Genomic DNA, 228703 nt, shown 5'->3' with positions numbered 1-228703 from the left:
CGCCCCACGCGTACTTCATCGTGATGACGCACAACCACACGGTGGATCTCGCGCTGGCGGAGTGCATCCTGCGGCGCGGCGACTTTGCGTTCTTCGGCATGATCGGCTCGTTCACGAAGAAGAAGCAGTTCGAGCACCGGCTCGCGGCGCGCGGCATCGACCCGGCCCGCATCGCGCGGATGGTGTGTCCGATCGGCATCGACGGCATCGTCGACAAAGCGCCCGAAGTGATCGCCGTTGCAGCGGCAGCCCAACTGCTGCAGGCGGTCGAAGCCAACGTTTCGAGCCACGCGTCGTCGCAACAGACCGCCTGACCCACAGGCGAATCCGTAGCCCCAAAACTCAAAAGCCCACATGAATCCCACACTCGCCGACAAGATTGCGCACGCGCCAAAAGCCGAGCTGCATATCCACATCGAAGGGTCGCTAGAACCGGAGCTGATTTTCGAGCTGGCGAAGCGCAATAACGTGAAGCTCGCATACGACTCCATCGAGGCGCTGCGCGCGGCCTACGCCTTCACCGACCTGCAAACGTTCCTCGACATCTATTACGCGGGCGCGAGCGTGCTGCTCACCGAGCAGGATTTCTACGACATGACGATGGCCTACGTCGAGCGCGCGCTCGCCGATCACGTCGTGCATACGGAAATCTTCTTCGATCCGCAGACGCACACGGAACGCGGCGTGCCGATCGAAACCGTCGTCGCGGGCATCGATGCCGCGCTCGCCGAAGGTGAAAAGCGCGGTCTTTCCAGCAAGCTGATTCTCTGTTTCCTGCGCCATCTGTCCGAAGAAGACGCGCTCGCGACATATGAAAGCGCGTTGCCGCTGTTCGACAAATACGCGCATCGGCTGATCGGCGTCGGGCTGGATTCGTCGGAGCGCGGTCATCCGCCGTCGAAATTCGAGCGCGTGTTCGCGAAGGCGCGCGCGCGCGGCCTGAAGCTCGTCGCGCATGCGGGCGAGGAAGGACCGCCGTCGTATGTCTACGAAGCGCTCGATCTGCTGAAAGTGGATCGCGTCGATCACGGCGTGCGCAGCATCGAAGACGCGGCGCTCGTCGCGCGTCTCGCGGATGCGCGCATCGCGTTGACCGTGTGCCCGCTGTCGAACATCAAGCTCTGCGTGTTCGACGACATGACCAAGCACACGTTGAAAGACCTGCTCGATCAGGGCGTCGCGGTGATGATCAATTCCGACGATCCCGCGTACTTCGGCGGCTACGTCAACGCGAACTATTTCGCGATCGTCGATGCGCTGAAGCTCACGGATCACGAGGTCTACACGCTGCTCAAGAACAGCCTCGAAGCCTCGTTCGTCACCGAAGAAGAACGCGACGCCATGGTCGCGCGCCTGGATCAGCACTGGAAGCAGTAAGCACGATGGAAACCACCGCAACTCCACAACAGGACACGACCACGCTCGAACGCTTCTTCGGCATTCGCGCGGCCGGTTCGCGCACCAAGACCGAAATCGTCGCGGGCATCACGACGTTCCTCACGGCGATGTACATCATCGTCGTCAATCCGGGCATTTTGTCGGCGGCGGGCGTGCCGTTTCCGGCGGCATTGACGGCGACCGTCATCGTCAGCTTTCTCGGCAGCTGCGCGATGGGCCTGTACGCGCGCAATCCCGTGCTCGTCGCGCCCGGCATGGGCATGAACGCGCTCTTCGCCTTCGTGATGGTGCACGGCGGCAAGATGCCGTGGCAGACCGCGCTCGGCTGCGTGTTCTGGTCCGGCGTGATCTTCGCGATTCTCGCGGCGTTCAACGCGCGCAAGCTCGTCGTCGACGCAATTCCGGCGAATCTGCGGCACGCGGTATCGTGCGGCATCGGCCTGTTCATCAGCCTGATCGGGTTGGTGAACGCGAAGTTCGTCGTCGGCGATCCGGTCACGATCGTGCATTCGGCATCGCTCAATCCCGTGGTCATCACGTTTCTCGTCGGCCTCGCCGTCACGACGGTCCTCGTCGCACGCAAGGTCACGGGCGCGCTGATGCTCGGCATCGTGTTCACAACGATCATCGCGATTCCGATCGGCCGCTTCTACGGCGACGGCACCGCGTACTGGCCCGCCGCCATCGCCACGAAAACGCTCGTCAACTGGAACGGCCTCTTCTCCGCGCCGGACTTTTCGGCGGTCGGACAGCTCGATCTGATGGGTTCGCTCAAGGTCATCTACTGGCCGTTCATCTTCGTGATGCTGTTCACGTCGTTCTTCGACGCGCTCTCCACCTTCATGGCGATCTCGGAAGCCGGCAAGCTCTACGACAAGGACGGCAACCCGCGCAACATCCGCCAGTCGATGATGGTCGACTCCTTCTCCGCGCTCATTTCCGCGCCGCTCGGCACGAGCCCGGCGAACGCGTATATCGAATCGGCGGCGGGCATTTCGGCGGGCGGGCGCACGGGTCTCGTCGCGGTCGTCGCGGGATTGTGCTTCCTGCCGTTCCTGTTTCTCTCGCCGCTTCTGTCGCTCGTGCCGGCGATCGCGACCGCGCCCGCGCTCGTGCTCGTCGGCGTGTTCATGATGGAAGCGATCACGCAGATCGAATGGCATCGCTTCGATGAAGCCATTCCCGCGTTCCTCGCGATGATCCTGATCCCGCTGACCTACTCGATCACCGATGGCGTCGCGTACGGCTTTCTCGCGTTCGTCGTGCTGAAGTCGGCGACGGGTCGCGCGAAGGAAATCAAGCCGGCGATGTGGATCATCGCGGCCTTTTCGTTAGTGCTGCTTTCACAGCTTTAAAACCCAGATACGGAGACGTTGCATCATGACTCAGACCGCCTACCGCGCCCAGTTGCTGACCTTCCGGGAAGATCCCGCGCATGCCGCTGACGGCGCGGTGTACGAGGCCGATGGCCTCCTGATCGTCGAGGACGGCAAAGTGGTCGCGGCAGGCGCGTATGCGTCGCTGCGCGACACGCTCGACGTCGACGCCACCGTCCTCAGCATGCGCGACAAGCTGATCGTGCCGGGTTTCATCGACTCGCACATTCACTATCCGCAGACGGACATGATCGCGTCGCCGGCGCCGGGCCTGTTGCCGTGGCTCAACACGTACACGTTCCCGACCGAGCGCGGCTTCGAGAATCCTGCGGTCGCGCGCGGGACGGCGAGCTTTTTCATCGACGAGCTGCTGGCCTGCGGCACGACGACCGCGCTCGTCTATTGCACGGTGCACAAGCAATCCGCCGATGCGTTCTTCACCGAGAGCGAAGCGCGCGGCACGCGCATGATCGCGGGCAAGGTGCTGATGGACCGCAACTGCCCCGAGTTTCTGCGCGACACGGCGCAAACCGGCTACGACGACAGCGCGGAACTCATCGGGCGATGGCACGGACGCGGCCGTCAGCAATATGCGCTGACGCCGCGTTTCGCGCCGACATCGACGGAAGCGCAGCTCGAAGCCTGCGGCGTGCTCGCGCAGAAGCACAACGACGTGTTCATCCAGACGCACGTCGCGGAAAACACCGACGAAATCAAATGGGTCGAGAGCCTGTTTCCGGGGCACCGCAGCTATCTCGACATTTACGATCACTACGGCCTGCTGCGCCGCCGCGCGGTTTATGGCCACTGCATCCATCTCGACGACACGGATCGCGCGCGCATGGCGGAAACCGGCGCGGTGGCGTCGCACTGTCCGACTTCGAACCTTTTCCTCGGCAGCGGCCTGTTTGATTTTGAGAAAGCTGGCGAGTCAAATATGCCTGTCGCGCTCGCGACGGATGTGGGCGGCGGCACGTCGTTCTCCATGCTTCAGACGATGGGCGCCGCGCACAAGATCGCGCGTCTCACCGGCCATCATCTGACCGCGACGCGCATGTTCTGGCTCGCGACCACGGGCGCCGCGCAGGTGCTCGAACTCGACGACAAGATCGGCACGCTCGCGCCGGGCAGCGAGGCGGATTTCGTCGTGCTCGATCCGAACTCGACGCCGCTGCTCGCGCGCCGCACGTCCCGCACGGAATCGCTCGAAGAACTGCTGTTCGCGTTCGCGCTGCTCGGCGACGATCGCGCGGTGTTCGAAACCTACGCAGCCGGCAAGCGCGTGCATTCGCGCGACACGCGCAACACGGCGAAGCTGGAACTGGCGGCCTGACGCATTCCGGATTCCGCGCGACGAACGCCCTTCCTTCGAAGGGCGTTTTTGTAGGGAGAACCACGCAAACGCCGACGATTCGCTCGACCGATTGAGCACTTTTGTTGCAATCTCGCTAAAGTGCAGGCTGTCACGTTCGCTGCGTCGCCATGATCGCCTTCCGCCTCGTTCGCTTTGTTCTGCCGATGACGCTCGCGTCGCTGGGCGCGCTCGCCCACGCCGAAGCGCTCGACGCGCAACTCGACTGCAAATCGACGCCGCACGATTTCATCGCGCCGCTACAGGAGAAGCATCTGCTGGAGACGAAGCCGATGCGCGTCGAGCCGAACTCGATCAACGCGTTTCGCGCGACGAAAGGCGCGACGCTGACAGCGTATGGCTTCAGGGTGTACGCGCTGGTGGCGTATCAGAAGGACGATCCGATTTTCCGGCAGGGAAAAGGCGAGCCGATCGGCGATGCGGCTTATGGCGCCGTCGTCTGGGGCGGCGACGTCGAAGTGGAGCAGAAGGTGCGCGCCGCGGGCAGCGACGCGGTGGTGCACCACGTCGCGCCCTTTATTACGGCGATCTTTTGCAAGCCGTGATCAACGCAACAGCGCCACGAACGACGAAATCAACCGGTCCATGTCGTTTGCATCGAGCGCGCCCATCGTCGAAATACGGAACAGTTCCTTCGACAAACCGCCCTGCCCCGCGTAAATCACGAAGCCCTTCGCCTTGAGCGCGTCGTGCAGCGTTTCATACGTGACGCCCTTCGGCAGCCGATACGCCCGCAACACCACCGACGACTCTTCCGGCGACAACGCGCTGTCGATGCCGAGCGCAGCCAGCCCCGCGCGCACTTGCTCCGCGAGCTTCGCGTAACGCTGATGCCGCGCGCGCCAGCCGCCTTCTTCCTCAAACTCGCGCAGCGCTTCGACGAGCGCGTAATACGCATGCACCGACGGCGTGAACGGCGTGTTGCGCTCGTCCTGCAGCTTGGCGAGCCGCGCGATGCCGAGGTAATAGTTGCGATTCGCGGCCTGCGCGAGCGCATCGCGGCGCGCGATGACGAACGCCGCGCCGGGCACGCCATGCAGGCACTTGTTCGCGGTCGCGGCGATTGCGGCGATGCCGCCGCCGTCGAAATCGATCGCTTCGGCACCGAAGCTGCTCACCGCGTCGAGCAGCAAACCGATGCCGCGTTCCTTGCACGCCCGCGACAGTTGATCGATCGCGTTCAACCGGCCGGTCGTGGTTTCGTGATGGATGATCGCGACATTCGTGAACGCCTTCGCGTCGAGCAGCTTCTCGATCGCGTCGATGTCCGGCGCCTGCATCCACTCGTATTTCACGACTTCGTGGTCGATGCCGTACTGCTTCGCGATCTGCGCGATGCGGTCGCCGTACACGCCGTTTTCCACGACGAGCAGCCGCCCGCCTTCCGGCACCAGGCCCGCAATCATGCTTTCGACGGCGGCAGTGCCCGAGCCCGTCATCAGCACGGCGCTCCACACGGCGGGATCGAGCTCGTAAGCGGCGACGAGACGCTTGCGCGCCTCGCCCTGCAAATCGAAGAACTCCGGCTCGCGATGGCACAAGTCGGTTTGCAGCAGGCTCTTGCGCACGCGTTCGGTCAGCGTGACGGGACCCGGATTGAGCAGCAACATCAACGGTCTCCTAGGTGTTGTTGCAGGCGCGCGCGCACGTCCTCGGGCGTGATCTTCGGCCGGGGCAGGTCGCCGGGCGTGCCTGTTCTGATCGATAGACGCGCAAAACGCACGCCATCGACATCCTTTGCTTCGAAAAGACGATCGATCACGCCGATGTCGTCGCCGTCGAGCGCGAGCGCGTAGCCGCACGCCGACGCGATCGACGCGAAATCGACTTCGCGCGACACCGTCGCCTGACCGCCGGTCGATTCGTGCGCGCCGTTGTCGAGCAGCAAGTGAACGAGATTCGGCGGGCCATACGCGCCGAGCGTCGCGAACGCGCCCATGCGCATGAGCGCGGCGCCGTCGCCATCGAGCGCGATCACGGTGAGATCCGGGCGCGAGAGCGCGAGGCCCAGCGCCATCGGCGTCACGCAGCCCATCGAGCCGACGAGATAGAGCTGGTTCTCGCGGTCGTCGATCGCGTACAGCTCGCGGCCGCAGAAACCGGTCGATGCGAGCACGACCGTCGAGTCCTTCGGCGTGTTGGCGATGACCTTCTGCAACGCGTCGTGCCGCGTCACGCGCTCGCCGTCGAAGCGCTGCACGCTCGCCGGATGCGCATTCGCGCGCACGCCCGACAAGCCGGTCTTCTTCAGCTCGTAAGGCGCGACGCTGCCCTTCTGCATCACGAGCGCGTACGGGCGGCCGGTGCGATCCATGTACTCCGTCGCGCGATCGAGCGCCGGGCCGATCTGGTCCGCTTCCGTCGGAAACAATTCCCACGGAATGTCCATCGTTTCCAGCATCTGCGGCGTGATCGGGCCCATCAGCGCGTGCTGCGGCTCGTCGTGGACGCCCGGCTGGCCGCGCCACGTGACGATCAGCAATTGCGGCAGACGGAACGTCCACGTCAGCGACGTCAGCGGACTCACCGCATTGCCGAGACCGGAGTTCTGCATCATCGCGATGCCGCGACGCGTCTTCCCGCCGCCCAACGCGACGCCCGCGATCAGCGCGACCGCGTCGCCCTCGTTCGCCGCCGACACGTAATGCAGCGACTCATCTTGCAGCACGTAGTTGATGAATGGCGTGAGAAACGAGCACGGCACGCCCGCGTACCAGTCGAAACCCCGCTCGCGCGCGGCTTCGACGAACTGGGCGGCCTCAATCACGCGCGTTCTCCGTGCCTTCCGAACCGATCGGCGTCTGGCCGTGCGCGAAATCGCCCGCGCGACGGAAATCATCGAGATCGTTCACGCCGCGCCAGTGGCCGTGCACGTATTGCACTTCGACCTTCTGACCATCGGCGATGAGCGCGTTCAGGAGCGCGGCCGTGTCGAGCGTGTCGAAATCGGCGCGCTGCTGCAGCGTGGCGAGCGTCGCGAGCAGACGTTCACGCGCGCCCGCACGCACCTTGACGAGGCCCATCCAGCGGCCTTGCGGCGCACGCTCACCGTCAAGCGTCTGCCCCGCGCCGACGACGCTTTCGAGCCACACTTTCTGGCCGAAGAGCGCGCGGTCGTCGGCGGTCGAGCAATAGGCGAAATCGGTTGTGCCAGCGCCCGTTTGCGGCGCCTGCGACGAATCCACGACCACGCAGAAGTCGCTGTCCGATTCGACCAGATCGCGCAGGATATAGCTGCGGAACAGCAGGTCGCCGTAGGAAATCACGGTATCGCCATTCATGTGCTTCACGGCGCACGCGAGCGACGCGAGTTCGCCCGTGGTTTCGTGCTGCTCGTTGACGACGAGGCGGATGCCGCTCTTCTCGATCGCATCGGCGCGATATCCGCCGACGACGGTGATGTCGTTGATGCTTTCCTTCTTGAACGCCTCGACGAGATGACGCAAGAGCGGCTTGCCCGCGACCGGCAGCATCACCTTCGGACGCGCTTCGGTCAGCGCTTCGAGGCCCGCGCCGCGGCTCGCGGCGAGCACGATCGCGCTGCGCTTCTCATTCGCCGCGCTCAGATAGATGTTCTCGGCGGCGGAATATTCGTCCGCGTCCTGCAGACGGAAAATTTCGTTCACCGACGCGATGCGGTCTTCCACGTTGACGAGCGTCTCGCTGTCGTGGATTTCCTTCGCGATCGCCTGCATCGCCGAGACCGCGCCGCGAATCAGATGATTCGCCCAGATCACGCAGCTGATGCCCGCCTGACGAAACGCATCGGTGGGCGTGCTGTAGTACTTCGTCGGCACGATGACGAGCGGACCGCGACCGGCCCATTCGCGCGCGAACGTCAGGATTTCGTCCGGCTTCGAGAGCTTGCTGTGGATGAGAATCGCATCCGCGCCCGCCTGGCGATACGCCTCGGCGCGCTTCAGCGCTTCTTCCATGCCCCAGCCGGCGATCAGCGCTTCCACGCGTGCGACGATCGAGAAATTCGGATCGCTCTGCGAATCCTTGCCGGCCTTGATCTTGCCGCAGAATTCGTCGATATCCGCGAGCGGCTGCGCTTCGCCGTTGATGAAGCTGTTGGTCTTCGGGAACTGCTTGTCCTCGATGCACACGCCCGCGATGCCGCGCTGCTCCAGTTTTCTCACGAGACGGCGCACGTTGTTGAAGTTGCCGTAGCCGGTGTCGCCGTCGAGCAGAATGGGCAGATCGCTCGCGTCGGCCATGAATTCGAGATTGTCGACGACCTGCGTCCAGCTCGCTTCGTTGTTGTCGCGCACCCCGAATTGCGCGGAGATCGAGAGACCCGAGCCCCAGATTGCCTTGAAACCCGCTTCCTTCGCGATGCGCGCCGACATGCCGTTGTGCGCTTCCATCAGGAATTCGAGGCGATTGCTTTGCAGCATCTCGCGCAGGCGCAGCGTGCGCGAATAGCCGACCGGAATTTGTGTGGGTGCGTTCATTGTTGCGAGGCTCCTGCAAACTGACTCAGCGCATTGAGCGACGGCAACACTTCGTCCGCCGCGCGCTTCACGTCGTTCTGAAAATCGATTTCGATCCACGGCGCGCCGGTGACATCGGCGATATCGAAGACCGCGGATTGTTCCAGCAACAGGTCGCGCACCGCTTCTTCGTGCGGCATCTTCGCGCGGCCCGTCGCCACGTACTCGGCGCAGATGTCCGCGAGACGCGTGGCGGTCTTTTCATCGAAACGGAAGAAGCCGACCGATTCACCGATCGTGTCGTACTTCAGCCCCGCCGCGACCTGCTTGCGCAACTCGACCGGCACGCCGTTCTCGACGCACAGCTTCACCGGCTCGTCGCCGGCTTCGAAATCGCGGTCGATCAAGAGGCGATTCACCGAGCCGCCCGCGACGAGCGGCTCGACAATGCGCTCGTCGTAGAGCACGTCGGCGTCCATCAGGAGGACGTCGCCGCCGCGCGTCATCGCGTCGCGCGCGGTGTGCACGGACAGCACGCTGCCGAGCGTGAATTCGTCGTTGATGACGATTTCCGACTTCGGCTTCCAGTCGATGGCCGCAAGCTCCGCTTCGATCTGCTCGCTCTTGAAGCCGGTCACGAAGACGACTTCATCGACGCCGGCCGCTTTCAGGAAGTGCAGATGACGTTCGAGCAGCGAGGCATCGCCAAAGCGCAGCAGACATTTCGGCTTTTGCTGGCCTTCGGGCTGAACGAGGCGCAAGCCCATCCCGGCCGCAAGAATAATTGCGCGCATGCTTGTGTTCCCTTCGTGTGTGGGTCAGTCGATATCCGGCACGCGCGCGAGACGGCGGCGCTGCCAGCCTTTTTCAACGAAATGCAGATAGACGATGCCCGGCACGCCGAGCAGCAGTTCGCGCGCGCGCTTGGCGAGCGACAGCGCGAGCGCCGCCTCGGGCGGCAAGCCGACCAGACGCGCGAGCAGCAGATAACCGCCTTCCTGCACGCCGAGCGAGCCGGGAATGGCGAAGGCCGCGCCGCGAATGGCCTGGCCGAGACTTTCGAGCAGCAGCGCTTCCGTCCAGCCGACCGGATGGCCGAGCAGATGCAGCGCGAGCCACACTTCGCCCGTGCCGACGATCCAGCCGATGAAGCTCAAGCCGAAGCTCGACGCCACCTTGCCGCGCTCGCGATACATGTCGTGCACGGCGGCATCGACGGCTTCGGCGCGCGTGACGAGCGAGGACCAGTCGCGCTTCGCGGAGAACTTCGCGGCGATGCCCGAGGCGAAGCGCATCGCGCGGCCGAACAGACCGCGCCGCTGCGCCAGATAGAAACCGAAAATAAGAAGGCCGATGACGCCGATCACCGCGAGCACGGCGATCGTCACCGTCGACGACGAACCGCCCGCCGCGTAGCCCGTCAGGAGCACGACGCCGATCAGCGCGAAAATCAGTTGCGCGACGGTCTGCATCGTCGTGCTGACGGTGATGACGGCGGCCGCGTCGCGTGCGCGCATGCCGCGCTGCGCGAGATAGCGGACCATCAGCATCGGCCCGCCGATCTGGCCCGCGGGCATCAGGCTGTTCACCGACTCGCCGGACCAGCGCGCAAGCACGGCGTCGCGCAGGGAAACGTCGCGTTCCTTGTGCGAAAAGAGCACGCTGATCGCGCCGGCGTCGATGACAAGCGGCACGACGTGAAAGGCCGCGACCGCGAGCAGACCCCAGCCTGCGGCGGCGAGCGTCGATGCGACCGAGCCGAAGCCTTGCCAGCCGAGCAGCGCGATAAACAACACCACGCCGATCGACAGCAGGAATGTGCCCGCGCGGCTCATGCCGGTCCGTTCTTGCCGCCCTTGCGGCGAAAGACCTGCCTGAACCCGAAATAGGCGATCGAGTCCTTCATGTTCGAGATGAAGCGCTGGAACGGCCGCATGTTGGGATTCGTCACGTACTCGAACGTGAGGGACACGCGCATCTCGTTCTCGCCGAGCGGCGTGACGCGATGGCGCAGCTTGTCGCCGTCGAAAAACACGAACGCGCCGGGCGGATATTGCACCGAGCCGGGTTGATCGGGAACCGCCGGATTCTTCGTGTGCAGCTCGTAGTCGAGCTTGCAGGAGGAATCGTCGATCACGCCGAGCAGGAGCGTGTAGCGGCGGCCATCGTAATACGACGTGTCGTAATGCCAGCCGATGTGATCGCCCGGCTTCGTGTAGAAGTACAGCGCGTAGGCGTGCGGATCGTCTTGCGGCGAGAGTTGCAGCTTGTCGCCGGTGAGCGTCTCCAGCCACTTGATGAGCGCTTCCGATCGATACAGATCCGCGATGAACGGCGCGTGTTTATCGAGCGTGTGACGGCTCACGCTGCCGCCCGCCTTGTGGCCCGGCAAGTAGTTGCGGTTCACGGACGGCATCACGTCGTGCACGGCGGCGATCAGACGCTCGGTGTAATCGCGCGGCAGGAAGTCTTCGATATAGAGAAACGAACCTTGCTGGCCGTACTCGTCGCGCAGCTTCGGCGTGTGCAGCGCGGCGAGGCGCGTGTTCATCGTCGAATCGATGTCGCGCTTCGACGGGCGCGCGGCCGCTTGCGCCTGCGCAGGTTGAATCAGCATGTTGTCCGGAGTCGCCGTATCGCTCATCTCACCGCCTGGAAATCCTGGTCGTCTTTGGTATGCGTGCCCTGCGCGCGGCGCTTCAACTGCGTGGCGACGCGCTGATGGTCCACCGCCACGTAAATGGCGAAGAGCGGCGCGCCGATCGCCGCGGCGATCAGAAACGGCGTCATGCCGTTCAGCAGGGTGACCACCGGCAACAGATACAGCACGTCTTCGGTTTCGAAGCCGGCCATCGACGCTTGCTTGGTGCCCGACTTGCCGACCATCGATTCGATGCGCATGCGCAGGAAAAAGATCAGCGCGACCGTCACGCCCGCGATGCCGCCGAGCCATTGGGCGGGCACGATCATCGACGGGTGATGCACGGCCACGTAGAACCCGATGCCGAGGAACAGCAGCACGGTGACGAGCGCGTCGCACGCGAGGTCATAAAAATGGCCGATCTTGCTCGACTGTCCGCTGATGCGCGCAAGCTCGCCGTCCGTGTGATCGACGAGATTCGACAGCGCGATCAGGAGCGCGCCGAGCGTGCACATCCAGAACTGACCGAGCGATAGATAGTAGGCTCCGGCCAGGCCGATGGCGAGGCGCAGCGTGGTCAGGTGATTGGGCGTTACCGGAGTGCCGACGAGCGGCGTGACGAGACGGCGTGCAAGCCGCGCATCCCAGGTGGTGGGCTCGGGAACGGCTTCAGGATTGGGCGGACACGATTTTGTCATCCCGGGAATATATCGCTAATTCGCCGATGCTGCATATATTGCGGCCCGGCGTCGCGGCGATATTTCCCTGTTTAGTCAAGGCCGGCGGGCGCATTTGAAACTTTCCCCGAAGCCGTGAACAGAATCGGTTCCGACGCCCTCGGCAAAAATTGCCGGGGCGCCGTCGCCTTCGTTGTCCCGATCAATCGACGCTCTTGGCTGCGGCGGGCGCAGGCGTCACGCTGCGCTCGTTCGCTCCCGCCGACGCCGCCGTTTCATTCGCGATGCCGCCGTTCTGGTCCACCGGCAGCGTCACCGTGCGCACCGTGCCGTTGCCGAGCGGGAAGTCGGCGAGCGCGCTGCGCACGAGGTAAGGCATCGCCTGATAGAGCGAGGGATCACCCGTCGAATTGACGGCCGTCACCTTGTAGGTCTCGCGACCGGTCTTGCGGTCGCTCATGCGGATCTGCAGCGCGTGGGTGAAGACCGGATAGCTCTGGTCGACGTAACCCGTCGCGCCCCACGGTCCGTACGGTCCCCATCCGCCCCACGGTCCGCCCCAATACGGCCCGGCGCCCCACGGTCCGTACATCGGCCACGGATCGTAATAGATTGGCTGACGCACCGTCACGGTGTCGCCGCGAATCGAATAGGCAATCGCGATCTGATAGTTCGCGCTCGCCTCGGGCACCTGGCGGAAGTTGTACTTCGCGAGTTCATTGGCGACGAGCGTTTCGTACGTCGTCTGCTCGATGCTGTTCTGCTGCTCGTCGCGGCGCGTGAACGCATACGTGCGCGTCGCGTCGCTGCCGCTCCAGTTGGAAAACGCGGTCACCTGCGTCTGCACGTAGGTCGTGCAGCCGGCGAGCCACATCGCCGTCAGTACCAGCGCCCATCGGACGAACGCTTTGATCGGGACATTCATGGTCATCCTCACTTCGTTCAGCACCCTTCTCCGTTATAGACAGCACCGCCGTGCCGCGCACGGCGGCGTCCTTGTTTTGTGGGTTCCACGACGCGTAACGCCGCCCGATTCACGATCTCCGGGCGGCTTGTACAATGGTTCGACCAGGCGCGCACGCGTTGGTGCGCTCGATGGCGCGCACGTGAGACGCCGGCGCCGTTCAATCCAAACATGAAGATCTTGCCATGTCTACCACGACCGCATCCGCTGTGATTCGCCGCCAGGACTACACGCCGCCGGCCTTCCTGATCGATTCCGTCGCGCTCGAGTTCGACCTCGCAGCGTCGCGCACGGTCGTGAAGAACACGATGAAACTGCGCCGCAATCCCGACGCCCACGGCGACGCATCGCGCCTCGAGTTGATGGGCGAGCAGCTCGAATTCGTGAGCGCGGCGATCGACGGCACGGCGCACGCCGATGTCCGCGTGCACGAAAACGGACTGTCCATCGGCAGTATTCCCGCGGATGCCTTCGAGGTTAGCATCGAGAGCATCTGCAATCCGGCTGAGAACACGACGCTCTCCGGACTTTATGTCTCCAGCGGCAACTTCTTCACGCAGTGCGAGGCCGAAGGCTTCCGCCGCATCACCTATTTCCTCGATCGCCCGGATGTGATGGCGACCTACGTCGTCACGCTGCGCGCCGACAAGACCGCGTACCCGGTGCTGCTGTCGAACGGCAATCTGATCGAGGAAGGCGATCTGCCCGATGGCCGCCACTTCGCCAAATGGGAAGACCCGTTCAAGAAGCCGAGCTATCTGTTCGCGCTCGTCGCGGGCAAGCTCGTGTGCATCGAGGAGCGCATCGCGTCGGGTTCGGGCAAGGAGAAGCTGCTGCAGGTCTGGGTCGAGCCGCACGATCTCGACAAGACCCGTCACGCGATGGACTCGCTCGTCAACTCGATCCGCTGGGACGAAAAACGCTTCGGGCTGGAGCTGGATCTGGACCGCTTCATGATCGTCGCGGTGAGCGACTTCAACATGGGCGCGATGGAGAACAAGGGCCTCAACATCTTCAACACGAAGTACGTGCTCGCGAATCCCGAAACCGCGACGGACACGGACTTCTCCAACATCGAGGCCGTGGTCGGCCACGAGTACTTCCATAACTGGACGGGCAACCGTGTGACCTGCCGCGACTGGTTCCAGTTGAGCCTGAAGGAAGGCCTCACCGTATTCCGCGATCAGGAGTTTTCTGCCGACATGGCCGCAGGCGATGTCGAAGGCGCGGCGAGCGCCGCCGCGCGCGCGACCAAGCGCATCGAGGACGTGCGCGTGCTGCGTCAGATGCAGTTCGCGGAAGACGCCGGCCCGATGGCGCATCCGGTGCGCCCCGAGAGCTACGTCGAGATCAACAACTTCTACACGATGACCGTCTACGAGAAAGGCTCGGAAGTCGTGCGGATGTATCAGACGCTCTTCGGCCGCGACGGCTTCCGGCGCGGCATGGATCTCTACTTCAAACGTTTCGACGGCCAGGCCGTGACCTGCGACGACTTCCGCCAGGCGCTCGCCGATGCGAATCATCGCGATCTCGCGCAGTTCGAGCGCTGGTACAGCCAGGCGGGCACGCCGCGCGTATCGGTACGCGCGAAGTACGACGCCGCGAAAAAGCACTACACGCTGACGCTCACGCAGGGTTACGGCGACGCATCGGAAGCGGCGCGCGAAACGCAGAAAGGACCGCTGCTGATTCCGTTCTCGGTCGGCCTGATCGGCCAGAACGGCGCGGACTTGCCGCTGCGCCTCGAAGGCGAGAAGGAACCGAACGGCACGACGCGCGTGCTCGAATTCACCGAGCGCGAACAGTCGTTCACGTTCGTCGACGTGAACGAGGCGCCGCTGCCGTCGCTGCTGCGCAATTTCTCGGCGCCGGTGATCGTCGAATACGACTACACCAACGATGAACTCGCGTTCCTGCTCGCGCACGACAGCGATCCGTTCAACCGCTGGGAAGCCGGCCAGCGCCTCGCCACGCGCGAACTGCTGGCGCTCGCGGAGCGCGCGGGCAAGGGCGAAACGCTCGCCATCGACGATCAGGTGATCGCCGCGTTCGCCCGCGTGCTCGACGACACCACGCTCACGCCGGCCTTCCGCGAGCTCGCGCTGATGCTGCCGTCGGAAAGCTATCTCGCCGAACAGATGACCGTCTCCGATCCGGCCGCCGTGCACGCGGCACGCGTCTTCATGAGCCGCCGTCTCGCGTCGCAATTGCGCGACAAATGGCTCGCGACTTACGAAGCGAACCGCACGCCGGGCGAATATCGTCCGACGCCGGAAGATGCGGGCAAGCGCGGCCTGAAGAATCTGTCGCTCGCGTATCTGAGCCAGCTCGACGATCCGCGCGACGCCGTCAAACTCGCGCAGGCGCAATACGACGCCGCCAACAACATGACGGACCGCTCAGCGGCGCTCTCCGCCCTGCTGCTCGCGAGCGCGACGAAGGGCGCGGATGCAACCGTCGCGGATGCGGCGCTGGCGGATTTCTATCGCCGATTCGAGCATGAGGCGCTCGTCATCGACAAGTGGTTCGCACTGCAGGCGACGCAGCGCGGCTCGGCCGATCGCAAGGTCATCGAGATCGTGCGCACGCTGATGCAGCATCAGGCGTTCAACATCAAAAACCCGAATCGCGCGCGCTCGCTGATCTTCAGCTTCTGCAGCGGCAACCCGGCGCAATTCCACGCCGCCGATGGCTCCGGCTACGCGTTCTGGGCCGAACAGGTGATCGCGCTCGACGCGCTCAACCCGCAAGTCGCCGCCCGCCTCGCGCGCGGGCTGGAACTGTGGCGCCGCTTCACGCCGCAGCTGCGCGAGAAGATGCACGCGGCGCTGAGCGAGGTCGCATCGAAGGCGAAATCGCGCGATGTGCGCGAGGTCGTCGAAAAGGCGCTCGCGGCTTAAGCGCTGTTTCGTCGGAAGTTTTTGCTGTTTAGCGGCCGGCGCGCGCGTTCTCGTGCGCCGGCCGCTCTCGCTTATGGCGGATGCCGTCGGTCGCTGTCACATGGAGCGGCCGGGTCGAGCGGTTAGAATCGTGAATATTCGTCTAACGCTCACGGAGCCTAAGCATGTCCTCCATTTCCAGCCGCACCACGCTCTCGAAATATCTGATCGAGCAGCAGCGTGAACATCAGAACCTGCCTGCCGATCTGCGTCTCCTGATCGAAGTCGTCGCGCGCGCGTGCAAGCAAATCAGCTATCACGTGAGCAAGGGCGCGCTCGGCGAGGCGCTCGGCTCGGCGGGTAGCGAGAACGTGCAGGGCGAAGTGCAGAAGAAGCTCGACGTGCTCTCGAACGAAATCCTGCTCGAAGCCAACGAATGGGGCGGCAACCTGGCCGCGATGGCATCGGAAGAAATGGAAAAGATCTTCCCGATCCCCAATCGCTATCCGAAGGGCAATTACCTGCTGACGTTCGATCCGCTCGACGGCTCGTCGAATATCGACGTGAATGTGTCGATCGGCACGATCTTCTCGGTGCTGCGCTGCCCGGACGGCGCCGATCCGAGCGAGGCGGCGTTCATGCAGCCGGGATCGCAGCAGGTCGCCGCGGGTTACGCCGTGTACGGCCCGCAAACCGTCCTCGTGCTGACGACCGGCCACGGCGTGAACTGCTTCACGCTCGATCGCGAACTCGGCTCGTGGGTGCTCACGCAGCGCGACATGCAGATTCCGGTCGAGACACGCGAATACGCGATCAACGCGTCGAACAGCCGTCACTGGTATGAGCCGGTGCAGCGCTATATCGGCGAGCTGAACGACGGCAAGGACGGCGCGCGCAAGGAAGACTTCAACATGCGCTGGATCGCATCGATGGTCGCGGACGTGCACCGCATTCTGAATCGCGGCGGCATCTTCATGTATCCGGCCGACAAGCGCGATCCGTCGAAGCCCGGCAAGCTGCGCCTGATGTACGAAGCGAACCCGATGTCGTTCATCGTCGAGCAGGCCGGCGGCGCCGCGACCAACGGCGAGCAGCGCATCCTCGATATCGTGCCGACGAGCCTGCATGAGCGCGTGGCGGTGTTCCTCGGTTCGAAGAGCGAGGTCGACCGCGTGACCCGCTACCATCTCGAAAAGAAAAATTGATCTTAGGTATTGCCAAAGCCGGAAAGGCTCTGCATAATCTCACTTCTTCGTTGCTGACGAACTAAACGAACGCAACAATGGAGCCGGAATAGCTCAGACGGTAGAGCAGCGCATTCGTAATGCGAAGGTCGGGGGTTCGATTCCTCTTTCCGGCACCAACGCCTTTACTGGCGCGGTTTCCAGACCGCCATGCACTAGCAACTAATGCGTTGCTCTCATGGAGTCTGATATGTCCGCCCAACATCTCAAAATCGTGTCGCCGTTGTCCAGAACGGCCTACGAAATAGCCCCTGTCCGCGCAATCGCGCCGGACCGGCGGCGCATTCCCTTTTCCGAACTCGCCGAAGCGTATCTCGCCGCCTATCAGGGTCGCGATCCGTCGCGCGCGCAAATTATCCGCCGATGGTCGCAATATTTCGACGGTTGGATTGCGTGTGAGATCGACGCCGATGCCGTAGCCGATGCGCTCGACGACTGGGCCGCGACGCCCGTGCGCCGCTTCGTCGGCACTAACGAAACCGGCGCGGGCGTCTATCGCGAACTCGGCCTGCCGAAGCCCGGCTCGATTATCAAGGCGCGCGCGTGCCTGTCCGCCGTCCTGTCATTCGCCCGCGACCGGCGCATGATGCCAAAGGGATGGACGAACCCGTGCCGCGAAGTGCCCCTGCCCGCTGCCAACAATGCGCGCGTCCGATTTTTGAACGATGACGAACGCAAGCGCCTGCTCGCCGTTTCGCGCCTTTCTACATGGCCCCGGCTGTATCTGCTGATCCTGCTGGCGATCACGACCGGCGCGCGCAAGTCGGAGCTACTGCGCCTGCGTTACTCCGATATCGACGTTGAGCGGGCTACAGCCTACGTGCGAACGTCGAAAAACGACGAGCCGCGCGTATGTCCGCTCGTGCCCGCCGTGCTCGACGAATTGCGCCGCTTCGGCAAGCCTGCGCACCGCGACGCGCTGCTTTTCGCGCGAGTAGGCGATCCTGACCGGCCCTTCACGCTCGGCAAAGCGTGGACGAACGCGGTACGCGACGCGCACCTGTCCGACTTCAAATTTCACGATTTGCGACACACGTGCGCCAGTTATCTGGCGCAAGGCGGCGCGTCACTACTCGACGTGGCCGCAACCCTCGGACACAAGCAACTCGACGTGACCCGCCGTTACGCGCACCTCACGGTCGATAGCAAGCGGGCCGTGGTTAATCGCGTTATGGGAGACATCGCATGAAAAAGCCCGCGTCCCGGCTCCGAGGGCCGCTACCCGAACTGGTTATGGATGACCCGAACGGCGGCGAGCCGCTACGGACCGGCCTGACGTTAATCGACGTGCGCACCCGCGAAACCCTGCAACGGCTCGACGTGGCGCTAATGGAAGGCTTCACGGCAGCGTACCAAGCGGACGCCGACACTGCGTTCGTATTGGACATGCGCCGCCGTAACAGCGCGATCGTCAAAGCATTGTTCGACGGCATCGAAGGCGAGTTGCGCGAAGGCTTTGGCCGCGTGCTAACGCGCCACCGACAGTCACAGCAGGGATACAGCGGCGACATCATTGCCCGCGCGCGCGACCTCTGGATCGCCGAATACCATCGGCGCGCTGCGACCGGGCGCACGGTGACGAAGGCGCAGCTATTCCGCAAACTCAAGACGGAGCTGCGCATGGGCGAAACGAAGGCTCGGGAAGTCGTCGCAGATATCCCGTGGCCGCCGCCGAAATCTGAATCGCGAACATAAGCGCGTCAATCCATTAAGTAAACAAGCCCGGACCTAAGTTCCGGGCTTTTTATTTGCCCATCATCGCGATATTGGCCGGTCTGGAACGCCGCCAGTAAGGGCAATCACTGGAGAACGAGCGATGACGATGACGCACCCTATCCCCCTCTACGACGATGAAAGATCGTGGCGCGCGACTTACGGAGAACCGCTGTTCGACAGCGACCAATCCATGCGCACCTTTACCTATGGCGAGCGTCGCAACGCACTGATCGAAAAAGGTCTCGTGTTCATCGTCAAAAAACGCCTCGTGACGGACGCGCCCGAAGCACTTTTTGCGGCACTGGTTGAGATGAAGAAAGACGCCGCGCGCGAGCGCGTGCGCGCCACGCCTGCCCCGCCCCCCGTCAATCCAGTTAAGCCGAAGAATCGTGCCGCACGCGTCAAAGCGCTGCTCCGCGAACATAAGGGCAATCCCACCGCCGAAGTCAAAGCGTAAAAAGACGTTATGACCTCCTCCAGAGAAGAAAACGCCCACCGTGGCGCGGCGGGCGCTAAATCAATGGACATGCCGCAGACGGCACATGGTGATGATATCGCGCGGCGCGACGTGCGCGCACGCGTGGACGCCGTGATTGAGGCCGAAACCCGCCGCGCGAGTTTCACGTCCGACTGCCACTCGATCCGCTTCGCCGCTGCGCGGGGTGCGTGGTGAGCGAGCCGACGCCGCAAGAAATCGACGCCGTGCGCCGGGAGTTTTTGGCGATGAAACCGACGCCGCCCGCATTGGCCGAAGTGCCCCATGGGGCACAGACCGAGCGCCGCCATCCGGCCGTGCGGCCCACGAAGGCAGACCCCGCCGCGCACGACGACGCGCGTATCGACGAGCCGCCGCCGCTCAAGACGACGCACGCCAATGCTATCGGCCCGGACCTGAAGCAAAAGCCGCAAGTCGTCGAAGATCTATTGTGCGAGGCCGAAGTGTGTACGTGGTTCGGACCTTCCTATGCAGGCAAGACGACGCTTGCCATTCATCTCGCGATCTGCGTGGCGCTGGGTATCGATTTTCTAGACAAGCGCACCCGACAGGGAGCCGTGGTGTATCTGGCGGCCGAAGCGCCCGGCAATGTGGCGCGCAGGATTGCGGGCGCTAAAAAGCACTTCGGTATCGACCATATGCCGCTACTCGTGGCAGGCGAAGCAATCGACCTGTTCGACGGACTCGCTGACATGGCGCGCGTCGTCGACTGCGTCAAGTATTTCGAGGCGCAAAGCGGGGAACGCGTGAAGCTGATCGTGATAGACACGCTCGCGCGCTGTTGCGGTTCCGGCGACGAGAATTCGACAAAAGATATGACCGTCGTGATGCGCACGCTGACGTGCATTGCCGAAGCGACCGGCGCGGCCGTGCTCGTGATCCATCACACCGGCGTGGCCGACGCGAGCCGCTCGCGCGGATCGAGCGTTATCTATTCGAACGCCGACGACGAGATTGTGTGCGAGTACAACCCGACCATCGATACGCGCATGCTCACGGTCAAGAAACAGCGCGAGCTAGGCACCGAGCATGAAAAGCTGGCCGCCCGCTTCGTGCGCGTGGAAGTCGGCATTGACGAGTGGGGCAAGAGCGTGACCGTGCCAATCGTCGAACCCGCCGACATGCCGGCCGATACGACGATCTGCAAACGCATGGGCGAAGTCGAAGGCGCGGTCATCGAATTTCTGGCTGAGCGCAAAGTCGGCATCAAGAAATCCGCCGTGGTGGCGCACTTCAAAGGCCGGTACGAAAAAGGCCCGATCTATCGGGCCATGAAGCGGCTCGTGACCGCTCACGCCATCCATGAAGCGGCCGGAATGGTCTGTATCGCGGAGGCCGCCAAGTAGCACAGAAAGGATTTTGTAACCCGTGTTTCGGAAAAAAAGCACGGTCGTCGGGTACGCGAGAAAAGGTACGCGTGGTACGCCGAGGTACACGAAGTGACCGGCCGCAAACGCCCGCCAGATAGGAAGGTACTCGAAAAGGTACACGAGGTACACGGTACTTGGGTATGGAGGTACAGAAGGTACACGCCCCTTTAGGGGCGTACCTTCGCGTACCTACCACGTACCTGTACCGCGTACCTTTCCGCGTGTTGTTTCTTACAGCATTGAAACGGAGTGGATATGGCCATGGCGCAACCGAACGAACACTACCAACAGCACGTCCGCGTGGCGAATGCGCTGCTGATTCACGGCCGCGAGCTTCGCGCCATGTTCGATAGCTTGCGCTGGCGGCCGCTCGACGCCGAACGCATTGCGCTGATTGAACGGCTGATTGCGCACGCGCTCGACGACGAACGTCGTGCGGCCGTGGCGCGCGCCTTGTCGCAATGGTGCGAGGCCCGGCCGTCTGATGCGCTCGCGCAAGTGGCCGCTGGTTCTGTGGCGTGGCCGTTCGGTTCGACCGGCGAATGCCAAGCGCTCGAAGGGCTGTGCATGTACCTGCGTCAACTGGTTTTCGTCCTGCAAAGCGAGCCGCCGCCCGCGCCGGTAGCGAAGCCCCGACGCCGGGCGAACGGCGAACTACTGCCGGAGCCGCCGCCCCCGCCGCGTTTGTTCCGCGTGAAGTAGCAACATGCGCATCCGTTTGTGGATTCGCATATCGATTGTTATCGGTAATCCTTATTATTGGCGACGACACCATGACGACGAAGACCCCGACGAACGAAACCAACACCATGAGCGCGAAAGAGCGCGATTCACTGCGTGAAGTCGTGCGCCTGAATGGCCGCGTGGCGAAGACGGCAATCGACGAGTACGCGGCAACCCTGCGCGCTCGCATGGAAGAAAACCTGTCCAAGATTTTTGACGAAGACGACGAACGCTGGTCCGAACTCGTGGCGCACGCGAAGCAGGTAGGCCATGAAGCCGACGAAAAGCTAAAGGCCATTGCCAAGGCATCCGGCATCCCAATGGAAAACGCACCCGGCTTCATGTGCGGGTTTATAAACCGTGGCCGCTATGGACTGAGGGAGCGCCGCGACGAGGTACGCAAGGCCGGTAACGCGGAAATCGACGCCCGCGTGAAAAAGGCCCGCGCACAACTAGAGCGCGCGCTGGCCGCCAAGCATACGGAACTGCTTGCAGGTTCTCTCACGAGCGAAACCGCGAAGGCCGCGTTAGCCGCCATGCCGACGCCTGAACAACTGCTGCCGCCGCTCAAAAAACGCGATATTGCTGGCCTGCTGTCCGGGCATCCGACCGCGCTAATGCTCTCTGTCGAAAGCGTCAACGATTGGGAAGAGGGCTATTGACCATGAGCCGCAAACCGCCCGTGCATTACAAGCCGCCCGCCATGGCGAAGTTCGACGAGGCGGCCGAGCTTTGCGGCCGTCTGCTTTCCGGTCTGCACTATCTCGAAGACCGCGAGCACGACGGCCGCCCGGTTGACGAGAGCGTATGCAATGAACTCGTGCGCATCATCCGCCGCGTGAATCAATCCGAACTGCTGCCCGCCATGGTCGGATACATGCTGTTGCGCATGAGCGCCGAACCGGGAAAGGAGCCGCCGCCAAGCGAGGACGGCGACGCCGAACTGGCCGCCTATCGAACCGTCTACTATGCCGTCACGCGCCGACTCGACGAGGCCGATAACCGGGCGCGCGGCCCGGCTCGACATTGAAAGTCAAAGGAGCCTTGAACCATGAACAGATACATGAACAGACGCATGAACAAGACCATGCGCAAGAGCATGAACAAGCCCATGAACACGAACATGGACGACGACGACAATCTGCTGCGAGTCGAGATACGCGCGCAACGGCTTGCCGACGGCGCTTATGTCGTGCATGTAGGGGACGGTGAGGTAAGCGTGCCGCGCCGATTCGCGTCACTCGACGACGCCGGACGTGAGATTGCGCAGAGTGCCATCGAGACGTCACAGAAGGCGGGCCGCTGGTTCGACTTTCGTTTTGCTATCGGCATCGAGGACGACGACGACGAGCGCACGCTGGCCGCCGGTCTGGGGCATTCGATAGCGGCGCATCTGAGCGACTTGCGTCGTCAACTAATGGAAACGTCGAAGCCATGAAACCGGACGACGCCCCGCCGCTCGTCGTGCCGTATGACCGCGCCGTGCTCGCGCTCGTGGTGAGCCTGAGCTATCAAGTGCAGTTCGAGCTGCACGAGTTTGTGCGAGGCGATAGGCATGTCCGCGAGGCGACGGCGGAACGTCTGCTCAACCTTGCGCGCGGTACGTTGCGAAAGCGCGAGCAACTTGGCACGTTGCGCTATGCCGTGCGCCGCGACGGAGGCGGCCGCCGTTGGGTATCGCTGTTCGACGTGGCCGCCGAACAACTCGACTTGCGTATCAACGCGGGAAAAGACGTGAAGTAATCCGGCCGTCCATCGTCCACCATGAATTGAACCGGCCCGCGCTCGCGGCCGCTCAATCCAACCGGGAGACATGGACATGCTTATCGTGACCGACTTCGCGAGGGCGCTGGCCGCAATCGCGCGCTGCCGTGGCAATGTGCTGAACGCCAAGGCCATGGCCGCCGCGAGCTATGGCGAAACATCAAAGGTCGTTCTGCTATTGCAACGCGCGATTGACACCGGCGCGCTTTCGCTCGACGCCGGACAACTCGCGGACTACATCGGTACGGCGCCCGCCGTTTCCGTCGTCGGCGCCGTAGACCGCATCAGCCCGTGGCGCCGTGGTGCGCCCGGCGTTCCGGTACTCGTCGACAAAGTACCGCCGACGGCTTCATGGCGTCGTGAAGGTGCGCCGCTCGTCGTCACCAATGCGTCGTTCGATATCGTGCGCCTTTCGGGCGACAGGAGTGTCGGCGGCATCATCTGCTATACGGCCGAAGCCGGGCGCGCATTGGGCGACGTGTTCATGCGCCAGTTAGGCGACGACGCCGCGAGCGCCGTGGCCGCCGCCGAAGGTTCCGCCCTGTTCGACCCCGACAACGACGGCACCGGCGACGCCCCCGAATCGCTCGTGCATGCGGGCATCACGGTCGCATCGACCGGCACGAGCGCCGACGAACTGCGCGCCGATATCGGCCGGGTTCTCGACCAATTCGAAGGCGACGCGCAACGCGCGGTATGGGTGGCGAGCGCATCGAGCGCCGCGCGCTTTGCCCTGTTGGGCGACGGCCTAGGCAACGCCGACACGACCGTCAGAGGCGGCGCTTTAACCGGCTTTCCGCTGGTTGCGGCCGCTGGCGTTCCGCCTGACGTGCTCTCGCTTGTTGACCCGTCCGGCGTCGTCATTTTCGACGACGGTTTGCGCGTCGATACGTCCGAACAGACCTTGCTCAACACGACCGACGACGAAGGCGCGACCGAAGTCTTGAGCTTGTGGCAAGCGAACATCGGCGCGGCGAAGTTCTCGCGCGTGGCGGACTGGCAAGCCGCGCGCCCCGCGAGCGTCGTCACGCTGACCGGCATCGACTGGACGACGCCGACACCCTGAACCACTCGCCAATTCTGGGGAGCCGTTACGGGAGCCGCCCGCCATGTGCAACGAGATATCGACGAACGCCGCGAGCATCGCCGAACGTCACGCACTGCGCGACTACTGGCGACGCATGAGCGCGCTCGAACGCGCCGTGCTATCCGCCGTGCGCGCGGGCCGCAAGCTGACGCCCGCCGACACCGACGACGCCGCGGTGCGCGTGCTCGTGGCCGCCGTGCTCGACCTGCCCCAATACAATCGCGGGCTGAACGTCGCGAACCTGTTCATCGACACCGACGACGCGCATGCACATTGGCATCTGCTCGTGGAACTCGACGGCGGCAATCGCACGCTCGCGCTCGTCGTGCCCTATCCGTCGTGAGCTATCGAACCTTGGAGACAAACATCATGTGCATCTGCTACACCGGCGAACATTGCGATTGCTACGGCGACGCCCGCACCTATCGACACGAGCGCGCCCGGCAAGCTGTCGCAAGCCGCATCGAGCACGACCTGCTCGACCTGCTCGACGACCCCGCCGCGTGCGTGGTATCCCCGCTGGCCGTGCGCCTTGCTGACCTGATTCGCGCCCGGCTCGACGAACTCGCCGACGAACGCGGCGACGGACAACAGCGGCGAGTTATCGACGTGCTCGTGACCGGGCAAGGCGGCGCTTACTTCTGGCTCGACGGCGACGGCATGCAGTATCACGCCCGGCTCGACGAGGCCGCCGAAGCCGCGCCTATCCGGCTTGTGGCCTGAACCGGCGAGGACGAACATCATCATGTTTTCGTCGCGACGAACCTGGCTATTGACGTGGCGCACGAGGCGCGGCCGCCGTGCAATCAAGCTGCCGCTCGTGCTCGTGGCCCCGCTCGCGTTCGTGCTGTTCATCGTCTGCACGCCGCTCGACCTGCTCGTGCGTCTGCTCGTGTGGACGGTCGCACGGCCGAACAAGCCGAAGTAAACGCGGGGCACCCCCTAGGGCGGGGAGGGTTTTAGCAAGGCCGAAACAAAGCGGACACCCCATGAGCACCTTCGTTTCCATAAAAGTGGATTTTTCCCCTAACCAGACCGGAGCCGACCATGACCGCAAAGCCGCGTGAGCCTAGGCCATTCCCCATAGCGCCGCCGCCTATCCCGCCGCGCTCGTGGGGCCGTTCTGCGACTCGACTATGGAATCGCGTTCTGGCGAGCTTTCCCGAAGGGCATTTTCGCGCGAGCGATAGCGAAGACCTTGCCGTCTACGTGCGGGCCGCGCTCGAAGTCGAAGAACTCGAAGCGACGATTGCGAAAGAGGGCCGCGTGCTGACCGACGAGACGACGAAACGCCGATATGCGCATCCGGCGTGCGTGCTGCGTGACCGGGCCGCCGCTCGACTGGCGTCTGCTGGCTCGAAGCTGCGATTGCACCTATCGAGCCGCATGCGAAGCGAGGACGCGAACACGGCTTCGAAGCAACCGGCCGCGCAACGCATGCGGCCGTGGGAGAGCAACGCGTATTTCGAGGACGGCGTGACGCCGCCCAAAAAGAGCAACGGCAAGAGGGCCGCGCCGAACGTGCGCGACAAATACGGCTTCTGATACGACCGGGAGAGACGACACCATGAGCGACACGACCAAGGGCAAGACGCCGCACGACGGCTATTTGCGCGAGCATGCGCGCAACACGAACATGCGGCTCGAAATCCGGAGCGCCGACGAGAGCACGCGCGAGATTCGCGGCATTGCATCGACCGGCGATATCGACCGCATGAACGACATTCTCGACCCGGCCGGAGCCGTCTGGAAAACGCCGCTGCCGCTGCTCGAACAACACGACCATGCGCGCATTATCGGCACGGTATCGAGCCTGAAGCGCACGCCGAAGGGCATCGAATTCGCGGCCCGCGTGGCGAAGGTGACGACGCCCGCCAGTCTGGCCGAACGCATCGACACGGTATGGGCGCTGATTCGCACGAAGCTGCTCAACTCGGTTTCAATCGGCTTCCGTCCGACCGCATGGCGGCCGCGCGACGACGGCAAGGGCATGGTTTTCGAGGCGTTCGAAATTCTGGAATTGTCCGTCGTGACCGTGCCCGCGAACGGGCGCGCGACTATCGAGAGCGTGAGCGAAGCCGCGAGCTTCACGCCGTCCGCACTCGACATGGAGGTTGCCGCCGTGCTGGCGCGTGGCCGCTCGACGGCGACGAGAACTATCACGCGCGTGGTGCGGCTCGACGGCGGCGCACCGGCTCGACCATCCGCTGGCGTAGTGCGGCTGACGCCGAAGGACTGGCAACGGGTGAAGCAATAGGCCGCGAGCGGGGCCACAAATGCTCACTGCCGTGTCTCCGCCGCTACGCAGCGGCCGCCCATGAGTGTTAGTGCACCCGTGATTGCGACCTTCCGCGTGGTAAAGTCGCGCTCGAAAAAACAACCAAAATGGAGCGTGAACGATGAGCGCCGCCTGTTCGATCGATTGGAAGCTACTGCTTGAATACCTAAAGGTGTTTCTGTCGTGGCCGGTCATCGTTGGCTTGTGCATCTTTGCCGCGTCGCGCCGCTACTCGGAAGAAATCAAAGCGCTTATCAATCGCATCGCCAGTCTTGAATTTATGGGTGGGAAGCTCGTCACGCAACAGGAAAAGGTTGAGGCAGAACAGGGCGTAGACGGCAGCGACTCCATTGCCGCTCCTAGCGTTCCAGAACTCGAAGGACTCCACCTCAGTCCAGAGCAGGTAGTACAGATCCGGAATCTGTTTGCGGCCGAGGGCGCAGCCGCGCGGATCTGGGAATACCGATACATGAACTACTTTTTCGCACCCGCGACACAACACGCCCTTGATTGGATGATTAGCCTGAATGCCGGGACGACACGCAACGCATACGACGCGTTTTGGAGTCCACGAGTTCCGGCCGCCGCCGAACGAGATGCCATGATCGTCGCTCTGGAAAGGCATCAATGCATCGTCCTCGACGGTCCGGCCATCCTTGTAACAGACAAGGGACGAGAATACGCCGCGTGGCCCGAAAGGCGGATTCTCAGTGTTGTTGCCACACCATTCCCGACCACCTAGGGGCATCGCACGCGCCTTTCTTCATTGCTCACTAGCACCTGACGGGCGGCTCCATGGTGCTATACTCCTTGCTTGCTAGTGCTTTGTAAAGTATTCGTAATGCGAAGGTCGGGGGTTCGATTCCTCTTTCCGGCACCAACAAGATTCAGGCAGTATTAAAAAACCCGCGATCACGCAAGTGTCGCGGGTTTTTGCTTTTGCGCGCCGTATCTTCGATGGCCGCAAGTATCTTTCGCGCTTTCGCAACGATCGCCAGCGGCGTACAAGACATTGCGATTCGAATCGAAAAACGGCCTCAACCATTTCACGATCCGACCCGTCGCGCGCCTGATTCGTCTTATATGTGCGCTTTCGTACAACAACAAGCCATTTTCCGCTGCGCACCATGAAGCGTCAACGCTGGTTTCCCGGTATCGTTATATCCATAGAGGAAAAGCTACAGTTTAAGTACGCGACGAGCACTGACGGCACGAAGCCAGGCAGCACGCGGCTCGCCGGGCGGTCGTCGCAGAGCGGAAAACCGTATCTTTTGCAGCAATTGATTCAAGGACCGGAAACGAATTACCGATGACGTTCCGATCCTGACACGAACGATCATGCGTTAGTTAAAAGGACCGCCAATCCGGCTCAAGCCGAGGCGGTCATGATCCGATAACGCATTTATAGAGGAAACCGAATTTCGTATTTCGGTGGTATGCGGCACCGCAATAGCCGCATCAGCCGGGTTGGCGCAATTGTTGTTGTCATTGAGGAGAGAGATCATGGACGCGAAACCGACGAAAATCCCGACGCCTGACAAGGTGTACTGTCCGGATCCGGAACCGGTTGCCGTCGAATTTCTCGCGACCGAGCTGCCCGAGCATGTGCGCGCGTTCTTCGACGAACAGCGCGACTCGGCGCAGTCGAAATAGGCGGACACGCTGGGTCACGCCGTCGTCGTGAGAACGACGCCCGCCGCGCGCGGCGCACTCGGACCGTCCGGTCCGGATATGGCTCACGCCAGGCCGCGTCGCGCCCCTTGTCCATGACCGCTCCGGGCGGGTCGTGCGGTGTGGCTCGTCCATCCTGAACGTCTTCCGTCAGTGGCTGCCGTCGTTCCCGTTCGAGAGCGGTGCGCTATTCTGGCGCTTTTGCCCGGACACCGATGCGCCGCCGATCGCCCTCTTCCCTCCTCGCTTCCGCCGCTTTGGCCGCTACGCTTGCGCTCGCCGCGCCCGCATCCGTGCAAGCCGACGGCGACGATACGCCGTTCACCAACCTCATCGCCCTCGTCTCGCAACGGCTCGCGCTCGCCGAACCGGTTGCGCGCTGGAAGTGGGCGCATCACGAGCCGATCACCGACGCGCCGCGTGAAGAAGCGTTGCTCAAGCACGTCGAAACGAAAGCCCATGCCGAGCAAGTCGATCCCGAATTCGCGCGGCAGTTCTTTCGCGATCAGATCGACGCCAGCAAGGATGTGCAGAATGCGCTCTTCGCCAACTGGCGCGCGTTGAAGGCCGTGCCGGAAGAATCGCCGCCCGATCTCGCCAGGGACACGCGTCCGAAGCTCGATCGGCTAACGCAATCGCTCGTGACGGCGCTCGCGCACGTCGAGCCGATTCGCCATGCCGAGGACTGCCCGGTACGGCTCGCCGAAAGCGTCGCACGATGGAAACATCTGACGCGCTACAACTCGTCGATGAACGCGCCGCTCATGCGCGCGCTCTCGCACGTCTGCGCGTCGGGCGGCGTGGGCGCGGTCGGCTGATTGCGCGTCAGATGATGGCGGACGCGAGCGTTGCTGCAGCGAGCGGCGTCGCGGCGAGACCGCGCGCGAAACGCTCGCTCAATACGCGATAGGTCGACAATTCGAACGCGGGCGCATCCGCGTTCGCGCGCAGCGCAGCGGCTTGCGCGAGCGAACGCGCCATGCCGAGATAGCACCAGTTGTCGATGACATGCCACACGCGCTGTCCCGACGCCTCGTCGCGCTCTTCGATTGCGATCGCACCAGCGTAAGGCCACGGCGCGCCGCGGACATCGCCGGAACGCGACTTCGGCGCGCGGTTGTGCGCCGGACGCGCATTCGCGATCCATTGCGCTTCGGCAAGCAATGCACCGATCTCGCCGCCCGTCGCTTTCCATTCGAGACGGCGCACGAGCGCGGCCAGGCGCAGATCTTTCGCCGATCGGCGCGGCCCGACGAGATGCGAACGCACGCGCTGCCGCAAGCGTACGCTTCGGCCGACATAGAGCGGCACGTCGTCGTCGCCATAGAACATATAGACGCCGCAGCCCGCCGCGATCTGTTCGATCGTGTCTTCGTCGATATGCGCCGCGAGCTGGAACCGGCGCGTCACGCGGTCGAGATGCGCGCGCAGCACATCCGGCGCGTGCGCGCGATGCAGATGCTGCCAGAACTGCCAGAGCAGATCGGCGTCGGCCAGCGCGCGATGCCGCGCAGAAGGCACGAGCGCGTGACGCTCGACGAGCGCATCGAGGCCGTGGCGGCTCTCGGCCGGATAAACCGCGCGGGACAGTTGCACCGTACACAGCACATCGGGCGCGAAGCGAAGACACATGCGCCTGAATTCGCCCTTGAGAAAACCGTGATCGAAGTGCGCGTTATGCGCGACGAAGAGCCGGCCGTTCATGCGCTCGAGCAGGTCGGACGCGAGCTGTTCGAACGTTGGGGCGTCGCGCACCATCGCATCGGTGATGCCGGTCAACTGCTGCACGAACGAGGAAATCGGCCGTTGCGGATTGACGAGCGATGCCCACTGCGACACACCCGACGGCCCGACCTCCACGACGCCGATCTCGGTGATCCGGTCGACGCCGAACGTGCTGCCAGTGGTTTCGAGGTCGACGAAGACCACGGGCTCGGAGGGAAAGGCAAAGCTTGCGGACGGATCGGGATGCATCGTGGACGGCGGGAGCTACGTCTAATGGAGCGAACGCTGGATTGCCCATTCTAACGCAGCACGGGGTCGAGGGCTTTCGATCTGATACGCATTGCACGGTTGCGGCTTTCGGGACTTTCGCGCGCCTTCAGAACATTCCATTTTTTGCTCACGACAGTAAGCCGGTGCTGAGTCTTAAACACCGCAATGGCGGATAACCCCTAACTACATTTCCGGATTATCAAAAGCTCGACTCTCCGCTGCCACACGAACCGATACCCGCCGCGCCGTCGGGCGCGGATGCCTGTCAGACGGGCGTTGCCGGACCGGGCACGCGCCGCCGGCACCGGATACCGATTATCTGCCTGATGCCGCTCGGGATTTTCCACAGCGGTAAAGACAGCTTCGATTTTGAATCAAAACCAGTAAATCCGCCCTGGAATAAATCCACGATCCCGTTAAAGTTCGGAACGCTCTTTTTCAATGTAAAAGAACGACCGAATCGTAAGTGTTTACTCGTCTTGCCCGATTCTCCGCCATTAAGCATCATGGAAACTATATTGCAGCTTAAATGTAATCGGAGGCCAACGACGATGATCCAGCTCAATCGATTCACACAATGGTTGAAATCGCTCGCAGCGCCATCGCTCACTCCGGCGACAGAATCTGCTTCACACCTCGATTTCGATCCGGTATGGCATGGCGATCACTGGCAGAACCTGCTTTCATCGCCGATGGACGCAAGGCATTACGTGATGGAGGACTGGACAACGCCGCTGGACGGGGATCTGGTCGAAGATGAGGCCACGCCGGGCCGGTAAGACGATGAGGCAAAAAAAAGCGCGACCGGGAAGTCGCGCTGACAAAGTTTGGAGATCTTTTTCCGTCAACGAAAAAGTCTGCTTCGGAAAGCAGAAATGACAGTATAGCGATGCGGTCCGCATTAATTACCTGCAAAAGCCGCAAACTTCTGTTTCAAATATCTCAACAATCGATTTTCAGAGCCGATCCGTTGTTTTCTTGCGCAACTCATGTCGCGCGTGCGCAACGTCGTTTTGTTGACACTTCCACCCTTACGACTTTATTCCTCGATAAATCATTGTATTTAAAGAAAAATATGCGTGGCAGCGATCATTGCCGCATCAACAATGGATTATTGTGGAAATTGGAAGTCCTTCCGCTGTAACACCGTCTTTACACTTCGTCTGGTCCGGAAACAAATGTGTCGGCGCCGCCGATTCGTTGCTCATCCGCCCGCGCCTCTCGCAGCGCGCCGGAGCGAGGTTTCCTCAAAGCCTGGGTCCCCGGCCCAAACTGCTCTCGGAGTTACAAAGATGAAAAAGACTCTCATGGTCGCTGCCCTGACGGGCGTTTTTGCTACCGCCGCCCATGCGCAAAGCAGCGTCACGCTGTACGGCCTGATCGATGCGGGCATCACCTACACGAACAACCAGCAAGGCCACAGCAACTGGAAGGCGACGAGCGGTTCCGTGAACGGCAGCCGTTGGGGCCTGCGCGGTTCGGAAGACCTCGGCGGCGGCCTGAAGGCGATCTTCACGTTGGAGAACGGCTTCAACATCATGAACGGCACGAACGGCCAGGGTGGTCGTGAGTTCGGCCGTCAGGCATTCGTCGGTCTGTCGAGCAATCAGTTCGGCGCCGTGACCCTCGGCCGTCAATATGACTCCGTGGTCGACTTCCTCGGGCCTCTCGCTCTGACGGGCACGCAATACGGCGGCACGCAGTTCGCCCACCCGTTCGACAACGACAACCTCGACAACACGTTCCGCGTCAACAACTCGGTCAAGTACACGAGCGCGAACTACGCTGGCTTCAAGCTGGGCGCGATGTACGGCTTCTCGAACGAAGCCGGCGGCTTCGCGGATAACCGTGCTTACAGCGTCGGCGCGTCGTACAACTATGGCCCGTTGAACGTTGCGGCTGCTTATATGCAACTGAACAACGTCGGCTCGGCGACGAACAACGTCAGCGGCGCGGTCACGACCGACAACACGCCGTTCGTCGCTTCGCGTCAGCGCATCTTCGGCGGCGGCATCAACTACGCGTTCGGCCCGGCAACGGTCGGCTTCGTGTTCACGCAGACGATGCTGGACAACGCGACGCAGCTGACGAACGTCGGCTCGCAAGGCGCCGGCAACATCGCGCTGAACGGCGACAGCATGCGCTTCACGAACTACGAAGTGAACGGCCGCTACAACCTGACGCCGGCTCTGTCGATCGCGGGTGCGTACACGTACACCGACAGCCGCATCGAAGGCGAAAAGCCGAAGTTCCATCAGTTCAGCCTGCAAACGGCGTACGCGCTGTCGAAGCGTACCGATGTCTACCTGCAAGGCGAATACCAGCACATGACCGACCAGGAAGGCCTGCCGGTTGGTGCGGTGATCAACGGCGTGGGTATGTCGTCGAACGGCAACCAGGTTTCGGCAACGGTTGGCATGCGTCACCGCTTCTAAGCTTCGCTTCGAAGCCGGACAGACAGTCCCGCTGTAAAAAAGCCGCTCTTCGGAGCGGCTTTTTTTCGTTCGGGCGCTTGGTTTCAGCGTGGATATCGCACGTCGAGGATATCGATCTGCTGCACGCCCGCAGGCGTATGCAGCGGCACCGTGTCTCCGATCTTCGCCTTCAGCAGCGCCCGCGCGACGGGCGAGATCCAGCTCACGTAGCCGCGATCCAGATCCACTTCATCGACGCCGACGATCGTCACCGTCTTCATGTCGCCGTCGTCGCCGGCGTAGTCCACCGTCGCGCCGAAGAAAACCTGATCGACGTTCTCCTGCCTGCTGCTGTCCACCACTTCGGCGAGATCCAGACGCTTGCCCAGAAAGCGGATACGCCGGTCGATCTCGCGCAGCCGGCGCTTGCCATAGATATAGTCGCCGTTCTCCGAGCGATCGCCGTTGGACGCGGCCCAGGAGACCAGCCTGACCACTTCCGGGCGCTCGGTATCCAGCAGCTGCAACAGCTCGTCACGCAGCCGCTGGTGGCCTTGAGGCGTGATGTAGTTCTTCGTGCCCGCCGGAACGTCGGGCTGGCCGAGTTCGAGGTCGTCGTCGGTGTCGTCCGACTCTTTGACAAATGCCTTGTTCATGATGCGCGTCGATGCCGATTGATGTCGAACTTCGGAGGTAGTTGCTTTCGAAACATCAACTTACCACGCCGACGCCCTCTTTCGCCGGAGGGACATCGATAGAAAATTCGAAAATTTGGCCCGAAGCCCTTCCTTTTCGGAATGGCCTTGGCTATAATTCCGCTTCTGCGTGCGGCTGTAGCTCAGTTGGATAGAGTACTTGGCTACGAACCAAGGGGTCGTGGGTTCGAATCCTGCCAGCCGCGCCACCTATTCTGATGTTTTCGCTTTCGGCGGTCGCGCCGGTCAGATGAAAACATCAAGCGCTTAACCACAAGCGCAGTGCAGTATAAGCAGTACCGTTTTGCGTGCGGCTGTAGCTCAGTTGGATAGAGTACTTGGCTACGAACCAAGGGGTCGTGGGTTCGAATCCTGCCAGCCGCGCCATCTTTCGAAGGGCCTTCCATACGGAAGGCCCTTTTTGTTTTCTGCTTCGGAACGTCGCTACGGCCGGGGCACCGGACTGATATCGCCGATATGCCTGTCAGGCGAAGGCACGTCCTCCACCGATGCCACCGCGCTCGGCTCCCCGATCGGCTCGGCGCGCACGCCCATCAGCGATTGCGGACGACGCAAATATTCCCCTTCGACCGTATCGCCGAACGTGTGTCGCACGAAGGCGCGCAGCAACGCGATACGCAGCGATTCCGCCCGTCCTTCCACCGGCTTGCCGTCCTTGCCGAAGACCACCGTGCAGACCACCTCGCCGCGCCCGTGGTCGTGCATTTCCAGCTTGCAGGCGCGCTCCAGAACGACGGCCGCCGCATCCCACGACGTCGACGGCAGGAAGCGACCGTCCCAAGGCTTGCCACGGTCGTTGCCGCGAATGGAGAGCGTCTCTCCGCTGTCGGTGAAGTGAATCTCTCGGATGAATTCGTGCAGCCCGCGCGCGACCCAATAGTCGAGCGTGGCGCCTTCGAGATCGGAAGTGTTCATTGCGGCGCTTTCTCCTGTTCGTCGACGACGACAGGCATGCACACCGCATACCCGCGCCGCGTCAGTAGTCGGCGCGTTCGCGGTCGATGCGCATGCCGCCGTCCTGATTGCGGTGATGCGGTTCGTCGCTCGGACGCTCGCGCGCGATGCGCATCACGTCCGGATTGGTGCGCACGCGGCGCATGACGTTCGCCAGATGCACGCGGTCGCTCACCTGGATCACGAAGCGCAGCAGCTTCGCTTCCTGCGACACGTCTTCGTCCATCGCGATGTGCACGATATTGGCATCCGCGGATGTAATGTCCGCGGCAACGCGCGCAAATACGCCCTTCGTGTTCTTGACGAGCACCTTCACGGCGACATCGAAGAGACGGCCCGGCTGCGGCGCCCACGCGACGTCGATCCAGCGGCCCGGATCGCGCCGATGGATACGCTGCGCGACGCGGCATTCAGTCGTGTGGATCGCCATGCCGAGCCCGATGCCGATGTAGCCCATGATGTCGTCGCCGGGAATCGGGCGGCAGCACGGCGACAGTTGCACCGACATGCCTTCCGTGCCCGTGATGACGACCGGCGGCGCGGTGTTCGTGTTGTGATGCTCGCGATGCGGATGATCTTCGTCGTCGGCGATGCCGTTCATCAGCACCTCGATGCGCTTGGCCATGACCGCCGCCACGCGCCGGCCGAGACCGATATCCGCGAAAATTTCCTGCCGCGTCTTGTTGCCGGTCCACTGCACGAGCTTTTCCCACACTTCCGGCGTGACGTCGGAGAGCGCGAGGCCGTAACCTTTCAGACTCTGATCGACGAGCCGCTCGCCGAGCTGCACGGACTCGTTCAGGCGCATCGTCTTCAGATAGTGACGGATGGCCGAGCGCGCCTTGCCGGTGCGCACGAAGCCGAGCCACGCGGGATTCGGCTTCGAATACGGCGCGGTGATCACTTCGACGATGTCGCCGCTCTTCAGCTCCGTGCGCAGCGGCAGAAGCTCGTTGTTGATCTTCACCGCGACGCACTGGTTGCCCAGGTCGCTATGGATCGAATACGCGAAGTCGAGCGCGGTCGCGCCGCGCGGCAGCGGCATGATCTTCGACTTCGGCGTGAAGACGTAGACGGCGTCCGGGAACAGGTCGATCTTGACGTGTTCGAGGAATTCGCTCGAATCGCCCGCTTCGCTCTGGATATCCAGCAGCGACTTGAGCCATTGATGCGCACGCTTCTGGACGTCGTTCAGATCCGCGCCGCCGTTCTTGTAGAGCCAGTGCGCCGCCACGCCCGCTTCCGCGATCTCGTGCATCTTGCGCGTGCGGATCTGGAACTCGATCGGCGCGCCGAATGGGCCGACGAGCGTAGTGTGCAGAGACTGATAGCCGTTCACTTTCGGAATGGCGATGTAGTCCTTGAACTTGCCCGGCACGGGCTTGTAGAGCGCATGCAGCGCGCCGATGCACGTATAGCATTCGAGCGCACTCTCGACGACGACGCGAAAGCCGTACACGTCGAGCACCTGCGAAAACGACAACTGCTTGTCGCGCATCTTTTTGTAGATGCTGTAGATCGTCTTTTCGCGGCCGGTGACTTCCGCGTTGATCTTCGCATCCGCGATGGTGCGCTGCACCGCTTCGAGAATCTTGCCGACCACTTCGCGCCGGTTGCCGCGCGCCGCTTTCACCGCTTTTTCGAGCGTGGCGTAACGGTTCGGGTTGAAGTTCGCAAAGGACAGATCCTGCAGCTCGCGATACGTATTGTTCAGACCAAGCCGATGCGCGATCGGCGCATAGATATCCAGCGTCTCGCGCGCGACGCGCCGGCGTTTCTCCGGCGGCACCGCGCCGAGCGTGCGCATGTTGTGCAGCCGGTCGGCGAGCTTGACGAGGATGACGCGCACGTCGCGCGCCATCGCGAGGAGCATCTTGCGGAAGTTTTCCGCCTGCGCTTCCTCGCGATTGCGGAATTCCATCTTGTCCAGCTTGGACAGGCCGTCGACCAGTTCCGCGACTTTCGCGCCGAAGCGCTCCGCGATTTCAGTCTTGGTCACGCCCTGATCTTCGATCACGTCGTGCAGCAAGGCCGCCATGATCGATTGCGCGTCGAGCTTCCAGCCCGCGCAGATTTCCGCGACCGCGACCGGATGCGTGATGTACGGCTCGCCGCTCTGGCGATATTGCCCGAGGTGCGCTTCGTCGCTGAAGTGGAAAGCCGCCTTGACTTCCTTGATCTCTTCCGGACTGATGAAGCTCGCGAGCGCGTTCGTCAGTTTCGCGATGGAAACGACGTCGTGCTTGCGCGGCTGCTCCGGCGTCGCGGTCGGGCCGAACAGATGGCGGAAGGACTGTTCGAGGACCGCGTCGATGTACTTGCGCGCCGCGTGCGGCTTCTCGGCATCGAGCAGCGAATCGGCGTCGATTTCGATGTCGGGATCCACGGCGGTGGAGATGGGCAACGGTGTCTGACTCATCTTCCCCTCCGCGGTGACGTGGCGCGTTGTGTGGTCGGTTGCAAAAAATGAAACCGTGTAGAACTGCAGCCCTTAGACGGGCACCTTCTTCAACATTTCGATGCCAACCTGACCGGCCGCGATCTCGCGCAGCGCGACGACGGTCGGCTTGTCGCGGCTTTCGATCTTCGGCGTGTGGCCCTGCGCGAGCTGGCGCGCGCGATACGTTGCCGCAAGCGCGAGCTCGAAGCGATTCGGGATTTGTTTCAGGCAGTCTTCGACGGTGATGCGGGCCATGTTTGTTTCCTTCGGAATATGGGTTTTATTCTACCTTATGTGACCGGGTCGACCCGGTCACTGCAGTGCGTCACGATTGCGGCGTGGAGTGGATGCCGAGGTCCACGAAAAGCTGCGTGTTGCGGGCGTATTGCGACGTGAAGCGCAGGCGCGTCGCGGCGACGAGACAGCGCAGTTCGTTGAGCGCGCGATCGAAGTTCTCGTTGATGACGACATACTCCGCTTCCGATGCATGCGCCATTTCGCTACCGGCCGCGAGCAGGCGCCGCACGATCACTTTTTCGGAATCCTGGCCGCGTTTCTTGAGGCGATCTTCGAGCGCGTCGAGCGACGGCGGCAGGATGAAAATCTCCACCGCATTGCGGAACTGCTTCTTCACCTGCTGCGCGCCCTGCCAGTCGATTTCGAGCAGCACGTCGTGGCCCTGCTGCATCTGCTCGGCGATCCACAGCTTCGACGTGGCGTAGTAGTTGCCGTGCACTTCGGCGCTTTCGAGAAACTCGCCCTTGTCGCGCCGCTCCATGAATTCATCGACGGACACGAAGTGATACTGCACGCCGTTGGTCTCCTTCGAGCGCGCCTCGCGCGTCGTGTACGAAACCGACAGCAGGATCTCCTTGTCCTCGGCGAGCAGCGCGTTCACGAGCGTCGACTTGCCCGCGCCCGAGGGCGCGACGACCATGAACAGATTGCCGGGATAGATGCCCGTGTAGTGGCTATGCGAGCGGTGCGTGGTATTCGGCATGATGTTGCATTACTCCAGATTCTGTACTTGCTCGCGCATCTGCTCGATGAGCAATTTCAGCGTCATCGATGCATCGGCGAGTTCCTTCGCCGCGGCCTTCGAGCCGAGCGTGTTCGCTTCACGGTTGAGTTCCTGCATCATGAAGTCGAGACGCTTGCCGACCTTGCCGCCCTTTTGCAGCACGTGGCGCGTTTCGTTCAGATGCGCGGTGAGACGCTGCAATTCTTCCGCGATGTCGATGCGGATGCCGTACATCGTCACTTCCTGACGGATGCGCTCGGCGATTTCCTCGCGCGGCACGCTCGTCGTGACCGTCGCGCCGCTTTCATTGGTCGCGATGCCGAGCGCGTCCTGCAGACGTTCGACGATCTTCTGCTGATGCTTCGCGATGAGTTCCGGCACGAGCGGCGTAATGCGCGCGACGATCGCTTCCATCTCCGTCACGTTGTCGATCAGCACTTTGCCGAGCGCCGCGCCTTCGCGCGCACGCACTTCGATGAGATCGGCGATGGCCTGCTTGCCGCACGCGAGCACGGCTTCACGCAAGCTTTCCTGCGACACAGAACTCTCCGCGAGCACGCCGGGCCAGCGCAGGATTTCGCCGGTGCGCATGCGCTCGGCGTCGGGAAAGATGTCGAGCACGGCGCGCTCGAGCGTGGCGAGTTGCGTGAGTGCGTCGCGATTGAGCGCGCCCGCGTTCGCCGTCTGCTCGACGCGATTCAGGTTGATGCGGATATCGACCTTGCCGCGCGAGAGCCTGGACATCAGCATTTCGCGCAACTGCGGCTCGGTTGCGCGCACGTCTTCGGGCATGCGGAAATTCAGATCGAGAAAGCGCGAATTCACCGTGCGCAATTCCACCGATACACCGACGCCCGAACCGCCGGCGCCATTGGGTCCCGCGCCATCCGCGACGACTTCGCGCGTCGCGCTGGCATAGCCTGTCATGCTGTAGATCATGGTACGTCTCGCGATTGAGAGCCTTCGTTGCGAAGACCCATTCGATACGAAACGCCCGGCGCTGTCGAAAGTGCCTGTGAAGTGGCTTGCGTTGGGCCGCCGGGCGAGGAAAGCGCATTATCCCATTTTTGCCGCCAGGCCCGCCCGGACGGCGGTGCGCGAACGACGCCGCCCGGTGAATGACGATAAAATCGGCGGGTCTCGCCGGGATTTCCCGTCCAATTCTCTCGAACATTATCCATGACCGACTCTCCCCTGCTCAAGACTTCTCCTCCGCGCCCGAGCGGCCGCCGCGCGAATCAGTTGCGCGACGTGCGCATCTCGCGGCATTACACGAAGCACGCGGAAGGCTCGGTGCTCGTCGAATTCGGCGATACCAAGGTGATCTGCACGGCGAGCATCGCCGAGCGCGTGCCCGAATTCCTGCGCGGACGCGAGCAAGGCTGGCTCACCGCCGAATACGGCATGCTGCCGCGCGCGACGCACACGCGCAGCGACCGCGAAGCCGCGCGCGGCAAGCAGACGGGCCGCACGCAGGAAATCCAGCGCCTGATCGGCCGCGCGCTGCGCTCGGTGTTCGATCTGAACGCGCTCGGCGCGCGCACGCTGCATATCGATTGCGACGTCATTCAGGCCGACGGCGGCACGCGCACGGCGAGCATCACGGGCGCGTTCGTCGCCGCGCACGATGCGGTCGGCAAGCTGCTGGCGTCGGGCAAGATCGCGAAGTCGCCGGTGAAGGAGTTCGTCGCGGCGATTTCGGTCGGCATCTTCGAAGGGTCGCCCGTGCTCGATCTCGACTACGACGAAGACTCGCAATGCGATACCGACATGAACGTCGTGATGACGGGCGCGGGCGGTTTCGTCGAAGTACAGGGCACGGCGGAAGGCGCGCCCTTCACGCGCGACGAGATGAACGAACTGATCGCGCTCGCCGACAGCGGCATCAAGGCGCTGATCCTGAAGCAGAAGGAAGCACTGGGGATTCACGGTGTCTGATGTCAATGGTCTTGGCCGTGTCGTGCTCGCATCGAACAATGCGGGCAAGCTGCGCGAGTTCGCATCGCTGCTGGATGCGGCGGGCATCGAACTGATCGCGCAGGGCGAGCTCGGCGTGCCGGAAGCGCCCGAGCCGCACGCGACCTTCGTCGAGAACGCTTTGGCGAAAGCGCGGCATGCGGCAACGCTCACCGGCCTGCCCGCGCTCGCCGACGACTCCGGCCTCTGCGTGCGCGCGCTGAACGGCGCACCGGGCGTGTATTCGGCGCGTTTTGCGTCGATGAACGGCGGCGCAAAAAGCGATGCCGCGAACAACGCGCGCCTCGTCGCCGAGTTGGCGAATCAGCCGGATCGACGCGCGTACTACTTCTGCGTGCTCGTGCTCGTGCGTCACGCCGACGATCCCGAGCCGCTCATCGCGGAAGGCCGCTGGCACGGCGAAGTGATCGATGCGCCGCGCGGCGCGAACGGCTTCGGCTACGATCCGCACTTCTTCCTGCCGACGCTCAACGCAACCGCCGCCGAACTCGATCCCGCGCGCAAGAACGCGCTGAGTCATCGCGCGCTCGCGCTGCGTGACCTGCTGCAACGACTGAAGGAACTTGCGTGAGCGCCGGACCGAAAACGATCAACATTGTGAAGGCGTTCACGTCGCCGGGCAGCATCCGGCTGACGTCGCTGCCGCCGCTTTCGCTGTATGTGCATTTCCCGTGGTGCGTGCGCAAGTGCCCGTACTGCGACTTCAACTCGCACGAGTGGAAAGACGACGCGTTCCCCGAGGACCGCTATCTCGATGCCTTGCGCGCCGATCTCGAAAGCGCGCTGCCGCTCGTGTGGGGACGGCAGGTGCATACGATCTTCATCGGCGGGGGCACGCCATCGCTGTTGTCGGCGAAAGGGCTGGATCGTCTACTTTCCGATGCCCGCGCGCTGCTTCCCATCGATGCCGACGCCGAGATCACGCTCGAAGCCAACCCCGGCACGTTCGAAGCGGCGAAGTTCGCGTCGTTCCGGGCGAGCGGCGTAAACCGGTTGTCGATCGGCATTCAGAGTTTCAACGAGGCGCATCTGAACGCGCTCGGCCGCATCCACGATGCAACGCAGGCGAGGAAAGCCGTCGAAATCGCCGCGAAGCACTTCGACAACTTCAATCTCGATCTGATGTTCGCGCTGCCGCAGCAATCGCTCGACGAGTGCCGCCACGACATCGACACGGCCATTTCCTTCGCGCCGCCGCATCTGTCGCTGTATCACCTGACGATGGAACCGAACACGGTTTTCGCCAAATATCCGCCCGCGCTTCCCGACGACGACGCCTCCGCCGACATGCAGGACTGGATTCACGAGCGCACGCGCGAAGCCGGTTACGCGCGCTACGAAGTCTCGGCGTATGCGAAGCCGCATCGGCAAAGCAGACACAACCTGAACTACTGGCGCTTCGGCGATTATCTCGGCGTCGGCGCGGGCGCGCATACGAAGCTGTCGTTTCCGTCGAAGATCCTGCGTCAGGCGCGCTTCAAGCATCCTGCGAGCTACATGGACCACGCGCTCTCGCCCACCGAAACCGCGATTCAGGAAGAACGCGAGGTCGGACCGCGCGATCTGCCCTTCGAGTTCATGTTGAACGCGCTGCGGCTCGTGGAAGGCTTTCCGGTGCATTCGTTCATCGAGCGCACGGGTTTGGCGCTATCGGCGGTCGAGCCTGCCCTCGTCGATGCGGAAAAGCGCGGGCTCATCACGCGCGACATCGACCGTATTGCGCCGACTGAGCTCGGCCAGCGCTTTCTCAACGATCTCCAGGAGCTGTTTTTGAAGGATCCGCACAATTGAGCGCGCCGACGATGGCGCCGGACTCGGTGATGCGGCATCGCCCGTTCGCGCTCTTCTGGACCGCGCGGGTGATGTCGTCGGTGGCGTTTCAGATGATGTCGGTCGCGATCGGATGGCAGGTCTATTCGATCACGCACAGCGCATACGCGCTCGGTCTGGTCGGACTCGCGCAATTCCTGCCGATGTTCGTGCTGACGCTCGTCGTCGGACACGTCGCGGACCGGTACGACAGGCGCGTGATCGCGTACGTGTGCCAGTCGATCGAGGGCATCGCCGCACTCGTGCTGTGTCTGGGCGCGTGGCACGGATGGCACGACGTCGCGCCGATCTACGCGATCGCCGCGATCACCGGCGCGGCGCGGGCGTTCGAATCGCCGTCGATGGCCGCGCTCCTGCCCAATCTCGTCGCGCGCAACCAGTTGCAGCATGCGAGCGCGTGGTCGACTTCCGCGAATCAGACCGCGCAGATCCTCGGCCCCGCGATGGGCGGCGTGCTGTACGGGCTTGGCGCGCTGACGGTGTACGGCGCGGTGACGGTCGCGTTTCTGGTCGCGGCGTGCGCGGTGGCGGCGATCACGATCGATGAAGCCGTGCGCATGCGCGCGCCGCTGTCGTTCGAGGCGCTGTTTTCGGGCATCGGCTTCATTCGCAGCAAGCCGGTGATTCTGGGCGCGCTGTCGCTCGATCTCTTCGCCGTGCTGCTCGGCGGCGCGACCGCGCTCTTGCCGGTGTATGCGCGCGACATCCTGCATACCGGGCCGTGGGGACTCGGGATTTTGCGCGCGGCGCCGGCGGTCGGCGCGCTCGCCGGGTCTATCTGGCTCGCGCATTTTCCGTTGCGGCAGCGCGCGGGCAATGCGCTTTTTGGCGGCGTGATCGCATTCGGGATCGCGACGATCGTGTTCGGGTTGTCGCGCAATATGTATGTGTCGCTGGTTGCGCTGGCGGCGCTGGGCGCCTCCGATGTGATCAGCGTGGTCGTGCGCCTGTCGCTCGTGCAGTTGCAGACGCCGGATGAAATGCGCGGGCGCGTCGGCGCGATCAATTCGCTGTTCATCGGCACGTCGAATCAGCTTGGCGAATTTGAATCGGGGATGACGGCGGGTCTGTTCGGCGCGGTGCCGGCGGTGCTGATCGGCGGGATTGGGACGATCTTCGTCGCGCTTCTGTGGATGCGGCTTTTTCCCGCGCTCAAGGCGACGAAATCGCTCGAAGGTTGAGCGTTCCTGCAGGGGCATGACTTGCGCTACAATACGCGCCTTGCTGGAGGTGTGGCCGAGCGGTTTAAGGCACCGGTCTTGAAAACCGGCGAAGGAGCGATCCTTCCGTGAGTTCGAATCTCACCGCCTCCGCCAGAACAAATCGAAGCCCCGTGAGTTGAAATGCTTACGGGGCTTTTGTCATTCCCTGCCGTTGGCAGCGATCTTTCAACGCTTTGGCAAGGATGTCGCCGTAATCCTTCAACTGCGACGTCCTTGCTTCGAAATCCTGACCAAAACCCGACTGCGCCACAATTTCAGACAAAACGCCTATTCGATACCCGACGAGACACGTATCTTCGGCATGCCTCCTTCCGGGATTCCCCCATGCTCGTTTGAAGGAGGGCTTCAATGGGAAAGGCTGGACTTGGGCCTCGCGATTCGCGAGGCCTTTTTTTTGCCCGCAGCACAGATAAGCGCGTTCCGCCAAAAATCGATGTGAACATGAAGGCCGTAACGCCATCTAACGGCCTCATCGATCACAACGCGGAGCATCGCCCCATGAAGCCAAGCCGCATCACGCAGATCCTTGCCGTTTGCACCGCCGCCCTGAGCCTGTCTGCGCACGCTCAACCTCAACCCAACGCGCAATGGCGCGCGACCGAGTCCACGCTCTTCGACCTGATTCAAAACGGATATGGGATCGTTGCGGTGACGAGCGTCGCCGCGCGCAGTTCGGGCCTTCCCGAAGACACCTACGTGCTTCAGAAAAACAATAGTCTCTTCCGCTGCGTAGAAACGCGCGCGGCAGAGACCGGCGCGGCGCGTTCAACCGCGCCGATCCATTGCGCCGAGCTCGTCAAGCCCTACACCGAGTGACGTCGCAACGAAACGCTCAGTTGTCGTCGGACCGGACGGGCGGACGCACGTGTGGAACCGGCTCGGCTTTGGTCGCGTCCGTCTTGGGCGCAGCACGTTTCGAATCGCTCTTCGAATGCGCCGCGGACGCCGGTTGCTGTTGCCGCGCGGGCGCGCCCGCCGGTGCAGATTGGTTCTTGCGTGACATGGCATTCCTCCCGCCAATCGGGGACATCCCCTTTCTACCTTAGCACCGCCTCAGCCATGCCGCTTACCGCGCGCACGGTTCAGCCGACCGGTGCTTCGCCCTCGCCCGACTGCTTGCCGGGCCTGTCGTTCGGGCCTTGCTTGCGATTCTCGTCGTCGCGTTCGGGCAGCTTGCTTTTTTCGTTGTCGCTGTGCTCGGTCGTCTTTCCGTCGTCCGGGCGATTCGTCTCGCTGTTCATGCCGTCCTCCTGAAGTGCGTTCGAGTGAAGGCCTTCTCAGCAAGTGCCGCGCCCGAACGCGCGCGAGCGCACGTAATTATTCCGCTCACGTTCTTCCCAACGACTACCATTTAAGTAACGCCACTTCGGCAGCGCCTGCGATGTTTGCGTCACGTTCATGTTTTGCCGCGGTTGCGCTCATCGGCGCGTTGCTGATCAGCGCCTGCACGATCACGCCGCCGCCGGGCGTCGTGGCCGCGCGTGCCACCGCGCCCGCCGCGCCGGCCGTCTCCGGACAGACGCTCAACGATTACAAAGCCCGCATCGCGCAGCGCATCTTCGAGCGCAATCCATCGCTCGTGCTGAAGGGCACGCCGCAAGCGATGCTGCGCTCGTTCGTGCTCGTGTCGTTCACGGTGGATGGCAGCGGGCGGCTCGTCGAATCGTCGGTGTACCGCACTAATGGCGACGACGATGCCGAAGCCACCGCCCTCGCCTCGCTGCGCCGAGCATCGCCGTTGCCCGCGCCGCCCGCGCGTCTTCTGAACGGCAACGGTCAACTGGAGCTTTTCGAAGGCTGGATGTTCAACGACAACGGCCAGTTCCAGTTGCAAACGTCGCACTCGCCGCAAGCCACGACCATCGATTGATTGGCGCTCTCACCGCACGCTCGTTATAATTTTTTGCACCCCGGCCGGACCCGCCTCCGGCATGGCCTTCGCGGCGCACTCACCCCGCGCGCTGGACGAAGCGCCTGAGCGCCGTCCATCCGCGCCGCGACATCGCACGCCACTCGCACGCGCCGTCGAACCCTGGCTTCCCGCCACTGCATCGCAATCCCTACAAAAAGCTGACGCGCGCGCCGGGCGACGATATCGCTCGTCATTTCGATCGCTCTTGCCCCGCGATGCGCGCGACAATGCTTCGCAATAACGCAATAACGCAACACGACAACGGAGACAACATGGCCTCACCCTCGCTTTCCGCCGCAAAGCCCGGCGACGGAGCCCAAAGCGCTTCACGCGTGATTTTCGCGAGCTTCATCGGCACCGCGATCGAGTTTTATGACTTCTATGTCTACGCGACCGCCGCCGCGCTCGTCATCGGACCGGTGTTCTTTCCGCACGACTCGCCCGCCGCGCAAGCGCTCTCGGCCTTCGTCACCTTCGGCATCGCGTTCTTCGCGCGGCCCATCGGCTCGTTCATCTTCGGGCACTTCGGCGATCGCATCGGCCGCAAATCGACGCTCGTCGCCTCGCTGCTCGTGATGGGAATTTCGACGACGCTCATCGGCTTCGTGCCCGGCTACGATTCGATCGGCAGCCTCGCGCCGATTCTGCTCTGCGTCCTGCGCTTCGGCCAAGGCATCGGCCTCGGCGGAGAATGGGGCGGCGCCGCGCTGCTCGCGACCGAATACGCGCCGCAAGGCAAGCGCGGGCTCTTCGGCATGTTTCCGCAGCTCGGGCCGTCGATCGGCTTTCTCGCGTCGAATGGCCTCTTCTTCGGTCTCGCGCTCTCGCTCTCCGACGAGCAATTCCGCAGCTGGGGCTGGCGCGTGCCGTTCATCGTGAGCGCGGTGCTGGTGGCGCTCGGCCTGTACGTGCGCCTGAAAATCGCGGAGACGCCCGCGTTTCGCGCCGCCGTCGAGCGTGAAGAGCGCGTGAAGGTGCCCGTTGCGACGCTGCTCGGCAGCCATCTCGTGCCGACGCTCCTCGGCGCGTTCGCGATGGTCGTCTGCTACACGCTCTTCTATATCTCGACGGTGTTTTCGCTGTCGTACGGCGTCGCCAAGCTGCATTTCGCGCGCGAAACGTTCCTCGGCCTGCTGTGCTTCGCCGTGCTGTTCATGGCGATCGCCACGCCGGTTTCCGCGATCGCGAGCGACCGCTTCGGGCGCAGGCCCGTGTTGATCGTCGGCTGTCTGCTGGCGATCCTCTCCGGCTTCGCGATGGCGCCGCTCCTCGGCAGCGGCGACACCATCCAGGTCGCGCTGTTTCTCACGATCGAGCTCTTCCTGATGGGCGTCACCTTCGCACCGATGGGCGCGCTCCTGCCCGAGTTGTTCCCGACCAACGTGCGCTACACGGGCGCGGGCGTCGCGTACAACCTGGGCGGCATTCTGGGCGCATCGGTGGCGCCGTACATCGCACAATTGCTTGCCAACCGCGGCGGGCTGACGTGGGTGGGCGGCTATGTGTCGGCGGCGGCGGCGGTGAGTCTCATCGCCGTGCTGTGCATGCGCGAGACGCGCAACATCACGCTCGATTGAAGAGACCGGAAGCCGGCGCGCTCAGCGATCGCGCCGGTTGGCGGCATGTGCCGGAACCGGCCTGCCCTCGATGACGGGAATCGGCGGCCTCGGCCGCTCGACGCCCTCCGCGCGCGCCGCCTTCGCCGCCTTGCGATCGGCCCAGAAGCGCGCGAGTGCGAGCAGGCTGACGATGGCGACGCCATCGGCGATCAGCCCGAGAATCCAGTGCGACGGATAGCGCCCGAGCCCGAGCACGCCCATCGCGCGCAACGCCGAATCCAGCACCAGCGACACGCCCGTGCCCGCAATGAAGCACACGAGCCCCTGCTGCCCGATCGTGACGACGCCCGGCAGCTTGCGTGCGAGCTTGCCGACCCATCCCGCATAGACGCCGCGCGCGACGATCCACGCGATGGCCGCGAAACTCACGATGCGCAGCGTCGCGAGATTCTGCTTCATGTATCCCGGCGGCGCCTGGGTCTCGAGAAAGAGCTTGAAGAACGCGAACGTCAACGCGATGGCGATGGCGCCGGCCGTCAGCCAGCGCGCGAACTTGCCGGCGTGAAACTCGTCGCTGATCGGCTGGACGCGCGCGAGCACGCCGGTCATGAACATCAGTTGCCAGGCGAAGGGATTGAACGACCAGGCTTCGCCATAGGTGCCCGGCAAAAAGCGCAGGAGCGGCATGGCCGCGAGCCACACGAGCAGGCTGCCGAAGATCGCGATGACCGGCTTTTTCTGCGCGAGCGGCACGATCACCGGCACGGCGAGCGCGAACACCGAGTACATGGGCAACACGGCGGAAAGATACGGCTGCTGGCGCAGCAACGCGATATCGAGCGTGAGCCCGAACGGCCGCATGAGGAAATTCGGCCATTCGGTGTACTGGACCATCGGCGTGTCGACTTTGAGCGCCATCAGGACCGCGCCGCCGATCAGCATCAGGAACGCCGTGAACAAATAGGCGCGATAGATTTCCCAGCTGCGTTTGAAAAAGCGTCGGCGGGCGGCTGAATCGCTACGGCGAGTCGCAAGCGCCGTATAAGCCGCCGCCGACGCATAACCTCCGAGAAACACGAATACTTCCGCGGAATCGCAGAATGCATACTGATGCAGCGTAAAGCGCGACAGCACGCTTCCCGTTATATGGTCCACCGCGATAATGAGCAGCACGATTCCCCGAAAGAAATCGACTTCGAGAGAACGTGTCGTCGGGGAAGTCATCTGGCAAATGCTCCACGAACCTGCGGTTTCCGCGCGCCGCCGGGCTGGCTGGCGCACATACGGGGTTTGTACCTAGCCCAGAGAGAAAATTCCCTTAATCAACGAGTATTTAAATTAACACTCGATGCCAGTCGGCAAGCTGGCGGCAAAGTGACTTTTTTGTCCGCTTTCCAGTCAATATGCCGCTGCCTATACTCGAAAGAAGTTCGACAAAAACGATTCGCGGAAAGTAGTACCGCGAGCCAAATGGGAGGCCGATATGCGCATTCATCTGCAGAGTTCTCATCTCGTCGCAATCATCGCTATCGCACTCCTGACCGCTTTGTTGCTCGCCGTGAAATTCCGGCCCGCGACATGGCGAGGCGTGCTCTTCGAAGCGGTCGTCGCGAATGTCGGCGCGTTCCTGGCGGTGCTCGCCTTCGAAATGCTGACGGCCTGACGCGGACCGCACCGCGTTCGCCCATCGGACCTGCAAAAAAATCTCAAACCGGTTGAACTTTCCCTCGCGCGCGCACTCTGAGCAAGTAATGCTGTTCGTGCGGGCTGCTTGTCGGTTCGAACGTATGGCTCTCTTCTCCTCTCCGCTCCTGCTTATGGCGGGAGCGTTTCTTGGGCGCCCGGCGAAAGCCTCGCGCCTGTTCTTTTTTCTGGCTCCGGTAAGACACTCCACGTTCGTCGTTTTTGAAACGGCCATCGTATGATCCGGGCGCTCCGTTCCCTCTCCGTCATCACCGCGCGGCGCACGCGCAGCCTCTGGCGCCGCTACGGCATCTTCTGGCTCGGCGCGATTCTCGTCGGCCTCGTCGCCGTCTACTACGCGCGTCTGATCGACTGGGGCTTCAGCCTCTTTTCCGACGTGCGCAGCGCGCATGCGTGGCTGCCGCTCGTCATCACGCCCGCCGCCGCCGCGCTCTGCGTCTTCATCACGCGAAGTTTTTTCCGCGGATCCGAAGGCAGCGGCATTCCTCAGGTGATCGCCGTGCTCCACGGGCCGACGTCCGCGGCGGGCGGGCGGCTCCTCACGTGGCGGATTCTCGTCGCGAAGATCGCCGTGTCGTTCATCGCGATACTCGGCGGGCTCACCATCGGCCGCGAAGGTCCGACCGTGCAGGTCGGCGCCGCGCTGATGTTCAACATGCGGCGCTTCTTTCCGCGCTCCAATTCGCTCATCGAACGGCAACTCGTGCTCGCCGGCGCGGCGGCCGGTTTGTCGGCGGCGTTCAACACGCCGCTCGCGGGAATCGTGTTCGCGATCGAGGAGCTCACGCGCAGCTTCGAGGCGCGCACGAGCGGCGTGCTCATCACGGGCATCATCATCGCGGGCGTCGTGGCGCTCGGGTTGAGCGGCAATTACACGTACTTCGGCACCATCCAGGCGGGCGCGCTCTTTCCGCGATTCTTCGTGGCGGCGATCGTGCTGACGGGCATCGTCACCGGCATCGCGGGCGGCGTCTTCTGCTGGCTGCTGCTCAACACGAGCAAATGGATTCCCGCGTCGCTGCGGCATCTGCACGCAACGCGGCCGGTCGCGTTCGCCGCGCTCTGCGGCTTCGTCATCGCGGTCGTCGGATTACTCGCGGGCGGCACGACTTTCGGCAGCGGTTACGCCGAGGCGCGCGGCCTGCTCGAAGGGCGCGAACAGCTCTCGATGCTCTATCCGCTCCTGAAGATGATTTCGATGATCGGCTCCTATCTTCCCGGCATTCCGGGCGGCATCTTCGCGCCTTCGCTGTCGATCGGCGCGGGTTTCGGCAACGCGCTGCACACGCTCTTCCCGCGGATGTCGCTGCCGATGCTCATCGCGCTCGCGATGGTCGGCTATCTCGCCGCCGTCACGCAATCGCCGATCACGGCTTTCGTCATCGTGATGGAGATGATCGACGGCCACGCGCTCGTCATCTCGCTGATGGCGACGGCCTTGATATCGAGCCGCGTGTCGCGTCTCTTCGCGCCGCCGCTGTACGAGGCGCTGTCGGAGCGGTATATGACGCCGCTGCCGAAACCCGCGCCGTCACCGGAAGTGCCAGACGAAGGCAAGGAAAGCCGATAACGCGCAAACGTTTGTCACGAACAAAAACAAAAGCCAGGATCGCCCGATCCTGGCTTTTGCATTTTCCGGCGGCAAGCGCATCCTGAACCGGACGCGCGGCGCTCGCGGGCGTGTGTCTTACGCCTGCGGAATCTCGATCTTCACTTCCAGCACTTCCAGATCGTCCTGACGTTCGAGACTCACTCGAATATCGTCATCGGAGATCTTCACGTACTTCGAAATCACGGCAACCAGTTCCCGTTGCAACGCCGGCAGATAATCGGCGGCGGCTTTGCCACCCGCGCGCTCGTGCGCAATGATCAACTGCAAGCGTTCCTTCGCGACCGTAGCGGACTTCTTCTTCTCGCCCAGCAAAAACGAAAGAATCGACATTGCGTCCCCTTACTTGGTGCCGAAGATGCGTTGCAGCAAACCGGGCTTTTGATAATCGGTGAAGCGCAGCGCCTTTTCCTCGCCGAGGAAACGCGACACCACGTCCTTGTACGATTCCGCGACGTCCGTGCCATCCAGATGCACGGCCGGCAGGCCCTGGTTCGATGCATGCAGCACCGCTTCCGATTCCGGAATCACGCCGATCAGGTCGATGCGCAGGATTTCCTGGATGTCGGAGAGCGACAGCATTTCGCCCTCGCTCACGCGCTTCGGGTTGTAGCGCGTGATGAGCAGATGTTCCTTGACCGGTTCCTTGCCTTCGACCGCACGCTTGGTCTTCGACGACAGGATGCCGAGAATGCGGTCCGAATCGCGCACGGACGACACTTCCGGATTCGTCACGATGAGCGCCTCGTCGGCGAAGTGCATCGCCATCAGCGCGCCGGATTCGATACCCGCCGGCGAATCGCAGACGATGTACTCGAAGTCCATCTTGATCAGTTCGTTGATGACCTTCTCGACGCCTTCGAGCGTGAGCGCGTCCTTATCGCGCGTCTGCGAGGCCGGCAGGATGTAGAGGTTTTCGCACTTTTTGTCCTTGATGAGCGCCTGATGCAGATTCGCCTCGCCCTGAATGACGTTGATCAGGTCGTACACCACGCGGCGTTCGCAACCCATGATGAGGTCGAGATTGCGCAGACCGACGTCGAAGTCGATCACGGCCGTCTTGTGGCCGCGCAATGCGAGCGCCGATGCGAAGCTCGCGCTGGTGGTCGTCTTGCCGACGCCGCCCTTCCCCGAAGTCACCACAATGATTTTTGCCATACAAGTACCTTGTGTTCGTCAATAAGTCCGCTTGCGTTGCCTTCGAGCGCGCGCAAAGGGCATCGGGCGCGCGAATCGATACAACTCTCGTCAGGTGAGACGCAGCGGTTCGATCATCAGTTTTTCTTCGTTCAGCCAGATCTGCACCGGCTTGCTGAGCACGTCGGCCGGCAGCGGGTTCTCGGTCGTCCGGTAGATACCCGCGATGGAGATGAGTTCCGGCTCGAGACAGGTGCAGAAGATGCGCGCGTCGAGATTGCCGTGCACGCCCGCGAGCGCGCGGCCCCGCAACGGCGCATAGATATGGATATTGCCTTCGGCGATCACCTCGGCCCCGTACGACACGAGCCCGAGCACGATCAGATCGCCCTTCGCGTAGACCTGCTGGCCCGAGCGCAACGGACGGTCGATGATGGTCGCCGGCGCCGGCAGCGCGGGCGGCGGCGGCGTATTCGCGACCGCGGCTTCGATCACGGCGGCGGCTTCGGTGTTCGGCTTCGCTTCGTCGGCGGAAGGCTTCGGCGCGCCGCGCCGGTCGCGCGCTTCGAGAATCGGCAGGCCGCCCGCGTTCGCCCACTGGATCGCCCACGTCTGCGCGGGCAGCGCGACGATGCCGATCGGGCGCATGCGCACGTCGTTCAGCACTTTCTCCAGATCCGGCAGCGAGACACGTTCGCCTTCAGCAAGACGCCGCACGTCGATGGCGACGACATCGCCCGCGAAGAATTCGGGAGTCGCTTCGAAGCGCCGCGTCAGTTCGGTGCGGAGGGCATCGAGGTCGGGAGTCTTGACGACGAAGAGAAGCGTGTCGACGGAGCCGCTGCGCAGTTCGAAGAAGGGCGTTTTGTTGAGCGACATAGGAACGGCCAAAAATTTTGCGTATTTTACAGGCGTTGCCGCACACGGCCATAATTTTTGAGACCGATTTCAGCGAACGAAAACGAGAAGCGCGCGACAAGAACGCGCAAGACGGACCTGAATGCGACGCGCGTCAGGCGTCTTCGTCGGGGTGCAGGTGGCGCACGAAGAGCGACTCGGCTTCTTCCTCGTGCGACGGCATCGCGCGACGATCGCCGGTGGGACCGAAACCGAGGCGCTCGTAGAAGCGCACCGCGGTTCGGTTCTCCTCGGAGATCCATGCGTGCACCTCGGACACGCCAAGCTGCGCAAGCCATTGCGACGCGACGTTCACGAGCAGTTCGCCGCCGCGCAGATGCCGCACGGCTGGCGCGACCCACAGCGCATTCACGAACGCGCGCTCGCTCGGCGTCTCTTCGACATAGGCGTGCACGAGACCGCAGGGATGGCCTTCGGTGTAGAGCAGAAACGTCGCGAGCCGGGGCGAGGTCGAGTGCAGCGCCGCGGTGTCATCGAAAGACGAAGGATCGACCAGCAGCGCATCTTCCAGCGTTTCGCCGAACGCGTATGGCGCTTCGCGCAGCGACGCCGTGCGAAGCTCGCGCAAAACCGAACCTTGTTGCGCGGCGATGCGGCTGACGGTCAAGGAAGGACTCATGCGGACGCTCATGCAGACTATTTCTCTCTGGCTTTCAGGCGGGATGCGCGTGCGGCTCTGTCGGCCGGTCCGGCGCTCTGGCCATTGGCATAGCTTCAACCGAACGGGCGAACCCGTCAATTCCTAAATCCTGGAAAGTGCTTTGCAACGCACACGGCAGGCCGCGCATTCGCTCATGGCGCAGCGTAGCTTCCCGTGCCGTCCGGCCACGGCGTGAGCACTTCGAAGCCGTCTTCGGTGACGGCGACCATGTGCTCCCATTGCGCGGACAGCGAGCGGTCCTTCGTGGTCACGGTCCAGCCGTCGCGCGACTGCTGCGTGGCGGCGCGGCCCGCGTTGATCATCGGCTCGATCGTGAAGACGAGGCCCGGCTTCAGGCGCAGTCCTGCGCCGCGCTGACCGTAGTGCAGCACTTGCGGATCTTCGTGATACACGCGGCCGATGCCGTGGCCGCAATACTCGCGCACCACCGAAAAGCCTTCGCGATGCGCGACGCTCTGAATCGCCGCGCCGACGTCGCCGAGCGTCGCGCCGGGGCGCACTTCGCGCATGCCGGCGACCATCGCTTCGTAGGTGGTCTCGGTGAGACGGCGCGCCTGTTCGCTGGGCGTGCCTGCGTAGTACATCCGGCTCGTGTCGCCGTAGTAGCCGTCCTTGATGATCGCGACGTCGATGTTGATGATGTCGCCGTCCTTCAATTCCTTCGCGCCGGGAATGCCGTGGCACACGACGTGATTCACCGATGTACAAATCGTCTTCGGAAAGCCCATGTAACCGACGTTCGCGGGTACGGCCTTCAGTTCGTTGACGATGAAGCGATTGCAGATGGCGTCGAGTTCGTCGGTGGTGGCGCCCGGGCGGACGTGTTCGGCGATCATCGCGAGGACTTCGGCGGCCATGCGGCCGGAGATGCGCAACTTTTCGATGTCGGCGGGTGTCTTGAGCGTGATGGCCATTGAGCAATGCGAATGGGTTCGTGCCGCCTCGCGCGCGCCTTTTCGCCGATGTTCGAGACGGACGGCGCGCGAGGACAATGGGGCCGATGATAGCACTCCCACGCGGTTCCTCCGCTCGCAAAGGCGCATCGGCGCTGCATTTTCGAGGCTTCATGCAACGTTGTTTGCGCATGCGCGGCCGTCGTCGTTCGCCCTTGTGATGAGCGCCCGTTTGTGTTTTAGTGGCGCGACTTTTGACCCGCCGGAGTGTTATGAACCTGCATCGATTTGCTTTCCTTTGCGCCGTATTGCCGGGCGTCGCCGCTCTTTCAGCATGCAGCTCGACGAGCGGCCCTGAACTGCGCGCATCGGCGCCCGTGATTTATGTTTCGTCGGCGCGCGCTGCGTCGGATATATCGAGTTGTCTGCAACGCATGATTCCTTCCGCGCAGACGAGACGCGATCAGGGATCGACTGAATTGCTGGTCGGATCGAACGCGTGGCTCGTCACGCTCACGCCTTCGGCATATGGATCGGTCGTGAAGGTGCAGCAGTCCTCGAGCGATGATGGCGGCGTGCCGGAGCCGGAACTGCGCTTCGATATCGCGCGATGCACGACTTGAAGAACTGAAGGAGTGCTCCGCTTCGACGAAGCGGAGCCGCTAGAAGCAGGCCCAAAAGCAAAACCCCGCAAGTCTTGCGACTTGCGGGGTTTTATGTTTTGGCGGAGAGGGTGGGATTCGAACCCACGGTACGGGAAAACCGTACGCCTGATTTCGAGTCAGGTACATTCGACCACTCTGCCACCTCTCCGGCTACCCTTTCGGGTCTTCGTGAACCGGTCGTTGCTCAACGAAGAACGAAAGTATATCCAACCCTTTCGTGCTTTCCAAGCCCCTTTTTGAAAATAAACGTCACATCGCGGCGGAAGCTTCGATTTTTTCCGCGCCGCGCATATACGGGCGCAGCACCGCCGGAATCGTCACCGAGCCGTCCGCGTTCTGGAAGTTCTCCAGCACCGCGACGAGCGTGCGGCCGACCGCGAGCCCCGAGCCATTGAGCGTATGCACGAACTCCGGCTTGCCCTGCGGATTGCGAAAGCGCGCCTGCATGCGCCGCGCCTGGAAGGCCTCGGTATTCGAGCAGCTCGAAATTTCGCGATACGTGTTCTGCGCCGGCAGCCACACTTCGAGATCGAACGTCTTCGCCGCCGAAAAGCCCATGTCGCCGGTGCACAGCGTAATCACGCGATACGGCAGTTCCAGCTTCTGCAGGATCGTTTCCGCCTGGCCGACCATCTCGTCGAGCGCGGCATAGGAATCTTCCGGCGCAACGACCTGCACCATCTCGACCTTGTCGAACTGATGCTGGCGGATCAGGCCGCGCGTATCGCGTCCATACGAACCCGCTTCGGAACGGAAGCACGGCGAATGCGCCGTCAGCTTCACCGGCAGCGCGCTCGCTTCGAGGATGCTGTCGCGCACCGTGTTGGTGAGCGAGATTTCCGACGTCGAAATGAGGTACTGCGTGACCGTGTTCTCGTCGCCACCCTTCTCGACGCGGAACATGTCGTCGGCGAACTTGGGCAACTGGCCGGTGCCGTAGAGAATCTCCGGATTCACGATGTACGGCGTGTACGCTTCCGTGTAGCCGTGCTGCTCCGTGTGCGTGTCGATCATGAACTGCGCGAGCGCGCGATGCAGGCGCGCGATCGGCCCGCGCAGCAGCGTGAAGCGCGCGCCCGAGAGCTTCGCGCCGGTTTCGAAATCGAGGCCGAGCGGCGCGCCGACATCGACGTGATCCTTGACTTCGAAGTCGAACGAACGCGGCGCGCCCCAGCGCCGGACTTCGACGTTCTGCGTCTCGTCGCTGCCCACCGGCACGCTTTCGTGCGGCAGGTTCGGCACGGTCAGCATCAGGTCGGACAGACGCTTCTGGATATCGTCGAGCTTCGCGGCCGATTCCTTCATCGTGTCGCCGATGCCGCCCACTTCCGCCATCACCGCCGACGTGTCCTCGCCGCGGCCTTTCATCGCGCCGATCTGCTTCGACAGGCTGTTGCGCCGCGCCTGCAGTTCTTCGGTGCGGGTCTGGATGTCGCGGCGCTCGGCTTCGAGCGCGGCGAAGGCGGCGACGTCGAGCGTGTAACCTCGGTCGGCGAGACGCTTCGCGACGCCGTCCAGGTCTTTGCGGAGGGTTTGGATGTCGAGCATGGCGGGGGGCTGCTTTATTAAGTAATCGGAAACGCCGATTTTAGCGCACGGTCATCGCGCGCCGCGCGGGATCGGTGATCCGCTTCGCGAAACGCGATTTACGCGCGCGCGAAACGAACACTGGCGATTTCATCGCTGCTTGTCATCCCTGCTTCTCATCGCTTCTTGTCGTCGCGATGCTCGCGCCGCCACGCGTCGTCCGCTTCGGCGAGACGCGCGAGCTTGTCGGCGATCTTCCCTTCGAGCCCGCGCGGCGTCGGCTGATACCAGTACGGATCGCGCATGCCGTCGGGCAAATAGGTTTCGCCGGCTGCGTAGGCGTCCGGTTCGTCGTGCGCGTAGCGATATTCGTGGCCGTAGCCCAGTTCCTTCATCAGCTTGGTCGGCGCGTTGCGCAGATGAACCGGCACGCCGCGCGACTGATCCTTGCCGACGAAGCGCCGCGCCTCGTTGTACGCGTTGTATCCCGCGTTCGATTTCGGCGCGACGGCCAGATAGATGAGCGCCTGCGCGAGCGCCAGTTCGCCTTCCGGCGAGCCGAGCCGCTCGTAGGTCTCGGCTGCATCGAGCGCGATGCGCGCGCCGCGCGGGTCGGCCAGGCCGATGTCCTCCCACGCCATGCGCACGATGCGCCGCGCCATGTAGCGCGGGTCCGCGCCGCCGTCGAGCATGCGGCAGAACCAGTAGAGCGCGCCGTCCGGATTGCTGCCGCGCACCGATTTATGCAGCGCGCTGATCTGATCGTAGAACGCGTCGCCGCCCTTGTCGAAGCGGCGCAGATTCTCCACCAGAGCACTGCCGAGCAGCGCGCCGTCGACATCCGTCTGCTTTTGCTGCGCCGCCGCGCGCGCGACGATTTCCAGATTGTTCAGGAGCTTGCGGCCGTCGCCGTCGGCGGAACCGATCAGCGCGTCGCGGGCTTCGTCGGTGAACGTGAGGCCGCCGAGTTCCTTCGTCGCGCGTTCGAGCAGTTCCTTCAGTTCATCGGCGTCGAGGCTTTTCAGCACATAGACCGCCGCGCGCGACAGCAACGCGCTGTTCACCTCGAACGACGGATTTTCCGTCGTCGCGCCGACGAACACGAACAACCCCGATTCGACGTGCGGCAAGAACGCGTCCTGCTGGCTCTTGTTGAAGCGATGCACCTCGTCGACGAACACGAGCGTCTGATGCCCGTTCGCGCGATGGATCTGCGCCGTTTCCACCGCCTCGCGGATATCCTTGACGCCTGAAAGCACGGCCGACAGCGAGATGAACTGCGCGTGGAAGGCATCGGCCATGAGGCGCGCGAGCGTGGTCTTGCCGACGCCGGGCGGGCCCCAGAGAATCATCGAATGCGCCTCGCCCGATTCGAACGCGACGCGCAGCGGCTTGCTCTGCCCGAGCAGATGCTTCTGGCCGATCACGTCGTCGATGGTGCGGGGGCGCAGGCGTTCCGCGAGCGGAACGGTGCCACGGTTTTCTTCGAACATGTGCTGTGCGATGCAGATTGACGCAGTTGGATGGATCGCGGCGATAATCTCGCGCTTCTCAAGAGGCGCGGCTTGGCCGCAGAATCGGGTCATTATGACAGCCGGAGTGCCGCGACCCGCTCCGACCACGCCTGAACAATCCATATAAGGACACAATACGATGGGGCAAGAGCACACCACGAACGCCGCGGCGCACGGCGAAACGTCGACGTACGCGCCGCTTATGCCCGTGCCGCCGGAGCGGCGCGCATTCGGCACGAGCGATGCCTTCGCGCTGTGGTTTTCGCTCGGCATCGGCCTCTTGGTCGCGCAGGCGGGCGCGCTGCTGGTGCCGGGCCTGTCGCTGCCGCATGCGCTGGCGGCCATCTGTATCGGCACGGTGATCGGCGTCCTGCTGCTCGCGCTCGCGGGCGTCGTCGGCACGGATACGGGGCTCGCGGCGATGTCGTCGCTCAGACCGACACTCGGCGTGCGCGGCGCGTCCGTGCCGGCGGTGCTCAACGCGATCCAGCTTGTCGGCTGGGGCTCGTTCGAGATCATCGTGATGCGCGATTCCGCCGACGCCCTCGCGAAGCAATCCTTCCATCTGTCGATGCCGCTCGTCTGGACGCTCATCTTCGGCGCGCTCGCCACGGTGCTCGCGGTGAGCGGCCCGCTCTCCTTCGTGCGGCGCTTCCTGCGGACCTGGGGCATCTGGCTTCTGCTCGGCGGCGCGGGCTGGCTCACGTGGAATCTGCTCGCGAAGCACGATCTCGCCGCGTTGATGGCGCGCCCCGGCACCGGCGAGATGGCGTTCGGCGCGGGCATCGATCTCGTCGTCGCGATGCCGCTTTCGTGGCTGCCGCTGATCGCCGATTACACGCGCTTCGGCAAGAGCGCGGGCGGCGCGTTCCGGGGCACGCTGCTCGGCTACGGCATCGCGAATCTGTGGTTCTACGCGCTCGGCGCGATCTACGGCCTCGCGGCGGGCGGCGGCGATGCGCTTCTCACGACCGCGTTCGCGCAGGCGGGCGGCGGGATCGCGCTGTTCCTCATCCTGATCGATGAAATCGACAACGCCTTCGCCGATATCCACTCCGCCGCCGTATCAACGGGCACGTTCTGGGCGCGCGCCAGCGTGCCGGTGCTCTCGTGGGCGTTCGGCGCGCTGTGCACGCTCGTCGCGCTCGTCGTCGAGATGGGCAAGTATCAGAACTTCCTGCTGCTGATCGGCTCGGTGTTCGCGCCGCTCTTCGGCGTCGTGCTCGCGGATCACTTCATCGTGCGCAAACGCCGCATCGAAGCGGCCGTGCTCGCCGATGTCAACGGCCGCTACGGCTTCTCCGGCGGCTGGCATGTCAGCGCGTTCATCGCGTGGGGCATCGGCATCGTGGCCTATCACGCGATCAATCAATGGCTGCCGAATCTCGGCGCGACGCTGCCCGCGCTCGCGCTCGGCGCGGTCTGCTATTTGCTGCTCGTGTCGGGCAGACGCCGCGCCTACGCGTAATGGCTATTTAGCCGCGCGATACTCCACGCCCGGCAGCACGCACAGCAACTCGAACGCGAGGTTCGCGCCAAGCAGCGCGGTCGTGCCGAACGGATCGTAAGGCGGCGCGACTTCCACGAGATCCGCGCCGACGATGTTCAGCCCGCGCGCCCCGCGCACGATCTCCAGCGCCTGCGGCACGGTCAGCCCGGCGATTTCCGGCGTACCGGTGCCGGGCGCGAACGCGGGATCGATGCCGTCGATATCGAACGTGATGTAGACCGGTCCGTCGCCCATCTGCGCGCGCACTTCGTCCATCAAGGGCGCGAGCGACTTGTTCCAGCATTCCTCCGTCTGCACGACGCGAAAACCCTGCTCGCGGCACCAGTCGAAGTCGCCCGCTTCGTATCCGGTGCCGCGCAGTCCGATCTGCACGACGCGCGAACAATCGAGCAGGCCCTCTTCCACCGCGCGGCGAAACGGCGTGCCGTGCGCGATCTTCTCGCCGAACATCGTGTCGTTGACGTCCGCGTGGGCGTCGATATGAATCAGCCCGACCTTGCCGTGCTTCGCGTGGATCGCGCGCAGGATCGGCAGCGCGATGGTGTGATCGCCGCCGAGCGTGAGCGGCTTGCAGCCGTGCTTCAGGATTTCGCGGTACGCGCGCTCGATACGGTCGATCGAATCGAGCAGGTTGTACGGATTGATCGCCACATCGCCGATATCGGCTACGCGCAGCGAATCGAACGGCGCGGCGCGCGTCGCCATGTTGTACGGGCGCAGCAGCACCGACTCGCTGCGCACCTGACGCGGCCCGAAGCGCGCGCCGGTGCGGTTCGACGTGCCGAGATCGAACGGCACGCCGACGAAACACGCATCCAGCCCTTCGGCCGACTGGACGTGCGGCAGACGCATCATCGTCGTGATGCCGCCGCAGCGCGGCATCTGGTTGCCCGAAAGCGGCTGCGGGCGCTCGGCGCGCTGTTCGAGGAAATGCGAATCAAAGTGTTCGGCGGGCGCGAAGAGCGCGGAAGGAGAAGATGTATTCATGATGTCGGATGTCCGCTCGTGGTCGATCTGACAATTAATAGCCGCTTTCCGGCAAAGATAAAATGGCGATGAAAATACCTTAACATCGATATTTATCGATGTATCGCCCACATCCATGTTCACGCACCTTTCCGACCTCGATCTGCGGCTGATCCGCGTGTTTCTCGCCATCGTCGATGCGGGCGGCGTGTCGTCGGCGCAGGCCACGCTCAACGTCGGCCAGCCGACCATCAGCACGCAACTGGCGACGCTCGAAACGCGGCTCGGCTACCGGCTTTGCGAGCGCGGGCGCGGCGGCTTTGCGCTCACGTCGCGCGGCGAGCAGTTCGTCGATGCGTGCCGCACGCTGCTCGCCGCCATCGATACTTTCGACTCGACCGCGCGCAATGTCGGCAAGAAGCTCGTCGGCACGCTCACGCTCGGGATGATCGGCAACACGCCCGTCAGCGCGAACGCGCGCGTCAGTCAGGCGATCGCGCGTTTCCGGCAGCGCGACGAATCCGTGCGGCTCGCGGTGCTCGTGCGCTCGCCGGGCGAGCTCGAAGAGATGCTGCTGGCCGAGCGCATTCAGGTGGCGATCGGCTATTTCTGGCATCGCGTGCCTTCGCTCGAATACGTCGAAATCTTCGCGGAGGATCAGCTCGCCTATTGCGGGCGCGCGCATCCGTTGTTCGCGCAAGCGGGGCGCGTCGGCATCGCGCAGGCGTTCGAGCACGACTGGGCGTGGCGCAGCTATCCGCTGCCCGAAGCCGGCGATCTTGCGCCACGTAATATTGGCGCGGTCGCGGACAACATGGAGGCCGTCGCGATGCTCGTGCTGTCGGGCCGGCATCTCGGCTATCTGCCGGAACACTTCGCGGCGCCATATGTGAAGCAAGGCTTGCTCGCGCCGCTGAATCCGCAGGCGATGCGCTATCGCGTCGCGTTTCAGATGGTCACGCGCGCGCAGCGTTCGAGCGGCGCAAAGCGCGAAATCGTGGAGGCGTTTCTGGAGGATATGGCCGCGGCGCACGCGGCCATCGACTGAACAGGGCGCGGTCGCCGCGCCCTTCGAGGATCAACCGTTGATCACGTCCGCGCCCTTCGGCACGGTGAACTTGAAGGTATCGCTCTTCATCGGCGGATTCTTCTGGATGTTCGAGAACGTCAGCAGCGTGACGTTGCCGAACACGTCGTGCAGTTCCATCGCCTGGAGGTTGCCGTCCTTGAAGCCGATGCCGACCGTTTCGAACTGCGTGTCCTTCGCCTTAGGCGTAAGTTCGAGCCAGTCGATGCCGCCCTTCTCGCCCGCATCGCGCAGGTTGAAGTTCTTCTCCAGATCGTTGCTGCCGAAGAGAATCGCCGCCGGGCTCGCGCCGAGCGCGCCGCCGAGCGTACGCACCGTGACCTGATTCAGATCCTTGTCGTAGACGTAGAGCTTGTTGCCGTCGGCCTGAAGGATTTGCGAATACGGCTTCTGATACGACCAGATGAACTTGCCCGGCCGTGCGAACATGAAGGTGCCGCTGGAGGTCTGGCCCTTCGTCGGCACTTGCGTCGATGTCGCGCCGTTGTTTGCCTTGCCCGGCGCCTTGATTTCCTGCTGCGTGAAATCGCCGCGCGCCGCGTGAACCTGCGACACGAACGCCTTCAGTTGCTCCGTGCCGCTCGCGAATGCGTGCGATGCGAAAAGCATCGACGCCGAAACGAGCGTCGTGCCGAATACCTTGATCAAATTGCGCCCCGTAAACTGCTTCATGCGTATGTTCTCCATATGACGCGCGTCATTCCGCGTCGCGCGCCGGCGTGAGGATTTCGCGGTTGCCGTTCGACGACATCGCCGAGACGAGCCCCGAGTTCTCCATCTGTTCGAGCAGACGCGCCGCGCGGTTATAGCCGATGCGCAAGTGCCGCTGCACGAGCGAAATCGACGCGCGACGGTTCTTGATGACGACCTCGACCGCCTGATCGTACAGAGGGTCGGACTCGCCATCGGCGCCGCCGGTTCCGCCCGCGCCCGCCGAGCCTTCATCGCCATCGCCCGCGAGGCCGCCTTCCAGAATGCCTTCGATATAGTTCGGCTCGCCCTGCTCCTTCAGCTTGTCGACGACGCGATGCACTTCCTCATCCGACACGAACGCGCCGTGCACGCGCACCGGCAAGCCCGAGCCTGGCGGCAGATAGAGCATGTCGCCCATGCCGAGCAGCGATTCCGCGCCCTGCTGATCGAGAATCGTGCGCGAATCGATCTTCGACGACACCTGGAACGCCATGCGCGTCGGCACGTTGGCCTTGATGAGGCCGGTGATCACATCGACGGAAGGACGCTGCGTCGCGAGAATCAAATGGATGCCCGCCGCGCGCGCCTTCTGTGCGATGCGCGCGATCAGCTCTTCGACCTTCTTGCCGACGACCATCATCAGATCGGCCAACTCGTCGATCACGACGACGATGTTCGGCAGGCGCGTGAGCGGCTCCGGTTCGTCGGGCGTGAGGCTGAACGGGTTCGGAATCTTTTCGTCGCGCTTCTTCGCTTCGTCGATCTTCGTGTTGAAGCTCGCGAGATTGCGCACGCCCATCTTGCTCATGAGCTTGTAGCGGCGCTCCATTTCGGCGACCGCCCAGTTGAGCGCGTGGCCCGCCTGCCGCATGTCGGTGACGACCGGGCACAGCAAATGAGGAATGCCTTCGTAGACGCTCATTTCGAGCATCTTCGGATCGATGAGGATGAGCCGCACCTGATCCGCGCTCGCCTTGTACAAGAGCGAGAGGATCATCGCGTTGATGCCGACGGACTTGCCCGAACCCGTCGTGCCCGCGACCAGCAAGTGCGGCATCTTCGCGAGATCGGCGCAGACCGGATTGCCGCCGATGTCCTTGCCGAGGCCCATCGTCAGCGGCGACGCGCCGTTCGCATAGACCTCGGAGCCGAGAATTTCGGAGAGCTTGACCGTCTGACGGCGCTGGTTCGGCAATTCGAGCGCCATGAAATTCTTGCCCGGAATCGTCTCGACCACGCGAATCGACACGAGCGACAGCGAACGCGCGAGATCCTTCGCAAGCCCGACGATCTGACTGCCCTTCACGCCCGTCGCCGGCTCGATTTCGTAGCGCGTGACGACCGGCCCCGGATACGCGGCGACCACGCTCACCTCGACGCCGAAATCCTTCAGCTTCTTTTCGATGAGACGCGACGTGTATTCGAGCGTATCGGCGGCGATGGTTTCCTGCGTCTTCGGCGGCGGATCGAGCAGCGCGAGCGGCGGCAAGGTGGAATCGCCCGGCAGATCCTTGAAGAGCGGCACCTGCTTTTCCTTCTCGGCGCGTTCGGAGCGCGCGGGCGCGGGCGCGGCGGGCACGATCATCACCGGCTCGTGCTCTTCGCTCTTTTCGCGCGAGCGCACGACCTTGCCTTCGCGCTTGACGGCAGCCGCCTCGCCGAGCTTGCGGTCGCGTCCGGCCTCGCGGCGCAGTTGCGCGCCGGTGATCGCGTTGAGGATGGCGTCGCCCGCCTTCTCGCACACCGACAGCCACGAGAAGCGGAAATAGAGCGAAAGTCCGATCGCGAGCGCGATCAGCAGAAAGAGGGTCGCGCCGGTGAAGCCCAGCGCATGCGACACATGACGCGCGACGACATCGCCGACGACGCCGCCTGGCGCGCGCGGCAACTGCACCTTGAGCGACCACATGCGCAGCGCCTCGATGCCGTCGCTTGCGAGCAGCACGAGCACGAACGCGAACGCTTCGGCGAGCCAGGTGCGATCTTTCGGCGCGTCTTCATCGACGACGGGCGGCAGCGTGATCTTTCGATAATTCGCGATGATGCGCCGCGCGAGCAGCACGATCAGCCAGTACGAGGACAGCCCGAACAGGAGCAGCAGGATGTCCGACGTGTACGCGCCGACGCGCCCCGCCCAGTTCGCGAAGTGATCGACGCTGACCGCGTGGGTCCAGCTCGGGTCCTTGCGGCTGTACGAAAGCAGCGCCATGACGAGGAAGAGCCCGAGTGCGACCTGGAGAATCCAGCGAATCTCGGTGAAGAGTCGCGACATGCGGTGCGGCAATGCCTGCGGGCTCGCGGAATAAGTAGCTTTGGCCATTGATTCGGTGTCGCTTGGTGTCGCCTTTTTGCGGCTCACGCCTGTGCGCAAGAGCGGCATGGAACGGTGACCTATTGTAAACGCTGCATTGCGGTGAACGGCGCAAAAACGGCCGCGTTCTTGCAACCTGTAACACTCGTCACGCGCTCGTCATGCGGATGCGCCGGCCCGCGGCGGCTATCAATCCGATTGAAAGGTTCATTCGGAAGGCTTTTTCCGCCGCCTTTATAATCGTCGTTTTGCACCTAAATACGGTTCATCGGAAGCGCCCGGCGTCGATATTGCTGCGCCGCGGGCACGCATCCGGGACCCTCAAAACGGACCACCATCATGTCTTCGCTCAAACACGCCAAAGTGCTGATTCTCGGTTCCGGCCCCGCCGGCTACTCGGCCGCCGTCTACGCCGCGCGCGCGAATCTGTCGCCGCTGCTCATCACCGGCCTCGCGCAAGGCGGCCAGCTGATGACCACCACGGACGTCGAGAACTGGCCGGCGGACCCGTCGGGCGTGCAGGGCCCGGAACTGATGCAGCGTTTCGAGGAACACGCACGCCGCTTCAACACCGAGATCGTGTTCGATCACATCCACACCGCGAAGCTCAACGAGCGCCCTTTCCGTCTGATCGGCGATTCGGGCGAGTACACATGCGATTCGCTGATCATCGCGACGGGCGCATCGGCGCAATATCTCGGCGTGCCGTCGGAAGAAGCGTTCATGGGCCGTGGCGTCTCGGCCTGCGCGACCTGCGACGGCTTCTTCTATCGCAACGGTGAAGTCGCGGTGATCGGCGGCGGCAATACGGCCGTCGAGGAAGCCATCTATCTCGCGGGCATCGCGAAGAAGGTGACGGTCGTGCATCGCCGCGACAAGTTCCGCGCCGAGCCGATTCTCATCGACCGCCTGCTCGCGAAAGAGAAGGAAGGCGTCGTCGACATCAAGTGGAATCACGTCCTCGACGAAGTCACCGGCGACCAGTCGGGCGTCACCGGCCTGCGCATCAAGGACACGCAGTCGGGCCAGACCACCGATATCGCGCTGCAAGGCGTGTTCGTCGCGATCGGCCACAAGCCGAACACCGATCTTTTCGTGAACCAGCTCGAGATGAAGAACGGCTACATCATCACGAAGGGCGGCACGAGCGGCGACGCAACCGCGACGAGCATCGCCGGCGTGTTCGCGGCGGGCGACGTGCAGGATCACGTGTATCGCCAGGCGATCACGAGCGCGGGCACGGGCTGCATGGCCGCGCTCGACGCGCAGCGTTACCTCGAAACCATCGACGAAACGCCGACGCCGCACTCGATGAGCCACGAAGCCGACCGCTGATCGGACTTTCATCCGGGCGCGGTCCGGCGTGGCGAGCCGCTAGAATCCAGTAACGACGGGCCACGGTTCACACCGCCGGCCCGTTTTCGTTTCTGCTCGCGCAGGCCGTCGTTTCGCTCGACGGCATGCGGCGCGCCGCGCGCGCGTGGCACAATCGGCGCGCCGCGCGTCGAGTCCCGTCTCCGATCTTTCCGCTGGCCGAACGATGCCGAAGAATCTCCCTCACCCCAACGAACCGAAAGTCCGGCGCACGGAAGCGCCGCGCCCGGCGGCGCCCGCGCAAGGCAAGCCGGTCGATGCCCGCGACGTCGCCGCAGCCGTGAAGCGCGAGGGGCTCTCGGGTCTGTCGTCGCTGAAGAGCGCGCTGAAAGCCGACGCCGAAAAACGCGAAGTGCAGCGCGTCGCGGCGGCGCGCGCCGAACGCGAAGCCGTCGCGGATGCCGACGAGTTCCGTCGCGCGATCGGCGACATCGAGCCGCTCAAGACGCCGCCGCGCACGACCATGACACGGGTGCCGCCGGCGCCCGAGCCGCTGCAAAGCCGCCGCGACGAAGAAGCCGTGCTGCAGGAGGCGCTCTCCGACGAATACGATCCCGAAAGCCTGCTCGATATCGACGAAACGCTGTCTTTCTGCCGTCCCGGCATCAGCCAGGAAGTCGTCAGGAAGCTGCGGCGCGGCGCGTGGGTCGTGCAGGCGCAGCTCGATCTGCACGGCATGCGCCGCGAGGAAGCGCGCGAGGCGCTCGCGGAGTTCATCCGCGAATCGGTGAAGCGCGGGCTGCGCTGTCTGCGCGTGATTCACGGGAAGGGACTCGGCTCCATCGGCAAGGAACCGGTGCTCAAGGGCAAGGTGCGCGCGTGGCTCGTGCAGAAGTCGGAAGTGATCGCGTTCTGTCAGGCGCGTCCGCACGACGGCGGCGCGGGCGCGGTGCTCGTGCTGTTGCAGCCGGGCGGCGTGCCGCGTCATCACAATCATCCGCAGGACGAGCCGCAGGACCGGAGCCTCGGCAAGAACCACGATCCGAGGCCGGACAGTGCATCCTAGACTCACCTTCGCCATCACCATCATGGAGGCGCTCGCGATTTTCGCGTACGCCTTCTCCGGACTCATCGAAGCGCGCAAGCGCCGGCTCGACGCCGTCGGCGCCTTTCTCGTCGCGCTCGTGACCGCGTTCGGCGGCGGCACGGTGCGCGACGTGCTGCTCTCGCGCCGCCCTTTCTACTGGGTCGAGCATCAGGACTACGTGCTATTCATCTTCGCGATGGCGCTCTTCGCGCCGATCTTCCTGCGCGTCACATCACGCCTGTTCGACCAGCGCGCGCTGCTCGTCACCGATGCCATCGGGCTGGGCCTCTTCAGCGTGTCGGGCACGTCGATCGCGCTCGATGCGCAGATGCCCGCCTTCACCGCGACGATGATGGGCGTCGTCACCGGCGTGTTCGGCGGCGTCCTGCGCGACGTGCTCTGCAACGAGATTCCGCTGATCCTGCGCGATTCGCGCCCGTACGCGGTCTGCGCGTTCGCCGGCTGCTGGATCTATCTGGGACTCGAGCGGCTGGAGGTCGACACGATCTACAACGTGCTGATTTCGACGGCGTTCATCCTGATCGCGCGGCTCATCACCTTCAAGTTCGATATCCGCCTGCCGCATTAGCCGATGAACCGCAAGCGCGCCGTGCGCGAACCAGGCGGGAAAACCCTTCCATTTGCTACAATCGCGTAGTTTTCTAGCCCCGCATCCGGCCGCGATGCAGCCCGCTCCGGTCGCCATCACGCACACAGAATATGAACATCGAGCAAGCGCGTTTCAACATGATCGAGCAACAGATTCGTCCGTGGGAAGTGCTGGACCAGGACGTGCTGAATCTGCTCGCGATCGTCAAGCGCGAGAACTTCGTTCCCGCCGCGTATCGCAACATCGCTTTCGCGGACCTCGAAATCCCGCTGCCCGGCGGCGAGCGCATGCTCTCGCCCAAGGTGGAAGCGCGCGTCCTGCAGGAGCTCGCGATTCACAAGGGCGAAACGGTGCTGGAAATCGGCGCCGGCTCGGGCTACATGGCGGCACTGCTCGCGCATCGCGGGCGCAGCGTGACGACGGTCGAAATCTCGCCGGAACTGGCGGATTTCGCGAAGCAGAACCTCGCGGCGAACGGCGTGACGAACGTCGAAGTGATCACCGGCGACGGCGCGCTCGGCTGGGATCAGGGCGCGCCCTACGACGTGATCTGCGTGTCGGGCGGGCTGCCGGTCATGCCGCAGGAATTTCTGGAGCAACTGAAGATCGGCGGGCGCATCGCGGCGTTCGTCGGCGCGGCGCCGATCATGAAGGCGCAGATCATCACGCGCGTGGACGAAAAGCAGTTCCGCGTGTCGGACGTGTTCGAAACGCTCGTCGCGCCGCTCAAGAACGCGGTGCATCCGTCGCAGTTCAAGTTCTAAGCTGAAAGTGCGATGCCGGCCGTGTCCGGCGTCGCGCATCTTGCCGGAATCTCCATGCAAAACCTGACTGCACCCGAACTCGCCGCGTGGCTCGCGGATTCCTCGCGCCCCGCTCCCGTTCTGCTCGACGTGCGCGAGCCGTGGGAAATCCAGACGGCGAAGATGGACAACATCGTGTCGATTCCGATGCGCGACATCCCCGCGCGCAGCGAGGAACTCGACGACGAAGCGCAGATCGTCTGCATCTGCCATCACGGCGCACGCAGCGCACAGGTCGCGATGTTCCTGGAATCGCGCGGCTTCACGAAGACGTTCAATCTGTACGGCGGCATCGACGCATGGTCGCGTCAGGTCGATCCGTCGGTTCCCACGTACTGATCGCTCAGCCCTGACTCGACCACAGCGCCGTGCCATCCGCCGAAAAAATGACGAGATAGCCGTTCGGCAGGATGTACGCGTAAGCGCCCGGATTGCCCGACGTGTGCGTCTGCCAGACCATCGCGCCGTTGTTGTCGTACATGGCGAGATTGCCGTCCTCCTGCATGCGGACTTCGGCGCCCGGCGTGCCGCTCACCTGCGATGACCAGATCGTCGCGCCATTCTTCACCGCGACGAGATAGCCGTCGCCCCGCACGTTCACTTGCACGTTCCCGCTGCACGCGGCGAGCGATTGGCCTTGCGCCAGACCTTCGCCCATCGCGATGCGCCCGCACGCCGTCGGCGCGTTGATCGGCGGCAGCGCGGCGAACCAGCTCAGATCGACGGCATTGGCGATCGCCTGCATGCCGGCATCGTCCGGATGCAGATCGTCGCCGCTGTTGTAGGCGCGCGCGAACGCGGTCGAGCCGCTCGAACCGGCCGGATCGCCCAGCGCGGCGGCCTGATCGAGCACGGCGTCGCAGCCGCTTTCCTTCGTGCGCAGGTAGGCATTCACCGTCTGGCGCGTGTTCTCGATGTCCGGCGTCCACTCGTCCAGACCTTCGAATGGCGTGAGCGTCGAGCAGATCAGACCGACTTTCGCCGCCGCCGTCTGCTGAACCAGTTGCTGATACGCAGCGATGAGCTGCTGCGCGCTCGGCGGATTGCCGCTGATGAGATTGTTGACCGCGTCATCGGAGACGATCACCCACTTCACGTTGGGCTGCGAGAGCACGTCGCGGGCGAAGCGCGTCAGCCCGGCCTGCCCCGAGCCGTTGGTGAAGAAATCGTTGCCGCTGATGCCTTGATTCAGCACGCCGACCGTCATGCCCGAGCGGATCAGCCGCTCCGCGAGCCGGTTCGGCCAGCGGCGGTTCGTGTTGGGCGTCGACGCGAATCCGTCCGTGATCGACGCGCCGAACGTGACCACGGCGCCCGTCGCGGCGGCGTTCATCACATCGAGATTGGTGAGGAAATAGTAAGACTGCTCGCCCGCCGCGTTCACGACGCCGCCCGTGAACGCCGGGTCCGCGCTGACGTCGCCCGGTGCGATCCAGTTGTCCTGCAAGCCTTCGACATGCCCGGTCGATCGCGGCGGCGTCTGCGATGGAATGTGGAAACTCACGGCGATATCGGCGAGCGCCGGCACCTGGAACGGGATCGGGTCGGTCTGCACGGTGCCGCCGACGGGAATCGTCACGTACGGCTGGCCGTTGAAGGTCGCGGCCTTGTCGGTACCGGCGATCGTCCGCGCGCCGCTCGCACGCCGGGCAATGTGCACGTCGCCGAGCGTGACCGGCTTCGTGCCGAAGAGGTTGGAAAACGTCAGACGCGCTGCCGTGCCGCCGATGCTCGTATGCACGACGTGACGAATCGTCTGATTGTTGAAGCCGGGATCCGCCGTGACGTCGGGCGCGGCGGCCCATGTTCCGGTCCACGGCGCGGACGTGATGACCCCCTGCGCGAAATAATGCGATGTATCGGGCCAGGACAGAAAAACGACGAGCGCGAGCCCGATGAACGTATGCAGTCCTCGTTTCACGTCGCCTCCTTATGTCGGTGCAGCGGCGTCCCGAAGGCGCGCACCGCCCGGTTTAGTTTCGTTGAAACGGAACTAGACCATCTCGCCCGCACGATAGCCGTGCGTTGACGCACAGACAAGGTAAAAACTGCGGTACGAAAAGCGCGCTCAAAAAGAAACGGCTGCGGAAGCAGCCGTTTTCTCGAGCACTGCGGACAGCGCGATCAGACGACGTTCATCGCCAGCGCGCTCGCGCGATAGTGCTCCGCCGCTTTCTCGGTATCGCCGAGCTGCTCGTGCAGACGCGCCAGCGCGCGATGCGTGCGGATCTTGAGCGGTTCGTTATCGGCGAGTTTCAGCGCGGATTCGAGGAACGCCTGCGCCTTGCCCCACAACTGCTGATGCAGGCAGAGCCGTCCGAGCGTGAACAGCAGGTCGGCGTCTTCGGTGCGCTCCTTTTGCCACGCTTCGGCGCGCTGGATCAGCGGGAATGCGTCACCACCGACGATGCAATCCGGATAACGCCGCAAAAGCCGCGCGTCCCAGTTGTGCGCGAGCGCATCTTCGACGATTTTCTTCGCCTCGGCGCGGCGATCGAGCGCGATCAGCAATTCGGCGGCGAGATCGGCGAGGCGCGGCGACTGGCGCTCGGTCGGCGACAGCGATTGCCACAGTTCGAGCAACGCGTCCGGATTGTGCCGGCGGTCGCGCAGCAGATTTTCCGCCGCGACCTGACGCAGCCGCACGGCAACCGCCGGATGCAGCGCCTCGCGTTTTTCCAGCATGCGCACGAGCTTCAGCACTTCGCCCCAGTTCTTCAACTGCTGCTGCGCGCGCAGCGCGATCTGTTGCGCGTGAATGCGCCGGCCGCCCTGCGCCTGCATTTCGGTGAGGGCGACGAGTGCGCCATCGGCGTCGCGGCCATCGGCGCGCATGTCGGCGGTCGCCATCAGTCGCGCGTCCTGCCAGTCGGCGCCCGACACCTGCGCGAGCCATTCGTCGCGGCGCGCGTATTCATGCAGACGATGCGCCGCATTCGCGCCGATCAGCCCGGCCGCGCCCTTGTTGTCGTCGACGGACAAGGCATCGCGCGCGGCTTTCTCGGCCTTCGAGAAACGTCCGGCGTAGAGATGCCCGACCGCATCGCGCAATGACGCATTCGCCTTCGCGAGCTTGCTGCGCGCGCGATACGCGGCGACGCGCGACGGCATCTTCCACACGCCGCGCACCGCGCGAATGATCGCGTACAGCACGATGAACAGCACGACGAGCGCCACCGCGAACAGGTTGAGCGACATGTCCACGCGATACGGCGGGATCACGAGCAGAATCTGTCCGTTGTTGAAGCCGCCGACCGTCGCGACGATCACCGCGACGGCGAACAGCAGCGCGAGCCAGATGAGTCCACGAATCGTCATCATCCGCCTCGCTTGAACTGATGGACGGCGGCGAGGCTCGCGTTCAGGTTCGGCACGGCGACGGCGAGCGACGCCTGATCGACCTGCTTCACGAGATCGCGCACGGCCTGCACTTTCTTCGACGATGCATCGAAATAACGGCCGAGCGCGGCGTCGGCGGCGTGCAGGTCCGACTTGAGCGTCGGCTCGCTGCGCGACAGGAGCGACAGACGCGCGGACAACAGGCGCAGCTTCACGTTCTCGCGCACGAAGTAGCCCTGATCGGGCGACGTGAGCATGGCGTCGGCATTGTCGATGCGGCGCACCGACACGAGGCTCGACAACTGCTGACCGATGCCGTTCGTGATCTGATGCCACAGCACCTTCCAGCGCGGCTCGCCGGTCGCCGCCGCGATCGACGCGCTATTGGCCGGCTCGGCCGCCTGCGCGCGGGCGCGGGCGATCGGCGCCTCGCCCGACAGCGGCAACTGGTCGATCTGGTCGATGGCCGTATCGAGCTTGATGGCGAGACCGGTGAGATCGGTCGTCGGCGTGGCCTTCAGTTTGTCCATGTCCTGCGCGATCGCCTTGCGGATTGCGACGACCTGCGGGCCGGTGCTCGCGGCAAGACGCGTGTCGGCGCTTTGCAGCGCGAAGAGCGCGAGCTGCACGTTGCCGGTCAGTTGCAGCTGCTGGCTCGCGCTCGACAGAATCTGCTCGACCTCGGCGACGGTCCAGTCGTCGCGATTGCTCGCGAGATCCTGATATTGCTGCTGCAGCGCCTGGCTGTGCGCTTCGGCATCGGCAAGCTTGCCTTGCAACTGGATGATCTGTGTGTTCAGCGCGGTGGTCGCGCTCGCGGCCTGATCGGCCTTCGCACGCAGATCGGCGTTTTGCTCGTCGGACTGGGCGAGCCGCTGCGACAGTTGCGCGTCGTTGCGGTCGAACTTGCGGTTCAGGACGAAGGCGCCCGCGCCCGCCGCCACCGCCAGAATGACGACGACGAGCCACAACACCACCACGCCCGCGCCGCCGCCCTTCTTCTGCTGCTCGTAAGGCGTGAAGGGCGTGTTCGGCGGCAAGGGCGGTGTCACGTTCGGCTGAGGTGAAGCTTTTTTGGAATCGTTCGAATCAGTCATGCGTGATTGAGCCGTTTGTTGGGCCGGCGCGGTGGCCGGATTGGCGTCCGTCGGCGCGGATGAGGAATGTATCGAAGTCGATGCGCTCGCTTGCGCGGCAGCCTCCGGATCGCGTTCGAGCGGGAACAGCGCTTCCAGCGCGTGCGCGATGCGCTCGTCGCCCGCGCCGGACACCGTAATCCTATCAAAACCCGCTCCCCGCGCGGCTTCGGCGATGCGCGGATGCGGGCAGACGACCGGCGCGCGCCTGAGCAGCACGATTTCGTCGGCGGTGAGGTGCTCGTGCGCGAGCTCGGCGAGATTGCGCACGCCTTCGGAACTCGTCAGCAGCCACGCGTGCGGCTGGCCGGCGAGCAGTTCGTGGATGCGCTCCCACTTTTGCATCGACGGCTCCGGCAGCACGCGCCGGTACGCCGCCGCCTTCTCGACGCGCGCGCCCGCTTCGGTGAGCCGCTCGGCGAGCCATTCGCGGCCGCCGTCGCCGCGCACGATCAGCACGCGCTTGCCTTCGAGACCGTTCGCGCCGAAATGCGCTTCGATCGCGGCGTAGAGCGCTTCGGAATCGAAACGCGGATCGGCATCTTCCGTCGACGGACTGATCACGCGATGCGACGGCGCATGCACGCCCTGCCGCGCGAGCGCCGCGGCCGAGCCCGGCCCGACGACCGCCACCGGCAAATCCGAAGGCCACGGCGCGGCAAGCCGGCTGAACGCATGATCGATCGCATTCGGCGACACGAACACGACGAGCGCGTAACGCCCCGGCGCGTCCGGCGGCAGAAACAGTTCGTCGAGCGCGGCGCGCAGCGGCGCATCGTCGTTGACGGGCGCGATGTCGATGAGCGGGAATTCCAGCGTCTCGAAGCCGGCGCTCGCAAGCTGCGCGACGAGCGCGGACGACTGTCCGCCGGGACGCGTGACGATGACGGTGGCGCGGCGCTCGCTCGCCATCAGGACTTCGGCCCCGACGGCGCGGTGTTCGGACCGTCGGCGCGGCTCATCGTCGTGAGTGCGCCCACGATATCCATCGCGCCCTGCGCTTCTAGATCCGACGAGACGCGCTTGCCGAGCGCGAGCGCGGCGGCCAGATCCGGCGCCTGCACGCTTTCTTCGGCGCGTAACACGCGCTTGCCATCGGGCATCGACACTGCGCCGCGCAGATGCAGCACGCCGTCGCGCCATACGGCGTGCGCCGCGAGGGGCACTTCGCAACTGCCGCCGAGCGCGCGCGACACCGCGCGTTCCGCTTCGACCGCGAGCGCGGTGTTTTCGTCGTGCAAAGGCGCGAGCCACGCGGCGAGATCGCCGCGATCCGCGCGAATTTCGATGCCGAGCGCGCCCTGCCCCGCCGCCGGCAAACTCTCCGACGGGTCCAGCAGCGCACGGATGCGCGCTTCGAGACCGAGACGCTTCAGACCGGCGGCCGCGAGAATGATCGCCGCATACTCGCCGCGGTCGAGCTTGCCGAGGCGCGTATCGAGATTGCCGCGCAACGGCCGCACTTCGAGATGAGGAAAGCGCGCGCGGATCATCGCTTCCCGGCGCAGGCTCGACGTGCCGACGATGCTTCCCGCCGGCAACGCATCCAGCGATGCGTAATGCGGCGACACGAAGGCATCGCGCGGATCTTCACGCTCCATGATGGCGCCGAGCGTGAAGCCTTCGGGCAACTCCATGGGCACATCCTTGAGCGAATGGACGGCGAGATCGGCGCGGCCATCGGCGAGCGCGGCTTCGAGTTCCTTCACGAACAAACCCTTGCCGCCGACCTTCGACAACGTGCGATCCAGAATCTGATCGCCACGTGTTGTCATTCCGAGGATTTTCACGTCGCAAGATGGATATAATTTGTGCAGCGCACACCGCACATGCTCGGCCTGCCACATGGCAAGCCGGCTTTCCCGCGAAGCGATGGTAATGCTCGCGGGCGGTGTCGTTGAATGCGTCTCGGAATTCATTGATGCTCGATCGAATGACGGGATGGATGAATAGACATTAGCGAACAATGGTAGCACGCACGCCAGGGTCATCCGACACACAGGCAGCGCGCGAGAGCCTTGTCCGATGCGCCTTTCGGGGCGTCCACGGTGCGTTTATCCCGGCGTGAACGGCGGCGCAAGCCGCATCGCGCAATGAACGCTTCGGGACGCGAAGAATGCCGCGGCTTGCTGTCGCCGGTTTGACGCACGGCCGTTCGCGCGGCCCGCGGTTTTCTGTCCGATGCGGCGCCCATCCGGGTTTGCCGCATTACGTCGTCGATGTGCCCTGGCTTCGCAGCTTTCGAGAGGAACCCAACGTGACGTCATCCGGATCGGCTCGCCCGGCGCGCCGCAACGCCGCATTGCCCCAGTCTTCCTCCTCCGACGCGCCGCGCACGGCGTCGTCGCCCATCGTCACGACGAAGGCCGCGACGGCCGCGAAGGCATCGAAAGCGGCCATCGCGCCGAAACCGAGACCGGGCATCAAGACCGCGGCCAAACGCGTCGCGACCAAAGTGCCGCGCGGCAACGGCGCCGCCGTCGCGAAGTCCGCGAAACCGGTGAAGACCACGAGCCGCACGCGCGACGACAAGGATCGCCCGCTTTTCGAGGACATCCGCTTCCTCGGCCGCCTGCTCGGTGAAGTGCTGCGCGAGCAGGAAGGCGACGCCGTGTTCGATGTCGTCGAGGCCATTCGTCAGACAGCCGTGAAATTCCGCCGCGAGGACGACGTCGAAGCCTCGCAGACGCTGGAGAAGAAGTTGCGCGCGCTGTCGCCGGAACAGACGGTGTCGGTCGTGCGCGCGTTCAGCTATTTCTCGCATCTCGCGAATATCGCGGAAGACCGGCATCACAATCGCCGCCGCCGCATTCACGCGCTCGCCGGTTCGGGCTCGCAGCCGGGCACGATCGCGTATGCCATCGAACGCATGCGCGAGTACAAGAACATCAGCGCGACGCGCAAGCAGCTGGAGAAGTTTTTCGGCGATGCGCTGATCGTGCCCGTTCTCACCGCGCATCCGACCGAAGTCTCGCGCAAGAGCATTCTCGACGCGCAGCATGACATCGCGCGCCTGCTCGCCGAACGCGATCAGGAGCTGACGGCCCGCGAACGCGCACAGAACGAAGCCGTGCTGCGCGCGCGCGTAACGTCGCTCTGGCAGACGCGCATGCTGCGCGACGCGCGCCTGTCCGTCGCCGATGAAATCGACAACGCGCTGTCCTACTATCGCGCGACTTTCCTCGCGGAGATTCCTGCGCTCTACGCCGATATCGAAGGCGCGCTCGCCGAACACGGCCTGCCCGTGCGCCTGCCGCCGTTCTTCCAGATGGGAAGCTGGATCGGCGGCGACCGCGACGGCAATCCGTTCGTGACCGGCGAAACGCTCGAAACCGCGATCACGCGTCAGGCGATCGTGATCTTCGAACACTATCTGGAAGAGACGCACAAGCTCGGCGCGGAGTTGTCCGTGTCGAATCTGCTCGCCGGTTCGAGCGATGCGCTGAAAGCACTCGCCGATGCCTCGCCCGATCAGTCGCCGCATCGCACGGACGAGCCGTACCGGCGTGCGCTCATCGGCATGTACACGCGGCTCGCGGCGAGCGCGCGCGTGCGGCTCGGCGAAGGCGTCGTCACGGTGCGCAGCGCGGGTCCGGGCGCGCGGCAAATTCGCGCGACGCCTTACGCCGATGCCTCCGAATTCGTGCGCGACCTGCACGTGCTGATCGACTCGCTCGCGGAGCATCACGGCGCGTCGATGTCGATTCTGCGTCTGTCGCCGCTCGCGCGCGCCGCCGAAGTGTTCGGCTTCCATCTCGCGAGCATCGACTTGCGGCAAAGCTCGGATATCCACGAAGCGGTGGTCAGCGAACTGCTCGCGCGCGCGGGCGTCGAGGCGGATTACGCGGCGCTCACTGAAGAGCAAAAGCGCGAAGTGCTGCTGAAGGAACTCGCGCAGCCGCGTCCGCTGCGTCTTCCCTACGCGCAATATTCCGATCTCGCGAAAAGCGAACTCGGCGTGCTCGAAGCGGCCCGCGAGACGCGCGCAAAGTTCGGCGCGCGCGCGGTGCGCAACTACATCATTTCGCACACGGAAACCGTCAGCGACTTGCTGGAAGTGATGCTGCTGCAGAAGGAAACGGGCGTGCTGCAAGGCTATCTCGGCGCGAAAGACGATTCCCCGCACGACGGCCTGATGGTCATTCCGCTCTTCGAGACCATCGCCGACTTGCGCAACGCGCCCGTCATCATGGGCGAATTCTTCGCGCTGCCGGGCATCGACAAGCTGATCGAAAATCAGGGCAACGAGCAGGAAGTCATGCTCGGCTATTCGGACAGCAACAAGGACGGCGGCTTCCTCACGTCGAACTGGGAGCTGTATCGCGCGGAACTGGCGCTCGTCGCGCTGTTCAAGGAACGCGGCACGACGCTGCGCCTCTTCCACGGGCGCGGCGGCACCGTCGGTCGCGGCGGCGGCCCGACGTATCAGGCGATTCTGTCGCAGCCGCCCGGCACCGTCGACGGGCAAATCCGCCTGACCGAGCAAGGCGAAGTCATCGCGAGCAAGTTCGGCAATCCCGAAATCGGGCGGCGCAATCTCGAAACCGTGGTCGCGGCGACGCTGGAAGCATCGTTGCTGCCGCACGAGAACGCGCCCGCGCAACTGCCGCAGTTCGAATCGACGATGCAGACGCTCTCCGATTCCGCGATGGCCGCCTACCGCGCGCTCGTCTACGAAACGCCCGGCTTCACGGACTACTTCTTCCTGTCGACGCCGATTTCGGAGATCGCGGAGCTGAATATCGGCAGCCGGCCGGCGTCGCGCAAGCTGCAGGACCCGAAGCAACGCAAGATCGAGGATCTGCGCGCGATTCCCTGGGGCTTCTCGTGGGGCCAGTGCCGACTGCTCCTGACCGGCTGGTACGGCTTCGGCAGCGCGGTGACCGCGTATCTCGACAAAGCCGGTTCCGACGACGAACGCGCGAAGCGCCTCGCGACGCTGCGCAAGATGCACAAGACGTGGCCGTTCTTCAAGAATCTGCTGTCGAACATGGACATGGTGCTCGCGAAGACCGATCTCGCGGTGGCGTCACGCTATGCGCAGCTCGTCACCGACAAGAAGCTGCGCAAGACCGTGTTCGACAAGATCGTCGCGGAGCACGAGCGCACGTCGAACGTGCTCGCCGAGATCACCGGAAAAGGCGAGCGTCTCTCGGATAATCCGCTGCTCGCGCGTTCGATCAAGAACCGCTTCCCGTATCTCGATCCGCTGAATCATTTGCAGGTGGAGCTGTTGAAGCGCCACCGCGCGGGCGATCAGAACGTGCGCTTGCGCCGCGGGATTCACTTGACCATCAACGGGATTGCGGCGGGATTGCGCAACACCGGCTGATTCCGGGGGGATTTGGCGGATTCGTGCGACGCGCGAATCCGCCAGAGCGCGCGGCTTCAGGAGGTTCGAGTTGCGCCGGACACGCCGGGCAGCCCGGCCGGGTTCTGCACGAGCTCCCGCAAACATTGCTCGATGCGCTCCACCACGTCTGTCCAGTCGCCAGTCCGTTTTTGACGGAAGATGCGCGCTGACGGATACCACGGCGAATCCTCACGGCCGAGCAGCCAGCGCCAGTCGCCGCCGACACGCGACATGATCCAAACCGGCTTGCCGAGCGCACCGGCCAGATGCGCGACCGCTGTATCCACGCTGACGACCAGATCGAGATTCGCGATGATGGCCGCCGTATCCGCGAAATCGGTGACGCCGCTCATCATATCGACCGGACGAAGTTCTTCCGGAAGCTGGCGCAACTGAGCCTCGGCCGGCCCCTTTTGCAGGCTGACGAACGTGATCCCGGGAACGCGCAGAGGACCGACGAACTGGTCCAGTTTCACAGAACGTTCCTCGTCCAACGAGATGTGCCGTCCAGGCCTGACGTTGCCCAAGCCGCTGCTGCCTGCCCAAACCAGGCCAACCTTCATTCCTCTGGACGCTACGCGCTTGCGGACCGCATGTTTCCACCGATCCAGCAGGTTTTTCGGCAGCTTGATATACGGCACGTCCGCCGGCAAGTTCGACAGCGTGATGCCCAGATAAAGCGGCAAACTCAGCGTATGGCACCACAAGTCATACTGAAATACCTGGAGCTCGCGAGCGGGGTCGATGACCTCGTCAACTCCGTCGACAAAGCTCAACAGCCGATGCAACGGTGCGCGGCAGCCTATCGTGACCCTGGAAACACCAAGCGATTTCAGCATCGGCACAAAGCGGGCGAACTGAATCTGGTCTCCGAACCCTTCATCCTGAAGGACCAGAAAGGACTTCGACTCGACCGATTGTCCGCGCCACCGGACGATCGGAATATGGGCGGGATCGACAGATTGATATTCGAAGTTGTCCGTGTTCCACTTCTCCGACTTCGTTCTTCGCAGCTCGAAAAGCGGCCAGGCTTCCTGATAGCGGCCCGTTTTGAGCAAGATTACTGAGAGCAGTACCTTCGCGGGGAGATTCTCCGGGTCGAGAATCAGCGAATCGCGCACGGACGCTTCCGCTTCCTCCATCAATTCAAACTGGTATAAAACGTTCGCAAGATTCAGATGCACGCCAGACAAGCTCGAATCGAGCGACAAGGCACGCCTTAACGCGGTCTCCGCTTCTTTCAAACGGTTGCTATGTACCAGTGTGAATCCGAGTTCAGCATGGAATACCGCGCGGTCTGGCTGAAGCGAAATCGCGTGACGCAAAGCAGCCTCACTCTCGGCCCAATGCCCTTGTCGCGTCAACACGCGGGCCAGCTGAAAGTTCGCCTCCACATGAACAGGGCTGTCCCTATCGGCGGAGCTGATCGACGAGCTTCGGCGCAGCGCCAGTTCCGAATCTGTCAAACGGCCTAAGCCGGCGAGCACGATCCCAAGGTTGAAACAGATGGGGGCGGAGTCCGGCATCAGACGAAATGCCGTCTGCAGCAACGATTCGGCTTCCTGCAGACGGCCAAGCCGATGAAGACACATGGCGAGATTGCTGTGCGCCGCGGCAGAGTCCGGATGCTGCTTGAGGTTCTCGCGCAAACTCGCTTCGTCGGTCAGATTTGGCAACATGCCGGCAGGCTCCGTTCATTCCGAAATTTCATTCCGCTCGATCCAGCAAATCAAACAAAAAGTATCGGATCGTAGCGCCTGCCTTCAATGCCGTTTTGTGAAATTTCGCCAAACGTCATTCGCCCGGCTTCAACCATGACCTGCTGCGCCGCCGCTCGCTATTGTTTGCGTTGCCGCGCCTCGATCATCATCGCGTCCAGCTCGAACGAGCCGTCTTCCTGCACATTGAAGTACTGACGCACTTCATCGGGCGCGCTCGTCCACATCGAGCGGATCGCCGTCACGCGTTCCGGCGGCGTGCGCATGCGCGTCACCCACGCGTCGAATTCCAGCGGAATGCGCCAGCGCTCGGTGATGTGCGCGTCGAAACCGGCGGCGTCGAGCATGGCGATCCATTCATCGGCGCGATAGTCGCGGATGTGCGAGGCATCGCGCAGGATTTCGATCGCCTGAATGTGCGTGTCGTAAAGCGGATCGTCGATGCCCGCGATATCGATGAACTTCAGCCTCCCGCCCGGCTTCAGCACGCGACGCACTTCCGCCAACGCCGCCGGCACGTCGCGCCAGTGGTGCGCGCTCATGCGGCTCACGGCCCAGTCGAACGAGGCATCGGCGAACGGCAGCTTTTCGGCCGCGCCCTGCTGCGTGCGGATGGTCGCGAGCCCGCGCTCCTTCGCGGCGGCTTCGACCGTCGCGAGCATTGGCGGCGCGATGTCGTAGGCCACCACTTCGCGCACGTGCGGCGCGATCGCGAAGCTCGCGTGACCCGCGCCGCAACCCATGTCCAGCACGGTCGCGTTGCCGCACGTGGCCGCGAACGTCGCGGAGAGATTCTGCAAATCCGCGCCGCTCGCGTGAACGGCGCTCGTGAGATAGGCGGCAGCGGTACTGCCGAAGGCGTCTGCGACCTGGTCGTGGTGTTTCATCGCGGTGTCCGGTTGGGAGTGGGGAACGTATGCCCGTACAATAGAGCCCGCCTTGTACCAGTACAAGTTGTGCAGTTATTCTGGTATGCACACCACCCGTCACGCATGAATCACTCCGACAAGAACGAATCTCTCGCCGAAACGTCCGCGCACGCGCTCGGCGAATTCATCCGCGCGCATCGCGAACGATTGTCGCCGCAAGCCGTTGGACTCGCGCCCGGCCCGCGCCGCCGCACGCCCGGCCTGCGCCGCGAAGAAGTCGCGCAACTCTGCGGCGTCAGTCCGACGTGGTACACGTGGATCGAGCAAGGCCGTCCCGTGTCCGCTTCCGCCGATGCACTCGCGCGCATCGCCGTCGCGCTGCAATTGTCGCGCGCCGAACGCGCGTATCTTTTCGAGCTCGCCGCCCAGCGCGATCCCGCCGAGCCCGATCCCGCCGCGCAGGACGCGCCCGCCGCGCTGCTCCAGACGGTCGGGCTGATCGGCGCGCCGGCCTATGTGCTCGACCGCCAGTGGAACGCGCTGCGCTGGAACGAGCACGCGTCGGCGTTGTTCGTCGGCTGGCTCGATGGCGAGCACGACCGCAATCTGCTGACCTACACGTTCACGTCGCCGGCGGCGCGGGCGTTGATCGTCGACTGGGAAACGCGCGCGCGACGCCTCGCCGCCGAGTTTCGCGCCGATTCGATCCGCCATCTGAACGATGCGCCGACGCGCGCGCTCATCGACACGCTGAGCGCCGCGAGCGATGCCTTCGCGCGTTACTGGGCCTCGCAGGACGTGTTCGAGCGCGAAGGCGGCGAACGCGCGTTCAATCATCCGGCGCGCGGGCGCGTCGTGTTCAATCAGATCACGTTCAAGCCCGCGCATCGCGAGGATTTGAAGCTCGTGATCCTCGTCGGCGAGTCGTCGAAAGCGGCCTGACGCCATTTGTTAAAATCGTACGCTTCCGGCTTGCAGAAAAGCCGCCTCTACCGCCACTGCACATCACCATGACGTCCCAACTCCACAAAAAAGGCGAAGCCTGGTCGGCTCGCTTCTCCGAGCCGATGTCGGAACTCGTCAAGCGCTACACGTCGTCGGTGTTCTTCGACAACCGGCTCGCGCTCGTCGATATTCAGGGCTCGCTCGCGCACGCGTCGATGCTCGCGGCGCAGAAGATCATCGGCGCCGACGATCTCGCCGCCATCGAGCGCGGCATGGCGCAGATCAAGGGCGAAATCGAGCGCGGCGAGTTCGAGTGGAAGCTGGATCTGGAAGACGTGCATCTGAACATCGAGGCGCGCCTGACCGCGTTGATCGGCGATGCGGGCAAGCGCCTGCACACCGGCCGTTCGCGCAACGATCAGGTCGCGACCGATATCCGCCTGTGGCTGCGCGGCGAGATCGACCGCATCGGCGGTCTGCTGAAGGACTTGCGTGCGGCGCTCATCGACATCGCCGAGCAAAATGCCGACACCATCATGCCGGGCTTCACGCATTTGCAGGTCGCGCAGCCGGTGACATTCGGCCATCACCTGCTGGCGTATGTCGAAATGTTCGCGCGCGACGCCGAGCGCATGCGCGATCTGCGCCGTCGCGTGAACCGTCTGCCGCTGGGCGCGGCGGCGCTCGCGGGCACGAGCTATCCGATCGACCGCCACGCGGTCGCGAAGACGCTCGGCTTCGAGGGCATCTGCGCGAACTCGCTCGATGCGGTGTCGGATCGCGATTTCGCGATCGAATTCACGGCGGCGGCCGCGCTCGTCATGACGCACGTGTCGCGCTTCTCGGAAGAACTCGTGCTGTGGATGAGCCCGCGCGTCGGCTTCATCGATCTGGCGGATCGCTTCTGCACGGGTTCGTCGATCATGCCGCAGAAGAAGAATCCCGACGTGCCCGAGCTCGCGCGCGGCAAGACCGGGCGCGTGAACGGCCATCTGATGGCGCTGCTCACGCTGATGAAGGGCCAGCCGCTCGCGTACAACAAGGACAATCAGGAAGACAAGGAACCGCTGTTCGATACCGTCGATACGGTCGCGGACACGCTGCGCATCTTCGCGGAGATGGCGGCGGGCATCACCGTGAAGCCGCAGGCGATGCGCGCGGCGGCGCTGCAAGGTTTCTCGACCGCGACCGATCTCGCGGACTATCTCGTGAAGCGCGGCCTGCCCTTCCGCGATGCACACGAAGCCGTCGCGCACGCGGTGCGGATCTGCGACGATCGCGGCTGCGATATCGCGGACCTGTCGCTGGACGCGATGCGTCTCGAACTGCCGAACGTCGCGCATCTGATCGGCGAAGACGTGTTCGACTATCTGACGCTCGAAGGCTCGGTCGCGAGCCGCAATCATCCGGGCGGCACCGCGCCGGATCAGGTGCGCGCGGCGGCGCAGGCGGCACGCGCGGCGCTTTGATCGCCGCTTAGGGTGCAGTGCAGAAGGCCGTTCGCGAGAACGGCCTTTTTTACATGGCGATTCGCCGCGCGCCGGACTGTTTCATGACGCGAAAAACCGTGTATCGGCGCGGTGCATGCCGATTCGGAGCCGCCTCATTGGACGCGCGGCCGGCGGCGGCCATGATGGGAATTCCGATCCTCATGGCTGACATCATCATGAAAAAGAAACGGCTTCATCATGCGGCGCTCACGGCCCTACTCGCCGCCGAGACGCTCGGCGTTTCATCCAAAGCGCTGCCCCACAGCAAGACGGCCAATCTCGACGTCGCGCTGACGATCGAAAACACCTGCACCGTCGATACACCCACATCGCCCGTCATGCTCGATCAGGCGAGGCGCGTCGCGGTCCGGTGTCCGGGCGCGAAGTCCGGCTATGCACTCGCGGTCGAAGCCCGAACCGCGGCGGGCGAACCGATGACGCTGCGAAGCATCGAGGAAAGGACGCGCGCCGATGCCGCGCCCGGCGACGAGCAGTATCCGCCGGTCGTCACCGTGACGGTTCAATTCTGACTTCTTTTCGTTGCTGATTGCGCATCGGAATATGCGCGCGTATCGACGCCGCGTTTCGACGTTTGTTCGAACGATGCGCGCATAAAATCGCCAAGAGAAAGCAGCGCGAAATGCGAAACACGGTTGGTGCATATTGCCGTTCACGATACCGCGCGTTGAAATCGCCTTTTCGACAGTCTTCGTTGATTCATTTAATGAATCGAATTTGAAGGAAACCTAATCAACAAATTCAGGCTTGATTAGTGGTTTCGGCTGGATTATTAATAAGTCCGCATATCCGAATAAGAGCACGCATCAAATAAGCCAAACTGCCGGACCGTATAAAAAGCAGAAACAAACCATCGATAAAACGAAGGAGGCCGTTCTCATGAATCGCCTTTATAAGCAGTCCAAAGCTACTGCATTGACGATTGCTGTACTTCTTGCCTATTCAGTCAGTGCTCACGGGGCCGAGTGGCAGGAAGGAACCACCTATTTGGCAGGCACGACCGTCACCTATAACGGCCATTCCTATCAGGCGCTGCAGACGCACACGGCGTATCCGGGCGCGGGATGGACGCCATCCACGACGCCGACGCTGTGGAAGGATCTCGGCGCGACGGGCGGTACGCCGGCGCCTGCGCCTGCGCCGACACCCACGCCAGCACCGACGCCGACACCCACGCCGGCACCGACGCCGACGCCAACGCCGACCCCAACGCCCACGCCGACGCCGACGCCGACGCCAACGCCTTCATCCGCGTGCTATGACGCCTGGGCGGCATCACAGGTCTATGCGACGGCGGGGACGCGTGTGACGTATAACGGGCGCAATTATCGAAACAAGTGGTGGACGCAAGGCGATAATCCGGCGCAATCCGGGCAGTACGGCGTATGGGAGGATCTCGGTGCGTGCGCGGGCGGGCCGTCGCCTGCGCCGACTCCGGTGCCGGTGCCAACTCCGGTGCCGACGCCAACTCCGACGCCGACGCCGACGCCGACGCCAACGCCAACGCCAACACCAACACCAACACCAGTGCCGGTGCCGGTGCCGACTCCAACACCAACACCAACGCCGACTCCGACGCCGACACCCACACCGGTGCCAACGCCAACGCCAGCACCCACGCCGACCCCGACGCCGACGCCAGCACCCACGCCAACGCCAACGCCGACACCCGCACCCGCGCCCTCCCCCACCGGCGCACATCAAGTCGGCGCTTACTTCGCGCAATGGGGCATCTACGACCGCAACTACAAGGTCAAGGACGTCGACACATCCGGCTCTGCAAAGATGCTGACGTTCATCAATTACGCGTTCGGCAACCTCTACCAGAAGAACAACGGCTACGAATGCGGCATCGTCAACAAGGCCGAACCGGGCGCGACGAATCCGAACGCCGCCGATGCCGGCACGGGCGGCGACGCCTGGGCCGATTATCAAAAGAACTTCGGCGCGAACGAATCCGTGAGCGGCAAGGGCGACACCTGGGATTTCCCGTCGAACGATCCGCGCTACGGCAAGGGCACGGCCGGTCCGCTGAAAGGCAACTTCAACCAGCTCAAGCAGTTGAAGGCGAAGTATCCGAACGTGCGTATCGTCATTTCGCTCGGCGGCTGGACCTGGTCGAAGTGGTTCTCGAAAGCGGCGGCGACGGACGCGCTGCGCAAGCAGCTCGTGACCTCGTGCATCAACCTCTACATCAAGGGCAATCTGCCGTATGACGCCGGCTCGAACGCGGGCGGCGACGGCATCGGTGCGGACGTGTTCGATGGCATCGACATCGACTGGGAATTCCCCGGCGGCGGCGGCCAGCCCTACAACACCGTTGATCCGAACGACAAGAAGAACTACACGCTGCTGCTCGCCGAGTTCCGCAAGCAGCTCGACGCCATCGGTGCGCAGACCGGCAAGCGTTATGTGCTGACGGTCGCGATCGGCGCGGGCGGCGACAAGATCACCAACACCGAGCCGGGCGAATACAGCAAGTCGCTCGACTGGATCAACGTCATGTCCTACGACTTCCACGGCGGCTGGGAATCCGCCGGACCGACGGACTTCCAGTCGCCGCTGTACGGCGATCCCGACAGCCCGAACTACAAGATGGGCGGCTGGGCGCCGACGTACAACTCCGACAGCTCGGTCAAGAGCCTGATCAACGCGGGCGTGCCGGCATCGAAGATCAATCTCGGCATTCCGTTCTACGGACGCGGCTGGACCGGCGTCACGAAGGGGCCGCAAGGCGACGGCCTGTATCAGAAAGCCACCAAGCCCGCGGCCGGCAAATACGAGGAAGGCATCCAGGACTACAAGATCCTGAAGGGCGCGGCGGGCACGCTGTACGAGAACGCCACGGTGAAGAGCTCGTACAAGTTCGACGGCACGACGTGGTGGTCCTACGACTCCCCCGCCGCGATCAAGCTGAAGATGGACTACGTGAGAGCGAACGGTCTGGGCGGCGCGTTCGGCTGGGAACTCGACGGCGACGGCCCCAACGGGGAGTTGCTGAAAGTGATGAGCGATGGACTGAAATGACCCGCAACGGGCGGCGCGCGTTTCGCTTCGGCCGGCATCGGTGAAACGCGCGGGGCGCCGCCCATCCGACTGAACCGGGGGCTGCCATGTACAACGATTTGACGAGGGCTGCCGCACTGAGGGGGAAGCTGGCGCAAGCCGACATCGGCTTGCGCCAGCGCGGCTTTACCTTGCTGGAACTGCTGGTGGTGCTGCTCATCATCGCGCTGCTGGCGGGCTATGTCGGCCCGAAACTTTTCGGCGAAGTGGGCAAGGCGCGCAGCAAGACGGCGGCATCTCAGATGAAGGGGATCGAAAGCGCACTCGACCGCTACCGGCTCGACACGGGCCATTATCCGGGCACCGACGCCGGCCTCGCCGCGCTGATGACCAACGTCGGCAACACGGCGGGCTGGGAAGGCCCGTACATGAGCAGCGCGATTCCGAACGACCCGTGGGGCAAGCCCTATATCTACCGGTCGCCGGGCGAAGGAGGCAAGGACTATGACCTGATGACCCACGGCGCGGACGGCAAGCCGGGAGGAACGGGCGAGGACGCGGACATCATCGCCAAATGACCTGCGCGGTGATTGTCATGCGATACCGCGTCCGGGTCGACACCGATAACGGCCAGCAGGAGCTGGAGCTCGACGCCGCCGATGAAGCGCAACTGCGCCGCAGCGTCGCGGAGATGGGCTTGTCGCTCATCGATGCGGCGCCCGTCGAGAAGCGCAAGCTCGCCTTCCAGTTGCGCAAGCCCACGTTCGAGCGCGCGCTTTTCACGCAGGAGCTGATCGCGTTGCTCGAAGCGGGGCTGAGTCTCGTGGAAACCGTCGAAACGCTGCGCGACAAAAGCAAGGAAGGCCTCAACCGCACGGTGCTCGCGCAGATCGTCTCCGCGCTCTACGAAGGCGAGCCGCTGTCGCGCGCGCTCGAGCGCCAGCCCGAGCACTTTCCGCCGCTCTACGTGGCGACGGTCGCATCGGCGGAACAGAGCGGCCATCTGGCCGAGGCGCTCAAGCGCTATCACCACTACGACGCGCGGCTCTCGGTGGTGCGCAAGAAGGTCGTGTCGTCGATGGTGTATCCGTCCATCGTCATCGCGACGGGCGCGCTCATCGTCCTGTTCCTCGCGTTCTACGTGATCCCGAAGTTCAGCCAGGTGTTCGCGTCGATGAAGGACATCCCCTTCTCCGCCCGCGTGATGCTCGCCTGGGGCAACCTCGTCGAGGCGCACGGCGGCGTGCTGCTCGCGTGCATCTTCGCGGCGATCGCCGGCGCGGGCTGGTCGCTGCGCAGCGAGAAGGTGCGCGGCCGGCTCTTCGAAGCGCTCATGCGGCTGCCGAAGCTCGCGGACTATCAGCGTCTTTTCGCGCTCACGCGCTTTTACCGCACGCTCGGCCTGCTGCTCGCGGGCGGCATGTCGATGGTCACGTCGATGGAGCTCGCCGCGCAGGTTCTGCCCGTGCAACTGAAGTCGGCGCTCGCGCAGGCGCTCGACGAAATCCGCGCGGGCAAGCCGCTGTCGGGCGCGCTGCCCGCCGCGAATCTGACGACGCCCGTCGCCGAACGGCTCATCCGCGTGGGCGAGCAAAGCGGCGAGCTGGCCGGCATGGTCACGCGCTCGGCCGAGTTCTGCGACGAAGAGCTGGACCGCGCGATCGACACGCTGATGCGCGTGGTCGAGCCGGTGCTGATGCTCGTGGTGGGCGGGATCATCGGCACGATCATCTTCCTGCTCTACATGCCGATTTTTCAACTGGCAGGAGCCGTGGGGTGAACATGGAACACGCCGCCCGAACCGCACCCGATACGCGCACGCGCCAGCAGCGCGTCTGGGACGAGGCCGATCACGATCCCGCCGATTATCTGCAAAGCGTGACGGCGACGCTCGGCCTGCGCGGCTTCGACGCGCAAGCGCTCGAAACGCTCACGCCGCGTTTCGATCTACTGTCCTTCGGCGACGCGATGTCGCGCAAGTGCCTGCTCGCCGACGACCCCGCCGCGCATCTGTGGCTCGTGCTCGCCGATCCCTTCGACGCGAGCGCGCGCGCCTGGGCGATGAATCGCGTGAAAAGGCCCTTCGCGTTCGCGTTCTGCGTGCCCGCCGAACTGATGGCGTTTCTCGCGCTGCACGAGTCGGCGCATCAGGCGCTCACGCAGATCAGCGTCGAGGGCAAATCGGCGATTGCGGATGCGGGCGTCGAGATCACGCTCGCCACGCTCGCCGCGGACGTGCATCCGGTCATCCGGCTCGTCAATTCGTCGCTGTACGACGCGCTCAGGGCGCGTGCATCGGACATTCACATCGAGAGCACGGCGACGGGACTCGTCATCAAATATCGCATCGATGGCGTGCTGCAGGAAACGGCGTCCGCGCCGGGCGTCGACACGGCCGAGCAGGTGCTGTCGCGCCTGAAAGTGATGGCGGACCTCGATATCGGCGAGCGGCGCATTCCGCAGGACGGACGTTTCAAGGCGATCATCAATCAGCGCGAGATCGATTTCCGCGTGTCGATCATGCCGTCGATCCACGGCGAAGACGCGGTGCTGCGCGTGCTCGACAAGCAGCGCGGCGAAGCGGGCGCGACCGCGCTGCGGCTCGATTCGATCGGCCACGAGCCGGAAATCGTCGAAGCGATCCGCACGATCGCGCACGAGCCGTACGGCCTTCTGCTCGTGACCGGACCGACCGGCTCGGGCAAATCGACGACGCTCTACGCCACGCTCACCGAAATCAACACCGGCGACGAGAAGATCATCACGATCGAAGACCCGGTCGAATACGAGTTGCCGGGCGTGCTGCAAATTCCCATCAACGACAAGAAAGGGCTCACGTTCGCGCGCGGCCTGCGCTCGATCCTGCGTCACGATCCGGACAAGATTCTCGTTGGCGAAATCCGCGACGGCGAGACGGCGGGCATCGCCGTGCAGGCCGCGCTGACCGGTCACCTCGTGCTGACGTCGGTGCACGCGAACAACGTGTTTTCCGTGCTCGACCGCTTCCTGCACATGGGCGTCGATATGCACAGCTTCGTCGATGCGCTGCTCGGCGCCGTCGCGCAACGGCTCATGCGCAAGAACTGCCCGCATTGCGTGCGCGACGACATCCCGCCCGACGACGGGCTTCTACGCGCCTCGGCGCTCACGCGCGAGCAGGTGGCCGACTGGCGCTTTCGCAAAGGCGCGGGTTGCGAGGCATGCCGGCGCACGGGCTATCTCGGGCGTCAGCCGATCGCGGAAGTGCTGCGCCTGAACGATGCGATCAAGCAATGCTTCGTCGAGCGGCGGCCGATCGTCGAGCTGAAACAGATTGCATATGCGAGCGGCTTCAAGCCGATCCGGCAGATCGCGTTGCGCGCGGTGGCGGACGGACGCACGACGCTCGCCGAAGTCAATCGCGTCACGATGGTCGAGACCTGAGCGGAGGACATGATGGCGCGCTGGTCCGATCAACTCGAAGCATTGCGAGGCATCGCGAAGAAGCGGCCGCCACTGCGCGCGCGTCCGGCGATAGCATCGGCGCTGATGAGCCGCACGACGATCTGGATCGATGGACGGCATGCCCGCGGGCTGGACACGGCGCGGCATGCCCGATCCTCCGTGCCGCTCGATGCCCCGAACGACGCCGCCGCCGCGCTCAAGGCCATCGAGGCGCTCGCGCCGAAGCCCGCTGCGCCCGGACTGCACGCGTTGCGCGTCGTGGTCGGCGCGCCGTTCGCGCGCTATCACGCCCTGCCGTGGCAGGCGTCGCCCAAGCCGCAGGACTGGGTGCCGGCCGCGCGCGTGCAGGCCGTGCAGACGGGCGCGGGCGGCGAAGTGTGGCGCTATGCCGTCGCCGATGGCGCATGGGGCCAGGCGCGACTCGCCGCCGCGATGCCCGAGGCGCTGTGCGCGGGCATCGAACGGCTGTGCAAGACGCGCAGGCTGCAACTGCTGGGCATCGAGCCGGGCTACACCTTCGCGCTGCGAACGCATGCGCGGCGCATCCGCGATGGCGCGATCGCGATCGTCGCGCTGGAGGAAACCGAGGGCGATGCGGCCATCGCGCAGATCGGACTGCGGCGCGGCGGCGGCTGGATCGGCTTCATCGCGCTGCCGGTGTCGCGCGCGTACGGCGGCTCGCTCGACAACGTGCTGCGCGACGCGTTCGCGCTGTTCGGCGATGCGCCGCCCGAGCGCCGCTACGTGATCGGACCGGGCGCGGGCGAACGCTGGGCCGCCGATGCCGCGCCCGGCGAATGGCTGCGCGCGCCGTGGGATTCGACGCCATGAAAGCGCCCGCCCTCGACCTGCATCGCGCGAACAAGCCGGGCGCCGTCGCGGGGCTGCTCGCGCTCGTCGTCGCGATCGTCGTGCTGATGGCCGCCATGCAGTATCGCGACACGCTCAAGGAACAAGGCGATGCGCTCGATGAACGCGAATCCGCGATCGCGAAGCAGGAGGCGAAGTTTCACATGATCAGCAATGCGCATCGCGATTCGGGCGACGCGCGCATGGCGCAACTGATGGCGCAGCAGCAGTACGCGGCAGAGCCGCCGCGCGATCTGCTCGAGAAAGGATGGCATCCGAATATCGCGCTGCTGACGGTGGATCTCGTCACGTCGACGCGGCAGATCAACATGCAGTTCGAGACGCGCTCGGTGCAGGAAGCGATCTCCTACGCCGACTGGCTTCAGGCGCAGCCGGGCGCCGAGAACGTCACGATCAAGCGGCAGATCGAGAAGCCGGGACCGCCGGCGCCGTCGGTGGAGACGTCGTTGCAGCTCACGTGGAAGCCGTTCGTCGCGCAGCCGGTCGCGGCTTCTTCGGCTTCGGACGCTGCGACTTCGGCAGCTTCGGCTCCGGCGGCTCCGCAAGCGCCCGCGCCGCCATCCGCCCACGCGAGCGGAGCGCGCCGATGAACCGCCTCGTCTGGGAACTCCGGCGCGCGCAATGGCGGCTCGGCCTCTTCGGGCTGCTCGCGGTGCTGCTCCTCGGCGGCGCGGCCGTGATCGCGCTGACCGAGATCGTGCCCTTGCGCAACGATATCGCCGGACGCGAGGCCGACCTGAACGCGCGCGCGGCCCGTCTCAGACAACCGCCGCCGCCCTCGCCCGACGAGGCCGTTTCGCCGGTCAGCCCCGAGCAGCGCTATTTCGTCTTCCTGCACAGCCTGCACGCGATCGCCGCGAAGAACGGCATCGTGATTCCGCAGATCACGTATCAGGCCGCCGCGCAGGAGAAGGACGATCCGTCGCTGAAGCGCTATGTCATCGAGACGACGTTCAGCGCCACGTATCTGCAGTTCCGGGGCTTTCTGCGCGAATTGCGGACCTTGCCGGGTCTGCGCTGCGAACGGCTCACCGTGTCGCGGCCGAATATCGGCGTGACGCAACTGGAGGTGCGCCTGCAATGCGCGTTTCTCGTGGAAGCGGCGAAATGATGCGGCTCGATCTACGCACCCTGAAAATTTCCCGGCCCGTGCAGGTGCTGATCGTGGCCGCGCTCGCACTCGCCGTGTTCGCGCATTTTCGCGGCGAGCAGGAAGCACCGTCGACGCAACCGGCATCGACAACGACATCGACGACGACGGCGAAGCCCGCCGCGCCGGCACCCGCTTCCGCGCCGCCGGAAGCGAGCGCGCCCGAAACCGTCGCCGCGGCGGCGGCGCCCATCGATCTGTTCCCGAGCCAGAACTGGCAGCCCCCGCCGCCGCCTCCGCCACCCGCGCCGCCGAAATCGACGAAGCCGCCTCCGCCGCCCGAACCGCCGCCGCTGCCGTTTTCGGTGCGCTCGCTCTGGCTCGATCAGCAAGGCGTGTTCTACGTGGTGCTGTCGGGCACGGGCCGCGAGTTTCCGCTCTGCGTGAACTGCCAGAAAAAAGGATTCCTACACAAAGGCGACGTGATTCTGAACGCCTACCGGATCGACGAAATCAGCCGCCAGCAAGTCCAATTCACGTACCTGCCGTTGAAGCGCCGGCAGACGCTGTCGCTTGGAGAACTAAAATGAGCCGGCTGAAAGGCGTCACGCTGTGTCTGTTGATTCCGCTCATGGCGGCCTGCGCGGGCGATCTGCATCGGCAGGATCTGCAAAACAAGCTCTCGGGCATGACGCCCGATGCCCAGCTCGAACTGCTCGCGCAGCAGAGCGCGCAATATCCCGACGATCTCGAAATCAGAAGCTGGTATCTGGCGTTGCGGCGCAAGCTTTCGCTGGAATATCTGCAACGCGCGACGGTCGCATATCGCGCGGGCGACACGGCGCAGGCGCTCGGCTGGGCGCACAAGGCGCAGGACGCCGCGCCCGGCGACGACAACGCGCGCGAAATGATCGAGTGGATCGAGAAGCAGGCGCCGATCGACGCCGAAGTGCGCTACGCCGAGTCCGTGCGTCTGGATCAGCCGCAGGCGGCGCTCTCCGCCGTCCTCGACGTGCTCGCGAAGCAGCCCGACAACGCCCGCGCCATCCGCCTTCGCGAAGAACTGCTCGCGCCGAAAGGACAAAGCTTCGAGCCGAAGCTGGACAAGGATCTCGATCAGCCGATCACCGTGCAGTTCCGCGATCAGCCGCTCATCAGCATCTTCGAGCTGGTGTCGAACATCACGGGGCTGAACTTCACGTTCGACCGCGAGGTGCAGGCCGCCGCGCCGACCACGATCTTCGCGAGCAACACGCCCGTCAAGCAAGTGCTCTCGATGGTGCTGCAGGCCAATCAGCTCGCGAGCAAGGTCGTGAGCAGCAACTCGATCCTCGTCTACCCGAAGCGGCCCGACAAGGAAACCGAGTACAAGGACCTCACCGTGCGCACGTTCTATCTGCAGAATTCGTCGGCGGCGCAGGTGCTCGGCGTGCTCAAGCAGATGGTCAAGACGCGCGACGCCGTGCTCGACGAGCGCACCAACGCGATCATCATGCGCGACGCGCCGGACACCATCAAGGTCGCGGAGCGCATCATCCGCGCGCTCGACGTGACGCCCGCCGAAGTCGTCATCGACGCGCAGGTGCTCGAAGTGTCGTCGTCCGATCTGCTGAACATGGGCGTCCAGTATCCGGATCGCATCGTGTTCGGTCTGAAGTCGGGCACCGTCGACGGCACCACGCTCCCCGACAACACCGTCACGCTCGAACAGTTGCGCAACCTGAACAGCAGCGACGTGCTGGTGCGCATCGGGCCGGTCGGCATCAACTTCCTGCAGACGCACGGCAAGACGAGAACGCTCGCGAATCCGAGCATCCGCGTGCGCAACCGCGAGAAGGCGAAGGTGCTGATCGGCGACCGGCTGCCCGTCGTCACGACGACGCTTTCCAGCAACTTCAGCTCGGAAAGCATCAACTATCAGGACGTCGGCCTGACGCTCGAAGTCGCGCCGGTGATCGTCAATTCCGACGAAGTGCAGGTGAAGCTGCGCATGGAAGTGTCGAACGTCACCGACACGATCACGACAACCACGGGCCTCGTCGCGTATCAGATCGGCACGCGCACCGCCGAAACCGTGATGAGCGTGCGCAACAACGAAACGCAGATGCTCGCGGGCCTGCTCCAGCGCAACGATCGCAGCACGGGATCGGGTCTGCCGGGACTGAGCCGCCTGCCGCTTTTCGACCGCATCTTCGGCTCGCGCGCCGACGACTCGAAGGAAACCGAACTGGTGCTGCTGCTCACGCCGCGCATCGTGCGCAATCAGGCGACGCCGACGGGCAACGCGATGCAGTTCGACTCCGGCACCGAAACACGCATCACGACCGAACGCGACGTGGTGTCGGGCAACGAAAGCTTGCGCCTGCCGCCGCCGGTTGCCGCCGCGCCGCCGGTCGCCGCCGGCGGCGTCGCCGTGCCCGCGCTGCCCGCGCTGCCCGCGCCACGCGAACCGGCGCCGGCTCAGCCGAGCGCACCGCCCATCGCGATTTTGCCGCCGCCCGCACCGGTGCTTCAGCCGAATGGCGCGGCGGACCGGCAGCCGCGCACGCAACCCTGAACCGCATGACGACGACGATGGACAAGGGCTTCACGATCATCGAACTGCTGGTCACGCTCGCGATCCTCGCCGCGCTGGCGATGGTCGCCGCGCCGCTCGTGCAGATCGCCGCGCAGCGCAATCGCGAGGACGAGCTGAGGCGCGCGCTGTGGAGCATCCGCGACGCGATCGACGCCTACAAGAAAGCCGGCGACGACGGCAAGATCGATCGCCCGGTCGGCGAGTCGGGTTATCCGTCGAAGCTGGACACGCTGGTGCAAGGCGTCGTCGATAAAACGAGTCCGACGCATGCGCGCATCTACTTTCTGCGACGCGTGCCGCGCGACCCGATGTGCGACTGCCCGAGCCGCTCCGACGATGCCACCTGGGGCAAGCGCAGCTACGCGAGCCCGCCCGATTCGCCGAGCGAAGGCAACGACGTCTACGACGTCCATTCGCTCTCCGAAGGCACCGGTCTCAACGGCGTTCCCTACCGGAAGTGGTGAGAGCCATGTGGAAGAAGGCGCGTCGCGCATTCACGCTGATCGAGCTGCTGGTCGTGCTGGCGATCATCGCGACCTTGCTCACGCTCGTCGTGCCGCGCTACTTCGGCCAGGCGGACAAGGCGAAGGAAACCGTGCTGCACCAGAACCTCGCGGCGATGCGCCAGTCGATCGATCACTTTCGCGCGGATCAGGGACGTTATCCGCAATCGCTCGACGAGCTCGTGCAAAAACGCTACTTGCGCGAGATACCGATGGACCCCGTCGCGGGCAATCGCAGCGCATGGACGACCGAGCCGCCCGCCGACGGCACGCCCGGCGTCTACAACGTGCGCAGCGGCGCGAAAGGCAAGGGCAAGGATGGCACCGATTACAACGCGTGGTGAGCGGCGCGGCCGCGGCGCGGCTCGAAGGCGCGAGCGCGGCTTCGGCATGTTGTGGGCGCTGATGTGCGTTGCCCTGATCTCCATCTATCTGATGGCGGTCGGCACGGTGTGGACGACGCAGATGCAGCGCACGAAGGAAGACGAGTTGCTGCGCCGGGGCGACGCGATCCGCGCGGCGATCGAGGCTTACGTGAAGGCCGACAAGAGCGGCGCGTTTCCGAAGAGCTTCGACGATCTGCTGCGCGATCCGCGCCAGTCGTTCGTGCAGCGTTATTTGCGCGAGGCCTATGCCGATCCGATGACCAACGGCGAATGGCAGACGATCCGCGGCCCCGGCGGCGAGCTGTTCGGCGTGTACAGCGCATCGGCGGAGGCGCCGCTCAAGAAGGACGGTTTCAACGACAGCGACGCGAGCTTCGCGTTGCAGACGAGCTATTCGGAATGGAAGTTCACGTACTACCCGGAAAGGAACATGAGCCGACGGTAGCCGGCCTCTGACGTCCGTCGCGGGCTCCGGCGCCTCATGGCGCGCGCGTTGGGCTTATCTGCTGGAGACGACTGAAATGGTTTCGATTCGAAGAAAGCTGGCATGGCTGCCTGCCGCGCTGATGCTTCAGGCGGGCGTGGCGTTCGCGCAGCAGGCGTGGACCGAAGGCACGACCTACTCGGCGGGCGCGACGGTGACATACAACGGACGCGTTTATCAGGCGTTGCAGACGCATACCGCTTATCCGGGCGCGGGGTGGAATCCGGCGGCGTCGCCGACGTTGTGGAAGGACGTCGGCGCGGCGGGCGGGACGCCTTCGCCTGCGCCGACTCCTGTGCCGACGCCTGCGCCCGCTCCCGTTCCGACACCGACGCCAACTCCGGTTCCGACGCCTACGCCAACTCCGACACCAACCCCAACGCCAACGCCAACGCCAACGCCAACGCCGACGCCGACGCCGACGCCGACGCCGTCCGGATGCTATACGGCGTGGTCGGCGAGTCAGGTCTACGCTCAGCCGAACACACGCGTGACGTACAACGGGCGTAACTTTCGGAACAAGTGGTGGACGCAAGGAGACAACCCTGCGCAGTCCGGCGCGTACGGCGTTTGGGAAGACCTCGGCGCGTGCAGCGGCGGAACGCCGACGCCCACGCCAACGCCCACGCCAACGCCAACGCCTACGCCTACGCCTACGCCGACACCGACGCCCACTCCAGCGCCCGTGCCGACGCCGGTTCCGACGCCAGCGCCTACGCCAACTCCGACACCGACACCCACGCCGACTCCGACTCCGACACCAACTCCGACGCCAACCCCAACGCCGGCCCCCGCGTCCTACAAACCGCAAATCAGCTACATCCCCGCGCCGCCGGACTACCCGACGCAAGCCCAGTTCAACGCCGCCGAAAAAGCGCTCGTCGATCAATCCGGCGGCCAGATCGCGATCCTGCGCGACGCCCTGCGCGTGCTGCCCGACGAAGACGTCAACGCCGTGGTCGCGGGACGCGCCGCCAATCCGTCGAACGTGAAGCGCGTCGAGGCGATCATCCCCGAATCGAAGTTCGATGCCCTCTTCCCGGTGCGCAACGTCGCCTACTCTTATGTGAACTTCCTGCGCGGCATCGCCAAATTCCCGGCGTATTGCGGCGATTACACCGACGGACGCGACGCCAACGCCATCTGCCGCAAGCTGCTCGCCACGTCCTTCGCGCACTTCGTGCAGGAGACCGGCGCGAACTGGCCGTCGCTCACGCCGGCGCAGGCGCGCTCGGGCTATCCGGATCACAACAACGCCGTGCTCGCGAAGATGCCGCAGGACACGCCGATTCCGTTCTGGCAACAGGCGCTGTGGTTCCTGCGCGAATCGGGCTACAACGAAGGCTCCGCGGTCGGCGCGTATCAGCAATGCACGCCCGGCTCGCACGCGACGAACTGGATCTTCTATCCGTGCGCGAAAAATTCCGCCGGCAAGTATCTCGACTACTTCGGACGCGGCGCGAAGCAGTTGTCCTGGAACTACAACTTCGGCCCGTTCTCGCAGACGCTTTACGGCGACGTCAACACGCTGCTCGACGATCCCGGCAAGGTCGCCGATACGTGGCTCAACTTCGCATCGGCGGTGTGGTTCGCGGTGACGCCGCAGACGCCCAAGCCGCCGATGACATGGGCCATCGACGGAACCTGGAAACCGAACGCCGTCGATCTCGGCAACAACATGAAGCCGGGCTTCGGCGCGACGGTGTACATCATCAACGGCGGCATCGAATGCGGCGGCGGCGGCGCGGAGAAATCGCAGGTGACGAACCGCATCAACGCATACAAGGAGTTCACGCGCGAGCTCGGCGTGACCATTCCCGCCGATGAACCGCTCGGCTGCGCCAACATGAAGGGCTTCAACGAAGGCTCCGCCGCCGCGATCAAGGCCTATCTCGACAAGGACTATTCGTGGGTCAACGGCAAACCCGTGACGGGATGCAAGCTGGTCGACTATCAGATGCCCTTCTCGCTCATCAATGCCGGCGATTACAAGGCGTGCACCGACTACTTCTTCCGCGGCAAGGTGACGTATAACGGCAAGGTCGAAGTCGACAACACGAAGTAAGCAAGCGGCGCTTTCCCTCGCGTGTTCATCGCGCGGGGGAAGCATGCGCGGGATTCAACGACCGCCGCGATAGCGCTCGGCGAGCGTCTTCACGCGCGACACGTAGGTGCGCGTTTCGTTGTAGGGCGGCACGCCGTCGTAGCGGTCGACGGCCGCCTCGCCGCTGTTGTACGCGGCGAGCGCGAGATCGAGATTGCCGCTGAAGCGCTTGAGCAGCCACGCGAGATACTGCACGCCGCCGCGAATGTTCTGCGCTGCATCGAAGGGATCGCCGACGTTGAAGCGCGACGCGGTCGCGGGCATCAGTTGCATCAAGCCCTGCGCGCCCGCGCGGGAGATCACGTTGGCGCGGTACGCCGATTCCGCGTGGATCACCGCGCGCACGAGCGCGCTATCGACGCCGAACGACGCGGCGGCTGCATCGATTTCGCGTCCGTACGAGCGCGTGTCGAGCGAGAGCCCGGCGACATTCACTTCATCGCCGGGCGCGCACAGATTGCACGTCTCGATGAAATGCAGCTCGATGATCGATACGCTCGCCGAAACGTCGACGGGCTTTCGTGTCAGAAAGTGACGCACGCCGTCTTCGACATACGTCCAGATGTGCGCCGTGGCCTGACGCCGCACGAGCGGCGCGACCGGCGTCACCGATGTGCCCGAGGCCGGTGCGGCGGGCGTCGACCCTTGCCAGCTCATGTTCACGCGCACGCACTTCGCGTGCTCGATGCGCGTGCTGACGTACACGACCGTGCTGTCCTCGGATTCGCAGCGAAGCATCGATGCCGCCTGCGCGCGATCGCAGGCCGCGAGAACTCCGATCACCATCAACATGGCGATCACATGGCGGCCTTCGATGCCCGACGCTCCGCTTCGCATGGCCCGACTCGCTTCCGATGTGAGAGAGGCGCGACGCAGCGCCTCAGAAAAGCATAGGTCGCTTTACGCGTAACGCCACACCGAATCCGGCTATGCATTCCAAACGCCCCGTTGTCATTCGTGTGCTTTTGTGCTTCCATGAAAACACGAATGCTTCGTGATACTCGTCAAGCCGCCCAGCGCCCTCAATGAGCACACCATGAGCACCATTCCCCGCTTCGATTCCACCTGGCAAAACTGGCTCGACGAAAACATTCGCCGGGGCTGCACGCATCAATCGCTGATCGATGCCATGATCGCCGCCGCGTTTCATCCGAACACGGCGCGCCTGATCCTCGCGCGCCATCTCGCCGGCGATGCGCCCTTGCCGGGCGACGATACGGCCACGCCCGATTACCTCTACGGCACACCCATGCTTCCGCAGACGCGCGTGCTCACCGCGAGCGACCGCGAAGCGCCCAAGGTGTTCAGTTGCGAGCAGCCGGTGATCGCGCTTGTGGCCGATGTGCTCGATCACGATGAATGCGACCGGCTGATCGAAATCGGCCGCGAGCACGTGCAGCGCTCGTCGGTCGTCGATCCCGACTCGGGCAAGGAGATCACCATCGAGGAACGCAAAAGCGAAGGCGCGTTCCTCAATGCATCGACGGATGCGCTCGTCGAAACCATCGACAGGCGGATCGCCGAGCTCTTTCGCCAGCCGGCCGAAAATGGCGAGGATCTGCATATTCTTCGATACGGCGTCGGCGGCGAATATCGCCCGCACTACGACTACTTTCCCGAAGAGCAGGCCGGCAGCAAGCATCACATGCTGCGCGGCGGGCAACGCATCGCCACGGTGATCCTCTATCTCAACGAAGTCGAGCGCGGCGGCGACACGACGTTTCCGGACATCGGCCTCGCCATTCATCCGCGACGCGGCAGCGCGCTCTATTTCGAATACGTCAACGAACTCGGGCAAAGCGATCCGAAAACGCTGCACGCCGGCACGCCGGTCGAGCAAGGCGAGAAATGGATCGCGACGAAATGGATCCGGCGCGGGCGCTTTCGCCCCGAGCAATGAATCGGCGGGGCGGCGTCTTTTCGTCTTCGCTTACTTGCAAGGGCCGACCTTCTCCCAGGCGCCATCGGAGTTCGTCGCCGGATCGACGTTGGCGCTCCACCACTTGTTGCGATAGTTCATGCCGTTATAGCTGACGCTCGTGCCGGCGTTCGCATAGGTCTTGCTCGCACTCCACGGCGCGGCGCACGCGAGCGCGGTCTGTCCCGCGCAGGCGCCGAGATCCTGCCATGACTTGCCGCTGCCCGAATTGCCGGATGGGTTGTCGGAATTCTCCCAGCGCGCGCTGTAGTTGTGCCCGTTGAGCGACACGTTCTCCTTGGCCTTGTAGGTCGTGCCCGACTGCCAGCCGACGGCGCAGGTTGCGCCCGCGCTTGGGGACGGTGCGGGCGTCGGGGTTGGTGTCGGGGTTGGTGTCGGGGTTGGCGCGGGTGCGGGCGTCGGTGTGGGCGCGGGTGTTGGCGTCGGTGTGGGCGCGGGTGTCGGTGTCGGTGTCGGTGTGGGCGTGGGAGCAGGCGTCGGCGTCGCCGCGGCCGTATGATCGACCGCGAAGTTGTAATCCTGCGCACTATCGACGTAAATCCGGTTCGCCGAGATCGTCTTCTGCGGCACGATGTTGCCGTTGTTGTCGATCACACCCACCCGGACGTGCTTCGCCTCCGTGTTGACCTTCTGCGCCATCGCGTACACCCAGTCGGCCGCTGCGGTCGTCTGTTGCGTCACCGTATAGCTGATCGATTCGAGATCGTGGCCATCGGCATCGAAAACACGCAGCGTGATTTTCATGCCCACCGGCTCGTCCTGCGGTGTCGTCGGAAGCGCGCGCAGTTCCCGCCATGTGGTCTTCACGCCGTTGATGACCACATCGCTGCAGGCGTAAAACGCTTCGGCGCTGTCGTTGCGCTGCCAGATCGTATAGATGATCCGCCGCCCCGTCTTGCCCGAAGGCAGCTTGCATTGCAGCTTGTAGCGGCCGTTGTCGAGCGCGACGCTGTTGATCTCGCAAAACGGTTTGCTGTCGAGATCGGACCATTTCAAGGGCTGATTGAAGTCGTAGCCGTCGACGCTCATGTACATCTGAAAGTAGCGCGTCACGTGCGGCGCGGTCGCATACCAGACGAACGTGTAGTTGCCGCTCAGATCGGCCGATATCGTGGTGGCCGGCCAGTCGCTTCGGCCGAGATCGAGGCCGTAGTAGTTGGGTTTGCCGCCGCTGCAAAGATGCCCGTCCGGCACGAACGCCTTGTGATCGCCGTTGGGCAACTGGTTCACGCCCGCCCAGTCGTACAGGAACGACGGGCCGGCCACCGCCACCGCCGCCTTGCACGCCGCCGACGTTGGACTTTCCGGACCCTCGAGATAGCAGGAGTAGACGCGGCTGACAGGCGTCTCGATCGTGCCGTGCCCCGACACGGCGCACGGCACCGCCAGCGGAAGCAACGCGAAACTCACTTTCCACTTAGCAGCGGTCATGTCACCTCCAAATATTTTGATTCGTATAACCAACTTATTTAATCGACGACTGTCAATTGGTTTTCATTCTAGATGCCGCGGCAGGCTTGCGTTAGCACGAACATGGGCAGCGCGAACCGCCTGTGATTCGCTTGCTGAAACAGTCGACGCGCACGCTCTTCGCCGCGCCTTTATCATGTCGATCATTCAACATTTCGAATCGCATGGTGCTCACGTCATGATCGTCCGCCCCCAACTGAACTGGTTCCGGCTGTTGTTCGTCTGGCGCGGCTCCGTGCTGCCGCAGTTGCTGCCGCGGCTCGCGCTCATCTTCGTGCTGTCCGTCGCGGCGATCTTCATGCACGATCACATGCGTACCTATCCCATCGGGCTTGGCACGCCGCCTTTCGCGCTGGTCGGCATCGCGCTGGCCGTGTTTCTCGGCTTTCGCAACAGCGCCAGTTACGAGCGCTGGTGGGAAGGCCGCAAGCTGTGGGGATCGCTCGTCATCACGGCGCGCTCGCTCGCGCGTCAAGCGCTCAGCCTGCCGCATCCGGCCGATGCCGCTGAAACTCGGCGTTTCGTCGCGGCCATCGGCGGATTTGCGCATGCGCTGCGCCACCAGTTGCGCGGCACCGATGCCCTCGCGGACCTGGCTCCGCGTCTGCCGCCGGAACTGCATGCGCGCGTGCGTGCGGCGCAGTGCAAGCCCGCGCTGATTCTGCTGTGGCTCGGTGAATGGGTCGCGCAACGCAAGCGCGAAGGCGTCATCGACGGCTATGCGCAGCTTGCGTTCGAGCACAATCTGAACGCGCTGTCGGCGGTCATCGGCGGATGCGAGCGGCTCTCGTCGACGCCGCTGCCCTTCTCGTACTCGGTGATGATCCACCGCACGATCTATCTCTTCTGCGTGCTGCTGCCGTTCGGCCTCGTCGATGGCGCGGGCCTGCTCACGCCGCTCTTCGCGCTGCTCGTCGCGTATGCGTTCATGGCGCTCGAAGCGATCGCCGCGCAGATCGAAGACCCGTTCGGCCTCGAAGAAAACGATCTCGCGCTGAACGCGATTTGCGCGTCGCTGGAAGCGGCGTTGCACGACATGGTGGCCGATCCCGCGTTCGAGCGCGCGCCGATTCCGCCATCGGACGCGCCTGGCTATATCCTCGATTGAAGCGCTCGCGGGGCGAGAACGCGCATCTGTGTATTTCCCGAGGCGAAACGAACGCATCGATGAATTCGTTCATAATGCTGCGCGGTTCACCCCGGAGATAATTTTGAAACTCTTTTACAAAGCCGGCGCTTGCTCGCTGGCCTCGCATATCGCGCTCGTCGAATCGGGTTTGCCGTTCGACATCGAAGCGGTCGATCTCAAAACCAAGCTCACCGCGAGCGGCGCGGATTTCACGCAGATCAATTCGAAAGGCTATGTGCCGGCGTTGCAGCTCGACAGCGGTGAAGTCCTCACCGAAGGTCCGGCGATCATGCAATACGTCGCGGATCAGGCGCCCGAGAAGCACCTCGCGCCGCTCGCCGACGCGATGGCGCGCTACCGTCTGCAAGGCTGGCTGACGTTTATCGGCACCGAACTGCACAAGAACTTCTCGCCGTTCTTCAATCCCGCTGCAACGAGCGACTGGAAAGCCGCCGCAATGGCGAACCTCCAGCGCCGTCTCGACTACGTGGCGCAGCAGGTGGACAGCACGCAATATCTGCTCGGCAACGAGTTCAGCATCGGCGATGCGTATCTGTTCACCGTGCTCGGCTGGGCGAAGCACATCGACCTCGACCTCGGCAAGTGGCCGGCACTCGTCGCCTATCAGGCGCGCGTGGGTGCGCGCCCCGGCGTGCAGGCCGCGTTGAAGGCCGAAGGCCTGATCTGATTTAGCGACACCCCTGATTCAGGCCAGCACGGCCTGACATGCACGAAGCCAGCGGCCTCCCTCGGGAGGCCGTTTTCACATGCGCGAAGGCGCAACTCCAGCACTCTCTCGAAAACCGCTGCACGCTAATTACAGCAAGCGAAACAGCGTGTTACACCATCTCAATTAAGAACCGTCTCATTCAGTCCTAGACCGGCTTTCCCTAATATTTACCCATGTTCAGACGACGCCAAACGAAACCAGCGTCAACCCTTTTTGTTCCTACAGGAGAGTTCCACATGCGTAACGTGTTCAAGAAAGCCGCCATCGTCGCCATCGTTGCAAGTACCGCTGCGTTCGGCATCGCCGCATCGCCCAATGCAATCGCCGCCAGCAAGACCGCGACCTTCGACGTCACCTTGACCGTTCAGGACGATTGCTCGATCTCCGCCAACCCGCTCGACTTCGGCAGCACCGGCGTGCTCGACAAGAACGTCGACCAGAACAGCAGCCTGTCGGTCACCTGCACGAAGGGCACGCCCTACAACGTCGCGCTCGACGCGGGCACGGCCACCGGCTCGACCATCGCCGCACGCACGATGACCAACGCGGCCGGCGACACCTCGGTGAGCTTCAACGTCTACAGCGACGTCGCGCGCACGCAGGTCTGGGGCAATACGACCGGCACGGATACGGTCGCGGGCACGGGCAACGGCGGCGCGCAAGTCATTCCCGTCTATGGCCGCGTGCCGTCGCAAGACACGCCGGCGCCCGGCGCGTATTCGTCGACCATCACCGCGACTGTCGTGTTCTAAGAATCGCGTTTCGGCCGGTCGAAAGCATCCCGCCACCGCGCGGGATGCTTGCTTGTTGGCCAATAAAGTTTTATCACTGGGATAGTTGGGAATACAGAAGGAGACCGACTATGACCACACTTCTACCGCGCGCCTGCGCGGTTTTTCTCTTTCTGCAATGCTGCGCTTCGTTCGCCGCGTCGTTGCAAATTTCCCCGGTCACGATCCAGCTCACGGGCGCGGAAAACGGCAAGGTCATCAACCTGAGCAACGAGGGCGACGAGCCCATCCACGCACAAGTGCGCACGTTCGTCTGGGACCAGGACGACGAAAAGGACAAGCTGACGCCGACGCGCGAGATCATCGCCAGTCCGCCGATCGCCGAAGTGCCGGCGGGCGGAACGCAGGTCATCCGCGTGATTCGCGCGAGCATGGCGCCCGTGCCGCAGGAGCGCGCGTATCGGTTGCTGATCGATGAACTGCCGCCCGAGGGCGCGCCCGCCGGTTCGAACGTTCAATTTCGCTTTCGATATTCTGTACCACTATTTATTTCATCCGCCGGTGAAATGGAGAAGCCGAAGCTGCAGTGGAGCATCGTCGAAAAGAACGGCAAGCCGTATTTGCGGGTGATGAATAGCGGTGAGGTTCACGCGCAACTGAGCGCCGTCACGCTCAGGAGCGACGCCACGACGATACCCGTATCGCCGGGATTGCTCGGTTACGTGCTGCCGGGCCGCATGCGCGCGTGGATGCTGCCCGATACCGCACGCGCCTTGCACGGCAAGCCCGCGGACGTGGCGGCGACGGTCAACGGCGCGCCCGTCACCGGCAGGCTCGGCGAAGGCAGCGGGCCTTGATCACCGCGCGGCGCGCCGGGCATGGTCTCGATCGCAGACATCGGCGGAAATGCGCCGGGCCAAAAGGCTCGCGGCGATCGCGGCTGGCGCCTTCGCGGCGGCCTCGCGCTCGTGTTGATGTCGCAGGCGGCGATCGCGCAGGTCGAAATCACCGGCGGCTCGCCCGCCGATCTGCCGAACCTGTCCGGTGCGCCGCGCGGCCAGCCCTTCCCCGCGCTCGCCGAAACGAATCAGCAACTCGTGCTCGAAATCGTCATCAACGGCACGAATCTGGGCGAGCCTTCGGACTTCGAACTGCGTAACGGCCAGCTTTACGCCCAGCCGCGCACCCTCGAAGCCGCGGGCATTCGCGTGAGCGATCTCCAGCCGGGCGCCGACGGCTGGCTCGCGCTCTCGACGATTCCCGGCCTGCGCGCGACGTATGCGCCCGCGCGCCAGCAGGCGATTCTGAATGTCGAGGAAGCGCGTCAGACCACGCGCCGGATCGGCTACCCGCTGCCGGTCCAGCCGAAGGCCACGCCGGGCACCGGCTTTCTGATGAACTACGACGTGAGCTATACACGCGAATACGGCGAGGATCACGGCAGCACGCTTGGCATCTGGAGCGAGCAGCGCCTCTTCACACCCTTCGGCGTCTTCGACAACACCGGCACCTGGATCGATACGGAAGGCAGCTCGAACCGCTACACGCGGCTCGACACGAACTGGTCCTACTCGAATCCGGAGAAGCTCTTTACGGTGACCGTCGGCGACTCGGTGTCGGGATCGCTGCCGTGGTCGCGCTCGGTGCGCTTCGGCGGATTCCAGATTCAGCGCGACTTCACGCTGCGGCCGAATCTCATCACGTTTCCTCTGCCGATGTTCGCCGCCTCGGCCGCCGTGCCTTCCGCCGTCGATCTCTATGTCAACGGCCTGCGCCAGTACAGCGGCCAGGTCGCGCCCGGACCGTTTCAGATCGCGCAACCGCCGACGCTGAACGGCGCGGGCGTCGCGCAGATCGTCGTGACCGATGCACTCGGCCGCCGCGTGACGACGAGCGTGCCGTTATACATCGATGCGCGGCTGCTGTCGAAGGGACTGTCCAGCTACTCGTTCGAGGTCGGCTTTCTGCGCGACAACTACACGCTCGATTCCTTCGACTACGAGCACTCGCCCGTCTACAGCGGCGTGTACAGCTACGGCGTCAATGACTGGCTGACCTTGCAGGCGCACACCGAAGGCGGTCAGGGACTCGTCAACGGCGGCGCGGGCGCGGTGATCGGCACGGGCGGCTTCGGCGTGTTCAGCACGGCGGGGGCGGCGAGCAAGATCAACGGCATGACGGGCTCGCTGTATAGCCTCGGCTATCAGTACATCGGGCCGAAATACTCCGTCAGCCTGCAAGGCACGCAGGCGTCGAGCGGATATCGCGACGTCGCGGCGCTCTCGGGCACGTCGACGTTTCAGCACGTCTATCAGGCGACGGCCTCGGTCTCCTTCCTGCGCACGCAATCCGCGACGGTGAGCTATGTCGATTCCGAGGACAGCTTTTCCGGGCACGCGCGCGTCGTCACGCTCGCGTACAACGCGCAGTTCGGGCAGCGCTGGTCGCTGTTCGCGACGGCTTATCGCGACTTTCTGCAGAAGAACGTGTGGGGCGGCTCCATCGGCCTGACGATCGCGCTCGGCGGCAACATGGCGGTGGGCACGACGCTCTCGCAATCCGGCGGCCACACCACGGCGGATGTCACCGCGTCGCGGCCCGCCGATTTCAGCGGCGGCTGGGGCTGGACCGTGCAGGCGGGCGCGGGCGCGGATTACCGGCACGGCTTCGCGGGCGCGAACTATCGCACGAACTTCGGCGAATTCCAGGCGACGGCGCAGCGCTTCAACGGCACGACGACCGGCACCGCCGAGATGACCGGCGCGTTCGCCTTCATGGACGGCGCCCTGCTGCCCTCGCGCACCATCACCGACGGCTTCGCGCTCGTCTCCACCGATGGCGTCGCGAACGTGCCGGTGACGCAGGAGAACCGCAAGGTCGGCCTGACGAATTCGGGCGGCCATCTGCTCGTGCCGGATTTGCAGTCGTATCAGCGCAATCAGATTGCGATCGACCCGCTCGCGCTGCCCGCCGATGCGCGTATCGAAACCACGAAGATCGACGTTGCGCCCGAACGCCGCTCGGGCGTGCTCGCGCGCTTCGGGATGTCGAAGTATCAGGGCGCATCGGTGAGTTTTGTCGATGCGAAAGGCGCGCCGATCCGCGAAGGGTCCGCCGCGACCAACGAAAGCACGAACGAGACGGCGATCGTCGGCTTCGACGGCCTCGCCTTCTTCAACACGCTCGACGCCGCCAACACCGTGACCATCCGCGGACGCGGGACGAACTGCGCCGCGCACGTGCCGTTCGATGCCGGTTCATCGCACGAACTGCCGCAGATCGGACCGTTCGTCTGTCAGGATCGGCAAGCCGGCGGCGAAGGCAACAAGGGAGAGTGAATCATGCGAGTGCGATCGTGGTTCCGGAAGAGCGCGATCATGATCGTCGCGCTCTTTGCGTTGCTCGCGCTGCCGCATGCGGCGCAGGCGCAGACGTGCTCCTTCACCGTGAGCTACACCGACTTCGGCGCCTACGACACGACGTACACCGAACCGACCGAGGTCGTCGGCGCGGTGATCATTTATTGCAGCGGCTACAGCACGTCGACGGTTCGTCTGTGCCTGAACATCGGCACGGCGGCGCCGCGCGTTCTGACCGGCCCCGGCGGCGCGACGCTCAACTACAACCTGTACGTCGACCCGGATCACGTGAACGTGTGGGGATCGATTCTGAACCCGTCGACCGTGCCTTACATTCTCGATCTGCCCGTGCACCCGAGCGGCAACGTGTGGGCGCAGGAGCCGTTCTACGGGCGAATACCGCCGCAGCAGCAAGTGCCGACCGGCACCTACACGCAGAACTTCACCGCCGCGGACACCTATTTCGTCTATGTGGGTTACACCGGCACGCCGCCGAATTGCAGCACGGCGACCGCGCCGTACAAGTCGGCCGCATTCACCACGATGGTCAATGTGGGCGCCGACTGCGAGATCAGAGCCACGCCGATGTCCTTCGGCACGCAAACCTCGCTGAATCAGACGCTCGCGACGATCGGCTCCGTCACCGCGACCTGCACGCCGGGCACCGCATACACGATCAACCTGAACGGCGGCGCGTCCGAAGGCGGCAGCATCACGTCACGCAAGATGACGCGAATAGGCGGCACCGAAACCGTCAGCTATCAGCTTTATTTCAATTCGGCGCACACCGTCATCTGGGGCGACGGAACCGCCGGCACCACGGCGGGCACGGGCATCAGCATGGGAGACGCGGTCAACTTCCCGGTCTATGGAGAAGTCCCGACGCAGGCCGCTCCGCTGCCCGGCCGATACCGCGACACGATCACCGCGACGATCATCTTCTGAGCCGGCCCGCGAGCCGGCTCGGGTTCGATGCCGCGATGAACCGTCAGGTGCGCACGCAATCCACGAAGTACTCGATGCGCCCGTTGATCATCTCGCCGACGAGCCCGTGGATGTCCGTGTGGAAGCCCGGGAAGCGCTCGTTGAACTCGCGCGCGAAACGCAGGTAATCGACGATCGTGCGATTGAAACGCTCGCCCGGAATCAGCAACGGAATGCCCGGCGGATACGGCGTCAGAAGGATCGACGTCACGCGGCCTTCGAGTTCGTCGATGGGCACGCGGTCGATCTCGCGATGCGCGAGCTTGGCGAACGCTTCGGACGGCTTCATCGCCGGCTCCATGCTGGAGAGATACATCTCGGTCGTGAGACGCGCGATGTTGTTCGCGCGATAGACGCTGTGAATCTGCTCGCACAGATCGCGCAGGCCGATGCGCTCGTACGACGGATGCTGCGCGACGAACTCCGGCAGCACGCGCCACAGCGGCTGGTTGTTGTCGTAGTCGTCCTTGAACTGCTGGAGTTCGGTGACCATCGAGTTCCAGCGGCCCTTCGTGATGCCGATGGTGAACATGATGAAGAACGAGTACAGCCCCGTCTTCTCGACGATGATGCCGTGCTCCGCCAGATACTTCGTCACGATCGCGGCCGGAATGCCGGTGTCGCCGAACTCGCCGTCCACGTCGAGTCCCGGCGTGATGATCGTCGCCTTGATCGGATCGAGCATGTTGAAGCCTTCCGCGAGCGCGCCGAAGCCGTGCCAGCGGTCGTTGGGCTTGAGAATCCAGTCCTCGCGGTCGCCGATGCCCTCTTCCGCCAGCGCGTCCGGGCCCCAGACCTTGAAGAACCAGTCGTCGCCGTATTCGGCATCGACCTTGCGCATCGCGCGGCGGAAATCGACCGCTTCCGCGATCGACTCTTCCACCAGCGCCTCGCCGCCCGGCGCTTCCATCATCGCGGCCGCGACGTCGCACGACGCGATGATCGCGTATTGCGGCGACGTGGACGTGTGCATCAGATACGCCTCGTTGAAACGATGGCGGTCGAACGTGCTGTTCTCGCTGTCCTGCACGAGAATCTGCGACGCCTGCGAAATGCCCGCGAGCAGCTTGTGCGTGGAGTGCGTCGCGAACACGAGCGCGCCGGTGCGCGGACGGCCCGCGCCGATCGCGTGCATGTCCTGATAGAACTCGTGGAATTCGGCGTGCGGCAGCCACGCTTCGTCGAAGTGCAGCGTGTCGAGCAGATCGCCGAGCAGATCCTTGATCATTTCGACGTTGTAGATCACGCCGTCATACGTGCTTTGCGTGATCGTCAGGATGCGCGGCTTGACCTTCGGGTTCTTCGCAAGCGCTTCACGCGCGAACGGATTCGCCTCGATCTTCTTGCGGATGTTCTCCGGCTTGAACTCGTCGCGCGGAATCGGACCGATGATGCCGAAGTGATTGCGCGTCGGCGTGAGGAACACGGGGATCGCGTGCGTCATCGTGATCGCGTGGAGGATCGACTTGTGGCAATTGCGGTCGACGAGCACGATATCGCCCGGCGCGACGGTCGCGTGCCACACGATCTTGTTCGACGTGGACGTGCCGTTGGTCACGAAAAAGAGATGATCCGCGCCGAAGATGCGCGCCGCGTTGCGCTCGGACGCCGCGACCGGGCCGGTGTGATCCAGCAATTGACCGAGTTCCTCGACCGCGTTGCAGACGTCGGCGCGCAGCATGTTCTCGCCGAAGAACTGGTGGAACATCTGCCCGAGCGGGTTCTTCAGGAACGCGACGCCGCCCGAGTGACCGGGGCAATGCCACGAATACGAGCCTTCGTCCGCGTACTGCACGAGTTCCTTGAAGAACGGCGGCGCGAGCGCGTCGAGATAAACCTTCGCCTCGCGGATGATATGCCGCGCCACGAACTCCGGCGTGTCCTCGAACATGTGGATGAAGCCGTGCAGTTCGCGCAGGATGTCGTTCGGCAGATGGCGCGACGTGCGCGTTTCGCCGTACAGGAAGATCGGGATATCGGCGTTGCGCTTGCGCACCGCGGTGATGAACGCGCGCAATGCGACGATGGCCGTCGCCAGTTCCGGCGTATCGCCTTCGACGACCACATTCTCCGCGTATGGCAGCAATTCCTCGTCATCGATCGACAAGATGAAACACGACGCGCGGCTCGACTGCTGCGCGAACGCGGCGAGATCGCCGTAGCTCGTCAGGCCGAGAACTTCGGCGCCTTCTTTTTCGATCGCCTCGGCAAGCGCCCGGATGCCGGAACCCGAGATGTTCTCGGAGCGAAAGTCTTCGTCGATGATGACGACGGGAAAGCGAAACTTCATGGGGCGAATCTCCAAATGGAAACGACCGCTGCCCGAGAGGCAATCTCGAAGCCAGCGGTCTTTCGACAAGCGTGTGCCGTGTGCGGTTCTGAGAGCGGCGGCGAATCAGGTCTTGGGCAGCGTCACGCCGTGCTGTCCTTGATACTTCCCGCCGCGATCCGCGTATGACGTCTCGCACATTTCATCGCTTTCGAAGAACAAGACTTGGGCGACGCCCTCGTTCGCGTAGATTTTGGCAGGCAAAGGTGTCGTATTCGAGAATTCGAGCGTGACATACCCTTCCCATTCCGGCTCGAACGGCGTCACGTTCACGATGATCCCGCAGCGCGCGTAAGTGGACTTGCCGAGACACACGGTCAGGCACGAGCGCGGAATGCGGAAATATTCGACCGTGCGCGCGAGCGCGAAAGAATTCGGCGGAATGATGCAGACATCGCCCTTGAAGTCGACGAACGATTTTTCGTCGAAGTTTTTCGGATCGACGATGGTGGAATTGATGTTCGTGAAGATCTTGAATTCGTCGGCGACGCGAATGTCGTAGCCGTAGCTCGACGTGCCGTAGCTCACGATCTTGCGGCCGTCCTCGGCCACGCGCACCTGATCGCGCACGAACGGCTCGATCATCTTGTGCTCTTCGGCCATGCGGCGAATCCACTTGTCGGATTTGATGCTCATAGGGGACGCTACTCAACGGTGAACGGCTCGGGTCTCGCGACCGCCGCCTGCGGTGAAACGGGGCATGGCCAGCGGCGGTGCTCGCCGCGCGGGCCAAACGAAAGCGGGTATTTTACGCGATTGACGCGCCGCGCCGCGCGCCCGGCGTACGGGCGGCGGCTAGCGCCGGATCACGCCGCACGCGAGCGCGGGGCCCACGTTGTGCGGCGCGCTCGCGTACGGGTCGAGCGCCTCGCGATGCAGCATGATCGCGCGCGAAATGATCGAGCGCACGCCGTCGAGCGAGACATCGGTTGCGACAATGAAGCCCGTCGCCGCGCCGGTCGCGTCCGCATGAATATTGCCGAGCTCGCCTTCGAGACGCGACGCCGTTCTTCTACGATCCGAAGGCAGCGCGAACACCGGACTCGCATCCTGCTCGCTGATGGCGATGCAGTCGCCGCGCTCGTGCACGGTGAGCGCGTGATCGCTGTTCGGCGGCATGTCGGTGAGGCTGTAGGAAACCTGGACGCCGTCGGCGCGCTCGATCAGCGTGACGGTGCCGCGTGCGGTGTTGCCGGCCGTCGGCTGGAGCACCGCGTCCGCGCGTTTTTCGTGATTCTGGAAGATGAGGCCGCAGCCGCTCAGCAACACGCTGCAAGCGGCCATCGCGATCGAGGCGTGCAGCGCCCTTCCGTCGAATCTGTGTCTCATGCGATCCTCTCGGCGGCCCGCCGACGCCCCGTGCGTCCGCGCTGCCGCGCATCGAAGGCGACATGATACCGCGAGCCGCATTGCACAAGGCTCGCGCAGATTCGATCGTTCGCTCGAAATCAGGTGTTCTGCACGACGATGCTCGGAAACTTCGACGTCATGTCGCGCTGACGCTCGGCAACCGAAATCGCGACGCGGCGCGCGATCGCACGATACGTCTCGGCGATGCGGCTTTCCGGCTCCGACACGACGGTCGGCTGGCCCGCGTCGGTGCGCTCGCGAATGGCGATATCCAGCGGCAATTGTCCGAGAATCTCGACGCCGTATTCCTTCGCCATGCGCTCGCCGCCGCCCGCGCCGAAGATGTGCTCTTCGTGGCCGCAGTTCGAGCAGATATGCGTGCTCATGTTCTCGACGATGCCGAGAATCGGAATGCCGACCTTTTCGAACATCTTCAAGCCCTTCTTCGCATCCAGCAGCGCGATGTCCTGCGGCGTCGTGACGATCACCGCGCCCGTCACCGGCACTTTCTGCGACAGCGTGAGCTGGATGTCGCCCGTGCCCGGCGGCATGTCGACGACGAGATAATCGAGATCCTTCCAGTTGGTCTGACGCAGCAATTGCTCGAGCGCCGATGTGACCATCGGGCCGCGCCAGACCATCGGGTTGTCCTGCTCGATCAGAAAGCCGATGGAATTCGCCTGAATGCCGTGGCCTTCGAGCGGGTTCATCGTCTGGTTGTCGGGCGATTCGGGACGGCCGGTGATGCCGAGCATCATCGGCAGCGAGGGACCGTAAATATCCGCGTCCAGCATGCCGACCGACGCGCCTTCCGCCGCGAGCGCGAGGGCGAGATTCGCGGCGGTCGTGCTCTTGCCGACGCCGCCTTTGCCCGACGCCACCGCGATGATGTTCTTGACGTTCGGCAGCAGCTTCACGCCGCGCTGCACGGCGTGCGCGACGACCTGCGACGACACGTCCACGGTCACGTTCGCGACGCCGGGAATCCGGCGCAGCGCGCCTTCCACGAGCTCGCGAATCGCGCCGAACTGGCTTTTCGCCGGATAGCCGAGCACGACGCTCACCGCGACGTTCGCGCCGTCGACGGACACGTTGCGGATGCTTTTCAGATCGACGAACTTGCGGTTGGTGTTCGGATCGGTCAGTGTTGCGAGGGCGATGTCGATCGTCGCGCGGTCAATGCTCATCGAAACTCCATGGAACGGTAGTTGCTAAAGGCCAGCGGCGCCGTGGCAACAGACTGAGGAAATTGAAAGTAATTGTTAGCACCGTTGCGCGCGACGCGTACGCATTGCACTATCCCGCTGCAAATCTTTCCGGGGACGCATCGCATCGGGCAACCGGGCACCTTTCTCATTATTGTAGAGGGTCGTCCGGAGGCTCGTCCGAAGACCCTTTCGCACTGTCGGCCCATGCGCCGAACGCTTGTTGAATCAAGGAGCTCGAACATGAATACTAAGTTGATGACCCGCCTGTCCGTCGTTGCCCTGGTGGGCGCACTCCTCGCCGGCTGTCAAACGCAGCAGGGCACCAACGCCGCAGTCGGCACCGGCGCGGGCGCGGCAACCGGCGCGGCGATCGGCGCGATCTTCGGCGGCGGCAAGGGCGCGGCGATCGGCGCGGCGGCCGGCGCGGCGACGGGCGGCATCGTCGGCTACAACTGGCAGTCGATCAAGAGCAAGATTTCGGGCGACTCGAAGGGCACGGGCACGCAAGTGACGGAGCAGCAGGACGGCTCGCTCAAGGTGAACATTCCGAACTCCATTTCGTTCGATACGAACAGCTACGCGATCAAGCCGTCGTTCGATCCGGTGCTGAACTCGGTCACGCAGACGATGCAGCAGCATCCGGAGCTGATCGCGAGCGTCGTCGGCCATACGGATAACACTGGCCAGGCGGCTTACAACCAGACGCTGTCGCAAAACCGCGCGCAGAGCGTGACGTCGTACATCGCGACGCACGGCGTGGCGGGGCAGCGTCTGGCGGCATCGGGCATGGGTCAGACCCAGCCGATCGCCGACAACTCGACGGAAGCCGGCCGCGCACAGAATCGTCGCGTGGAAATCTATCTGCGCGCCACTGCGCAGCCGGGTCAAGTGCAGTAAAGCGTCTGATTTGAAAGGAGAAACCGCCGTCGCACGGGTGACGGCGGAGGCGCGGGACAGGCGGCGTTCAGTGGTCTGAAAAAAATTTGAAACTTGGACGCAGCGCCGCTGTCTGTCTTTACGGTAGGTGGATGGCGATGCCATCACCTGCCATTCTCCTCTTGTCGTTGTTGCTCCGGGGCCCGATTGGACCCCGGTTTTTTTTGGCGCGTGGTTTTGCCCTTCGCGCTTCAGGCGATCGAGATATTCAGCCGCTTGCCGAGCGAGCGGAACGCCGCTTCCATTGCTTCCAGCTTCGACGAATAACGCGGGTCGAGCCGACGGTCTACCTGAGGCATGTGCACGTTGAGAGGTCGCGTGAGCTCGCGCCAAATGAAAAATGCAACTTATTTGATGCATTTTGGCGTTGCACGTGAGCAGCAATTCGAGTCATCCCCCGCCGACTCCGCCCGCCTTTCCCCGCCCTGCTAAAATCGAACTCCGCGTTTTTTCACAACCCCAAGCACTCCCACCGGGCCGCGCCTTTATGTCAGCACCGATTCCAGCCTCCGCCGCCTTCACCAACGAAAGCGGCCGCCGCCAGATCCTCGTCACGTCCGCGTTGCCGTATGCGAACGGTCAGATTCATATCGGCCATATGGTCGAGTACATTCAGACGGATATCTGGGTTCGGACGCTGCGAATGCATGGCCACGAGGTCTACTACGTCGGCGCGGACGACACCCACGGCACGCCGATCATGCTGCGCGCCGAGAAGGAAGGCATCACGCCGAAAGCGCTGATCGAGCGCGTGTGGAAAGAGCACAAGCGCGACTTCGACAGCTTCGGCATTTCATTCGACAACTACTATTCGACCGATGCCGAGGAAAACCGCGTCCTCTGCAACACGATCTACGGCGCGCTGCAGCAGGCGGGCCTGATCGAGGCGCGCGACATCGAGCAGGCCTACGACCCGGTCAAGGAAATGTTCCTGCCGGACCGTTTCATCAAGGGCCAGTGCCCGAAGTGCGGCGCGAAAGACCAGTACGGCGACAACTGCGAAGTCTGCGGCTCGACCTATCAGCCGACCGAACTCGTCAACCCGTATTCGGTCGTCTCGGGCGCGACGCCCATCCGCAAGACGTCGACGCACTATTTCTTCAAGCTCTCCGACCCGCGCTGCGAGGAATTCCTGCGCGGCTGGGTGAGCGGCCTCGCGCAGCCCGAAGCCACCAACAAGATGCGCGAATGGCTCGGCGACAAGGGCGACGCCAAACTCGCCGACTGGGACATCTCGCGCGACGCGCCCTACTTCGGCTTCGAAATCCCCGGCGCGCCGGGCAAGTACTTCTACGTGTGGGTCGATGCCCCGGTCGGCTATTACGCGAGCTTCAAGAATCTCGCGGAGCGCATCGGCGTGAATTTCGGTGAATGGGTCAAGCCCGGCTCGAAGGCCGAGCAGTATCACTTCATCGGCAAGGACATCCTGTATTTCCACACGCTGTTCTGGCCGGCCATGCTCGAATTCTCCGGTCATCGCACGCCGACGAACGTGTTCGCGCACGGCTTTCTCACCGTCGACGGCGCGAAGATGTCGAAATCGCGCGGCACGTTCATCACCGCGCAGAGCGTGATCGACACGGGCATCAACCCCGAGTGGCTGCGCTACTACTTCGCGGCGAAGCTCAACAGCACGATGGAAGACATCGACCTGAATCTGGAGGACTTCCAGGCGCGCGTGAACAGCGATCTCGTCGGCAAGTACGTGAACATCGCGAGCCGCGCGGCGGGCTTTCTCATCAAGCGTTTCGATGGCCGCGTGCAGGACAGCGCGATGCATCATCCGCTCATCGCGCAACTGCGCTCGGCCGTTCCGCAGATCGCCGGCTTCTACGAGTCGCGCGAATTCGGCCGCGCGCTGCGCACGACGATGGAACTGGCCGATGCCGTCAACGCCTACGTCGATACCGCGAAGCCGTGGGAACAGGCCAAGGATCCGGCGAACGCCGTCGCGCTGCATGAAACCTGCAGCGTGAGCCTCGAAGCGTTTCGCCTGCTGTCGCTCGCGTTGAAGCCGGTGCTGCCGAAGCTCGTGGAATCGGTGGAAGCGTTCCTCGGCATCGCGCCGCTCGTCTGGGCCGATGCCGCGAAGCCGCTGTCGTCGGCGAATGCGATCAACGCGTACAAGCATCTGACGACGCGCGTCGATCCGAAGCAGATCGAAGCCTTGCTGGCCGCGAATCGCGAATCGCTCGCGCCGGCCGCGGAAACGGCAGCGGCTCCCGCAAAGGCCGCGGCGAAAGCGCCTGCGAAGAAAGAGGAAGAAGCCGGCGTGATCTCGATCGATGACTTCGCGAAGGTCGATCTGCGTATCGCGAAGATCGTCGACTGCAAGGCCGTCGAAGGCTCCGACAAGCTGCTGCAACTCACGCTCGATGTCGGCGAAGAAAAGACGCGCAACGTGTTCTCGGGCATCAAGTCGGCGTATCAGCCGCAGGATCTGATCGGCAAGCTGACGGTGATGGTCGTCAATCTCGCGCCGCGCAAGATGAAGTTCGGTCTGTCCGAAGGAATGGTGCTCGCGGCATCGGCCACGGATGAAAAGGCCGAACCGGGCCTCTACATTCTCGAGCCGCACAGCGGCGCGAAGCCGGGCATGCGCGTGAAGTAAGCAAGGCGGATCGCACATGCAAAAGGGCACGCGAAATTCGCGTGCCCTTTTTGTTTATGCTGCCGATGTCAGTCCGCGTCCGGCAACGATGACTCCGCCGGCGCCGACGCCGAATCGGCAGCCGAAGCCCGCGCCGCCGACGCTGACGACGACCACAATCGCGCCCACGAATTGAAGCGCCGCGTATAGGACAGATCGACGCCCTGATACGTCCCGCCGTACACCGTGAAGGCCCAGTATCGCGAGAGGTTGAGCGTTGCCTTGACCGCGTTGCTCGCCGATTGCAGGCCTTGCTCATAGCCGATCACGAGCCGCTCGTTGATCGCCTTCGACAGCAGCACGACCTGCGGATCGGTCAGCCCCACTTCGCTCGACCCAACGGTGAATTCGTCCAGCCCGACCGTGCGCGCGATCTTCGCCCCGCCCTGGCTGCCGAGCAGCGCCAGCGCGCTCGTCATCGCGCTCTGCTGGCCGACGTTGTTGCCCTGATCCGTGCCGTGGCCGAACAGCAGCCACGAGAGCTTTTCGTTGTCGGGCACGCTCGGCTCGGAAATCAGCTTGGCGACCGGCGCCTGCACGGTGCCCGTCACCTGCACGCCGGCCTCCACTTCCTGATTGCGCCGCATCGCCAGAATATTGAGGCCGGGATTCGCCACCGGACCGTTGAACGTGAAGAAGCCGTTCTCGATATTCAGCTTGCGCCCGAACGCCGTGTACGACGAACCCGGCGTCGTCACGCGCACGTTGCCGACCGCGCGCAGCGGCATGTTCGGCGCGCTCATCGCCGTGATCGTGCCTGCGAGGCCGAGGTCCGCGCCCGCGCCCTTGAAGCGGAATTTCTGCCCCAGATTGATCTCGATATTCGCGCGCGGCGTGAACGGCCCGACGGGCTTTTCGGTTTTCGCCGTGATCGACTGGTTCTCGCCCTTGATCGTGCCGTCGGGGCGCTCGATGACGACATCGTCGCCGAGAGATGGCGCGGACGATTCCGGCAGATCGATGAGCGCGTGATCCACCGTGAACTTGCCGTCGATCGCCATGCCGCCCTGCAAGCCCGCGTTCGCGATCGTCGCGCTGCCGGACAGCATCAGCTCGCGATCCGGCGACGCGAACAGCTCCAGCTTGTCCGCGATGATGTTCGCGGTCAGATCGGGCTGCTGCTGGTCGAGCCGCACCTTGCCGGTCGCGCGCAGCGTGCCGCTCGCGCCATGAAACTCGACGCGCTGGAAGTCCACCAGATTCTCCGACAGCGCGATGCGGATGATGCCGTCCTTCAGTTGCACGCCCTGATCGACGACCGTCGCGGAAATGTTGTCGCCGGTGAGCGAGCCCGACAGATTCGGTTTCGCGACGATGCCCGCGATCACGAGCTTCAGCGCGATTTTGCCGCCGAGCAGATAGTTCGCGCCGAGCAGGCCGCCCGTCGTGCGCAGCTCGGGAATGTTCGCGTCGATGCCGCCGGTGAGCGGCGCGTTGTCGTCGATCGTGAGCATGCCGTCGCGATTGACGAGCGGCGTGTGCACGTTCGCGTCGATCACGCCGATGCGGCTCGCCTGCGCATGCAGCGACGCGTTCAGCCGGTTGCCGTTGGTGAAGTCCGCGCGCGCGGCAATATCCGTGATGCCGAGCGCCGACAGGCCGCGCGTGCCGTCGATCGTCACGTCGCCGCTGCGGCGCTTGATCTGCGCGTAGCCGGTCGCGGTCGCGCCGAGCGTGAAGTTCCAGTCGCCGTCGAAGACGAGATCGGTGCGGATCGGCGGCTCTTCGCCCGTCAGTTCCTGGCGCACGTCCAGCAGATGCGGCACCGACAGATTCGTGAGCGTGCCCGCCGATTGCACGCGGCCGTTTTCCATCGCGAACGATTTCAGATTCAGCACGGCGCCTTCCGCGACGAGCCGCGTCGCGCCGAGCACGAGACGCTTCGGCCCGTAACTCACCGAGAGCGGCGATTCGAGATTCAGCGACGGCGTGCCCTTGTTCGACAGCTTCGTGATCGCGCCGTCCCAGTGCGGACCGTCGGGCGCGTCGGTGAACTTGCCGTTCGCGCCGAGCGCGAGATTCACCGGCTGGCCGCGCACTTTGCCGGTCGCCGTGACGTCCAGCGTGTGATGCGCGCGCGTGCCGTTCAGATTCGCGTCGAGGCTCGCGATGTCGATGCCTTCCGTGCTCGCATCGCGCGCCTTCAGCGTGAAGACGAGCGCGCCGTTCGCGCCGTCGCGGATATCGGCGTGGCCTTCCGCGTGGCCGAGCCGATTCGCGCCGAACACGACGCCATCGGCCTGATAGTTCGCCGCGACGTTCGGATGTGCGATGGAACCGGTCAGATCGCCGTCCGCTTTCACCTTGCCCGTGATGCCGAAGCCGAGCCGTTCGAGCGCGGGCGCATCGACCTTGAAGCGCAGCCGGTCGCCGGGCGCGCCGAAGCTGCCGTTCAGATCGACGTCGTTGCCCGCCACCGACAGCGACGCCTTGCTCGGCAACAGACGCGTGCCCGCGACCTGCACGGTGCCTTCGCCCGTCAGCGGCAGATTGTCGTACATGCTGTCGGTGAGCTTGAAGGTCGCCTTGGTCGTGAGCGTCGGCGCGAGCTGGCCCGATGCAGCCAGCGTGCCGTTCACGCGCGCCTCCACCACGCGCGGCGGCGCGGCGGGCTTGCTCGCGGACGTCGCGCCCTTCTTCACCGGCGCGGGTTTTTGCGCGATCAACTGCTGTTGCAGCAGCAGCGGATTGAAGTCGACGATTTTCGCCTTGACGTCGTAGCTCGAATTGGCGTCCTTCTTCAGCACGCCGCTCGCCTCGACGCGGCCCTTGCCGACCGTGAGTTTCACATCGTCGAGCGTGGTCTGCTTCGGATCGAGCTTCACCTTGGCTTGCGCGCGGATCGCGGCTTTCGGATCGTTCAGATCGGCGGCGATGCGCTGCGTGTCGCCATCCAGCTCGATGCTGACCGGACCGGCGAAGTCCGTCGGGCGCAGAGTCGGTTCGATCGCGTTCAGATCGAGCTTCGCCACTTTCAGGTCGAACTTGCCCTTGCCGCCCTTGAGCGCGCCGCCGCCCGTCACGGTCGCGTTCTTCAAGAGCCGCACGTTCAGATCGGTGATGCTTTGCTCGGCAGCGTCGAGCCGCACGTTCGCGTGCGCATCGATGAGCGGCAGCAGCTTCTTGTCGATGGAACCGGGCTTCGCGTTCACGATCGACACCGGCCCGGCGACGACGAACGCCTTCGGGTCCGCGCCTTCGACGGGCTTCACTTCCGCGCGCACCGCGAGATCGGCTTCGGGCGCGCCCGCGCTGAAGGCCTGCGGATTCACGTGATCGAACGTGACGAGCGCCGATTTCAGCGGCACGTCCGCGAACGGCAACGCCTCTACGTGCGCCTTCCCGGTGAGTTTCATGCCGCTCGCGTCGACGTCCGCGATCAGGTCTTCGAGCGATCCGGACAGCCGTGCGCTCACGTTCACCGTTTCGTTGTTGACCTTGCCCGAATAGCCCGCGTCGCCGGAGAGCGGGAACGGACGCGCGCCGCCGTCGAGTTTCGCCGATGCCGTCACCGAGCCGAACGGCGTGTCGAGCCGCTGGACCGTCGCTTCGTGATGCTGTCCGTCGCTTCGGCCATTGAAGAGCAGGCGCGAGAATTCGGTCGTCGTCGTGCCCTGATGCAGACGCAGTTTTTCGAGGGAAAGATCGTTGATCGCGAGCTGAATCGGAATGCGCAGCTCCTTCGGCAGCTCCGTTTTCTTGCTCGGCTCGGTCGACGGCGCGATGCGCGCATCGACGGTCCCGACATGCAGATAGTCGATGGTGAAGCGCAGCGGCTCGCGCGTGAGCGCCCAGCGCCCGGAAACGCTGTCGACCGCGATGTCCGTGCCCTTGCCGTCTTTCCAGTGCACGTCGCGCAGTTGCAGGCCGGTCGCGATCGCGCCGCCGTCGAGCTTGCCGCTCAGCTGCCCTTTGAGCAGCGACGTCGCCGCGTCCCACGCGTAGCGCGTGCCGCGCTCGGTCGTCAGCACATAGAAGACCGTGCCGACCGCGATCCCGATAATCAGCACGACGACGAGCACGAGCACGCCGATCCAGCGCGCGAGACGGCGCCAGCCGCTTCTGCGCTTCGGCGTTTTTTTCGCGCCGCCGTCGTCGCCGCCGGCGTTGCCGGGCGGCGGTGCTTCAGCGTCCGCCTGCTTGGTCGGGTCCGTCATGCCGATTCAATGTCCTTCATTCTTCTCGCGCATCAGAACGCGATGCCGAGCGTCAGATACGGTTTGATGCTCTTGTTCTTCAGTCCATACGCCAGGTCGACGTTGACCGGGCCGACCGGACTGCGCCAGCGCACGCCGACGCCGACGCCCGGCTCGAACACGCGCTCGCTCCAGGTGTCGGTCGCGGTGCCGATGTCGAAGAACATCGCGCCGCCCCAGTCGTGCGTGAACCAGTGCTGATATTCGCTGCTGCCCGTCACCATGTATTTGGTCGGCAGGATCGAGCCAGCGACATTGTTGCCAATACTCAGATAGCTATAGCCGCGCACCGAGTTCGCGCCGCCCGCGCGGAACAGGAGCGATGCCGGCACGCCGCTCGACGGCCCGCTCGTGAACACGCCGCCGAACTCCGCGCGAAACACGAGCAGATCGTTCTTGCCGAGCGGCACATATTGCAGCGCGTTGGTGTAGAGACGCGCGAAGGTCTGATCGGCCATCACGTTCTTGACGGCGAAGCCCGCCTCCGCGCGGATGATGTTGCCGCGGCGCGGGAACAGCGGATCGTCGACGTCGCGGCGCACCCAGCTCCACGCGGGCACGAGCGCGCGCGCCGTCGACGGATTCGGCTCGTTCTGCGTCAGGCGGTCGTCGTAAAAAGTCAGCGAATACGTCGTGTCGATGTTCTGACGCGAGCGCGAACGCTGCACGCCGACGCGCGCGCTGTAGATGTTCGTGCTCGATACATCGGTGATCGTGTACGAGCCGAATATCGCGTTGACCCAGCCGTGCGAATCCGGCGGCATCGCGAGCTGCACGCGGCCGTACTGCTGCGTCTGATCGAGCCGCCCGGAGATCGTGAACGGATACGCCGCGTTGAACGTGTTGAGATAGCTGTACGCGCCCTGGATGTGAAAGCCCGTGTCCGTCGCGTAGCCCACGCCGTAGCGGATGCTGTTGTACGGATATTCGCTGACCTTCACGTGCAGCGGCGTCTCGATCGGCTTGTTGACGTCGCTGTCCGCGTCGATGGCCACGCTCGCGTAATACGGCGTGTTCTGGATCTGGCGCTGCAGCTCGTTCAGGCGCGCGGCGTCGTAGATCTCGCCTTCGCGGATCGGATTCACATGATCGATGATCCACGCCGGATAGCGCTTCGGGCCGCTCACATCGAGCTTGCCGAGCGTGAAGGTCGGGCCGCTGTCGAACGTCACGGAGAGATCGGCCAGATGCGCGCGCGGATTGATGCGCGCCTGCGAGCGCACGATCTTCGCGCCGAGATAGCGCTTGGACTGCAACGCCCTGAGCGCGGCGTTCTTCGCGTCGTCCCAGCCGCTTTGCGTGAAAGGATCGCCTTCGCTGACCGAAAAAGCGAAACGCGCCGCGTTTTCCTGCGCGCGATCTTCGGTCGTCACCGCGCCCGTGAAATGCAGTTGCACGGAGGCAACCATCGTGCGCGGACCGGGATCGACGCTTACCTTGACGTTGCGTTTGTCGTCGACGGTCGTGACGTCGGTGCGCACGACGGGCGTGAAATAGCCTTCCGTCGAGACGAGATCGCGCACGTCTTTCGGCGTCGCGGTGACGAGGAACTGGAACTGGTCGTCGCTCACGTCGTCGCGCTTGGCGAAGCGGGAGATGTCGAGGTTCTCCTTCAGCAGCTTCTTGACGCTGCGCGGCGCATCGATGTCGATGTCGTACTTGGCGAAAGCGGGCGCGGCAAAGCCGAACGCGATGAACGCGACGAACAGAGCCGGCCAGCGGCTCACGGCTCGCGGCTTTACGCGCCACGCGCGCAGCGGATCAGACGAACGCCCCGCCAAACGTGACCTCCGGCATCGGGAAATAAGTGAGATGGAAAGGTAAAACTTGCAGCCGATGCAATCGGGCGCAGGCGCTATTTGACCACATCGGCATGCGCGCACACCGCAAAAAACGGCCCGCAGCGCGCCGAGCGTGCGCCTTTGGACGGCCTCGCGCCGGCCGGGTTCCGCGAAACTTGCACGCGCGTGCGTCTTTCGCCGCGCGCCGCCGATCGCGCTACGTTCCTGCCGCACGCTTGCGGTAAAATTGCGCGCACAGGCAAAAAATCACAGGCGCAATGCGGTTTCCCGCGTTCGCCGACATCGTCACGAAGGCTCGCGCCTCGCCCCCAACGGAAGCCGGATCATGTATCAGTCGGATATCACTCAGTTCATCAATCAGCTGAAAGAGCAGAAGCCGTCGCTGGAAGAAGAACAGCGCCGCGGCCGCGCGCTACTGTGGGACAAGCAGCCGATCGACCTCGACGAGCGCGGCCAGCAGCAGAAATCGCGCGTGAACCAGACGCCCTACGTCTATTACCAGAACTTCTGAACGTGAGCGCAGCCGGCCAAGCGCCGCAATCGTCCGCGCATCCGCCGGCTGAGGGAAAGCGCGACGAGGCACGGGATGACCGCGCCGTGGCGCTCGCCACGCCCGCGACCGATTCGACGCCCGACACCATCGACGGCGTCGCGATCGCGCATCTGTACGGCGAGCCGCTCTGGAAGCTGCCCACCGACCTGTACATTCCGCCCGACGCGCTCGAGATTTTCCTCGAAGCCTTCGAAGGTCCGCTCGACCTGCTGCTCTACCTCATCCGCAAGCAGAACTTCAACGTGCTCGACATCCCGATGGCGGATGTCACCGCGCAATATCTCGGCTATGTCGACCAGATTCGCGAATCGAATCTGGAACTCGCGTCGGAATATCTGCTGATGGCCGCGATGCTGATCGAGATCAAGTCGCGCATGCTGCTGCCGGTCAAGAAGGCGGACACCGGCGAGGAAGCCGAGGATCCGCGCGCCGAACTCGTGCGGCGCCTGCTCGAATACGAGCAGATGAAACTCGCCGCGCAGAAGATCGACCACCTGCCGCAGCTCGGCCGCGACTTCCTGCGCGCGGACATCTATATCGAGCAGTCCGCCGAGCAGCGCTTCCCGGACGTCGACATGAACGACCTGCGCGCCGCGTGGGCCGACGTCATCAAGCGCGCGAAGCTCGTGCAGCATCACAAGATCTCGCGCGAGGAGCTTTCGGTGCGCGAGCACATGAGCGTGATCCTGCGGCGCCTCCAGAGCGCGCGCTTCATGGAGTTCACCGAGCTCTTCGATACCTCGCGCGGCGTGCCGGTGGTCGTCGTGAATTTCATCGCGATGCTCGAGCTCTCGCGCGAATCGCTGATCGAGATCACGCAGGCCGAACCCTACGCGCCGGTCTACGTGCGGCTCGCGTATTCTCCCGCCTAGTTTTCCTTACCTTTTGCGCGAGGCGGCAAACCGAGCCGCTCGACAGGAGACACCCGCTCGATGAAAGTCATCAGCTCCATCCATGAACTGCGCGATCAGTTGCGCGGCCAGAACCGAACCGCCTTCGTCCCGACGATGGGCAACCTCCACGAGGGCCATCTCTCGCTGATGCGCCTCGCGCGCCAGCATGGCGATCCCGTGGTCGCGAGCATTTTCGTCAATCGTCTGCAATTCGGACCGAACGAGGACTTCGACAAATATCCGCGCACGCTGCAGGACGACATCGAAAAGCTGCAGAGCGAGAACGTCTACGTGCTCTTCGCGCCGACCGAGAAGGACATGTATCCGGAGCCGCAGGAGTATCGCGTGCATCCGCCGCACAATCTCGGCGACATTCTCGAAGGCGAATTCCGCCCCGGTTTCTTCACGGGCGTGTGCACCGTCGTGATGAAGCTGATGTCGTGCGTGCAGCCGCGCGTCGCGGTGTTCGGCAAGAAGGATTATCAGCAGTTGATGATCGTGCGCGCCATGTGCAACCAGTTCGCGCTGCCCACGGAAATCGTCGCGGCCGAAACCGTGCGCGATGAAGACGGTCTCGCGCTGTCGTCGCGCAACCGCTTCCTGTCCGCCGATGAACGCGCCGAAGCGCCGCAGCTCGCCGCCGCGTTGCGGCGCGTGCGGGACGCCGTGCTTTCGGGCAACCGCGACATCGCCGCACTCGAACGCGACGCGATGAACGCGCTCGCCGAGCGCGGCTGGAAGCCCGACTACATCAGCGTGCGCAAGCGCTCGAACCTGATCGCGCCGGGCGCCGGCGAAACCGACGCGCAACTCGTCGTGGTCGCGGCGGCCAAGCTCGGCAATACGCGCCTCATCGACAATCTGGAAATCTGAAGGAAGAAAGCATCATGCAGCGCACCATGCTCAAATCGAAGATTCACCGCGCCACGGTCACGCATTGCGAATTGCATTACGAAGGCTCGTGCGCGATCGACGAAAACCTGCTCGAAGCCGCGAACCTGATGGAAAACGAGCAGATCGACATCTGGAACGTGAATAACGGCGAGCGTCTGACCACGTACGCGATCAAAGGCGAGCGCGGCAGCGGCATGATCTCGCTGAACGGCTCGGCGGCGCGGCGCGCGCAGCTCGGCGACCTCGTGATCATCGCGGCGTTCGCGCAGGTGGACGAGGAAGAGATCAAGGCAGGCTGGAAGCCGAATCTCGTGTTCGTCGACGACGACAACCGCATCAAGGGCAACCGCGATCACGTGCCGACGCAGAACTGGACCTGATTCTCGCGCTTACGCCTCAAAAAGCCGGCGATTCCTCAACGGAACGCCGGCTTTTTCATTTCTTCGACACCCATTCGATGATCGGCTCCCACTGCTCCAGATCCTTTTCGACGCGGCTCTTCGCCACGTCCCAGATCGTGAGGCCGTGCGCGGCGAGCTGCACGTAATTCTGCGTATCCCGCAAAAAGCCGAGCACCGGCAGATCGAGCCCTTCGACGAAGCGATGCAGCTGCTCCGCCGAACGCGTGCGCGCATCGACACGCATGCCGACCACGCCGACCTGAATCGCGCCCTTCCTCACCGCCTTTTCCTTCGACAGCCGCGTGAGAAAGTCCTGCGTCGCGAGGATGTCGAACATCGACGGCTGGAGCGGCACGATCACCTTGTCGGCCAGTTCAAGCGCGAGCGACAGGCGATTGCCGTGGACGCCGGCGGGCGTATCGACGACGGCCTTCTCCAGACCTTTGGGCGGCTTCGCGGAAGAATCGACGTCGATGGCCCATTCCTCGATCTTCGGCAACGTGTCGACGCGCAGCGAGAGCCACGCGTGCGACGAGCGCTGTTTGTCCAGATCGGCGAGTGCGACCCATTCGCCCTGAGCCGCGAAATATCCGGCCAGATTGGTTGCGAGCGTGCTTTTGCCGACGCCGCCCTTAGGATTTGCCACGACGATCACGGTCATGAAGTGTCCTGGATTTTGTTGGGCGCGCGAACGCGGATTGTTACGCGCCGCGCACGATTTCGTCTTGACGAGAACAGGTGCATGATTCGAGCGTTGATATTATCGGCAAAACCGGTGCAGCCGGCATCTATCCCGAACGGCCGTACGGCTTCCTTTATCCCATCCGATTGAACGCCCATGACTTCCCTTCGTCCCGACGTCACGCTCGATTTCCTGCGCAACCGCCAGAAAGGCCGCCTGCCCGACCTGCTCGGCGTGCAACTGATCTCGCTGGATCAGGGCCAGTTGAGCGGCGAACTCACGATCCGGCCGGAATTGCTCGCGCCGAACGGCTTTCTGCACGCGGCGACGGTCGTCGGTCTGGCCGATACGTGCTGCGGCTACGCGTGCATCGCGCATCTGCCGGAGAAGGCGCAGAACTTCACGACGCTCGAATTGAAGAGCAACCACGTTTCGACGGCGCGCGAGGGCAAGATCGTCGCGAAGGCGACAGCCGTGCATCTCGGGCGCAGCACGCAAGTGTGGGACGCGACGGTCACGAACGGCGACGGCAAGCTCATCGCCATGTTCCGTTGCACGCAGATGATTCTCTATTGAGCGAAAGCGGCCTGTAGCGCGTCCAGATCGAGCGATTGCGCGAACGAATCGGCGAGGCGATCGAGCGACGCCTCGCGCAGCGCCGGGTAATCGAGCGGCTCGGCGTCCGTCACGCCCGCCCACGCGAGCAGCGCGGCGCACGCTTCGGGCGTGTCGAACACGCTGTGCAGATAGGTCGCGGCGATCTGGCCGTCGTCCGATACCGCGCCGTCGAAACGACCGCCTTCCAGCGCGACGAGCGGCCGCGCGAGCGCCGGACCGTGCGTGCGGCCCATGTGGATTTCATAGCCGCGCACGGGCGCTTTCCCGTCGCCGATGGTCAAGCATCCTGAGACGTTCTCCAATTGCTTCTGCTGCGTGAGCACCGTGCGAAGATCGAGCAAACCCAGCCCGTTCACGCATCCCGCCGCGCCTTCGACGCCATCCGGATCGTCGATTTCGGTCCCGAGCATCTGCATGCCGCCGCAGATGCCGAGCACTTTTCCGCCGTAGCGCAAATGCCGCTCGATCGCGCGATCCCAGCCGTTTTCGCGTAGCCACGCGAGATCGCGCTGCACGCTTTTCGACCCGGGCAGCACGATCAGATCGGCCGGCGGCGGCGCGACGCCCGCGCGCACATAGCTGAAATCGATCTGACGATGCGCGCGCAACGCATCGAAATCGGTGTGATTGCTGATGCGCGGCAGCGCGGGCACGATCACCTTCAACGCCGGCGCGGCGCGGCGCACGTGCGGCTGACTCGGCAGCATGTCCTCGGCGTCGAGCGTCAGGCCGTGCAGATACGGCAGCACGCCGAACACCGGCTTGCCGGTCTGCGCCTCCAGCCAGTCGAGCCCCGGCTTCAACAGGCCGATATCCCCGCGAAACCGGTTGATGACGAAGCCGCGCACCCGCGCCCTTTCGCTCTCCGACAAACACGCGAGCGTGCCGACGAGATGCGCGAACACGCCGCCGCGATCGATATCGGCGACGAGCACGACCGGGCAATCGACACGCTCCGCAAAGCCCATGTTGGCGATATCGCCGTCGCGCAGATTGATCTCGGCGGGACTGCCCGCGCCTTCGACGATCACCGCATCGAAGTCGTTTTGCAGGCGTTCGTACGACGCGAGCACGGCATCGAACGCGATGCGCTTGTACGCGTGATACGCCCGTGCATCGAGGTTCGCGTGCGCATGACCGTGGATGATGACCTGCGCGCCGCGATCGCTCGTCGGCTTGAGCAGGACCGGATTGAAGTCGATGCGCGCCGCGACGCCCGCCGCGATCGCCTGCAATGCCTGCGCGCGGCCGATCTCGCCGCCATCGACGGTTACCGCGCTGTTGAGCGCCATGTTCTGCGGCTTGAAGGGCGCGACGCGCGCGCCGCCGCGCCGCGCGAGCCGGCACAATCCGGCGACGAGCGTGCTCTTGCCGGCATCGGACGTCGTGCCCTGGATCATCAGCGTGCCGCGTGGCGTGAATGGCATCGGAGGATTCTCATGAAGATCGACGCGCTATCTTAGCCCGTCAGTACAATATCGCGATGACCCCCGATCTCACCTTCATCCTCGGCGGCGCGCGTTCCGGCAAGAGCGCGCACGCCGAACGGATCGCCGCCGAGAGCGGTTTGCCCGTGACGTATATCGCGACCGCGCGCGTCGGTGACAGCGAATTTGCCGAACGCGTGAGGCTTCATCGCGAGCGCAGACCGGCGCACTGGACGCTCGTCGAAGCGCCGCTCGATCTCGCAGGCGCACTGCGCGAAGCGGATCGCGCGGGACATTGCGTGCTGATCGACTGCCTGACGCTGTGGCTCGCGAATCTGCTTTTTTCGAGCGAAGCCATGAGCGACGACATCGCCGTGTTGCCCCACGCCGCGCGCGACGCGTTCGCCGCCTTCGACGCGGCGCTCGCGTCGGTGCAGGGCAAGGTCGTCGTCGTCAGCAACGAGATCGGGCTGGGCGTCGTGCCGCTCGGCTCGGTGACGCGTCTTTACGTCGATGAACTCGGCCGGCTGAATCAGCGCGTCGCCGCCGCGAGTACGCGCGCGACGCTGATGGTCGCGGGCCTGCCGCTCGCGCTGAAGGGCTAGCGCGATGCTCCTCCTCTCCGCCTACGCGATGGCGCTGCTCGCGGTGCTCGGCGTGATCGTCGATCGCATCTTCGGCGAGCCGCGCGCGCGGCATCCGCTCGTCGGCTTCGGCCATCTCGCGACGAAGCTCGAAGCGCGCATGAACACCGGCTTTCGCGCGCGACCGGCGGGCATTCTCGCGTGGTTCGCGCTGATCGCGCCGCCGGTCGGCATCGCGTGGATGCTGGTCGGCGTGCTGCCGTTCGCCTATGCGTGCCTCGTGCACGTGCTGCTGCTCTGGTTCGCGCTCGGCGCGAAGAGCCTGCGCCAGCACATCGCGCCGATCGCGCGCGCATTGAGTCTCGGCGATATCGACAATGCGCGCGTGCTGACCTCGCGCATCGTGTCGCGCGATACATCGCAAGCCGATGAAAACGCGCTGTCCCGCGCGGCGGTCGAATCGGCGCTGGAAAACGGCAACGACGCGATCTTCGGCGCGCTTTTCTGGTTCGTGATCGCGGGCGGTCCCGGCGCGTTGATGTTCCGCCTCGCCAATACGCTCGACGCGATGTGGGGTTATCGCACGCCGCGCTTCCTGCGCTTCGGCTGGGCCGCCGCACGTTTCGACGACGTGCTCAATTTCATTCCCGCGCGCCTCACTGCCGCGACCTACGCGCTCGCCGGCGATACGCACATGGCATGGCACTGCTGGCGCACGCAGGCGCGCTCGTGGGACAGCCCGAACGCGGGGCCGGTGATGGCCGCGGGCGCGGGCAGCCTGAATGTGCTGATCGGCGGCGCGGCGGTGTATCACGGCGTGCTCGAAACGCGGCCGACGCTCGGCGCGGGCCACACGGCGACGCCGAGACATGTCGTCGCGGCATTGCGGCTCGTCGAGCGCGCGACGCTCATGTGGCTCGCCGTGCTGCTGATCCTCGCGATTCTGAGCGTAACGACAAGTGGCTGACATGACGCAATCCATCCGGCACGGCGGCAATCTGCGCGAAGCCGCGCGACGCTATGCGATTTCCTTCGATGACTGGCTCGATCTGTCGACGGGCATCAATCCGCGCGGCTATCCGGTGCCGCCGGTCCCGCCCGATGCATGGCGCCGTCTGCCCGAAGACGACGATGGCCTCGCCGACTGCGCCGCGCGCTATTACGGCGCGCCTTTCGCGTTGCCGGTGGCCGGATCGCAGGCGGCGATACGCGCGTTGCCCGCGCTCTTGCGTCGCGGCACGGTGGCGGTTGCGCCGCTGACGTACGGCGAATATGCGCCCGCGTTCACGCGCGCGGGCCATGCGATCACCACGCTCGATGTCACCAAGCACGATGTGCCCGAGACGTTCGATCACGTTATCGTTGGGAATCCGAACAATCCGACCGCGGAGCGCGTCACGCGCGACACGCTGCTTGCATGGCACGCACAGCTTGCAGCGCGCGGCGGCACGCTGATCGTCGATGAAGCGTTCGCCGATGCCGATCCCGCATCGTCGCTGGCGGCCGAAACCGCGCACGAAGGGCTGATCGTGTTGCGTTCGGTCGGCAAGTTCTTCGGCCTTGCGGGCATTCGCGCGGGCTTCGTGCTGGCCGCGCCCGCGCTCACCGACGCGCTGCGCGACACGCTCGGTGCGTGGACCGTGAGCGGCCCGGCGCGTCACGCGGTCGCCGCTGCGTTCGCGGATATCGCATGGCAGCGCGAAACGCGCGAACGTCTGCATCGCGATGGCGCGCGCCTCGCCGCATCGATCGCGATTCACGGCTTCGACGTGCGCGCGACGCCGCTCTTCGCGTGGACGTCGACGCCGAGAGCGCCCGAACTTCAGCACGCGCTCGCGTTGCGCGGCATCTGGACGCGTCTCTTCGATCTTCCCGGCATGACGCCGAGCCTGCGCATCGGCTTGCCGGGTTCGGAAGGCGATTGGGCGCGGCTGTCGCTGGCATTGCGGGAGATTTGCGCGTGATGTCGTTGCGTAATGCGTTTGCCTTGGTGTTCGGCTTCGTCGCGGCGCACGCGCACGCGATCACCGTCACCGACGACAGCGGCGCAGCCGTCACGCTGGCAAAACCCGCCGAACGTGTCGTGAGTCTCGCGCCGCATGTCACGGAGTTGCTGTTCGCGGCGGGCGGCGGCGCGCGCATCGTCGGCGCGGTGACGTATAGCGATTATCCGAAGCAAGCGCAGACGATTCCGCGTGTCGGCGACAACAGGGCGCTCGATCTGGAGCGCATCGTTGCTTTGCATCCGGATCTGATCGTCGTGTGGCGGCATGGGAACGCGGCGCGTCAGATGGATCGCTTGCAAGCGCTCGGCGTGCCGATCTACTTCAGCGAGCCGAAACATCTCGACGATATCGCGACAAGCATCGACAAACTCGGCGCTTTGCTCAGTACGCGGGAAGAGGCGCGCGCGTCGTCGAATGCCTTTACGCGCGATATCGCGCAACTGCGCGCACGTTACGCCGAGCGGCCGCGCGTGAGCGTGTTCTATCAGGTCTGGGACGATCCGCTGATGACGCTCAATCGCGACAATGTCTTCGACGAAGTGATCGGACTATGCGGCGGCGTGAACGTGTTCGCGGCGGAAAAAACGCGCGTGCCGACGTTATCGACGGAAGCCGTGCTCGCGGCGAATCCCGAAGCGATCGTCACGTCGACGCCCGGCGCGACGAAGCCGGATCGCCCGTTGCCCGCGCTCGAACGTTGGCAGCGCTGGACATCGATGACGGCGGTGGCGCGCGGCAATCTTTTCGGCATCGACGGCGATCTCATCAACCGGCCGACGCCGCGGCTCGCGCTGGGCGCGGCGCAGCTCTGCCGTGATCTGGAGATTGCGCGCGAACGGCGGGCGAAGAATTAAGCGTTCCACCGCACAATCAGCCACTGCCCGCGCACGCGCCTGAACCACACGATCGCGCCGAAATCCAGCGGCCATTGCAACGCGCTCTCACGCGCGATACCCAGGAGATGCGCCGCCAGCACGCGCACCACACCCGCATGCGCGACGACATGCACAGCACGTTGATCGATACACGTCGCATCGAACCAAGCGATCACGCGATGCGCGAACTGCGCGAGACTCTCGCCGCCGTGCGGACATGCATGCTCGATATCGCCTGCCCAGGCATCGATGAGCGCGCGATCGATCGAGTCCCACGCGCGGCCTTCCCACGCGCCGAAGTTCATCTCGCCGAGACGTGCGTCGATATGCGCATGGCCGCCCAACTCATGCGCAAGTGAGGCGCATCGCTGAAGCGGACTCGCGTGCCATCCATCGATACACGCGGGCACGTTCAGCGCCGTCATGCGCGCGTTCAATGCGCTCGCGAGATCGCGTACATCGCGCTGCAAGGGGACATCCGTTTGCCCGTAGCAAACGCCCGTATCGACGATAACTTCAGGATGCCTGATCAGTACGAAATCCATGCGAGCCCGATGAGATAGATCGCGATTTCGAACACTTGCTGCGCGAAGCCGAGGCAATCGCCCGTATAGCCGCCGATGCGCCGCACGAAGTATCGTCCGATGCGAAAGCGCAAGACGATCAACGCGACGATCGTCACGCAAGCGAGCTTCCAGTCGATCGCGAAAAGCCACGGCAGCCCGAACGCGAGCGCAATCGCGAACGAAATCGAACTCATGCGCTGCGCAACCGGCTTCGCTTTGCCTTCCTCGCGCACGTAATCGAGCGTGACGAGATAGCTGATCGCGAACACGCGGCTCGCGGCGTGCGCGGCGATCATCGTCCACGCGACGCGTTGCGGCGGCAATGCAGCGAGCGTCTGCCACTTGAGCGCGAGCGCGATGACCAACGCAATCGCGCCGAACGCGCCGATGCGCGAGTCATGCATGATGCGCAACGCATCCTCGCGCGTGTATGCGCCGCCGAAGGCATCGACGCAATCGGCGAGTCCGTCTTCGTGGAACGCGCCGGTCAGAACGAGCGTCGCGGCCATCGAAAGCAGCACCGCGATGCCCGCCGGAAACACGCGCAACGCGGCGAGATAGACCAGCGCCGCGACGCCGCCGACCATCGCGCCGACGAGCGGAAAGTAACGCGCCGCCGCGTTCAGATACGCGCGCTCGAAGCCGACCCAGCGCGGCACCGGCACGCGCGTGAAATAGCCGAGCGCGGTGAAGAAATAGCGCAGTTCGTCGAGCGGCCGCATCTCAACCGGCTTTGTTCGAGACGCCCGCCGACTCGAAGCTCGCCATCTCGTCGACGAACGCGACGGCCGCGCGCAGGATCGGCAACGCGAGCGCCGCGCCCGTGCCTTCGCCGAGGCGCAAGTCGAGTTGCAGCAGCGGCGCGGCATCGAAATGCGCGAGCATGCGGCGATGCCCCGTTTCGTTCGATGCATGCGCGAACACGCAATAGTCGAGCACGTCAGGCGCGATCTTCGATGCAACCAGCAGCGCGGAAGTAGCGATGAAGCCATCGACGAGTATCGTCATGCCTTCGCACGCGGCGGCGAGATACGCGCCCGTCATCATCGCGATTTCGAAGCCGCCGAAGGTCGCGAGCGTGTCGATTGCATCGCCGCTATCGCGATGAAACGCGAGCGCGTTCGACAGCACATCGCGTTTGTGCGCAAGGCCGTGGTCGTCGAGACCGGTGCCGCGCCCGACGCATTCGTCGATCGGCAGATCGCACAGGCGGCTCATCAGACACGCCGCCGCCGACGTATTCGCGATGCCCATCTCGCCGAAGCCGATCACATTCGTGCCGAGCGACGCATGATGCCGCACGCGCGCCGCGCCGCGCGCGATGCCTTCGAGCGCGGTCTCACGCGACATCGCGCGCTCGTGCGCGAAGTTGCGCGTGCCGAGCCCGAGCGACAGACGCTCGTATCCATGATCGATGGGAATCGGCGTCGCGACGCCCGCATCGACGACTTCGAGCGACATGCCGACCGAGCGCGACAGCGCGTTGATCGCAGCGCCCCCCGCCAGAAAATTCGCGACCATCTGCGCGGTCACTTCCTGCGGATACGAACTCACGCCCTCTTTCGCGATGCCGTGATCGCCCGCGAAAACGATCATCGCGGGACGTTCGATGCCCGGCTTCGTCGTGCGTTGAATCAGGCCCATTTGCAGCGCGATGGCTTCGAGCCGCCCGAGACTGCCGGGCGGCTTCGTCTTCATGTCGATGATGCGGCGCAGTTCCGCTTCCAGCGTGCGGTCGAGGGCGCGGGGCATCGGGATGTCGGTCTGCGTGGACATCGGAATTCCTTTCATGATCGAGGGATGGAAGGCACGAGCGCTTCGTGCTCGCCGTCGCGTATCAACGCGAGCGGATAGCCGAAGGCGGCGCTCGCGCGCTCGGGCGTGAGCACATCGGCGACGGGGCCCGCGTGGGTGCCGCCTTTGCCGTCGAGCAAAAGCGCGTGCGTGGCGAACCGGCGCGCGAGATTCAGATCGTGGCACGAGAAGATTACGGTGCGCTTGTGCTCGCGCGCCGCATCGCGCAACGCATGCAGGCAATCGATCTGATGATGCAGATCGAGATGCGAAAGCGGTTCGTCGAGCAACAGCAGCGGTGCGTTCTGGCACAGCACGGCGGCCAGCGCGACACGCTGGCGTTCGCCGCCGGAAAGCGTCAGCACGTCGCGCGCGGCGAACGATGCGAGACCGAGCGTGTCGAGCGCGGCGTGCGCGGCATTGCGGTCTTCGTCGCTCTCCCAGCCCCAGCCGGTGAGATGCGGAAAGCGGTTGAGCAGGACGGTATCGAGCACGGTCGCGCTGAAGGCGTCGTGCGTGGCCTGCGGCATCAATGCGCGTACGCGCGCGAGATCCGCCGCGCGCCAGGACGCGAGCGCGCGGCCATCGAGCGACACAATGCCCGATGCCGCTTTGCCGAGTCCCGCGAGCACGTTGATGAGCGTCGTCTTGCCCGCGCCGTTCGGTCCGGCGATGCACCACATGTCGCCCGCTTCGATCGACTGCGTGAGTCCGTCGATGAGCGTGCGCGCGCCCGCGCGAATCACGATGGCGTCGAGATGCAGCGTCATCGCGCGCTCCGCAGCAGCATCCACAGGAACATCGGGACGCCGATCAATGCCGTCACGACGCCCACCGGCAATTGCGCGGGCGCGATCACCGTGCGCGCGACGAGATCGGCGGCCATCACTGCGAGTCCGCCCGCGAGCGCCGCGGCGGGCACGAGCATGCGCTGATCGTTGCCGAACGCGAGGCGCAACAGATGCGGCACGACCAGCCCGACGAAGCCGATGGTTCCCGCCGTCGTCACCGCGGCCGCCGTGGCGATCGATGCGACGAGATACACCCGCAAGCGCAGACGCTCGACCGGCACGCCGAGCGCGCGCGCGGTCGTGTCGCCGCGCAGCAGCACGTTCAGTTGCGGCGCGACGGGCACGATCGCGACGAGCGCCACGGCGAGCGCGATCAGCGCGGGCCACGGCGCCGCCGCGCCGTTGAGATCGCCGGTCAGCCAGAAAATCATGCCGCGCAGCCGGTTCTCGGGCGCGATGCTCAGGATCAGCGTGATCAGCGCGCCCCATCCCGATGCGATCACGACGCCCGTCAGCAGCAGTCTCGGCGATGCATCCTGCCCGCTTCGCCACAGGTCCTTACGCGCGAGTCCGAGCACGAGAACGATCGATGCAAACGCGCCCGCGCACGCCGCGATATCGACGCTCCACCATGGCAGCGACGCGAGCATCGCGGCGAGCGCAAAGGTCGCCGCGCCGCCGGACACGCCGAGCACGTACGGTTCCGCGAGCGGATTGCGCAACAGCACCTGCAACAGCGCGCCCGCTATCGCGAGCAACGCGCCCGCCGCGAAGCCCGCGAGCGCGCGCGGCAGACGCAAGGTGAGCACGATGTCATCGGCGATATCGGGCGTCGTCGCACGCGCATGGAAGAGCGCGCCGAGCGCACGCGATACGGGCAACGCAACGCTGCCCATCGCGAGCGACGCGACGAGCACGACGAGCGTCGCCGCGCCGAGCGCGATCCAGATCGCGGTGGCGCGGCTCGCGTTCATCGCGCGCGGACGTTCAGCCACGCGGTTCACGACGGCTGCCAGCCCAGCGTGATGTAAGCGCCGCGCCGTGGCGTGTTGTAGGAATACGCAAGTTCATAGTCCTTGTCGAACAGATTGTCGATGCGCGCCGTGACGTACCACGACTTCGAGATGTCGTAGCGCGCCGACAGATTCACGACGCCGTAACCCGCGAGCGTCGAATCGTAATCGCTGCGTTGCCCGCTCACGATCCATTCACCGCCGACGCGCCAGGGTCCGATCGTGCGATGCGCCGTGAACGTCGCGAAACGCCGCGCGCGCCGCGTCAGATCTTCGTGGTTCGTTTCATCGACGGGATTCTGGAACGTGACGCCCGCGCGCACATCCGTTGCGCCGATATGTCCCGCCCACGATCCCTCGATGCCCTGCACCTTCGCGCGCCCGACGTTCTGCGCGACATAGTAGAAACCGCCGTCGGACACGTAATCGATCAGATTCGAATAGCGCGTCTGGAACAACGTCACGCGCATCACGCCGAGCGCATTCGATGCGTACTGCAACGCCGTCTCGATCGAGTGGCTGCGCTCCGGCTGAATCGACGGATTGCCGCTGAACGGATAGTAGAGGTCGTCGAAGCTCGGCGCGCGAAACGACGCCGAATAGCTCGCGCTCGCCTTCCAGTGCGCATCGAAGTGGTACGCGTAGCCCAGATAGTAGCTGTTCGCGCCGCCGAAATCGGAATACTGATCGTGACGCAGATTCGCCTGCAAGTCGTTCGCGCCGATATGCCCCACGTAGCCCGCGAACACCGAGTTCACGTGGCGATCTGGCGCGCTGAACTGATCGGAATCGAGCGTCTGGTCGAGATGCTCGTAGCCGAAGAGCAGCTTGTGCGCGGCGCCGATACGAATATCGTTCTGCCACGTGTACTGCCGGTTCTCCGAATCGAAGCGGCTCGTATAAACCCCGTTCTGTTCGATGTTCGCGCGATCCTGCCCCTGCGCGATCGTGAAATGCGTGGTCCAGTTATCCGTGATCCGCCCGTTCGCAAACACCGACGCCGAGCGCACGCGATCATGCGATTCGTTGATGTCGGCCGGCTGGCCGTAGGCATCGTCGAAACTGTTGATGCCGTTCGATTGCAGAAAGCGCACGCCCGCGTCCCACTTGTCGCTGAACGTGTGGCGCAGCGTCGAGGCGACGCTCTCGTTCAGATAGCCGTTCGCGTTCGGATTCGCGCCGGGCGCGATCTCCGGATTGATCGACGAAAAACCGTCGGTCTTCTCGCGCGAGACGTTCACGCTGAAGGTCGTGCGGCCGTCCTGGTCGAGCGCGCCGCTCACGCCCGCCGATTGCCGCTGCGTGTGATAGCTGCCGTACTCGGCCTCGAAGTTGAAGCGCGGCGGATGCGGCTCGCCTTCCTTCGTGAAGATCTGCACGACGCCGCCGATCGCATTCGAGCCATACAGCGCCGACACATTGCCGTTCACGACTTCGACGCGCCCGATCTGATCGAGCATCAGTTGCGATAGCTGCGCCGCGCCGAGCGACGCCGATTCGACGCGCACGCCATCGATCAGCACGAGCGACTGCGACGACGCCGCGCCGCGTATGAAAAGCCCCGAGTTCGAGCCCGGCCCGCCGTTGCGCGTGATCTGCACGCCGGGCGCGAGCGCGACGAGCCCGAGCGCGTCGTCGGCGTTCGTGTCGGCGATGTCCTGTTCGTCGAATACGGATGTCTGAGGGATCGATTCGGCAAGCGGCTGCGGCGCGCGCGTGGCCGTGACGACGACGGGCGCAAGCGTTTGCGAGTCGTCTGCTGTTTGCGCGGCGTGCGCGGTGCTTGCAAGCGGCAAGGCGCTGAGGGCGGCAACGAGCGCGCCATGACGGGAGAGACCGTGCCTGAGCGCGGCCAGTGGCAATACCATGAGTGCAGTGTTCCGTTTCGCGTGAGCGCGAACCCCGCTCCCCGCGAGGACGATGCGCGACGAACGCACGGCGAAATCATTGCCGATGCGTCGGACTCCGGCCGGTATCCGGGCTGGCGACGAATCGTCTCGCCTTCCCGCGCATCGCGCGCAGTGGCATCGACACGTTTCTTGCAGTCGAGTCCGTGCGATGAAATTCAATACGTTCGAGCGGCAAAAACGCGCATGAGACGACTTGCAACTTGCGTTGCGGTCGCTTACCGTTGCGGGGGCAGCACAGGTTGGCTTGTCGCCGGATGTTCCCGCTCGTTGTCCGGCAGGACTTCGGAGACTTCGCTCCCTGTTTCCCGTTTGACTGCATCCACGAGATCCGCGGATGCGAGCACCAAAAGTGCGGCAAGTGTAGGAGCGCGGTTTGGGACCGTCAAGGACAGGCCATTGAGCGACGCAAACGGATTGACGCGGCGCATGACGAATCGAACGAGAATCGGCCGGGCCTGTCTTCACGAGCGTTGCGGGGCGCTCGCGTTTTCTGCACACGAATGCATCGCGACACACGCTTGATTCGAAGAATTTAAGCGCGAGATCGCGTGTTGTTACGTCTCGAAACGAGACATTTATCTGAAGCTCCGTTGAACCGCGCTAAAATGCGAGGTCTTTAGAGGACGCAGCACATGCTCAACGAACTCGAATCACTGTCAGGAAATATCGGCCGGCTGATCCAGATCAGCGAGCGCCACAAGCAGGCGCATCAGGCGCTGCAGGACCAACTCGAACAGCTGCGCGCCGACTACGCAAACGTGCAGGCCGAGCTCGCGCAAGTGCGCGAAGAGCGCGATACGCTGCAGTCCGAACGCGACTCGCTCTCCGCGAAAATCGACGACGCGCAAATTCGCCTGAACGCGATTCTCGAAAAACTGCCGCGTGGAAAGTCCGCGCAACATGCCGAGTCCGACAATCAACTCGATCTCCTCGAAGCCGATTCCCGCGAAGCACAAGAAACGGAATTGCACGGCGAGCATCATCAAGGAGAGAAGGCATGACGACCACGCAGATCGAAGTATCCATTCTCGGGCAGCCGTATCGCCTCGCGTGCTCGCCGGAAACGGAGGGCGCATTGCGTGAAGCCGTCGCGCGCGTCGACGCCGAAATGAACAAGGTGCGCAATGCAAGCAACGTGCGCGGCACGGATCGCATCGCGGTGATGGCGGCGCTTTCGCTGGCGTCGGAATTGCTTAAGCTGCAAGAGAGCGTGCGTCATGGCGAGGCCTTCCCCGCCGAAGAAATCCGCCGCACGATGCACTCGATGAACGAGCAACTGGGCGCCGTCATCGCGCAACACGAAGCGCAGTGAGGTACCTTCGCGTTGAGTCAATCAGCGCGCAATGTCAATCGAAAAAAGAAACCGCCGAAGTAGCGTGAAGAGGCTGCAGAAGGCAAACGATTGGTGTAGAGTGACGGTTCCCTGCCTGGTTCGCCAAGGTCATATATTCCTTGAACCAATGCTACATTGGCACGGTTGCGGAACCTTGCAGCACGGGAGCGCGCGTCGCTAGTCCGATGTACCCGAAGTGTTGCTTACCGCGACCAATCTTGAACCCAGGTTCAGGATGCCGGCCTAGCGGCTGTGGCGGGGACCCCATTCAAGAAACGGCATCGGTTTTTCCGATGCCGTTTTCGTTTGTCCTCGCCGTTCGCTCTTCGATTCATGCATACGACCATGCGCTACTGGCTGATGAAGTCCGAACCGGACGAAGCGAGCATCGATCATCTCGCGCACGCGCCGAAAAAAACCTTACCGTGGACGGGCGTGCGCAACTATCAGGCGCGCAACTTCATGCGCGATCAGATGCAGATCGGCGACGGCGTGCTCTTCTATCATTCGAGCTGCCCGGAGCCGGGCATCGCGGGTATCGCGAAAGTGTGCTCGACCGCGTATCCCGATCCCACGCAGTTCGATCCGAAGAGCGATTACTACGATCCGAAATCGACGCAGGAGACGCCGCGCTGGATGCTCGTCGACGTGAAGTTCGTGAAGAAGACGCCGCTCATTTCGCTCGCCGCGCTGCGCGAACACGACGAACTCGCGGACATGCAGGTGCTCGCGCGCGGCAATCGGCTGTCGATCACGCCGGTCACCGAAGCGCAATGGCGATTTATTACCGAGCACCTCGTCTAACAAGGAACTTACGACTTCAGGACCACGACTAAATCCCGTCGCACGTACGCGATGTCCTGGAGTCCTTCGATGATCAATAAGAAAACCGCCGCCGCCCTCGCCCTGCTCGCGATGTCCGGCGCCGCGCTCAGCTTCTCTCAAACCGCCGCCGCACAGACGGTGATCAATCCGCAACCTTCGGGCGTGCTCTCGCTGTCGGCGCAGGCGAGCGCGCAAGTGCCGCAGGATGTCGTCAACATCACGCTCTTCTACGAGCAGGAAGCAGCCGATCCCTCCTCGCTCACCAGCACGCTCAATCAGCGCGCCGAGGCCGCGTTGCGCGAAGCGAAGGGCGTCGACGGCGTGACCGCGAAGAGCGGCTCGTTCACCGTGTATCCGTCGACGGATCGCGACGGCAAGATTTCCGCGTGGCGCGGCCGCACGGAAGTCGTGCTCGAATCGCATGACTTCGCGGCAGCATCGAAGCTCGCGGGCAAGATGAGTTCGTCGATGCAAGTGGGCAGCGTCGCGTTTTCGCTGTCGCCCGAAGCGCAGCGCGCGGCCGAGCAGAAGCTCGTCTCGCAAGCCATCGATTCGTTCCGCAAGCAGGCGCAAACCGCCGCGCAAGGCTTCGGCTACAGCAATTTCACGATTCGGGAAGTGAACGTCGGACACAGCGGCATGCAGCCGCGTCCGGTCATGATGATGCAATCGCGTGCGATGAGCGCCGACGCCAAGATGGCCGCCCCGATCGCGATGGAAGCCGGCACGTCGACGGTTACCGTCGACGTATCGGGTTCGGTGCAGATGGGACGCTAAACGTCGTTCATGCGGGACGGCGCGCGGCCGCCCCGCTCTTTCCTCAAGCCTTTGCGGATTCCGGCGGCAGGCGCAGATTGCGCTTGTACGCCCACACCATCATCAGCACGCCCGCGATGATCATCGGCAGCGAAAGCCATTGGCCCATCGAGAGATTGAGCGCGAGCAGGCCGAGATAATCGTCCGGCTCACGCGCGAATTCCACCGTGAAACGCGCGAGTCCATAACCGATCAGGAACAACGCGGAAATCGCGCCGACGGGCCGCTGCTTGCGCGAGAACGTCCAGATCACGACGAACAGCACGAGCCCTTCCAGCGCGATTTCATACAACTGCGACGGATGGCGCGGCAGCATGTGATAGCGCTGGAAAATTTCGGTGAGGTGATACTGCGCGTCGAGCTGCGGATTTTTCGAGAGCCAGATCGCGTCGTCGTTCGTCGAGTTCTGGAACAGCATGGCCCACGGCGCGTTCGGGTCCGTCACGCGGCCCCACAGCTCGCCATTGATGAAATTGCCGAGACGCCCCGCCGCGAGGCCGAGCGGCACCATCGGCGCGACGAAATCCGTCACCTGAAGCCACGTGCGCTTGCGGTGATAGGCGAACAGCACCATCGCGAGCGTCACGCCGAGAAAGCCGCCATGAAACGACATCCCGCCTTCCCAGACCTTGAAGATATCGAGCGGATGCGCGGCGTAATAGCTCGCCTTATAGAACAGCACGTAGCCGATGCGTCCGCCGAGAATCGTGCCGAGCACGCCGTAGAACAGCATGTCGTCGATGTCCTTCACGGTCCAGCCTTGCGCGGCCACGTAAGGCAGACGCAGCCGCAGCCGGCCGATGACGATGGCCGACACGAACGCCACCAGATACATGAGGCCGTACCAGCGCACGGCGAGCGGTCCGAGATGAATCGCGATGGGATCGAAATTGGGATGTATGAGCATTCTGATGTGGGAGCCTGAGCGGCAACAAGAGCGAACTACAAGGGCGAATCATACAGAACCGGCGCTTTCGGCCCGCGAACGGACGATTTCGATGAACCCCGCGAGCACCGGGCTCACTTCCGCCGCGCGCCACACAAGGCCGGTTTCGACGAGCGTGCCCGGCGCGTTCATCGGCCGCAGCGGACGATACACGACGCCCGTGCGCCGCAGATGACGCAGCGATTGCGGCACGAGCGCGACGCCCATGCCGGCGGACACGAGGCTCACGATGGTCTGCATCTGGATCGCCTCCTGGCCGATGCGCGGCGTGAGGCCAGCCGCGCCGTAGCAGCCCATGATGATGTCGTACAGACCCGGCGCGAGACGCCGCGGAAAGACGACGAGCGGCGCGGCGGCGAGCTCGCGCAGATCGACGGGCTCGTCCTCGTCCGACCTCAGCACTTGCGCCTGTTCCGCGGACATGGCGATCATCAGCGGCTCGCGCGCGATCGGCACATACTCTAGCGACGACGCGTAGCGCGGCGGGAGCGGCGGAATCACGAGGCCGGCATCGATGCGCCCGGCGACGAGTTCCTCGATCTGCACGTCGCTGGTGGCTTCGGTGAGTTGCAGCCGCACGCCGGGATGGCGCGCGCCGAAATCGCGCAGCAGCGCCGGCAAAAGCCCGTAATCGGCGGTGGAAACGAACGCGAGCGACAGCACGCCCGCCTCGCCGCGCGCGAGCGACTGGGCGAGCGGGCGCAGCGTATCGGCGGAAGCGAGCAGACGGCGCACTTCCGGCAACAGATCCTTGCCGACGGGCGTCAACTCCACGGTACGCTTCGTGCGCACGAACAGCGCGACGCCGAGCGCCTCTTCCAGCGCGCGGATCGCCTGCGAGAGCGGCGGCTGCGTCATCGCGAGACGCGCGGCGGCGCGGCCGAAGTGCATCTCTTCGGCGACCGTCACGAAGTAGCGCAACAGACGCAGCTCGATGGGCGGATTTCTCTGCTCCATTGATATGTTTCACGACCTAATGAGCCTTGAATAATATATTGGACAGGCACATAGCGGGGTTGCATGCTTGCTGCACGAGACCAAAAACATCCCCTCAAGGAGCACACCATGGCCTTCAATCGCCGCTCGAAGAACATCACCCAGGGCGTCGCGCGCTCGCCCAACCGTTCGATGTATTACGCCCTCGGCTATAAGGAAGAGGATTTCGACAAGCCGATGATCGGCGTCGCGAACGGGCATTCGACGATCACGCCGTGCAACGCGGGCCTGCAGCGCCTGGCGGACGCCGCCATCGAATCGATCCGCAAATCCGACGCCAATCCGCAGATTTTCGGCACACCGACGATCTCCGACGGCATGTCGATGGGCACCGAAGGCATGAAGTACTCGCTCGTGTCGCGCGAAGTGATCGCGGACTGCGTCGAGACGGCCGTGCAGGGGCAATGGATGGACGGCGTCGTCGTGATCGGCGGCTGCGACAAGAACATGCCCGGCGGCATGATCGGCATGGCGCGCATGAACGTGCCGTCGATCTACGTCTACGGCGGCACGATTCGCCCCGGCAACTGGAAGGGCAAGGATCTGACGATCGTGTCGTCGTTCGAGGCGGTCGGCGAGTTCACGGCGGGCCGCATGTCGGAGGAGGATTTCAAGGGCGTCGAGAAGAACGCGTGCCCGTCGACCGGTTCGTGCGGCGGCATGTACACGGCCAACACGATGAGCTCGTCGTTCGAGGCGCTCGGCATGTCGCTGATGTATTCATCGACGATGGCGAATCCGGATCAGGAAAAGGTCGATTCCGCCGCGGAATCGGCGCGCGTGCTCGTCGAAGCGGTGAAGAAGGATCTGAAGCCGCGCGACATCATCACGAAGAAGTCGATCGAAAACGCGGTCGCGCTGATCATGGCGACGGGCGGCTCGACCAACGCCGTGCTGCATTATCTGGCGATCGCGCACGCGGCGGACGTGGAATGGAGCATCGACGACTTCGAGCGCATGCGCAAGAAAGTGCCGGTCATCTGCGATCTGAAGCCGTCGGGTCAATATGTCGCGACGGATTTGCATAAAGCCGGCGGCATCCCGCAAGTGCTGAAGATTCTGCTCGACGCCGGTCTTCTGCACGGCGACTGCGTGACGATCACCGGCCGCACCATCGCGGAGGAGCTGAAAGACGTGCCGGGCAAGCCGCGCGCGGATCAGAAGGTCATCTTCCCGATCGAGCAGGCGCTCTACAAGGAAGGGCATCTGGCGATCCTGCGCGGCAATCTCGCGGAAGACGGCGCGGTCGCGAAGATCTCGGGCCTGAAGAATCCGGTCATCACCGGCCCCGCGCGCGTGTTCGACGACGAGCAGAGCGCGATGGAAGCCATTCTCAGCGACAAGATCAAGGCCGGCGATATTCTCGTGCTGCGCTATCTCGGTCCGGTCGGCGGTCCGGGGATGCCGGAGATGCTCGCGCCGACATCGGCGATCATCGGCAAGGGACTGGGCGAATCGGTCGGATTCATCACGGACGGGCGCTTCTCGGGCGGCACGTGGGGCATGGTGGTCGGCCACGTCGCGCCGGAAGCGTTCGCGGGCGGCACGATCGCGCTCGTGCACGAAGGCGATTCGATCACCATCGACGCGCACAAGCTGCTGCTGCAACTGAATGTCGATGACGCCGAAATCGCGCGCCGCCGCGCCGCGTGGAGGCAACCCGCGCCGAAGTACACGCGCGGCGTCCTGGCGAAGTTCGCGGCGCTCGCGGGGCCGGCGAACAAGGGCGCGGTGACGGGGTGAACGTGCGGTGAAAAAAGGGGCGCATATGCGCCCCTTCTTTCGTGCTGTCGATCTGTTCAGACCGCGCTCATTCGCCGCGCTGCTGTCGCAACTCATCCTCCACTGCCTCCCGCACCCATTCGCTCATCCGGCCTTCGAGCGCCATCGCGACTTCGCGCGTGATCGCGGAGACGAGCTGCGTCGAATGCTCGCGCAGCACTTCGCGGCAACGCTCCTCGATCAACGTGCGCGCGTCGCCCGTGAGAAATTGCGTGAAGCGGCCGCGCAGCCGCTCGGCGATCTGCTCGGCATCGTATTCGATCGCCGCGTTGATGGACGGCGCGCGCGCGTACTCCGGCTTGCCGGGCACGACGACATCGGTCAGCACGGGAATGGACGGATCGAAGGATTCGGGCTTATCGGTCATCTGGGTGGTCTCCTCAATTTCTGCGAGCGTAGCGCACGAAACGTGCGCTTTCTGTTCGCTCAACCGCCCTGTTTGTGCGTCTCGATCGCATAGCCGCGATCGCGATAAAAACGATAGCGCTCGCGGCCCGCGGCGAGTTCGTCGCCATCGTTGCCGACGATCTCCACGAGCCGCTCGAAGCGCGCGAATTGCGCGGACACCGGCGCGCCGAGATTCACGAGCACCTGATGATGCGGCGCTTCATCGAGATTCGATGTGAGCACCACTGGCGTGTCCTGCGCGAGCGCGCTCTTCGCCATGCAATGCGGCACGAATTCGAGCGGCTGGAAGGTCCACAATTGCTCGTCGAACGCGGCGAGGCGCTGCGGTTCGGCGAGCACGACAAGCGGCGATCCGCTCAGATAAGCCTTGCGCGCGAGGCGGCAGGCGTAAGCGAGCGGATCGCCGACGTTCGTATGGAAGTCGATGCGCGTCATGCGGACTTCAAGCGCCCGCGCGATCGATCAGGAACTGCGACAGCAGCGGCACGGGACGGCCCGTCGCGCCCTTCGCCGCGCCGCTCTTCCACGCGGTTCCGGCGATGTCGAGATGCGCCCACGGATACGCCGTCGCGAAGCGCGACAGGAAGCACGCCGCCGTCACGCTGCCCGCCGGACGTCCGCCGATATTCGCGACATCCGCGAAATTCGACTTGAGCTGATCCTGATACTCGTCGTCGAGCGGCAGACGCCAGGCCGGATCGGCGGCTTCGCGCGAGGCGTCGAGCAGTTCGCCCGCGAGCGCGTCGTCCTTCGCGAAGAGGCCGGTGTTGTGATGGCCGAGTGCGATGATGCACGCGCCCGTCAGCGTCGCGATATCGACCACGGCGGCGGGCTTGAAGCGCTCCGCGTAGGTCAATGCGTCGCACAGGATGAGGCGGCCTTCGGCGTCGGTATTGAGCACTTCGATGGTCGTGCCGTTCATCGACGTGATGATGTCGCCCGGCTTCACCGCATTGCCCGCCGGCATGTTCTCGCACGTCGGGATCACGCCGATCACGTTGAGCTTCAGCCCCATTTCGGCGACCGCGCGCATCGTGCCGAACACGGAGCCCGCGCCGCACATGTCATATTTCATCTCGTCCATCGCCTCGCCCGGCTTGATCGAGATGCCGCCCGAATCGAACGTGATGCCCTTGCCGACCAGCACGATGGGCGCGTTCTTGCCCTTCGACTTGGCCGATTCCGCGCCCGCGCCCTGGTAATGCATGACGATGAACTGCGGCGGCTCGATGGAGCCCTTCGCCACCGAAAGGAACGAGCCCATGCCGAGCGCTTCGATCTGCTTCTGGCCGAGCACCTCGACCTTCAGCTTGAAGTCGCGGCCGAGCTTCTTCGCGGTCTGGCCGAGATAGGTCGGCGTGCAGACGTTCGGCGGCAGATTGCCGAGATCGCGCGTGAGGTCCATGCCGTTCGCGATCGCGACGCCCTGCTTCACGGCGACCTTGGCGGCTTTCTCGTCGGCGGAATCGACGCTGAAGACGATCTTCTTGAGCGAGCGAGCGCCGTTGTCGGGCTTGCTCTTCATCTGCGTGAACTTGTAGGTCAGCTCGCGCAGCGCGAGGATTGCGGCGCGCACGGCCCAGACGCCGTCGCGATCCTGAATCGGCAATTGCGCGAGCGTGAAGGTCGCCTGGCCGATCTTCGAGCCGAGCACCACGCGCCATGCGGCGCGCACGGCTTCGCCATAGGCTTTCTGATTGAAGGCGTCCTGCTTGCCGAGGCCGACGAGTAGCACGCGCGATGCGCCGATGCCGGTCACTTCGGGCACGAGCAGCGTCGTGCCGGCGCGCCCGCTCATGTCGCCGGCTTTCACGACGCGCGAGATCAGGCCTTTGGTGGCGGCGTCCATGTCGCGCGCGGCGCCCGTGAGCGTCTGCGCTTCGAAGATGCCGAGCACGATGACATCCGACTTTCCGGTAAGGAAACCATTTGCCTCGCCCTTGCTCCAATCACAGGCTTTTATGCTAAAGTCCATCGCGCTTATCCTCGGATAAAATCTTGGCTGAAGGATGAAAGCCGCAATTATCCGCTATTTTTTCCGCGGCGGTCACAGGCGCGCGGCGCGAGGGTAAGCGAATACCCTTCCCGTAAGCCAAGAGATGCGTGCATGATTCCGCATCGCCGCCGGCTCCAAGCAAAAATTCAATGATCTTCGAACGCTCCCTGCAGCGCGAACTCGCGTACACGGCCGGCGCCGTGTTCATGGTGCTCCTCACGATCATGCTCACGACGATGATGATCCGCATCGTCGGCTTCGCGGCGCAAGGTCAGATCGACCCGAAGGACGTCGTGGTGCTGATCGGGCTGACCGTGATCGGCTATCTCGCAGTCATGCTGATCGTGACGCTTTTCGTGTCCATTCTCTTCGTGCTCACGCGCTGGTATCGCGACTCCGAAATGGTCGTGTGGCTCGCGTCAGGCGTGAGTCAGACGCAGCTCATCAAGCCGGTCGCCGTGTTCTCCACGCCGATCATCATCCTCATCATGTTCTTCGCGTTCGTCGGCTGGCCGTGGTCGAACCAGCAGAGCAAGCTCATCAAGGCGCGTTTCCAGCAGCGCGATGAAGTGTCGCTGCTCGCGCCGGGGCAGTTCCGCGAATCGCCGTCGAGCCATCGCGTGTTCTTCATCGAGAAGATGTCGCCGGATCAGGGACAGGTGGAAAACGTGTTCGTCACGAGCACGGAAGGCGGCAAGGTCAACGTGATCGTCTCGAAGAACGGCCACACGGAAACGCGCCCGGACGGCGACCGCTTCATCGTGCTCGACAACGGCCGCCGCTACGACGGCGAGCCGGGCCAGCCGAACTTCCGCATCATGGAATTCGAGCGTTATGGTGTGAAGATAATGAGCCACCAGGTCGTGAATACGCCGACCACGACCGGCATCTACACGCCGGATCTGCTCGCCGATCCGACCAAGGAAAATCTCGCGGAGTTCGCCTGGCGCGCGGGCCTGCCGCTCATCGCCATCAATCTGATGTTGCTCGCCATTCCCCTTTCGTATCAGAACCCGCGCCGCAGCCGCACGATCAATCTCGTGATGGCCGTGCTGATCTACCTCACCTACTCGAACCTGCTGAACGTCGTGCAGTCGTGGATCGAGCAGGGCAAGCTGTCGTTCGGCGTGGGGATCGTCGGGCTGCATGTCATCGTCGGGGCGCTCGTCGCGTTCATCTTCTGGCTGCGGATTCGTAACCGGCCGCTTTTCCGGCTCTCGTCGCTGACGGGTTCGAGGAAGGGAGCCTGACATGGTGCGCATCTACGAACGATACTTCGCGCGCCAGATCTATCTCGCGTTCATCTTCATCCTGTTCGCGTTCTCGGGCCTGTTCTTCTTTTTCGATCTGATCAACGAACTGAACACGGTCGGGCACGGCAACTACAAGTTCACGCTCGCGGTGCTGCGCGTCGGGCTGCAGACGCCTTCGCGCTTCTACGAGATCATTCCCGTCGCCGCGCTGATTTCGGCCATCTACGTGTTCGCGCAGATGGCGGCGGCGTCCGAGTTCACGATCTTCCGCGTGTCGGGTCTTTCAACGGGCGCCGCGCTGCGCTCGCTGCTGAAGATCGGCATTCCGATGGTGGTCATTACCTACCTCATCGGCGAAGTCGTCGGTCCCTACACGGACCAGTTGTCCGAGCGCGTGCGGCTCGAAGCGCTGGGGTCGTCGGTATCGTCGAATTTTCAGTCGGGCGTGTGGGTGAAGGACACGTTGACGGCGAAGGAGAACGGCGAGCAGGTCACGCGCTTCGTCAACGTCGGCACGCTGAATCCCGACACGACGATCGCGAACGTGCGCATCTACGAATTCGATTCGAAATTCCGGCTGACCAACGTGCGCATCGCGAAGAGCGGCGTGTACCAGCCGCCGGGTCACTGGAAGCTGACCGGCGTCACGGATACGCGTCTGAGCGATGCGCCGCCGCAAGCCGTCAATCCCGGCGATGCGCTGAACCCGGTCTATCGCGCCACGCAGACGACGCTGCCGGAATACTCGCTGCGCTCCGAGCTGACGCCGCAGATTCTGTCGGTGTTGCTGGTGTCGCCCGACCGGATGTCGATGTTCAACCTGTTCCGCTATATCCAGCATCTGACGGAGAATCATCAGGACGCGCAGCGCTATCAGATCGCGTTCTGGCGCAAGATTCTCTATCCGTTCGCGGTGTTCGTGATGCTGATTCTGTCGCTGCCGTTTGCTTATCTGCACACGCGCGCGGGCGTCGTCGGCATGAAGGTGTTCGGCGGCATCATGATCGGGATGAGCTTCCAGCTGGTCAACACGCTGTTCTCGCATATCGGCAATCTGAATACGTGGCCCGCGCCGATCACGGCGGCGGCGCCTGCCCTCGCCTATCTGGCAGTCGGATTGATCGGGCTGAAGTGGGTCGAGCGGCACTGACGTTTCTTCTCTTTTCGGAGAACGCGCGATGAAGAGGCACGGCATCATCCTGTTCGGTCACGGTGCGCGCGATCCGCGCTGGGCCGAGCCGTTCGAGCGGCTTGCCGCGAAGTTGCGCGATTCGCGCGGCGATCAGCCGGTGTCGCTGGCGTTTCTCGAGTTGATGTCGCCGGATTTGCCCGCGGCGGTCGCGCAACACGCCGCCGATGGTTGCGATGCGATCACCGTCGTGCCCGTGTTCTTCGGGCAAGGCGGGCATGTGCGCAAGGATCTGCCGGAGATCGTCGAGCGATGCCGGGAAGGGCATCCGGATATCGCGATTCACTGCGCGACGGCGGTCGGAGAGGATGATGCGGTGCTGGAGGCCGTGGCGGGGTATTGTTTGCGGCAAGTTGGCTAGCAGCCCTTCGCCGGCCGTTCGGCCGAATGGCGACATTCGAATCAAACGGCGAACGGGCCAACTGACGGAAGAGCAATCTGATTTTGCGTGGCGAAGTTTCGAGCGAATCTGTTCGAGCGATCTGCAATTGACGCCCATCGAACCGCCAGTCTTTCACCACGCGGCCGTTCTCACGCTCGACGCAACCACCGGGCTCCGTGCGGGAGACGCGCTTCATCTCGCGACCGCGCTGGACCGCAAGGCAAAGACGATGGCGACACTCGACAGCGTGCTGGCCAGCAATTCGAAAATGAAGAAAATCAGGCTCGTGGACTTCTGAGTCACGAACCAAAAAGCAAAGGGCGCACCGGAAACGGTGCGCCCTTTGTGTCGAAGCTGCCGAAACGAAGAATCAAGCCGCCGCCTGCATCCTCTTCAAATGCACCTTCGGCTTCGCCGCCGACGCCCGCTCGCGAAACGCCTCGCCGATCATCAACAGACTCGGCTGCGACGGGTCCAGCCATTCCTGCGCCTCGCCCAGCGCCATGCGCGCGAGCGTCAACGTCAGCGTGCGCTCGCGCGGCGTGCTGCACGCCTCGACGATCGCCACCGGCGTCGAGCCCGGCCGCCCTGCGTCGATTAATTGCTGCGCGATATCCGGCGCGCTATCCCGCCCCATGTAGAACACGAGCGAATCCGCCTTCGCCTGCTCGCGGATTTCTTCGCTGTCCGCCGCGCGCGAATGGGTCGCCAGCGCGACGCTGCGCGCCACGCCGCGCAAGGTCAGCGAGCGCTTGAGCGTCGCCGCGCTCGCGAGCGCCGCCGTGATGCCCGGCACCACTTCGAAGTCGATGCCCGCCGTTTCCAGCGCGCGCATTTCCTCGTCCGCGCGGCCGAAGAGCATCGGATCGCCACCCTTCAGACGCACGACGACGCCATGCTCCAGCGCTGCATCGACGATCTGCTTGTTGATGAAGTGCTGCGCCGTCGAGCGCTGACCGCAGCGCTTGCCGACGGCAATCTTCTTCGCGTTGGGCGCGTAGTCGAGCATCGCCGGTTCGACGAGCGCGTCGTGCAGCACCACGTCCGCCTGTTCGAGCAGACGCATGCCGCGCACGGTGATGAGATCCGCCGCGCCCGGCCCTGCTCCGATCAAGTAGACCTTACCCATACGATTCATCCGTTGAATGCGATTAGCCCGCGATTGCACGAATCATACCGGCCGCGACCGTGTGATGCGTCGCTTCATCGATCAGCACGAACGCGCCGGTGCCCTGATGCGTATCGTACTCGTCCGCGACGATCGGCTTCTGCAACGTGAGCGCCACGCGGCCGATATCGTTCATCGCGAGCGTGCTGCGATCGACCGAATGCGACAGCGTATGCACGTCCAGCACCTGCTTCACCGCGCCGATGCGCGCGAACACCGTGTTCGTCGTCTGCTTCAGCAGATACTTGCGCTGCGGCGAGAGCGGTTCTTCATCGAACCAGCAGAGGTCCGCTTCGAGCTTCTTAGCCGGTTCGACCTTGGCGGCGGCCGGCACGAAGGTGTCGCCGCGCGACACGTCGACGTCTTCGGTCAGGCGAATCGTCACCGTCTGGCCCGCGAATGCGCGATCCACCGGCGCGACGCCGCCCGGCACCGGCGCGATGATCTCGGCGACGGTCGCTTCACGATTACCCGGCAGCACGCTGATGGCATCGCCGACGCGCACTTCGCCCGCTTCCACGCGGCCCATGTAGCCGCGGAAATCGTCGGCTTGCGAGCCGTCCTGACGCGCGACCCATTGCACCGGGAAACGCAGCGCCTGATCGGTCGGCTGCGCAACCGGCAGCGATTCGAGCAGATCGAGCAGCGGCTCGCCCGGGTACCACGGCATGCGCTCGCTCGCCGTCACGATGTTGTCGCCCTTCAGCGCCGACACCGGCACGAAACGCACATCCGCGAGACCGAGCTGACGCGCGAGCACGACGTACGCATCGCGAATCTCGTTGAAGCGCGCTTCGCTGTACTCGACCAGATCCATCTTGTTGATCGCGACGATCACGTGCTGCAGACCGAGCAGCTTGACGATCGCGCTGTGGCGCTTCGTTTGCGGCAGCAGTTGCGCGACGCCATCTTCGAACGTGACGCGCGTCGCGTCGACGAGAATGATCGCGGCATGCGCCGTCGATGCGCCCGTCACCATGTTGCGCGTGTACTGCTCGTGGCCCGGCGTATCGGCGATGATGAACTTGCGCTTCGCCGTCGCGAAATAGCGGTACGCGACGTCGATGGTGATGCCCTGCTCGCGCTCGGCTTCGAGGCCGTCCGTGAGCAGCGACAGATCGATTTCATCGCCGACGGTGCGCTTGTTCTTCGCGCGAGAAATAGCGGACAACTGGTCCGACAGCACAGCCTTGCTGTCATACAGCAGGCGGCCGATCAGCGTGCTCTTGCCGTCGTCGACGGAACCCGCGGTGATGAAGCGCAACACGCCCAGATCTTCAGCTTGATAGATGCTCATGACTCGTTTCTTCCTGTGGCGTGTTGCTTAGAAATAACCTTGCTTCTTGCGCTGTTCCATCGCAGCTTCGGACGCCTGGTCGTCCATACGCGTGGCGCCGCGTTCCGTGATTTCCGTCACGGCGGTTTCCGCGATGATCTTTTCGACGTCATCCGCATCGCTCGCGACCGGGCACGTGCAACTGATATCGCCGACCGTGCGGAAACGCACCTGCGCGATCTCGGCGGTCTCGCCTTCGCGCACCGGCGTGAGCGGCGTCACCGGCACGAGCAGGCCGTTGCGGCGCACGATTTCGCGATCATGCGCATAGTAGATGTTCGGCAATTCGAGCTTCTCGCGCGCGATGTATTGCCATACGTCGAGTTCGGTCCAGTTCGAGATCGGGAACACGCGCAGATGCTCGCCGTTGTGCAGACGCGCGTTGTAGATGCTCCACAGTTCCGGGCGCTGCGCCTTCGGGTCCCACTGGCCGAATTCGTCGCGGAACGAGAAGATGCGCTCTTTCGCGCGCGCCTTCTCTTCGTCGCGGCGCGCGCCGCCGATCATCGCCGTGTAGCCGTATTCCTCGATGGTTTCGAGCAGCGTCACCGCCTGCGCGGCATTACGCGAATCCGTTTCGCGACGCAGACGCACGGTGCCCTTTTTGATCGAATCCTCGACGTGACCGACCACGAGTTCCGCGCCGATTTCGGCTGCGCGACGATCGCGGAAGTCGATCACTTCCTGGAAGTTGTGACCCGTGTCGATGTGCACGAGCGGGAACGGCAGCGTCGTCTTGCGATTGCCGCCGAGGCCGAACGCCTTGAGCGCGAGCGCCAGCACGACGACCGAATCCTTGCCGCCCGAGAACAACAGCGCGGGCTTGCTGCATTCCGCGACGAGTTCGCGAATGATGTGGATCGACTCGGCTTCGAGCCAATCCAGGTGATCCATCCGAGTCGCCTTGTTGACGACCGGTGCGGTGACGTTAGCGTCGAGCGTCGTGCTCATGTTCGTCGATCCTTTTCTTGGCGGCGTTCCGTGGAGCGCCGCATTCAGTGACAGGGGGTGTTGCCTTAGATCGCCGAGCTCGGGGCTTCGTCGACGACCTTGATGTTCGTGATGTGCAGGCCGCATTCCTTCGTATCGCGCGATTCCCACCACCAGCGTCCGGCGCGGCTGTCCTCGCCGGGACGTACCGCGCGCGTACAAGGCTCGCACCCGATGCTCGGATAACCGCGCGCATGGAGCGGATTCACGGGTACGTCGAAGGCTTTCAGGTAATCCCACACATCGGCTTCGGTCCAGTCCGCGAGCGGATTGAACTTCGCGATGTTGCGCGGTTCGTCGTGCTCTTCCTCGTGCAGCTCGGCACGCGTCACCGACTGCTCGCGGCGCTGTCCCGTGACCCACGCGGACACGTCCGACAGCGCGCGATTGAGCGGCTCGACCTTGCGGATATGGCAGCAGCTCTTGCGCAGATCGATGCTTTCGTAGAACGCGTTCAAACCGTGATCGCGGACGTACGCATCGACCGCATCCCGCTGCGGATGAAACTGCTCGATGTCGTAGCCGTAACGCGCTTTGACGGTATCGAGCATGCCGAGCGTTTCCGCATGCAGACGGCCCGTGTTCAGCGAGAAGATGCCGATCTTCACCCCGCGCGAAAGAATGGCGTGCGTCAACACCATGTCTTCGGCGGCGAGGCTGCTGGCTAGCTTGACGTTCTGGTGGCGCGCCGCGATCGAATCCAGCAGCGCGTCCAGGCGTTCAACCTTGGCTTGCAATTCAGGCGTCATACATCAGGCTCCAAGCGCTGCGACGAGCGCCGCGCGACGGCGGAACAGCGGTTCGAGATTGTCGGTCGCGCCCTGATACAGATTGGTGAACTCGGTGAACGCGTTGAGCGCGTCGTTGATGTCCTTGTCCGCGCGAACCGCGAACGCATCGAAGCCGCAGCGTGCGTGGAACGCGACCTGATCGCGCAGCACGTCGCCGATGGCGCGCAGCTCGCCCGTCCACTGATAGCGCTCGCGCAACAGGCGGCCGATGGAAAAGCCACGGCCATCGCGGAACACCGGGAAATCGACGGCGATCACGGACAGCGAACCGAAGTCCGGCGCGAGGTCGGCGGGCTCGTCGTCGGGCGCGAGCCACACGCCGATGTCCTCTTTCGCGCGCGCTGCGACGATCGCGGCCTTGTGCTCTTTCCACAGCGCGAACGGCACGATGATCTTGCCGCCGGGCAGCGCATCGATAGCAGGCAACGTACCGTCTTCGGCGGCAAGGACAACGGTGAAACTGTCTTCGACGACGGCGCGGTTCTTGATAATCAACGTCATGTGCAGATCCTTAAGCGTGAGCCTGGCGCGATGCATACACGCGCTCCTTGAACGGCGCCATGCCGATGCGGCCGAACGTCTCGATGAAGCGCTCGCCTTCGATGCGGTTATCGACGAAGGTGTCGATCACTTGCGCGATCACGTCGGGCATCTCTTCGGCCGAGAACGACGGGCCGATCACCTTGCCGAGATGCGCGCCGGTCGCGCCCGAGCTTTGCTCGCCGCCGAGCGTCACCTGATACCACTCGGAGCCGTCCTTATCGACGCCCAGAATGCCGATATTGCCCACATGGTGATGACCGCACGCGTTGATGCAACCCGAGATGTTCAGCGACATGTCGCCGAGGTCGTGCACGTAGTCGAGGTCGTTGAAACGATCCTGGATGGCGAGCGCGATCGGAATCGACTTCGCATTCGCGAGCGAGCAGAAATCGCCGCCCGGGCACGCGATGATGTCCGTCAGCAAGCCGATGTTCGCTGTCGCGAAACCGAGCGCCTTCGCGCGTTCCCACACGGTGTGCAGATCGCGCTTCTTCACGTTCGCGAGAATCAGGTTCTGCTCGTGCGACACGCGGATTTCGCCGAACGAGAATTCATCGGCGAGCGCGGCAACGTCGTCCATCTGCTGGTCGGTGGCGTCGCCCGGCGCGATGTGGCGTTGCTTGAGCGACAGCGTCACCGCCGCATAGCCCGGCACCTTGTGCGGACGCACGTTGCGCTCGACCCAGCGCGCGAACGGCTTGCTGTCGATCAGATGCTTTTCATACGATGCATCGGTGTCCGCGAGCTTTTCGTAGACGGGCGGCGCGAAGAACGCCGACACGCGATCGACTTCGTCCTGCGTGAGCGTCGACGGGCCGTCCTTCAGATGCTGCCACTCTTCCTCGACCTGCTTGCTGAACTTCTCCGGCGACAGCGCCTTCACGAGAATCTTGATGCGCGCCTTGTACATGTTGTCGCGGCGGCCGTAGCGGTTGTACACGCGCAGCACGGCTTCGCAATAGGTGATCAGATGCTGCCACGGCAGATCGCGCTTGATGATCGCGCCGACGATCGGGGTGCGGCCGAGACCGCCGCCCGCGAGAATGTCCATCACGACTTCGCCCTGCGCGTTCTTCTTCAGATACACACCGAGATCGTGGACCTGCACGGCGGCGCGATCTTCCGCCGAGCCGTTCACCGCGATCTTGAACTTGCGCGGCAGCCACGCGAATTCCGGATGGAACGTCGACCACTGACGCAGAATTTCCGACCACGGACGCGGGTCGACCTGCTCGTCGGGCGCGACGCCGGCGAACTGATCGGCGGTGATGTTGCGGATGCAGTTGCCCGACGTCTGGATCGCGTGCATTTGCACCGAGGCGAGCTTGCGCAGGATTTCCGGCGTTTGTTCGAGCTCGACCCAGTTGAACTGGATGTTCGTGCGCGTCGAGAAGTGGCCGTAGCCGCGATCGTGCTCGCGCGCGATGGTCGCAAGCATGCGGAGCTGGTCGCTGCGCAGATTGCCGTACGGAATCGCGATGCGGTGCATGTACGCGTGGCGCTGCATGTACAGGCCGTTCTGCAGGCGCAGCGGACGGAATTCTTCTTCGCTCAACTCGCCCGACAAGCGGCGGCGGACCTGGTCGGCGTACTGCGCGACACGTTCGTCGACGATGCGTTGGTCGATCTGATCGTATTGGTACATTCGGGGGCCCCAAGTTCTTGTGTAAAGCGCGGCGTCCTAGGTTACGTCGCGCGTCTCGTCCGTCGAATATCCATTGAGTCCCTGCCGCGCGAGGCGTTCAGACGGAACGCTCATTTGCTTATGACGGATAGAGATATGGATATTGGAAAAATTGGACTGATAGTAAAGAACCTGCTATATATTGCAAACGACTGAAAAATTACTTTGATATGCCCGGTAGTAATAAACAAAGGCGATAAATGAATCTGCATCAGTTCCGCTTCGTGCGCGAGGCCGTCCGGCAGAATTTCAACCTGACGGAGGCCGCCAAGGCGCTGTATACGTCACAGCCGGGCGTCTCGAAGGCGATCATCGAGCTGGAAGACGAACTGGGCGTCGAGATCTTCACGCGCCACGGGAAACGCGTGAGATCGCTGACCGAGCCAGGGCGCATCATCCTCGCGTCGGTCGAGAAAATATTGCAGGAAGTGGAGAGCCTCAAGCGGGTCGGTAAGGATTACGCGGCGCAGGATCAGGGCAATCTCGTCATCGCCGCGACGCACACGCAGGCGCGCTATTCGCTGCCGTCGGCCATCGCCGAATTCAAGAAGCGCTTTCCGAAGGTGCACCTTTCGATTCTGCAAGGCAGCCCCACGCAAGTCGCCGAAATGGTGATTCACGATCAGGCGGACATCGCGATCGCGACCGAGGCCATCGCCAACTATAAGGAACTGGTGTCGCTGCCCTGCTTCCAGTGGCAGCATCTGGCCGTCATGCTGCCGGATCATCCGCTGCTGGAGCGCAAGACGCTCACGCTCGACGATCTCGCGCAATACCCGATCATCACGTACGAGGCGTCGTTCGCCGGGCGCTCCAAGATCAATCAGGCGTTCGGGCTGCGCAATCTGACGCCGGACATCGTGCTCGAAGCCATCGACGCGGACGTGATCAAGACTTACGTCGAACTGGGGCTCGGCATCGGGATCATGGCGGACATCGCGTTCAATCCGGAGCGCGACAAGCATTTGCGGGCGATGCCGGTTGGCCATCTGTTCGGCACGAACGTCACGCGGCTCGCGCTCAAACAGGGCGCGTATCTGCGCAGCTATGTGTATACGCTCGTCGAACTGCTGTCGCCGTCGCTGAATCGCAAGCTGATCGAACAGGCGCTGTCCGGCGATCACGAAAGCTACGAGCTCTGAGCTCGAATAACACGGCGGCGCGCGCCGCCTCAGAAGATTCTTTCCCCTGGAGACCTTTCCGATGACGTTGTCGAAGTTCACGCGCCGCCTTGCCGCCGGCGCCGCCCTGTCCGTGGTTGCCGCCGCCGCGCACGCGCAATTGAAGGTCGGCATCGATCTGTCGAGCACCGGCCCGGCCGCCGCCATCGGCATCACCAGCAAGAACGCGATGCTCATGTGGCCGAAGACCATCGCCGGGCAGAACGCGGAGTACATCATCCTCGACGACGGCTCGGACCCGGGCGCGGCCGTGCGCAATATCCGCAAGCTGATCAGCGAGGATCACGTCGATGTGATCGTCGGGCCGAATATCACGCCGGCGGCGCTCGCCGCGCTCGATCCCGTCGCGGAATCCGAAACGCCGATGATCACGCTGATCGGCTCGGCATCGGTCGTGGAACCGCAGGAAGGCAAGAAAGTGTGGGCGTTCAAGATGGCGCAGACCGATCGCGCGATGGCCGACGTGATGACGCGCTACATGGCGAATCATGGCGTGAAGACGGTTGGGTTCATCGGCTTCGCGGACAGTTACGGCGATAGCTGGCTCAACGAGTTCACCAAGTTCGCCGACCTTCGGCATATCAGGATCGTCGCGAGCGAGCGCTTCAATCGCACCGATGCGAGCGTCACCGGGCAGATTCTCAAGCTGATGGCCGCGAAACCCGACGCGGTGCTGATCGCGGGCGCGGGCACGCCGACGGTGCTGCCGCAGCGCACGCTCGTCGAGCGCGGGTTCAAGGGCGCGATCTATCAGACGCACGGCATCGCGACGCCGGAGTTCATCAAGCTCGGCGGCAAGGACGTCGAGGGCACGCTTTTCCCGACGCAGCCGGTCGTCGTCGCGCGGACGCTGCCGGCGGATCATCCGTCGAAAAAGGCGGCGCTCGCGTTCGTGAATGCGTATGAGGAGAAGTACGGCAAGGGCACGGTCACGCAGTTTGCGGGCGATGCGGCAGGCGTCTATCCGCGTCTGCAGGATGCCGTGGCGCGCGCGCTGAAGACGGCGAAACCGGGCACGAAGGAGTTTCGCGTGGCGCTGCGCGCGGAACTGGAGCACGCGCATGAACTGGTCGTGCCGAACGGCGTGGTCAGTACGAGCGCGACGGATCACGTCGGGCTGGATCAGCGCGCGAGCGTGATGGGCGTGATCAAGAACGGCGCGTTCACGTATCTCGCTCAGTGATCTCGCTCAGTGATCCCGCTCAGTAATTTCCGAGCTTGCGAAAACGCTATCCTCGATGCTTGCCGACGGCGGCGTTTTCGGTCATAATCGCCGACTCGATTGGCTCGTTGCTTCGCTTTGTTCGCGTACGAGCCGATTCAGGCCCAGGTGGTGAAATTGGTAGACGCAGGGGACTCAAAATCCCCCGCCGCAAGGCGTGCCGGTTCGATTCCGGCCCTGGGCACCAGGATTGTTGAAAAAGCCGCTCCGTTGAGAGCGGATTTTTTGCGTTTGGGCATTCTGGATGCGGGTTATTCCACGCCCGGACGATGGTCGGCCCCGCCCGGCGGCTCTTCCCGGTCGAATGTGCGAAACAGCCAGTCCACCAGAGGCGGAACGCCGAATCTGGCGAACGCGCAGGTGACCACAACTGGCCAATACTCTCGAAAGAATCCCAACACAAAGTTCAGCATCTTGTCACCCTGGCCTTGCCTTCGTTCAACGTAATTGAAAATAGGTAGTACGCCAAAGCATCCCGCAGCGGATGCATTGGCAAAATCGCTCTGACTTCCTCACTAAACGAAGCCACGAGCAAGTATATCCAGAGAAGCATCCCAATCAGAGAGGCGAAAATTCCCATATTCGCGATAAGGATCGCCTGACCGATACGCCGCCTCGACGTCGATCGAAAAAAGCCATCGCGAAGTTCGCCCGGCAGCACGGCCAGCGCCACATTCAGACTGACACTCGAAGCAACGAGTGAAATCGGAAAGAAGTCGTCCCTGCCGGGCTGCTTCAGCGCGACCCGCAAGATGTATTCGATCGCGCCCATGAATAGCGGCAGGCCGACGATCAATTGCCGCGCCGTCGCGTCGAAGCCGTTCGATTGCATTGTCATCATCCTTTCGTGCGTGATGACACGCAATGTCGCCGATGACGCGAGCGCGCGGAAGTCGTCCGTCCGGCTATGTGCGCAATCGCGTAGACGCACGCCGCCGCGCCGGAAAAAATAGGCGCCATCGGCATTCGGAATCCCGGCGCGTGGAGCATCACGGGGATGCTCGCACGCGCGGCGCCCGCCATTCGGGTTGCTCAGGATCGTCTCGATGTCGTGACCTGCTCGCGCGATGCGTCGAGCCATAACTCGAAGAAAGGTACGACATGAATCGACCTGATCACTCGCTGTCCCTCGACTCCGTCATCTGCAAGCGCTGCAACACCGTTTCGCCGGCCGAGGAAGAGACCTGTCCTTCGTGCGGAGCCGATCGTCAGGGCGCGATCTTCACGAGCCGCGCGGCGGAAGCCGCCGTGGCCGCCGCCGCGCCGGTCCCCGCGCCGCTCGATATCCTCGACTGGGATGACAGCCACTGGCTGCAACGCCTCGTGCGACGCAGGATGCTGACGTCCTATCCAAATTACATCGAGCCGGGCGATTCGCAAGAGCCGGCCAAGCCTGCCCGCACGGGCATGGCGGTGCTGGTCGGCGGCGTGATCGCGAGCATTGCGGTCGGCGGCTACTTTTACGCGCGTCTGGACGACAACGCCCCGGCGCCGAGCGTGGAGCCGGGCATCAGCGTGGCCGGATCGATTCGCGACGGCGCGTCCGGCGTGCCCAAGGCCGATGCGACGCGACATGCATCGTTGACGCGTTCCAAGGCGGAAGCGGCGACTGCGCAGATCGTCGCGCCCGCGCCTCCGGCAATTGCGGCCGCGAAGCCGAACCGCACGCACGAAGAACACGCGGCGACGGAAGTCGCGCCGGTCGCGCCGCACGTCGCGGCTGCGAGCACGATCGTGTCGAGCAGCACACTGGCGGCGACTGCGCCCGCGAAGCCGTCGATGCCGGCCGCGCCGGTCGCCGCAACGGCGCGCGTTGCGCCGAATCCGCCATCCGCCGATATCGCGACACCGAGCGCCCTTGCCGCAACGAAGCCCGCCACGACGACCCCGGCGACGATCGCCGCAGCGCCGTCGATCAAGCCAGTGACGCCAGTCATCGCATCGGCGCAGAAGCCGGAACCGCGCGTGAATACGACGATCGCAGCAGCCGCGCCGGCTCCGGCAAAACCCGTGACACAAGCGCCCGCGCCTGTCGCTCGATCGATCGAACAGGCTCGCAACACGACGATCGCCGCGAGCAGCAAACCGCCCGCGCCCGCACCTCGCCCGTCCGAGCAGCCTCGCAACACCGCGACGATCGCCTCGATCGACAAGCCCGCCGCGCCCGCGCCGGAGCCGCTTCCCCCCGCCGTCGCGCGCAGCATCGCGTCCGTTCAGCAAGCGCTCGCGAGCCGCGATCTCGCGTCGGCGCGCCGTCACATGCGCGGCCTTTCGGCCAGCGAGCCGCGCAGTCCGGAGATCCAGCAGCTCGCGGCCGAATTGTCGCGACAGGAGCGCGCGCGCGACAGCGCGATGGCCACCGCCCGCACCTGCACCGCGAACCTGGAGCCGGCGTGCGCGTTGCGTAACGCACGCCGCGCGGTGGCGCTCGACCCGCGCAACGGGCAAACGCAGGCCACGCTGCGCCATGCGCTCGAAGTGCAAAACGAAACCAACACCGAGTACTTCCGGCAAGCGAGCGGCATTCCGAAGCCGGTCGTCCCGACGATGAGCTACGACGGACGCTGGAGCGCGGGCACGCGCCACCCGGCGATGTCGGGCGATCAAGACGATGGGCGCTTCTCGCTCTTCGGCCTCGGCGTGCCGGTCGTATCGAAGGGACGCGGCGACGCGCACTGAAGGACTTCGAAACGGCGAAGCAGGATGCAAACGGAATAAGCCGCGAGGCACATTCGTTTAGAGGTGACGAACTGACGGCACAGCGCTGCCGAAGGAGTCACCATCATGCAAACCGGATTGTGGAGCCGCTTCGTCGTATGCGCCGCCGCGGTCGTCACGCTGACGGGCATCGCCTCGTGCGGCGGCGGATCGGACAGCGGCATGCCGGCGGCGACGCGCTTCAAGATGTCGATCGTCGTCTCCGATGGCGCCGTGCCCGCGCCGCACACCGACCCGAACCTGAAGAACGGCTGGGGCGTCGCATTCAATCCCAATGGCTTCGTGTGGGTCGCCAACAACGGCACGCAAACGGCCACGCTCTACGACGGCAACGGCGTCGTCCAGCCGCTCGTCGTATCGATTCCCGCGACCGCTTCGGGACCTGCCAATCCGACCGGAATCGTCTTCAACAAAGGACCGGATCTCACGCTCGCGCGCAACGGCAAGTCGGGCGTCGCGGCGTTCATCTTCGCCGGCGAAGGCGGTTCGATCACCGCGTGGGCGCCCGCCGTCGACACGACGCACGCCTTCACCGCCGTCGATTCCAGCGCATCGGGCGCGATCTACAAGGGACTCGCGCTTGCCACCACATCGACGGGCACGCATCGCCTGTACGCGACCGACTTCCATAACAACAGGATCGACGTATTCGACGGCACGTTCACGAAGATCGTCGTGCCCGGCGGCTTTCGCGACACGCAGATTCCGGCGGGCTTCGCGCCCTTCGGCATTCAGGCGATCGGCTCGAAGATCTTCGTCACCTACGCGAAGCAGGACAGCGACGCCGAGGACGACGTGGCGGGCGCGGGACAAGGCTTCGTCGACGTATTCGATATCGACGGCAATCTGATGCAGCGCTTCGCGGCGAACGGGCCGCTCAACGCGCCGTGGGGCATCGCGCAGGCGCCGGGCAACTTCGGCACGTTCAGCAACGACATTCTCGTGGGCAATTTCGGCGACGGCACTGTCAACGCGTTCGATCCGGCGAGCGGCGCGTTCGTCGGCCAGTTGCAGAACACCGACGGCACGCCGCTCGTGCAGCATGGCCTGTGGGGCATCGCGTTCGGCAACGACCTGAACGCGCAGCCGTCGAATACGCTGTTCTTCGCCGCGGGGCCGAACAACGAAGCCGATGGCGTGTACGGCCGCATCGACATGCAGTGACGCGCACGCCGCGTGTTCCCTGGGCGATGATGCTGGCCACGGACGCCTCGGCGTCCGAAAGCGCATCGCCACGCTCGGCGCCGCTCGCAGTTTGAGCGGCGCTTTTTTTGCCGGCGCCAATCGCACGCGCCGGGCGCGGACCGAAAGCGCGGCTTGCTAGAATGCGCGCTTCAACTCCGCTCATCCGATGGACCTCGAAACCCTCCTCTTCTCCCAAGGCTTCGGGTCGCGCCGCCAGTGCCGCGGCATCGTGTCCGAAGGCCGCGTGCGCATCGCGGGCGTCGTGCGCGACGATCCGCGCGCCGATATTCCCGTCGCGGCCAATCTCGAATTCGAAGTCGACGATCATCTCTGGACGTATCGCGAAAAGGCGTACATCGCGCTCAACAAGCCAGCGGGCTATGAATGCTCGCGCGATCCGCAACATCATCTGAGCATCTTTCACTTGCTTCCGCCGCAGCTCGCCGAGCGCGGCGTGCAGGCGGTCGGCCGGCTCGATCAGGACACCACAGGCCTGCTGCTGCTCTCCGATGACGGCGCGTTCGTGCATGCGTTCACGTCGCCCAAGCGCAAGGTGCCGAAGGTCTATCTCGCGACCGTGCGTCATCCGCTCGACGATCTGCAGCTCGCGAAGCTGCGCGACGGCGTGCTGCTGCACGGCGAGTCGAAACCGAGCGCCGCGCTCGCGGCAGAGCAGCGCGACGAGCGGCTGCTCGAACTCACCGTGCTCGAAGGCAAATATCACCAGGTGAAGCGCATGGTTGCGGCCGCCGGGAATCGCGTGGAAAAGCTGCATCGCGAGCGCGTCGGCGGTTATGCATTGCCCGCGACGCTCGGCGAAGGCGCATGGCGCTGGCTCGACGAAGCCGATCTCGCCGCGCTGCGAGGCGCGCCCGGCGAGACGCCGTAACGCCTCTCTCGCGTTGCGTGCGCACGACGGTGCCGGCGCGGCTTCCCCTTCTCGCGCCGGCCTCCTCGCACCGGCGCACATTCATCATGCAAATCCGTAAAAGCCCTCAAGGACGCGCGCTGCGGCGCAGCATGCCTTCCGCGAGCCGCACTCATATACTGGTCTTACGGATACCAAAAATGACTATCAAAAAAGCAGGAGGGCATCATGGTCTCCCACTCGGCCGTCGCGCTCATCGCGTTCGTCGCGCTTTGCGCTGTCCTCATCGGGGTGTTGGGCGTCGTCATGCACGTGCGTCATAAATATTCGCCGAATCTCATCGGCGCATTGATCGGCGCGCTGATGTGCTTCGTCCTGCTCGAAACGATCCCGGCGCTGATCTAGCGACGCGCGTTCGCCTTCAGGAAAGCGTCGACCGTCGGATGACGCAGCACATAGCCCAGTTCGCGCTTCAGACGCGTATTGGAGAGCCGCCGCGATTCGCGCATGAATGAAAGCGTGATCGGCGAGAGGCGTGTGCGCGCTTCGTCTCGCGAAATGCGCGGCACGCGCGGCAGGCTGTAGGCATCGGCGACGCGATCGAAATAATCCGCCATGCGCAGGTCCGTGTCGTCCGACGCGTTGATCACGCGCTGCGGACGTCCGCGCGAAACGGCGCGCACGAGGATCGCGGCGAGATCGTCGGCGTGAATGTGATTCGTATAGACGTCTTCCGGCTCGACGAGCGCCGGCATGCCATTTTCGATCCGCGCGATCGGCAGGCGATTGGCCGCGTAAATCCCCGGAATCCGCACGATCGACACCCGCCAGCCGCTTTGGGCGCCCGCCGCGCGTAATTGGCGCTCCGCCGAGACGCGCCGCCGCGCACGCTCGTTCCCGGGCCGCGCAGGCCGCGTTTCATCGATCCACGCGCCGCCGCAGTCGCCGTAGACGCCGGTCGTGCTCGCATACACGAAACGCGGGCCGGGGCGAAAGCTTTCCGGACGGATGCTCGTCGAGAAAGGGCCGTCGGGTACAATGAAAGACGTTTTCGCGAACGTTCCCTGACGCTGGCCAGGCCGCCTCAGCGGCGCTCGCGACGCATTGCGCAGTTCGCGCCGCGCATGGGTTTCGAAGGCCCGCATGTAGCCGCGCGCCAGCCGATGCGCCATCACAGGCGCCGGCGCCGGACGCGCCGCTGAACGATGCCGCGCACGCAATGTGCTGACAAGCGCACGGGTGCGGGTATCGGCGGCGCCGTCGCGCGGCGGCGGCGCGAGATGCAGCACGGTTTGCGCGACGCCCGCGAGACGCTTCAGGCTGCGGCGCGCATCGAGATCGCCGGCTATCGGCGTCGCGCCGGCGGCACGCAGTTCACCCGCGCGCTCGGGATGATGCGTGAGCGCGATGACACGGGGCGCAGCGGCACGCGCCTGAAGAAGCGGCAGCACGCGCATGCCGACATCGCCGCATCCGACGATCAGGACGCGCGCGCGGCGAAGGTTTCGAGTGGCGATCATCGGTGCATTCTATCCGTCGCCTGAAACGCGCGCCGGGCGTCCGAAAAGACGAACGAGACAACTCCACACATCGCAGAAATCGATCTATGGCTTTCAACGTAACACTCCGGCAAAGCGGCCGGCAGTTTCAAGTAGAACCCGACGAACCGGTCCTGACCGCCGCGCTGCGCCAGGGCATCGGCCTGCCGTACGGCTGCAAGAACGGTGCGTGCGGTTCGTGCAAGGGCGCCGTCGTGAGCGGTGAAGTCGAACAGGCGCCGCATTCGTCGTCGGCATTGTCGAACGATGAAAAAACACGCGGCATGGCCCTCTTCTGCTGCGCGACCGCGCAGACGGATCTGACCATCGACGTGCGCGAAGTCGCGGGCGTCGGCGACGTGCAGGTGAAAAAGCTGCCGTGCCGCGTGAACGCGCTCGAACGCCGCGCCGACGACGTCATCGAACTGAGGCTGCAACTGCCCGCGAACGAACGGCTGCAGTATTACGCGGGCCAGTACATCGAATTCATCCTGAAGGACGGCAAGCGCCGCAGCTATTCGATGGCGAGCCCCCCGCACCACGAAGGGCCGCTCGAACTGCATATCCGCCATATGCCGGGCGGCACGTTCACGGATCACGTGTTCGGCGCGATGAAAGAGCGCGACATCCTGCGCTTCGAAGGCCCGCTCGGCACGTTCTTCCTGCGCGACGAATCCGAGAAGCCGATCGTGCTGCTCGCATCGGGCACGGGCTTCGCGCCGATCAAGGCGATCATCGAGCATGCGGTGTTCAAGAATCTGAATCGCCCGATGACGCTCTACTGGGGCGGCCGCCGCAAGAAAGACCTCTATATGATGGAGCTCGCCGAGCAATGGGCGCGTGACATTCCCAACTTCAAGTTCGTGCCGGTGCTCTCCGAACCCGACGCCGGCGACGCATGGACGGGCCGCACGGGCTTCGTTCATCGGGCTGTCATCGATGACCTGCCAGACTTGAGCGCCTACCAGGTGTACGCGTGCGGCGCGCCGGTGATGGTGGAGTCGGCGCAGCGCGATTTCACGCAGCATCATCGCTTGCCGGAGGACGAGTTCTACGCGGATTCGTTCACGAGCGCGGCGGATCTCGCGCATCCGGTCTGATGTTGCACGTAACCTGCACGCGGACAAAAAATCCGCGTGCACGGTTTACAGGCGGCAACCGCTTAACGTATCCTTCGCGAATGCTCAAAACCCTGAACGCACTTCGACGTCGCCGCTCGCCGCTCCCCTAGGGATGCCGCTGGCTCGTCACGCATTGCGCTCACGGTTCGGTCTTGTCGAAGCGTACGAAATGAAGCCACGGAAATCCGTGGCTTTTGTTTTTTCCGCACCGTTTTTCTCTTTCTCTCGCACTAGCCTTCGTGGAGCCCGCTGTCATGAATTTCAATGAGTACCCCGTTGATTCGCTGATGTACATCACGAACCGTCCCGAGATCGTCTTCACGCACGGCAAGGGTTCCTGGCTCTACGACAACACGGGCAAGCGCTATCTCGACTTCATCCAGGGCTGGGCCGTGAACTCGCTCGGCCACTGCAACGAAGGCATGATCGAGGCGATGGAAAAGCAGGCGCGCACGCTGATCAATCCGTCGCCGGCGTTCTACAACGCGCCGATGGCCCAGCTCGCGGGCCTCCTCACCGCGAACAGCTGCTTCGACAAGGTGTTCTTCGCCAACAGCGGCGCCGAAGCCAACGAAGGCGCGATCAAGCTCGCGCGCAAGTGGGGCAAGAAGTTCAAGAACGGCGCCTACGAGATCATCACGTTCGACCACAGCTTCCACGGCCGCACCATCGCGACGATGTCGGCGAGCGGCAAAGCCGGCTGGGACACGATCTACGCGCCGCAGGTGCCGGGCTTCCCGAAGGCCGATCTGAACGACATCGCATCGGTGGAGAAGCTCATCAACGAGAAGACGGTCGGCGTGATGCTCGAGCCGATTCAGGGCGAAGGCGGCGTGATTCCCGCGACGCGCGAATTCATGCAGCAACTGCGCGAGCTCACGAAGAAGCACAACATCCTGCTCATCGTCGATGAAGTGCAAAGCGGTTGCGGCCGCGCGGGAACGCTGTTCGCCTACGAGCTTTCGGGCGTCGAGCCGGACATCATGACGCTCGGCAAGGGCATCGGCGGCGGCGTGCCGCTCGCGGCGCTCCTGTCGAAGGCGGACGTCGCGTGTTTCGAAGCAGGCGATCAGGGCGGCACGTACAACGGCAATCCGCTGATGACGGCCGCCGGTTATTCGGTGATCTCGCAGCTCGTCGCGCCGGGCTTTCTCGAAGGCGTGCGCGAGCGCGGCGAGTATCTGAAGCAGGAACTGCTGAAGCTGTCCGATGAACGCGGCTTCAAGGGCGAGCGCGGCGAAGGCCTGCTGCGCGCGTTGCTGCTCGACAGCGACAAGGGTCCGCAGATCGTCGAAAAGGCGCGTCTGATGCAGCCCGATGGCCTGCTGCTCAACGCCGCTCGTCCGAACCTGCTGCGCTTCATGCCCGCGCTCAACGTGACGAAGGACGAGATCGACCAGATGATGTCGATGCTGCGCTCCGTGCTCGATTCGCTGTGATCATCCGCACGTTCGATGCAGGCGATCGCGATGCCGTGATCGCCCTGTGGCGCGAGGTGTTTCCGGAGTACGCGGATGCATCGCGGCCGCAGCGCGATCCGGCTTTGTCGATCGACAACAAGATGCGGACGCAGCCGGAGCTGTTCTTTGTCGGCGTGCTGGATGGCGCGATTATCGGCACCGTCATGGCGGGTTACGACGGGCATCGCGGATGGGTGTATTCGCTGGCCGTCGCGCCTTCATTGCGCGGACGCGGCTTCGGCAGCGCGTTGATGCAGCACGCGGAAGCTGCGCTGGCTGCACTCGGATGCCCGAAGGTGAATCTGCAGATTTTGTCGGTGAAGACGGCGTTGCGCGGGTTCTATGAAAAGCTCGGGTATCGGATGGATGAAGTGGTGAGTCTGGGGAAGCGGTTATAAAAAAAGCCGGCTGCCAGAGCCGGCTTTTTTCGACAAGCAACAAAACTCACTCGCCCAGATACGCCGCTCTCACCTTCGGGTCATCGAGCATGACCTTCGCGTCGCCGGACATCGTCACCATGCCCGAATCCATCACGTAGCCGCGATTCGCCGCCTGCAACGCGAGGCGCGCGTTCTGCTCGACCAGCAGCACCGTCAACCCTTCCTTTGAAATCTCGCGGACCACTTCGAAGATCTTCTCGACCATGATCGGCGAGAGACCCATCGACGGTTCGTCGAGCAACAGGAGCTTCGGACGCGAGAGCAGCGCGCGCGCCATCGCGAGCATCTGCTGCTCGCCGCCCGACAGCGTGCCCGCATACTGCGACGCGCGCTCCTTCAGGCGCGGGAAGAAGCCGAACATGCGCTCGGTGTCCTTCTGGATGCCGTCGTTGTCGTTGCGCAGATACGCGCCCATCTGCATGTTCTCGAGAATCGACATGCGCGCGAAAATGCCCCGGCCTTCCGGCACCATCGCGAGACCGCGCTTCAGGAGCTCGTGCGTCGGCACGCCCTTGATCGACTGGCCCATGTACTCGATGTCGCCGCCCGAGTAAGGCTTGAGGCCGGTGATGGCCTTCATCGTCGTGGTCTTGCCCGCGCCGTTTGCGCCGATCAGCGTAACCAGTTCGCCCTGCCCGACTTCCAGATCGACACCCTTCACCGCCTGGATGCCGCCGTAGTTCACCTGCAGACCCTTGACCTTCAACATTGCGCTTGTGGTCGCCATTTAGTGCACCCCCGCACCCAGATATGCCTCGATCACCTTCGGGTCCTTCTGCACGTCCTGCGGCAGACCTTCGGCGATCACCTTGCCGTAATCGAGCACCGTCATGCGGTTGCACAATCCCATCACGAGTTTCACGTCGTGTTCGATCAGAAGAATCGTCTTGCCGTCCGAGCGGATCTTGTCGAGCAGACGCGTCAGTTCGACCTTCTCCGTCGCGTTCATGCCGGCGGCCGGTTCGTCGAGCGCGAGCAGCTTCGGATCGGTCGCCAGCGCGCGCGCGATCTCGAGACGCCGCTGGTGACCGTACGACAGATTGCGCGACGTGTAATCCGCGTACTGCAGCACGCCGACATATTCCAGCAGTTCCAGCGCGCGTTCCTTGATCTCGCGTTCTTCGCGGCGCTCCGCCGGCGTCTGGAACACCGCGCCGATCAGACCGTGCTTCGTGCGCACGTGGCGCCCGACCATCACGTTTTCGAGCGCGGTCATGCCGCCGAACAGACGAATGTTCTGGAACGTGCGCGCGATGCCCGCCTTCGCCACCTGATAGACGGCCTCGGGCTTGTAGTCCACGCCGTCGAGCTTGAACTCGCCCGAATCCGGCGTGTAGAGGCCCGTGATCACGTTGAAGAACGTCGTCTTGCCGGCGCCGTTCGGGCCGATCAGACCGTAGATCGTGCCTTCCTCGATTTGCAGGCCCACATCCGACAACGCCTGCAAGCCGCCGAAGCGCTTGTTGACACCCTTGACCGACAATCGCGTTTGCTTTTGGCTCATGTTCGATTCCCCCGCTTTAAGCACGCACCGGCTTCTTGCCGTTGCGCTTCGCGATCTTCGCGATCTTGTCTTCGTGTTTCGCGGCCGGCCAGAGACCTTCCGAGCGATACAGCATGATCAGCACCATCGCCAGACCGTACAGCAACTGACGGATGACTTCGGTATCGACGATCTGGTGACCGAAGATGGCGTTTTGCAGCGGACCCATCGTCGTGCGCAGGAATTCGGGGAACACGGCGAGCAGCACCGCGCCCAGAATCACGCCCGGAATATGGCCCATGCCGCCCAGCACCACGCACGCCAGCACGACGATCGACTCCCAGAACGTGAACGATTCCGGCGACACGAAGCCCTGGAACGCGCCGAACATCGCGCCCGACAGTCCGCCGAACGATGCGCCCATCGCGAACGCGAGCAGCTTCACGTTACGGGTGTTGATGCCCATCGCCTTCGCGGCGATTTCGTCTTCGCGGATCGCGGCCCATGCGCGGCCGATACGCGAATGCTGCAGACGCGTACACACCCAGATCACGAACAGCGCGCACAGCACGAACAGGTAGTAATACATGTAGACCGACGGGAACTTGATCCCGAACAGCTCGTGCGTCTGAGCGAGGCTGAAGCCGCCGATGTGGACCGGATCGATGCCCGTGATGCCCTTCGGACCGTTCGTGATGTTGATCGGACGATCGAGGTTGTTCATGAAAATCCGGACGATTTCCCCGAAGCCCAACGTCACGATCGCGAGATAGTCGCCGCGCAGACGCAGCGTCGGTGCGCCGAGCAGCACGCCGAAGGTCGCCGCGAGCGCCATCGCGATCGGCACGATGATGAGGAACGGCACGTGCAGTCCGCCCGGCGCGAGATGCGCGATCCATTCGAACTGCGACGTCAGCTGCGGCGAGGACAACAAAGCCGCGACGTAAGCGCCGACCGCGTAGAACGCGATATAGCCCAGGTCCAGCAGGCCGGCGAAGCCGACCACCACGTTGAGACCGAGCGCGAGCATCACGTACAGCATCGCGAAGTCGAGCACGCGGACCCAGTAGTTGCCGCCCGCGGCGCCGATGACCATCGGTGCGGCGATCACGAAGATCGCGGTGATGACGCCGACGACCAGCGTCTTCGTCATGTTCTTCTCGGGGATGAGCGTCGTGGACGGCTCAATCGGTTGAATCGAAGTCATTTTTATGAGCTCCTCACAGTCTTTAAGCGCGGTCCGCGACACGTTCGCCGAGCAGACCCGACGGACGGAACACGAGCACGATGATCAGCACGACGAAGGCGAACACGTCCTGGTAGTTGGAACCGAAGACGCCGCCCGTCAGGTTGCCGATATAACCGGCGCCCAACTGTTCGATGAGACCGAGCAGCACGCCGCCGACCATCGCGCCGCCGAGGTTGCCGATGCCGCCCAGCACCGCCGCCGTGAACGCCTTCAGGCCTGGAATGAAGCCCATGTAGAAGTGCGCGTTGCCGTATTCGGAGGCGATCATCACGCCCGCGAGCGCCGCCAGCGCCGAGCCGATCATGAAGGTCGCGGAAATCACGAAGTTCGGGTTCACACCCATCAGCGACGCAACGCCGGGGTTCTCCGCGATCGCGCGCATCGCGCGGCCGAGCTTGGTCTTGTGCACGAGGAGCAGCAGGCCGCCCATCACGAGGAACGCGACCACGATGATCACGATTTCGGTCATCGAGATCACCGCGCCGGGACGGGTTTCGTCGGCGGCGATCACGTTGATCGGATCGGTCGGGAGAAGCTGCGGGAAGGCCAGCGGATTGCGGCCCCAGATCATCATCGCGATGGTCTGCAACAGAATGGACACGCCGATCGCGGTGATCAGCGGCGCGAGACGCGGCGCCTTGCGCAGCGGCCGGTATGCGACGCGTTCGATCGTGTAACCGACGACGGCGCAGACACACGCCGCGATGACGAGTGCGATCGTCAGCATGATCGGTCCGGGCAAGCCGGGCACATGGTTCTGCATGACGCCGATGGCGGAAAGCGCAACCATCGCACCGACCATCAGCACGTCCCCGTGCGCGAAGTTGATGATGCCGAGAATGCCGTACACCATCGTATAGCCCAGTGCGATGATGGCGTAGACGCTGCCAAGCACCAGACCGTTGAGGATCTGCTGGATGAAAATATCCATTTAAAGCTCCTTAGCCCCGTGCGATTCGATAACGCCTTTATCACCGGCCGATAAACCGGTGTGAAGCGAAATCTGAAGCGGCACTGCGCGTACTTTTGAAAAACCGGTAAGGGTTGAGCGCCGATCGTCCGCCCGCGGCCGGATGAGGCTGCAAGCGGTTCACGGACGGATACGAAAACAGCGCCGCCGGATAGCTGGCGCCGCCAGACTGCCTACTGCTTCACGACGTCGAGTACTTCCTTCTTCTTGTCCTTGAAGTCGTACAGCGTGATGGTCCCCGCCTTCAGATCGCCCTTGTCGTCGAATGCGATATGCCCCGTCAGACCGTTGTAGTCGGTCGTGGCGATCGCAGCGAGCACCTTGGGCGCTTCGATGGAGTTGGCACGCTTCATTGCATCGACGATCACGTACATCGCGTCATACGTGAACGGCGCGTAAATCTGCACCGGCGTGTGGAAGCGCGCTTCGTACTTCTTCTCGAAGTCCGCTCCCTTGTCCATCTTCGAAAGCGCGAGTCCCGCTTCCGAACAAACGATGTTCTGCACCGCGTCGCCCGCGAGCTCGGCCACCTTGTCGGTGCAGACGCCGTCGCCCGCGAGGATCTTCGCCTTGATGCCGAGCGCCGCCGCTTCCTTCGCGAACGGGCCGCCCGTCACGTCCATGCCGCCGTACATCACGACGTCCGGCTGGATGCGCTTGATTTTCGTAAGAATCGCCTTGAAATTGCGCGCCTTCTCGGTGGTCGCTTCGCGTGCGGCGACCTTCACGCCGCCGGCCTGCACGGACTTGACGAATTCGTCGGCGAGGCCGCGCCCGTAGGCGCTCGCGTCGTCCACCACGACGACTTTCTTCGCATGCAGCGTCTTCATCGCGTAGCCGGCGAGCACCGGGCCTTGCAGCGCATCGGTCGCCACGACGCGGAACGTCGTCTTGTAGCCTTGCTTCGTGTACTCGGGGTTTGTCGTCGACGGCGAAATCTGCGCGATACCCGCATCGCTGTAGATCTTCGACGCCGGAATCGACACGCCCGAGTTCATGTGACCGATCACCGCGACCACGTGGTCATCGACGAGCTTCTGCGCCGCTTCCGTGCCCACGCGCGGATCGGCTGCGTCGTCCTGGCCGTCCAGCACGAGCCGGATGGAATGGCCGTCGATCGTCAAACCCTGCGCGCTGATCTCTTCCAGAGCGAGACGCGCGCCGTTTTCGTTGTCCTTGCCGAGATGCGCCTGCAAGCCCGTCAGGGGCGCGACGTGACCGATCTTCACGACAGTGGCTTCGCTCGCCGGCGCCGGGGCCGGCGCGGACGCAGCCGGCACGGCGGTCGCGCTCGCTGCCGATGCTGGCGTGCTCGCCCCGCTTTCGTCCTTCTTGCCGCATGCAGTTGCCATTGCAACCGCAGCCGCGATGGACACGGCGTGAGCAAACTTGAATCGCATCAAATAGGTCTCCTGCGCCTCTAAAAACAGTCGTCGTGAACCCTTCTGGCCTCAAGACGCGCGCATTGTAACGCTAAATATGAGACGAGCAATATTCTTGCGTGGCGGGGTTTTCCAGCATTGCAACCACGTTTTTCGGACGATTTTCCCGCAAAAGCGCAACCGGGTTGCGATTCACTTTTGTGCAGTAGTTGCACCATAACGAAAACAGGTTCAATCGGCCGGCATTCGACGGTTACGTTTGCGTACCGGATTTACGGGGAAACCCTGAAGTCTTTTAGTAGAAAATGCCCGTCTCGATGTGCGCCCCAGAACGGTGCCTGGCGCTTGGTTTCATATTTCCCGGCAGGGTTCCTTTTCGTTGCCGCGCGCCGTTTCGCCAGGCGAAAAAAAAGCGCCCGCAGGCGCTTTTTTCGAAGATGCCGCCTACTTATTGCGGCAGCGACAACCCCCGCGGCAGCGGAAACGAGATCGTTTCCTCGATGCCTTCGAGCGAACGCACATTGCGCACGCCGAGTTCGCGCAGACGCGCGATCACCGCCTGCGCGAGCACTTCCGGCGCCGATGCGCCCGCCGTCACGCCGATGCGCTTCTTGCCTTCGACCCAGCGCGGATCGATCTGCGTCGGCGAATCCACCATATAGGACGGGATGCCCCGCTTCTCCGCGACCTCGCGCAGACGGCTCGAATTCGAGCTGTTCGGGCTGCCGACGACGATCACGACATCGCACTGCGGCGCGAGAAACTTGACCGCATCCTGGCGGTTTTGCGTCGCGTAGCAGATGTCCTGCTTCTTCGGCTCCTTGATTTCGGGATATTTGCGCTTCAGCGCGTCGATGATCGCGGAGGCGTCGTCGACCGAAAGCGTGGTCTGCGTGACGTACGCGATGCGCTGCGGATCGGGCAGATCGAGCTTCAGCACGTCGTCGATATCCTCGACGAGATGCATGCCCTCGCCCGACTGGCCCATCGTGCCTTCGACTTCCGGATGACCCTTGTGTCCGATCATCACGATGTCGAAGCCGTCCTGGCGCATCTTCGCGACTTCGATATGCACCTTGGTCACGAGCGGGCAAGTCGCGTCGAACACGCGCAGGCCGCGCGCTTCGGCTTCGCTGCGCACCGCCTTCGAGACGCCGTGCGCGCTGAAGATCAGCGTGGCGCCTTCGGGCACATCGGACAGCTCTTCGATGAAAATCGCGCCCTTCTTGCGCAGATCGGCAACGACATAGGCGTTATGGACGATCTCGTGGCGCACGTAGATGGGCGCGCCGAACAGTTTGATCGCACGCTCGACGATTTCGATCGCGCGATCGACGCCCGCACAAAACCCGCGCGGTTGCGCGAGCAGGATTTCGACGTCGGTCTGAACTTCGTTGAGGCTTTCAATCATGGTTACAGAATTCCGATGATTTTCACTTCGAAGACAAGCGCCTGGCCCGCGAGCGGGTGGTTGAAGTCGAACAGCGCCGCGGTTTCACCGACTTCCTTCAGCACGCCCGCGTAGCGTCCGCCGTTCGGCGCATTGAATTCGACGAGGTCGCCGGGAGAAAAATCCTCGCCGATCATGCTGTTTTCGCGCAGCGTCGCGAGCGACACCCACTGGACCAGTTCCGGGTTGCGCGGCCCGAACGCCTGATCCGGCGTTAGCTGAAAGGTCGAGTGGTGGCCGACCTTCAGGCCCAGCAAAATATCTTCCAACGGTTCCGCGAGCTGGCCTGCGCCGAGCAGGAGCGTCGCGGGCTTCTCGGTGAACGTGTTGACGATGTCGGCACCATCGGCAAGCGCGAGCCGGTAATGAAGCGTGACGTGCGAACCGGGTTTCACCTCGGAGATATCGATGATGCTCATGAGTATTGGATGTGGCCGTTCGTTTGAAGGCCGGGCGCTGGCCCGGCATGGGGCGGCTCTGTGGCGAATGGCAGCGAACCGCGCGGCGCCGGCACGAACCGGACGCCAAAACCGCTATTGTAAGACAGAGTTGTGTCAGGACGCGTCACGCGGCTCACGCCCGTGTGCGCTTGCGCGCGCGACAAGACGTCCCGGAGGATCGCAGTGAGCGCCGATTTGCGGCTCGTCGCGCCGACCGTGCCGTCCGACGATAATCCTCCCGCGATCGCGCCCCTCTTGCCGATCCGCAAATGGGCGCGCGCCGACCGTCCCCGCGAACGTCTGCTGGATGCGGGTCCGACTTCGCTATCGGACGCGGAACTGTTCGCTTTGTTCCTGCGCACCGGCGTCGCGGGCGTGACCGCCGTCGACATTGCGCGTCAGTTGCTGCTGCGCTTCGGGTCGCTGCGCGGCGTGCTGGACGCGCCGGAGTCGGAATTGCGCGAACTGCGCGGCATCGGGCCGGCGCGGGCGGCGACGCTCATCGCCGTGTCGGAGCTGTGCCGGCGCGCGCTCGCGGAAAAAGCGCGCGATCGCGAGTTGCTGAACGCGCCGGGCGCGGTGGAAGACTATCTGCGGCTTCTGATCGGCACGCGGCCTTACGAGGCGTTCATCTGTCTGTATCTGGATGCGCGTCATCAGTTGATGCATGTCGAGGAATCCGCGCGCGGCTCGCTCACGCGCGTCGCCGTCTATCCGCGCGAGATCGTGCGGCGCGCGCTCTCGCTGAATGCGGCGGGGCTCATCGTCGCGCATAATCATCCGTCGGGCGGCGTGGAGCCGAGCGCGAACGACCGCCGGCTCACCAAGACGCTGCAGGACGCGCTGACGCTCATCGACGTGCGGCTGCTCGATCACATCGTCGTGGCGGCGAACGACGTGTTTTCGTTTGCGCGGCACGGCTGGTTGTGATGGCGAGGCGTGCCAAAAAGGTTTGATATTGCAGAGTTTTTCCTGTTACAATCCACGTTTGCTTTTCTCAACCCGCCTGTTCTGAACGAATGCGGTCCTCATTGGCATAACCGTGCTGCCAAGCCCCCGATCGGCAAATTGGGCGATAAGAGGCATCGACACTGAAAGCGAGTGCTTTCAATCGAGCGTTCGACTCAGACTCAACGTGTATTAGGAGTGTCACCATGGCACGCGTATGCCAAGTAACTGGGAAAGGCCCGATGTCGGGCAACAATGTTTCCCACGCAAACAATAGGACCAAGCGTCGCTTCCTGCCGAACCTGCAGAATCGCCGTTTCTTTGTTGAAAGTGAAAATCGCTGGGTGCGTCTGCGCGTTTCGAACGCCGGCCTGCGCCTGATCGACAAGAACGGTATTGACGCCGTGCTCGCAGACCTGCGCGCACGCGGTGAAATCTAAGGAGCACGCACATGGCCAAGGGCGCACGCGACAAGATCAAGCTGGAATCGACCGCAGGCACGGGTCACTTCTACACGACGACCAAGAACAAGCGCAACATGCCGGAAAAGATGCTGATCAAGAAATTTGATCCCGTCGTCCGCAAGCACGTTGACTACAAGGAAACCAAGATCAAGTAAGCCACTTGATATTGAGTAGCCTGCACGAAGACACAAAAAGCCCCGCACTCGCGGGGCTTTTTGTTTTTCCGACGCCGCTATTCACACGCTTTGCACACGACCGTGCGGGGATTTTAGCTGTCACGGAATGTTCATGCGCGTTATGCTTGCCGGCTATCGACGAAGAACACGGACGGAGAACCGGCAGCATGAATTTCGATGTAGCGATCGTAGGGAGCGGGCTCGCGGGTCTGAGCGTCGCGCTGAATCTGGCTGAAACGCGGCGCGTCGCGATCCTCGCCAAGCGCGCGGCGAGCGTCGGCGCAAGCGACTGGGCGCAAGGCGGCATCGCGGCGGTGCTGGATTCGGCAGACAGCGTCGACAATCACGTCGACGATACGCTCGTCGCGGGCGGCGGCCTGTGCGACGAAGCTGCGACGCGCTTCATCGTCGAGAACGGGCGCGCTGCGATCGAATGGCTCATCGACGAAGGCGTACCTTTCACGCGCGATGTCTCGGCCGAACTCGGCTTCCATCTGACGCGCGAAGGCGGCCATAGCCATCGGCGCATCATCCACGCTGCCGATGCGACCGGCCACGCGGTCGTCACGACGCTGAGCGAGCGCGTGCGCAATCATCCGAACATCACCGTACTCGAAGATCATTACGCGATCGATCTGATCACGTCCGATCGGCTCGGGCTGCCGGGTCATCGCTGCCACGGTCTCTATGCGCTGGATGTGAACTCGGGCCGCACCGTGACGATCCAGGCGCCGCACACCGTGCTCGCGACGGGCGGCGCCGGCAAGGTCTATCTCTACACGACGAATCCCGACACCGCGACCGGCGACGGCATCGCGATGGCGTGGCGCGCCGGTTGCCGCGTCGCGAACATGGAGTTCATCCAGTTCCATCCGACGTGCCTCTTCCATCCCTACGCGAAGTCCTTCCTCATTTCCGAGGCGGTGCGCGGCGAAGGCGGCGTGCTGCGCCTGCCCGACGGCACGCGCTTCATGCCCGCGCACGACGAGCGCGCCGAGCTCGCGCCGCGTGACATCGTCGCGCGCGCGATCGACTTCGAAATCAAGAAGCGCGGCATCGACTGCGTGTATCTCGACATCAGCCATCAGCCGCGCGCGTTTCTCGAAGAGCACTTTCCGACGATCCTCGCGCGCTGCCGCGAATTCGGCATCGATATCGCGAAGCAGCCGATTCCCGTGGTGCCCGCCGCGCATTACACCTGCGGCGGCGTCGTCACGGATCTCGCGGGACGCACGGATCGTCCGGGCCTGTACGCGGTCGGCGAAACGTCGTACACGGGACTGCACGGCGCGAACCGGCTCGCGAGCAATTCACTGCTCGAATGTCTCGTGATCGGCCGCGCGGCGGCGCACGCGATCGAAGCGGACGGGTTTTCGAACGGCTGTCATGCCGAGCTGCCCGACTGGGACGAAAGCCGCGTGTCCGATCCGGACGAGGAAGTCGTCGTCGCCCATAACTGGGACGAACTGCGGCGTCTGATGTGGAATTACGTCGGCATCGTGCGCACGGACAAGCGTCTTGCGCGCGCGCAGCATCGCATCGCGCTGCTGCGCGACGAGATCCACGAGTACTACGCGAATTTCAAGGTGAGCCGCGATCTGCTGGAACTGCGCAACCTGGTCGATGTGGCGTCGCTGATCGTCGAGAGCGCGTGCTCGCGGCGCGAGAGCCGCGGCCTGCATTACAGCCGCGACTGGCCCGCGACCTTGCCGAAGGCGCTGCCGACGGTGCTGATGCCGCCGGCCGCGCGCCGCACGAGCCTTTAAAGCAGACGCATCGAGAAATCGGTCGCGCGCACGTCCTTCGTGAGCGCGCCGATGGAGATGCGATCGACGCCGGTCGCCGCGATTGCGCGCACCGTGTCGAAATTCACGCCGCCCGATACTTCGAGCAACGCGCGCCCGGCCGTGATGCGCACCGCATCGCGCATCATCTCGGGCGTGAAGTTGTCGAGCAGGATCGATTCGGCCCGGTGCGCGAGCGCCGTTTCGAGCTGCTCCAGCGTTTCCACTTCGATCTGGATCGGCACGCCGGCCTGCAACGCGAGCGCCGCATCCATCGCCGCGCCGACGCCGCCCGCCGCCGCGATATGGTTTTCCTTGATCAGAATGCCGTCGTAGAGCGCGAGACGCTGGTTCGCGCCGCCGCCCACGCGCACCGCGTACTTCTGCGCGAGCCGCAAGCCCGGCAGCGTCTTGCGCGTATCGAGGATGCGCGCGCGCGTGCCTTCGATCGCATCGACATAGCGGCGCGTCGCGCTCGCCACGCCCGACAGCAGTTGCAGGAAATTGAGGCCGTTGCGCTCCGCCGTCAGCAGCGAGCGCGCGGGGCCGTGCAGCAGCACGACCGGTGAATTCGCCGCCATGCGATCGCCTTCGCGATACTGCCATTCGACTTCGATCGTCGGATCGACGCGGCGCATGACTTCATCGAACCACGGCACGCCGCACAGCACCGCCTCCTCGCGCACGATGATGCGTGCGGTGCGGCGAGTGTCGGCGGGCACGAGACGGCCGGTGACGTCGCCCGCGCCGACGTCTTCATCGAGCGCATCGACGACATTGCGCGCGAGCGCCTCGTCCAGCGCATCGCCGTATTGTTCGCGGACTTCCTCGAAGATCGACGGATACGTCATTACGCGGCTCCCACGTTCGAAAACAGCGTCGTGTCCTTGGCCAGATCGCCGCTTGCCTGCACGCGCTTCTTGTGACGCGCGGCGAAGTCGAGCATGCGGTCGATCGGCAACCGCGCACGCAATCCGATGGCCGGATCGACATGAATCTCGTTGTGACCGCGCTCGAGCACGTCGGCGAGATTGGCGAGACCGTTCATCGCCATCCACGGACAGTGCGCGCAGCTCTTGCAGGTCGCGCTGTTGCCGGCGGTCGGCGCTTCGATGAACGTCTTGCCCGGCGCGGCGAGCCGCATCTTGTGCAGAATGCCGAGGTCCGTCGCGACGATGAAGCGCTTCGCGTCGAGCTTCACGGCGGCGTCGATGAGCTGCGTGGTCGAGCCGACGACATCCGCGAGCGCGACGACGCCTTCCGGCGATTCCGGATGCACGAGAATCTTCGCGTCGGGATATTCGTTGCGCAGCAGATCGAGTTCGATGCCTTTGAACTCGTCGTGGACGAGACACGAACCCTGCCATAGCAGCATGTCCGCGCCGGTCTTCTTCTGGATGTAGCTGCCGAGGTGCCGATCCGGCGCCCACAGGATTTTTTCGCCGCGCGCGTGCAGATCGGCGACGATCTCCAGCCCGATCGACGATGTGACCATCCAGTCCGCACGCGCTTTCACAGCCGCGCTCGTGTTCGCGTACACGACGACGGTGCGGTCCGGATGCGCATCGCAGAATGCGGAGAATTCGTCGGCGGGGCAGCCGAGATCGAGCGAGCAGGTCGCGTCGAGATCGGGCATCAGCACACGCTTGTCCGGGCTCAGAATCTTGGCCGTCTCGCCCATGAAGCGCACGCCCGCGACGACCAGCGTCTTCGCGGCATGGTCGCGGCCGAAGCGCGCCATTTCGAGCGAATCGGCGACGCAGCCGCCGGTTTCATCGGCAAGTTCCTGGAGTTCAGCGTCGACATAATAATGCGCGACGAGCACCGCTTCTTCCCGCTTCAGCAGCGCGCGAATGCGCTCCTTCAGCTCGCGCTTCCGCTCCGCCGACGGCGCGTCCGGCACCCGCGCCCACGCTTCGCCCACTCCACACGTCAGGCCTTGCGGCCGGTCGTACTCGACGCTCCTGATCGCTTCCATGTCCCTGTCCCCTGCTCCGTACCAACAACGTGATGCGAGAATCGGCTGCACAAAAACAAAGACCCCGCCAGAGCGGGGTCTTGTGACGTCCTTAAATTTTAACGGATATCGCGCGTCAGGCGTAGCGGCGCAGACGCAACGCGAAGTCCTGCAACGCCTTGATGCCGCTCTCTTCCGCGCGATGGCACCAGTCCTGCAATTGCGTGACGAGTTGCTCGCGCGACGCGTTCGAGCGGTCCCACATGGCCGACAGATCCTTGCGCAGCTCGATGAACGTGCGCAGTTTCTGGTTGTCCGAGGTCAGCTCCGGCAGTTGCTTGAGCTGCGGCTCGTTCAGGCCGTCTTCTTCCTTGTGGAACCACGTGCGCGCACCGCGCATCAGCTGATACTTCTCTCGCGCGCCGGCTTCCTTCAGCTTCGCCAGTTCCTGCGCGTAGGCGTGCTTGAGCGCCTTGCCGTAACGCGCCATCACTTCGTAGCGGTTCGCGAGCACGGCCTGAAGCGTGTCCTGATCCACGACAGCCTTGCTCGCCGCGAGCTTGGGCGTCGGCGCGACCTTCTTCACTTTCGCGAGACCGACCATCGACATCATGCGGATATACAGCCAGCCGATGTCGAACTCGTACCACTTGCTCGACAGCTTCGCGGACGTCGCGAACGTGTGGTGGTTGTTATGCAGTTCTTCACCGCCGATGAGGATGCCGAGCGGGAAGATGTTCGTGGATGCATCCGCCGAATTGAAGTTGCGGTAGCCCCACCAGTGCGCGAGACCGTTGACCACGCCCGCCGCCCAGAACGGAATCCAGATCATCTGCACGGCCCACACCGACAGACCGACGATGCCGAACAGCGCAACGTCGATGACCATCATGACGCTGATGCCGAGAATCGGATAACGCGTGTAGACATTGCGTTCCATCCAGTCATTCGGCGTGCCGTGACTGAACTTGCGCATGGTTTCTTCGTTTTTTGCTTCCGAGCGATAGAGTTCCGCGCCCTCGAGCAGCACCTTCCAGATGCCGCGCGTCTGCGGGCTGTGCGGATCTTCCTCGGTTTCGCATTTCGCGTGGTGCTTGCGATGGATCGCCGCCCACTGGCCGGTCAGCATGCCCGTGGTCATCCACAGCCAGAAGCGGAAAAAGTGACTCGCGATCGGGTGCAGATCCAGTGCGCGGTGCGCCTGGCAACGATGAAGATAGATCGTGACGCCGGCGATCGTGACGTGCGTCATCGCAAGCGTGAACAGCAGAATCTGCCACCAGGAAAAGTCCAGCAATCCGTTGGCGAGAAATTCAAGGGAAGAATTCAGCAAGGCAGTTTACCTGTGTAGCTGTGAAATTCGGGAAAAATGGCCGGTCGAACTGACTTCGAACGACGTGTTGTGCACATGAAAGGAACGTGCGCAAGTTCGATCGCATTCTACTGCATGCGTTCCAAGCCTTTGTCCTAAAGGTGAAATTTTTTGAATCGTACCAAAACGAGGAAAATCTCACGCCCGGAATTGATGTTGATTCACCCGTCAAATCGAAAGATTGAAGCAGCCGCGCAGTAATCAGGCAACGGGCGCCGCGCCACCGGCGCGTGGTCCGGCACTTATTGCCGATTCGCCGTCCGGACCGGGCACGCCGTCGATAATTCTTATCTCGCGCTGGGCGTACGGGATTTCAATACCATGCTCGCAGAATAACCGCCAAACCGCGCGGTTGACGTGCGACTTTACGCCGCCCGTGCCCTTCGCGGCCTCCTCGATCCAGAAGCTCAACTCCAGATTGATACCGTCCGCGCCGAAACTCGCAAGCAGCGCGGCAGGCGCCGGGTCTTGCAACACACGCTCGACGCCCTGCGTCGCCTCGACAAGCAACTGCATCGCCCGTTCGACGTCGCACCGGTAGCTCACCTGCACCGCGATCTTCGCGTTGCCGCGCGTGAGGAACGACGAGTGGTTCTGCACGACATCGGTGATGAGCTTTTCGTTCGGGATCAGCGTTTCGATGCCGTCGAGCCCGCGCACGACCGTATAGCGCGTGCGAATCTGCGTGACCGTGCCCTGATTTCCGCTGACATTGATCATGTCACCGAGCCGCAAGGAGCGATCCAGCAGAATGATGAAACCCGAGACGTAATTGCTCGCGATCTTCTGCAAGCCGAAGCCCAGCCCGACGCCGAGCGCGCCGCCGAACACGCCGAGCACCGTAATGTCGATGCCGACGATCGACAGACTCACGAGAATCGCGGCGAGGATCATCAGCGCCCGGCCGATCCGCGCGAGCACCACCTTGAGATTCGCGTCGAGCGAGCGGGCGCGCATCAAGCGGTCGTCGAGCAGCGCGCCCGCCCACATCGCGACGATCAGCGTCACGCACACCCACAGCACGCCCGAGGCGAGCGAGAGCAGCGTCATGTGCGCGTTCGCGAAGTTGAAGCGCACGCTCGCCATCCAGTCGACGACGTCGTCCTGGATGCCCATGACGGTGAACACCATCGCGGCCCAGACGACCACCGTCACGAGCTTCTCGAACAGATAGAGCAGCGCGTTCGCCTCGTGCTCCGCCTGGCCGCGGCTGAACACGCGCCGCGCGACGTAGAGCATCGTGTAGATGACGGTGATCCCGCACAGCGGCACGAGCGCGAGCCGCAGCAGCGACGTATGGATGAACGGCGCGAGCACGACCAGCGCGATCGACACGAAAACCGTGCCGAGCAACGGAAACAGCGCCTTGTTGAGACTTTCCGCGCCGAAGCGCACGGCTTCGAAACGCGACTGGCGGCGCGCATCAAGCTTCTTGCGAAGCAGACGCGCGCACCACCACGCCACCGCGAAGAGGCCGAGCAGAACGGCCACCTGCCAGATCACTTCCGGCTCGCCGAAATCGCGGAAAAGCCGCGCGGAGAGTTCGTTCAGGAAGTGGCTCTGCATCGCTTACGCGGTTTCTTCAACCGCCTCGGGCGTCTTTCCGGGCTCGGGCACGCGCTCCAGCACGGCCGCGAAAAAGCCGTCCGTGCCGTGCTTGTGCGGCCACAGCGACAGATATTCGCCCGTATCCAGATCGATGCGCTGCTCCGCCAGCACGTCGCGCGCGGGCACGACGCGAAAGTTCGGATGCGTTTCCAGAAACTGCTGCACGACGTCTTCGTTTTCCGCGTCGAGCATCGAGCAGGTCGCGTAGACGAGGCGGCCGCCGGTCTTCACGAGGCGCGCGGCGCTCGTGAGAATCGAAAGCTGCTTGGGCGTGAGTTCCGCGACGCTCGCGGGCGACTGACGCCACTTCAGATCCGGATTGCGGCGCAGGGTCCCGAGGCCGGAACACGGCGCATCGACGAGCACGCGGTCGATCTTGCCTGCCAGGCGCTTGATCTTCGCGTCGTGCTCGCTGTCGATGAGCACCGGATTCACGTTCGACAGCCCGCTGCGCGCGAGACGCGGCTTGAGCTTCGCCAGCCGGCGATCGGACACGTCGAACGCGTAGAGGCGGCCGGTCGAGCGCATCATCGCGCCGAGGGCGAGCGTCTTGCCGCCCGCGCCCGCGCAAAAGTCGACGATCATCTCTCCGCGGCGCGGCGCCATCAGCGAGCAGAGCAACTGGCTGCCCTCGTCCTGCACTTCGATCCAGCCTTCCTGGAACGGCGCGAGACGCGTCAGCGCGGGCTTGCCTTCCACGCGCACGCCGAACGGCGCGAACGGCATTTCTTCCGCGTCGATGCCGGCTTCGGCCAGCGCCTTCAGCACGACCTTGCGGTCGGCCTTGATCGGGTTCGTGCGCAGGTCGAGCGGCGCGGGATAGTTCAGCGCGGCGGCGAGCTGCGCGAGTTCCTCGGGCGAGAAGCGCTTGCCGAGCGCGTCGTAGATCCACTGCGGCAGATTCGTGCGCACGCGCACCGGCAGCGTCGCCGGATCGATCTTCGAGACTTGCGCGAGCCATTGATGCTCGTCGGCGGAAACGAACGGCTTCAGCGCGGTCAGGCCGGCCGTCATCATCAGCCCGAGCAGCGCGAGACGACGAGCCTGGTTGCCGCTGCCGCTCTCCGCGAGATGGGAAAACTCCATCTTCCGGCGCAGCACGGCGAACACCGCCTCGGCGATCACGCCGCGCTCGGCGTGCCCAAGCTTCGGATGCGCGCGGAAGAAGCGGCTCGTCGCGGCATCGGCGGGGCCGGAAAAGCGGAGCACGTCCGCCAACAATGTTTCGGTTTGTCCGATCAGAAATCCATGCAGCCTCATGCGCCCTCCCCGGCAACGTCGGCAAAGAGCCATTGCGGCTCAGACGGCGTAAGGGCGACACGTTCGCCCTCGACAGTTAAACGCCCCTCGATAAACCAGCGCACCGCGCGCGGATAAATTTCGTGCTCGACCTTGAGCACGCGCGCGGCGAGCGCGGCGGCATCGTCGCCGGCGATGACCGGCACCGCGCCCTGCGCGACGATCGGCCCGTGATCGAGCGCCGGCGTCACGAAATGCACGCTCGCGCCGTGCACGCGCACGCCGGCGTCGAGCGCCTGCTGATGCGTGCGCAAGCCCGGAAAACACGGCAGGAGCGACGGATGAATATTGAGCATGCGCCCGGCGTATTTCGTGACGAAGGCGTCGGTCAGCACGCGCATGAAGCCCGCCAGCACGACGAGATCGGGCTCGAAGCGGTCGATTTCGCCCGCGAGCGCGGCATCGAACGATTCACGCCCGTCGAACTGACGATGATCGACCACTTTGCTTTCGATGCCGTTCGCGGCCGCGAAGCCTAGCCCGGCGGCATCGGGCCGGTTGGAAATGATCGCGCAGATGCGGGCCGGCCAGCCATCGCGCGCGCATGCACGCACGACGGCCTCCATGTTGCTCCCGCGTCCGGAGATCAGGATGACGATTTTTTTCATCCGCGGATTTTATCATTCGAAGGGTGCGAAAATCGTGCCAAACGGGATTGGTCAGGCATCGAGCCGGGGCGCCCGCGCCCGTCCATCCGTGCGAGCGTTTATAATCTAACGCTTTGCGGCATCAGCCCCTCCCACCGACCATCGCCTATCGTGAGAGTCTTTCGCGGCCTCCCCAATGCCGAAAGCCGGGCGCCCTGCGCACTGACCATCGGCAATTTCGACGGTGTCCATCGCGGTCACCAGGCGCTGCTCGCGCACGTCCGGGCCGCCGCCGACGCGCGCGGCCTGCCGGTCTGCGTGATGACCTTCGAGCCGCATCCCCGCGAGTTCTTCAATCCGGCAGGCGCCCCGCCGCGCATCGCCATGCTGCGCGACAAGCTCGAAGCGCTGCGCACCAACGGCGTGGATCGCGTGGTGGTCGAGCATTTCAACAAGACATTCGCGGGCCAGTCGCCGGATACGTTCGTGAAGAACGTCATCGTCGACGGCTTGCACGCGCGCTGGGTCATGGTCGGCGACGACTTCTGCTACGGCGCGAAACGCGCGGGCAATTTCGAGTCGCTCAAGGCCGCCGGCGAGAAATACGGCTTCGAAGTCGAACAGATGGCCACGGTCGCGCATCCGAACGGCACGCGCATTTCGTCGTCGTCGGTGCGTGCGTCGCTGGTCGCGGGCGATCTCGACGCGGCCCAGGTCGCGCTCGGGCGTCCGTACATCATCAGCGGCCATGTCGTGCACGGCGCGAAGCTCGGCCGCGATCTCGGCTTTCCAACGCTGAATCTGCCGATCGCGCACAGGCGGCCCGCGCTCGCGGGCATTTTCGTCGTGCGCGTGCACGGCCTCTCCGATGAACCTTTGCCCGCCGTCGCAAGCCTCGGCCTGCGTCCGACCGTCGACGATTCCGGCCGCGTGCTGCTCGAAGTCTTCGTGCTCGACTGGCACGGCGACGCCTACGGCAAGCTCGTGCGCATCGAATTCCTGAAGAAGCTGCGCGACGAGGAAAAGTACGTCGACCTCGAAACGCTCGGCGCGGCCATCGCGAAGGATGTCGACAACGCGCGCGCCTATTTCGGCCTGCCGCCCGCGAGCAATGCGGGCAGCCGCGCCACGGGCTTCGCCATTTCGGCGACCGATCGAATTAGGTGAGCGCGCGGCGCCCGGGTCCAGACCCGCACGCGCCGCCCGCTGCCCCGCTTCCCGAATCATCGCGCGCCGAAGACAGGCGCCGTCTCACCGAATTCACTGAGTCACCCATGAGCGACAAGAAAGAGAAAGCCTCCTCGAAGTATCCCGTCAACCTGCTCGACACGCCCTTCCCGATGCGCGGCGACCTGCCCAAGCGCGAGCCCGCGTGGGTCAAGGAATGGCAGGACAACCGGATCTACGAGAAGATCCGCGCGGCGAGCAAAGGCCGCAAGAAGTTCATCCTGCACGACGGCCCGCCGTACGCGAACGGCGACATCCACCTGGGCCACGCGGTCAACAAGATCCTGAAGGACATGATCGTCAAGGCGCGCAATCTCGCGGGCTTCGACGCCGTCTACGTGCCAGGCTGGGACTGCCACGGCATGCCGATCGAAATCCAGATCGAAAAGCAGTTCGGCAAGACGCTGCCCGCCATCGAGGTGATGCAGAAGGCGCGCGCCTATGCGGGCGAGCAGATCGAGAAACAGAAGGTCGGTTTCCGGCGTCTGGGCGTGCTCGGCGACTGGGACAACCCGTACAAGACGATGAACTTCGCCAACGAAGCGGGCGAAATCCGCGCGCTCGGCAAGATCATGGAAAAGGGCTTCGTGTTCCGCGGCCTGAAGCCGGTGAACTGGTGTTTCGACTGCGGCTCGGCGCTCGCCGAAGCGGAAGTCGAGTACAAGGACAAGACCGATCCGACCATCGACGTGATGTTCGCGTTCGCCGAACCGGAGAAGACCGCGCAGGCGTTCGGCCTGCCGGCGCTGCCGCGCGCGGAAGGCGGCATCGTCATCTGGACGACGACACCGTGGACCATTCCCGCCAACCAGGCGCTGAACGTGCATCCGGAGATCGTCTACGCGCTCGTCGATACGCCGCGCGGCCTGCTGATCCTCGCGCAAGAGCGGGTCGAAGCTTGCCTGCAAAACTACGGCCTGAGCGGCGATGTCATCGCGACGACGACCGGCGAGAAGCTCGCGAACGTGCGGTTCCATCATCCGCTCGCGGCGGCGCATCCGGGCTACAAGCGCACCGCGCCGGTCTATCTCGGCGACTACGTGACGACCGAAAGCGGCACGGGCATCGTGCATTCGTCGCCGGCGTATGGCGTGGAAGACTTCGTGTCGTGCAAGGCGCACGGCATGCCGGACTCGGACATCATCAATCCGGTGATGGGCGATGGCCGCTATATCGAATCGCTGCCGCTCTTCGGCGGGCTGTCGATCTGGAAGGCGAATCCGCAGATCGTCGAAGCGCTCGAAGGCGCGGGCTCGCTGCTGAAGAGCGAGAAGTACACGCACAGCTACATGCACTGCTGGCGCCACAAGACGCCGATCATCTACCGCGCGACCTCGCAATGGTTCGCCGGCATGGACGTGAAGCCGAAGGACGGCGGCAAAACGCTGCGCGAAACCGCGCTGGAAGGCGTCGAGAACACGGCGTTCTATCCTTCGTGGGGCAAGCAGCGTCTTTACAGCATGATCGCGAATCGCCCGGACTGGACGCTCTCGCGTCAGCGTCAATGGGGCGTGCCGATGGCGTTCTTCGTGCACAAGGAAACCGGCGAGCTGCATCCGCGCACGCTGGAATTGCTGGAAGAAGTGGCGAAGCGCGTGGAGGAAGGCGGTATCGAAACGTGGCAATCGCTCGATCCGCGCGAGCTGATTGGCGACGACGCCAACCTGTACGAAAAGAACCGCGACACGCTCGACGTGTGGTTCGACTCCGGCACGACGCACTGGCACGTGCTGCGCGGCTCGCACAAGGATTCGCTGCAATTCCCGGCCGACCTCTATCTGGAAGGCTCGGACCAGCATCGCGGCTGGTTCCATTCGTCGCTGCTCACGGCGTCGATGCTCGATGGCCGCCCGCCCTACGACGCGCTGCTCACGCACGGCTTCACCGTCGACGGCGAAGGCCGCAAGATGTCGAAGTCGCTCGGCAACGGCATTGATCCGCACGAAGTGGCGAACCGCCTCGGCGCGGAAATCATCCGCTTGTGGATCGCATCGACGGATTATTCGGGCGAGCTCGCGATCTCCGAGGAAATTCTCAAGCGCGTGACGGAAACGTATCGCCGCATTCGCAACACGCTGCGCTTCCTGCTCGCAAATCTCTCCGACTTCGATTTCGACAGAGACGCGCTGCCGGTTCAGGACTGGCTCGAAATCGATCGTTACGCGATCGCGCTCACGCGCAATCTGCAGGACGACGCCCTCGCGCACTACGAGAAGTACGAGTTCCATCCGGTCGTCGCGAAGATCGCGACCTTCTGCTCGGAAGATCTCGGCGGGTTCTATCTCGACGTGCTGAAGGATCGTCTCTATACGACCAAGACCGGTTCGCGCGAGCGCCGCAGCGCGCAGACCGCGCTGTTCCATATCGCGCACGGTCTGCTGCGTCTCGTCGCGCCGTATCTGTCGTTCACGGCGGAAGAAGCGTACAAGGTGCTCAAGCCCGGCCAGGAGACGATCTTCACCGAAGTCTTCGCGAGCTATCCGGACATCGCGAACGGCGGCGATCTGCTCGACAAGTGGACGCTCATCCGCCACGCGCGCGGCGACGTGACCAAGGCGCTCGAAGAAGCACGCACGGCGAATCAGATCGGCTCGTCGTTGCAGGCGGAAGTCGTGGTGCGCGCGAGCGGCGCACGGTATGACGCGCTCGCCAGCCTCGGCGATGCGCTGCGCTTCGTGCTGATCACGTCGTCGGCGCAAGTGGAGAAAGTGGCGAGCGAAGCGGACGAAGGCGTCGATGTCATCGCATCGAGCTACATGAAGTGCGAGCGATGCTGGCACTACTGCGCGGATGTCGGCTCGCACGCGGAGCATCCGGGTCTGTGCGGCCGCTGCTTCTCCAATCTCTTCGGCGCAGGCGAAACGCGAGGCGCGGCATAAATGGCTCGGACGATGGCAAAGCAAACTTCCGTTAAAAGTGCGAGCAGCGGTTCGCTCGCGCCGTGGCTCGGCGTCGCGCTGATCGTGATTCTGTTCGACCAGTTGACGAAGATCGCCGTGCAGCGCGTGTTCGCCTATGGCGATCCGCATGCGCTCACGCCCTTCTTCAACCTGCTGCTCGTCTATAACCGCGGCGCGGCGTTCAGCTTCCTCGCGATGGCCGGCGGCTGGCAGCGCTGGGCGTTCACGGCGCTGGGCGTCGTCGCGGCGATCGTGATCTGCTATCTGCTCAGGCGTCATTCCGGGCAGCGCATGTTCTGCACGGCGCTTTCGCTCATCATGGGCGGCGCGATCGGCAATGTCATCGACCGGCTCGCGTACGGGCACGTCATCGACTTCCTGGACTTTCACGTGAACGCGTGGCACTGGCCCGCGTTCAATCTCGCCGACAGCGCGATCACCGTCGGCGCGGTGCTGCTGGTGTTCGACGAATTGCGGCGCGTGCGCAGTTCTCGTTGATGTTCACGACGCGGCTCCTTTCACGGAGCCGTGTTCTTTTGCGATGGAGGCAAGTTGGAACTCGCGGGCAAACATCTCGTTTTAGGGCTGACGGGCGGCATCGCCTGCTACAAGATTGCTGAACTGACGCGCCTGCTCATCAAGGCCGGCGCGACCGTGCAGATCGTGATGACCGAAGCGGCCACGCAGTTCATCACGCCCGTCACGATGCAGGCGCTCTCGGGCCGTCCCGTCTACACGTCGCAGTGGGATGCGCGCATGCCGAACAACATGCCGCATATCGACCTTTCGCGCGAGGCGGATGCCATCGTCATCGCGCCGGCATCGACGGATTTCATGGCGAAGCTCGCGCACGGCATGTGCGACGACCTGCTCTCGACGCTGTGCATCGCGCGCGATTGCCCGCTGCTCGTCGTGCCCGCGATGAACCGCCAGATGTGGCAGAACCCGGCGACGCAACGCAACGTCGGTCAGCTTCGTGCCGATGGCGTCGAAGTGCTCGGTCCGGATTCCGGTTCGCAGGCGTGCGGCGAAGTCGGCGATGGCCGCATGATCGAGCCGGAAGCCGCGTTTGAGGCGATCTGCGCGTTCTTCCAGCCGAAGATCCTGCGTGGCCAGCGTGTGCTGATCACCGCCGGTCCGACCTTCGAGCCGCTCGATCCGGTGCGCGGCATCACGAATCGCTCGTCGGGGAAGATGGGCTTCGCGCTCGCGCGCGCGGCGGCGCAGGCGGGCGCGGACGTGCATCTCGTCGCCGGTCCCGTTTCCCTGCCGACGCCGTGGGGCGTGTATCGCGAGGACGTGCAGACCGCGCAGGAGATGCACGACGCCGTGATGGCCGCCACGCCCGATGCCGATATCTTCATCGCGGTCGCCGCGGTCGCGGACTGGCGTGTCGATCATGTGAGCGAGCAGAAGATCAAGAAGACCGGCGACGTCTTGCCGACCTTCAGCTTCGTCGAAAATCCGGACATTCTCGCGACGGTCGCGAAGCTGCCGAATCCGCCCTACTGCGTCGGCTTTGCCGCCGAAAGCGGCGACCTCGACGTGCACGGCGCCGAGAAGCGCAAGCGCAAGAACGTGCCGCTTCTGATCGGCAACATCGGTCAGCTTACGTTCGGACGCGACGACAACGAAGTCGTGCTGTTCGAAGAGCGCGGCACGACGCCGCTGCCGCGCGCCGGCAAGCAGGAACTCGCCCGCACGCTGATCGTGGAAATCGCAAAACGCGCGCCGAAAACCGGCGGCCCGCTGCTGTCATGACGAAGCTCTCCGTACTCGACCAGACGCCGGTCATCCACGGCCATAGCGTCGCGGACGCCATCGCCGCGACGCTCGATCTCGCGCAACTCGCCGACGATCTCGGCTACACGCGCTACTGGTGCGCGGAGCATCACGGCTTGTACGGCGTGTCGAATCCGTGCCCCGAGGTCATGCTCGCGCGTATCGGCAGTCTGACGAAGCGCATCCGCATCGGTTCGGGCGGCGTGATGCTGCCTTATTACTCGCCGTTCAAGGTCGCCGAGCAATTCCTGATGCTCGAAGCGCTGTTTCCGAATCGCGTCGATCTCGGCGTCGGACGCGCGCCCGGCGGCGACATGCGCACAGCGCAGGCGGTCGCGTCGGGTTCGTACAATCGCGGCGATGTATTCCCGCAGCAGGTCGCAGAACTGATCGCGCTTTTCAGCGGCAACATTCCCGACGATTCGCTCGCCAAAGGCGTGCTGTTGCAGCCGCAGATCGATACGCGCCCCGAACTGTGGATGCTCGGCTCCAGCGACTTCGGCGGCTTGCTCGCCGCGCAGCTCGGCATTCGTTTCGCGTTCGCGCACTTCATCAACGCGCAGTACGGGCATCGCGTGGCTCAGGCGTATCGCGAGCGCTTCACGCCGGGCCACGAGCAAAAGCCGTATCTCGCGGCCGCCGTGTTCGTCATTTGCGCGGATACGGATCGCCAAGCGGAAGCGCTCGAACGCGCCGTCGATTTGCGTCGCGTGCAGATGGCGTATGGAATCAACCAGCCGATTCCGTCGATCGCGCAAGGCATCTCGCAGATCTACGGCGAGCGCGAACTCGCCGTGATCGCGCAGGAGAAGGCGCGCAGCATCATCGGCACGCCGGAGCGCGTGACCGCGAAGCTGCACGCACTGCAGGAACAATTCAACGCCGACGAACTGATCGTGATCACGGTCTCCGGCAGCTACGCCGCGCGCACGCGCTCCTATCAACTTCTGGCCGAAGCCTTCGAGCTCGGCCACTCGATTCAATAACGCCTCGATCCATGAAACTCGACGTCAAGATTCTCGACGCGCGCATGCGCGACTTCATGCCCGCCTACGCCACGCCCGGCAGCGCGGGCCTCGATCTGCGCGCGTGCCTCGACGCGCCGCTCGTCATCGAGCCGCATCAGACCGTGCTCGTGCCGACCGGCCTCGCCATTCATCTCGCCGATCCCGGCTACGCCGCGATGATCCTGCCGCGCTCGGGCCTCGGCCACAAGCATGGCATCGTGCTCGGCAATCTGGTCGGGCTGATCGATTCGGACTATCAAGGACAACTGATGGTCTCGACGTGGAATCGCGGCGACACCGCATTCACGTTGAATCCGCTGGAGCGTCTCGCGCAAATGGTGATCGTGCCGGTGGTGCAGGCGCAGTTCAATATCGTCGACGACTTCGATGCAAGCGAGCGCGGCGCGGGCGGCTTCGGCAGCACCGGCAAGCACTGAGCGTCATCGGGGAGCAGGCGAAAAAAAACGGCGCGGTCGAAACCGCGCCGTTTGCACTTCAAGACCCCTTCTATTAATCCACTTCGATCGCTTCCGGATTCGGATTGCGCGGCGGCGCCGAGTTCTCGTCGAACGTCAACAGGACCTTGTCGTCCGCGTCGACATCCACGGTCACGCGACCGCCGTTGACCAGCTTGCCGAACAGCAGTTCGTCCGCCAGCGCACGACGGATCGTGTCCTGGATCAGACGCTGCATCGGACGCGCGCCCATCAGCGGATCGAACCCGTGCTTCGCAAGATGCTTGCGCAGCGCATCGGTGAAGACCGCATCGACCTTCTTCTCGTGCAGCTGATCTTCCAGTTGCATGAGGAACTTGTCGACCACGCGCAGGATGATTTCCTCGTCCAGCGAGCGGAAGCTGATGATCGCATCCAGACGGTTGCGGAACTCCGGCGTGAACATGCGCTTGATGTCGGCCATTTCGTCGCCCGACTCGCGGCGCGACGTGAAGCCGATCACCGCCTTGCCCATCGCCTCGGCGCCCGCGTTCGTCGTCATGATGATGATGACGTTGCGGAAATCCGCCTTGCGGCCGTTGTTGTCCGTCAGCGTGCCGTGGTCCATCACCTGCAGCAGCACGTTGTAGATGTCCGGATGCGCCTTCTCGATTTCATCGAGCAGCAGCACGCAGTGCGGCTTCTTCGTGACGGCTTCGGTCAGCAGACCGCCCTGATCGAATCCGACATAGCCCGGCGGCGCGCCGATCAAACGGCTCACCGCATGACGCTCCATGTACTCCGACATGTCGAAGCGCAGCAGTTCGATGCCCAGCGTGAACGCCAGTTGCTTCGCGACTTCGGTCTTGCCGACTCCGGTAGGCCCGGAGAACAGGAACGCGCCGATTGGCTTGTCGAGCTTGCCGAGACCCGCGCGCGCCATCTTGATCGATGCCGACAGCGCGTCGATGGCCGGGTCTTGCCCGAACACGACGGCCTTCAGATCGCGATCGAGCGTCTGCAACTTGCTGCGGTCGTCCTGCGACACGCTTTGTGCCGGCACGCGCGCGATCTTCGAGATGATCTCTTCGATCTCGCTCTTGCCGATGGTCTTCTTCTGCTTCGACTTCGGCAGAATGCGTTGCGCCGCGCCCGCCTCGTCGATCACGTCGATCGCCTTGTCCGGCAGATGACGATCCGTGATGAAGCGCGCCGACAACTCCGCCGCCGCCGACAGCGCACCCGACGAATACTTCACGCCGTGATGCTCTTCGAAGCGCGTCTTGAGACCGCGCAGAATGGCCACCGTCTGCTCGACGGTCGGCTCGGTAACATCGACCTTCTGGAAACGGCGCGACAACGCCGCGTCCTTCTCGAAGATGCCGCGATATTCCGTGAACGTGGTCGCACCGATGCACTTCAGCTGACCCGACGACAACGCCGGCTTCAGCAGATTCGATGCGTCGAGCGTGCCGCCCGATGCCGCGCCCGCGCCGATCAGCGTATGAATTTCGTCGATGAACAGAATGGCGTGCGGACGCTCTTTCAGTTCCTTCAACACCGTCTTCAGACGCTGTTCGAAATCGCCGCGATACTTCGTGCCCGCGAGCAACGCGCCCATGTCGAGCGAGTACACTTGCGCGTCGGCGAGAATATCCGGCACTTCGCCGCGCGTGATGCGCCAGGCGAGACCTTCGGCGATCGCCGTCTTGCCGACGCCGGCCTCACCGACGAGCAGCGGATTGTTCTTGCGACGGCGGCACAGCACCTGCACGACGCGCTCGACTTCCAGTTCGCGGCCGATCAGCGGATCGATCTTGCCGTCCTTCGCCAACTGGTTCAGGTTCTGCGTGAACTGGGCAAGCGGCGTTTCCTTCTGCGCGGCGGCGTCTTCCGATTCCGGATTGGCTTCGCTGTTCGTCTTCGCTGCGTCGCCGCTGTTCGTCTTCGCGATACCGTGCGAAATGAAATTCACGACATCGAGACGCGTGACGCCCTGCTGCTGCAGGTAGTACACCGCGTGCGAATCCTTCTCGCCGAAGATCGCGACGAGCACGTTGGCGCCGGTCACTTCCTTCTTGCCGTTCGAAGTCGATTGCACGTGCATGATCGCGCGCTGGATCACGCGCTGGAAACCAAGCGTCGGCTGAGTATCGACGTCGTCCGTGCCCGGCACGGTCGGCGTGTTGTCATGAATGAAATTGCGCAGGTTCTGACGCAAATCTTCAATGTTGGCTGCGCAGGCGCGCAACACTTCAGCCGCGGTCGGATTGTCCAACAGGGCGAGCAGCAGATGCTCGACCGTTATGAACTCGTGCCGCGCCTGACGTGCTTCCATAAACGCCATGTGCAGACTGACTTCCAGTTCCTGGGCAATCATGCTTCCTCCATCACGCACTGCAGCGGATGTCCCGCCTGCCGTGCATGGCTAACGACTTGCTCAACTTTGGTCGACGCAATGTCTCGCGTGTAGACCCCACAAACTCCCCTGCCTTCGCGATGAACCTTCAGCATGATCTGCGTCGCAGTCTCACGATCTTTATTGAAGTATTCCTGCACGACCATCACGACGAATTCCATCGGCGTGAAGTCGTCATTCAGCAGCACCACCTTGTACATGGCCGGCTTCTTGAGCTTCTGCTCCTGCCGCTCCAGTACCGTGCCATCCTGCTTGTTGGGATTGATCGCCATACACCCATTCTAAACAACACGGACGACCTCGCAATTGCTGCTCCAGCCCCGACCGCCCGGTCGGAATGTGCCGCTGAAACTGCATTCGCACAGCTATCGTCCATCGAATCCTGCCGCTGCCCAACATTTCGGCGCGGCCCGCTTGCACCTCGTCGAAATCAGTATCGCACAGCTTCAAAAAAAACATACCGCAGACCAGGCGCGGCGGGCCGCCGGGTATCACACAAGTGAGTCGATTATGCGACTTTTCAAGATGCCTTGCTTGGACGGCAGCACACACGCAAAGCAGGAATTACCCTACGAATGTGCTCTTTGCAACGAGCTTAACGGCTATCCCAAAAATTCCTTGACACCCGATTTAAGAGATTTAACAATCAAACTGGCACTTTTTTCCGGGGGCCAACCACGGACGAAAAAAGAGGCCGAGGTGAGCTTGTGAGGAGGGGGCGGTTCACATTGTGGGGTGTGCCGTCGAGCTTTTCGAGCGTGCTCTGGGTGCGACAAGAGTTAGAGGGGAAGTACGAATGTCTACTGGTACGGTCAAATGGTTCAACGACGCGAAAGGCTACGGATTCATCACGCCCGATGAAGGCGGCGAGGATCTGTTCGCACATTTCTCGGCGATTCAAATGAACGGTTTCAAGACGCTCAAGGAAGGCCAGAAGGTCAGCTTCGAGATCGTCCAGGGACCGAAAGGCAAACAGGCTTCGAACATCCAGGATGCAGTCTGAGCGTTCGATCGACTTTGCCTCGTGAAACCCGGCCTTCGCGCCGGGTTTTTTTATGCTCGCGCGTTGCACATATATGAGGCATGCGCGCCAGTTAAAAACCCCGCAAGGCGTAGGCCTTCCGGGGTTTTATTTACCACGTCGAATCGAGGTGAGTCCTCACATATTCTCGATCATCACCGCTCCGAAGCCCGAACACGACACTTGCGTCGCGCCTTCCATCAGGCGTGCGAAATCGTAAGTGACGCGCTTCGAAAGAATCGACTGCTCCATCGACGAAATGATGCGGTCCGCCGCCTCGACCCAGCCGAGATGGCGCAACATCATTTCAGCGGAGAGAATTTCCGAGCCCGGATTCACGTAATCCTTGCCCGCGTATTTCGGCGCCGTGCCGTGCGTCGCTTCGAACATCGCAACGGAATCCGACATGTTCGCGCCCGGCGCAATGCCGATGCCGCCCACCTGCGCCGCGAGCGCGTCCGAGATGTAATCGCCGTTGAGGTTGAGCGTGGCGATCACGTCGTACTCGGCGGGGCGCAGCAGGATCTGCTGCAGGAAGGCGTCGGCGATCACGTCCTTCACGACGATGTCGTTGCCCGATTTCGGATTCTTGACCTTCATCCACGGGCCGCCGTCGATCAGTTCCGCGCCGAACTCCTTCTGTGCGAGCGCATAACCGTAGTCGCGGAACGCGCCTTCCGTGAACTTCATGATGTTGCCCTTGTGCACGAGCGTGACCGAGCGGCGATCGTTGTCGATCGCGTACTGGATCGCCTTGCGCACGAGCCGCTCCGTGCCCTCGCGCGACACCGGCTTGATGCCGAGCCCCGATGAATCCGGGAAGCGGATCTTCTTCACGCCCATTTCTTCGCGCAGGAACTTGATGACCTTCTTCGCTTCGGGCGAATCCGCCGGCCACTCGACGCCGGCGTAGATGTCTTCCGAATTCTCGCGGAAGATCACCATGTCGATCTTTTCCGGCTCGCGCACCGGCGACGGCACGCCCTTGAAGTAGCGCACCGGCCGCAGGCACACATAAAGATCGAGTTGTTGACGAAGCGCAACGTTGAGCGAGCGGATGCCCCCGCCGACGGGCGTCGTGAGCGGCCCCTTGATCGACACGATGTAGTCCTTCACCACGTCGAGCGTTTCGTCGGGCAGCCAGACGTCTGGGCCGTAGACGCGCGTCGCCTTTTCGCCCGCGAAGATTTCCATCCATTGAATCTTGCGCTTGCCGCCGTAGGCCTTCTCCACCGCTGCATCGACGACCTTGATCATGACCGGCGTGATGTCGACACCCGTGCCGTCGCCCTCGATGTACGGGATGATCGGCCGATCCGAGACGTTGAGGGAAAAGTCCGCGTTGACGGTGATCTTGTCACCGTCCGCCGGAACCTGGATGTGCTGATACGGCATGGTCGACTCCAAATAAGGCCGGGCTTGAATGGAAGCAAACAAACTGGAAAGAGAGCGATGCGATGCAGCATGCGCGGGCGCAGCAGCGCCGATGACGCGCGCGCGATGATGTTCACGTCGTCATTCTAACCATGCTGGCCTGCCCCGGCGCGCCCGGCCCCGCCGCGCGCATGCATTAAGATGCCGCATTCGCTCACGCCGCACGCCGCCTGCATGTCACTCATCGCCCTGAACAAGCCCTTCGGCACCATCTGCCAGTTCTCCGCGCACGAAACACGCGCGTCGCTCGGCGACTGGGTGAAGACGCCGGACGTATATCCCGCGGGCCGGCTCGACGCCGACAGCGAAGGCCTGCTCCTGCTCACCGACGACGGCGCGCTTCAGGCCCGCATCGCGGAGCCGCGGCACAAGCTCGTGAAGCGCTATTGGGCGCAGGTCGAAGGCACACCGGATGACGCCGCGCTCGCGCGTCTCGCCGAAGGCGTCGATCTCGGCGACTATGTGTCGCAGCCGTGCCGCGCCGCGTTCGTCGACGAAGCCGGCATCGGCGCGCTCTGGCCGCGTAATCCGCCGATCCGCTATCGCGCCGCGATCCCGACGACGTGGATCGAGCTCGCCATCACCGAGGGCAAGAACCGGCAGGTCCGGCGCATGACGGCGGCTGTCGGCTATCCGACCTTGCGGCTCGTGCGCGTCGCGATCGGCGCGCTCGATATCTTCACGCTCGGCATCGGGCCCGGAGAGACCGTCGAAGTCTCGCCGCGCGCGCCGTGGCAACGCGTTCGTTGAATCGCATTCAACTATCTTGAAAATAAGCCGCGTTGCTTCGTTTGATGCGATCTCTTTAAACGTCGTGTCATGAAAATCGGGTAGCGCGTATCGCGCATCGAAACGGACATCGAAATATTTCTTGGTCTGCCGCGCAATTTCTCTGTAAATCGCGTCAACCGACTCTTCTCGCGATGCGTTAAGGGCGTCAGATGCCGCATAAAGCTATCCGGCATGAACGAATAACCGATTACAACAACCTGTGTGCTCCAGGGAGTTTGAAAGGTTAAAGCGTTCCAGACGCGTCGAATTCAAATTATCGATGTCGACTGTCAACCGAAAGGTAGGTGGCTCGTTTACCGACATGAATGACTCAATGACCGGGTCGTTTAGTTAATCAACTCAAGTGCTAAGGATTCACAGATGAACAAACTGATCGCTGCTCTCGTCGCTGGCCTGTTCGCAACCGCTGCGTTCGCACAAGAAGCTTCGGCACCGGCTGCTGCAACCGCTGCAGCTCCGGCAGCTGCTTCGACGGCTCACAAGTCGTCGCACAAGAAGTCGCACAAGTCGTCGCACAAGTCGCACAAGAAGGCAGCCGCTTCGGCTCCGGAAGCCGCTTCGGCAGCTCAGTAAGTTCGTTGTAAGCGGCGGTATAGCGAAGTCAAGAACGAGCATTACCGCCGTACTTACGGCGTTAAAGGGCAGATGGCCGCAAGGCGTCTGCCCTTTTGTTTTGTATCTGCGCATCGAGTAACATGCGCGAGGTTTGCCTGACTCTGGCGCAAACCATCGAACCAAAAGGGAGCTTTGCCGTGAATCTCGCTTCGCGCTTTTCGAATCAACGACTCAACATCGGCAAGCTCGCGCGTGCATGCGTGATCGCGCTCGCCTTGCCGTTCGCCGCATTGCCGCTCGCACACGCGCAGACGATGCCGCCGGGCGCCAAACAGCCGTCGGACTTTCCGCGCGCGAAGCTGACCGCGGGCATGTACGTGATCGATGCCGCCGTCGCCGCGACCGATGCCGACCGCGAGCAAGGACTCATGTATCGCTCGAAGCTCGCACCGAACGAAGGCATGCTCTTCGTGTTCGGCGAGAACGCCGTGCATTGCTTCTGGATGAAGAACACGCTGATCCCGCTGTCGATCGCGTTCATTCGCGCGGACGGCACGATCACCGACATCGACGAGATGCAGGCCGAGACCGAGAACAATCACTGCCCGCGCAACAACGGCACGTATGCGCTCGAAATGCCCAAGGGCTGGTTCGCCGCGAAGGGCATCAAGCCGGGCATGCAGATCAAAGGTCTGCCGGGCGCGCAATAACGCCTTATCCGCTTCTCTCCCGCTCGAAAAAGCCGGCGCTGTCGTACGACACGCCGGCTTTTTTGCGCCTGCCATTTCACTTCCGCCGAGCTGGCAGGATTCCTGCAAAGAGCCTGCCGACGCGCTATCCTAAAAAGATTCAGCGCGACGTTCTCGCGTTGGCACCTCACGCCGCGCTGACTTTATCCACAGGAGGTTCACGTGCCCCGCAAGACTCCCATCGAGCGCTATCGGAATATCGGGATTAGCGCTCACATCGATGCCGGCAAAACCACGACTACCGAGCGCATCCTTTTCTACACCGGCGTGACGCACAAGATCGGCGAAGTGCACGACGGCGCGGCCACGATGGACTGGATGGAGCAGGAGCAGGAACGCGGCATCACGATCACCTCCGCGGCGACCACGGCCTTCTGGAAGGGCATGGCCGGCAATTATCCGGAACACCGCATCAATATCATCGATACGCCGGGACACGTCGATTTCACCATCGAAGTCGAGCGCTCGATGCGCGTGCTGGATGGCGCGTGCATGGTCTACGACTCCGTGGGCGGCGTGCAGCCGCAGTCGGAAACCGTGTGGCGTCAGGCGAACAAGTACAAGGTGCCGCGCATCGCGTTCGTCAACAAGATGGATCGCGTCGGCGCGGACTTCTTTCGCGTGCAGCGGCAGATCGGCGAGCGCCTGAAGGGCGTCGCCGTGCCGATCCAGATTCCGATCGGCGCGGAAGAGCATTTTCAGGGCGTCGTCGACCTCGTGAAGATGAAGGCGATCCTCTGGGACGACGACAGCCAGGGCATCAAGTTCAGCTACGAGGAGATTCCGGACAACCTCAAGGATCTCGCGCACGAGTGGCGCGAGAAGATGGTCGAGGCCGCCGCCGAAGCGAGCGAAGAACTGCTCGAAAAGTATCTCGAAGATCACAACAGCCTGACCGAGGACGAGATCAAGGGCGCATTGCGCAAACGCACGATCGCCAATGAAATCGTGCCGATGCTGTGCGGCAGCGCGTTCAAGAACAAGGGCGTGCAGGCGATGCTCGATGCCGTGATCGACTATCTGCCCTCGCCCGTCGACGTGCCCGCGATTCTCGGCCACACGGAAGACGACAAGGAAGCGGAACGTCATCCGAGCGACGACGAGCCGTTCTCCGCGCTCGCGTTCAAGATCATGACCGACCCGTTCGTCGGCCAGTTGATCTTCTTCCGCGTGTATTCGGGCGTCGTGAATTCGGGCGACACGGTCTTCAATCCGGTGAAGGACAAGAAAGAGCGCCTCGGCCGGATTCTGCAAATGCACGCGAACGAGCGCAAGGAAATCAAGGAAGTGCGCGCGGGCGACATCGCGGCGGCGGTCGGCCTCAAGGAAGCGACGACCGGCGACACGCTCTGCGATCCGGCCAACGTCATCATCCTCGAACGGATGATCTTCCCGGAGCCGGTGATTTCACAGGCCGTCGAGCCGAAGACGAAGGCCGATCAGGAAAAGATGGGCATCGCGCTCAATCGTCTCGCGCAGGAAGACCCATCGTTCCGCGTAACGACCGACGAGGAATCCGGCCAGACCATCATCTCCGGCATGGGCGAGCTGCACCTCGAAATTCTCGTCGACCGGATGAAGCGCGAGTTCGGCGTCGAGGCGACGGTCGGCAAGCCGCAGGTCGCGTATCGCGAAACGGTGCGCAACAAGGTGGAGGATGTCGAAGGCAAGTTCGTCAAGCAGTCGGGCGGACGCGGCCAGTACGGTCACGCGGTGATCGCGCTGGAGCCGGATCCGGGCAAGGGCTACGAGTTCGTCGATCAGATCAAGGGCGGCGTGATTCCGCGCGAATTCATCCCGGCGGTCGACAAGGGCATTCAGGAAACGCTGAAGGCCGGCGTGCTCGCGGGCTATCCGGTCGTCGATGTGAAAGTGCGGCTCACCTTCGGCTCGTACCACGATGTCGACTCGAACGAAAACGCGTTCCGCATGGCCGGCTCGATCGCATTCAAGGAAGCGATGCGCCGCGCAAAACCCGTGCTGCTCGAACCGATGATGGCCGTCGAAGTCGAGACGCCCGAGGACTTCATGGGCAACGTGATGGGCGATCTTTCGGGGCGCCGCGGCATCGTGCAGGGCATGGAGGATATCGCGGGCGGCGGCGGAAAGCTCGTGCGCGCGGAAGTGCCGCTCGCCGAGATGTTCGGCTACTCGACCTCGCTGCGTTCGCTGACGCAGGGCCGCGCGACCTACACGATGGAGTTCAAGCACTACGCCGAGACGCCGTCGAACGTGTCCGAGGCGATCATCAACTCGAAAGCGAAATAATCGCGATCGAACCGTGTAGTATCGGAAGTCCGTTGCGCGCTGTGTTGGTGGCGGCAACGGACTTTTCATATCCGCAGACGAAACGACATGAGCGACCCGATTCAGCACATCGATTGGCGCGAACACGGCGTCAAGGTCATCAAGGGCGATCAGCTCGACACCAACACAGCGCAGACGCCGGGCATGAACCGCGCGGCTGCCATCAACGCCGCGCGCGTCGGCGCGCAGAAGATCTGGGCCGGCACGGTCACGATCCATCCGAATGCGAAGACGGGCGCGCATCATCACGGCGCGCTCGAAAGCGTCATCTATGTCGTGCGCGGGCAAGCGCGCATGCGCTGGGGCGAGCATCTGGAATTCACCGCCGAGGCCGGTCCCGGCGACTTCATTTTCGTGCCGCCCTACGTGCCGCATCAGGAAATCAACGCCAGCACCGACGACCCGCTCGAGTGCGTGCTCGTACGCAGCGACAACGAAGCGGTCGTGGTGAACCTGAATATCGATGCCGTCGAAAAGCCCGAGGAAGTCTATTGGGTCGATCCGATCCACAAGCATCCACACGATCATTGAAGCGGATGGCATCGCGTCGCGCGGAATGCGGCGCGTTCCTTGCTGGCAGCGCCTGAATGCGCCGCGTTCGCGCGGCCGGGCCGTTCGCGCGTGGCGACGGCTCGCGAGCACGACTACAACGGAAAAGCACACGATGAAAAAAACTTCGACCGACGCGCATCTTCTGGAACTGGCCCGCCCTCGCGCGGGCGAACTGGGCAATCACGCGATCGACGAGTTCATGGCCGGCCGCCTCACGCGCCGCGAGCTGCTGCGGCACGCGAGCGTGCTCGGCGTCGCGCTCACGGCGGGCGGCATCCTCGGCATGCCGGGCGCGCGTGCCCAAGGCGCGGCCAAGCCTGGCGGCACGATCCGCGTCGCGCATCTGATGCCCGCGGGCGCCGTCGATCCGCTCACGGTGACGGACGCGTCGGGGCTTGCGCTCATCAATCAGACCGGCGAATTCCTGATCGACGACGACAGCGAGCATCTGACGCTCAAGCCCGCGCTCGCGCTGTCGTGGTCATCGAACGCGAAAGGCGACGTGTGGACCTTCAAGCTGCGCCCGAACGTGAAGTTCCACGACGGCCAGCCGATGACCGCGAAGGATGTCGTCGCGACCTTCAATCGCCTGTCCGATCCGGCGACGGGCTCGGCCGCGCTGTCCGTGCTGAAGGGCGTGCTGTCGAAGGATTCGGCGAAGGCCGTCGACGATCACACCGTCGAGTTTCATCTCGACGCGCCCAACGGCAACTTCCCGTACTACGTTTCCTCGGATACGTATAACGCGGTGATTCTCCCGGCGAATTTCACCGGCCCGTACGAAAAGACGTTCATGGGCACGGGCGCGCTGAAGCTCGAAAAATACACGCCGAAGGTCGGCGCGTCGTTCGTGCGCAATCCCGACTACTGGGGCGAGAAAGCGCTGCCCGATCGCGTGACCTTCTCCTTCTATGCGGACCAGCAGGCGCAGCTTCTCGCGATGCAAGGCCGCCAGGCCGACGTGATGGGCGACTTCACCGTGCAGGGCGGCGTCGCGATGCTGACGAATCCGCAGTTCAAGGTGCTCGGCACGAAGTCGAGCTCGCATCGGCAACTGCATATGCGCTGCGACATGGCGCCGTTCAAGGACAAGCGCGTGCGTCAGGCGCTCGCGCTCGCGATCGATCGCGAGATCATCGTGAAGGGCCTGTTCCGCGGCCGCGCGCAGGTCGGCAACGACAGCCCGTTCGCGCCGGTGTTTCCGTCGAGCGATCTGAGCGTGCCGCAACGCAAGATCGACATCGCTCAGGCGAAGAAGCTCATGAGCGATGCAGGCGTCGCGAACGGCTTCGACGTCACGCTCACGACCGAAAAGTACATGGAGATTCCCGATCTCGCGGTCGTCGTGCAGAACGCGGCGAAGGCGATCGGCATTCGCATCCAGTTGAAGGTCGAGAGCCAGGATCTCTATTACGGCTCGGGCACGTTCGGCAAGTCGGACTGGCTCGATTCGCCGCTCGGCATCACCGATTACGGGCATCGCGGCGTGCCGAACGTGTTCCTCAACGCGCCGTTGACGAGCGGCGGCACATGGAACGCGGCGCACTTCAAGAACCCGGAGTACGACAAGCTCGTCACGCAGTTCGTCGCCGCGCTCGATGTCGCGTCGCAGAAGAAGCTGTCCGGACAGATTCAGCATCTGCTGCTCGACGAAACGCCGGTCGTGATCCCCTACTTCTACGACCAGTTGATCGTCACGCGCGCGAATGTCTCGGGCGTGCGCTTCAACGCGATCTCGCAGATGTGGTTCGACCGCGCGACGATCTCGGCCTGAACCGATGAGCACGATCACGCCGACGGCGCACGTCGCCGACTTCGCCAAAATGAAACGCGTCGTGCGCTTCGTCGGCGTGCGTTTGCTGCTGGCGCTCGTCACGCTGTGGCTTCTGTCGATGATCGTCTTCGCGGGCGGCCAGCTTTTGCCCGGCGATGTGGGCCGCGCGATTCTCGGCCCGCTCGCCGACGCGCAAGCGGTCGCCGCGCTCAACCATCAGCTTGGCGTCGACCGGCCGTTGCTCACGCAGTATTCGAGCTGGATCGGCCATTTCCTGCGCGGCGACATGGGCGAGTCGTACGCGTTTCGCGCGCCGGTCGCGCCGTTCATCGGCGGCGCGCTGTGGAGCTCGGCGAAGCTCGGCGCGCTCGCGTTCGTCGTCGTGGTGCCGCTCGGCATCGCGGGCGGCGTCTATGCGGCGCTGCATTCGGGACGATGGATCGATCGCGTGATCAGCATCGGCGGACTGACGGCGACGGTCGTGCCGGAATTCGTCTCGTCGATCGTGCTGATCCTGATCTTCGGCGTGTGGCTGCAATGGCTGCCGATCGAAGCGACCGCGCCCGCCGGCGCCGGCTTCTTCGCGCAACTGGAGCATCTGATCCTGCCCGTGCTGCCGCTCGTCTTCGTGTTCTTCGGCTATATCGCGCGAATGGCGCGCGCGGGCACCGTCGAAGCGCTCGACGCCGATTACACGCGCACCGCGATCCTGAAGGGCTTGCCGCAGCGCGTCGTGATCGTGCGGCACGTACTGCGCAACGCGCTTTTGCCGACCGTGACCGTCGCCGCGACGCAGCTCGGCTATATGATCGGCGGGCTCGTCGTCGTGGAGACGCTGTTTCACTATCAGGGCATCGGCTCCTTGATCTACAACGCCGCAAAAGCAAAGGACTTTCCGATGCTCGAAGCGGGCGTGCTGACCATCGGCGTGATCTATACGGCGGCGAACCTGATCGCGGATGCGCTCTATGTCGTGCTCAATCCGCGCCTGCGCACGGGTGAAGCGAAATGAGCACGGCGAGCGCTGTTCCGTCCAGACCGCGGCGCTTCGAAGCGCTCGGCGCGCTGCTGCATTCGGCCACCTTCGATATCGGCGTGCTGATCCTGCTCTTCTGGGTGCTGTGCGCGCTCGTCGGCCATTGGCTCGTGCCGCACGATCCTTACGCCTCCGATCCGCTCAATTCGCTCATCGCGCCGTCCGGCGATCACTGGTTCGGCACCGATCAGCTCGGCCGCGACGTATTCGCGCGCGTGATCGTCGGCTCGCGCGACATTCTGACCATCGCGCCGCTCGCGACCTTGCTCGGCACGGCGGCGGGCACGGCAATCGGGCTCGTCGTCGGCTATTTCGACGGCTGGGTCGATGCCGCCATCGGCCGCGTGATCGATGCGTTGCTCGCGCTGCCGCTCGTGATCGTCGCGCTGCTCGCGCTGGCTGCCGTCGGCGCGAGCAACACGACGGTGATTCTCGTCATCGGCCTCACCTTCGCGCCGATCACCGCGCGCACCGTGCGCGCCGCCGTGCTGAGCGAGCGCCATCTCGACTACGTGCTCGCGGCGCAATTGCGCGGCGAAAACGCGCTCTACATCATGTTCGCGGAGATTCTGCCGAACGTGCTGCCGCCGATCATCGTCGAGGCGACCGTGCGGCTCGGCTATGCGATCTTCGCCGTCGCGACACTCTCGTTTCTCGGCTTCGGCATCCAGCCGCCGTCCGCCGACTGGGGCCTCGCGCTGTCCGAATGCTATACGTTGATGGCGGGCGGCGCGTGGTGGACCGTCGTTTTCGATGCCGCCGCCATCGCGTCGCTCGTCGTCGCGGTGAATCTCGTCGCGGATGCCGTGCAAGGAGTGCTCGACCGATGAACGGACCGCCGCCATCGGCATTTCCCACGTTCGGCGCCGCCAAAGGCGATCAGGCCGATGCGCTCACGGTCGTCGGCCTGACCGTTGCCTACCGTTCGCGCGGGCGCGAGCGCGAAGTGCTGCAGGACGTGACTTTGCGCGTAAAGCGCGGCGAGGCGTATGGGCTCGTCGGCGAATCGGGCTGCGGCAAGTCGACGGCCGCGCTCGCGGTGCTGCGCTATCTGCCGCGCAACGGGCGCGTGAAGGCGGGCCGCATTTCGATCGCCGGCCGCGATGTCGCCGCGCTCGACGCCGACGCGCTGCGCGGCATGCGCGCGAACGCCGTGTCGATGGTCTATCAGGACCCGGGACGCGCGTTGAACCCGTCGCTGACGATCGCGCGCCAGGTTTCCGAAGCGTTCGAAGTCACCGGCGCCTCCGCCGGCGAAGCGCTGTCCCGCACCGCCGAGATGTTGAAACGCGTGCGCATCGCGTCGCCTGAACGCGTGATGGAGAGCTATCCGCATCAGTTGTCGGGCGGGATGCAGCAACGCGTCGTCATCGCGATGGCGCTCGCGTGCAATCCCGAGCTGCTGATTCTCGACGAGCCGACCACCGGCCTCGACGCGACCGTCGAAGCCGAAGTGCTCGATCTCATCGCGCAATTGCGTGCGGAACTCGGCACGGCCGTGCTCTTCATCAGCCACAATCTCGCGGTGATCGGGCGCATGTGCGATCGCGTCGGCGTGCTGTATGCGGGCAAGCTCGTCGAAGAAGGCACGACCGCCGACGTTTTCGCGAAACCGCGTCATCCGTACACCGTCGGCCTGCTGCGCTGCCTGCCGCGCGCGGGGCGAGCCAAGGAAACGGGCCGGCTCGACACGATTCCCGGCTCGCTGCCGCTGCCCGGATCGATCGCGCAGGGCTGCATCTTCGCGCCGCGTTGCAAGCTCGCCGACGAGCGTTGTCTGAAGGACGCGCCGCCGCCGTATCGCGTGGCGTCGGCGCACGGCGATCAGATGGCGCGCTGCCACTATCACGAACGCGCGGAAACGCTGCCCCGCTCCGCCGACGAAGCGCCCGTGCCCGTCGCCGATGGCGGCGATCAGCCGCTTGCGCTGTCCGCGCGCAATCTCTCGAAAACGTTCCGCGTCGGCGATGAAGAAGTCCGCGCCGTCCACGATGTCTCGCTCGATCTCGTGCAGGGCGAGACGCTCGGGCTCGTCGGCGAATCGGGCAGCGGCAAGACGACGCTTGCGAAGCTGCTGCTCGGCCTCGTTTCGCCCGATAAAGGCGCGTCACTGGAACTCGACGGCGCGACGCTGCCCGAGCGCGTGACGAGGCGCAGCGAAGCGCAGGTCAAATCGCTGCAGATCGTGTTTCAGAACCCGGATTCCGCGCTGAACCGCGCGCATTCGGTGCGGCAACTGATCGCGCGTTCGCTGTCGAAACTCGCGTCCTTGCACGGCGAAGCGAAGGAAAAGCGCCTGCACACGCTGACCGAAGCGGTGCGCCTGCCGGAGCGTTATCTGAGTTCGCGCACGCGTCAGCTTTCGGGCGGACTGAAGCAGCGCGTCGCGATTGCGCGGGCGTTCGCGGGCGATCCGCGCGTCGTGGTCTGCGACGAGCCCACGTCAGCGCTCGATGTCTCCGTGCAGGCCGCGATCCTCAATCTGCTCGCGGACTTGCAACGCGAGCGGCGCGTGTCCTACGTGTTCATCTCGCACGACCTGCATGTCGTGCGCTATCTGTCGGATCGCATCGCGGTGCTGTATCTCGGACGCATCATGGAGATCGGCCGCGCGGCCGCCGTCTTCGATGGACCGCAGCATCCGTACACCGAAGCATTGCTGTCGTCGGTGCCGTCGATCGACGGGACGCACGCGAAGCGCATCCGGCTGTCGGGCGAGTTGCCGAGCGCGGCGAATCCGCCTTCGGGCTGCGTGTTCCATACGCGCTGTCCCCGCAAGATCGGCGCAATCTGCGAGACCGAGACGCCGCCGTGCCGCGACGCCGACGACGGCCACGCGATTCATTGCCACATTCCCGTCGACGAATTGCGCACGCTGCAGCGTCAGTGAACGCAAAGCCGCGATTCGCCGGAACCAAAGCGCCCGCGCGCGCCTCTCATCGGTTCGATGTTCACAACAACGAGGATTCAACCGATGAAACCCGCCCTCTCCGCCGCGCTCTGCGCACTCACTTTCGGCGTCGCATTGTCCGCGCAGGCGCAAACCGCGCCGCAAGCGCCCACGCCCGGCGCGTCCGATCCGACCTTCTCCGCCTACGCGCTCGCGCAGCAATGCGCCGCGAAGTCCGACAACACCGCGCAAGGCCAATGCGTGGGCGCGGTGCGCGGCATCGTGCGCGGGTATCAGTACGGCGTGCTGTTCCTGTCGCAGCGCACATCGCTGCCCGATAGCGAGACAAAGCGCGTGTCGCTGTGCCTCGCGGACACGCCGGTATCGTCGATCGTCGACGACTTCCTCGCCGACGCGAAACAGGTCAACGAAGCCGATCTCAAACGCACGCCCGCGGAAGTCGCGGTGCTCGGCTCGGTGCACGGGCATCACGCGTGCACCTGATCGCGTGCGACATCACAGCATTTCGAGCGGGCGCTTCGACTTCGGCGGCTTGAATTGCAGATCAATGTCCGCGAGTTCATCCGCGGACAAATGAAGGTCGAGCGCCGCGCGATTCTCGCGAACATGCGCGACGTCCGCCGCCTTCGGAATCGCGCAGACCTGCGGCTGCTGCAACACCCACGCGAGCGCGACCTGAAACGCCGACACGCCGCGCGCCGCCGCGATCGTGTCGAGCGCGCCGCCGCGCGGCAGACGCGCATGATCGACGGGACTGTAAGCCATCGCGGGGAGGCGGCGCTCGCGCAGCCACGGCAGCAGATCGAACTCCGCGCCGCGCCGCGCGACGTTGAAGAGAATCTGATCCGTGGCGCAGGCGTCGCCGCCATCGAGCGAGAAGAGTTCTTCCATGTCGTCGGTGTCGAAGTTGCTGACGCCCCAGTGACGAATCTTGCCGTCGCGTTTCAGTGTCTCGAAGCCCGCGACCACGCCTTCCAGATCTTCGCCGCCGCGCCAGTGCAGCAAGTACAAATCGATGCGATCGGTCTTCAGCCGCTTCAGGCTGCGCTCGCATGCCGCCTGCACGCCGCGCTCGTTGCCGTGGTGCGGATACACCTTGCTGACGATGAAAAGCTCATTGCGCCTGTCGCCGAGCGCTTCAGCGATGAGCTTCTCGCTTTCGCCGTCGCCGTACATTTCGGCGGTATCGATAAGCGTCATGCCGAGCTCGACGCCCTCGCGCAACGCGGCGATTTCGCTTTTGCGGGCGTTGGGCCGCTCGCCCATTTCCCACGTGCCCTGGCCGAGCTTCGGGATCGCTTCGCCGGAGGGAAGTTTGACGTTCGAAACAAGATTCGGCATGCTCAAAGACTCCAGTCGACAGCGTTTGGATATTTGACATCGACGCCGTGCCGAAAGACTTTCGGCCAGCGTCGACGTAACATTTTCACGCCTCGACCTTGCCAGCGCCGTGCGCGTGCTAAAAGCGTTCGCTATCTCAGATTTCGCAACGATTATGGCAACGACTGTCGTTACATTGACCTTCAGCAGCGCGCCCGCAAGCATCGCGAATCATCGAAACTATGCCCGGATACGAGGATACCGGCATATCGTCATCGACGCATCGCAGAGCTTTTCCGATCCTCAAGGCCAGTGGCTCTATAAATACGAAACGCTGCTGGACTGCCTGAATCAGGCGGCGCCCGATGAAATCATCATGTTGCTGAGTGAAAATGCGATCGTCGTCGAACCGCTCAAGGTGGAAGATCTGCTCGGAGCGCAAGACGCGCTTCTGGTTCACATCGGGCAGCACATGAAGCAGTTGGACTGCCAGTTCTGGCGGAGCACCGAACCCGTGCGGGCGTTAGTCCTGCGCATCGTCATGATGTGCAACTACGGGCAGCCGGTACGCAAGACCGAATTGGAACTCTTCGAGGGCTTGCCCTGGACGCCATTCACCCAGTTGTTCAATGGCCATGTCGTGGTCATGCCGGCCGGCTCGACGATCGCGCCTCTCTGGACGACGAATCCCTGCTTCCTGTTGGTGGTCGGCGAGCCTCCATTCGGACCGGCATCCGATGCGCCGCCCATGCGGGTCATCGGACGGTTTCGCGACGCGCTCGTCGAGCACATCGCATCGCGGCAGGAAAAAGGCGTTCCACGCGACACCCTCGCGCCCGCAGCGGTGCAGGACGACTCGGCATACAGCGTCTATAACCCGGGACGGCCTATCGGCATCGTCATGCTTTACACGCCGAACATCGCCCTCTTCGCCCGCAAAAGTGAAAACAATCTCAGGCGCTACTGTGAGCGGCATGACTACACGCTCCATGTGTATCGGAACGTGCCCGCGCATCTCGACAAGCGCGCGACAGGAAACTGGGCAAAGCCGTTCCTGCTTCGCGAGCATCTTCCTCAGCACGAGTGGCTGTTCTGGATCGATTCGGACGTCATCGTCAGCGATATGCGCAAGCCGCTCGAGCCGTTCACGCAAGACAGGGATATCGCCTTCGCGCGCGACGTGGCGGGCTATCTGCTCAACTCCGGCGTCATGGGATTTCGGCGTACTGAAGGCAACGCCGCGTTGCTCGATGAGATCGGCAAGACCATCTCAGTCGTACCCGACAAATCGGGCGTTTTCGCGAGCATGGGCGACCAGGAATACTTCTGTCGCACAATCCATCGCCCGCACGACGCCTTCAGCCTCTTTTCGATCAACACGATCTGGCAATTTGCCCGGCCCGACACGTTCATGATCCACTACGCGGGCATGAAACCCTGGTACAAGGCGATGATGATGGAATACGACGAAGCCCGCGCACTCACCTGAACTCACGCGGGCAACGTCGCCGCTACACGAGTCCCACCACGAGCGGTCCGAGCAACGTCAGCAGCACGTTCGCGAGCGCATACGTGATCGCGAACGGCACGGTCGGCACCGCGCTTTCGGCCTTGTCGAGCACGCCGCCGAACGCGGGGTTCGCGCTGCGCGAGCCGGTCAACGCGCCCGCGAGCAGCGCCGCGTTGTCGTAGCGCAGGATATAGCGGCCGAAAAGCATCGTCAGCACGAGCGGAAAGAGCGTGACGAACACGCCGAGCAGAAAGATCGTCAGCCCGCTCTGCTTCACAGTCACGATCGCCTGCAAGCCGGAATTCAGCCCGACCACCGCGACGAACGCCGCCAGCCCGAAATCCTTCAGCAATTGCGATGCGGCCGGCGGCATCGCGCCGTACATCAGATGCTTGCCGCGCATCCAGCCGAACAGCAGCCCCGCGAGCAGACAGCCGCCGCCCGAGCCGAGCGTGAGCGGCACGCCGCCGATATCGACGACGATCAGCCCGATCAGCAGCCCGAGCACGATGCCGACGCCCATATAGATGAAATCGGTCTTGTCGGAATACGGCAGCTCGTAACCCGCGGCGTCGACGGCGCGCTTCGTGTCCTGCGGCGAGCCGTAGAACGTGATGACGTCGCCGTGATCCAGCGTCGTCTCGGGCAGCACCGGCAGCGGATGCCCCACGCGCGAGATGCCCTGGATATACACGCCGTGCCGCATGTCGCGGTCGACGGTTTCGCGCACCTCGGCGATGCTCACGTGGTTCATCCCGCGCTTCGTGAACACGCCCCGGCGTGTCTGCATGACGACGCTGCTGCCATCGGCATCCGCGACTTCCTCGCCGATGTGCGCCGCCGCGCCCACCATCACCTCGCGCCGCCCGACGACGAGCACGATATCGCCCGCCTTCAGCACGAGATCCTGCGCGGGGTCCAGCGCGTGTCCGCCGCGCCGGATGCGTTCGATGGTGATCATGTCCTGTTCGTCGACTTCGACATGGGCGACCGTGCGCTCCGCCGCGCCGTCGCTCGTCACGCGGTACGTGCGCCCGACGAGCGCGGGCAACGCCGAAATCTGCCCCGGCGCGGGACCGGACGCGCTGCCCGCGAGCGCCTTCTCCGCATCGGCCGATGCGTCCTTGAGACCCTGCCCCATGAACTTCGGCAGGATGTTCACGCACACGATGATCGCGCCGAGCGAGCCGAACACGTAGGTCACCGCATATGCGATCGCGACGTCGGCCTGCAAGGACTTGATCTGGTCGGCGGGCAAGCCGAGCCGCGCGATTGCGTCGCCCGCCGTGCCGATGATCGCCGATTGCGTCAGCGCGCCGCCCGCCAGTCCGGCCGCGAGGCCCTTGTTCAGACCGAAGAGCTTCGCGCAGACGAGCACGCTCGCGAGCGCCGTCACGGCGAGAAACACCGCCATCGCGATTTCGCGCAGCGTGCGGCGGTTGATCGAGCTGAAGAACTGCGGCCCCGAGTCGTAACCGACCGCGTAGATGAAGACAGCGAACATCACGGATTTCACGCCGTTGTCGATCTGCACGCCCGCCTGACTCACGATGACCGCCGCGATCAGCGAGCCGCCCACGCCGCCGAGCTGGAACTTGCCGAAGTTGATCTGGCCAAGCAGATAACCCGCCGCGAGCGACAAAAAGAGCGCCGATTCGGGCGATTTCTGAAAGATTGCGTGGAGCCAGTCCATGACATCAGCCCAGTTTGCTCGCGAGCCCGACGATCACCGGCCCGAGCAGCGGCAGCAGCACGTTCGAGAGCGCGTAGGTGATCGTGTAGCCGATCATGGGCGTCGCGTTGCCCGTCGCGCCGACGAGCGCGCTGATCGCGGGCGTGCTGCACTGCTGGCCGGCGATCGCGCCGAGGAGCATCGGCACGTCGAGCTTGAGCAGCCATCGTCCGATAAAGAGCGACGCGAGCGCCGGCCCGAGCGTGATGACGATGCCCGCAATCGGCAGCGCAATGCCGTATTCGCGCACGAGCCGCACCGCGTCCGTGCCCGCCGACAGCCCGACCGCCGCGATGAACGTGCACAGGCCGAAGTCCTTCAGAATCTGCGCCGCCGCCGAGGGCAGCGAGCCGATCAGCGGATGGCGCGAGCGAACCCAGCCGAAGAGCAGTCCCGCGAGCAGACAGCCGCCGCCCGTGCCGAGCGTCAGATCGATGCCGCCGACATGCGCCGACAGCCGCCCGATCCCGATGCCGAGCAGCACGCCGAGCCCGAGAAACACGAAGTCGGTTTTCTGCGTGGCGGGAATGAGATAGCCGAGCCTGGCCGCGCCGCGCGCGACGTCCTCCTTGTTGCCGACGAGCGTCAGCACGTCGCCGCGATGCACCTGCGTGCCGGACAGCGCGGGAATCGTGCTGTCCAGACGCGTCACGGCCGAAACGAAGATGCCGTGCGCATCGGCGGGCGCGGCGCGGGCGCGCACCTGCGCGAGCGTGAGGCCGTGCAGCTCGCGGCGCGTGAGCATCACGTCGGCGCGCTCCACATAGACATCGGAGACGCCGTTGCCGAACACTTCCTCGCCGATCGCGGGAATCGCCTCGACGAGCGCCTCGCGCCGCCCGCCGACCACGACGAGATCGCCCGCTTTCAGCACGACCGCGGGCTGCGGCTTGATGACCGAACGATCGCGCTGCACCCGCTGCACGCTGATGTTGTCGCGAAAGCGCTTCTCCAGTTCGCCGATGGTCTCGCCCGCGGCTGCCGTCACCCTGAGCTCGCGGCCGGCGAGCGGCGGCGCGGCGGGCGTCTGTCCGGTGCCGAGCGCGCCGTCGCCGCCCAGCTTGCGCCAGACGCGGTCGGCTTCGTCGCGCAGATTCACGCGCAGCATGAGCGGCGCGAACTGGCTCGTGAAGAGCACGATCGTGACGAGGCCGAACAGATAGCTCACGCTGTACGCGGTCACGATATTCGCCTGCATTCGCGCGGTGTCTGTCGTGGACAAACCGAGCCGGTTGATGGCTTCCGACGCCGTGCCGATCACGGCGGATTCAGTCGCGCCGCCCGCGAGCAATCCCGCCGCCGTGCCCGCGTCGAGTTTCAGTATCACGACGGCGCCGAGCACGAGCGCAAGCACGACGACGATTTCGACGAGCGAAAGCGCGCCGTAACGCCAGCCGCGCCCGATGTTCGCGAAGAACTGCGGGCCGCCGGTGAAACCCAGTGCGAAGATAAAGAGCGCGAAGGCAATATTCTTGAGATCGGGTGAAATGCGCGCCCCGCTTTGTCCAAGAATTAGCGCCACGATGAGCGTGCCGCATACGCCGCCGAGCTGAACCGGACCGAGTTTGACGGACCCGACGAGATAACCAATCGCGAGACTGGAAAAAAGCGCAATTTCAGGCTGCGCCGCAAGCAAAGTCCAAATCATGGAATCGGCCCGTGTTATCGGTCATCGAAAATAATTGCGCTGCTCAAGGCTCCAGCAATATCTGAAAACGCGAATAACGTCCCGTGAAAAAGTTTTTATCGATATTAACCGGGCGATAAATAAAATCTTTTTCCTGCATGCTTGATATATGCATGCGCTCCTTCGCAGAAACAGCGCGAAATATTCAGTTTTGTAAATAGCTCCACCATACATTCGAAAAAGATGATGGCAAAACTGCCAGATTCAAAAAATGCATGCCTTTCGTACATATTCTATTCCGAACAACGATGCTCTATTTTGAAACGCATGCCGCCGCCATTAACAACGTTAATCACGCTGGAAAGATTTATCTCGTCTTATAGAAATTTGATATTGCAATATTGGTTAGCTCTCAATATTATCGACTTAACGCGTCGTTCAAAAACCGGACACAAAGCTGTCTTAGAACAGCCCGTCCGATCCGCGTGGTACCACCTGAGAGGGCACAACGATGAATCAGATCCATGCAATGCGCGTCTTCGTGCGCGTGGCGGATACCGAAAGCTTTCGCCGTGCAGCACAGCAACTCGATGTCTCGAATGCACTTGTCACACGAGCAATCGCAATGCTCGAGGCGCACCTCCGAACTCGCCTCATCAACCGCACCACCCGCAACCTGTCTCTCACCGAAGCCGGAACGCGCTATCTCGAGGGCTGCCGCGCGTTGCTGGAAGAACTGGATCATCTCGAGTCGACCGTGACACATACGGAAGGCGAACCCAGCGGCACCTTGCGTGTCGTTGCATCGAGCGCGCTTTCGCTGCTGACGCTGACGCCGCTCATCGACGGCTTCCGCAAGGTGTATCCGAAAGTCAACGTGCGGCTCACGCTCGCTGAACGTCATGTCGATCTCGTCGAGGACGGCTATGACGTCGGCATCGTCACGGCGTTCATGGTGTCGAGCACGGCGCTCATCGAACGGCCGGTCGGCACCAGCACGCTCGCGACGGTGGCGACGCCGGCATTCCTCGCCGAGCACGGCATGCCCGCCGCGCCGACCGACTTGCAGGCGTTGCCTTCGGTCGGTCTGCCGAACGAGATGCGCAGTCAGACATGGCACTTCCGGCACCGGCACGGTGCGGCCGACCAGATCACGCTCGCGCCGGCATACACCGTCAATAATGCGCTGATGGTCCGTCTCGCGACACTGAAGAGCATGGGATTTTCCATTCTTCCTGAAGGCATCGTGCGCGGGGATATCGAGAGCGGCGCGCTGGTTCGTCTGCTGGACGGCTATTCGATCGATGATCCCGACATGAAAGTGTCGATCGTCTATCCGGGACGGCAATATCTCCCGGCGAAAACGCGATTTTTCATCGATTATGCGCTGGACTATCTCGGCCGGGAATTTGCCGCCAAAAACGGCCGCCCCGACGAGATCATTCGCGCGGCCATGCCGCCGACCGTCCCGGTGCAGTCAATCCACAGCGCATCGGCAACCGCCAACTAGAGGCATCACTACGACAAGGGCCAGCACGGCGTCTGCGCCGTCTGGCCCTTCGTCCAACGGAATCACGCTTTTCCGGCAGCGCTCAAATTTCCCCGTATTCCGCGCTCGACGCGTCCGGCGCCGCGCACATCTCATGTAGAAGCGCCGCTTCACGCTCATGCACTTCCACCGGCATGCACAGCGCGCCGGCATAGGCCATGTAGCGCGCGCGATGCTGGCCGTTGCGAAACGCGACGACGCCTTCCCGGTGCACGCCCAAAAGCCCGAGCAGCCCCGGCGAGCGGCGCACGCTGATCGTCACATAAGGCATTTCCGGCACGCGGGGATTATCGGGATCGAGAAACTCGCGAATGCCGCGCACTTTGCCCGCGTGCCAGTCGTCGACGGCTTTGAGCACGTAATCCGTGTCGTCGCGATTGGCGCACTCGAGCAGCTTTCTCACGTCGACGAGCACGACCTGATGGCGCGAGCCGTAGTCGGTAAACACGCGCTTCAGGCGCACGAAGTCATACTGCGGATGGCTCTGGAGCCTGACGATCCAGACCGCTTCTGCGGCGGTCGGCGCAACCATCGTGTCCATGTTCGGCATATGAAGAAGACCGCGGCGCGCGCGCCCCGTGCGCGCGTGTTTCGCTGACAAGCATCCCGAACGACCGTCGCTAAACAGACGCTCGGGCCAAATAAACTTTTACACCCTAGACGCGATTCATGAAAGCGCCATGACGGGCACGTGACGTGCTTTTGTTGCCAGAATCGAACACATCGACATAGCCTGACGGCGAGCGCGTCACGCAACTGTCATACACGGCATCGATAGCGATTAGTGGACACCTCTTCCGATCTCATCGTCGCGCGGCCCGAAGGTCTCTTCTGTGTGCCGGGCAACTTCCATATCGACCCTTGGCGGCCTGTCGAACGCGCCGTCATCACGCATGCGCATGCCGATCACGCGCGCTTCGGTCATGCGCACTATCTCGCGGCCGAACCGGGCTTGGGCGTGCTGCTGTCGAGGCTGCCGGGCATCGACGTGCAAGGGCTCGCCTACGGTGAGGTCATCGTCGTGAACGGCGTGCGCGTGTCGCTGCATCCGGCCGGGCACGTGCTCGGCTCGGCGCAGGTGCGCGTCGAATACAAGGGACGCGTGTGGGTTGCATCGGGCGACTACAAGGTCGAGCCGGACCCGACCTGCGCGCCGTTCGAACCGGTGCGCTGCGATACGTTCATCACCGAATCGACGTTCGGCCTGCCGATCTATCGATGGGACCGCTCGCGCGACGTCTTCGACGGCATCGATTCCTGGTGGCGCCACAACGCGAGCGAAGGCCGCGCGTCGGTGCTGTTCTGCTATTCGTTCGGCAAGGCGCAGCGCGTGCTGGCGGGCGTCGACGCCGCCATCGGTCCGGTCTTCTGTCACGGCGCGGTCGAGCCACTCAATCGCGCGTATCGCGAGTCGGGCGTCGCGTTGCCGGACACGCGGCTCGTCAGCGAGATCGCGGCAAAGGACAAGGCCGCGTTCAAGGGCGCGCTGATCGTCGCGCCGCCGTCCGCGCAGGGCAGCACGTGGATGCGCCGCTTCGGCGATTACAGCGATGCCTTCGCGTCCGGCTGGATGCGTCTGCGCGGCACGCGGCGGCGCAAGGGCGTCGATCGCGGCTTCGTGCTGTCGGATCACGCGGACTGGCCGGGGCTGCAACTCGCCATCGGCGCGAGCGGCGCGCAACGCGTGATCGTCACGCACGGACAGATCGAGCCGATGGTGCGCTGGCTCTGCGAACAAGGCCTGGACGCGGGCGCGTTCAAGACCGAATACGGCGACGATGCCGTCGAAGCCGACCTCGATGCCGGCAAGGTCGACGCATCATGAAGCGCTTCGCGACGCTCTACGCCGCGCTCGACGCGACCACGTCGACCAACGAGAAGCTCGAAGCGCTGATCGCGTATTTTTCGGGCGCGGCGCCCGAAGATGCCGCGTGGGCGTCGTATTTTCTCGCGGGCGGCAAGCCGCGCCAGTCCGTGCCGACGCGCCTGCTCACCGAATTCGCCCGCGAGCGCGCGGGCTTGCCGGCGTGGCTGTTCGAAGAGTCGTATCAGGCGGTCGGCGATCTCGCGGAAACCATCGCGCATGTGCTGCCGCCGGCGTCGGGCGAATCGTCGCTCGGGCTCGCGCAGTGGATCGAAGAACGCGTGCTTACGTTGCGCGGCATCGAGCCGGCCGAATTGCGCGAACGCCTCCTGAGCTACTGGGACGAACTGAACTGGAGCGAGCGCTTTCTGCTGACGAAGCTGATTGGCGGCGGCTTTCGCGTGGGCGTCGCGCGGCAGCTCGTCGTGCGTGCGCTCGCTCAGGTTGCGGGCGTCGATCACAAGCGCATCGCGCAACGCATGGTCGGCTGGACCGATTCGCGCGAGAAGCCGAGCGCCGCGCGCTACCTTCGGCTGATCGCGCCGGCGACCGAAGGCGACGACGTCGACACGCCGCACGAAAGCGATATCGGCCTGCCCTTTCCGTTTTTTCTCGCGCATCCGCTGCAAACCGATCCGGCGACGCTTGGCTCGCCCGATGACTGGATCGTCGAATGGAAATGGGACGGCATCCGCGCGCAACTCGTGAAGCGCGCGGGCCGCGTGTGGGTCTGGTCGCGCGGTGAGGATCTCGTGACCGAGCGCTTTCCCGAACTCGCCGCGCTCGGCGAAGCGCTGCCCGACGGCACCGTGATCGACGGCGAAATCCTCGCGTGGGAACCGGGCGCCGATGTGCCCTTGCCGTTCGCGCGGCTGCAACCGCGCATCACGCGCAAATCGCTCACGAAGAAAGTGCTCGCGGATTCGCCCGCCGCGCTGCTCGCCTACGATCTGCTCGAAATCGATGGCCGCGATCTGCGTATGGAGCCGCTGCACGCGCGGCGCGCCCGGCTGGACGCGCTGGCGTCTTCCTTGCAGGTGGACGTGCTGCGCGTGTCGCCGGTCGTGACGGCATCCGGCTGGCATGCGCTGGCGCAATTGCGCGACGAAAGCCGCGCGCGCGGCGTCGAAGGACTGATGCTGAAGGAGCGTGCGTCGATGTACGGCGTCGGGCGCACGAAGGCATCGGGCACGTGGTGGAAGTGGAAGATCGATCCGTATGCCATCGACGCAGTGCTCCTCTATGCGCAGCGCGGCCACGGACGGCGCGCGAGCCTCTACACGGATTTCACTTTCGCCGTCTGGGACGAAGCCGGCGGCACGCGCACGCTCGTGCCCTTCGCAAAGGCTTATTCCGGTCTGACCGATGAAGAAATGCGCCGCGTCGATGCGATCGTGCGCAAGACGACCATCGAGAAATTCGGACCGGTGAGGAGCGTCACGCCGACGCTCGTCTTCGAGATCGGCTTCGAAGGCATCCAGGCGAGCCCGCGTCACAAGTCGGGCATCGCCGTGCGCTTTCCGCGCATGCTGCGCTGGCGCACCGACAAGGCGATCGAAGACGCCGACACGCTCGACATGCTCAAGGGCTTTCTGAACGAGGCCGCCGCATGAGCGCGCCCGAATCCGCCGATGACCGCAAGCGGCGCGCGCCGCGCCCTCGCCGGGTGCCGCGCACGCGTGCGGCGCAGGCGAAGCTCGATGCCGCCGCCGAGCTTTTCACGCCCGCGCCTTTCGCATTCGACGCGAACGAAGCCGCGAAGCCGATCGATGCACGCATCGCGCGCTGGTTCGACGAACGCGGCTGGCAGCCGTTCGAATTTCAGCGCGAAGCGTGGCGCGAGATCGCGCGCGGCGCGAGCGGCCTGCTTCACGCGACGACGGGCGCGGGCAAGACGTGGGCCGTGTGGCTCGGCGCGCTGGCGGCTTTCGCGTGGTCATCGAAGGTCGATACCAACCCTGCGCCGCTCACGGTCCTGTGGATCACGCCGATGCGCGCGCTCGCCGCCGACAGCGCCCGCGCGCTGCAAAACGCGGTGAGCGCGCTGTCGGTGCCGTGGACGGTCGGGCTGCGCACGGGCGACACGTCATCGACCGAGCGCGCGCGTCAGAATCGGCGGATGCCGTCGGCGCTCGTCACGACGCCCGAAAGCCTGACGCTGATGCTCACGCGCGCCAATGCGCAGGAGGAGCTGAAGCACCTGCGCATGATCGTCGTCGATGAATGGCATGAGCTGCTCGGCAACAAGCGCGGCACGCAGACGCAACTCGCGATCGCGCGGCTCGCCCGCTGGCGTCCCGATCTGCAGATATGGGGCCTGTCCGCGACGCTCGGCAATCTTGCGCCCGCGCACGATGCGTTGCTGCATCCGGTGAAGACGCCGCGCGTCGTCGTGCGTGGCGCGCAGCCGAAAACGCTCGTCGTCGATACGCTGATTCCCGAGACCATCGAGCGCTTTCCGTGGGGCGGCCATCTGGGCGTGCGGCAGGTCGGCCCCGTCGCCGATGAAATCGATCGTGCGCAAAGCTCGCTCGTCTTCACCAACACGCGCTCGCAATCGGAAATCTGGTATCGCGCGCTGCTCGAACTGCGGCCGGACTGGGCGGGATTGCTCGCGCTGCATCACGGCTCGCTCGATAAGGAAGTGCGCGACTGGGTCGAACTCGGCCTGAAAAACGGGCAACTGAAAGCGGTCGTGTGCACGTCGAGTCTGGATCTGGGCGTCGATTTTCTGCCGGTCGATCGCGTGTTTCAAATCGGCTCGCCCAAAGGCGTCGCGCGGCTGATGCAGCGCGCGGGACGCTCGGGGCACGCGCCGGGACGCGTATCGCGCGTGACGATCGTGCCGACGCATGCGCTCGAACTCGTCGAAGCAGCCGCGGCGCGCTGGGCGATCCAGGAGCGTCGCATCGAAGGGCGCGACATGCCGTTAAAGCCGCTCGACGTGCTCGTGCAGCATCTCGTGACGGTGGCGATCGGCGGCGGCTTCACATCGGCCGATATGCTCGACGAAGTGCGCACCGCGTATGCGTATCGCGATCTGACGCAGCGGGAGTTCGACTGGGCGCTCGCGTTCGTCGAGCGCGGCGGCGCATCGCTCGGGGCGTATCCGGATTTTCATCGCGTCGTGAAGGACGATGACGGCGTGTATCGCGTGCCGCGCGACGACCTCGTGCGCCGGCATCGCAACAACGTCGGCACGATCGTCGCGAACGCAACCATCAACGTGGCTTATATGACGGGCGGGCGCATCGGCGCGATGGAGGAATCGTTCATCTCGCGCCTCAAGCCCGGCGATGTCTTCACGTTCGGCGGACGCGCGCTCGAACTCGTGCGCGTGCGCGACATGACCGCCTACGTGAAACGCGCGACGTCATCGCGCGGGGCGATGCCGCAATGGGCCGGCAGCAAGATGCCGCTCTCGTCCGAACTCGCCGATGCCGCCCTCGTGATGCTCGCGCGCGCCAACGACGGCATCTACGACGAGCCCGAGATGCGCGCCATCAAACCGCTGCTCGATTTGCAGGCGAAGTGGTCCGCGCTGCCGGGGCCGGGCGTGCTCGTCGTCGAACTCGTGCGTTCGCGCGAGGGGCATCACTTCTTCTGCTATCCGTTCGCGGGGCGCATGGCGCATATCGGGCTGGGGTCGCTTATCGGCTGGCGGGTTGCGCGCGATCAACCGAGCACGTTTTCCATTTCGATGAACGATTACGGCTTCGAGCTGCTGTCGGCACGGCCGTTCGATTGGGAAACGCTCATCGAAGAAGGGCTTTTTTCGCCGGAGAATCTGGAGCACGACATTCTGGCGAGCCTCAACGCATCGGAGTTGTCGGCGCGGCGCTTTCGCGAAATCGCGCGCGTGTCAGGGTTGATCTATCAAGGTCATCCGGGACAGCAGAAAAGCGCGCGGCAATTGCAGGCGTCGAGCGGGCTGTTCTACGAAGTCTTCCGCAAGCACGACAGCGGCAATCTGCTGCTCGCGCAAGCCGATCAGGAAGTGATGCTGCAGGAACTCGAACTCGGCCGCATCCGGGCGGCGCTCGAACGCATGAGCGAAAGCCGCCTCGCGCTGCATGCGCCGAAAAAGCCGACGCCTTTTGCGTTTCCGCTGATCGTCGCGCGCTTGCGGGAGAAGGTGAGCACGGAGAAGCTATCGGATCGCGTCGAGCGTATGCTCGCGGATCTGGAGAAGGCAGCGAAAGCATAAATGGAAGCACTGACCATCGATGTCCACGGCCACGCGCTCGTGATCTCCGCGCAGCGCGCGGCGTTCGATCCGCACGCCAAGAGCCTTTTCATCGCCGATGCGCATTTCGGCAAGGACGCCGTGTTTCGCGCGCGCGGCATTCCGGTGCCCGTCGGCACGACCGGCGAGAGCCTCGCGCGGCTCGATGCGCTCGTCGCGGCGCATCGGCCGGAATCGATCGTCTTTCTCGGCGACTTGCTGCACGCCCGCGAATCCCACGCCGATGAAACCCTCGACGCGCTCGCCGCGTGGCGCGCGAAGCATCGCGAACTTGCGCTCGTGCTCGTCGAAGGCAATCACGACAAACACGCGGGCGCGCTGCCCGCGCTATTCGGCGTCGATGTCGTGAAGGAGCCGCATATGCTCGGGCCGTGGGCGCTTTGTCATCATCCGCAGACAGTCGATGGCGCTTACGCGCTCGCGGGGCATGAGCATCCCGTCTACCGGCTCGCGACGCGCGTCGACAGCGCGCGCCTGCCGTGCTTTCGCTTCGGCCCGCGCGCGGGCGTGCTGCCCGCGTTCGGCGCATTCACGGGCGGCTTCGAGGTGAACGGCGGCGTGCGCGGCGAAGCGCTCTACGTGATCGCCGGCGAGCGCGTGTTTCCGCTCAGTGATAGATCGTCGTCGACGATTGCAGCTTCGTGAGCTTGCCGCGCTGCAGGCCGAACCAGCCGAGATTCGACTGCATCACCACTTCCTCGCCCTGCCAGAACACGCGTTTGACCGTCATGCGCTGACCGGCGCGCTGCACGAGCGGCGGATTGCGGCGGAAGTCGTACAGGATCGGGCCGGTGTCGGTCTGCACGAGCATGCGCGTGACGGTGTCGGCCGTGCCGGACGTTTCGTCGAAATGCACGATGCGCTTCGCGTCGAAACGATCGAACACCTGTTTCTCGATGAGCGCGGCCATGCCGGATTCGTCGCGCAGGAAATAGAGCGTGCCCGCTTTCGTGTCGATGGGACCGGCCGCGTCGCTCTGGGCGAACGCAAGCGTGGATGCGATGAACAGCGTGGCGGCAGCGGCCGCGCGGGAAAGGAATTTTGTCGGTGACATCTTCGTTCAAAAAGTTGCTGCGTTTTTCCAACACTCTGCGGCGCGCGCGACGCGCAAGGAATGCACGGCGCGGACGTGTTACCGGAAACATCTGACGCATGCGGGCGTCGCGCTTGCAAGAGTCGTGCGCCGCCGCCGCGTCCGAAAGAATATCCGTTCGGGCCGACGCGTGGACGGACCGTTCGGCATCAGGGTTTATACCAGCATCGAAAATAACCTTTCGGTACAATTCGAGCCTTCAACTCCGCCTCGGCGCCTGCATCGCTCAATCCGACGATGCGCCCAGACGTGACACCTCGTCCGCTCCCGCCATGCCTCTGCCTCTTTTCGCTCTCGCCATTGCCGCGTTCGGCATCGGCACGACGGAATTCGTCATCATGGGCCTGTTGCCCAATGTCGCGCGCGATCTCGCGGTGACGATTCCGGCGGCGGGCATGCTCGTGTCCGGCTATGCGCTCGGCGTGACCGTCGGCGCGCCGATTCTCGCTATCGTCACCGCGAAGATGCCGCGCAAGAAGGCGCTGATGGGCCTGATCGGCGTGTTCATCGTTGGCAACATGCTGTGCGCGCTCGCGCCGAACTACTGGGTGCTGATGGGCGCGCGCATCGTCACGGCGTTCTGTCACGGCGCGTTCTTCGGCATCGGCTCGGTGGTCGCCGCCGATCTCGTCGCGCCGAATCGCCGCGCTCAGGCCATCGCGCTGATGTTCACCGGCCTCACGCTCGCCAACGTGCTCGGCGTGCCGCTCGGCACCGCGCTCGGCCAGGCGGCCGGCTGGCGCTCGACGTTCTGGGTCGTCACGCTGATCGGCGTCGCGGCGGCGGGCGCGCTCGCCGTGTGCCTGCCGAAGCATATCGAGATGCGCGAGACGAGCATCCTGCGCGAATTCGACGTGCTCAAGAACCCGCAAGTGCTGATGGTGCTCGGCATCAGCGTGCTGGCATCGGCGAGTCTCTTCTCGGTGTTCACGTATATCACGCCGATTCTCGAAGACGTGACGGGCTTTTCGCCGCACGCGGTCACGTATGTGCTGCTGCTCTTCGGCCTCGGCCTGACGGTCGGCAGCACGCTCGGCGGCAAGCTCGCGGACTGGAAGCTGCTGCGCTCGCTGCTGTCGTTCCTGCTCGCGATCGTCGTCATTCTGACGATCTTCGCCGGCACGATGCACGAACCCGTCTCCGCGATGATCACCATCTTCTTCTGGGGCGTGCTCGCCTTCGCGATCGTGCCGCCGCTGCAGATCCTGATCGTGAATCGCGCGAGCGATGCGCCGAATCTCGCATCGACCTTGAATCAGGGCGCGTTCAACCTCGGCAATGCGACCGGCGCGTGGCTCGGCGGCTGCGTGATCAGCGCGGGCGCGCCGCTCACGTCGCTGCCGTGGGTCGGCATTCTGATGGCGATGAGCGCGTTCGGCCTGACGCTGCTGTCGGCGACGCTCGACAAACGCGCGCGCCGTCTTGCGATCGGGCAAGCCGCCTGATTCTTCGCAGGCGGTACGCTGGATGAAGGGCATTCTCTCGCGCGATTTTCTCGCGCTGATATTGAGCGTGGCGGTCGTCGGCCTGGGTCTGGGCGCGACGCTGCCGCTCACCGCGCTCGCACTGACGCAAGCGGGCTACGGCACGGACATCGTCGGCCTGATGACGGCGATGCAGGCGGCGGGCGGCCTCGTCATCGCGCCGGTGGCGAGCCGTGTCGCCGCGCGGTTCGGCGCGCGCGAGACGATCGTCGGCACGGTGGTCGTCGCGGCGTTGTCTACCATCGCGATGCAGTTCACCGTCGACCTGTGGCTCTGGGCCGTGCTGCGCTTTCTGTGCGGCGCGGCGCTGATGCTGCTTTTCACCATCGGCGAAGCGTGGGTCACCCAGCTCGCCGACGATGCCACGCGCGGGCGCGTCGTCGCCCTCTACGCGACCAACTTCACGCTGTTTCAGATGACGGGCCCGGTGCTCGTCAGCGCAATTGGCGGATTACCGTCGATGCGCTTTGCACTCTGCGGCGCGATTTTCCTGCTGGCGCTGCCGGCGCTCGCATCGATACGCGGCACGCCGCACGCGCTCGCATCCGAAGAAGGCGAACACGGCGACTGGCGCACCGTGCTGCCGCGCATGCCGGCGCTCGTGATCGGCACGGGCTTCTTCGCGCTCTTCGACACGCTCGCGCTTTCGCTGATGCCGCTCTTCGCGATGTCGCACGGCATTGGCGAGGATGTCGGCGTGCTGTTCGCGTCGGCGATTCTGCTCGGCGACACGACGATGCAATTCCCGATCGGCTGGCTCGCCGATCGCATCGGGCGCGCGAAGGTGCATGCGGGCGCGGGCGTGGTCGCCGCGGTGCTGCTGCCGCCTCTGCCCTGGGCGGTTGCGTATCCGTGGATCTGCTGGCCGCTCTTGTTCGTGATCGGCGCGGCGGCGGGCAGCGTCTACACGCTGTCGATCGTCGCGTGCGGCGAGCGCTTTCGCGGACCGTCGCTCGTATCGGCGACGGCGATCGTCGGGGCGTCGTGGAGCATCGCGAGCTTCGGCGGTCCGATCGTCGCGGGCACGCTGATGCAGCGCGTCGGGGCGGATGCGCTGATCGGCGTGTTGACGGCGGCGGCGTGCGCGTTTCTCGTGGCGGCGTGGTGGGAGCGGAGGCAACAGACTACGAAAGTTGACTGACTAGAAGTAATCAACTCCGCGAGTGGTGCGCTCGACCTTTGACGATTGATAACGAGTTACACGCCACGCCGCCAATGCTCAGGACAATCAGTTATCTTCTCTGAACTATTTAGGATCACAAATGCTCTGGGTATCGATACCAAAGCGAATTCGCACTTCATCGAAACAAGCTAAAAATCTATGTCCGCATTGAATTGCCCGCATTGCCGAACCGATTTCCCCTGGGGCGCAAGGGTTTGCACAGGATGCCAAGCTGAAGCGCACTATGGCGTGCCGCGCAGGATGTACAACCGAATCGCTGGTGCGTCCATGGTTTCAGGCTTGATTTGCGGCGGCGCGGCTCATTCGGCAGCGCTCGGATGGACGGTGCTCGGGTGCGTTCTAATCGGCGGTCTGATCTGGGCGCATAAACGCTTCAAGAGACATGTGGAATTTTTTCGACGATACCGAACGAGATAGCGAAGCGATCGCCTCACATGCAAAGCTGCCGTCCTGAAGGTCGTGGGCCACCCGACCGACGACCTTCGGATCGCATGTGGCATTGCTCCGTTCGATAGATTGTATGGCCGAACAGTGAGCTTTGAGGCTCTCCCATCACCCCCGCGCCGCCACCACCTGCCCCGCGCATTCCCCAAACCCCACGCGATACCCCTCGCCCTGACACCATCCACGCAGAACGATTTCATCCCCGTCCTGCAGAAACGCGCGCTCGCCGCCCTCTTCCAGCTTCATGGGCCGCTGCCCATTCCACGTGCTTTCGAGCAGACTGCCGCACGAATCCGGCGTCGGTCCGCTGATCGTGCCCGAGCCCATCAGATCGCCGACGCGCGTATTGCAGCCGCCGACCGTGTGATGCGCGAGCTGCTGCGCCATCGACCAGTACATCAGCTTGAAATTGGTCCGCGAAATAGTCGTGGCCGCCCGCGCGCCTTCGGGACGCAGCGTGACTTCCAGTTCGATATCGAACGCGTGATCGCCTTCGTGCCGCAAATAGGCGAGCGGCTTCGGCTCCTGCGCGGGCGTCGCGGTGCGAAACGGCTCGAGCGCATCGAGCGTGACGATCCACGGCGAGATGGTCGTCGCGAAGCCCTTCGAGTTAAACGGCCCGAGCGGCACGTATTCCCATTGCTGGATATCGCGCGCGCTCCAGTCGTTGAGCAGCACCATGCCGAAGATGTGCTGCTCCGCGTCCTCACACGCGATCGGTTCGCCGAGCGCATTACCCCGCCCGACGATGAACCCCGTCTCCAGCTCGATATCCAGCTTGCGGCACGCGCTGAAGATCGGCCGATCCTCGTTCGGCAGCTTGATCTGACCGTTCGGCCGACGCACCGGCGTGCCGCTCACGACCACCGACGACGCGCGCCCGTTATAGCCGACCGGCAGCTCCGACCAGTTCGGCAAAAGCGCGTTCTTCGGATCGCGGAACATCGAGCCGACGTTCGTCGCGTGCTCTTTCGACGAGTAGAAATCCGTGTAGCCCGGAATCTCGACCGGCAGATGCATCGTCGCGCCGTTGCGCGGCACGAGCGCGCGCTGGCGCAAGGCCGCGTCGTCACGCAAGGTCGCGTTGCCCTGTGCGAGCAAAGCAGAAAGCGCAATCCGCACATCGCGCCACGTCTCGCGTCCGAGCGCGATGAAGTCGTTCAGGCGCGGCTTGTCGAACGTGCCGTGCGCATCGAGCAACCCGGCGCGTTCGAGCGCGGCGAGATCGACGATCCATTCGCCGATCGCGACGCCCGCGCGCGGCTGCGGATTCACGGCATCGCTGAAAATCCCGAACGGCAGGTTCTGGATCGGAAAGTCGCTCGCGAGTGCGTTCGCGGATTCGATCCAGCTCCTGAGCGTCGGCGCGAGTGTGGCCTTCAGCGCGTTGTTCATCGTTGCTCCGGGTTGAAGTGTTTCGTGAGGCCTTGCCAGCACTCGTAGTAGTTCGCCTGCAATTGCGCGGTGTCGAGCGCGAACTGCGTCGGCTTGATGAGGGTGCGCGTTTCGAACATGAAAGCCATCGTCGAGTCGACCTTCGCGGGCTTCGAGGTATCGATGTTCGATGCTTTCTCGAACGTGCCCGCGTCCGGCCCGTGCCCCGACATGCAGTTGTGCAGGCTCGCGCCGCCCGGCACGAAGCCTTCGGCCTTCGCGTCGTAGACGCCGTGCACGAGACCCATGAACTCGCTCGCCACATTCCGATGAAACCACGGCGGACGGAACGTATCTTCAGCTGCGAGCCAGCGCGGCGGGAAGATCACGAAGTCGATCGAATCGACGCCCGGCGTGTCGCTCGGCGATTGCAGCACGAGAAAGATCGACGGATCCGGATGGTCGTAGCTGATGGAGCCGATGGTGTTGAAGTGGCGCAGATCGTACTTGTACGGTGCGTAATTGCCGTGCCACGCGACGACATCGAGCGGCGAATGGCCGATATCCGCGCGCCACAGCACGCCGTTCATCTTCGTGACGAGTTCGAACCGGCCTTCGCGGTCTTCGTACGCGGCGTTCGGCGTGAGGAAGTCGCGCGGATTCGCCAGCCCGTTCGAGCCGATCGGACCGAGATCGGGCAACTGCAACAGCGCGCCGAAGTTCTCGCAGATATAGCCGCGCGCGTCGCCATCGGGCAGCGCCACGGTGAAGCGCACGCCGCGCGGAATCACGGCGATCTCGAACGGCTCGACATCGAGCTTGCCCAGTTCCGTCCAGATCGCGAGGCGGCCTTGCTGAGGCACGATCAGCAATTCGCCGTCGGCGTTGAAGAAGAAGCGGTCCTGCATCGGGCGATTCGCGGCGTAGAGATGAATCGCGCAACCGGACATCGACTCCGCCGCGCCGTTGCCGGCCATCGTCACCCAGCCGTCGATGAAATCGGTCGGCGCAGCGGGCATCGGCAGCGGGTCCCATCGCAGTTGATTAGGCGGCGTCGGCGGAACATCGGCGAAATTGGCGACGAGTTTCGCGCGCAGCATATCGGCGGGAATGCGCGTGAACGGCTTGTGCACGGCCGCCGGCCGAATCCGATACAGCCACGAGCGGCGATTGTGCGCGCGCGGCGCGGTGAACGCGCTGCCTGAGAGCTGCTCGGCGTAGAGCCCGTAAGCAGCGCGCTGCGGCGAATTGCGGCCGATGGGCAATGCGCCCGGCAGCGCCTCGGTGGCGAAGTCGTTGGCGAAACCCGACTGATAGTGCTGATTCGCGTCCGTATGCGTCTCGAACGATGGCATGGTCGAAATCCTCGACGAAAAGTGCGGCGGTTCAGGCGACGACGAACTTGCGCGGCGGGTCGTCGCTACGATTTACGCATGGTAAAACAAATTACGATTAGTGAAATTGATCGTAAACCCTTAATCGACGGGCTTGATCCGGCATATCAATATGTGAATTTGGTGCTGGACGCGGTGTTGCGCGCTGATACCATCGACCATTCCAATGAAAATCGCCCGGTACGGCACGCCTCACGAACCCGAATGCTCCATCCATGATCGCCCCGTCCTTGCCTGAACTTGTCGCCCGCGCTGCGGACCATCCGTTTCTCGGCGCGCATGTCGCGCTTGGCGAGAACGAGCATGCCGGGGAGGCGGTCGCGCATTATCGCGATCTGTGCATTTCGAGCGCTTACGAGCCGATTTTCGATGTCGGCACGCATAGTTTTCCGCAGACGTTGAGCGCATCGCCGGAGAGCGCGGAGCGTTTCGGCGATGAACTCGGCGTGCAGGCGTTGACGCTCATTCAGGGCGACGCGCCGCGCGATCCGTTCGGACAACTTGAGGATGATCGTGAGCTGGTCGTGCTGGACCGGCTGTCGCGCGCGCTGCATGCGTTCAACTTCTTCGGGCCGCATCGGCCGGGGCTTTTGTTTTTGCGCGTGCACGAGCGGCTTTTGAAGAGCGTGAAGTACGACCACGGACTGCACTTCTCTTCCGTGCTGATGGAGTTCGGGATGACCCCGTCGCGCGTGGTGATCGAATTGCCCGCGGCGGCGGTCGCGCACAAGACGTTTCTCGGCTATCTCACGAAGAGCTATCAGCACTACGGGTTCAAGGTCGCGGGGAATCTGCCCAATGCCGGGCAGATCATGGCGGTGTCGGATATGGCTCGGCTCGATTTCATCAAGATGGATGCGGGGCAGGCTTTGCGGGATTCAGTGGTGAAGCATCTTGTGGCGTATGCGCATCGCTTGAGGATTCCGCTCATTTTTTCCAATGTCTCCGATGAAGCGCAGTTCAATGCGCTTCAGCAGTTTGATGTGCATTTCGTGCAGGGGCCGGTGTTTGATTCGCATCCGACTTTGCATGGGAGATAGTTGTTGCTTTTTGTTGCCGGATCCCGTGGTCGTGTTGGTCTATTAGCGCTGCCCCTGTGCGGGGCGGCAGTCACTTTCTTTGCTGCTGCAAAGAAAGTAACCAAAGAAAGCAGCTCGATACGCCCGCGGTCCCACGCAATTTGGGTAGTTCTCTCGTCCACCGTGGCATTCGCCTAAAGAGTGCCCTCAAAGGCCCAACCGCGCCTGGCTCGCGCACGGTCTGCCGCTTCGCGCCGCTTCACTTGCTGGTTCAGCACCAATAGCTCCAGCCCGCTTCGCGGCCGATGGGTCCATCGGGTCCGCGC

General features: G+C 64.0%; 215 protein-coding genes, 6 tRNA genes, 1 other RNA gene and 1 riboswitch (1 of these 223 cut by a window edge). Of the genes, 136 read left to right on the top strand and 86 right to left on the bottom strand.

All coding sequences use genetic code 11. The annotated features are described in order from the left end of the window. The 5 genes from xdhC to AWB76_RS01065 form a co-directional block, all read left to right on the top strand. Window positions 1–314 carry the 3' portion of a xanthine dehydrogenase accessory protein XdhC gene (gene xdhC / locus AWB76_RS01085; RefSeq protein ID WP_061158275.1) on the top strand. Its footprint begins 712 nt before the window's first position, so the window shows 314 of its 1026 coding nt (coding positions 713–1026); its start codon lies off the left edge, out of view; its stop codon occupies window positions 312–314. A 40-nt stretch (window positions 315–354) separates the two neighbouring features. Then, on the top strand, window positions 355–1377 hold the full coding sequence (locus tag AWB76_RS01080) for an adenosine deaminase (RefSeq protein ID WP_061158274.1): 1023 nt from the start codon (window positions 355–357) through the stop codon (window positions 1375–1377). A 5-nt stretch (window positions 1378–1382) separates the two neighbouring features. Continuing rightward, window positions 1383–2753 (top strand): NCS2 family permease, encoded by a 1371-nt coding sequence (locus tag AWB76_RS01075; RefSeq protein ID WP_061158273.1) that lies wholly within the window; start codon window positions 1383–1385, stop codon window positions 2751–2753. Window positions 2754–2778: 25 nt separating this feature from the next. Beyond that, a complete protein-coding gene (guaD, locus tag AWB76_RS01070) occupies window positions 2779–4107 on the top strand; it encodes a guanine deaminase (RefSeq protein ID WP_061158272.1) in 1329 nt (442 codons plus the stop codon). Window positions 4108–4256: 149 nt separating this feature from the next. Further along, window positions 4257–4691 (top strand): hypothetical protein, encoded by a 435-nt coding sequence (locus AWB76_RS01065; RefSeq protein ID WP_061158271.1) that lies wholly within the window; start codon window positions 4257–4259, stop codon window positions 4689–4691. Here the strand turns inward: AWB76_RS01065 and AWB76_RS01060 are convergent, their stop codons facing one another. From AWB76_RS01060 to AWB76_RS01025, 8 genes are all read right to left on the bottom strand, one after another. Then, window positions 4692–5756: a 2-aminoethylphosphonate aminotransferase gene (locus AWB76_RS01060; protein ID WP_061158270.1), complete on the bottom strand. Its 1065-nt coding sequence runs from the start codon at window positions 5754–5756 to the stop codon at window positions 4692–4694. It abuts the gene before it with no gap. Beyond that, entirely contained in the window at window positions 5756–6913 is a 1158-nt protein-coding gene (aepY, locus tag AWB76_RS01055; RefSeq protein ID WP_061158269.1) for a phosphonopyruvate decarboxylase, read from the bottom strand. The genes AWB76_RS01060 and aepY overlap by 1 nt, the downstream gene beginning before the upstream one ends. After that, window positions 6906–8603: a phosphoenolpyruvate mutase gene (gene aepX, locus AWB76_RS01050; protein ID WP_061158268.1), complete on the bottom strand. Its 1698-nt coding sequence runs from the start codon at window positions 8601–8603 to the stop codon at window positions 6906–6908. The genes aepY and aepX overlap by 8 nt, the downstream gene beginning before the upstream one ends. Then, entirely contained in the window at window positions 8600–9376 is a 777-nt protein-coding gene (locus AWB76_RS01045) for a phosphocholine cytidylyltransferase family protein (RefSeq protein ID WP_061158267.1), read from the bottom strand. Before AWB76_RS01045 ends, aepX begins: the two co-directional genes overlap by 4 nt. A 24-nt stretch (window positions 9377–9400) precedes the next feature. Next, window positions 9401–10417, bottom strand: coding sequence for a flippase-like domain-containing protein (locus AWB76_RS01040; protein WP_061158266.1), 1017 nt, complete (start codon window positions 10415–10417; stop codon window positions 9401–9403). After that, the gene (locus AWB76_RS01035; protein ID WP_061158265.1) at window positions 10414–11226 is read right to left on the bottom strand and encodes a HalD/BesD family halogenase; all 813 of its coding nucleotides are present in this window, start codon (window positions 11224–11226) and stop codon (window positions 10414–10416) included. Before AWB76_RS01035 ends, AWB76_RS01040 begins: the two co-directional genes overlap by 4 nt. Then, a complete protein-coding gene (locus AWB76_RS01030) occupies window positions 11223–11921 on the bottom strand; it encodes a CDP-alcohol phosphatidyltransferase family protein (RefSeq protein ID WP_061158264.1) in 699 nt (232 codons plus the stop codon). The genes AWB76_RS01035 and AWB76_RS01030 overlap by 4 nt, the downstream gene beginning before the upstream one ends. 181 nt (window positions 11922–12102) lie before the next feature. After that, window positions 12103–12825 (bottom strand): DUF4136 domain-containing protein, encoded by a 723-nt coding sequence (locus AWB76_RS01025; RefSeq protein WP_061158535.1) that lies wholly within the window; start codon window positions 12823–12825, stop codon window positions 12103–12105. 224 nt (window positions 12826–13049) lie between these two features. Between AWB76_RS01025 and pepN the strand changes: the two genes are divergently transcribed. The 22 genes from pepN (at window position 13050) to AWB76_RS00930 (ending at window position 28913) form a co-directional block, all read left to right on the top strand. Continuing rightward, window positions 13050–15767 (top strand): aminopeptidase N, encoded by a 2718-nt coding sequence (gene pepN, locus AWB76_RS01020; protein WP_061158263.1) that lies wholly within the window; start codon window positions 13050–13052, stop codon window positions 15765–15767. A 164-nt stretch (window positions 15768–15931) separates the two neighbouring features. Next, window positions 15932–16951: a class 1 fructose-bisphosphatase gene (locus AWB76_RS01015; RefSeq protein ID WP_061158262.1), complete on the top strand. Its 1020-nt coding sequence runs from the start codon at window positions 15932–15934 to the stop codon at window positions 16949–16951. Between the two features lie 82 nt (window positions 16952–17033). Further along, a tRNA-Thr gene (locus AWB76_RS01010) sits at window positions 17034–17109 on the top strand. A 71-nt stretch (window positions 17110–17180) separates the two neighbouring features. Further along, window positions 17181–18179, top strand: coding sequence for a tyrosine-type recombinase/integrase (locus AWB76_RS01005; RefSeq protein ID WP_061158261.1), 999 nt, complete (start codon window positions 17181–17183; stop codon window positions 18177–18179). After that, window positions 18176–18685: a hypothetical protein gene (locus tag AWB76_RS01000; protein WP_157696033.1), complete on the top strand. Its 510-nt coding sequence runs from the start codon at window positions 18176–18178 to the stop codon at window positions 18683–18685. The genes AWB76_RS01005 and AWB76_RS01000 overlap by 4 nt, the downstream gene beginning before the upstream one ends. Before the next feature lie 121 nt (window positions 18686–18806). Further along, window positions 18807–19163 (top strand): hypothetical protein, encoded by a 357-nt coding sequence (locus tag AWB76_RS00995; RefSeq protein WP_061158259.1) that lies wholly within the window; start codon window positions 18807–18809, stop codon window positions 19161–19163. 63 nt (window positions 19164–19226) lie between these two features. Next, a complete protein-coding gene (locus AWB76_RS40610) occupies window positions 19227–19379 on the top strand; it encodes a hypothetical protein (protein WP_157696032.1) in 153 nt (50 codons plus the stop codon). Between the two features lie 50 nt (window positions 19380–19429). Next, window positions 19430–20548: an AAA family ATPase gene (locus AWB76_RS00990; RefSeq protein ID WP_157696031.1), complete on the top strand. Its 1119-nt coding sequence runs from the start codon at window positions 19430–19432 to the stop codon at window positions 20546–20548. Window positions 20549–20827: 279 nt separating this feature from the next. After that, window positions 20828–21274: a hypothetical protein gene (locus AWB76_RS00985; RefSeq protein WP_167357721.1), complete on the top strand. Its 447-nt coding sequence runs from the start codon at window positions 20828–20830 to the stop codon at window positions 21272–21274. Between the two features lie 71 nt (window positions 21275–21345). Beyond that, on the top strand, window positions 21346–21957 hold the full coding sequence (locus tag AWB76_RS00980) for a hypothetical protein (RefSeq protein WP_061158256.1): 612 nt from the start codon (window positions 21346–21348) through the stop codon (window positions 21955–21957). Window positions 21958–21959: 2 nt separating this feature from the next. After that, window positions 21960–22325, top strand: a complete 366-nt coding sequence (locus AWB76_RS00975) for a hypothetical protein (RefSeq protein WP_061158255.1) — start codon at window positions 21960–21962, stop codon at window positions 22323–22325. 93 nt (window positions 22326–22418) lie between these two features. Then, window positions 22419–22733, top strand: a complete 315-nt coding sequence (locus AWB76_RS00970) for a hypothetical protein (protein ID WP_157696030.1) — start codon at window positions 22419–22421, stop codon at window positions 22731–22733. Continuing rightward, the gene (locus tag AWB76_RS00965) at window positions 22730–23038 is read left to right on the top strand and encodes a hypothetical protein (protein WP_061158253.1); all 309 of its coding nucleotides are present in this window, start codon (window positions 22730–22732) and stop codon (window positions 23036–23038) included. Before AWB76_RS00970 ends, AWB76_RS00965 begins: the two co-directional genes overlap by 4 nt. Before the next feature lie 76 nt (window positions 23039–23114). Beyond that, entirely contained in the window at window positions 23115–24125 is a 1011-nt protein-coding gene (locus AWB76_RS00960; RefSeq protein WP_157696029.1) for a phage major capsid protein, read from the top strand. A gap of 43 nt (window positions 24126–24168) precedes the next feature. Next, window positions 24169–24489, top strand: a complete 321-nt coding sequence (locus AWB76_RS00955) for a hypothetical protein (RefSeq protein WP_061158251.1) — start codon at window positions 24169–24171, stop codon at window positions 24487–24489. Window positions 24490–24515: 26 nt separating this feature from the next. Beyond that, window positions 24516–24869, top strand: coding sequence for a hypothetical protein (locus tag AWB76_RS00950; protein WP_061158250.1), 354 nt, complete (start codon window positions 24516–24518; stop codon window positions 24867–24869). Between the two features lie 22 nt (window positions 24870–24891). Next, window positions 24892–25074: a hypothetical protein gene (locus AWB76_RS40605; RefSeq protein ID WP_157696028.1), complete on the top strand. Its 183-nt coding sequence runs from the start codon at window positions 24892–24894 to the stop codon at window positions 25072–25074. Window positions 25075–25193: 119 nt separating this feature from the next. Beyond that, on the top strand, window positions 25194–25691 hold the full coding sequence (locus tag AWB76_RS00945; protein WP_074171269.1) for a phage terminase small subunit, hendrixvirinae-type: 498 nt from the start codon (window positions 25194–25196) through the stop codon (window positions 25689–25691). A gap of 22 nt (window positions 25692–25713) precedes the next feature. Then, on the top strand, window positions 25714–26403 hold the full coding sequence (locus tag AWB76_RS00940; RefSeq protein ID WP_061158248.1) for an HK97 family phage prohead protease: 690 nt from the start codon (window positions 25714–25716) through the stop codon (window positions 26401–26403). A gap of 142 nt (window positions 26404–26545) precedes the next feature. Beyond that, on the top strand, window positions 26546–27166 hold the full coding sequence (locus tag AWB76_RS00935; RefSeq protein ID WP_061158247.1) for a hypothetical protein: 621 nt from the start codon (window positions 26546–26548) through the stop codon (window positions 27164–27166). Between the two features lie 761 nt (window positions 27167–27927). Continuing rightward, on the top strand, window positions 27928–28077 hold the full coding sequence (locus tag AWB76_RS41470; protein WP_167357720.1) for a hypothetical protein: 150 nt from the start codon (window positions 27928–27930) through the stop codon (window positions 28075–28077). A gap of 233 nt (window positions 28078–28310) precedes the next feature. Then, entirely contained in the window at window positions 28311–28913 is a 603-nt protein-coding gene (locus AWB76_RS00930; protein WP_061158246.1) for a chorismate mutase, read from the top strand. 7 nt (window positions 28914–28920) lie between these two features. Here AWB76_RS00930 and AWB76_RS00925 read toward each other — a convergent pair whose 3' ends face one another. Further along, window positions 28921–30069 (bottom strand): exonuclease domain-containing protein, encoded by a 1149-nt coding sequence (locus AWB76_RS00925; RefSeq protein WP_061158245.1) that lies wholly within the window; start codon window positions 30067–30069, stop codon window positions 28921–28923. 572 nt (window positions 30070–30641) lie between these two features. Between AWB76_RS00925 and AWB76_RS00920 the strand changes: the two genes are divergently transcribed. Together AWB76_RS00920 and AWB76_RS00915 are read left to right on the top strand one after the other, a co-directional pair. Further along, window positions 30642–30869 (top strand): hypothetical protein, encoded by a 228-nt coding sequence (locus tag AWB76_RS00920; RefSeq protein ID WP_096031241.1) that lies wholly within the window; start codon window positions 30642–30644, stop codon window positions 30867–30869. A 513-nt stretch (window positions 30870–31382) separates the two neighbouring features. Further along, the gene (locus AWB76_RS00915; RefSeq protein ID WP_061158244.1) at window positions 31383–32525 is read left to right on the top strand and encodes a porin; all 1143 of its coding nucleotides are present in this window, start codon (window positions 31383–31385) and stop codon (window positions 32523–32525) included. A gap of 83 nt (window positions 32526–32608) precedes the next feature. On the opposite strand, the gene greB is transcribed toward AWB76_RS00915, so the two are convergent. Further along, window positions 32609–33160 (bottom strand): transcription elongation factor GreB, encoded by a 552-nt coding sequence (gene greB / locus AWB76_RS00910; RefSeq protein ID WP_061158243.1) that lies wholly within the window; start codon window positions 33158–33160, stop codon window positions 32609–32611. 171 nt (window positions 33161–33331) lie between these two features. On the opposite strand from greB, the gene AWB76_RS00905 reads away from it, so the two are divergent. Both AWB76_RS00905 and AWB76_RS00900 read left to right on the top strand, forming a co-directional pair. Continuing rightward, window positions 33332–33408, top strand: a tRNA-Arg gene (locus AWB76_RS00905). A gap of 101 nt (window positions 33409–33509) precedes the next feature. Next, a tRNA-Arg gene (locus AWB76_RS00900) sits at window positions 33510–33586 on the top strand. 57 nt (window positions 33587–33643) lie between these two features. Here AWB76_RS00900 and AWB76_RS00895 read toward each other — a convergent pair. The 5 genes from AWB76_RS00895 to AWB76_RS00875 form a co-directional block, all read right to left on the bottom strand. Next, the gene (locus AWB76_RS00895) at window positions 33644–34135 is read right to left on the bottom strand and encodes a phage protein NinX family protein (RefSeq protein WP_061158242.1); all 492 of its coding nucleotides are present in this window, start codon (window positions 34133–34135) and stop codon (window positions 33644–33646) included. Between the two features lie 61 nt (window positions 34136–34196). Next, a complete protein-coding gene (locus AWB76_RS00890) occupies window positions 34197–36593 on the bottom strand; it encodes a RelA/SpoT family protein (protein WP_061158241.1) in 2397 nt (798 codons plus the stop codon). A gap of 72 nt (window positions 36594–36665) precedes the next feature. Beyond that, window positions 36666–36869, bottom strand: a complete 204-nt coding sequence (gene rpoZ / locus AWB76_RS00885) for a DNA-directed RNA polymerase subunit omega (RefSeq protein ID WP_006999799.1) — start codon at window positions 36867–36869, stop codon at window positions 36666–36668. 70 nt (window positions 36870–36939) lie between these two features. Continuing rightward, window positions 36940–37614 carry a guanylate kinase gene (gmk, locus tag AWB76_RS00880; protein ID WP_061158240.1) on the bottom strand — a complete coding sequence of 225 codons (675 nt, stop codon included), beginning with the start codon at window positions 37612–37614 and terminating at the stop codon, window positions 36940–36942. Between the two features lie 9 nt (window positions 37615–37623). Next, a complete protein-coding gene (locus AWB76_RS00875; RefSeq protein WP_061158239.1) occupies window positions 37624–38574 on the bottom strand; it encodes a YicC/YloC family endoribonuclease in 951 nt (316 codons plus the stop codon). A gap of 240 nt (window positions 38575–38814) precedes the next feature. On the opposite strand from AWB76_RS00875, the gene rph reads away from it, so the two are divergent. The 6 genes from rph (at window position 38815) to AWB76_RS00845 (ending at window position 43481) form a co-directional block, all read left to right on the top strand. Then, window positions 38815–39573 (top strand): ribonuclease PH, encoded by a 759-nt coding sequence (gene rph, locus AWB76_RS00870; protein ID WP_061158238.1) that lies wholly within the window; start codon window positions 38815–38817, stop codon window positions 39571–39573. Continuing rightward, complete coding sequence (gene rdgB, locus AWB76_RS00865) at window positions 39566–40183, top strand: RdgB/HAM1 family non-canonical purine NTP pyrophosphatase (RefSeq protein WP_061158237.1); 618 nt, start codon at window positions 39566–39568, stop codon at window positions 40181–40183. Before rph ends, rdgB begins: the two co-directional genes overlap by 8 nt. Next, window positions 40180–41403 (top strand): radical SAM family heme chaperone HemW, encoded by a 1224-nt coding sequence (gene hemW, locus AWB76_RS00860; RefSeq protein ID WP_061158236.1) that lies wholly within the window; start codon window positions 40180–40182, stop codon window positions 41401–41403. Before rdgB ends, hemW begins: the two co-directional genes overlap by 4 nt. Window positions 41404–41414: 11 nt before the next feature. Next, window positions 41415–42623 carry an MFS transporter gene (locus tag AWB76_RS00855; protein ID WP_208606530.1) on the top strand — a complete coding sequence of 403 codons (1209 nt, stop codon included), beginning with the start codon at window positions 41415–41417 and terminating at the stop codon, window positions 42621–42623. 45 nt (window positions 42624–42668) lie between these two features. Beyond that, a tRNA-Ser gene (locus tag AWB76_RS00850) sits at window positions 42669–42758 on the top strand. Window positions 42759–43013: 255 nt separating this feature from the next. Further along, the gene (locus AWB76_RS00845; RefSeq protein WP_244173190.1) at window positions 43014–43481 is read left to right on the top strand and encodes a hypothetical protein; all 468 of its coding nucleotides are present in this window, start codon (window positions 43014–43016) and stop codon (window positions 43479–43481) included. 266 nt (window positions 43482–43747) lie between these two features. On the opposite strand, the gene AWB76_RS41465 is transcribed toward AWB76_RS00845, so the two are convergent. Continuing rightward, complete coding sequence (locus AWB76_RS41465; protein ID WP_167357719.1) at window positions 43748–43906, bottom strand: hypothetical protein; 159 nt, start codon at window positions 43904–43906, stop codon at window positions 43748–43750. A 140-nt stretch (window positions 43907–44046) separates the two neighbouring features. Here AWB76_RS41465 and AWB76_RS00840 point away from each other — a divergent pair, with 140 nt between their 5' ends. After that, on the top strand, window positions 44047–44535 hold the full coding sequence (locus AWB76_RS00840) for a TonB family protein (protein ID WP_061158234.1): 489 nt from the start codon (window positions 44047–44049) through the stop codon (window positions 44533–44535). A 314-nt stretch (window positions 44536–44849) separates the two neighbouring features. Continuing rightward, window positions 44850–46154, top strand: coding sequence for an MFS transporter (locus AWB76_RS00835; RefSeq protein ID WP_061158532.1), 1305 nt, complete (start codon window positions 44850–44852; stop codon window positions 46152–46154). 21 nt (window positions 46155–46175) lie between these two features. Here the strand turns inward: AWB76_RS00835 and AWB76_RS00830 are convergent, their stop codons facing one another. After that, entirely contained in the window at window positions 46176–47360 is a 1185-nt protein-coding gene (locus AWB76_RS00830; RefSeq protein ID WP_061158233.1) for an OpgC domain-containing protein, read from the bottom strand. Between the two features lie 259 nt (window positions 47361–47619). Between AWB76_RS00830 and AWB76_RS00825 the strand changes: the two genes are divergently transcribed. Further along, complete coding sequence (locus AWB76_RS00825) at window positions 47620–47799, top strand: hypothetical protein (protein ID WP_061158232.1); 180 nt, start codon at window positions 47620–47622, stop codon at window positions 47797–47799. 258 nt (window positions 47800–48057) lie between these two features. After that, the gene (locus tag AWB76_RS00820) at window positions 48058–49410 is read left to right on the top strand and encodes a chloride channel protein (protein WP_061158231.1); all 1353 of its coding nucleotides are present in this window, start codon (window positions 48058–48060) and stop codon (window positions 49408–49410) included. 117 nt (window positions 49411–49527) lie between these two features. Here AWB76_RS00820 and minE read toward each other — a convergent pair whose 3' ends face one another. From minE to map, 5 genes are all read right to left on the bottom strand, one after another. After that, complete coding sequence (minE, locus tag AWB76_RS00815; protein ID WP_008350955.1) at window positions 49528–49782, bottom strand: cell division topological specificity factor MinE; 255 nt, start codon at window positions 49780–49782, stop codon at window positions 49528–49530. Between the two features lie 9 nt (window positions 49783–49791). After that, window positions 49792–50607, bottom strand: a complete 816-nt coding sequence (gene minD / locus AWB76_RS00810) for a septum site-determining protein MinD (protein WP_061158230.1) — start codon at window positions 50605–50607, stop codon at window positions 49792–49794. A gap of 90 nt (window positions 50608–50697) precedes the next feature. Further along, complete coding sequence (gene minC, locus AWB76_RS00805; protein ID WP_061158229.1) at window positions 50698–51465, bottom strand: septum site-determining protein MinC; 768 nt, start codon at window positions 51463–51465, stop codon at window positions 50698–50700. Window positions 51466–51598: 133 nt separating this feature from the next. Then, complete coding sequence (locus tag AWB76_RS00800) at window positions 51599–52123, bottom strand: GNAT family N-acetyltransferase (protein WP_061158531.1); 525 nt, start codon at window positions 52121–52123, stop codon at window positions 51599–51601. Window positions 52124–52296: 173 nt separating this feature from the next. Further along, entirely contained in the window at window positions 52297–53079 is a 783-nt protein-coding gene (gene map / locus AWB76_RS00795; RefSeq protein ID WP_061158228.1) for a type I methionyl aminopeptidase, read from the bottom strand. A gap of 251 nt (window positions 53080–53330) precedes the next feature. Between map and AWB76_RS00790 the strand changes: the two genes are divergently transcribed. Then, complete coding sequence (locus AWB76_RS00790; RefSeq protein ID WP_061158227.1) at window positions 53331–53681, top strand: hypothetical protein; 351 nt, start codon at window positions 53331–53333, stop codon at window positions 53679–53681. A gap of 99 nt (window positions 53682–53780) precedes the next feature. Here AWB76_RS00790 and AWB76_RS00785 read toward each other — a convergent pair. The 3 genes from AWB76_RS00785 to AWB76_RS00775 all read right to left on the bottom strand — a co-directional run bounded on the left by AWB76_RS00785 (window position 53781) and on the right by AWB76_RS00775 (window position 56743). Continuing rightward, a tRNA-Ser gene (locus AWB76_RS00785) sits at window positions 53781–53871 on the bottom strand. 101 nt (window positions 53872–53972) lie between these two features. Then, window positions 53973–55271, bottom strand: a complete 1299-nt coding sequence (gene serS / locus AWB76_RS00780; RefSeq protein ID WP_061158226.1) for a serine--tRNA ligase — start codon at window positions 55269–55271, stop codon at window positions 53973–53975. A 155-nt stretch (window positions 55272–55426) separates the two neighbouring features. Then, window positions 55427–56743 carry a replication-associated recombination protein A gene (locus AWB76_RS00775; RefSeq protein WP_061158225.1) on the bottom strand — a complete coding sequence of 439 codons (1317 nt, stop codon included), beginning with the start codon at window positions 56741–56743 and terminating at the stop codon, window positions 55427–55429. Between the two features lie 160 nt (window positions 56744–56903). Here AWB76_RS00775 and cytX point away from each other — a divergent pair, with 160 nt between their 5' ends. After that, window positions 56904–58232: a putative hydroxymethylpyrimidine transporter CytX gene (cytX, locus tag AWB76_RS00770; protein ID WP_061158224.1), complete on the top strand. Its 1329-nt coding sequence runs from the start codon at window positions 56904–56906 to the stop codon at window positions 58230–58232. Between the two features lie 3 nt (window positions 58233–58235). Here cytX and speB read toward each other — a convergent pair whose 3' ends face one another. Beyond that, a complete protein-coding gene (gene speB, locus AWB76_RS00765) occupies window positions 58236–59261 on the bottom strand; it encodes an agmatinase (RefSeq protein WP_061158223.1) in 1026 nt (341 codons plus the stop codon). Window positions 59262–59376: 115 nt separating this feature from the next. Here speB and AWB76_RS00760 point away from each other — a divergent pair, with 115 nt between their 5' ends. Further along, on the top strand, window positions 59377–60288 hold the full coding sequence (locus tag AWB76_RS00760) for a LysR family transcriptional regulator (protein ID WP_061158222.1): 912 nt from the start codon (window positions 59377–59379) through the stop codon (window positions 60286–60288). A gap of 30 nt (window positions 60289–60318) precedes the next feature. Here AWB76_RS00760 and lolA read toward each other — a convergent pair whose 3' ends face one another. Further along, on the bottom strand, window positions 60319–60999 hold the full coding sequence (gene lolA, locus AWB76_RS00755; protein WP_061158530.1) for an outer membrane lipoprotein chaperone LolA: 681 nt from the start codon (window positions 60997–60999) through the stop codon (window positions 60319–60321). A gap of 25 nt (window positions 61000–61024) precedes the next feature. Continuing rightward, window positions 61025–63340 (bottom strand): DNA translocase FtsK, encoded by a 2316-nt coding sequence (locus tag AWB76_RS00750; protein ID WP_061158529.1) that lies wholly within the window; start codon window positions 63338–63340, stop codon window positions 61025–61027. Window positions 63341–63670: 330 nt separating this feature from the next. On the opposite strand from AWB76_RS00750, the gene trxB reads away from it, so the two are divergent. The 5 genes from trxB to AWB76_RS00725 all read left to right on the top strand — a co-directional run bounded on the left by trxB (window position 63671) and on the right by AWB76_RS00725 (window position 67484). Further along, window positions 63671–64666 (top strand): thioredoxin-disulfide reductase, encoded by a 996-nt coding sequence (gene trxB / locus AWB76_RS00745; RefSeq protein WP_061158221.1) that lies wholly within the window; start codon window positions 63671–63673, stop codon window positions 64664–64666. A gap of 205 nt (window positions 64667–64871) precedes the next feature. Beyond that, window positions 64872–65711 (top strand): Smr/MutS family protein, encoded by an 840-nt coding sequence (locus AWB76_RS00740; protein ID WP_061158528.1) that lies wholly within the window; start codon window positions 64872–64874, stop codon window positions 65709–65711. 22 nt (window positions 65712–65733) lie between these two features. After that, entirely contained in the window at window positions 65734–66321 is a 588-nt protein-coding gene (locus AWB76_RS00735) for a trimeric intracellular cation channel family protein (protein ID WP_208606529.1), read from the top strand. Window positions 66322–66452: 131 nt separating this feature from the next. Continuing rightward, window positions 66453–67106, top strand: coding sequence for a protein-L-isoaspartate O-methyltransferase family protein (locus AWB76_RS00730; protein WP_061158219.1), 654 nt, complete (start codon window positions 66453–66455; stop codon window positions 67104–67106). 54 nt (window positions 67107–67160) lie between these two features. Next, complete coding sequence (locus AWB76_RS00725) at window positions 67161–67484, top strand: rhodanese-like domain-containing protein (RefSeq protein ID WP_008350991.1); 324 nt, start codon at window positions 67161–67163, stop codon at window positions 67482–67484. Between the two features lie 4 nt (window positions 67485–67488). Here AWB76_RS00725 and AWB76_RS00720 read toward each other — a convergent pair whose 3' ends face one another. The 4 genes from AWB76_RS00720 to hemC form a co-directional block, all read right to left on the bottom strand. Beyond that, window positions 67489–69066 (bottom strand): GDSL-type esterase/lipase family protein, encoded by a 1578-nt coding sequence (locus AWB76_RS00720; RefSeq protein WP_061158218.1) that lies wholly within the window; start codon window positions 69064–69066, stop codon window positions 67489–67491. 203 nt (window positions 69067–69269) lie between these two features. Then, complete coding sequence (locus tag AWB76_RS00715; protein ID WP_208606528.1) at window positions 69270–70463, bottom strand: heme biosynthesis protein HemY; 1194 nt, start codon at window positions 70461–70463, stop codon at window positions 69270–69272. After that, window positions 70463–72532 carry a fused uroporphyrinogen-III synthase HemD/membrane protein HemX gene (gene hemDX / locus AWB76_RS00710; RefSeq protein WP_061158216.1) on the bottom strand — a complete coding sequence of 690 codons (2070 nt, stop codon included), beginning with the start codon at window positions 72530–72532 and terminating at the stop codon, window positions 70463–70465. Before hemDX ends, AWB76_RS00715 begins: the two co-directional genes overlap by 1 nt. After that, window positions 72532–73539 (bottom strand): hydroxymethylbilane synthase, encoded by a 1008-nt coding sequence (hemC, locus tag AWB76_RS00705; RefSeq protein WP_061158215.1) that lies wholly within the window; start codon window positions 73537–73539, stop codon window positions 72532–72534. Before hemC ends, hemDX begins: the two co-directional genes overlap by 1 nt. Before the next feature lie 338 nt (window positions 73540–73877). Between hemC and ppc the strand changes: the two genes are divergently transcribed. Then, window positions 73878–76952, top strand: coding sequence for a phosphoenolpyruvate carboxylase (ppc, locus tag AWB76_RS00695; protein WP_061158213.1), 3075 nt, complete (start codon window positions 73878–73880; stop codon window positions 76950–76952). Window positions 76953–77008: 56 nt separating this feature from the next. Here ppc and AWB76_RS00690 read toward each other — a convergent pair whose 3' ends face one another. Both AWB76_RS00690 and AWB76_RS00685 read right to left on the bottom strand, forming a co-directional pair. After that, window positions 77009–78652 carry a tetratricopeptide repeat-containing glycosyltransferase family protein gene (locus AWB76_RS00690; RefSeq protein ID WP_061158212.1) on the bottom strand — a complete coding sequence of 548 codons (1644 nt, stop codon included), beginning with the start codon at window positions 78650–78652 and terminating at the stop codon, window positions 77009–77011. 158 nt (window positions 78653–78810) lie between these two features. Then, window positions 78811–79578 carry a class I SAM-dependent methyltransferase gene (locus AWB76_RS00685; RefSeq protein ID WP_061158211.1) on the bottom strand — a complete coding sequence of 256 codons (768 nt, stop codon included), beginning with the start codon at window positions 79576–79578 and terminating at the stop codon, window positions 78811–78813. Window positions 79579–79683: 105 nt separating this feature from the next. Here AWB76_RS00685 and AWB76_RS00680 point away from each other — a divergent pair, with 105 nt between their 5' ends. The 16 genes from AWB76_RS00680 (at window position 79684) to AWB76_RS40350 (ending at window position 96439) form a co-directional block, all read left to right on the top strand. Further along, window positions 79684–80502 carry a helix-turn-helix transcriptional regulator gene (locus AWB76_RS00680; protein ID WP_061158210.1) on the top strand — a complete coding sequence of 273 codons (819 nt, stop codon included), beginning with the start codon at window positions 79684–79686 and terminating at the stop codon, window positions 80500–80502. Window positions 80503–80570: 68 nt separating this feature from the next. Beyond that, window positions 80571–81974: an argininosuccinate lyase gene (gene argH, locus AWB76_RS00675; protein ID WP_061158209.1), complete on the top strand. Its 1404-nt coding sequence runs from the start codon at window positions 80571–80573 to the stop codon at window positions 81972–81974. Window positions 81975–82156: 182 nt separating this feature from the next. Continuing rightward, entirely contained in the window at window positions 82157–82525 is a 369-nt protein-coding gene (locus AWB76_RS00670; RefSeq protein ID WP_157696027.1) for a hypothetical protein, read from the top strand. Between the two features lie 367 nt (window positions 82526–82892). Beyond that, entirely contained in the window at window positions 82893–85040 is a 2148-nt protein-coding gene (locus AWB76_RS00665; RefSeq protein ID WP_061158207.1) for a glycosyl hydrolase family 18 protein, read from the top strand. A gap of 86 nt (window positions 85041–85126) precedes the next feature. Continuing rightward, entirely contained in the window at window positions 85127–85597 is a 471-nt protein-coding gene (gene gspG / locus AWB76_RS00660; RefSeq protein WP_082864334.1) for a type II secretion system major pseudopilin GspG, read from the top strand. Between the two features lie 17 nt (window positions 85598–85614). Beyond that, window positions 85615–86799 (top strand): type II secretion system F family protein, encoded by a 1185-nt coding sequence (locus AWB76_RS00655; protein WP_061158527.1) that lies wholly within the window; start codon window positions 85615–85617, stop codon window positions 86797–86799. 2 nt (window positions 86800–86801) lie between these two features. After that, window positions 86802–88442 carry a GspE/PulE family protein gene (locus tag AWB76_RS00650; RefSeq protein ID WP_061158206.1) on the top strand — a complete coding sequence of 547 codons (1641 nt, stop codon included), beginning with the start codon at window positions 86802–86804 and terminating at the stop codon, window positions 88440–88442. A gap of 9 nt (window positions 88443–88451) precedes the next feature. Continuing rightward, window positions 88452–89294 (top strand): hypothetical protein, encoded by an 843-nt coding sequence (locus tag AWB76_RS00645; RefSeq protein ID WP_244173189.1) that lies wholly within the window; start codon window positions 88452–88454, stop codon window positions 89292–89294. Further along, window positions 89291–89923: a hypothetical protein gene (locus AWB76_RS00640; RefSeq protein ID WP_061158204.1), complete on the top strand. Its 633-nt coding sequence runs from the start codon at window positions 89291–89293 to the stop codon at window positions 89921–89923. Before AWB76_RS00645 ends, AWB76_RS00640 begins: the two co-directional genes overlap by 4 nt. Continuing rightward, a complete protein-coding gene (locus tag AWB76_RS00635) occupies window positions 89920–90444 on the top strand; it encodes a hypothetical protein (RefSeq protein WP_061158203.1) in 525 nt (174 codons plus the stop codon). Before AWB76_RS00640 ends, AWB76_RS00635 begins: the two co-directional genes overlap by 4 nt. Next, complete coding sequence (locus AWB76_RS00630) at window positions 90441–91013, top strand: hypothetical protein (protein ID WP_061158202.1); 573 nt, start codon at window positions 90441–90443, stop codon at window positions 91011–91013. Before AWB76_RS00635 ends, AWB76_RS00630 begins: the two co-directional genes overlap by 4 nt. Beyond that, window positions 91010–92980 (top strand): secretin GspD/PilQ domain-containing protein, encoded by a 1971-nt coding sequence (locus AWB76_RS00625; RefSeq protein WP_061158201.1) that lies wholly within the window; start codon window positions 91010–91012, stop codon window positions 92978–92980. The genes AWB76_RS00630 and AWB76_RS00625 overlap by 4 nt, the downstream gene beginning before the upstream one ends. A 17-nt stretch (window positions 92981–92997) precedes the next feature. Next, window positions 92998–93465: a type II secretion system protein gene (locus tag AWB76_RS00620; RefSeq protein WP_061158525.1), complete on the top strand. Its 468-nt coding sequence runs from the start codon at window positions 92998–93000 to the stop codon at window positions 93463–93465. Window positions 93466–93470: 5 nt separating this feature from the next. Next, window positions 93471–93848, top strand: a complete 378-nt coding sequence (locus AWB76_RS00615) for a type II secretion system protein (RefSeq protein ID WP_061158200.1) — start codon at window positions 93471–93473, stop codon at window positions 93846–93848. Beyond that, window positions 93823–94335 (top strand): hypothetical protein, encoded by a 513-nt coding sequence (locus tag AWB76_RS00610; RefSeq protein ID WP_061158199.1) that lies wholly within the window; start codon window positions 93823–93825, stop codon window positions 94333–94335. The genes AWB76_RS00615 and AWB76_RS00610 overlap by 26 nt, the downstream gene beginning before the upstream one ends. A 76-nt stretch (window positions 94336–94411) precedes the next feature. Beyond that, complete coding sequence (locus AWB76_RS40350; RefSeq protein WP_082864332.1) at window positions 94412–96439, top strand: glycoside hydrolase family 19 protein; 2028 nt, start codon at window positions 94412–94414, stop codon at window positions 96437–96439. A 54-nt stretch (window positions 96440–96493) separates the two neighbouring features. Here the strand turns inward: AWB76_RS40350 and AWB76_RS00595 are convergent, their stop codons facing one another. Next, window positions 96494–97315, bottom strand: a complete 822-nt coding sequence (locus AWB76_RS00595) for a lytic transglycosylase domain-containing protein (protein WP_061158196.1) — start codon at window positions 97313–97315, stop codon at window positions 96494–96496. Window positions 97316–97514: 199 nt separating this feature from the next. Here AWB76_RS00595 and AWB76_RS00590 point away from each other — a divergent pair, with 199 nt between their 5' ends. Beyond that, window positions 97515–98378, top strand: coding sequence for a 2OG-Fe(II) oxygenase (locus AWB76_RS00590; RefSeq protein ID WP_061158195.1), 864 nt, complete (start codon window positions 97515–97517; stop codon window positions 98376–98378). A gap of 30 nt (window positions 98379–98408) precedes the next feature. Here the strand turns inward: AWB76_RS00590 and AWB76_RS40050 are convergent, their stop codons facing one another. Continuing rightward, entirely contained in the window at window positions 98409–99848 is a 1440-nt protein-coding gene (locus AWB76_RS40050) for a lytic polysaccharide monooxygenase (protein WP_061158194.1), read from the bottom strand. A 217-nt stretch (window positions 99849–100065) separates the two neighbouring features. Between AWB76_RS40050 and AWB76_RS00580 the strand changes: the two genes are divergently transcribed. From AWB76_RS00580 to AWB76_RS00555, 6 genes are all read left to right on the top strand, one after another. After that, window positions 100066–100995 (top strand): bestrophin family protein, encoded by a 930-nt coding sequence (locus tag AWB76_RS00580; protein WP_061158524.1) that lies wholly within the window; start codon window positions 100066–100068, stop codon window positions 100993–100995. Between the two features lie 103 nt (window positions 100996–101098). Next, window positions 101099–101704 carry a glutathione transferase GstA gene (gene gstA / locus AWB76_RS00575; RefSeq protein ID WP_061158193.1) on the top strand — a complete coding sequence of 202 codons (606 nt, stop codon included), beginning with the start codon at window positions 101099–101101 and terminating at the stop codon, window positions 101702–101704. Window positions 101705–101982: 278 nt separating this feature from the next. Then, complete coding sequence (locus AWB76_RS00570) at window positions 101983–102498, top strand: Csu type fimbrial protein (protein WP_061158192.1); 516 nt, start codon at window positions 101983–101985, stop codon at window positions 102496–102498. 110 nt (window positions 102499–102608) lie between these two features. Continuing rightward, window positions 102609–103334, top strand: a complete 726-nt coding sequence (locus tag AWB76_RS00565) for a fimbrial biogenesis chaperone (RefSeq protein ID WP_061158191.1) — start codon at window positions 102609–102611, stop codon at window positions 103332–103334. Between the two features lie 21 nt (window positions 103335–103355). Further along, window positions 103356–105815: a fimbria/pilus outer membrane usher protein gene (locus AWB76_RS00560; RefSeq protein WP_063936292.1), complete on the top strand. Its 2460-nt coding sequence runs from the start codon at window positions 103356–103358 to the stop codon at window positions 105813–105815. 3 nt (window positions 105816–105818) lie between these two features. Continuing rightward, window positions 105819–106781 (top strand): Csu type fimbrial protein, encoded by a 963-nt coding sequence (locus AWB76_RS00555; protein WP_061158190.1) that lies wholly within the window; start codon window positions 105819–105821, stop codon window positions 106779–106781. Between the two features lie 43 nt (window positions 106782–106824). Here AWB76_RS00555 and AWB76_RS00550 read toward each other — a convergent pair whose 3' ends face one another. The 4 genes from AWB76_RS00550 to apbC form a co-directional block, all read right to left on the bottom strand. Continuing rightward, window positions 106825–109110: an arginine/lysine/ornithine decarboxylase gene (locus AWB76_RS00550; RefSeq protein WP_061158189.1), complete on the bottom strand. Its 2286-nt coding sequence runs from the start codon at window positions 109108–109110 to the stop codon at window positions 106825–106827. A gap of 105 nt (window positions 109111–109215) precedes the next feature. Then, window positions 109216–109785 (bottom strand): dCTP deaminase, encoded by a 570-nt coding sequence (gene dcd / locus AWB76_RS00545; protein WP_061158188.1) that lies wholly within the window; start codon window positions 109783–109785, stop codon window positions 109216–109218. A gap of 159 nt (window positions 109786–109944) precedes the next feature. Continuing rightward, window positions 109945–110478: a superoxide dismutase family protein gene (locus tag AWB76_RS00540; RefSeq protein WP_061158187.1), complete on the bottom strand. Its 534-nt coding sequence runs from the start codon at window positions 110476–110478 to the stop codon at window positions 109945–109947. Window positions 110479–110597: 119 nt separating this feature from the next. Next, window positions 110598–111686: an iron-sulfur cluster carrier protein ApbC gene (gene apbC, locus AWB76_RS00535; RefSeq protein WP_061158186.1), complete on the bottom strand. Its 1089-nt coding sequence runs from the start codon at window positions 111684–111686 to the stop codon at window positions 110598–110600. Between the two features lie 261 nt (window positions 111687–111947). Here apbC and AWB76_RS00530 point away from each other — a divergent pair, with 261 nt between their 5' ends. After that, on the top strand, window positions 111948–112604 hold the full coding sequence (locus tag AWB76_RS00530) for a YiaD family glycine zipper/OmpA-like lipoprotein (RefSeq protein ID WP_061158185.1): 657 nt from the start codon (window positions 111948–111950) through the stop codon (window positions 112602–112604). Window positions 112605–113130: 526 nt separating this feature from the next. Next, window positions 113131–115254 (top strand): methionine--tRNA ligase, encoded by a 2124-nt coding sequence (gene metG, locus AWB76_RS00525; RefSeq protein ID WP_061158184.1) that lies wholly within the window; start codon window positions 113131–113133, stop codon window positions 115252–115254. Between the two features lie 68 nt (window positions 115255–115322). Here metG and AWB76_RS00520 read toward each other — a convergent pair whose 3' ends face one another. Next, window positions 115323–119450, bottom strand: coding sequence for a translocation/assembly module TamB domain-containing protein (locus AWB76_RS00520; RefSeq protein WP_061158183.1), 4128 nt, complete (start codon window positions 119448–119450; stop codon window positions 115323–115325). A 32-nt stretch (window positions 119451–119482) separates the two neighbouring features. Next, window positions 119483–121216, bottom strand: a complete 1734-nt coding sequence (locus AWB76_RS00515; RefSeq protein ID WP_244173188.1) for an autotransporter assembly complex protein TamA — start codon at window positions 121214–121216, stop codon at window positions 119483–119485. A 397-nt stretch (window positions 121217–121613) separates the two neighbouring features. On the opposite strand from AWB76_RS00515, the gene AWB76_RS00510 reads away from it, so the two are divergent. From AWB76_RS00510 to panD, 4 genes are all read left to right on the top strand, one after another. Next, window positions 121614–121802: a DUF3460 family protein gene (locus AWB76_RS00510; protein ID WP_208606527.1), complete on the top strand. Its 189-nt coding sequence runs from the start codon at window positions 121614–121616 to the stop codon at window positions 121800–121802. Between the two features lie 86 nt (window positions 121803–121888). Next, window positions 121889–122716, top strand: coding sequence for a segregation and condensation protein A (locus AWB76_RS00505; RefSeq protein WP_061158522.1), 828 nt, complete (start codon window positions 121889–121891; stop codon window positions 122714–122716). Window positions 122717–122776: 60 nt separating this feature from the next. Continuing rightward, a complete protein-coding gene (panC, locus tag AWB76_RS00500) occupies window positions 122777–123610 on the top strand; it encodes a pantoate--beta-alanine ligase (RefSeq protein WP_061158180.1) in 834 nt (277 codons plus the stop codon). A 14-nt stretch (window positions 123611–123624) separates the two neighbouring features. Beyond that, the gene (panD, locus tag AWB76_RS00495; RefSeq protein WP_061158179.1) at window positions 123625–124011 is read left to right on the top strand and encodes an aspartate 1-decarboxylase; all 387 of its coding nucleotides are present in this window, start codon (window positions 123625–123627) and stop codon (window positions 124009–124011) included. Between the two features lie 55 nt (window positions 124012–124066). Here the strand turns inward: panD and AWB76_RS00490 are convergent, their stop codons facing one another. Next, complete coding sequence (locus tag AWB76_RS00490; RefSeq protein ID WP_061158178.1) at window positions 124067–124693, bottom strand: ParA family protein; 627 nt, start codon at window positions 124691–124693, stop codon at window positions 124067–124069. Between the two features lie 177 nt (window positions 124694–124870). On the opposite strand from AWB76_RS00490, the gene AWB76_RS00485 reads away from it, so the two are divergent. Beyond that, window positions 124871–125290 (top strand): PaaI family thioesterase, encoded by a 420-nt coding sequence (locus AWB76_RS00485; RefSeq protein WP_061158177.1) that lies wholly within the window; start codon window positions 124871–124873, stop codon window positions 125288–125290. Here AWB76_RS00485 and AWB76_RS00480 read toward each other — a convergent pair. Further along, window positions 125284–126759, bottom strand: a complete 1476-nt coding sequence (locus AWB76_RS00480) for a cobyric acid synthase (RefSeq protein ID WP_061158176.1) — start codon at window positions 126757–126759, stop codon at window positions 125284–125286. The genes AWB76_RS00485 and AWB76_RS00480 overlap by 7 nt on opposite strands. A 56-nt stretch (window positions 126760–126815) precedes the next feature. Here AWB76_RS00480 and cobU point away from each other — a divergent pair, with 56 nt between their 5' ends. Genes cobU through AWB76_RS00460 form a run of 4 tightly spaced genes read left to right on the top strand, consistent with a single transcriptional unit; the run spans window position 126816 to window position 130203 of the window. Next, window positions 126816–127364 (top strand): bifunctional adenosylcobinamide kinase/adenosylcobinamide-phosphate guanylyltransferase, encoded by a 549-nt coding sequence (cobU, locus tag AWB76_RS00475; RefSeq protein WP_061158175.1) that lies wholly within the window; start codon window positions 126816–126818, stop codon window positions 127362–127364. A 4-nt stretch (window positions 127365–127368) separates the two neighbouring features. Then, entirely contained in the window at window positions 127369–128310 is a 942-nt protein-coding gene (gene cbiB, locus AWB76_RS00470; RefSeq protein WP_061158174.1) for an adenosylcobinamide-phosphate synthase CbiB, read from the top strand. 1 nt (window position 128311) lies between these two features. Next, on the top strand, window positions 128312–129307 hold the full coding sequence (gene cobD, locus AWB76_RS00465; RefSeq protein WP_082864331.1) for a threonine-phosphate decarboxylase CobD: 996 nt from the start codon (window positions 128312–128314) through the stop codon (window positions 129305–129307). After that, window positions 129307–130203, top strand: a complete 897-nt coding sequence (locus tag AWB76_RS00460; RefSeq protein ID WP_096031240.1) for a cobalamin-binding protein — start codon at window positions 129307–129309, stop codon at window positions 130201–130203. The genes cobD and AWB76_RS00460 overlap by 1 nt, the downstream gene beginning before the upstream one ends. Here AWB76_RS00460 and AWB76_RS00455 read toward each other — a convergent pair. The 6 genes from AWB76_RS00455 to AWB76_RS00430 are packed head-to-tail and all read right to left on the bottom strand — an operon-like array spanning window position 130200 to window position 136256. Beyond that, a complete protein-coding gene (locus AWB76_RS00455) occupies window positions 130200–130769 on the bottom strand; it encodes a histidine phosphatase family protein (RefSeq protein ID WP_061158171.1) in 570 nt (189 codons plus the stop codon). The two genes, AWB76_RS00460 and AWB76_RS00455, sit on opposite strands and share 4 nt — an antisense overlap. After that, the gene (locus AWB76_RS00450) at window positions 130754–131512 is read right to left on the bottom strand and encodes an adenosylcobinamide-GDP ribazoletransferase (RefSeq protein WP_061158170.1); all 759 of its coding nucleotides are present in this window, start codon (window positions 131510–131512) and stop codon (window positions 130754–130756) included. Before AWB76_RS00450 ends, AWB76_RS00455 begins: the two co-directional genes overlap by 16 nt. 1 nt (window position 131513) lies before the next feature. After that, a complete protein-coding gene (gene cobT, locus AWB76_RS00445; RefSeq protein WP_061158521.1) occupies window positions 131514–132566 on the bottom strand; it encodes a nicotinate-nucleotide--dimethylbenzimidazole phosphoribosyltransferase in 1053 nt (350 codons plus the stop codon). 11 nt (window positions 132567–132577) lie between these two features. Continuing rightward, window positions 132578–133354 (bottom strand): ABC transporter ATP-binding protein, encoded by a 777-nt coding sequence (locus tag AWB76_RS00440; RefSeq protein ID WP_061158520.1) that lies wholly within the window; start codon window positions 133352–133354, stop codon window positions 132578–132580. Further along, window positions 133351–134349, bottom strand: a complete 999-nt coding sequence (locus AWB76_RS00435) for a FecCD family ABC transporter permease (protein WP_061158519.1) — start codon at window positions 134347–134349, stop codon at window positions 133351–133353. Before AWB76_RS00435 ends, AWB76_RS00440 begins: the two co-directional genes overlap by 4 nt. A 26-nt stretch (window positions 134350–134375) precedes the next feature. Further along, window positions 134376–136256: a TonB-dependent receptor domain-containing protein gene (locus AWB76_RS00430; RefSeq protein ID WP_061158518.1), complete on the bottom strand. Its 1881-nt coding sequence runs from the start codon at window positions 136254–136256 to the stop codon at window positions 134376–134378. 82 nt (window positions 136257–136338) lie between these two features. Beyond that, a riboswitch (cobalamin riboswitch) is annotated at window positions 136339–136661 on the bottom strand. Between the two features lie 269 nt (window positions 136662–136930). Between AWB76_RS00430 and AWB76_RS00425 the strand changes: the two genes are divergently transcribed. The 5 genes from AWB76_RS00425 to AWB76_RS00405 all read left to right on the top strand — a co-directional run bounded on the left by AWB76_RS00425 (window position 136931) and on the right by AWB76_RS00405 (window position 139233). Further along, a complete protein-coding gene (locus AWB76_RS00425) occupies window positions 136931–137299 on the top strand; it encodes a hypothetical protein (RefSeq protein WP_061158169.1) in 369 nt (122 codons plus the stop codon). Beyond that, window positions 137296–137610: a cell division protein ZapA gene (locus AWB76_RS00420; protein WP_061158168.1), complete on the top strand. Its 315-nt coding sequence runs from the start codon at window positions 137296–137298 to the stop codon at window positions 137608–137610. Before AWB76_RS00425 ends, AWB76_RS00420 begins: the two co-directional genes overlap by 4 nt. Window positions 137611–137715: 105 nt before the next feature. After that, window positions 137716–137897: non-coding RNA, 6S RNA (ssrS, locus tag AWB76_RS00415), on the top strand. Between the two features lie 79 nt (window positions 137898–137976). Further along, window positions 137977–138435, top strand: a complete 459-nt coding sequence (locus AWB76_RS00410) for an EVE domain-containing protein (RefSeq protein WP_061158517.1) — start codon at window positions 137977–137979, stop codon at window positions 138433–138435. A gap of 69 nt (window positions 138436–138504) precedes the next feature. Then, the gene (locus AWB76_RS00405; protein WP_374729903.1) at window positions 138505–139233 is read left to right on the top strand and encodes an SIMPL domain-containing protein; all 729 of its coding nucleotides are present in this window, start codon (window positions 138505–138507) and stop codon (window positions 139231–139233) included. Window positions 139234–139276: 43 nt separating this feature from the next. On the opposite strand, the gene lgt is transcribed toward AWB76_RS00405, so the two are convergent. Continuing rightward, window positions 139277–140179, bottom strand: coding sequence for a prolipoprotein diacylglyceryl transferase (gene lgt, locus AWB76_RS00400; RefSeq protein ID WP_061158167.1), 903 nt, complete (start codon window positions 140177–140179; stop codon window positions 139277–139279). Window positions 140180–140227: 48 nt separating this feature from the next. Beyond that, on the bottom strand, window positions 140228–141175 hold the full coding sequence (locus tag AWB76_RS00395; protein WP_061158166.1) for a LysR family transcriptional regulator: 948 nt from the start codon (window positions 141173–141175) through the stop codon (window positions 140228–140230). Between the two features lie 108 nt (window positions 141176–141283). Here AWB76_RS00395 and ilvD point away from each other — a divergent pair, with 108 nt between their 5' ends. Further along, window positions 141284–142957 (top strand): dihydroxy-acid dehydratase, encoded by a 1674-nt coding sequence (ilvD, locus tag AWB76_RS00390; protein ID WP_061158165.1) that lies wholly within the window; start codon window positions 141284–141286, stop codon window positions 142955–142957. 67 nt (window positions 142958–143024) lie between these two features. Here ilvD and AWB76_RS00385 read toward each other — a convergent pair whose 3' ends face one another. From AWB76_RS00385 to AWB76_RS00375, 3 genes are read right to left on the bottom strand one after another with little or no spacing between them, the layout of a single operon-like run. Continuing rightward, window positions 143025–143363 carry a DUF2486 family protein gene (locus AWB76_RS00385; protein ID WP_061158164.1) on the bottom strand — a complete coding sequence of 113 codons (339 nt, stop codon included), beginning with the start codon at window positions 143361–143363 and terminating at the stop codon, window positions 143025–143027. A 59-nt stretch (window positions 143364–143422) separates the two neighbouring features. Continuing rightward, a complete protein-coding gene (locus AWB76_RS00380; protein WP_061158163.1) occupies window positions 143423–143839 on the bottom strand; it encodes a DNA polymerase III subunit chi in 417 nt (138 codons plus the stop codon). A gap of 7 nt (window positions 143840–143846) precedes the next feature. Beyond that, entirely contained in the window at window positions 143847–145379 is a 1533-nt protein-coding gene (locus AWB76_RS00375) for a leucyl aminopeptidase (RefSeq protein WP_061158162.1), read from the bottom strand. Window positions 145380–145549: 170 nt separating this feature from the next. On the opposite strand from AWB76_RS00375, the gene lptF reads away from it, so the two are divergent. The 4 genes from lptF to AWB76_RS42980 all read left to right on the top strand — a co-directional run bounded on the left by lptF (window position 145550) and on the right by AWB76_RS42980 (window position 148522). Continuing rightward, on the top strand, window positions 145550–146650 hold the full coding sequence (gene lptF / locus AWB76_RS00370) for an LPS export ABC transporter permease LptF (RefSeq protein WP_061158161.1): 1101 nt from the start codon (window positions 145550–145552) through the stop codon (window positions 146648–146650). 4 nt (window positions 146651–146654) lie between these two features. After that, window positions 146655–147803, top strand: a complete 1149-nt coding sequence (gene lptG / locus AWB76_RS00365) for an LPS export ABC transporter permease LptG (protein WP_061158515.1) — start codon at window positions 146655–146657, stop codon at window positions 147801–147803. Window positions 147804–147831: 28 nt separating this feature from the next. Further along, window positions 147832–148203, top strand: coding sequence for a sirohydrochlorin chelatase (locus AWB76_RS00360; protein WP_061158160.1), 372 nt, complete (start codon window positions 147832–147834; stop codon window positions 148201–148203). A gap of 127 nt (window positions 148204–148330) precedes the next feature. Further along, window positions 148331–148522 (top strand): PIN domain-containing protein, encoded by a 192-nt coding sequence (locus tag AWB76_RS42980; protein ID WP_061158159.1) that lies wholly within the window; start codon window positions 148331–148333, stop codon window positions 148520–148522. 72 nt (window positions 148523–148594) lie between these two features. Here AWB76_RS42980 and cobA read toward each other — a convergent pair whose 3' ends face one another. From cobA to AWB76_RS00325, 6 genes are all read right to left on the bottom strand, one after another. Then, entirely contained in the window at window positions 148595–149353 is a 759-nt protein-coding gene (gene cobA, locus AWB76_RS00350) for a uroporphyrinogen-III C-methyltransferase (protein WP_061158158.1), read from the bottom strand. A gap of 22 nt (window positions 149354–149375) precedes the next feature. Next, window positions 149376–150689: a sulfate adenylyltransferase subunit 1 gene (locus AWB76_RS00345; RefSeq protein WP_061158157.1), complete on the bottom strand. Its 1314-nt coding sequence runs from the start codon at window positions 150687–150689 to the stop codon at window positions 149376–149378. Between the two features lie 27 nt (window positions 150690–150716). Beyond that, complete coding sequence (gene cysD, locus AWB76_RS00340; RefSeq protein WP_061158156.1) at window positions 150717–151679, bottom strand: sulfate adenylyltransferase subunit CysD; 963 nt, start codon at window positions 151677–151679, stop codon at window positions 150717–150719. Between the two features lie 65 nt (window positions 151680–151744). After that, entirely contained in the window at window positions 151745–152467 is a 723-nt protein-coding gene (locus AWB76_RS00335) for a phosphoadenylyl-sulfate reductase (RefSeq protein WP_061158155.1), read from the bottom strand. 3 nt (window positions 152468–152470) lie between these two features. Continuing rightward, window positions 152471–153010, bottom strand: a complete 540-nt coding sequence (locus tag AWB76_RS00330) for a DUF934 domain-containing protein (protein ID WP_061158514.1) — start codon at window positions 153008–153010, stop codon at window positions 152471–152473. Window positions 153011–153020: 10 nt separating this feature from the next. Then, window positions 153021–154697 carry a nitrite/sulfite reductase gene (locus AWB76_RS00325; RefSeq protein WP_061158154.1) on the bottom strand — a complete coding sequence of 559 codons (1677 nt, stop codon included), beginning with the start codon at window positions 154695–154697 and terminating at the stop codon, window positions 153021–153023. 239 nt (window positions 154698–154936) lie between these two features. Here AWB76_RS00325 and AWB76_RS00320 point away from each other — a divergent pair, with 239 nt between their 5' ends. The 3 genes from AWB76_RS00320 to AWB76_RS00310 all read left to right on the top strand — a co-directional run bounded on the left by AWB76_RS00320 (window position 154937) and on the right by AWB76_RS00310 (window position 157326). Next, window positions 154937–155878: a CysB family HTH-type transcriptional regulator gene (locus AWB76_RS00320; protein ID WP_061158153.1), complete on the top strand. Its 942-nt coding sequence runs from the start codon at window positions 154937–154939 to the stop codon at window positions 155876–155878. Between the two features lie 61 nt (window positions 155879–155939). Next, window positions 155940–157100: an ABC transporter substrate-binding protein gene (locus AWB76_RS00315; protein ID WP_061158152.1), complete on the top strand. Its 1161-nt coding sequence runs from the start codon at window positions 155940–155942 to the stop codon at window positions 157098–157100. Window positions 157101–157241: 141 nt separating this feature from the next. After that, window positions 157242–157326, top strand: a tRNA-Leu gene (locus AWB76_RS00310). Between the two features lie 219 nt (window positions 157327–157545). Here the strand turns inward: AWB76_RS00310 and AWB76_RS41975 are convergent. Beyond that, complete coding sequence (locus AWB76_RS41975) at window positions 157546–158220, bottom strand: hypothetical protein (RefSeq protein ID WP_244173187.1); 675 nt, start codon at window positions 158218–158220, stop codon at window positions 157546–157548. A gap of 20 nt (window positions 158221–158240) precedes the next feature. Here AWB76_RS41975 and AWB76_RS00300 point away from each other — a divergent pair, with 20 nt between their 5' ends. The 4 genes from AWB76_RS00300 to AWB76_RS41460 all read left to right on the top strand — a co-directional run bounded on the left by AWB76_RS00300 (window position 158241) and on the right by AWB76_RS41460 (window position 162315). After that, complete coding sequence (locus tag AWB76_RS00300; protein ID WP_061158151.1) at window positions 158241–159818, top strand: hypothetical protein; 1578 nt, start codon at window positions 158241–158243, stop codon at window positions 159816–159818. A 105-nt stretch (window positions 159819–159923) separates the two neighbouring features. Continuing rightward, on the top strand, window positions 159924–161021 hold the full coding sequence (locus tag AWB76_RS00295) for a TIGR03118 family protein (RefSeq protein WP_063936291.1): 1098 nt from the start codon (window positions 159924–159926) through the stop codon (window positions 161019–161021). A gap of 187 nt (window positions 161022–161208) precedes the next feature. Next, entirely contained in the window at window positions 161209–161931 is a 723-nt protein-coding gene (locus tag AWB76_RS00290; protein WP_061158150.1) for a pseudouridine synthase, read from the top strand. A gap of 207 nt (window positions 161932–162138) precedes the next feature. Beyond that, complete coding sequence (locus tag AWB76_RS41460; RefSeq protein ID WP_167357718.1) at window positions 162139–162315, top strand: hypothetical protein; 177 nt, start codon at window positions 162139–162141, stop codon at window positions 162313–162315. Here the strand turns inward: AWB76_RS41460 and AWB76_RS00285 are convergent. After that, window positions 162312–163430, bottom strand: a complete 1119-nt coding sequence (locus AWB76_RS00285) for an NAD-dependent epimerase/dehydratase family protein (protein WP_061158149.1) — start codon at window positions 163428–163430, stop codon at window positions 162312–162314. The genes AWB76_RS41460 and AWB76_RS00285 overlap by 4 nt on opposite strands. An 86-nt stretch (window positions 163431–163516) precedes the next feature. Between AWB76_RS00285 and AWB76_RS00280 the strand changes: the two genes are divergently transcribed. The 3 genes from AWB76_RS00280 (at window position 163517) to AWB76_RS00270 (ending at window position 166427) form a co-directional block, all read left to right on the top strand. Continuing rightward, window positions 163517–164548 carry a CDP-6-deoxy-delta-3,4-glucoseen reductase gene (locus AWB76_RS00280; RefSeq protein ID WP_061158148.1) on the top strand — a complete coding sequence of 344 codons (1032 nt, stop codon included), beginning with the start codon at window positions 163517–163519 and terminating at the stop codon, window positions 164546–164548. A gap of 275 nt (window positions 164549–164823) precedes the next feature. Then, the gene (locus AWB76_RS00275; protein WP_061158147.1) at window positions 164824–166008 is read left to right on the top strand and encodes an acetylornithine transaminase; all 1185 of its coding nucleotides are present in this window, start codon (window positions 164824–164826) and stop codon (window positions 166006–166008) included. Beyond that, complete coding sequence (locus AWB76_RS00270) at window positions 166005–166427, top strand: GNAT family acetyltransferase (protein ID WP_061158146.1); 423 nt, start codon at window positions 166005–166007, stop codon at window positions 166425–166427. The genes AWB76_RS00275 and AWB76_RS00270 overlap by 4 nt, the downstream gene beginning before the upstream one ends. Before the next feature lie 46 nt (window positions 166428–166473). Here AWB76_RS00270 and AWB76_RS00265 read toward each other — a convergent pair whose 3' ends face one another. The 7 genes from AWB76_RS00265 to AWB76_RS00235 form a co-directional block, all read right to left on the bottom strand. Next, window positions 166474–167178: an ABC transporter ATP-binding protein gene (locus AWB76_RS00265; protein WP_096031245.1), complete on the bottom strand. Its 705-nt coding sequence runs from the start codon at window positions 167176–167178 to the stop codon at window positions 166474–166476. Between the two features lie 18 nt (window positions 167179–167196). Then, window positions 167197–167973 (bottom strand): ABC transporter ATP-binding protein, encoded by a 777-nt coding sequence (locus AWB76_RS00260; RefSeq protein ID WP_061158144.1) that lies wholly within the window; start codon window positions 167971–167973, stop codon window positions 167197–167199. Window positions 167974–167989: 16 nt separating this feature from the next. Further along, on the bottom strand, window positions 167990–169159 hold the full coding sequence (locus tag AWB76_RS00255) for an ABC transporter permease subunit (RefSeq protein WP_061158143.1): 1170 nt from the start codon (window positions 169157–169159) through the stop codon (window positions 167990–167992). Window positions 169160–169181: 22 nt separating this feature from the next. Continuing rightward, window positions 169182–170132 (bottom strand): branched-chain amino acid ABC transporter permease, encoded by a 951-nt coding sequence (locus AWB76_RS00250; RefSeq protein WP_061158142.1) that lies wholly within the window; start codon window positions 170130–170132, stop codon window positions 169182–169184. A 212-nt stretch (window positions 170133–170344) separates the two neighbouring features. Next, the gene (locus AWB76_RS00245; protein WP_061158141.1) at window positions 170345–171571 is read right to left on the bottom strand and encodes a branched-chain amino acid ABC transporter substrate-binding protein; all 1227 of its coding nucleotides are present in this window, start codon (window positions 171569–171571) and stop codon (window positions 170345–170347) included. A 430-nt stretch (window positions 171572–172001) separates the two neighbouring features. Beyond that, window positions 172002–172964, bottom strand: a complete 963-nt coding sequence (gene ispH, locus AWB76_RS00240) for a 4-hydroxy-3-methylbut-2-enyl diphosphate reductase (RefSeq protein WP_061158140.1) — start codon at window positions 172962–172964, stop codon at window positions 172002–172004. A 2-nt stretch (window positions 172965–172966) separates the two neighbouring features. Beyond that, window positions 172967–173422: an FKBP-type peptidyl-prolyl cis-trans isomerase gene (locus AWB76_RS00235; protein WP_061158139.1), complete on the bottom strand. Its 456-nt coding sequence runs from the start codon at window positions 173420–173422 to the stop codon at window positions 172967–172969. Between the two features lie 264 nt (window positions 173423–173686). Here AWB76_RS00235 and radC point away from each other — a divergent pair, with 264 nt between their 5' ends. The 4 genes from radC (at window position 173687) to nadB (ending at window position 176797) form a co-directional block, all read left to right on the top strand. After that, window positions 173687–174373: a RadC family protein gene (radC, locus tag AWB76_RS00230; protein ID WP_244173200.1), complete on the top strand. Its 687-nt coding sequence runs from the start codon at window positions 173687–173689 to the stop codon at window positions 174371–174373. A 224-nt stretch (window positions 174374–174597) separates the two neighbouring features. After that, complete coding sequence (gene rpmB / locus AWB76_RS00225) at window positions 174598–174831, top strand: 50S ribosomal protein L28 (protein ID WP_035968094.1); 234 nt, start codon at window positions 174598–174600, stop codon at window positions 174829–174831. 11 nt (window positions 174832–174842) lie between these two features. Further along, window positions 174843–175010 (top strand): 50S ribosomal protein L33, encoded by a 168-nt coding sequence (gene rpmG / locus AWB76_RS00220; protein ID WP_006050116.1) that lies wholly within the window; start codon window positions 174843–174845, stop codon window positions 175008–175010. A 188-nt stretch (window positions 175011–175198) separates the two neighbouring features. After that, window positions 175199–176797 (top strand): L-aspartate oxidase, encoded by a 1599-nt coding sequence (nadB, locus tag AWB76_RS00215; RefSeq protein WP_061158138.1) that lies wholly within the window; start codon window positions 175199–175201, stop codon window positions 176795–176797. On the opposite strand, the gene nadC is transcribed toward nadB, so the two are convergent. From nadC to purN, 6 genes are all read right to left on the bottom strand, one after another. After that, window positions 176794–177666: a carboxylating nicotinate-nucleotide diphosphorylase gene (gene nadC / locus AWB76_RS00210; RefSeq protein WP_061158137.1), complete on the bottom strand. Its 873-nt coding sequence runs from the start codon at window positions 177664–177666 to the stop codon at window positions 176794–176796. The two genes, nadB and nadC, sit on opposite strands and share 4 nt — an antisense overlap. Continuing rightward, complete coding sequence (nadA, locus tag AWB76_RS00205; protein ID WP_061158136.1) at window positions 177666–178793, bottom strand: quinolinate synthase NadA; 1128 nt, start codon at window positions 178791–178793, stop codon at window positions 177666–177668. The genes nadC and nadA overlap by 1 nt, the downstream gene beginning before the upstream one ends. Before the next feature lie 115 nt (window positions 178794–178908). Beyond that, the gene (locus tag AWB76_RS00200; protein ID WP_061158135.1) at window positions 178909–180105 is read right to left on the bottom strand and encodes a DesA family fatty acid desaturase; all 1197 of its coding nucleotides are present in this window, start codon (window positions 180103–180105) and stop codon (window positions 178909–178911) included. 240 nt (window positions 180106–180345) lie between these two features. Then, on the bottom strand, window positions 180346–181710 hold the full coding sequence (locus AWB76_RS00195) for a mechanosensitive ion channel family protein (RefSeq protein WP_061158134.1): 1365 nt from the start codon (window positions 181708–181710) through the stop codon (window positions 180346–180348). Window positions 181711–181713: 3 nt separating this feature from the next. Next, window positions 181714–183012 carry an RsmB/NOP family class I SAM-dependent RNA methyltransferase gene (locus AWB76_RS00190; RefSeq protein WP_061158133.1) on the bottom strand — a complete coding sequence of 433 codons (1299 nt, stop codon included), beginning with the start codon at window positions 183010–183012 and terminating at the stop codon, window positions 181714–181716. Next, complete coding sequence (gene purN, locus AWB76_RS00185; RefSeq protein ID WP_061158132.1) at window positions 183009–183659, bottom strand: phosphoribosylglycinamide formyltransferase; 651 nt, start codon at window positions 183657–183659, stop codon at window positions 183009–183011. The genes AWB76_RS00190 and purN overlap by 4 nt, the downstream gene beginning before the upstream one ends. Before the next feature lie 150 nt (window positions 183660–183809). On the opposite strand from purN, the gene AWB76_RS00180 reads away from it, so the two are divergent. The 6 genes from AWB76_RS00180 (at window position 183810) to dut (ending at window position 190991) form a co-directional block, all read left to right on the top strand. After that, complete coding sequence (locus AWB76_RS00180; protein WP_061158131.1) at window positions 183810–184805, top strand: bifunctional riboflavin kinase/FAD synthetase; 996 nt, start codon at window positions 183810–183812, stop codon at window positions 184803–184805. A 107-nt stretch (window positions 184806–184912) separates the two neighbouring features. Beyond that, entirely contained in the window at window positions 184913–187744 is a 2832-nt protein-coding gene (gene ileS / locus AWB76_RS00175; protein ID WP_061158130.1) for an isoleucine--tRNA ligase, read from the top strand. Continuing rightward, window positions 187745–188263 (top strand): signal peptidase II, encoded by a 519-nt coding sequence (gene lspA / locus AWB76_RS00170; RefSeq protein ID WP_061158129.1) that lies wholly within the window; start codon window positions 187745–187747, stop codon window positions 188261–188263. Between the two features lie 54 nt (window positions 188264–188317). Continuing rightward, window positions 188318–189526, top strand: a complete 1209-nt coding sequence (coaBC, locus tag AWB76_RS00165) for a bifunctional phosphopantothenoylcysteine decarboxylase/phosphopantothenate--cysteine ligase CoaBC (RefSeq protein ID WP_061158128.1) — start codon at window positions 188318–188320, stop codon at window positions 189524–189526. Continuing rightward, window positions 189523–190533 carry an LLM class flavin-dependent oxidoreductase gene (locus AWB76_RS00160; RefSeq protein WP_061158127.1) on the top strand — a complete coding sequence of 337 codons (1011 nt, stop codon included), beginning with the start codon at window positions 189523–189525 and terminating at the stop codon, window positions 190531–190533. The genes coaBC and AWB76_RS00160 overlap by 4 nt, the downstream gene beginning before the upstream one ends. An 11-nt stretch (window positions 190534–190544) precedes the next feature. Further along, window positions 190545–190991 (top strand): dUTP diphosphatase, encoded by a 447-nt coding sequence (dut, locus tag AWB76_RS00155; protein WP_061158126.1) that lies wholly within the window; start codon window positions 190545–190547, stop codon window positions 190989–190991. Window positions 190992–191064: 73 nt separating this feature from the next. On the opposite strand, the gene clpA is transcribed toward dut, so the two are convergent. Continuing rightward, window positions 191065–193368, bottom strand: a complete 2304-nt coding sequence (gene clpA, locus AWB76_RS00150) for an ATP-dependent Clp protease ATP-binding subunit ClpA (protein ID WP_061158125.1) — start codon at window positions 193366–193368, stop codon at window positions 191065–191067. Beyond that, window positions 193365–193679, bottom strand: a complete 315-nt coding sequence (clpS, locus tag AWB76_RS00145) for an ATP-dependent Clp protease adapter ClpS (protein WP_014190611.1) — start codon at window positions 193677–193679, stop codon at window positions 193365–193367. The genes clpA and clpS overlap by 4 nt, the downstream gene beginning before the upstream one ends. A 67-nt stretch (window positions 193680–193746) precedes the next feature. Between clpS and AWB76_RS40600 the strand changes: the two genes are divergently transcribed. Then, entirely contained in the window at window positions 193747–194118 is a 372-nt protein-coding gene (locus AWB76_RS40600) for a hypothetical protein (protein WP_157696026.1), read from the top strand. An 85-nt stretch (window positions 194119–194203) separates the two neighbouring features. Then, entirely contained in the window at window positions 194204–194410 is a 207-nt protein-coding gene (locus AWB76_RS00140) for a cold-shock protein (protein WP_041730164.1), read from the top strand. A 156-nt stretch (window positions 194411–194566) separates the two neighbouring features. On the opposite strand, the gene icd is transcribed toward AWB76_RS00140, so the two are convergent. Beyond that, on the bottom strand, window positions 194567–195823 hold the full coding sequence (gene icd, locus AWB76_RS00135) for an NADP-dependent isocitrate dehydrogenase (RefSeq protein WP_061158124.1): 1257 nt from the start codon (window positions 195821–195823) through the stop codon (window positions 194567–194569). 213 nt (window positions 195824–196036) lie between these two features. On the opposite strand from icd, the gene AWB76_RS00130 reads away from it, so the two are divergent. The 10 genes from AWB76_RS00130 (at window position 196037) to AWB76_RS00085 (ending at window position 207021) form a co-directional block, all read left to right on the top strand. After that, window positions 196037–196612 (top strand): pseudouridine synthase, encoded by a 576-nt coding sequence (locus tag AWB76_RS00130; RefSeq protein ID WP_061158511.1) that lies wholly within the window; start codon window positions 196037–196039, stop codon window positions 196610–196612. 402 nt (window positions 196613–197014) lie between these two features. Further along, on the top strand, window positions 197015–197227 hold the full coding sequence (locus tag AWB76_RS00125; protein ID WP_061158123.1) for a hypothetical protein: 213 nt from the start codon (window positions 197015–197017) through the stop codon (window positions 197225–197227). A gap of 122 nt (window positions 197228–197349) precedes the next feature. Then, complete coding sequence (locus AWB76_RS00120) at window positions 197350–197919, top strand: DUF192 domain-containing protein (protein WP_244173186.1); 570 nt, start codon at window positions 197350–197352, stop codon at window positions 197917–197919. 201 nt (window positions 197920–198120) lie between these two features. After that, a complete protein-coding gene (gene fusA, locus AWB76_RS00115) occupies window positions 198121–200226 on the top strand; it encodes an elongation factor G (protein WP_061158121.1) in 2106 nt (701 codons plus the stop codon). Between the two features lie 87 nt (window positions 200227–200313). Next, window positions 200314–200796: a cupin domain-containing protein gene (locus AWB76_RS00110; protein ID WP_061158120.1), complete on the top strand. Its 483-nt coding sequence runs from the start codon at window positions 200314–200316 to the stop codon at window positions 200794–200796. Between the two features lie 133 nt (window positions 200797–200929). After that, window positions 200930–202591 carry an ABC transporter substrate-binding protein gene (locus AWB76_RS00105; RefSeq protein ID WP_061158510.1) on the top strand — a complete coding sequence of 554 codons (1662 nt, stop codon included), beginning with the start codon at window positions 200930–200932 and terminating at the stop codon, window positions 202589–202591. Between the two features lie 4 nt (window positions 202592–202595). Next, a complete protein-coding gene (locus AWB76_RS00100) occupies window positions 202596–203603 on the top strand; it encodes an ABC transporter permease (protein ID WP_061158119.1) in 1008 nt (335 codons plus the stop codon). After that, entirely contained in the window at window positions 203600–204457 is an 858-nt protein-coding gene (locus AWB76_RS00095) for an ABC transporter permease (RefSeq protein WP_061158118.1), read from the top strand. Before AWB76_RS00100 ends, AWB76_RS00095 begins: the two co-directional genes overlap by 4 nt. Next, window positions 204454–206517: an ABC transporter ATP-binding protein gene (locus AWB76_RS00090; protein WP_061158117.1), complete on the top strand. Its 2064-nt coding sequence runs from the start codon at window positions 204454–204456 to the stop codon at window positions 206515–206517. The genes AWB76_RS00095 and AWB76_RS00090 overlap by 4 nt, the downstream gene beginning before the upstream one ends. 84 nt (window positions 206518–206601) lie before the next feature. After that, a complete protein-coding gene (locus AWB76_RS00085) occupies window positions 206602–207021 on the top strand; it encodes a hypothetical protein (protein WP_061158116.1) in 420 nt (139 codons plus the stop codon). 12 nt (window positions 207022–207033) lie between these two features. On the opposite strand, the gene AWB76_RS00080 is transcribed toward AWB76_RS00085, so the two are convergent. After that, entirely contained in the window at window positions 207034–207879 is an 846-nt protein-coding gene (locus tag AWB76_RS00080) for an aldo/keto reductase (protein WP_061158115.1), read from the bottom strand. A 397-nt stretch (window positions 207880–208276) separates the two neighbouring features. Between AWB76_RS00080 and AWB76_RS00075 the strand changes: the two genes are divergently transcribed. Continuing rightward, the gene (locus tag AWB76_RS00075) at window positions 208277–209347 is read left to right on the top strand and encodes a galactosyl transferase GMA12/MNN10 domain protein (RefSeq protein WP_157696025.1); all 1071 of its coding nucleotides are present in this window, start codon (window positions 208277–208279) and stop codon (window positions 209345–209347) included. Between the two features lie 22 nt (window positions 209348–209369). On the opposite strand, the gene aspT (AWB76_RS00070) is transcribed toward AWB76_RS00075, so the two are convergent. Beyond that, a complete protein-coding gene (gene aspT / locus AWB76_RS00070; protein WP_061158113.1) occupies window positions 209370–211061 on the bottom strand; it encodes an aspartate-alanine antiporter in 1692 nt (563 codons plus the stop codon). Between the two features lie 4 nt (window positions 211062–211065). Next, a complete protein-coding gene (gene aspT, locus AWB76_RS00065; RefSeq protein ID WP_061158112.1) occupies window positions 211066–212748 on the bottom strand; it encodes an aspartate-alanine antiporter in 1683 nt (560 codons plus the stop codon). 490 nt (window positions 212749–213238) lie between these two features. On the opposite strand from aspT (AWB76_RS00065), the gene AWB76_RS00060 reads away from it, so the two are divergent. After that, a complete protein-coding gene (locus tag AWB76_RS00060; RefSeq protein ID WP_061158111.1) occupies window positions 213239–214237 on the top strand; it encodes a LysR family transcriptional regulator in 999 nt (332 codons plus the stop codon). Between the two features lie 82 nt (window positions 214238–214319). Here AWB76_RS00060 and AWB76_RS00055 read toward each other — a convergent pair whose 3' ends face one another. Then, window positions 214320–214826 (bottom strand): plasmid fertility inhibition factor family protein, encoded by a 507-nt coding sequence (locus tag AWB76_RS00055; RefSeq protein ID WP_082864329.1) that lies wholly within the window; start codon window positions 214824–214826, stop codon window positions 214320–214322. Between the two features lie 234 nt (window positions 214827–215060). Here AWB76_RS00055 and AWB76_RS00050 point away from each other — a divergent pair, with 234 nt between their 5' ends. From AWB76_RS00050 to pdeM, 4 genes are read left to right on the top strand one after another with little or no spacing between them, the layout of a single operon-like run. Further along, window positions 215061–216101, top strand: a complete 1041-nt coding sequence (locus AWB76_RS00050; protein ID WP_061158109.1) for a ligase-associated DNA damage response exonuclease — start codon at window positions 215061–215063, stop codon at window positions 216099–216101. Beyond that, a complete protein-coding gene (locus AWB76_RS00045) occupies window positions 216098–217753 on the top strand; it encodes an ATP-dependent DNA ligase (RefSeq protein WP_061158108.1) in 1656 nt (551 codons plus the stop codon). The genes AWB76_RS00050 and AWB76_RS00045 overlap by 4 nt, the downstream gene beginning before the upstream one ends. Beyond that, complete coding sequence (locus AWB76_RS00040; protein ID WP_061158107.1) at window positions 217750–220347, top strand: ligase-associated DNA damage response DEXH box helicase; 2598 nt, start codon at window positions 217750–217752, stop codon at window positions 220345–220347. Before AWB76_RS00045 ends, AWB76_RS00040 begins: the two co-directional genes overlap by 4 nt. Beyond that, entirely contained in the window at window positions 220348–221031 is a 684-nt protein-coding gene (gene pdeM / locus AWB76_RS00035; RefSeq protein WP_061158106.1) for a ligase-associated DNA damage response endonuclease PdeM, read from the top strand. Here the strand turns inward: pdeM and AWB76_RS00030 are convergent. Then, a complete protein-coding gene (locus tag AWB76_RS00030; protein ID WP_061158105.1) occupies window positions 220994–221440 on the bottom strand; it encodes a hypothetical protein in 447 nt (148 codons plus the stop codon). The two genes, pdeM and AWB76_RS00030, sit on opposite strands and share 38 nt — an antisense overlap. 311 nt (window positions 221441–221751) lie before the next feature. Between AWB76_RS00030 and AWB76_RS00025 the strand changes: the two genes are divergently transcribed. Beyond that, window positions 221752–222924 carry an MFS transporter gene (locus AWB76_RS00025; protein ID WP_061158104.1) on the top strand — a complete coding sequence of 391 codons (1173 nt, stop codon included), beginning with the start codon at window positions 221752–221754 and terminating at the stop codon, window positions 222922–222924. 22 nt (window positions 222925–222946) lie between these two features. Continuing rightward, window positions 222947–224104: an MFS transporter gene (locus tag AWB76_RS00020; protein ID WP_061158103.1), complete on the top strand. Its 1158-nt coding sequence runs from the start codon at window positions 222947–222949 to the stop codon at window positions 224102–224104. Between the two features lie 594 nt (window positions 224105–224698). On the opposite strand, the gene fahA is transcribed toward AWB76_RS00020, so the two are convergent. Then, the gene (gene fahA / locus AWB76_RS00015) at window positions 224699–225985 is read right to left on the bottom strand and encodes a fumarylacetoacetase (protein WP_061158102.1); all 1287 of its coding nucleotides are present in this window, start codon (window positions 225983–225985) and stop codon (window positions 224699–224701) included. Further along, a complete protein-coding gene (gene hmgA / locus AWB76_RS00010) occupies window positions 225982–227319 on the bottom strand; it encodes a homogentisate 1,2-dioxygenase (RefSeq protein ID WP_061158101.1) in 1338 nt (445 codons plus the stop codon). The genes fahA and hmgA overlap by 4 nt, the downstream gene beginning before the upstream one ends. A gap of 78 nt (window positions 227320–227397) precedes the next feature. Here hmgA and AWB76_RS40595 point away from each other — a divergent pair, with 78 nt between their 5' ends. Both AWB76_RS40595 and AWB76_RS00005 read left to right on the top strand, forming a co-directional pair. Then, window positions 227398–227577: a hypothetical protein gene (locus AWB76_RS40595; protein ID WP_157696024.1), complete on the top strand. Its 180-nt coding sequence runs from the start codon at window positions 227398–227400 to the stop codon at window positions 227575–227577. Further along, on the top strand, window positions 227574–228398 hold the full coding sequence (locus tag AWB76_RS00005) for an EAL domain-containing protein (protein WP_061158100.1): 825 nt from the start codon (window positions 227574–227576) through the stop codon (window positions 228396–228398). Before AWB76_RS40595 ends, AWB76_RS00005 begins: the two co-directional genes overlap by 4 nt. The last annotated feature ends 305 nt before the right edge of the window (window positions 228399–228703 follow it).

This window comes from Caballeronia temeraria, assembly GCF_001544795.2.
GTDB classification, from domain to species: Bacteria; Pseudomonadota; Gammaproteobacteria; order Burkholderiales; family Burkholderiaceae; genus Caballeronia; species Caballeronia temeraria.
Note: the sequence above shows the minus strand (reverse complement) of the source record. Positions and strands in the feature narration are given on the sequence as shown.

Bases quoted from the DNA above. Each gene is read 5' to 3' on its own strand.
- AWB76_RS01080 (WP_061158274.1), top strand. From the start codon at position 355: ATGAATCCCACACTCGCCGACAAGATTGCGCACGCGCCAAAAGCCGAG.
- AWB76_RS01075 (WP_061158273.1), top strand. From the start codon at position 1,383: ATGGAAACCACCGCAACTCCACAACAGGACACGACCACGCTCGAACGC.
- guaD (WP_061158272.1), top strand. From the start codon at position 2,779: ATGACTCAGACCGCCTACCGCGCCCAGTTGCTGACCTTCCGGGAAGAT.
- AWB76_RS01065 (WP_061158271.1), top strand. From the start codon at position 4,257: ATGATCGCCTTCCGCCTCGTTCGCTTTGTTCTGCCGATGACGCTCGCG.
- AWB76_RS01060 (WP_061158270.1), bottom strand. From the start codon at position 5,756: ATGTTGCTGCTCAATCCGGGTCCCGTCACGCTGACCGAACGCGTGCGC.
- aepX (WP_061158268.1), bottom strand. From the start codon at position 8,603: ATGAACGCACCCACACAAATTCCGGTCGGCTATTCGCGCACGCTGCGC.
- AWB76_RS01045 (WP_061158267.1), bottom strand. From the start codon at position 9,376: ATGCGCGCAATTATTCTTGCGGCCGGGATGGGCTTGCGCCTCGTTCAG.
- AWB76_RS01040 (WP_061158266.1), bottom strand. From the start codon at position 10,417: ATGAGCCGCGCGGGCACATTCCTGCTGTCGATCGGCGTGGTGTTGTTT.
- AWB76_RS01035 (WP_061158265.1), bottom strand. From the start codon at position 11,226: ATGAGCGATACGGCGACTCCGGACAACATGCTGATTCAACCTGCGCAG.
- AWB76_RS01030 (WP_061158264.1), bottom strand. From the start codon at position 11,921: ATGACAAAATCGTGTCCGCCCAATCCTGAAGCCGTTCCCGAGCCCACC.
- AWB76_RS01025 (WP_061158535.1), bottom strand. From the start codon at position 12,825: ATGAATGTCCCGATCAAAGCGTTCGTCCGATGGGCGCTGGTACTGACG.
- pepN (WP_061158263.1), top strand. From the start codon at position 13,050: ATGTCTACCACGACCGCATCCGCTGTGATTCGCCGCCAGGACTACACG.
- AWB76_RS01015 (WP_061158262.1), top strand. From the start codon at position 15,932: ATGTCCTCCATTTCCAGCCGCACCACGCTCTCGAAATATCTGATCGAG.
- AWB76_RS01005 (WP_061158261.1), top strand. From the start codon at position 17,181: ATGTCCGCCCAACATCTCAAAATCGTGTCGCCGTTGTCCAGAACGGCC.
- AWB76_RS01000 (WP_157696033.1), top strand. From the start codon at position 18,176: ATGAAAAAGCCCGCGTCCCGGCTCCGAGGGCCGCTACCCGAACTGGTT.
- AWB76_RS00995 (WP_061158259.1), top strand. From the start codon at position 18,807: ATGACGATGACGCACCCTATCCCCCTCTACGACGATGAAAGATCGTGG.
- AWB76_RS40610 (WP_157696032.1), top strand. From the start codon at position 19,227: ATGGACATGCCGCAGACGGCACATGGTGATGATATCGCGCGGCGCGAC.
- AWB76_RS00990 (WP_157696031.1), top strand. From the start codon at position 19,430: ATGAAACCGACGCCGCCCGCATTGGCCGAAGTGCCCCATGGGGCACAG.
- AWB76_RS00985 (WP_167357721.1), top strand. From the start codon at position 20,828: ATGGCCATGGCGCAACCGAACGAACACTACCAACAGCACGTCCGCGTG.
- AWB76_RS00980 (WP_061158256.1), top strand. From the start codon at position 21,346: ATGACGACGAAGACCCCGACGAACGAAACCAACACCATGAGCGCGAAA.
- AWB76_RS00975 (WP_061158255.1), top strand. From the start codon at position 21,960: ATGAGCCGCAAACCGCCCGTGCATTACAAGCCGCCCGCCATGGCGAAG.
- AWB76_RS00970 (WP_157696030.1), top strand. From the start codon at position 22,419: ATGGACGACGACGACAATCTGCTGCGAGTCGAGATACGCGCGCAACGG.
- AWB76_RS00965 (WP_061158253.1), top strand. From the start codon at position 22,730: ATGAAACCGGACGACGCCCCGCCGCTCGTCGTGCCGTATGACCGCGCC.
- AWB76_RS00960 (WP_157696029.1), top strand. From the start codon at position 23,115: ATGCTTATCGTGACCGACTTCGCGAGGGCGCTGGCCGCAATCGCGCGC.
- AWB76_RS00955 (WP_061158251.1), top strand. From the start codon at position 24,169: ATGTGCAACGAGATATCGACGAACGCCGCGAGCATCGCCGAACGTCAC.
- AWB76_RS00950 (WP_061158250.1), top strand. From the start codon at position 24,516: ATGTGCATCTGCTACACCGGCGAACATTGCGATTGCTACGGCGACGCC.
- AWB76_RS40605 (WP_157696028.1), top strand. From the start codon at position 24,892: ATGTTTTCGTCGCGACGAACCTGGCTATTGACGTGGCGCACGAGGCGC.
- AWB76_RS00945 (WP_074171269.1), top strand. From the start codon at position 25,194: ATGACCGCAAAGCCGCGTGAGCCTAGGCCATTCCCCATAGCGCCGCCG.
- AWB76_RS00940 (WP_061158248.1), top strand. From the start codon at position 25,714: ATGAGCGACACGACCAAGGGCAAGACGCCGCACGACGGCTATTTGCGC.
- AWB76_RS00935 (WP_061158247.1), top strand. From the start codon at position 26,546: ATGAGCGCCGCCTGTTCGATCGATTGGAAGCTACTGCTTGAATACCTA.
- AWB76_RS41470 (WP_167357720.1), top strand. From the start codon at position 27,928: ATGGACGCGAAACCGACGAAAATCCCGACGCCTGACAAGGTGTACTGT.
- AWB76_RS00930 (WP_061158246.1), top strand. From the start codon at position 28,311: ATGCGCCGCCGATCGCCCTCTTCCCTCCTCGCTTCCGCCGCTTTGGCC.
- AWB76_RS00925 (WP_061158245.1), bottom strand. From the start codon at position 30,069: ATGCATCCCGATCCGTCCGCAAGCTTTGCCTTTCCCTCCGAGCCCGTG.
- AWB76_RS00920 (WP_096031241.1), top strand. From the start codon at position 30,642: ATGATCCAGCTCAATCGATTCACACAATGGTTGAAATCGCTCGCAGCG.
- AWB76_RS00915 (WP_061158244.1), top strand. From the start codon at position 31,383: ATGAAAAAGACTCTCATGGTCGCTGCCCTGACGGGCGTTTTTGCTACC.
- greB (WP_061158243.1), bottom strand. From the start codon at position 33,160: ATGAACAAGGCATTTGTCAAAGAGTCGGACGACACCGACGACGACCTC.
- AWB76_RS00895 (WP_061158242.1), bottom strand. From the start codon at position 34,135: ATGAACACTTCCGATCTCGAAGGCGCCACGCTCGACTATTGGGTCGCG.
- AWB76_RS00890 (WP_061158241.1), bottom strand. From the start codon at position 36,593: ATGAGTCAGACACCGTTGCCCATCTCCACCGCCGTGGATCCCGACATC.
- rpoZ (WP_006999799.1), bottom strand. From the start codon at position 36,869: ATGGCCCGCATCACCGTCGAAGACTGCCTGAAACAAATCCCGAATCGC.
- gmk (WP_061158240.1), bottom strand. From the start codon at position 37,614: ATGCCGAATACCACGCACCGCTCGCATAGCCACTACACGGGCATCTAT.
- AWB76_RS00875 (WP_061158239.1), bottom strand. From the start codon at position 38,574: ATGATCTACAGCATGACAGGCTATGCCAGCGCGACGCGCGAAGTCGTC.
- rph (WP_061158238.1), top strand. From the start codon at position 38,815: ATGACCGACTCTCCCCTGCTCAAGACTTCTCCTCCGCGCCCGAGCGGC.
- AWB76_RS00855 (WP_208606530.1), top strand. From the start codon at position 41,415: ATGGCGCCGGACTCGGTGATGCGGCATCGCCCGTTCGCGCTCTTCTGG.
- AWB76_RS00845 (WP_244173190.1), top strand. From the start codon at position 43,014: ATGGGAAAGGCTGGACTTGGGCCTCGCGATTCGCGAGGCCTTTTTTTT.
- AWB76_RS41465 (WP_167357719.1), bottom strand. From the start codon at position 43,906: ATGAACAGCGAGACGAATCGCCCGGACGACGGAAAGACGACCGAGCAC.
- AWB76_RS00840 (WP_061158234.1), top strand. From the start codon at position 44,047: ATGTTTGCGTCACGTTCATGTTTTGCCGCGGTTGCGCTCATCGGCGCG.
- AWB76_RS00835 (WP_061158532.1), top strand. From the start codon at position 44,850: ATGGCCTCACCCTCGCTTTCCGCCGCAAAGCCCGGCGACGGAGCCCAA.
- AWB76_RS00830 (WP_061158233.1), bottom strand. From the start codon at position 47,360: ATGACTTCCCCGACGACACGTTCTCTCGAAGTCGATTTCTTTCGGGGA.
- AWB76_RS00825 (WP_061158232.1), top strand. From the start codon at position 47,620: ATGCGCATTCATCTGCAGAGTTCTCATCTCGTCGCAATCATCGCTATC.
- AWB76_RS00820 (WP_061158231.1), top strand. From the start codon at position 48,058: ATGATCCGGGCGCTCCGTTCCCTCTCCGTCATCACCGCGCGGCGCACG.
- minE (WP_008350955.1), bottom strand. From the start codon at position 49,782: ATGTCGATTCTTTCGTTTTTGCTGGGCGAGAAGAAGAAGTCCGCTACG.
- minD (WP_061158230.1), bottom strand. From the start codon at position 50,607: ATGGCAAAAATCATTGTGGTGACTTCGGGGAAGGGCGGCGTCGGCAAG.
- minC (WP_061158229.1), bottom strand. From the start codon at position 51,465: ATGTCGCTCAACAAAACGCCCTTCTTCGAACTGCGCAGCGGCTCCGTC.
- AWB76_RS00800 (WP_061158531.1), bottom strand. From the start codon at position 52,123: ATGAGTCCTTCCTTGACCGTCAGCCGCATCGCCGCGCAACAAGGTTCG.
- map (WP_061158228.1), bottom strand. From the start codon at position 53,079: ATGGCCATCACGCTCAAGACACCCGCCGACATCGAAAAGTTGCGCATC.
- AWB76_RS00790 (WP_061158227.1), top strand. From the start codon at position 53,331: ATGAACCTGCATCGATTTGCTTTCCTTTGCGCCGTATTGCCGGGCGTC.
- serS (WP_061158226.1), bottom strand. From the start codon at position 55,271: ATGCTCGACATCCAAACCCTCCGCAAAGACCTGGACGGCGTCGCGAAG.
- AWB76_RS00775 (WP_061158225.1), bottom strand. From the start codon at position 56,743: ATGTTCGAAGAAAACCGTGGCACCGTTCCGCTCGCGGAACGCCTGCGC.
- cytX (WP_061158224.1), top strand. From the start codon at position 56,904: ATGGGGCAAGAGCACACCACGAACGCCGCGGCGCACGGCGAAACGTCG.
- speB (WP_061158223.1), bottom strand. From the start codon at position 59,261: ATGAATACATCTTCTCCTTCCGCGCTCTTCGCGCCCGCCGAACACTTT.
- AWB76_RS00760 (WP_061158222.1), top strand. From the start codon at position 59,377: ATGTTCACGCACCTTTCCGACCTCGATCTGCGGCTGATCCGCGTGTTT.
- lolA (WP_061158530.1), bottom strand. From the start codon at position 60,999: ATGAAGCAGTTTACGGGGCGCAATTTGATCAAGGTATTCGGCACGACG.
- AWB76_RS00750 (WP_061158529.1), bottom strand. From the start codon at position 63,340: ATGGCCAAAGCTACTTATTCCGCGAGCCCGCAGGCATTGCCGCACCGC.
- trxB (WP_061158221.1), top strand. From the start codon at position 63,671: ATGTCTTCGCTCAAACACGCCAAAGTGCTGATTCTCGGTTCCGGCCCC.
- AWB76_RS00740 (WP_061158528.1), top strand. From the start codon at position 64,872: ATGCCGAAGAATCTCCCTCACCCCAACGAACCGAAAGTCCGGCGCACG.
- AWB76_RS00735 (WP_208606529.1), top strand. From the start codon at position 65,734: ATGGAGGCGCTCGCGATTTTCGCGTACGCCTTCTCCGGACTCATCGAA.
- AWB76_RS00730 (WP_061158219.1), top strand. From the start codon at position 66,453: ATGAACATCGAGCAAGCGCGTTTCAACATGATCGAGCAACAGATTCGT.
- AWB76_RS00725 (WP_008350991.1), top strand. From the start codon at position 67,161: ATGCAAAACCTGACTGCACCCGAACTCGCCGCGTGGCTCGCGGATTCC.
- AWB76_RS00715 (WP_208606528.1), bottom strand. From the start codon at position 70,463: ATGACGATTCGTGGACTCATCTGGCTCGCGCTGCTGTTCGCCGTCGCG.
- hemDX (WP_061158216.1), bottom strand. From the start codon at position 72,532: ATGGCGAGCGAGCGCCGCGCCACCGTCATCGTCACGCGTCCCGGCGGA.
- hemC (WP_061158215.1), bottom strand. From the start codon at position 73,539: ATGAATTCCGAGACGCATTCAACGACACCGCCCGCGAGCATTACCATC.
- AWB76_RS00690 (WP_061158212.1), bottom strand. From the start codon at position 78,652: ATGTTGCCAAATCTGACCGACGAAGCGAGTTTGCGCGAGAACCTCAAG.
- AWB76_RS00685 (WP_061158211.1), bottom strand. From the start codon at position 79,578: ATGAAACACCACGACCAGGTCGCAGACGCCTTCGGCAGTACCGCTGCC.
- AWB76_RS00680 (WP_061158210.1), top strand. From the start codon at position 79,684: ATGAATCACTCCGACAAGAACGAATCTCTCGCCGAAACGTCCGCGCAC.
- argH (WP_061158209.1), top strand. From the start codon at position 80,571: ATGACGTCCCAACTCCACAAAAAAGGCGAAGCCTGGTCGGCTCGCTTC.
- AWB76_RS00670 (WP_157696027.1), top strand. From the start codon at position 82,157: ATGGCTGACATCATCATGAAAAAGAAACGGCTTCATCATGCGGCGCTC.
- AWB76_RS00665 (WP_061158207.1), top strand. From the start codon at position 82,893: ATGAATCGCCTTTATAAGCAGTCCAAAGCTACTGCATTGACGATTGCT.
- gspG (WP_082864334.1), top strand. From the start codon at position 85,127: ATGTACAACGATTTGACGAGGGCTGCCGCACTGAGGGGGAAGCTGGCG.
- AWB76_RS00655 (WP_061158527.1), top strand. From the start codon at position 85,615: ATGCGATACCGCGTCCGGGTCGACACCGATAACGGCCAGCAGGAGCTG.
- AWB76_RS00650 (WP_061158206.1), top strand. From the start codon at position 86,802: ATGGAACACGCCGCCCGAACCGCACCCGATACGCGCACGCGCCAGCAG.
- AWB76_RS00645 (WP_244173189.1), top strand. From the start codon at position 88,452: ATGATGGCGCGCTGGTCCGATCAACTCGAAGCATTGCGAGGCATCGCG.
- AWB76_RS00640 (WP_061158204.1), top strand. From the start codon at position 89,291: ATGAAAGCGCCCGCCCTCGACCTGCATCGCGCGAACAAGCCGGGCGCC.
- AWB76_RS00635 (WP_061158203.1), top strand. From the start codon at position 89,920: ATGAACCGCCTCGTCTGGGAACTCCGGCGCGCGCAATGGCGGCTCGGC.
- AWB76_RS00630 (WP_061158202.1), top strand. From the start codon at position 90,441: ATGATGCGGCTCGATCTACGCACCCTGAAAATTTCCCGGCCCGTGCAG.
- AWB76_RS00625 (WP_061158201.1), top strand. From the start codon at position 91,010: ATGAGCCGGCTGAAAGGCGTCACGCTGTGTCTGTTGATTCCGCTCATG.
- AWB76_RS00620 (WP_061158525.1), top strand. From the start codon at position 92,998: ATGGACAAGGGCTTCACGATCATCGAACTGCTGGTCACGCTCGCGATC.
- AWB76_RS00615 (WP_061158200.1), top strand. From the start codon at position 93,471: ATGTGGAAGAAGGCGCGTCGCGCATTCACGCTGATCGAGCTGCTGGTC.
- AWB76_RS00610 (WP_061158199.1), top strand. From the start codon at position 93,823: ATGGCACCGATTACAACGCGTGGTGAGCGGCGCGGCCGCGGCGCGGCT.
- AWB76_RS40350 (WP_082864332.1), top strand. From the start codon at position 94,412: ATGGTTTCGATTCGAAGAAAGCTGGCATGGCTGCCTGCCGCGCTGATG.
- AWB76_RS00595 (WP_061158196.1), bottom strand. From the start codon at position 97,315: ATGCGAAGCGGAGCGTCGGGCATCGAAGGCCGCCATGTGATCGCCATG.
- AWB76_RS00590 (WP_061158195.1), top strand. From the start codon at position 97,515: ATGAGCACCATTCCCCGCTTCGATTCCACCTGGCAAAACTGGCTCGAC.
- AWB76_RS40050 (WP_061158194.1), bottom strand. From the start codon at position 99,848: ATGACCGCTGCTAAGTGGAAAGTGAGTTTCGCGTTGCTTCCGCTGGCG.
- AWB76_RS00580 (WP_061158524.1), top strand. From the start codon at position 100,066: ATGATCGTCCGCCCCCAACTGAACTGGTTCCGGCTGTTGTTCGTCTGG.
- AWB76_RS00570 (WP_061158192.1), top strand. From the start codon at position 101,983: ATGCGTAACGTGTTCAAGAAAGCCGCCATCGTCGCCATCGTTGCAAGT.
- AWB76_RS00565 (WP_061158191.1), top strand. From the start codon at position 102,609: ATGACCACACTTCTACCGCGCGCCTGCGCGGTTTTTCTCTTTCTGCAA.
- AWB76_RS00560 (WP_063936292.1), top strand. From the start codon at position 103,356: ATGGTCTCGATCGCAGACATCGGCGGAAATGCGCCGGGCCAAAAGGCT.
- AWB76_RS00555 (WP_061158190.1), top strand. From the start codon at position 105,819: ATGCGAGTGCGATCGTGGTTCCGGAAGAGCGCGATCATGATCGTCGCG.
- AWB76_RS00550 (WP_061158189.1), bottom strand. From the start codon at position 109,110: ATGAAGTTTCGCTTTCCCGTCGTCATCATCGACGAAGACTTTCGCTCC.
- dcd (WP_061158188.1), bottom strand. From the start codon at position 109,785: ATGAGCATCAAATCCGACAAGTGGATTCGCCGCATGGCCGAAGAGCAC.
- AWB76_RS00540 (WP_061158187.1), bottom strand. From the start codon at position 110,478: ATGAGACACAGATTCGACGGAAGGGCGCTGCACGCCTCGATCGCGATG.
- apbC (WP_061158186.1), bottom strand. From the start codon at position 111,686: ATGAGCATTGACCGCGCGACGATCGACATCGCCCTCGCAACACTGACC.
- AWB76_RS00530 (WP_061158185.1), top strand. From the start codon at position 111,948: ATGAATACTAAGTTGATGACCCGCCTGTCCGTCGTTGCCCTGGTGGGC.
- metG (WP_061158184.1), top strand. From the start codon at position 113,131: ATGTCAGCACCGATTCCAGCCTCCGCCGCCTTCACCAACGAAAGCGGC.
- AWB76_RS00520 (WP_061158183.1), bottom strand. From the start codon at position 119,450: ATGACGGACCCGACCAAGCAGGCGGACGCTGAAGCACCGCCGCCCGGC.
- panC (WP_061158180.1), top strand. From the start codon at position 122,777: ATGAAAGTCATCAGCTCCATCCATGAACTGCGCGATCAGTTGCGCGGC.
- panD (WP_061158179.1), top strand. From the start codon at position 123,625: ATGCAGCGCACCATGCTCAAATCGAAGATTCACCGCGCCACGGTCACG.
- AWB76_RS00490 (WP_061158178.1), bottom strand. From the start codon at position 124,693: ATGACCGTGATCGTCGTGGCAAATCCTAAGGGCGGCGTCGGCAAAAGC.
- AWB76_RS00485 (WP_061158177.1), top strand. From the start codon at position 124,871: ATGACTTCCCTTCGTCCCGACGTCACGCTCGATTTCCTGCGCAACCGC.
- AWB76_RS00480 (WP_061158176.1), bottom strand. From the start codon at position 126,759: ATGCCATTCACGCCACGCGGCACGCTGATGATCCAGGGCACGACGTCC.
- cobU (WP_061158175.1), top strand. From the start codon at position 126,816: ATGACCCCCGATCTCACCTTCATCCTCGGCGGCGCGCGTTCCGGCAAG.
- cbiB (WP_061158174.1), top strand. From the start codon at position 127,369: ATGCTCCTCCTCTCCGCCTACGCGATGGCGCTGCTCGCGGTGCTCGGC.
- cobD (WP_082864331.1), top strand. From the start codon at position 128,312: ATGACGCAATCCATCCGGCACGGCGGCAATCTGCGCGAAGCCGCGCGA.
- AWB76_RS00460 (WP_096031240.1), top strand. From the start codon at position 129,307: ATGTCGTTGCGTAATGCGTTTGCCTTGGTGTTCGGCTTCGTCGCGGCG.
- AWB76_RS00455 (WP_061158171.1), bottom strand. From the start codon at position 130,769: ATGGATTTCGTACTGATCAGGCATCCTGAAGTTATCGTCGATACGGGC.
- AWB76_RS00450 (WP_061158170.1), bottom strand. From the start codon at position 131,512: ATGCGGCCGCTCGACGAACTGCGCTATTTCTTCACCGCGCTCGGCTAT.
- cobT (WP_061158521.1), bottom strand. From the start codon at position 132,566: ATGTCCACGCAGACCGACATCCCGATGCCCCGCGCCCTCGACCGCACG.
- AWB76_RS00440 (WP_061158520.1), bottom strand. From the start codon at position 133,354: ATGACGCTGCATCTCGACGCCATCGTGATTCGCGCGGGCGCGCGCACG.
- AWB76_RS00435 (WP_061158519.1), bottom strand. From the start codon at position 134,349: ATGAACGCGAGCCGCGCCACCGCGATCTGGATCGCGCTCGGCGCGGCG.
- AWB76_RS00430 (WP_061158518.1), bottom strand. From the start codon at position 136,256: ATGGTATTGCCACTGGCCGCGCTCAGGCACGGTCTCTCCCGTCATGGC.
- AWB76_RS00425 (WP_061158169.1), top strand. From the start codon at position 136,931: ATGCTCAACGAACTCGAATCACTGTCAGGAAATATCGGCCGGCTGATC.
- AWB76_RS00420 (WP_061158168.1), top strand. From the start codon at position 137,296: ATGACGACCACGCAGATCGAAGTATCCATTCTCGGGCAGCCGTATCGC.
- AWB76_RS00410 (WP_061158517.1), top strand. From the start codon at position 137,977: ATGCGCTACTGGCTGATGAAGTCCGAACCGGACGAAGCGAGCATCGAT.
- AWB76_RS00405 (WP_374729903.1), top strand. From the start codon at position 138,505: ATGATCAATAAGAAAACCGCCGCCGCCCTCGCCCTGCTCGCGATGTCC.
- lgt (WP_061158167.1), bottom strand. From the start codon at position 140,179: ATGCTCATACATCCCAATTTCGATCCCATCGCGATTCATCTCGGACCG.
- AWB76_RS00395 (WP_061158166.1), bottom strand. From the start codon at position 141,175: ATGGAGCAGAGAAATCCGCCCATCGAGCTGCGTCTGTTGCGCTACTTC.
- ilvD (WP_061158165.1), top strand. From the start codon at position 141,284: ATGGCCTTCAATCGCCGCTCGAAGAACATCACCCAGGGCGTCGCGCGC.
- AWB76_RS00385 (WP_061158164.1), bottom strand. From the start codon at position 143,363: ATGACCGATAAGCCCGAATCCTTCGATCCGTCCATTCCCGTGCTGACC.
- AWB76_RS00380 (WP_061158163.1), bottom strand. From the start codon at position 143,839: ATGACGCGCATCGACTTCCATACGAACGTCGGCGATCCGCTCGCTTAC.
- AWB76_RS00375 (WP_061158162.1), bottom strand. From the start codon at position 145,379: ATGGACTTTAGCATAAAAGCCTGTGATTGGAGCAAGGGCGAGGCAAAT.
- lptF (WP_061158161.1), top strand. From the start codon at position 145,550: ATGATCTTCGAACGCTCCCTGCAGCGCGAACTCGCGTACACGGCCGGC.
- AWB76_RS00360 (WP_061158160.1), top strand. From the start codon at position 147,832: ATGAAGAGGCACGGCATCATCCTGTTCGGTCACGGTGCGCGCGATCCG.
- cobA (WP_061158158.1), bottom strand. From the start codon at position 149,353: ATGGGTAAGGTCTACTTGATCGGAGCAGGGCCGGGCGCGGCGGATCTC.
- AWB76_RS00345 (WP_061158157.1), bottom strand. From the start codon at position 150,689: ATGAGCATCTATCAAGCTGAAGATCTGGGCGTGTTGCGCTTCATCACC.
- cysD (WP_061158156.1), bottom strand. From the start codon at position 151,679: ATGAGCACGACGCTCGACGCTAACGTCACCGCACCGGTCGTCAACAAG.
- AWB76_RS00335 (WP_061158155.1), bottom strand. From the start codon at position 152,467: ATGACGCCTGAATTGCAAGCCAAGGTTGAACGCCTGGACGCGCTGCTG.
- AWB76_RS00330 (WP_061158514.1), bottom strand. From the start codon at position 153,010: ATGACGTTGATTATCAAGAACCGCGCCGTCGTCGAAGACAGTTTCACC.
- AWB76_RS00325 (WP_061158154.1), bottom strand. From the start codon at position 154,697: ATGTACCAATACGATCAGATCGACCAACGCATCGTCGACGAACGTGTC.
- AWB76_RS00320 (WP_061158153.1), top strand. From the start codon at position 154,937: ATGAATCTGCATCAGTTCCGCTTCGTGCGCGAGGCCGTCCGGCAGAAT.
- AWB76_RS00315 (WP_061158152.1), top strand. From the start codon at position 155,940: ATGACGTTGTCGAAGTTCACGCGCCGCCTTGCCGCCGGCGCCGCCCTG.
- AWB76_RS41975 (WP_244173187.1), bottom strand. From the start codon at position 158,220: ATGGCTCGACGCATCGCGCGAGCAGGTCACGACATCGAGACGATCCTG.
- AWB76_RS00300 (WP_061158151.1), top strand. From the start codon at position 158,241: ATGAATCGACCTGATCACTCGCTGTCCCTCGACTCCGTCATCTGCAAG.
- AWB76_RS00295 (WP_063936291.1), top strand. From the start codon at position 159,924: ATGCAAACCGGATTGTGGAGCCGCTTCGTCGTATGCGCCGCCGCGGTC.
- AWB76_RS00290 (WP_061158150.1), top strand. From the start codon at position 161,209: ATGGACCTCGAAACCCTCCTCTTCTCCCAAGGCTTCGGGTCGCGCCGC.
- AWB76_RS41460 (WP_167357718.1), top strand. From the start codon at position 162,139: ATGGTCTCCCACTCGGCCGTCGCGCTCATCGCGTTCGTCGCGCTTTGC.
- AWB76_RS00285 (WP_061158149.1), bottom strand. From the start codon at position 163,430: ATGATCGCCACTCGAAACCTTCGCCGCGCGCGCGTCCTGATCGTCGGA.
- AWB76_RS00280 (WP_061158148.1), top strand. From the start codon at position 163,517: ATGGCTTTCAACGTAACACTCCGGCAAAGCGGCCGGCAGTTTCAAGTA.
- AWB76_RS00275 (WP_061158147.1), top strand. From the start codon at position 164,824: ATGAATTTCAATGAGTACCCCGTTGATTCGCTGATGTACATCACGAAC.
- AWB76_RS00265 (WP_096031245.1), bottom strand. From the start codon at position 167,178: ATGTTGAAGGTCAAGGGTCTGCAGGTGAACTACGGCGGCATCCAGGCG.
- AWB76_RS00260 (WP_061158144.1), bottom strand. From the start codon at position 167,973: ATGAGCCAAAAGCAAACGCGATTGTCGGTCAAGGGTGTCAACAAGCGC.
- AWB76_RS00255 (WP_061158143.1), bottom strand. From the start codon at position 169,159: ATGACTTCGATTCAACCGATTGAGCCGTCCACGACGCTCATCCCCGAG.
- AWB76_RS00250 (WP_061158142.1), bottom strand. From the start codon at position 170,132: ATGGATATTTTCATCCAGCAGATCCTCAACGGTCTGGTGCTTGGCAGC.
- AWB76_RS00245 (WP_061158141.1), bottom strand. From the start codon at position 171,571: ATGCGATTCAAGTTTGCTCACGCCGTGTCCATCGCGGCTGCGGTTGCA.
- ispH (WP_061158140.1), bottom strand. From the start codon at position 172,964: ATGATTGAAAGCCTCAACGAAGTTCAGACCGACGTCGAAATCCTGCTC.
- AWB76_RS00235 (WP_061158139.1), bottom strand. From the start codon at position 173,422: ATGAGCATCATCGATATCTCCGAGGTGAAACCCGGTTCGCACGTCACG.
- rpmB (WP_035968094.1), top strand. From the start codon at position 174,598: ATGGCACGCGTATGCCAAGTAACTGGGAAAGGCCCGATGTCGGGCAAC.
- rpmG (WP_006050116.1), top strand. From the start codon at position 174,843: ATGGCCAAGGGCGCACGCGACAAGATCAAGCTGGAATCGACCGCAGGC.
- nadB (WP_061158138.1), top strand. From the start codon at position 175,199: ATGAATTTCGATGTAGCGATCGTAGGGAGCGGGCTCGCGGGTCTGAGC.
- nadC (WP_061158137.1), bottom strand. From the start codon at position 177,666: ATGACGTATCCGTCGATCTTCGAGGAAGTCCGCGAACAATACGGCGAT.
- nadA (WP_061158136.1), bottom strand. From the start codon at position 178,793: ATGGAAGCGATCAGGAGCGTCGAGTACGACCGGCCGCAAGGCCTGACG.
- AWB76_RS00195 (WP_061158134.1), bottom strand. From the start codon at position 181,710: ATGCAGAGCCACTTCCTGAACGAACTCTCCGCGCGGCTTTTCCGCGAT.
- AWB76_RS00190 (WP_061158133.1), bottom strand. From the start codon at position 183,012: ATGAGGCTGCATGGATTTCTGATCGGACAAACCGAAACATTGTTGGCG.
- purN (WP_061158132.1), bottom strand. From the start codon at position 183,659: ATGAAAAAAATCGTCATCCTGATCTCCGGACGCGGGAGCAACATGGAG.
- ileS (WP_061158130.1), top strand. From the start codon at position 184,913: ATGAGCGACAAGAAAGAGAAAGCCTCCTCGAAGTATCCCGTCAACCTG.
- lspA (WP_061158129.1), top strand. From the start codon at position 187,745: ATGGCTCGGACGATGGCAAAGCAAACTTCCGTTAAAAGTGCGAGCAGC.
- AWB76_RS00160 (WP_061158127.1), top strand. From the start codon at position 189,523: ATGACGAAGCTCTCCGTACTCGACCAGACGCCGGTCATCCACGGCCAT.
- dut (WP_061158126.1), top strand. From the start codon at position 190,545: ATGAAACTCGACGTCAAGATTCTCGACGCGCGCATGCGCGACTTCATG.
- clpA (WP_061158125.1), bottom strand. From the start codon at position 193,368: ATGATTGCCCAGGAACTGGAAGTCAGTCTGCACATGGCGTTTATGGAA.
- clpS (WP_014190611.1), bottom strand. From the start codon at position 193,679: ATGGCGATCAATCCCAACAAGCAGGATGGCACGGTACTGGAGCGGCAG.
- AWB76_RS00140 (WP_041730164.1), top strand. From the start codon at position 194,204: ATGTCTACTGGTACGGTCAAATGGTTCAACGACGCGAAAGGCTACGGA.
- icd (WP_061158124.1), bottom strand. From the start codon at position 195,823: ATGCCGTATCAGCACATCCAGGTTCCGGCGGACGGTGACAAGATCACC.
- AWB76_RS00130 (WP_061158511.1), top strand. From the start codon at position 196,037: ATGTCACTCATCGCCCTGAACAAGCCCTTCGGCACCATCTGCCAGTTC.
- AWB76_RS00125 (WP_061158123.1), top strand. From the start codon at position 197,015: ATGAACAAACTGATCGCTGCTCTCGTCGCTGGCCTGTTCGCAACCGCT.
- AWB76_RS00120 (WP_244173186.1), top strand. From the start codon at position 197,350: ATGCGCGAGGTTTGCCTGACTCTGGCGCAAACCATCGAACCAAAAGGG.
- AWB76_RS00110 (WP_061158120.1), top strand. From the start codon at position 200,314: ATGAGCGACCCGATTCAGCACATCGATTGGCGCGAACACGGCGTCAAG.
- AWB76_RS00105 (WP_061158510.1), top strand. From the start codon at position 200,930: ATGAAAAAAACTTCGACCGACGCGCATCTTCTGGAACTGGCCCGCCCT.
- AWB76_RS00100 (WP_061158119.1), top strand. From the start codon at position 202,596: ATGAGCACGATCACGCCGACGGCGCACGTCGCCGACTTCGCCAAAATG.
- AWB76_RS00095 (WP_061158118.1), top strand. From the start codon at position 203,600: ATGAGCACGGCGAGCGCTGTTCCGTCCAGACCGCGGCGCTTCGAAGCG.
- AWB76_RS00090 (WP_061158117.1), top strand. From the start codon at position 204,454: ATGAACGGACCGCCGCCATCGGCATTTCCCACGTTCGGCGCCGCCAAA.
- AWB76_RS00085 (WP_061158116.1), top strand. From the start codon at position 206,602: ATGAAACCCGCCCTCTCCGCCGCGCTCTGCGCACTCACTTTCGGCGTC.
- AWB76_RS00080 (WP_061158115.1), bottom strand. From the start codon at position 207,879: ATGCCGAATCTTGTTTCGAACGTCAAACTTCCCTCCGGCGAAGCGATC.
- aspT (WP_061158113.1), bottom strand. From the start codon at position 211,061: ATGGACTGGCTCCACGCAATCTTTCAGAAATCGCCCGAATCGGCGCTC.
- aspT (WP_061158112.1), bottom strand. From the start codon at position 212,748: ATGATTTGGACTTTGCTTGCGGCGCAGCCTGAAATTGCGCTTTTTTCC.
- AWB76_RS00060 (WP_061158111.1), top strand. From the start codon at position 213,239: ATGAATCAGATCCATGCAATGCGCGTCTTCGTGCGCGTGGCGGATACC.
- AWB76_RS00055 (WP_082864329.1), bottom strand. From the start codon at position 214,826: ATGCCGAACATGGACACGATGGTTGCGCCGACCGCCGCAGAAGCGGTC.
- AWB76_RS00045 (WP_061158108.1), top strand. From the start codon at position 216,098: ATGAAGCGCTTCGCGACGCTCTACGCCGCGCTCGACGCGACCACGTCG.
- AWB76_RS00040 (WP_061158107.1), top strand. From the start codon at position 217,750: ATGAGCGCGCCCGAATCCGCCGATGACCGCAAGCGGCGCGCGCCGCGC.
- pdeM (WP_061158106.1), top strand. From the start codon at position 220,348: ATGGAAGCACTGACCATCGATGTCCACGGCCACGCGCTCGTGATCTCC.
- AWB76_RS00030 (WP_061158105.1), bottom strand. From the start codon at position 221,440: ATGTCACCGACAAAATTCCTTTCCCGCGCGGCCGCTGCCGCCACGCTG.
- AWB76_RS00025 (WP_061158104.1), top strand. From the start codon at position 221,752: ATGCCTCTGCCTCTTTTCGCTCTCGCCATTGCCGCGTTCGGCATCGGC.
- AWB76_RS00020 (WP_061158103.1), top strand. From the start codon at position 222,947: ATGAAGGGCATTCTCTCGCGCGATTTTCTCGCGCTGATATTGAGCGTG.
- fahA (WP_061158102.1), bottom strand. From the start codon at position 225,985: ATGAACAACGCGCTGAAGGCCACACTCGCGCCGACGCTCAGGAGCTGG.
- hmgA (WP_061158101.1), bottom strand. From the start codon at position 227,319: ATGCCATCGTTCGAGACGCATACGGACGCGAATCAGCACTATCAGTCG.
- AWB76_RS40595 (WP_157696024.1), top strand. From the start codon at position 227,398: ATGGTAAAACAAATTACGATTAGTGAAATTGATCGTAAACCCTTAATC.
- AWB76_RS00005 (WP_061158100.1), top strand. From the start codon at position 227,574: ATGATCGCCCCGTCCTTGCCTGAACTTGTCGCCCGCGCTGCGGACCAT.